The sequence below is a fragment of the Diaphorobacter sp. B2A2W2 genome (assembly GCF_056730635.1).
This window is the reverse complement of sequence record NZ_JBWZOR010000002.1, coordinates 165,598-389,271: the sequence shown is the minus strand read 5'-3', so window position 1 is coordinate 389,271 and position 223,674 is coordinate 165,598. Positions and strand designations below refer to the sequence as shown.

At 66.0% G+C, this 223,674-nt stretch carries 221 protein-coding genes, 1 tRNA gene and 1 riboswitch (1 of these 223 only partly in view); of the genes, 96 read left to right on the top strand and 126 right to left on the bottom strand.

The annotated features are described in order from the left end of the window. The first annotated feature begins 192 nt into the window (after positions 1–192). The gene (locus AC1PPL_RS05100) at positions 193–1,152 is read left to right on the top strand and encodes a ketopantoate reductase family protein (RefSeq protein ID WP_479972823.1); all 960 of its coding nucleotides are present in this window, start codon (positions 193–195) and stop codon (positions 1,150–1,152) included. A gap of 164 nt (positions 1,153–1,316) precedes the next feature. Then, a complete protein-coding gene (locus AC1PPL_RS05095; RefSeq protein WP_479972822.1) occupies positions 1,317–1,775 on the top strand; it encodes a methyltransferase family protein in 459 nt (152 codons plus the stop codon). Positions 1,776–1,819: 44 nt separating this feature from the next. Here the strand turns inward: AC1PPL_RS05095 and AC1PPL_RS05090 are convergent, their stop codons facing one another. The 3 genes from AC1PPL_RS05090 to AC1PPL_RS05080 all read right to left on the bottom strand — a co-directional run bounded on the left by AC1PPL_RS05090 (position 1,820) and on the right by AC1PPL_RS05080 (position 5,135). Continuing rightward, complete coding sequence (locus tag AC1PPL_RS05090) at positions 1,820–2,821, bottom strand: Bug family tripartite tricarboxylate transporter substrate binding protein (RefSeq protein ID WP_479972821.1); 1,002 nt, start codon at positions 2,819–2,821, stop codon at positions 1,820–1,822. 96 nt (positions 2,822–2,917) lie between these two features. Next, complete coding sequence (locus tag AC1PPL_RS05085) at positions 2,918–4,126, bottom strand: CaiB/BaiF CoA transferase family protein (protein WP_287927450.1); 1,209 nt, start codon at positions 4,124–4,126, stop codon at positions 2,918–2,920. A 37-nt stretch (positions 4,127–4,163) separates the two neighbouring features. Then, positions 4,164–5,135 carry a hydroxymethylglutaryl-CoA lyase gene (locus tag AC1PPL_RS05080; protein ID WP_479972820.1) on the bottom strand — a complete coding sequence of 324 codons (972 nt, stop codon included), beginning with the start codon at positions 5,133–5,135 and terminating at the stop codon, positions 4,164–4,166. 111 nt (positions 5,136–5,246) lie between these two features. Here AC1PPL_RS05080 and AC1PPL_RS05075 point away from each other — a divergent pair, with 111 nt between their 5' ends. From AC1PPL_RS05075 to AC1PPL_RS05065, 3 genes are all read left to right on the top strand, one after another. Further along, the gene (locus AC1PPL_RS05075) at positions 5,247–6,149 is read left to right on the top strand and encodes a LysR family transcriptional regulator (protein ID WP_479972819.1); all 903 of its coding nucleotides are present in this window, start codon (positions 5,247–5,249) and stop codon (positions 6,147–6,149) included. A gap of 174 nt (positions 6,150–6,323) precedes the next feature. After that, positions 6,324–6,629 (top strand): winged helix-turn-helix transcriptional regulator, encoded by a 306-nt coding sequence (locus AC1PPL_RS05070; RefSeq protein ID WP_011806269.1) that lies wholly within the window; start codon positions 6,324–6,326, stop codon positions 6,627–6,629. A 128-nt stretch (positions 6,630–6,757) separates the two neighbouring features. Next, positions 6,758–7,117 carry an FKBP-type peptidyl-prolyl cis-trans isomerase gene (locus tag AC1PPL_RS05065; RefSeq protein ID WP_479972818.1) on the top strand — a complete coding sequence of 120 codons (360 nt, stop codon included), beginning with the start codon at positions 6,758–6,760 and terminating at the stop codon, positions 7,115–7,117. Between the two features lie 93 nt (positions 7,118–7,210). Here the strand turns inward: AC1PPL_RS05065 and rimO are convergent, their stop codons facing one another. After that, the gene (gene rimO / locus AC1PPL_RS05060) at positions 7,211–8,605 is read right to left on the bottom strand and encodes a 30S ribosomal protein S12 methylthiotransferase RimO (protein ID WP_479972817.1); all 1,395 of its coding nucleotides are present in this window, start codon (positions 8,603–8,605) and stop codon (positions 7,211–7,213) included. Between the two features lie 15 nt (positions 8,606–8,620). On the opposite strand from rimO, the gene AC1PPL_RS05055 reads away from it, so the two are divergent. Then, a complete protein-coding gene (locus tag AC1PPL_RS05055) occupies positions 8,621–10,297 on the top strand; it encodes a recombinase family protein (RefSeq protein ID WP_479972816.1) in 1,677 nt (558 codons plus the stop codon). 296 nt (positions 10,298–10,593) lie between these two features. Further along, complete coding sequence (locus AC1PPL_RS05050) at positions 10,594–11,829, top strand: S1 family peptidase (RefSeq protein WP_479972815.1); 1,236 nt, start codon at positions 10,594–10,596, stop codon at positions 11,827–11,829. Between the two features lie 135 nt (positions 11,830–11,964). Here AC1PPL_RS05050 and AC1PPL_RS05045 read toward each other — a convergent pair whose 3' ends face one another. From AC1PPL_RS05045 to AC1PPL_RS04900, 30 genes are all read right to left on the bottom strand, one after another. Continuing rightward, positions 11,965–12,198, bottom strand: coding sequence for a hypothetical protein (locus AC1PPL_RS05045; RefSeq protein WP_479972814.1), 234 nt, complete (start codon positions 12,196–12,198; stop codon positions 11,965–11,967). Positions 12,199–12,224: 26 nt separating this feature from the next. After that, positions 12,225–13,334: a glycoside hydrolase family 24 protein gene (locus tag AC1PPL_RS05040; protein ID WP_479972813.1), complete on the bottom strand. Its 1,110-nt coding sequence runs from the start codon at positions 13,332–13,334 to the stop codon at positions 12,225–12,227. 3 nt (positions 13,335–13,337) lie between these two features. Beyond that, on the bottom strand, positions 13,338–13,688 hold the full coding sequence (locus tag AC1PPL_RS05035) for a hypothetical protein (RefSeq protein ID WP_479972812.1): 351 nt from the start codon (positions 13,686–13,688) through the stop codon (positions 13,338–13,340). After that, complete coding sequence (locus AC1PPL_RS05030) at positions 13,675–14,139, bottom strand: hypothetical protein (protein WP_479972811.1); 465 nt, start codon at positions 14,137–14,139, stop codon at positions 13,675–13,677. The genes AC1PPL_RS05035 and AC1PPL_RS05030 overlap by 14 nt, the downstream gene beginning before the upstream one ends. Further along, the gene (locus AC1PPL_RS05025; protein ID WP_479972810.1) at positions 14,139–14,645 is read right to left on the bottom strand and encodes a hypothetical protein; all 507 of its coding nucleotides are present in this window, start codon (positions 14,643–14,645) and stop codon (positions 14,139–14,141) included. The genes AC1PPL_RS05030 and AC1PPL_RS05025 overlap by 1 nt, the downstream gene beginning before the upstream one ends. A gap of 2 nt (positions 14,646–14,647) precedes the next feature. Continuing rightward, positions 14,648–16,078, bottom strand: a complete 1,431-nt coding sequence (locus AC1PPL_RS05020; protein ID WP_479972809.1) for a hypothetical protein — start codon at positions 16,076–16,078, stop codon at positions 14,648–14,650. Next, entirely contained in the window at positions 16,075–16,791 is a 717-nt protein-coding gene (locus AC1PPL_RS05015) for a hypothetical protein (protein ID WP_479972808.1), read from the bottom strand. Before AC1PPL_RS05015 ends, AC1PPL_RS05020 begins: the two co-directional genes overlap by 4 nt. Then, positions 16,792–17,742, bottom strand: coding sequence for a hypothetical protein (locus tag AC1PPL_RS05010; RefSeq protein ID WP_479972807.1), 951 nt, complete (start codon positions 17,740–17,742; stop codon positions 16,792–16,794). It lies immediately after the preceding gene. A 25-nt stretch (positions 17,743–17,767) separates the two neighbouring features. After that, positions 17,768–22,426: a hypothetical protein gene (locus AC1PPL_RS05005; protein ID WP_479972806.1), complete on the bottom strand. Its 4,659-nt coding sequence runs from the start codon at positions 22,424–22,426 to the stop codon at positions 17,768–17,770. A gap of 3 nt (positions 22,427–22,429) precedes the next feature. After that, positions 22,430–22,756, bottom strand: coding sequence for a DUF1799 domain-containing protein (locus AC1PPL_RS05000; RefSeq protein ID WP_479972805.1), 327 nt, complete (start codon positions 22,754–22,756; stop codon positions 22,430–22,432). Between the two features lie 80 nt (positions 22,757–22,836). Further along, on the bottom strand, positions 22,837–23,157 hold the full coding sequence (locus AC1PPL_RS04995) for a hypothetical protein (RefSeq protein WP_479972804.1): 321 nt from the start codon (positions 23,155–23,157) through the stop codon (positions 22,837–22,839). Positions 23,158–23,233: 76 nt separating this feature from the next. Further along, on the bottom strand, positions 23,234–24,163 hold the full coding sequence (locus AC1PPL_RS04990; RefSeq protein WP_479972803.1) for a phage tail tube protein: 930 nt from the start codon (positions 24,161–24,163) through the stop codon (positions 23,234–23,236). Between the two features lie 27 nt (positions 24,164–24,190). After that, on the bottom strand, positions 24,191–24,388 hold the full coding sequence (locus tag AC1PPL_RS04985; RefSeq protein ID WP_479972802.1) for a hypothetical protein: 198 nt from the start codon (positions 24,386–24,388) through the stop codon (positions 24,191–24,193). A 15-nt stretch (positions 24,389–24,403) separates the two neighbouring features. Continuing rightward, positions 24,404–24,769 carry a hypothetical protein gene (locus tag AC1PPL_RS04980; RefSeq protein ID WP_479972801.1) on the bottom strand — a complete coding sequence of 122 codons (366 nt, stop codon included), beginning with the start codon at positions 24,767–24,769 and terminating at the stop codon, positions 24,404–24,406. Beyond that, positions 24,766–25,386 (bottom strand): HK97-gp10 family putative phage morphogenesis protein, encoded by a 621-nt coding sequence (locus AC1PPL_RS04975; protein WP_479972800.1) that lies wholly within the window; start codon positions 25,384–25,386, stop codon positions 24,766–24,768. The genes AC1PPL_RS04980 and AC1PPL_RS04975 overlap by 4 nt, the downstream gene beginning before the upstream one ends. Then, positions 25,379–25,717, bottom strand: a complete 339-nt coding sequence (locus tag AC1PPL_RS04970; RefSeq protein ID WP_479972799.1) for a phage head closure protein — start codon at positions 25,715–25,717, stop codon at positions 25,379–25,381. The genes AC1PPL_RS04975 and AC1PPL_RS04970 overlap by 8 nt, the downstream gene beginning before the upstream one ends. Before the next feature lie 12 nt (positions 25,718–25,729). Continuing rightward, a complete protein-coding gene (locus AC1PPL_RS04965; RefSeq protein ID WP_479972798.1) occupies positions 25,730–26,281 on the bottom strand; it encodes a hypothetical protein in 552 nt (183 codons plus the stop codon). Between the two features lie 3 nt (positions 26,282–26,284). Beyond that, positions 26,285–26,659 (bottom strand): hypothetical protein, encoded by a 375-nt coding sequence (locus AC1PPL_RS04960; RefSeq protein WP_479972797.1) that lies wholly within the window; start codon positions 26,657–26,659, stop codon positions 26,285–26,287. Between the two features lie 83 nt (positions 26,660–26,742). Next, positions 26,743–28,056, bottom strand: a complete 1,314-nt coding sequence (locus AC1PPL_RS04955) for a phage major capsid protein (RefSeq protein ID WP_479972796.1) — start codon at positions 28,054–28,056, stop codon at positions 26,743–26,745. Positions 28,057–28,121: 65 nt separating this feature from the next. After that, complete coding sequence (sppA, locus tag AC1PPL_RS04950; protein ID WP_479972795.1) at positions 28,122–29,072, bottom strand: signal peptide peptidase SppA; 951 nt, start codon at positions 29,070–29,072, stop codon at positions 28,122–28,124. Then, positions 29,069–30,349: a phage portal protein gene (locus AC1PPL_RS04945; protein WP_479972794.1), complete on the bottom strand. Its 1,281-nt coding sequence runs from the start codon at positions 30,347–30,349 to the stop codon at positions 29,069–29,071. The genes sppA and AC1PPL_RS04945 overlap by 4 nt, the downstream gene beginning before the upstream one ends. 3 nt (positions 30,350–30,352) lie before the next feature. After that, a complete protein-coding gene (locus AC1PPL_RS04940; RefSeq protein ID WP_479972793.1) occupies positions 30,353–30,520 on the bottom strand; it encodes a hypothetical protein in 168 nt (55 codons plus the stop codon). Further along, on the bottom strand, positions 30,517–32,310 hold the full coding sequence (locus AC1PPL_RS04935; protein ID WP_479972792.1) for a terminase large subunit: 1,794 nt from the start codon (positions 32,308–32,310) through the stop codon (positions 30,517–30,519). The genes AC1PPL_RS04940 and AC1PPL_RS04935 overlap by 4 nt, the downstream gene beginning before the upstream one ends. Further along, positions 32,270–32,758 (bottom strand): phage terminase small subunit P27 family, encoded by a 489-nt coding sequence (locus AC1PPL_RS04930; protein ID WP_479972791.1) that lies wholly within the window; start codon positions 32,756–32,758, stop codon positions 32,270–32,272. Before AC1PPL_RS04930 ends, AC1PPL_RS04935 begins: the two co-directional genes overlap by 41 nt. 558 nt (positions 32,759–33,316) lie before the next feature. Then, a complete protein-coding gene (locus AC1PPL_RS04925) occupies positions 33,317–33,841 on the bottom strand; it encodes a hypothetical protein (protein WP_479972790.1) in 525 nt (174 codons plus the stop codon). Positions 33,842–33,904: 63 nt separating this feature from the next. After that, positions 33,905–34,336 (bottom strand): hypothetical protein, encoded by a 432-nt coding sequence (locus AC1PPL_RS04920; protein ID WP_479972789.1) that lies wholly within the window; start codon positions 34,334–34,336, stop codon positions 33,905–33,907. Continuing rightward, positions 34,323–34,649, bottom strand: a complete 327-nt coding sequence (locus AC1PPL_RS04915; protein ID WP_479972788.1) for a hypothetical protein — start codon at positions 34,647–34,649, stop codon at positions 34,323–34,325. Before AC1PPL_RS04915 ends, AC1PPL_RS04920 begins: the two co-directional genes overlap by 14 nt. A 429-nt stretch (positions 34,650–35,078) precedes the next feature. Beyond that, positions 35,079–37,652, bottom strand: coding sequence for a virulence-associated E family protein (locus AC1PPL_RS04910; protein ID WP_479972787.1), 2,574 nt, complete (start codon positions 37,650–37,652; stop codon positions 35,079–35,081). A gap of 77 nt (positions 37,653–37,729) precedes the next feature. Next, a complete protein-coding gene (locus AC1PPL_RS04905) occupies positions 37,730–38,032 on the bottom strand; it encodes a hypothetical protein (RefSeq protein WP_479972786.1) in 303 nt (100 codons plus the stop codon). Next, the gene (locus AC1PPL_RS04900) at positions 38,029–38,550 is read right to left on the bottom strand and encodes a hypothetical protein (protein ID WP_479972785.1); all 522 of its coding nucleotides are present in this window, start codon (positions 38,548–38,550) and stop codon (positions 38,029–38,031) included. Before AC1PPL_RS04900 ends, AC1PPL_RS04905 begins: the two co-directional genes overlap by 4 nt. Positions 38,551–38,848: 298 nt before the next feature. Between AC1PPL_RS04900 and AC1PPL_RS04895 the strand changes: the two genes are divergently transcribed. Continuing rightward, a complete protein-coding gene (locus tag AC1PPL_RS04895; protein ID WP_479972784.1) occupies positions 38,849–39,079 on the top strand; it encodes a hypothetical protein in 231 nt (76 codons plus the stop codon). Positions 39,080–39,225: 146 nt separating this feature from the next. Here the strand turns inward: AC1PPL_RS04895 and AC1PPL_RS04890 are convergent, their stop codons facing one another. Continuing rightward, complete coding sequence (locus tag AC1PPL_RS04890) at positions 39,226–39,447, bottom strand: hypothetical protein (protein ID WP_479972783.1); 222 nt, start codon at positions 39,445–39,447, stop codon at positions 39,226–39,228. A gap of 41 nt (positions 39,448–39,488) precedes the next feature. Here AC1PPL_RS04890 and AC1PPL_RS04885 point away from each other — a divergent pair, with 41 nt between their 5' ends. The 3 genes from AC1PPL_RS04885 (at position 39,489) to AC1PPL_RS04875 (ending at position 41,031) form a co-directional block, all read left to right on the top strand. Continuing rightward, complete coding sequence (locus tag AC1PPL_RS04885) at positions 39,489–39,953, top strand: helix-turn-helix domain-containing protein (protein ID WP_479972782.1); 465 nt, start codon at positions 39,489–39,491, stop codon at positions 39,951–39,953. A gap of 73 nt (positions 39,954–40,026) precedes the next feature. Then, positions 40,027–40,401, top strand: coding sequence for a hypothetical protein (locus AC1PPL_RS04880; RefSeq protein ID WP_479972781.1), 375 nt, complete (start codon positions 40,027–40,029; stop codon positions 40,399–40,401). Between the two features lie 12 nt (positions 40,402–40,413). Further along, entirely contained in the window at positions 40,414–41,031 is a 618-nt protein-coding gene (locus AC1PPL_RS04875) for a BRCT domain-containing protein (protein WP_479972780.1), read from the top strand. A gap of 149 nt (positions 41,032–41,180) precedes the next feature. On the opposite strand, the gene AC1PPL_RS04870 is transcribed toward AC1PPL_RS04875, so the two are convergent. Beyond that, complete coding sequence (locus tag AC1PPL_RS04870) at positions 41,181–41,558, bottom strand: hypothetical protein (protein WP_479972779.1); 378 nt, start codon at positions 41,556–41,558, stop codon at positions 41,181–41,183. Positions 41,559–41,647: 89 nt separating this feature from the next. On the opposite strand from AC1PPL_RS04870, the gene AC1PPL_RS04865 reads away from it, so the two are divergent. From AC1PPL_RS04865 to AC1PPL_RS04815, 11 genes are all read left to right on the top strand, one after another. After that, positions 41,648–42,070 carry a hypothetical protein gene (locus tag AC1PPL_RS04865; protein ID WP_479972778.1) on the top strand — a complete coding sequence of 141 codons (423 nt, stop codon included), beginning with the start codon at positions 41,648–41,650 and terminating at the stop codon, positions 42,068–42,070. Further along, complete coding sequence (locus AC1PPL_RS04860; RefSeq protein ID WP_479972777.1) at positions 42,067–42,297, top strand: hypothetical protein; 231 nt, start codon at positions 42,067–42,069, stop codon at positions 42,295–42,297. The genes AC1PPL_RS04865 and AC1PPL_RS04860 overlap by 4 nt, the downstream gene beginning before the upstream one ends. Before the next feature lie 134 nt (positions 42,298–42,431). Beyond that, positions 42,432–42,782 (top strand): DEAD/DEAH box helicase family protein, encoded by a 351-nt coding sequence (locus AC1PPL_RS04855; protein WP_479972776.1) that lies wholly within the window; start codon positions 42,432–42,434, stop codon positions 42,780–42,782. Positions 42,783–42,790: 8 nt separating this feature from the next. Further along, entirely contained in the window at positions 42,791–43,093 is a 303-nt protein-coding gene (locus AC1PPL_RS04850) for a hypothetical protein (RefSeq protein ID WP_088887164.1), read from the top strand. Then, positions 43,090–43,254 carry a hypothetical protein gene (locus tag AC1PPL_RS04845; RefSeq protein ID WP_479972775.1) on the top strand — a complete coding sequence of 55 codons (165 nt, stop codon included), beginning with the start codon at positions 43,090–43,092 and terminating at the stop codon, positions 43,252–43,254. Before AC1PPL_RS04850 ends, AC1PPL_RS04845 begins: the two co-directional genes overlap by 4 nt. Positions 43,255–43,261: 7 nt before the next feature. Next, on the top strand, positions 43,262–45,757 hold the full coding sequence (locus AC1PPL_RS04840) for a ParB/RepB/Spo0J family partition protein (RefSeq protein ID WP_479972774.1): 2,496 nt from the start codon (positions 43,262–43,264) through the stop codon (positions 45,755–45,757). Beyond that, on the top strand, positions 45,754–46,026 hold the full coding sequence (locus AC1PPL_RS04835; protein ID WP_479972773.1) for a hypothetical protein: 273 nt from the start codon (positions 45,754–45,756) through the stop codon (positions 46,024–46,026). Before AC1PPL_RS04840 ends, AC1PPL_RS04835 begins: the two co-directional genes overlap by 4 nt. Beyond that, entirely contained in the window at positions 46,023–46,418 is a 396-nt protein-coding gene (locus tag AC1PPL_RS04830; RefSeq protein WP_479972772.1) for an ASCH domain-containing protein, read from the top strand. The genes AC1PPL_RS04835 and AC1PPL_RS04830 overlap by 4 nt, the downstream gene beginning before the upstream one ends. Then, complete coding sequence (locus tag AC1PPL_RS04825; protein WP_479972771.1) at positions 46,415–46,630, top strand: Lar family restriction alleviation protein; 216 nt, start codon at positions 46,415–46,417, stop codon at positions 46,628–46,630. The genes AC1PPL_RS04830 and AC1PPL_RS04825 overlap by 4 nt, the downstream gene beginning before the upstream one ends. Before the next feature lie 35 nt (positions 46,631–46,665). After that, on the top strand, positions 46,666–47,136 hold the full coding sequence (locus AC1PPL_RS04820; protein WP_479972770.1) for a hypothetical protein: 471 nt from the start codon (positions 46,666–46,668) through the stop codon (positions 47,134–47,136). A gap of 2 nt (positions 47,137–47,138) precedes the next feature. Next, a complete protein-coding gene (locus AC1PPL_RS04815; RefSeq protein WP_479972769.1) occupies positions 47,139–47,387 on the top strand; it encodes a hypothetical protein in 249 nt (82 codons plus the stop codon). A gap of 171 nt (positions 47,388–47,558) precedes the next feature. Here AC1PPL_RS04815 and phaR read toward each other — a convergent pair whose 3' ends face one another. From phaR to AC1PPL_RS04795, 4 genes are all read right to left on the bottom strand, one after another. Continuing rightward, complete coding sequence (phaR, locus tag AC1PPL_RS04810) at positions 47,559–48,128, bottom strand: polyhydroxyalkanoate synthesis repressor PhaR (protein ID WP_011806272.1); 570 nt, start codon at positions 48,126–48,128, stop codon at positions 47,559–47,561. A gap of 198 nt (positions 48,129–48,326) precedes the next feature. Then, positions 48,327–48,403 (bottom strand) — tRNA-Val (locus AC1PPL_RS04805). A gap of 60 nt (positions 48,404–48,463) precedes the next feature. Then, positions 48,464–50,677 carry a RelA/SpoT family protein gene (locus tag AC1PPL_RS04800; RefSeq protein ID WP_479972901.1) on the bottom strand — a complete coding sequence of 738 codons (2,214 nt, stop codon included), beginning with the start codon at positions 50,675–50,677 and terminating at the stop codon, positions 48,464–48,466. Positions 50,678–50,703: 26 nt separating this feature from the next. Beyond that, complete coding sequence (locus AC1PPL_RS04795) at positions 50,704–51,639, bottom strand: alpha/beta fold hydrolase (RefSeq protein ID WP_312790760.1); 936 nt, start codon at positions 51,637–51,639, stop codon at positions 50,704–50,706. Between the two features lie 69 nt (positions 51,640–51,708). Between AC1PPL_RS04795 and AC1PPL_RS04790 the strand changes: the two genes are divergently transcribed. Continuing rightward, the gene (locus AC1PPL_RS04790) at positions 51,709–52,491 is read left to right on the top strand and encodes a 3-hydroxybutyrate dehydrogenase (RefSeq protein ID WP_479972768.1); all 783 of its coding nucleotides are present in this window, start codon (positions 51,709–51,711) and stop codon (positions 52,489–52,491) included. 79 nt (positions 52,492–52,570) lie between these two features. Here the strand turns inward: AC1PPL_RS04790 and AC1PPL_RS04785 are convergent, their stop codons facing one another. Beyond that, positions 52,571–53,284 carry an SIMPL domain-containing protein gene (locus tag AC1PPL_RS04785; protein WP_123675957.1) on the bottom strand — a complete coding sequence of 238 codons (714 nt, stop codon included), beginning with the start codon at positions 53,282–53,284 and terminating at the stop codon, positions 52,571–52,573. 220 nt (positions 53,285–53,504) lie between these two features. On the opposite strand from AC1PPL_RS04785, the gene ompR reads away from it, so the two are divergent. Together ompR and AC1PPL_RS04775 are read left to right on the top strand one after the other, a co-directional pair. Next, positions 53,505–54,236: an osmolarity response regulator transcription factor OmpR gene (gene ompR / locus AC1PPL_RS04780; protein WP_011806277.1), complete on the top strand. Its 732-nt coding sequence runs from the start codon at positions 53,505–53,507 to the stop codon at positions 54,234–54,236. An 83-nt stretch (positions 54,237–54,319) separates the two neighbouring features. After that, on the top strand, positions 54,320–55,828 hold the full coding sequence (locus AC1PPL_RS04775; protein ID WP_088886312.1) for an ATP-binding protein: 1,509 nt from the start codon (positions 54,320–54,322) through the stop codon (positions 55,826–55,828). Positions 55,829–55,900: 72 nt separating this feature from the next. Here the strand turns inward: AC1PPL_RS04775 and ispF are convergent, their stop codons facing one another. Beyond that, on the bottom strand, positions 55,901–56,380 hold the full coding sequence (gene ispF / locus AC1PPL_RS04770) for a 2-C-methyl-D-erythritol 2,4-cyclodiphosphate synthase (protein WP_041839054.1): 480 nt from the start codon (positions 56,378–56,380) through the stop codon (positions 55,901–55,903). A 20-nt stretch (positions 56,381–56,400) separates the two neighbouring features. Beyond that, the gene (ispD, locus tag AC1PPL_RS04765) at positions 56,401–57,240 is read right to left on the bottom strand and encodes a 2-C-methyl-D-erythritol 4-phosphate cytidylyltransferase (RefSeq protein WP_123675955.1); all 840 of its coding nucleotides are present in this window, start codon (positions 57,238–57,240) and stop codon (positions 56,401–56,403) included. A gap of 101 nt (positions 57,241–57,341) precedes the next feature. Between ispD and mfd the strand changes: the two genes are divergently transcribed. From mfd to AC1PPL_RS04745, 4 genes are all read left to right on the top strand, one after another. After that, entirely contained in the window at positions 57,342–60,836 is a 3,495-nt protein-coding gene (gene mfd, locus AC1PPL_RS04760) for a transcription-repair coupling factor (protein WP_479972767.1), read from the top strand. Between the two features lie 8 nt (positions 60,837–60,844). Next, on the top strand, positions 60,845–61,519 hold the full coding sequence (locus tag AC1PPL_RS04755; protein ID WP_047349481.1) for a hypothetical protein: 675 nt from the start codon (positions 60,845–60,847) through the stop codon (positions 61,517–61,519). A gap of 41 nt (positions 61,520–61,560) precedes the next feature. After that, positions 61,561–62,277 (top strand): phosphoserine phosphatase SerB, encoded by a 717-nt coding sequence (gene serB / locus AC1PPL_RS04750; RefSeq protein ID WP_479972766.1) that lies wholly within the window; start codon positions 61,561–61,563, stop codon positions 62,275–62,277. Positions 62,278–62,513: 236 nt separating this feature from the next. After that, positions 62,514–63,299: a MetQ/NlpA family ABC transporter substrate-binding protein gene (locus AC1PPL_RS04745; protein WP_047349480.1), complete on the top strand. Its 786-nt coding sequence runs from the start codon at positions 62,514–62,516 to the stop codon at positions 63,297–63,299. A gap of 80 nt (positions 63,300–63,379) precedes the next feature. Here the strand turns inward: AC1PPL_RS04745 and AC1PPL_RS04740 are convergent, their stop codons facing one another. Then, complete coding sequence (locus AC1PPL_RS04740; RefSeq protein WP_479972765.1) at positions 63,380–64,015, bottom strand: LysE/ArgO family amino acid transporter; 636 nt, start codon at positions 64,013–64,015, stop codon at positions 63,380–63,382. Positions 64,016–64,085: 70 nt separating this feature from the next. On the opposite strand from AC1PPL_RS04740, the gene AC1PPL_RS04735 reads away from it, so the two are divergent. Beyond that, entirely contained in the window at positions 64,086–64,997 is a 912-nt protein-coding gene (locus AC1PPL_RS04735; RefSeq protein WP_047349479.1) for an HTH-type transcriptional regulator ArgP, read from the top strand. Positions 64,998–65,051: 54 nt separating this feature from the next. Here AC1PPL_RS04735 and AC1PPL_RS04730 read toward each other — a convergent pair whose 3' ends face one another. Further along, a complete protein-coding gene (locus AC1PPL_RS04730; protein WP_479972764.1) occupies positions 65,052–65,552 on the bottom strand; it encodes an RrF2 family transcriptional regulator in 501 nt (166 codons plus the stop codon). 89 nt (positions 65,553–65,641) lie between these two features. Between AC1PPL_RS04730 and ytfE the strand changes: the two genes are divergently transcribed. After that, positions 65,642–66,364: an iron-sulfur cluster repair protein YtfE gene (ytfE, locus tag AC1PPL_RS04725; protein ID WP_015913884.1), complete on the top strand. Its 723-nt coding sequence runs from the start codon at positions 65,642–65,644 to the stop codon at positions 66,362–66,364. A 113-nt stretch (positions 66,365–66,477) separates the two neighbouring features. On the opposite strand, the gene AC1PPL_RS04720 is transcribed toward ytfE, so the two are convergent. The 5 genes from AC1PPL_RS04720 to AC1PPL_RS04700 all read right to left on the bottom strand — a co-directional run bounded on the left by AC1PPL_RS04720 (position 66,478) and on the right by AC1PPL_RS04700 (position 69,695). Further along, positions 66,478–66,729, bottom strand: a complete 252-nt coding sequence (locus tag AC1PPL_RS04720) for a DUF3820 family protein (RefSeq protein ID WP_313562338.1) — start codon at positions 66,727–66,729, stop codon at positions 66,478–66,480. Then, positions 66,729–67,175, bottom strand: a complete 447-nt coding sequence (locus AC1PPL_RS04715) for a CopD family protein (RefSeq protein WP_047349477.1) — start codon at positions 67,173–67,175, stop codon at positions 66,729–66,731. The genes AC1PPL_RS04720 and AC1PPL_RS04715 overlap by 1 nt, the downstream gene beginning before the upstream one ends. Before the next feature lie 18 nt (positions 67,176–67,193). Continuing rightward, positions 67,194–68,195 (bottom strand): aldo/keto reductase, encoded by a 1,002-nt coding sequence (locus AC1PPL_RS04710; protein ID WP_479972763.1) that lies wholly within the window; start codon positions 68,193–68,195, stop codon positions 67,194–67,196. 76 nt (positions 68,196–68,271) lie between these two features. Further along, positions 68,272–68,487 (bottom strand): SlyX family protein, encoded by a 216-nt coding sequence (locus tag AC1PPL_RS04705; protein WP_011806292.1) that lies wholly within the window; start codon positions 68,485–68,487, stop codon positions 68,272–68,274. Positions 68,488–68,492: 5 nt separating this feature from the next. Further along, positions 68,493–69,695, bottom strand: coding sequence for an aminotransferase-like domain-containing protein (locus AC1PPL_RS04700; protein WP_479972762.1), 1,203 nt, complete (start codon positions 69,693–69,695; stop codon positions 68,493–68,495). Positions 69,696–69,799: 104 nt separating this feature from the next. On the opposite strand from AC1PPL_RS04700, the gene nth reads away from it, so the two are divergent. Continuing rightward, positions 69,800–70,450, top strand: coding sequence for an endonuclease III (nth, locus tag AC1PPL_RS04695; RefSeq protein ID WP_479972761.1), 651 nt, complete (start codon positions 69,800–69,802; stop codon positions 70,448–70,450). A gap of 38 nt (positions 70,451–70,488) precedes the next feature. Here the strand turns inward: nth and AC1PPL_RS04690 are convergent, their stop codons facing one another. From AC1PPL_RS04690 to cbiB, 10 genes are all read right to left on the bottom strand, one after another. After that, positions 70,489–71,370 (bottom strand): alpha-amylase family protein, encoded by an 882-nt coding sequence (locus AC1PPL_RS04690; RefSeq protein WP_479972760.1) that lies wholly within the window; start codon positions 71,368–71,370, stop codon positions 70,489–70,491. Next, positions 71,337–73,070 carry a DUF2334 domain-containing protein gene (locus AC1PPL_RS04685; protein ID WP_479972759.1) on the bottom strand — a complete coding sequence of 578 codons (1,734 nt, stop codon included), beginning with the start codon at positions 73,068–73,070 and terminating at the stop codon, positions 71,337–71,339. The genes AC1PPL_RS04690 and AC1PPL_RS04685 overlap by 34 nt, the downstream gene beginning before the upstream one ends. A gap of 155 nt (positions 73,071–73,225) precedes the next feature. Beyond that, positions 73,226–76,036 carry an NfrA family protein gene (locus tag AC1PPL_RS04680; protein WP_479972758.1) on the bottom strand — a complete coding sequence of 937 codons (2,811 nt, stop codon included), beginning with the start codon at positions 76,034–76,036 and terminating at the stop codon, positions 73,226–73,228. A gap of 13 nt (positions 76,037–76,049) precedes the next feature. Next, positions 76,050–78,275: a cyclic di-3',5'-guanylate-activated glycosyltransferase NfrB gene (nfrB, locus tag AC1PPL_RS04675; RefSeq protein ID WP_479972757.1), complete on the bottom strand. Its 2,226-nt coding sequence runs from the start codon at positions 78,273–78,275 to the stop codon at positions 76,050–76,052. Between the two features lie 12 nt (positions 78,276–78,287). Beyond that, positions 78,288–79,454, bottom strand: a complete 1,167-nt coding sequence (wecB, locus tag AC1PPL_RS04670) for a non-hydrolyzing UDP-N-acetylglucosamine 2-epimerase (RefSeq protein WP_479972756.1) — start codon at positions 79,452–79,454, stop codon at positions 78,288–78,290. Positions 79,455–79,732: 278 nt separating this feature from the next. Continuing rightward, positions 79,733–80,791: a nicotinate-nucleotide--dimethylbenzimidazole phosphoribosyltransferase gene (gene cobT, locus AC1PPL_RS04665; protein WP_287924371.1), complete on the bottom strand. Its 1,059-nt coding sequence runs from the start codon at positions 80,789–80,791 to the stop codon at positions 79,733–79,735. A gap of 105 nt (positions 80,792–80,896) precedes the next feature. Then, positions 80,897–81,658, bottom strand: a complete 762-nt coding sequence (gene bluB / locus AC1PPL_RS04660) for a 5,6-dimethylbenzimidazole synthase (protein WP_479972755.1) — start codon at positions 81,656–81,658, stop codon at positions 80,897–80,899. Positions 81,659–81,703: 45 nt separating this feature from the next. Continuing rightward, positions 81,704–81,895: riboswitch (cobalamin riboswitch) on the bottom strand. A 19-nt stretch (positions 81,896–81,914) separates the two neighbouring features. Next, positions 81,915–83,396, bottom strand: a complete 1,482-nt coding sequence (locus AC1PPL_RS04655; protein WP_479972754.1) for a cobyric acid synthase — start codon at positions 83,394–83,396, stop codon at positions 81,915–81,917. Beyond that, on the bottom strand, positions 83,393–84,397 hold the full coding sequence (locus tag AC1PPL_RS04650) for an aminotransferase class I/II-fold pyridoxal phosphate-dependent enzyme (RefSeq protein WP_479972753.1): 1,005 nt from the start codon (positions 84,395–84,397) through the stop codon (positions 83,393–83,395). Before AC1PPL_RS04650 ends, AC1PPL_RS04655 begins: the two co-directional genes overlap by 4 nt. After that, positions 84,390–85,367 carry an adenosylcobinamide-phosphate synthase CbiB gene (gene cbiB, locus AC1PPL_RS04645; RefSeq protein WP_479972752.1) on the bottom strand — a complete coding sequence of 326 codons (978 nt, stop codon included), beginning with the start codon at positions 85,365–85,367 and terminating at the stop codon, positions 84,390–84,392. Before cbiB ends, AC1PPL_RS04650 begins: the two co-directional genes overlap by 8 nt. A 178-nt stretch (positions 85,368–85,545) precedes the next feature. Here cbiB and AC1PPL_RS04640 point away from each other — a divergent pair, with 178 nt between their 5' ends. The 8 genes from AC1PPL_RS04640 to AC1PPL_RS04605 all read left to right on the top strand — a co-directional run bounded on the left by AC1PPL_RS04640 (position 85,546) and on the right by AC1PPL_RS04605 (position 95,515). Beyond that, positions 85,546–86,124 carry a GspH/FimT family pseudopilin gene (locus AC1PPL_RS04640; protein ID WP_479972751.1) on the top strand — a complete coding sequence of 193 codons (579 nt, stop codon included), beginning with the start codon at positions 85,546–85,548 and terminating at the stop codon, positions 86,122–86,124. A 5-nt stretch (positions 86,125–86,129) separates the two neighbouring features. Next, positions 86,130–86,774 carry a type IV pilus modification protein PilV gene (gene pilV, locus AC1PPL_RS04635; protein ID WP_479972750.1) on the top strand — a complete coding sequence of 215 codons (645 nt, stop codon included), beginning with the start codon at positions 86,130–86,132 and terminating at the stop codon, positions 86,772–86,774. A 3-nt stretch (positions 86,775–86,777) separates the two neighbouring features. Next, on the top strand, positions 86,778–87,695 hold the full coding sequence (locus AC1PPL_RS04630) for a PilW family protein (RefSeq protein ID WP_123675938.1): 918 nt from the start codon (positions 86,778–86,780) through the stop codon (positions 87,693–87,695). Positions 87,696–87,707: 12 nt separating this feature from the next. After that, positions 87,708–88,469, top strand: coding sequence for a pilus assembly PilX family protein (locus AC1PPL_RS04625; RefSeq protein ID WP_409450914.1), 762 nt, complete (start codon positions 87,708–87,710; stop codon positions 88,467–88,469). A 92-nt stretch (positions 88,470–88,561) separates the two neighbouring features. Then, positions 88,562–92,068, top strand: coding sequence for a pilus assembly protein (locus tag AC1PPL_RS04620; protein ID WP_479972749.1), 3,507 nt, complete (start codon positions 88,562–88,564; stop codon positions 92,066–92,068). A 10-nt stretch (positions 92,069–92,078) separates the two neighbouring features. Continuing rightward, a complete protein-coding gene (locus tag AC1PPL_RS04615; protein ID WP_479972748.1) occupies positions 92,079–92,519 on the top strand; it encodes a type IV pilin protein in 441 nt (146 codons plus the stop codon). A gap of 31 nt (positions 92,520–92,550) precedes the next feature. After that, complete coding sequence (gene ribD / locus AC1PPL_RS04610; protein WP_479972747.1) at positions 92,551–93,663, top strand: bifunctional diaminohydroxyphosphoribosylaminopyrimidine deaminase/5-amino-6-(5-phosphoribosylamino)uracil reductase RibD; 1,113 nt, start codon at positions 92,551–92,553, stop codon at positions 93,661–93,663. A gap of 181 nt (positions 93,664–93,844) precedes the next feature. After that, a complete protein-coding gene (locus AC1PPL_RS04605; protein ID WP_479972746.1) occupies positions 93,845–95,515 on the top strand; it encodes a phospholipase D-like domain-containing protein in 1,671 nt (556 codons plus the stop codon). Here AC1PPL_RS04605 and AC1PPL_RS04600 read toward each other — a convergent pair. The 4 genes from AC1PPL_RS04600 to AC1PPL_RS04585 all read right to left on the bottom strand — a co-directional run bounded on the left by AC1PPL_RS04600 (position 95,475) and on the right by AC1PPL_RS04585 (position 99,875). After that, the gene (locus AC1PPL_RS04600) at positions 95,475–96,485 is read right to left on the bottom strand and encodes a tRNA dihydrouridine synthase (protein ID WP_479972745.1); all 1,011 of its coding nucleotides are present in this window, start codon (positions 96,483–96,485) and stop codon (positions 95,475–95,477) included. The genes AC1PPL_RS04605 and AC1PPL_RS04600 overlap by 41 nt on opposite strands. A 95-nt stretch (positions 96,486–96,580) precedes the next feature. Then, entirely contained in the window at positions 96,581–97,753 is a 1,173-nt protein-coding gene (locus tag AC1PPL_RS04595; RefSeq protein ID WP_479972744.1) for a methyltransferase, read from the bottom strand. A gap of 8 nt (positions 97,754–97,761) precedes the next feature. After that, complete coding sequence (locus AC1PPL_RS04590) at positions 97,762–98,283, bottom strand: GNAT family N-acetyltransferase (RefSeq protein WP_015913914.1); 522 nt, start codon at positions 98,281–98,283, stop codon at positions 97,762–97,764. Between the two features lie 155 nt (positions 98,284–98,438). Next, entirely contained in the window at positions 98,439–99,875 is a 1,437-nt protein-coding gene (locus AC1PPL_RS04585; protein ID WP_172207880.1) for a coniferyl aldehyde dehydrogenase, read from the bottom strand. 115 nt (positions 99,876–99,990) lie between these two features. Between AC1PPL_RS04585 and AC1PPL_RS04580 the strand changes: the two genes are divergently transcribed. Continuing rightward, a complete protein-coding gene (locus AC1PPL_RS04580) occupies positions 99,991–100,395 on the top strand; it encodes a GFA family protein (protein WP_287924821.1) in 405 nt (134 codons plus the stop codon). 83 nt (positions 100,396–100,478) lie between these two features. Here AC1PPL_RS04580 and AC1PPL_RS04575 read toward each other — a convergent pair whose 3' ends face one another. The 3 genes from AC1PPL_RS04575 to moaE form a co-directional block, all read right to left on the bottom strand. Then, positions 100,479–100,784: a hypothetical protein gene (locus tag AC1PPL_RS04575; protein WP_454535954.1), complete on the bottom strand. Its 306-nt coding sequence runs from the start codon at positions 100,782–100,784 to the stop codon at positions 100,479–100,481. Between the two features lie 64 nt (positions 100,785–100,848). Beyond that, complete coding sequence (clpB, locus tag AC1PPL_RS04570; RefSeq protein WP_479972743.1) at positions 100,849–103,452, bottom strand: ATP-dependent chaperone ClpB; 2,604 nt, start codon at positions 103,450–103,452, stop codon at positions 100,849–100,851. Positions 103,453–103,520: 68 nt separating this feature from the next. Beyond that, positions 103,521–103,997 carry a molybdopterin synthase catalytic subunit MoaE gene (moaE, locus tag AC1PPL_RS04565; protein WP_479972742.1) on the bottom strand — a complete coding sequence of 159 codons (477 nt, stop codon included), beginning with the start codon at positions 103,995–103,997 and terminating at the stop codon, positions 103,521–103,523. Between the two features lie 66 nt (positions 103,998–104,063). Here moaE and AC1PPL_RS04560 point away from each other — a divergent pair, with 66 nt between their 5' ends. The 3 genes from AC1PPL_RS04560 to AC1PPL_RS04550 all read left to right on the top strand — a co-directional run bounded on the left by AC1PPL_RS04560 (position 104,064) and on the right by AC1PPL_RS04550 (position 104,979). Continuing rightward, complete coding sequence (locus tag AC1PPL_RS04560) at positions 104,064–104,318, top strand: hypothetical protein (protein ID WP_011806321.1); 255 nt, start codon at positions 104,064–104,066, stop codon at positions 104,316–104,318. A gap of 112 nt (positions 104,319–104,430) precedes the next feature. Beyond that, complete coding sequence (locus AC1PPL_RS04555; protein WP_015913920.1) at positions 104,431–104,571, top strand: DUF3149 domain-containing protein; 141 nt, start codon at positions 104,431–104,433, stop codon at positions 104,569–104,571. Positions 104,572–104,649: 78 nt separating this feature from the next. Further along, on the top strand, positions 104,650–104,979 hold the full coding sequence (locus AC1PPL_RS04550; RefSeq protein ID WP_011806322.1) for a hypothetical protein: 330 nt from the start codon (positions 104,650–104,652) through the stop codon (positions 104,977–104,979). Positions 104,980–104,984: 5 nt separating this feature from the next. On the opposite strand, the gene moaD is transcribed toward AC1PPL_RS04550, so the two are convergent. From moaD to AC1PPL_RS04520, 6 genes are all read right to left on the bottom strand, one after another. Next, on the bottom strand, positions 104,985–105,248 hold the full coding sequence (gene moaD / locus AC1PPL_RS04545; RefSeq protein ID WP_011806323.1) for a molybdopterin converting factor subunit 1: 264 nt from the start codon (positions 105,246–105,248) through the stop codon (positions 104,985–104,987). Beyond that, on the bottom strand, positions 105,245–106,489 hold the full coding sequence (locus AC1PPL_RS04540) for a molybdopterin molybdotransferase MoeA (protein ID WP_479972741.1): 1,245 nt from the start codon (positions 106,487–106,489) through the stop codon (positions 105,245–105,247). The genes moaD and AC1PPL_RS04540 overlap by 4 nt, the downstream gene beginning before the upstream one ends. After that, positions 106,486–107,037 (bottom strand): molybdopterin-guanine dinucleotide biosynthesis protein B, encoded by a 552-nt coding sequence (gene mobB / locus AC1PPL_RS04535; RefSeq protein ID WP_123675927.1) that lies wholly within the window; start codon positions 107,035–107,037, stop codon positions 106,486–106,488. The genes AC1PPL_RS04540 and mobB overlap by 4 nt, the downstream gene beginning before the upstream one ends. A 79-nt stretch (positions 107,038–107,116) precedes the next feature. Beyond that, positions 107,117–108,547 (bottom strand): threonine synthase, encoded by a 1,431-nt coding sequence (thrC, locus tag AC1PPL_RS04530; protein WP_479972740.1) that lies wholly within the window; start codon positions 108,545–108,547, stop codon positions 107,117–107,119. A 15-nt stretch (positions 108,548–108,562) separates the two neighbouring features. Next, the gene (locus AC1PPL_RS04525) at positions 108,563–109,924 is read right to left on the bottom strand and encodes a homoserine dehydrogenase (protein ID WP_479972739.1); all 1,362 of its coding nucleotides are present in this window, start codon (positions 109,922–109,924) and stop codon (positions 108,563–108,565) included. Positions 109,925–109,994: 70 nt separating this feature from the next. Next, on the bottom strand, positions 109,995–111,227 hold the full coding sequence (locus tag AC1PPL_RS04520; protein WP_011806328.1) for a pyridoxal phosphate-dependent aminotransferase: 1,233 nt from the start codon (positions 111,225–111,227) through the stop codon (positions 109,995–109,997). Between the two features lie 152 nt (positions 111,228–111,379). On the opposite strand from AC1PPL_RS04520, the gene AC1PPL_RS04515 reads away from it, so the two are divergent. From AC1PPL_RS04515 to AC1PPL_RS04500, 4 genes are all read left to right on the top strand, one after another. After that, on the top strand, positions 111,380–111,754 hold the full coding sequence (locus tag AC1PPL_RS04515) for an Mth938-like domain-containing protein (RefSeq protein WP_015913925.1): 375 nt from the start codon (positions 111,380–111,382) through the stop codon (positions 111,752–111,754). A 165-nt stretch (positions 111,755–111,919) separates the two neighbouring features. Next, entirely contained in the window at positions 111,920–112,408 is a 489-nt protein-coding gene (locus AC1PPL_RS04510) for a peroxiredoxin (RefSeq protein WP_011806330.1), read from the top strand. 155 nt (positions 112,409–112,563) lie between these two features. After that, on the top strand, positions 112,564–114,327 hold the full coding sequence (locus AC1PPL_RS04505) for a PhoH family protein (protein ID WP_313145099.1): 1,764 nt from the start codon (positions 112,564–112,566) through the stop codon (positions 114,325–114,327). Next, positions 114,327–114,692, top strand: coding sequence for a hypothetical protein (locus AC1PPL_RS04500; RefSeq protein ID WP_015913927.1), 366 nt, complete (start codon positions 114,327–114,329; stop codon positions 114,690–114,692). The genes AC1PPL_RS04505 and AC1PPL_RS04500 overlap by 1 nt, the downstream gene beginning before the upstream one ends. Before the next feature lie 71 nt (positions 114,693–114,763). Here AC1PPL_RS04500 and dnaB read toward each other — a convergent pair whose 3' ends face one another. From dnaB to rpsF, 5 genes are all read right to left on the bottom strand, one after another. Beyond that, positions 114,764–116,182, bottom strand: a complete 1,419-nt coding sequence (gene dnaB / locus AC1PPL_RS04495) for a replicative DNA helicase (protein WP_011806333.1) — start codon at positions 116,180–116,182, stop codon at positions 114,764–114,766. Positions 116,183–116,363: 181 nt separating this feature from the next. Further along, positions 116,364–116,816, bottom strand: a complete 453-nt coding sequence (gene rplI, locus AC1PPL_RS04490; protein WP_479972738.1) for a 50S ribosomal protein L9 — start codon at positions 116,814–116,816, stop codon at positions 116,364–116,366. Between the two features lie 14 nt (positions 116,817–116,830). Further along, entirely contained in the window at positions 116,831–117,112 is a 282-nt protein-coding gene (rpsR, locus tag AC1PPL_RS04485) for a 30S ribosomal protein S18 (protein WP_011806335.1), read from the bottom strand. 18 nt (positions 117,113–117,130) lie between these two features. After that, a complete protein-coding gene (gene priB, locus AC1PPL_RS04480; protein WP_011806336.1) occupies positions 117,131–117,421 on the bottom strand; it encodes a primosomal replication protein N in 291 nt (96 codons plus the stop codon). A 25-nt stretch (positions 117,422–117,446) separates the two neighbouring features. Beyond that, on the bottom strand, positions 117,447–117,824 hold the full coding sequence (gene rpsF, locus AC1PPL_RS04475; protein ID WP_011806337.1) for a 30S ribosomal protein S6: 378 nt from the start codon (positions 117,822–117,824) through the stop codon (positions 117,447–117,449). Between the two features lie 239 nt (positions 117,825–118,063). On the opposite strand from rpsF, the gene grpE reads away from it, so the two are divergent. From grpE to accD, 25 genes are all read left to right on the top strand, one after another. After that, the gene (gene grpE / locus AC1PPL_RS04470; protein WP_011806338.1) at positions 118,064–118,600 is read left to right on the top strand and encodes a nucleotide exchange factor GrpE; all 537 of its coding nucleotides are present in this window, start codon (positions 118,064–118,066) and stop codon (positions 118,598–118,600) included. An 87-nt stretch (positions 118,601–118,687) separates the two neighbouring features. Next, positions 118,688–120,628 (top strand): molecular chaperone DnaK, encoded by a 1,941-nt coding sequence (gene dnaK, locus AC1PPL_RS04465; protein ID WP_479972737.1) that lies wholly within the window; start codon positions 118,688–118,690, stop codon positions 120,626–120,628. A gap of 95 nt (positions 120,629–120,723) precedes the next feature. Further along, positions 120,724–121,854: a molecular chaperone DnaJ gene (gene dnaJ / locus AC1PPL_RS04460; RefSeq protein WP_015913930.1), complete on the top strand. Its 1,131-nt coding sequence runs from the start codon at positions 120,724–120,726 to the stop codon at positions 121,852–121,854. A gap of 190 nt (positions 121,855–122,044) precedes the next feature. Continuing rightward, the gene (gene ubiU / locus AC1PPL_RS04455) at positions 122,045–123,091 is read left to right on the top strand and encodes a ubiquinone anaerobic biosynthesis protein UbiU (protein WP_011806341.1); all 1,047 of its coding nucleotides are present in this window, start codon (positions 122,045–122,047) and stop codon (positions 123,089–123,091) included. A 108-nt stretch (positions 123,092–123,199) separates the two neighbouring features. Continuing rightward, positions 123,200–124,102, top strand: coding sequence for a U32 family peptidase (locus AC1PPL_RS04450; protein WP_479972736.1), 903 nt, complete (start codon positions 123,200–123,202; stop codon positions 124,100–124,102). A gap of 25 nt (positions 124,103–124,127) precedes the next feature. Beyond that, positions 124,128–124,646, top strand: coding sequence for a ubiquinone anaerobic biosynthesis accessory factor UbiT (ubiT, locus tag AC1PPL_RS04445; RefSeq protein ID WP_135148583.1), 519 nt, complete (start codon positions 124,128–124,130; stop codon positions 124,644–124,646). Further along, a complete protein-coding gene (locus tag AC1PPL_RS04440; RefSeq protein WP_015913934.1) occupies positions 124,643–125,041 on the top strand; it encodes a putative zinc-binding protein in 399 nt (132 codons plus the stop codon). The genes ubiT and AC1PPL_RS04440 overlap by 4 nt, the downstream gene beginning before the upstream one ends. After that, positions 125,038–125,625 carry a UbiX family flavin prenyltransferase gene (locus AC1PPL_RS04435; RefSeq protein WP_047349447.1) on the top strand — a complete coding sequence of 196 codons (588 nt, stop codon included), beginning with the start codon at positions 125,038–125,040 and terminating at the stop codon, positions 125,623–125,625. Before AC1PPL_RS04440 ends, AC1PPL_RS04435 begins: the two co-directional genes overlap by 4 nt. A gap of 56 nt (positions 125,626–125,681) precedes the next feature. Continuing rightward, positions 125,682–127,166, top strand: coding sequence for a 4-hydroxy-3-polyprenylbenzoate decarboxylase (ubiD, locus tag AC1PPL_RS04430; protein WP_123675921.1), 1,485 nt, complete (start codon positions 125,682–125,684; stop codon positions 127,164–127,166). 63 nt (positions 127,167–127,229) lie between these two features. After that, positions 127,230–128,390, top strand: coding sequence for a cytochrome P450 (locus tag AC1PPL_RS04425; protein WP_479972735.1), 1,161 nt, complete (start codon positions 127,230–127,232; stop codon positions 128,388–128,390). A 44-nt stretch (positions 128,391–128,434) separates the two neighbouring features. After that, the gene (locus tag AC1PPL_RS04420; protein WP_015913937.1) at positions 128,435–129,799 is read left to right on the top strand and encodes an MBL fold metallo-hydrolase; all 1,365 of its coding nucleotides are present in this window, start codon (positions 128,435–128,437) and stop codon (positions 129,797–129,799) included. Positions 129,800–129,986: 187 nt separating this feature from the next. Beyond that, on the top strand, positions 129,987–130,943 hold the full coding sequence (locus AC1PPL_RS04415; protein ID WP_123675919.1) for a LysR family transcriptional regulator: 957 nt from the start codon (positions 129,987–129,989) through the stop codon (positions 130,941–130,943). A 40-nt stretch (positions 130,944–130,983) separates the two neighbouring features. Then, the gene (leuC, locus tag AC1PPL_RS04410) at positions 130,984–132,405 is read left to right on the top strand and encodes a 3-isopropylmalate dehydratase large subunit (RefSeq protein ID WP_011806350.1); all 1,422 of its coding nucleotides are present in this window, start codon (positions 130,984–130,986) and stop codon (positions 132,403–132,405) included. Positions 132,406–132,418: 13 nt separating this feature from the next. Next, complete coding sequence (locus AC1PPL_RS04405) at positions 132,419–132,541, top strand: entericidin A/B family lipoprotein (protein WP_011806351.1); 123 nt, start codon at positions 132,419–132,421, stop codon at positions 132,539–132,541. A 31-nt stretch (positions 132,542–132,572) separates the two neighbouring features. Continuing rightward, positions 132,573–132,980: a hypothetical protein gene (locus AC1PPL_RS04400; protein ID WP_011806352.1), complete on the top strand. Its 408-nt coding sequence runs from the start codon at positions 132,573–132,575 to the stop codon at positions 132,978–132,980. A gap of 41 nt (positions 132,981–133,021) precedes the next feature. Further along, complete coding sequence (leuD, locus tag AC1PPL_RS04395; RefSeq protein WP_011806353.1) at positions 133,022–133,672, top strand: 3-isopropylmalate dehydratase small subunit; 651 nt, start codon at positions 133,022–133,024, stop codon at positions 133,670–133,672. A gap of 96 nt (positions 133,673–133,768) precedes the next feature. Continuing rightward, positions 133,769–134,842, top strand: a complete 1,074-nt coding sequence (leuB, locus tag AC1PPL_RS04390; protein WP_011806354.1) for a 3-isopropylmalate dehydrogenase — start codon at positions 133,769–133,771, stop codon at positions 134,840–134,842. 163 nt (positions 134,843–135,005) lie between these two features. Beyond that, entirely contained in the window at positions 135,006–135,779 is a 774-nt protein-coding gene (locus AC1PPL_RS04385) for an SDR family oxidoreductase (protein ID WP_312128880.1), read from the top strand. 279 nt (positions 135,780–136,058) lie between these two features. Next, positions 136,059–137,189 (top strand): aspartate-semialdehyde dehydrogenase, encoded by a 1,131-nt coding sequence (gene asd / locus AC1PPL_RS04380; RefSeq protein WP_479972734.1) that lies wholly within the window; start codon positions 136,059–136,061, stop codon positions 137,187–137,189. A gap of 268 nt (positions 137,190–137,457) precedes the next feature. Continuing rightward, positions 137,458–140,115: a motility hub landmark protein FimV gene (locus AC1PPL_RS04375; protein ID WP_479972733.1), complete on the top strand. Its 2,658-nt coding sequence runs from the start codon at positions 137,458–137,460 to the stop codon at positions 140,113–140,115. Between the two features lie 70 nt (positions 140,116–140,185). After that, the gene (gene truA, locus AC1PPL_RS04370; RefSeq protein WP_313560597.1) at positions 140,186–141,010 is read left to right on the top strand and encodes a tRNA pseudouridine(38-40) synthase TruA; all 825 of its coding nucleotides are present in this window, start codon (positions 140,186–140,188) and stop codon (positions 141,008–141,010) included. After that, positions 141,007–141,750 carry a phosphoribosylanthranilate isomerase gene (locus AC1PPL_RS04365; RefSeq protein ID WP_313560599.1) on the top strand — a complete coding sequence of 248 codons (744 nt, stop codon included), beginning with the start codon at positions 141,007–141,009 and terminating at the stop codon, positions 141,748–141,750. Before truA ends, AC1PPL_RS04365 begins: the two co-directional genes overlap by 4 nt. Beyond that, the gene (trpB, locus tag AC1PPL_RS04360) at positions 141,751–143,019 is read left to right on the top strand and encodes a tryptophan synthase subunit beta (protein ID WP_088886265.1); all 1,269 of its coding nucleotides are present in this window, start codon (positions 141,751–141,753) and stop codon (positions 143,017–143,019) included. Beyond that, a complete protein-coding gene (trpA, locus tag AC1PPL_RS04355) occupies positions 143,016–143,825 on the top strand; it encodes a tryptophan synthase subunit alpha (RefSeq protein WP_479972732.1) in 810 nt (269 codons plus the stop codon). Before trpB ends, trpA begins: the two co-directional genes overlap by 4 nt. Before the next feature lie 60 nt (positions 143,826–143,885). Then, complete coding sequence (gene accD / locus AC1PPL_RS04350; protein ID WP_088886263.1) at positions 143,886–144,758, top strand: acetyl-CoA carboxylase, carboxyltransferase subunit beta; 873 nt, start codon at positions 143,886–143,888, stop codon at positions 144,756–144,758. Positions 144,759–144,836: 78 nt separating this feature from the next. On the opposite strand, the gene AC1PPL_RS04345 is transcribed toward accD, so the two are convergent. After that, a complete protein-coding gene (locus AC1PPL_RS04345; protein WP_015913950.1) occupies positions 144,837–145,385 on the bottom strand; it encodes a YggT family protein in 549 nt (182 codons plus the stop codon). 85 nt (positions 145,386–145,470) lie between these two features. Between AC1PPL_RS04345 and AC1PPL_RS04340 the strand changes: the two genes are divergently transcribed. Genes AC1PPL_RS04340 through AC1PPL_RS04330 form a run of 3 tightly spaced genes read left to right on the top strand, consistent with a single transcriptional unit; the run spans position 145,471 to position 148,538 of the window. Further along, positions 145,471–146,118, top strand: coding sequence for an LON peptidase substrate-binding domain-containing protein (locus AC1PPL_RS04340; protein ID WP_424296555.1), 648 nt, complete (start codon positions 145,471–145,473; stop codon positions 146,116–146,118). Between the two features lie 6 nt (positions 146,119–146,124). Further along, complete coding sequence (locus AC1PPL_RS04335; protein ID WP_252102218.1) at positions 146,125–147,228, top strand: glycosyltransferase family 4 protein; 1,104 nt, start codon at positions 146,125–146,127, stop codon at positions 147,226–147,228. After that, a complete protein-coding gene (locus AC1PPL_RS04330) occupies positions 147,225–148,538 on the top strand; it encodes an exopolysaccharide biosynthesis polyprenyl glycosylphosphotransferase (RefSeq protein ID WP_479972731.1) in 1,314 nt (437 codons plus the stop codon). The genes AC1PPL_RS04335 and AC1PPL_RS04330 overlap by 4 nt, the downstream gene beginning before the upstream one ends. Before the next feature lie 3 nt (positions 148,539–148,541). Here AC1PPL_RS04330 and AC1PPL_RS04325 read toward each other — a convergent pair whose 3' ends face one another. Next, positions 148,542–149,333 carry a class I SAM-dependent methyltransferase gene (locus tag AC1PPL_RS04325; RefSeq protein WP_479972730.1) on the bottom strand — a complete coding sequence of 264 codons (792 nt, stop codon included), beginning with the start codon at positions 149,331–149,333 and terminating at the stop codon, positions 148,542–148,544. 57 nt (positions 149,334–149,390) lie between these two features. Between AC1PPL_RS04325 and AC1PPL_RS04320 the strand changes: the two genes are divergently transcribed. From AC1PPL_RS04320 to AC1PPL_RS04265, 12 genes are all read left to right on the top strand, one after another. After that, complete coding sequence (locus tag AC1PPL_RS04320) at positions 149,391–150,272, top strand: glycosyltransferase family 4 protein (protein WP_479972729.1); 882 nt, start codon at positions 149,391–149,393, stop codon at positions 150,270–150,272. Then, entirely contained in the window at positions 150,266–151,138 is an 873-nt protein-coding gene (locus tag AC1PPL_RS04315; protein WP_479972728.1) for a glycosyltransferase family protein, read from the top strand. Before AC1PPL_RS04320 ends, AC1PPL_RS04315 begins: the two co-directional genes overlap by 7 nt. Next, positions 151,135–152,286, top strand: coding sequence for a hypothetical protein (locus AC1PPL_RS04310; protein WP_479972727.1), 1,152 nt, complete (start codon positions 151,135–151,137; stop codon positions 152,284–152,286). Before AC1PPL_RS04315 ends, AC1PPL_RS04310 begins: the two co-directional genes overlap by 4 nt. Before the next feature lie 35 nt (positions 152,287–152,321). Next, positions 152,322–153,869, top strand: a complete 1,548-nt coding sequence (gene lysS / locus AC1PPL_RS04305) for a lysine--tRNA ligase (RefSeq protein WP_479972726.1) — start codon at positions 152,322–152,324, stop codon at positions 153,867–153,869. 73 nt (positions 153,870–153,942) lie between these two features. Continuing rightward, complete coding sequence (locus AC1PPL_RS04300) at positions 153,943–154,968, top strand: GGDEF domain-containing protein (RefSeq protein WP_287953422.1); 1,026 nt, start codon at positions 153,943–153,945, stop codon at positions 154,966–154,968. 39 nt (positions 154,969–155,007) lie between these two features. After that, positions 155,008–155,676, top strand: a complete 669-nt coding sequence (locus AC1PPL_RS04295; protein ID WP_479972725.1) for a mechanosensitive ion channel domain-containing protein — start codon at positions 155,008–155,010, stop codon at positions 155,674–155,676. A gap of 361 nt (positions 155,677–156,037) precedes the next feature. Further along, positions 156,038–157,159, top strand: a complete 1,122-nt coding sequence (locus AC1PPL_RS04290; RefSeq protein ID WP_011806374.1) for a branched-chain amino acid ABC transporter substrate-binding protein — start codon at positions 156,038–156,040, stop codon at positions 157,157–157,159. 101 nt (positions 157,160–157,260) lie between these two features. Beyond that, positions 157,261–158,187: a high-affinity branched-chain amino acid ABC transporter permease LivH gene (gene livH, locus AC1PPL_RS04285; protein ID WP_011806375.1), complete on the top strand. Its 927-nt coding sequence runs from the start codon at positions 157,261–157,263 to the stop codon at positions 158,185–158,187. Then, positions 158,187–159,428, top strand: a complete 1,242-nt coding sequence (locus AC1PPL_RS04280; RefSeq protein WP_011806376.1) for a high-affinity branched-chain amino acid ABC transporter permease LivM — start codon at positions 158,187–158,189, stop codon at positions 159,426–159,428. The genes livH and AC1PPL_RS04280 overlap by 1 nt, the downstream gene beginning before the upstream one ends. Further along, positions 159,425–160,192: a high-affinity branched-chain amino acid ABC transporter ATP-binding protein LivG gene (livG, locus tag AC1PPL_RS04275; protein ID WP_015913961.1), complete on the top strand. Its 768-nt coding sequence runs from the start codon at positions 159,425–159,427 to the stop codon at positions 160,190–160,192. Before AC1PPL_RS04280 ends, livG begins: the two co-directional genes overlap by 4 nt. Beyond that, positions 160,192–160,905: an ABC transporter ATP-binding protein gene (locus tag AC1PPL_RS04270; protein ID WP_011806378.1), complete on the top strand. Its 714-nt coding sequence runs from the start codon at positions 160,192–160,194 to the stop codon at positions 160,903–160,905. Before livG ends, AC1PPL_RS04270 begins: the two co-directional genes overlap by 1 nt. Positions 160,906–161,233: 328 nt before the next feature. After that, entirely contained in the window at positions 161,234–161,500 is a 267-nt protein-coding gene (locus tag AC1PPL_RS04265; RefSeq protein WP_479972724.1) for a hypothetical protein, read from the top strand. 301 nt (positions 161,501–161,801) lie between these two features. Here AC1PPL_RS04265 and narI read toward each other — a convergent pair whose 3' ends face one another. From narI to AC1PPL_RS04125, 28 genes are all read right to left on the bottom strand, one after another. Continuing rightward, entirely contained in the window at positions 161,802–162,581 is a 780-nt protein-coding gene (narI, locus tag AC1PPL_RS04260; protein ID WP_479972723.1) for a respiratory nitrate reductase subunit gamma, read from the bottom strand. Next, positions 162,578–163,306 (bottom strand): nitrate reductase molybdenum cofactor assembly chaperone, encoded by a 729-nt coding sequence (gene narJ / locus AC1PPL_RS04255; protein WP_479972722.1) that lies wholly within the window; start codon positions 163,304–163,306, stop codon positions 162,578–162,580. The genes narI and narJ overlap by 4 nt, the downstream gene beginning before the upstream one ends. A gap of 2 nt (positions 163,307–163,308) precedes the next feature. Continuing rightward, positions 163,309–164,832, bottom strand: coding sequence for a nitrate reductase subunit beta (gene narH, locus AC1PPL_RS04250; RefSeq protein WP_479972721.1), 1,524 nt, complete (start codon positions 164,830–164,832; stop codon positions 163,309–163,311). Beyond that, on the bottom strand, positions 164,829–168,635 hold the full coding sequence (locus tag AC1PPL_RS04245; protein ID WP_479972720.1) for a nitrate reductase subunit alpha: 3,807 nt from the start codon (positions 168,633–168,635) through the stop codon (positions 164,829–164,831). Before AC1PPL_RS04245 ends, narH begins: the two co-directional genes overlap by 4 nt. 621 nt (positions 168,636–169,256) lie before the next feature. Beyond that, positions 169,257–169,616 carry a carboxymuconolactone decarboxylase family protein gene (locus AC1PPL_RS04240; RefSeq protein WP_479972719.1) on the bottom strand — a complete coding sequence of 120 codons (360 nt, stop codon included), beginning with the start codon at positions 169,614–169,616 and terminating at the stop codon, positions 169,257–169,259. A gap of 240 nt (positions 169,617–169,856) precedes the next feature. After that, positions 169,857–170,909: a 6-phosphofructokinase gene (locus AC1PPL_RS04235; protein WP_479972718.1), complete on the bottom strand. Its 1,053-nt coding sequence runs from the start codon at positions 170,907–170,909 to the stop codon at positions 169,857–169,859. A 14-nt stretch (positions 170,910–170,923) separates the two neighbouring features. Further along, the gene (gene nagZ, locus AC1PPL_RS04230; RefSeq protein WP_479972717.1) at positions 170,924–172,015 is read right to left on the bottom strand and encodes a beta-N-acetylhexosaminidase; all 1,092 of its coding nucleotides are present in this window, start codon (positions 172,013–172,015) and stop codon (positions 170,924–170,926) included. Between the two features lie 67 nt (positions 172,016–172,082). Beyond that, positions 172,083–172,475 (bottom strand): holo-ACP synthase, encoded by a 393-nt coding sequence (acpS, locus tag AC1PPL_RS04225; RefSeq protein WP_011806383.1) that lies wholly within the window; start codon positions 172,473–172,475, stop codon positions 172,083–172,085. 51 nt (positions 172,476–172,526) lie between these two features. After that, a complete protein-coding gene (locus tag AC1PPL_RS04220; protein ID WP_103737430.1) occupies positions 172,527–173,306 on the bottom strand; it encodes a pyridoxine 5'-phosphate synthase in 780 nt (259 codons plus the stop codon). A gap of 139 nt (positions 173,307–173,445) precedes the next feature. Then, complete coding sequence (locus AC1PPL_RS04215) at positions 173,446–175,161, bottom strand: DUF4153 domain-containing protein (protein ID WP_479972716.1); 1,716 nt, start codon at positions 175,159–175,161, stop codon at positions 173,446–173,448. Positions 175,162–175,343: 182 nt separating this feature from the next. Continuing rightward, positions 175,344–176,132, bottom strand: a complete 789-nt coding sequence (recO, locus tag AC1PPL_RS04210) for a DNA repair protein RecO (RefSeq protein ID WP_011806386.1) — start codon at positions 176,130–176,132, stop codon at positions 175,344–175,346. A gap of 253 nt (positions 176,133–176,385) precedes the next feature. Continuing rightward, positions 176,386–177,399, bottom strand: coding sequence for a GTPase Era (era, locus tag AC1PPL_RS04205; protein ID WP_011806387.1), 1,014 nt, complete (start codon positions 177,397–177,399; stop codon positions 176,386–176,388). Further along, positions 177,396–178,082, bottom strand: coding sequence for a ribonuclease III (rnc, locus tag AC1PPL_RS04200; protein WP_088886238.1), 687 nt, complete (start codon positions 178,080–178,082; stop codon positions 177,396–177,398). The genes era and rnc overlap by 4 nt, the downstream gene beginning before the upstream one ends. 5 nt (positions 178,083–178,087) lie before the next feature. Continuing rightward, complete coding sequence (locus tag AC1PPL_RS04195) at positions 178,088–178,465, bottom strand: DUF4845 domain-containing protein (protein ID WP_287806431.1); 378 nt, start codon at positions 178,463–178,465, stop codon at positions 178,088–178,090. A gap of 27 nt (positions 178,466–178,492) precedes the next feature. Further along, a complete protein-coding gene (lepB, locus tag AC1PPL_RS04190; protein WP_088888474.1) occupies positions 178,493–179,470 on the bottom strand; it encodes a signal peptidase I in 978 nt (325 codons plus the stop codon). A gap of 5 nt (positions 179,471–179,475) precedes the next feature. Next, a complete protein-coding gene (gene lepA / locus AC1PPL_RS04185; protein WP_011806391.1) occupies positions 179,476–181,284 on the bottom strand; it encodes a translation elongation factor 4 in 1,809 nt (602 codons plus the stop codon). A gap of 440 nt (positions 181,285–181,724) precedes the next feature. Then, a complete protein-coding gene (locus AC1PPL_RS04180; protein ID WP_479972715.1) occupies positions 181,725–183,155 on the bottom strand; it encodes a DegQ family serine endoprotease in 1,431 nt (476 codons plus the stop codon). A gap of 139 nt (positions 183,156–183,294) precedes the next feature. After that, positions 183,295–184,320, bottom strand: coding sequence for a MucB/RseB C-terminal domain-containing protein (locus AC1PPL_RS04175; protein WP_479972714.1), 1,026 nt, complete (start codon positions 184,318–184,320; stop codon positions 183,295–183,297). A 65-nt stretch (positions 184,321–184,385) separates the two neighbouring features. After that, positions 184,386–185,009, bottom strand: a complete 624-nt coding sequence (locus AC1PPL_RS04170; protein ID WP_479972713.1) for a sigma-E factor negative regulatory protein — start codon at positions 185,007–185,009, stop codon at positions 184,386–184,388. A gap of 40 nt (positions 185,010–185,049) precedes the next feature. Next, positions 185,050–185,685: an RNA polymerase sigma factor RpoE gene (rpoE, locus tag AC1PPL_RS04165; protein ID WP_123675897.1), complete on the bottom strand. Its 636-nt coding sequence runs from the start codon at positions 185,683–185,685 to the stop codon at positions 185,050–185,052. Positions 185,686–186,306: 621 nt separating this feature from the next. Beyond that, on the bottom strand, positions 186,307–187,551 hold the full coding sequence (fabF, locus tag AC1PPL_RS04160; protein WP_015913977.1) for a beta-ketoacyl-ACP synthase II: 1,245 nt from the start codon (positions 187,549–187,551) through the stop codon (positions 186,307–186,309). Between the two features lie 57 nt (positions 187,552–187,608). Then, entirely contained in the window at positions 187,609–187,848 is a 240-nt protein-coding gene (acpP, locus tag AC1PPL_RS04155; protein WP_003058049.1) for an acyl carrier protein, read from the bottom strand. 103 nt (positions 187,849–187,951) lie between these two features. Further along, positions 187,952–188,692, bottom strand: a complete 741-nt coding sequence (gene fabG / locus AC1PPL_RS04150) for a 3-oxoacyl-ACP reductase FabG (protein ID WP_015913978.1) — start codon at positions 188,690–188,692, stop codon at positions 187,952–187,954. Then, positions 188,689–189,642 carry an ACP S-malonyltransferase gene (fabD, locus tag AC1PPL_RS04145; protein ID WP_047351565.1) on the bottom strand — a complete coding sequence of 318 codons (954 nt, stop codon included), beginning with the start codon at positions 189,640–189,642 and terminating at the stop codon, positions 188,689–188,691. Before fabD ends, fabG begins: the two co-directional genes overlap by 4 nt. A 57-nt stretch (positions 189,643–189,699) precedes the next feature. Beyond that, positions 189,700–190,677 carry a beta-ketoacyl-ACP synthase III gene (locus AC1PPL_RS04140; protein ID WP_011806400.1) on the bottom strand — a complete coding sequence of 326 codons (978 nt, stop codon included), beginning with the start codon at positions 190,675–190,677 and terminating at the stop codon, positions 189,700–189,702. Between the two features lie 18 nt (positions 190,678–190,695). Continuing rightward, positions 190,696–191,727: a phosphate acyltransferase PlsX gene (gene plsX / locus AC1PPL_RS04135; protein ID WP_287741965.1), complete on the bottom strand. Its 1,032-nt coding sequence runs from the start codon at positions 191,725–191,727 to the stop codon at positions 190,696–190,698. Between the two features lie 122 nt (positions 191,728–191,849). Beyond that, positions 191,850–192,032: a 50S ribosomal protein L32 gene (gene rpmF, locus AC1PPL_RS04130; protein ID WP_011806402.1), complete on the bottom strand. Its 183-nt coding sequence runs from the start codon at positions 192,030–192,032 to the stop codon at positions 191,850–191,852. 133 nt (positions 192,033–192,165) lie between these two features. Continuing rightward, a complete protein-coding gene (locus tag AC1PPL_RS04125) occupies positions 192,166–192,717 on the bottom strand; it encodes a YceD family protein (protein WP_015913981.1) in 552 nt (183 codons plus the stop codon). A 26-nt stretch (positions 192,718–192,743) separates the two neighbouring features. Between AC1PPL_RS04125 and AC1PPL_RS04120 the strand changes: the two genes are divergently transcribed. Then, on the top strand, positions 192,744–193,343 hold the full coding sequence (locus AC1PPL_RS04120) for a Maf family nucleotide pyrophosphatase (RefSeq protein WP_479972712.1): 600 nt from the start codon (positions 192,744–192,746) through the stop codon (positions 193,341–193,343). Then, positions 193,340–194,146, top strand: coding sequence for an SAM-dependent methyltransferase (locus AC1PPL_RS04115; RefSeq protein ID WP_220637814.1), 807 nt, complete (start codon positions 193,340–193,342; stop codon positions 194,144–194,146). Before AC1PPL_RS04120 ends, AC1PPL_RS04115 begins: the two co-directional genes overlap by 4 nt. 84 nt (positions 194,147–194,230) lie before the next feature. Here AC1PPL_RS04115 and AC1PPL_RS04110 read toward each other — a convergent pair whose 3' ends face one another. Genes AC1PPL_RS04110 through AC1PPL_RS04095 form a run of 4 tightly spaced genes read right to left on the bottom strand, consistent with a single transcriptional unit; the run spans position 194,231 to position 197,336 of the window. Then, a complete protein-coding gene (locus tag AC1PPL_RS04110; protein ID WP_015913983.1) occupies positions 194,231–195,274 on the bottom strand; it encodes a S49 family peptidase in 1,044 nt (347 codons plus the stop codon). A 4-nt stretch (positions 195,275–195,278) separates the two neighbouring features. Continuing rightward, complete coding sequence (locus AC1PPL_RS04105; protein ID WP_479972711.1) at positions 195,279–195,656, bottom strand: Rieske (2Fe-2S) protein; 378 nt, start codon at positions 195,654–195,656, stop codon at positions 195,279–195,281. Then, positions 195,656–196,324, bottom strand: coding sequence for an HAD family hydrolase (locus tag AC1PPL_RS04100; RefSeq protein WP_015913984.1), 669 nt, complete (start codon positions 196,322–196,324; stop codon positions 195,656–195,658). Before AC1PPL_RS04100 ends, AC1PPL_RS04105 begins: the two co-directional genes overlap by 1 nt. After that, positions 196,317–197,336, bottom strand: coding sequence for an RluA family pseudouridine synthase (locus AC1PPL_RS04095; protein WP_088886222.1), 1,020 nt, complete (start codon positions 197,334–197,336; stop codon positions 196,317–196,319). Before AC1PPL_RS04095 ends, AC1PPL_RS04100 begins: the two co-directional genes overlap by 8 nt. Positions 197,337–197,925: 589 nt before the next feature. Between AC1PPL_RS04095 and AC1PPL_RS04090 the strand changes: the two genes are divergently transcribed. From AC1PPL_RS04090 to queF, 5 genes are all read left to right on the top strand, one after another. Next, on the top strand, positions 197,926–201,015 hold the full coding sequence (locus AC1PPL_RS04090; protein WP_479972710.1) for an Rne/Rng family ribonuclease: 3,090 nt from the start codon (positions 197,926–197,928) through the stop codon (positions 201,013–201,015). A 147-nt stretch (positions 201,016–201,162) separates the two neighbouring features. Beyond that, a complete protein-coding gene (yaaA, locus tag AC1PPL_RS04085) occupies positions 201,163–201,945 on the top strand; it encodes a peroxide stress protein YaaA (protein WP_173370366.1) in 783 nt (260 codons plus the stop codon). Between the two features lie 31 nt (positions 201,946–201,976). Then, positions 201,977–202,363, top strand: coding sequence for a hypothetical protein (locus AC1PPL_RS04080; protein WP_011806411.1), 387 nt, complete (start codon positions 201,977–201,979; stop codon positions 202,361–202,363). Positions 202,364–202,385: 22 nt separating this feature from the next. Next, positions 202,386–203,255, top strand: coding sequence for a 2OG-Fe(II) oxygenase (locus AC1PPL_RS04075; protein WP_479972709.1), 870 nt, complete (start codon positions 202,386–202,388; stop codon positions 203,253–203,255). Between the two features lie 58 nt (positions 203,256–203,313). Beyond that, positions 203,314–204,159 (top strand): NADPH-dependent 7-cyano-7-deazaguanine reductase QueF, encoded by an 846-nt coding sequence (queF, locus tag AC1PPL_RS04070; protein ID WP_479972708.1) that lies wholly within the window; start codon positions 203,314–203,316, stop codon positions 204,157–204,159. Positions 204,160–204,280: 121 nt separating this feature from the next. Here the strand turns inward: queF and AC1PPL_RS04065 are convergent, their stop codons facing one another. From AC1PPL_RS04065 to AC1PPL_RS04035, 7 genes are all read right to left on the bottom strand, one after another. Next, on the bottom strand, positions 204,281–205,840 hold the full coding sequence (locus tag AC1PPL_RS04065; protein WP_479972707.1) for a methyl-accepting chemotaxis protein: 1,560 nt from the start codon (positions 205,838–205,840) through the stop codon (positions 204,281–204,283). Between the two features lie 137 nt (positions 205,841–205,977). Next, the gene (locus AC1PPL_RS04060; protein ID WP_479972900.1) at positions 205,978–207,135 is read right to left on the bottom strand and encodes a Y-family DNA polymerase; all 1,158 of its coding nucleotides are present in this window, start codon (positions 207,133–207,135) and stop codon (positions 205,978–205,980) included. 199 nt (positions 207,136–207,334) lie between these two features. Beyond that, complete coding sequence (locus AC1PPL_RS04055; protein ID WP_479972706.1) at positions 207,335–208,279, bottom strand: EamA family transporter; 945 nt, start codon at positions 208,277–208,279, stop codon at positions 207,335–207,337. A gap of 157 nt (positions 208,280–208,436) precedes the next feature. Beyond that, a complete protein-coding gene (locus tag AC1PPL_RS04050; protein WP_479972705.1) occupies positions 208,437–209,609 on the bottom strand; it encodes an alpha-hydroxy acid oxidase in 1,173 nt (390 codons plus the stop codon). 216 nt (positions 209,610–209,825) lie between these two features. Further along, on the bottom strand, positions 209,826–212,132 hold the full coding sequence (gene pbpC, locus AC1PPL_RS04045; RefSeq protein WP_479972704.1) for a penicillin-binding protein 1C: 2,307 nt from the start codon (positions 212,130–212,132) through the stop codon (positions 209,826–209,828). After that, positions 212,104–212,976: a methylglyoxal synthase gene (locus AC1PPL_RS04040; RefSeq protein ID WP_015913994.1), complete on the bottom strand. Its 873-nt coding sequence runs from the start codon at positions 212,974–212,976 to the stop codon at positions 212,104–212,106. The genes pbpC and AC1PPL_RS04040 overlap by 29 nt, the downstream gene beginning before the upstream one ends. A 78-nt stretch (positions 212,977–213,054) precedes the next feature. Beyond that, entirely contained in the window at positions 213,055–213,432 is a 378-nt protein-coding gene (locus tag AC1PPL_RS04035; protein ID WP_312303222.1) for a YkvA family protein, read from the bottom strand. Between the two features lie 140 nt (positions 213,433–213,572). On the opposite strand from AC1PPL_RS04035, the gene AC1PPL_RS04030 reads away from it, so the two are divergent. Continuing rightward, positions 213,573–213,788: a DUF3079 domain-containing protein gene (locus AC1PPL_RS04030; protein WP_011806421.1), complete on the top strand. Its 216-nt coding sequence runs from the start codon at positions 213,573–213,575 to the stop codon at positions 213,786–213,788. Positions 213,789–213,800: 12 nt separating this feature from the next. On the opposite strand, the gene AC1PPL_RS04025 is transcribed toward AC1PPL_RS04030, so the two are convergent. From AC1PPL_RS04025 to AC1PPL_RS03995, 7 genes are all read right to left on the bottom strand, one after another. Then, positions 213,801–214,676: an endonuclease/exonuclease/phosphatase family protein gene (locus AC1PPL_RS04025; protein WP_479972703.1), complete on the bottom strand. Its 876-nt coding sequence runs from the start codon at positions 214,674–214,676 to the stop codon at positions 213,801–213,803. Positions 214,677–214,746: 70 nt separating this feature from the next. Then, positions 214,747–215,568, bottom strand: coding sequence for a carbohydrate ABC transporter permease (locus AC1PPL_RS04020; protein WP_479972702.1), 822 nt, complete (start codon positions 215,566–215,568; stop codon positions 214,747–214,749). Positions 215,569–215,716: 148 nt separating this feature from the next. Further along, complete coding sequence (locus AC1PPL_RS04015; protein WP_479972701.1) at positions 215,717–216,619, bottom strand: carbohydrate ABC transporter permease; 903 nt, start codon at positions 216,617–216,619, stop codon at positions 215,717–215,719. 13 nt (positions 216,620–216,632) lie between these two features. Further along, a complete protein-coding gene (locus AC1PPL_RS04010) occupies positions 216,633–217,928 on the bottom strand; it encodes an ABC transporter substrate-binding protein (protein ID WP_479972700.1) in 1,296 nt (431 codons plus the stop codon). A gap of 93 nt (positions 217,929–218,021) precedes the next feature. Next, positions 218,022–219,062: an ABC transporter ATP-binding protein gene (locus AC1PPL_RS04005; protein ID WP_479972699.1), complete on the bottom strand. Its 1,041-nt coding sequence runs from the start codon at positions 219,060–219,062 to the stop codon at positions 218,022–218,024. Between the two features lie 323 nt (positions 219,063–219,385). Continuing rightward, entirely contained in the window at positions 219,386–221,482 is a 2,097-nt protein-coding gene (locus tag AC1PPL_RS04000) for a BCCT family transporter (protein WP_479972698.1), read from the bottom strand. Positions 221,483–222,027: 545 nt separating this feature from the next. Continuing rightward, positions 222,028–223,674: the final stretch of an alpha-2-macroglobulin family protein gene (locus AC1PPL_RS03995; protein WP_479972697.1), read on the bottom strand. 4,374 nt of this gene lie beyond the right edge of the window; the window shows 1,647 of its 6,021 coding nt (coding positions 4,375–6,021); the start codon falls outside the window, past its right edge; the stop codon is at positions 222,028–222,030.

The following is a 223,674-nucleotide window of genomic DNA, read 5'->3' as shown; positions in this document are numbered from 1 at the left end:
CCGCGCACACCTCGCGCTGCCAACGCCCCCGCCGCTCGGCCGGGGCGTTTTTTATTGCGCCTCAAGGTTTCAAGCCAAATCGGCTTTTCACGCTTATGCAGCAAGCGCCAGTAGCTATATTTTGAATAGCAAAACATGGAACGCCCGATCGGTGGACAATGGCCGTCCCGTCCTTCCTGAAAGCTCCCCGCCATGCCTCTGAACACCCCTTCGCACACCGGCCGCCTGCGCTTCGCCGTGATGGGCGCAGGCGCGGTAGGCTCCTACTTTGGCGCCCTGCTGGCGCGTGCGGGCCACGCGGTCACGCTCATCGGCCGCCCGGACCACGTGCAGGCGATCCAGGCCCACGGCCTGCGACTGCAAACCGCCACGCAGGACACCCATGTGCCACTGGAGGCCAGTACCGATGCCAGCGCCGTGCGTGGCGCCGACGTGGTGCTGCTGTGCGTGAAGTCCACCGACACCGAAGAAGCGGCACGCCAGATGCAGCCCTACCTGGCACCGGGCGCGCTGGTGCTCACGCTGCAAAACGGCGTGGACAACGACGAGCGCGCCCGCGCCGTGCTGGGCGCGGCGCACCCCGTGGCGGCCGCCGTGGTGTATGTGGCCACAGCCATGGCCGGGCCTGGGCACGTGCGTCACTTCGGGCGGGGTGAGCTGGTGATCGGCCCGTCGCCCGCCAGCGCGCGCGTGGCGCGGGAGCTGTGCGACGCGGGCATCCCCGCCGAGGTGTCGGACAACGTGCGCAGCGCCCTGTGGGCCAAGCTGGTCATCAACTGCGCCTACAACGCGCTGTCGGCCATCGTGCAGCAGCCCTACGGCTGGCTGGTGCAGCAGGATGGCGCGACTGATGTGATCGCCGACGTCGTGGCCGAATGCCTGGCCGTGGCGCAGGCGGACGGGGTACCCCTTCCCGCAGACATCCACGCGGCCGTGCGCGGCATCGCGCAGAGCATGGCGGGCCAACGGTCCTCCACCGCGCAGGACCTGGCACGGGGCCGCCCCACCGAGATCGGCCACCTGAATGGCTACGTGGTGCAGCGCGGCGCCGCGCTGGGTGTAGCCACGCCGGTCAACCGCGCGCTGCTGGTGCTGGTACGCATGGCCGAGGCCAGTGGCGTGCGTGGCCCCCAGGACCATCAAAAAACATAGCTGCCAGCGCTTGATAGGTAAGCGCTGGAGGCCAAAAACATCCTGAATCGCCACAACGCAGACGCGCCGCACCGCGGGCTGGGCGCCGCCTCGGGACCGGCCTACACTGGCTGCGCGTGCACCCTCCACCTTTTCCGCTGCCGGGCGTCCGGCGGCCCACACCCATGCACTGGCTTGAACACAAGATCCCTCCGCCGCTCGTCGCCGCCCTTGCCGGCGTGGCGATGTGGTTCACCGCGCAGGCCAGCGGCGGCGTGACGGACAGCGCGCCGCGCACCGCGGCGGCCGTCCTGCTCGCGCTGGTGGGCCTGGCGTTCGACGTGGCCGGCCTGCACGCGTTTCGGCGCGCGCGCACCACTGTCAACCCGCTGCGGCCGGGCGGTGCTTCGGCGCTGGTGGTGGGCGGCGTGTACCGCGTCACGCGCAACCCGATGTACGTGGGCCTCGCCCTCCTGCTGCTCGCATGGACGGTGTACCTGGGTGCGCCGCTGGCGCTGCTGGGCGTGGCGGCGTTCGTGGCCTACATCACGCGTTTTCAGATCGTTCCGGAAGAACGGGTGCTGGCGCAGAAGTTCGGGCCGGAGTTCGCCGCCTATAGAGCAAGGGTGCGCAGGTGGCTGTAGCGCTTATTCAGCAAGCGCTGACAGCTCCTTGAACGATAGCGAAGTCAGTCCATCTTCACGCTGGCGCTCTTCACCACCTGCCCCATGCGCGCCAGTTCGCTGCGAAAGAACGCGGCCGAGGCATCGGGCGGCGTGAGCTTGATCTCGTAGCCCTGCGCCACCAGCGCGTCGCGCGCCTCGGGCATGGCCAGCGCGGCCTTGAAGCCGTGGAACAGCCGCGCCACGTCCGCCGGGGGCACGCCGGCAGGCGCCACGGCGGCGATCCAGCCCTCCAGTTCATAGCGCGGCAGGCCCTGCTCGGCGAGGGTGGGCACGCCGGGCAGCGAGGGGACGCGGGCGGCCGTGGTCACGCCCAGCGCGCGCAGGCTGCCGGACTTGATGTGCGCGGCCGCCGGCGCCACGGCCACCACGCCCAGTTGCACTTGCCCGCCCAGGATGTCATTCATCAGCGGGCCCATGCCGCGGTAGGGGATGTGCTTGATGTCCAGCTGCGCCTGGTCCACGAACATGGCCGCGCCCAGGTGCAGGATGGTGCCGTTGCCCGACGAGCCGTAGTTGAGCACCCCGGGCTTGGCCTTGGCGAGCGCGATGAGTTCGCGCGCGTTCCGGGCCTGCACCGAGGGATGGGCGACGAGCACGAAGGGCGTGGCGCCGATCACGGTGATGGGCGTGATGTCCTCGATGGCATCGAAAGGCGCCGATGGGTACACATGCGGGTTCACCACGTGGTTGTTGGACACCACGCCGATCACCGAGCCGTCCTTGGGCGCGCGCACGAGCTGCGTGGTGCCCGTGATGCCGCCCGCGCCGGGCAGGTTCTCGATCACCACCGGCTGGCCCAGCGCCTTGGACAGGCTGGCCTGAATGGCGCGGATGGCACCGTCCGCGCCCGAGCCGGCCGACAGCGGCAGGATCACGCGCAGCGGCCGGTCGGCCGCACCGGAGCCCTGCGCATGCGCCAGCGCGGGCGCACAGAGGGCAGCACTCCAGGCCAGCGCCTGGCGGCGCGTGAGGCGGCGGGGTGCGGGGAATGTATCGAGGGGCATGTGTGTCTCCGGTGGTTTTTATAGGGGTCTCAGCAAGCGCGGACTCAGGGATTGGCGGGCCACGCATGCACAAGGTCGTGGCCCGATTGCTCCCCCTCAGGCCACGGCTGCGGACGCGCGCAGCGCGGCCACCTGGTCGGCCGTGTAGCCCAGGCCTGCCAGCAGATCCTGCGTGTGCTGGCCGAGCCGCGGTGGGTCCAGGCGCACACCCATACGCTGGCCGTCCAGGCGCAGCGGCATGAGCGTGGTGCGCGCGGTGCCGCCCGCGCGCTCGCCGTCGGGCAGGGTGATCTCGGCCAGGCCGCCCGTGGCGTTGAGGTGCGGGTCGTCAAACAATTGCTCGGGCCGCAGGATGGGTGCGAACGGCAGGCCATGGCGCTCGAAGACCGCCGCCAGTGCATCGGCCGTGTGCGCTGCCAGGCGCTGGCGCAGCTCGGGCAACAGCGTGGGCCGCGCGCGCACGCGGTCGTTGTTGGTGGCATAGCGCGGGTCGGCCTTGAGGTCGGCATAGCCCATGGCGTCGCAGAAGGTCTGCCACTGCGCGTCGCTCACCGCGGCCAGGAAGATCTGGCCGCCGTCCTTCACGCTGAACACGTCGTACACCGCCCAGGACGAGATGCGGTCGGGCATGGGCGCGGCGGGCTGGCCGGTGACGGCGTACTGCATCATGTGCTGGCCGACCAGGAACACGTTGTTCTCGAACAGAGCCGAGTCCACCTCCTGGCCGCGCCCGGTCTGCTGGCGCTGCATGAGCGCCGCCATGGCGCCGATGGCGCCGAACATGCCGCCCATGATGTCGTTCACGCTGCTGCCGGCGCGCAGCGGGTCGCCCGGGCGGCCGGTCATGTAGGCCAGCCCCCCCATCATCTGCACCACCTCGTCCAGCGCCGTGCGGTGCTCGTAAGGGCCGGGCAGGAAACCCGTGTGGTTCACATACACCAGGCGCTCGTTCAAGCGCGACAGGGCCGCGTAGTCCAGGCCGTACTTGGCCATCACGCCGGGCTTGAAGTTCTGCGCCACCACGTCGGCCGACGAGGCCAGGCGGATGGCCACCTCCAGCCCCGCGGGACTGCGCAGATCGATGGCGATGCTCTTCTTGTTGCGGTTGAACATGGGAAAGAAGCCCGCGCCCGCGCCCAGCAGGTGGCGTGTGCGGTCGCCATCCACGGGCTCGACCTTGATGACCTCGGCGCCCAGGTCGGCCAGCACCATGCCGCAGGTGGGGCCCATGACCATGTGGGTGAACTCCACCACGCGCAGGCCCTCCAGGGGCAGCCGGGGAGAAGAGGAAGCGTTGGAATTCATGGTGTCCCAAAGAAGAAGCTAAAACAGGCGCGCCCGCTCAGGCAGGCTGCGCCAGGGTGGAAACAGAAGCGCCCGTGTGGCGCGGCAGACCGGCCTGCCACAGCGTGCCATGCAGCGTCTCGCCCGCGAGCCAGCCCTGCACGCGCTGGCGCAGCGCGAGCAGCGCGGCCACGTCGAGTCCCGTGGACAGCCCCATGCGCTCCAGCATGAAGGCCAGGTCTTCGGTGGTCACGTTACCGCTGGCGCCGGGCGCATGCGGACAGCCGCCGATACCGCCCAGGCAGGCGTCGAAGCGCGTGATGCCCGCCTGCCAGGCGGCGTAGCAGTTGGCCAGCCCCATGCCGCGCGTGTCGTGGAAATGCGCGGCGGCCAGGCGGTCGCCCACCAGCGTGCGCGCCTTCTCGAAGAGGCGCTGCACGCCGGCCGGATCGGCATAGCCCACGGTGTCGGCCAGGCTCACGCGGTCGGCGCCCGCATCCAGCAGCGCCTGCAGCAGGCGCAGCACCTCGTCCTCCGCCACGTCGCCCTGGAGCGTGCAGCCGAAGGCCGTGCCCACGCCGCCCTCGATGCGCGACGCGCTGCCCGCCGCATCGCGGGTGGCGCGGATGCGGGCCACCTCCGCCACCACCTCGTCGGGCGTCTTGCGCAGGTTGGCCAGGCTGTGCGCATGGCTGGCCGACAGCGGCACGATCATCCAGTGCGCACCCGCATCGATGGCGCGCTCGGCCCCCTTGAGGTTGGGCACCAGCACCGAGGCCACCAACCCCGGCAGCGTGAGCGCATGCGCGAGCACCTCGGCGGTGTCGGCCAGTTGCGGCAGCAGGCGCGCGGGCACGAAGGAACCGACCTCGATCTCGCGCTGGCCGGAGGCATAGGCGGCGTCCAGCCACGCGATCTTGTGCGGTGTGGGCAGCGTGGTGGCGATGCTCTGCAGGCCATCGCGCAGGCCCACCTCGCGCACGGTGGCGTGGCCGGGGCGCGGGTCGCAGAGGGTGGGTAGCGAAGCCATGGAATTGCCTGGAGGGTTGATGTGCGTCAGTGCCGTTGTGGATTTTAAAAATTCCAGCACACTACGAAACCTCAATTTAGGAACCCCAAGCGTTCCCAAACGGAAATTCTCATGCGTCTGCCCGACCTGCTCTCGCTCAAGCTGTTCGTCGCGGTGTGCGAGCACCGCAACATTGCGCGGGCCGCGCAGCAGGAGGCCATCGTGGGCTCGGCCGTCAGCAAGCGGCTGGCGCAACTGGAAGACACCGTGGGCGCGCGCCTGCTGGTGCGCCGCCGGCATGGCGTGGCGCCCACCCCGGCGGGTGAGGCACTGCTGGAGCATGCGCGTGAGATGCTGGCCAGCGTCGGGCGCATCGAGCGTGACATGGCCGCGTTCAACACCGGCATTCGTGGGCAGGTGCGCATGCTGGTCACCGCGTCGGTCATGGCCGAGTCGCTGGCCGACGACGTAGCAGCGTTCCTGCAGGACCCCGCGCACCGCGACATCCAGGTGAGCATGGAGGAGCGCGTGAGCCCCGAGGTCGTGCGCGGCATCCGCGAGGGCAGCGCCACCGTGGGCATCTGCTGGGACGCGGCGGACCTGCAGGGGCTGCAGACACGCAGCTACCGCCACGACCATCTGGCCATCGTCGCCCACCCCGCTCACCCCGTGGCCCAGTCGGCGCGCGTGCACTTTGCCGACGTGCTGGGGCATGAGTTCGTCAGCATGCCGGCGCTGAGCGCCGTGCAGGTGCTGCTGGCGCGCGCCGCGGCCGTGGAGGGCAAGATGCTGGCACACCGCGTGCAGGTGTCCAACTTCGACGCTGCGCTGCGCGTGGTGCGCGCCAACCTGGCCATCAGCGTGATTCCGCGCGAGGTGGCCGAGCCGTTTGCCGCCGCCACCGGCGTGCGGGTGATTCCGCTGGCCGACGGCTGGGCACGGCGGCGCTTTGCCATCTGCTTTCGCAGCGAGGAGGGCCTGTCACCCGCCGCCCGGCTGCTGGTGGAGCACCTCGTGCGCAGGGCGCCGGAGTGAGCCGCATGGCTACCCCATTTTTCAGGGTTTGCACATGTCAGCCGGACGCAACGAGCTACTAAACTTGTAGCAGGTACATTTCCAGGCTATATTGCTATCGTTTTTTGCAACCACCGCCGCTCCGCCCCTGCGCGGCGCGGCACCCCACCACCCTATGCGCAAGGAGAAGCGTTCATGAGCTCCAAGGAAAACGCCGCCGTCAACCAGCTGTTCGAGAAACTCGAATGCCGTTATGCGCTGCGCGTGCTGTGGGCCCTGCGCGACGGCCATCCGCAGACGTTCCGCTTACTGCAAGACAGCGTAGGCGGCATCACGCCTAACACGCTCAACACCCGCATCAAGGAACTGCGCGAGTGCGGGCTGCTGGACCACGGCAGCGACGGCTACACCGTCACCCCCGTAGGCCAGGATCTGCTCAAGCGCCTGTCCGATGTGCAGGCTTTTGCCACACGCTGGTCCGCCGCGCGCGTGAAGAAGTAAAGCGCCCCGCAAGCCCTTAGGCCCCCACCAGCCCGCCGTGTGCGGGTTTTGGTCTTTTTGGCCCCTAGCGCTTATTGGATAAGCGCTAACAGCTATCTTTTTTGAATCAAATCAAGGAACCGTTCACCATGGCATTCACCACCACCGCCTCCGGCCTGCAGTATGAAGACACCGTCGTCGGCACCGGCGCGCAGGCCACGCGCGGCCAGTCGGTGCGCGTTCACTACACCGGCTGGCTCTACAACGACGGCCAGCAAGGCGCCAAGTTCGATTCCAGCCGCGACCGCAACGACCCGTTCGAGTTTCCCCTGGGCGCGGGCATGGTCATCAAGGGCTGGGACGAGGGCGTGCAAGGCATGCAGATCGGTGGCCTGCGCACACTGATCATCCCGGCAGCCCTGGGCTACGGCGCACGCGGCGCCGGCGGCGTGATCCCGCCCAACGCCACGCTGAAGTTCGACGTGGAGCTGCTGGCCGTCGGCGTCTGACGGAACTCCGCGCCCCGCTGGCGGGGCGCCCGGAAAAAAGGGAACGTGGTTCGCACGTTCCCTTTTTTGTGGGCGCTGTATGGCCGCCGTTGATTACACCGGCACGCCCACCAGGTCATGCCCCTGCGTTCCCACGATGCGCGCCTTCACGAAGTCGCCCACCTTGTAGGTCTTGCTGAATTTCTCGGGCGGCAGCAGGTGCACCACGCCGTCGATCTCGGGCGCATCGGCGTAGCTGCGGGCCACGCCGCCCTTCTTGCCCAGGCCCACGGCCTGGTCTACCAGCACCTGCATGGTCTGGCCCACGCGGCGCTGCAGCTTGGCGGTGGAGACTTCCTCCGCCACCGCCATGAAGCGCGCACGGCGCTCCTCGCGCAGTTCCATGGGCAGCATGCCCGGCAGCTCGTTGGCGGCGGCGCCCTCTACGTCGCTGTAGGCAAAGCAGCCCGCACGGTCGATCTGCGCCTCGCGCACGAAGTCCAGCAGGTGCTGGAACTCTTCTTCCGTCTCGCCGGGGAAGCCCGCGATGAAGGTGCTGCGGATCACGATCTCTGGGCAGGCCTCGCGCCAGCGCAGGATGCGCTCCAGATTCTTCTCGCCGCTGGCGGGGCGCTTCATGCGCTTGAGCACGTCGGGGTGGCTGTGCTGGAAGGGCACATCCAGGTACGGCAGCACCAAGCCCTGCGCCATCAGCGGAATGATGTCGTCCACGCTCGGGTAGGGGTAGACATAGTGCAGGCGCACCCACGCGCCGTAGGTGGCGGCCATCTCGCCCAGCGTCTGCACCAGCTCCAGCGTGCGCGTCTTGACGGGCTTGCCGTCCCAGAAGCCCGTGCGGTACTTCACGTCCACGCCATAGGCCGATGTGTCCTGGCTGATGACCAGCAGTTCCTTCACCCCACCCTCGAACAGCGCCTTGGCTTCCTTGAGCACATCGCCCACCGGGCGGGACACCAGGTCGCCGCGCATCGAGGGGATGATGCAGAAGGTGCAGCGGTGGTTGCAGCCCTCGCTGATCTTCAGGTAGGCATAGTGGCGCGGCGTGAGCTTGATGCCCGCCTCGCCGAAGCTGCCCGGCACCAGGTCAAGGAAGGGGTCGTGCGGCTTGGGGCAGTGGGTGTGCACGACCTCCATCACTTCCTGCGCCGCATGCGGCCCGGTCACGGCCAGCACGCTGGGGTGCACCTCTTTCACGAGGTTGCCGCCCGTCTCGCCGGCGCGCGCGCCCAGGCAGCCGGTAACGATCACCTTGCCGTTCTCGGCCAAGGCCTCGCCAATGGTGTCCAGGCTTTCCTTCACGGCTTCATCGATGAAGCCGCAGGTGTTGACGATGACGAGGTCTGCGCCCTCGAAGGTCTTGGAGGTTTCGTAGCCCTCGGCGCTGAGTTGCGTGAGGAGGAGTTCGGAGTCGGTGAGGTTCTTGGGGCACCCTAGGGATACCATACCTATACGCGGTGCGCGGGCGGCTCGTTCTACTGTTTCAGTCATGGTGGGGAGTGAATTTTGAAAGGTCTCGTCTACAGCTACATGCGCTTTTCCGACCCGCGCCAGGCCGCTGGCCATAGCAGGGAACGCCAGGAGGCGTACGCAGCCAAATGGGCAGCAGAGCACGGGTTGCAGCTGGACAACAAGCTCACGATGCTGGATGAAGGCCTATCGGCCTATCACCAGCGGCACGTAAAAACGGGGGCGCTGGGGGCGTTCCTGGCGGGGGTTGAGGCCGGGCGGATCGCTGCGGGATCGGTGCTTGTCGTAGAGGGGCTAGACCGGCTCTCACGCGCCGAGCCGATCCAGGCCCAAGCGCAACTGGCCCAGATTGTAAATGCGGGCATCACAGTGGTCACTGCCAGCGACGGAAAGACATATAGCCGGGAGCACCTGAAAGAGAATCCGATGGACCTGGTGTACAGCCTGCTGGTGATGATCCGGGCCCACGAAGAAAGCGACACCAAGAGCAAGCGAGTGAAAGCCAGCATACGGCGGCTGTGTGAGGGTTGGAAGGCTGGCACCTATCGCGGCCGCGTGCGTCAGGGGCACGACCCGGATTGGCTGCACGAATCACCAGGTGGACCGAATGGGGGGTGGGAGCTTGTGCCCGAGCGCGTAGCGGCCGTGCGCAGGGCCATGGCGCTGTACGTTGAGGGCAAAGGGGGCAAGCGCATCCTGCAGGTGCTTGATGCCGAAGGGCTGCAGCTGTATGGCTCCAGCAACCTCAACAGCACGCAGCAGGTTTACCGGATCGTGAAGCTGCCCCAGTTGGTGGGCACCAAGCCGGTGAGCGTAGACGGCGAGCAGTACATGCTGGAGGGCTACTACCCGGCCATCCTCAGCCAGGCCGAGTATGACGAGCTGCAGCGCGTTGCCGCGCAGTCCGGCCGCCGGCGGGTGAAGGGGGAGCTGCCGCACGTCATCACCGGGCTGGGCATCACGGTGTGCGGCTACTGCGGCCGCCCCATGGCCGGGCAAAACCTGGCCACGAAGCCGCGCCTGCCAGACGGGCGAATCCGCGACGGCTACCGGCGCCTGCTGTGCGCATCGAACGCGGCCTATGGGGGCGGGTGTGCCGTGCAGGCCAGCACCAGCGTTGCGCCTGTAGAGCGGGCCATCATGACCTACTGCAGCGACATCGTGAACCTGCAAAGCCTGTTCGGCACCGACCGCAGCGAAGGACAGCGGGCACTGGTGGCCAAGGCGCGCGGCCGCGTGCGCGACATCGAGTCCCAGCTCGACAAGCTCACAGACGCCATGCTGGCCAGCGCGGAAGAAGGCACACCCATGGTTTTTGCCCGCCGCGCCCGCGAGCTGGAGTCACAGCTACAGGACGCCCAAAAGGCCCTGCACGATGAAGAGCACGAGCTGGCCCGCCTGGCCCGCAAAGACACAGCGGGGGCCGACGAAGCATGGCGCGCCCTGGCTGCCGGCGTAGAAGCTCAGGACGTGAACACCCGACTGCGCGCCCGCCAGTTGGTGGCCGACACTTTCGAGCGCATTGTGGTGTACGCACGCGGTATGCGGCCAGATGCCAACGCCAAAAATCAGGACTACCACATCGACCTCATCCTAGTGGGCCGGGGCGGCAACTCGCGGGCGTTGCGCATCAACCGCGAAGGCAACCTGCTGGAGGGCTTTGATGCTCCCGAGGCTATATCACCCAACGTGAAGCAATTTGCAGCAACCTGAGCGTGCGTAAACGTCGATAGTAAATTAGTGGGTGTCGCCGTAGGCGTAAGCCCTGCACATAAGAACCCATCTGAATTTTCGGTTCGCAGCCTTGATTGAAGTGGCTGATTTGGCTCACTTTCCTCAGCGGAACATAAGCATTTCAGCGAACCATTAGAGCGACCAAAATTTAATGTAAGATTTACGAGCGATAAATTGCAAACCAATTGTCAAAGGACTGCAGGATTGATCACCAACTCAATCTTCAATATCGAATTTATCGCCTTCAAACGGGAGAGAAGATGATTAGAGAAAATATGAAAAAAATGCTTTTTCCGATGCTTGTCGCATCATTTTCGATGCATTCTTTTGCCCAGGAAAGCAATACCCAAACCTACCATGAAACTAAAGAAGCCGCACTAAAAGCTTCAGGACTAGATGTATATGCATCTAAGAAAAACGACAGAATTATTAATGCAGCAGCCAAAAACATTGAACAAATAAAGTCGGCTTTGGCCGGTAGTTTTGCGGGAACCTGGATTAAATACGATGAAAACAATGTCGCCCATCAAGTGGTCGCTATTAAAGGTGGCGGCAATTTAACAAAAATCTCCAATGCACCAGAGAATGGAATCATAATTGTTGATGCAAAATATAGCTACCAAGAACTTGAGGCCATTCGCGAAAAAATACTAGCGTTGTTCAAGGACTTATCAGATGGCGGCGAACCATTAATTTTCGGCATTGCCATTGACGACGAAAACAACAAGTTAATTGTTAGAGGCCATCAATATAACTTGGAGTTCATTGAAAGCAAAATAGTAATTTCCGGCATTGAAAGGGACGCGATCTCATTAGAGGCGCAGGATGGCCCCATGACTTTGATGGGCGTGCTTTTTGGGGGATCAAGAATAGTTTCATCCACCAGCGGCGGAGTTAATTTTAGATGCACCAATGGATTCAATGTAGTAATTGATGTCATCTATCCAGGATCAATTACAGCGGCCCACTGCTATGAGTACAACACCAGTTTAAAGAGTGTGTATTTCGATCTTGCAACATCCGGCGCCTCCATAAAAGGCGATTTTATTGGCGATTATTTCGCCAATGGATGGGTTGACAATATGGATGCAATCATATTCGGCAATGTTAATTTTGTACACACACTTTATCGCAAGGTAAAGACAACACCAAACAACTTAGTGAGCGTCAAGCCATTAGGGCAAATGGTTCTTAATTCGACCGTTTGCTCGTCAGGCGGTACATCTGGCTGGCGTTGCGGCATCCAAAAATCAACAAACTCAACTCAAACCATAAATGGAAAGATATTTAAAGTTTCAGAGGCTGATTTTTGCGGCGCGGGAGGCGACTCTGGGGGGCCCGTATTAAGCGGACAAAATAATGCTCTAGGCATTTACATGGGGGTCTTAGGGAGCAATTCCAACGGCACTTGCGGTCCGATATTTGGCGGAGGGGCAAGGCCAAACTCTGCTTATCAACCACTCGCCCCATATCTGGCCAAATATAGCAACGTTCAAATCATGACAGAATAAAATTTCTACCATGTAAACGGGCTTTTTCCACAGTCGAGGTCGCAAATTTCGATCAGGCTTACGTGGAAGCATCATGCTCTTGCCTCTGCTTCATCAGAGGAAGGAAACCCAAGGGGGCCTGAAGGGCCCTTTTTTTCATGCCCATGTAAATGTGCCGTGAAGGTCCGTATATCCCTCCAGCGCGCACCCCGCCACCGCCACCGCCACCGCCACCGCCACCGCCACCGCCACCGCCACCGCCACCGCCAAGCCGCCCGCAATGTAGAGCCCAAGCACCTTGTTGCCCAGGTCTTCCTTTGTGGGCATATGAGAAAGCCGCTCCTCAATTCTGCCGAGCAGGCTCTTCATCTCACCGGTGTCGTCGGACATAGGGGGGCGCATGGGACCGGGACCCGCTACGCTCCCGGCAACCGCGCCCCCGCCTGAAGCTCCGTCTTGCGCTGGCTGCTGAAGCTGGTGCCCAGCCAGTACGCCCCCACCACGCCGATCACCGTCAGCACCGCCGTGACGATCTGCACGCGCAGCTCACCAGAGTAGCTGTCGGGGTGTACGAACAGCACGTCGATCAGTAGCAGGAAGGGCATCAGTAGCAGGATCGAGGTGACCCAGAACGCAGGGTTGAGCCAGAAGCCAGGCGCTCCCGGCTCCATGTACTTTTCGTTCGCCGCGCGCGCGGCCGCGATACCGCCGCCCACCTCCGTGATCTCGTACCACTTCGCCTCGATGGCCTGGCGCACCTGCGCGGCCGCGGCGGGGTCGGCCTGGATCATCTCCAGCAGGTCCTGCTCGTTCTTCGCACTGATCGCTTCCTTGGCCGTGTCCACGACGATCTGCGCGGCTTTGATGTTGCGCTCCGAGGTCTCGGAGCCCGAGGAAAACAGCGTGCCGAGCTTGGGCACCAGGTCCAGCAGGGCGGGCAGCACGGCGGCGATGAAGGGGGCCATGAAAGATCCTTTCGAGGTGGATGCGGGGGTGGTGGATTGCGGCGTGCCCAGCGCCGGCGTTGCGGTGGTGGGCGCGGCCTGGCCGAGCTGGCCACCGTGCTGCTGGTACAGGGCGCGCGCCTTGTCCCAGGTGATGACGGGTTGGCCATACGGGCTACCTGGCAGGCTGGCCCATTCGCGGTTGCACTTGCGCACTGCCTCATCAAAGCGCCCGGCAAGCACGTCCTGCAGCGCGCCGCGGCCCAGGATGAGCGCGACCGCGCCCAGATCCTGATTGCGCGGGGAGAAGTCCGCAAAACCGTACTGCCGCACCAGGCCGTCCCAGGTCGTCTCCAGGAACTGGTACGCGCCCGCGGCCGAGCTGGTGATGGGCTTGCCACCCAGCGGCTTTGTGATCTTGCGCCGCGGGTGGTCTGCGAACGAGTCGAAGCGCTCACCCCCGAACATCACGTGGTATCCGTCATCGGCGCTGGTGCCCTCACCGTAGCGCAGCATGCGCAGGAATGCGCGCAGGTTCGCGCTGCCGTCAAGCCACTGGGCCAGATCGTTGATGGTTGCCATACCTTACCCTCCCGCTGAAAAAAGTGCCTTGGCCAGCTTGGCCAGCAGCGCCCAACCGCCGACCGCATACACGATGCCCCCGAGCAACAGGAACATGGCGCCGCGGCTGAGCATGCCCGCCAGGCCACCCAGCACCATGCGCCCTGCCCTGTGCGTTGCCTGACGCTGCAGCGCCTGCATGCCAGCGCTCCAAAAGCGCGCCGCCGTGTCCTCGGTGATCGCGCCCTTGATGCCCTCGCTCACAGCCTGGCGCACGGCCTGCTGCACCAGTTCCGTCATGTAGTCGATGGTCTCTTGCGTCAGCCTCACCTCTGCAGGCCGGCGCCGGTCGTTTGAATCCTCATGCAAAGGCATGCGCCTCTCCCTCTGTTGTTGGAATAAGTTGCGCATACATCGTGCGCACCATCGCGGCCGCGCCGTTCGGGCCGTAGCGCCAGGGCTCGGACCAGCGCAACGCGGCGCCCAGCGCCTCACTGCAGAACCACCCGCGCTCGCTGTCGCGCAGCCAGGGCAGCACGAAGCGCACGTTGCCCATGAGGTCGTAGGGCGCGCCCACGTTGCGCTCGAACCAGTCGCGCGCATAGGCCTCCAGCCCGGACGGCAGATCCAGGAAGTCCCAGTGCGCAGGATCTGCGGCAATGCGCTTCAGGCGCACCCCGCCGTCCACGAACGAGGCAGACCCCCACATGCCGTCGCTGAACACCACTTCGCAGTGGCTGTAAGGGCCGTGGTCAATCAGCCGCACGCCGCGGCTGTACAGGCCCTGCAGGCCGGGGCGAGTCGCCTTGTAGAAAGCTGCGCGCATCACAGTGCCCCGGCCTGATTGAACAGGTTGTCGATACCCACGTCATCCAGGCCGATGGCGTGGCCCAGCTGGATCAGCAAGGGCCGATCGCGCTCGAAGTCCTGGGAGTCGTCCCACTCGATCTGCGCCATGCCGCGCTGCACCGGGTCCGCGATCGCATCGATTGCCGGCTGCACGTTGTCCAGCAGACCAGCGATGAGCAGCGCCTGGCGGGCCTGCCGGCGCGTGACTTTTGCAGGCACACGGGCTCGGCGCGCATCGTCGATTTCTTGCTGTGTGAGGGCCACCACCTCCCACTGCTGCACCCACCCACCCTCCAGCTGCACAGGGGCCAGCTCCACGGCTTTGTGCGTCGCCGGGTCAAATGCCGGCGCCTCACCGAACGCCACCGGCGCATAGCCATCAGGGGCCTCAAAAGGGATCGGGAAGATCACGTTCGCAAAGCGCGAGCGGAGCATGTCCGGCGTGACGGGGTACTCACCCGTTTCGACATTGATGTAGTTCACGTTTAAACCTCTCCTGCGTTTGATGGGTATGAGCGTCCAGGGCCCCACACGAAGCGCACACGGCCGCCAGCGGCGTTCACGGTGAGCACCTGGCCGGGGGTCACAGCGAGCGTGCCGAGCCATGCCAGCGCACCGCCGCGCACACCCGGCCGTCCGCCGCCGCGCAGTCCGTTGATGGGGCCTAAGCCGCTGCTGCCACCCGGCCTGTAGCCGGAGCTGCCGCCGAGGCCCTGGCCCTGCGCGGCACCTTCGATGCCCACGTCGCCACCTGGCCCCGCGCGGACATATGAGTACGTGGCATTGCCGCCACCGCCGAACGAACCCTGGTATGCGCGTGATGTGCTGGCGCCACCACCAGCTGCGCTGCTGTCAGCAGCACCTGGTGCGCCCGCACCGACGGCCCATGCGTTGTTGGCGATGACGGCATACATGCCACCGTTGCCACCGTTGCCGAAGTAGCCGCCGCCGCCGCCTCCCCCGCTATCGTCAAGCCCGCCTTGACCGGGCAAACCACCGTCACCCCCACCCGTCCCCACGCGGTTACCGTTCTCTGCACGGCACACGACGTTGCCCGCAGCGACAACGGAGACTGCCGCGCTCGTCCCATTGTTTTGCTGGCATGCGATCGACACAGCGGTGATATTGGCGGGGACAATCCACGTCGTGTTCGTCCCTGCGAAATACGCCTGCCCCTTGGGCACTGTGGGCCCGCAGTCGGTGCTCGGGAATGCTCGCCCTTTGCCCCAGATGATGCGCATGCCGGGTCCCATCGACGCGGTGGCTACAGTCGAACCCAAAGCGATGGTGAGTGTCTCTCCTGGGGTCACGGCGATGTTGTTGCGATAGCGCAGATTGCCGCCAGGGCTGTTGTTGGCGCCGCCGCCGACGTAAGGGCCTTGAATTGGAGAGCCGTTCGCCCCAGGTCCGCCGTTTGCCCCCTTGCCGAACAAGCCGACACCACCGCCTGTAGCGCCATAGCTGACCATCTGGCTGCCATTGCCGTCACCGCCTTTGCCGCCACCGCCGCCGCCACCTGACCCGCTACCACCTGGATACCCGAAGCCGCTGGCGCGGCCGAAGCCGCCAGTTCCTCCGTTGCCGTCGTAGCCGGCGGCACCTCCGCCCGAGTTGTACGAGTTGTAGAAGCTCAGGCCTGTGTCGTTCGTGCCTCCGGGGCCGCCGTTGCCGCCGCCGTCATTGCCCACGCCGATGGGGGCCGTGGTGTCCAGCAACACCGTTGCGCCACGCTTGAGCTGGCATGCCAGCGTGGGGGACGCGCTCACTGCAACCACGCTAATGAAGTACACGCCGGAAGGCACCACAAACGACTGTGTCGCCCCGCCGCTACCGACGAAGATCGCTTCACCGGGCGGGGGCGGCAGCTTGACGTCCGCCGTGTAAGCCTGCCGCTGGATCGTGGAGTAGATGCTCACGATGCAGACCCCTCAAGCGCAGACATGATCCAGCCGCCCGACCCCGTATGGGCGCGGTGAAAGAACAGCAGGTGCCGCCGGCCTGTGAGGAATTCAGGCACCTTGCCGTTGGCCCATACCGCCCCGGCCGGGATGGTGATCGTGCCGCTGATGTGAAGGATCTCCAGCACGGGGTCATACGCACGTGGCGGCACATTCACAAACGACAGCGCGACGTTGCCATTGACCGTCAGCGTGAACGTGTCGCCTTTGCTGCAGTCCATCACGCCACCCGTCGCCGGCACCGCAGCGTCTTTCAGGTCGATCATTGGCGCCCAGTTCGCGGTGTCCACGCCAGGCTGCGAGGCCGCGACATCGAGCAGATCGTTGAGGAGCATCCAGTACTGCCCATCGTGCAGCACCGAAGCTGGGCGGGCGAGCGCGCCGGCCAGGCTGGACCAGGCGCCCTTGAAGTGGTTGCCGGCCATCGCCACGGCTGCAGCGTTCGATGCGGACTCTGCACCGGCCTGCGCCACTGTTGCTGACTCCGCGGCGGAGGTAGCGTTGTTCCAGACATTGGCCACCAACGCCATCAGGCGCGTGATCATCTCGCCGCCCCAATACAGGGCCCATGCGTAGGCTTTCTGGTTGTAGACGCCTGCGGGCCGGTCTGCCAGCGTTGGAAATGCCGGCGGCTCGGGCGCGGGCGGTACGGGCTGAATAGGGGTGGTCATCTAGATCGCTCCTGTCACTTTCAAACTGGCACGCGCGGTGCTGTAGTCGCTGGCTGTTAGAGGGCCGGTGATGAGGCCCACGGTGTTGAGGTAGTCATAGCCCGGCACGTTGGTGGCGCGGACCGCCACGGGCCGGTCCAGCACGCTGCGCAGCAGTGCCACGGCATAGTCGGCCTGCGCGGCATCGAGCACGGTGGGCAGGCGCAGGTTGATGGAGCTGGGGCGTTTGACGATGTGCCAGCCGCCGTCCAGGTCGTATTTGATGAAGCCGTTGGATTTCAGCTCGGCCTCGGCGCCATACTCGACGCCGCCCGAGCCGCCCACGCCGCTCACGCTCTGCCACTCCCCCAGCATCAATGTCCCCAGGGCCACAGGCGCCGTTGGGCTGGCGTTTCGCACGGTGAGCGTGAGCCGGGCCGAGGGGTGCAAAGCCATCCCATCGAGACTGAAGCTGCTGCGCACGCCCAGGGGCACGAACAGCAGTTCCCACAGGCCCATGGCCTGCTCCCACAGGTCAACCACCAGCGGGCCTGGCGGGTCCATCAGGCTCGGACCTACGGCGCCCTCCGTGACATTGATCTCGATGGCCTCGCCCACCAGCCCGGACATATAAGCGGACGTGAAGAAGCCCGGGTCCAGCACGTAGGTGAGCGAGCCATTGGCGCGTGCGGGCGTGCTCTCGTAGTCATCAAACGGCGACCAGCGGTTGCTGGGCTGCCCACGCGACCAATACTTGCCATCCTGCGATGGCAACGCGGTGCGGCCGCTGTGCGGCTGTGAGCAGATCCAGATGGACCCCTCGCTCACCCGCTCATCGCCCGCAACGTAGTTGCCGCCGCTGACCCACGCCACCTCATCGCGCGCGGGGTCCACCTCAGGGATCGTGGTGCCTTCTTTGATCATGCCGCCGCTGATGCGCAGCGGCACGAGGATGAATGGGCCTCCCTCCATGGTGGCCCTCCTTTCTCTCGATGGTTTAAACCTGGGTCACGCGCAGGTACGGGCCCTCGCTGGCGGAAGACAAAGCGTCGCGGATCTCGCGCAGGCTGACGGCAGACGCCTCCCCGCCCAGCGCGTCAACGCTGGCGATGAGGCGCTGCAGCATGGTCTCCACCTTGCTGGAGGCCCACTGCCCTTCACCGCCGCGCCCGAGCATCTGCGCGGTCTGGCTGGCGGTGTAGATCCGTGCAGGCGGCATATAGGCCAGCTCTGGCCCCTGCTCGCCCACCAAGGCCCATCCGCCCGAGTGCTCTCCGCCGCGTGCAAAGGCCGGTATGCCAACGGCAGAAAACGCCTTGCGCCAGTCCGATTCCCAGTTCCCGCTGAGGATCGACAAGTCGGCGATGGTCCCGCCCGCGGCCTGGAAGGCCGCCGCCAGTCCCGCGAGATCTCCCGTCCCGTCAAACGCGTGATAGACGGGGGAGAGCGCGTCGAGCCGGTCAATCAGCGACTGATCGCGGATGCCTTCGTACATCACGCCTGCAGTGCCGCCCGAGCGCATGCGGAAGTAGCGCGCGGGCTCCTGATCCACAGGACGACCGCCACCGCCGAACACTGGCCCACCCGTGCTGCCACCCGTGGCGGGCGGCTTTGTGGCGGGGGTGTCCTCGGGCGCGTCGCCGGCAATCAGATCGGCGATTGCGCGCACAGCAGCATCCACAGACATCAATGCGTCCAGCTCGCCACGCGACAGCTTGATCTGCTCCTCCCAGTACTCCAGCTGGTCATCCAGGCGGGTGATCTGTTTGTTGAGCAGATCAACCGCCTGTTCCGCCGTGCTGAGCTGCTTCGTGCCGCCGGCCTCCAGCTGCTCCATCAGCCCGGCCAGCATGGCGCGGTCGCGCTCCAGCTCCCACTGCGATGCGTAGTTTTCCTCGGTCAGGCCGCCGCGCGCCGCGGTGAGTGCCTCGCGCAGCGCGTCGGCATCGGGCGCCGCACCGCCGCGCAGTACGCTGGAAACGGCGTCCTCGATGAACGTCCATCCCTGCGCGGCCTGCATGGCGGCCGTGGCCGCGCTTTCAGAGCGCAGGCTGATCACCGCTTCGTGGGCGATGCCGACGATGCTGCGCCACAGCTGGGCGGTCTGCTGCGCATCGCTGCGCGCGGACTCCAGCGCGGAGCGCTCGGCGGCCACCGCGCGGCGCAGTGCGTCGAGTGCTGCGTCCTCGCGGCTGCGGCGCTCCTGCCGCACGCGCTCTTTCTCTCGCTCAGCATCGGCCTCGGCCTGCGCGGCATCCTCCAGCTCGTAGATGCGACGCACCATGGCAGCAAGTTCAGGGTCCACGCGCAGCAGTGCCTCGTACTCCTGCTCACGGCGCAGCAGCAGCGCTTCGCGTTCCTTGCCCTCGGCCGTCAGCAGGCGCTGGTTGAGGTCAAAGCGCATCGTCGCTGCTTGCTCGGCCGACACCGTGATCGAGGCGAAGGCTTCGGACAGCTGCATCAGCATGGCCCATGCCTCGCGGCCGGCCTCCGTGCTGAGGTCCTGGGCCTCTGCCAGCGCTTTGTACTGGTCCCGCGCGTCCACCGTGTTGATGTCCGGCATGGACAGGTCCACCGTGCGCAACTGGCTTTCGATCTGGCGCCGCACCGCTTCGCGCTGGGCCTCGGGCGAGTAGTAGTTCTGGAAGAAACTGCCCGTCACCTTGTTGAAGCCCTCGGCGCCGCCGAACAGATCCATGAGCTGGCTGGCCATGTCGGCGCCGGCCAGGCTGGACTCGAACAGCGTGTAGCCCAGGTTCTCAAAAACGGCATTCACCGCCGTGAGGCTGGTGGCGAGCCGCGTCAAGGTGTCGATCGCTTCCTCACCGTCGCGCGCAAACTCGCTCGGGATGTAGCGCAGCTCCTCGACCGTTTCCTTGATGACGCCGGTCACGTCCTCGATCGCGTTGTCGGAGATCCCGCCGTAGATGACGCGCTCCACCTCCTTGGTTGTCTTCTCCCAGGTGCCCAGCACCTGCTGCGCCAGCTCGTTGCTGCCGGTGCGCAGGGCGTTGGCGAAGGCATCCTGGATGCCTGCATCGTCCAGGCCCTTGGTGGAGAACTTGAACTTGGTGGTGAAGTCGGCGATCTTGGACGCATCGAGGCCCAGGACCGTTGCGAATGTGCCCACCTCGGCCTGGATGCTCTTGAAGGTGTCCGCAATGCTCTTGCGCACATCCTCGTCCAGCTCCGAGTACTTGGTCTTGTCCGACCGGAACAGGCCGCCCTTGTAATACTGGAACTGGCGCCCCTCGAATCCGGACTCGCCCCCCAGCGTACCCTCGATACCCCAGTCGGACAGTTTGCGGCCAAACAAGCGATTGACCACGCCGCCGAGGGCGCCGCCAATGATCGCACCGATGGGACCGCCCAGGATCATGCCGATGGCCGTGCCGCCGATGTTCGCGGCGTACCCACCCTTGCCGATGGCGGAGTAGCCACCGCTGATCATGGAGCCCAGGCCGTAGCCGATGCCCGCGCCGGCCAGGTACGGCATGGCCCCGCCAATGGCCGATCCCGTGGCGGTGAGCGCCGGAGGGCCCATGCCGCCCGCACCCATGGCCGACAGACCCAGCGACTGGCCTACAGGAGACATGGCAAACGAGGAAAACGCCGTGCTGATCGCGCTGGAGAACCCGTTGCTGATCATGTTGTACAGGCTGGAGCCCTTGCTGAAGAGGTCGCCCAGGCCGAAGCCGCCGCCTGCACTATCGCCACCACCACCGCCGCCGCCGAGCAGCGCGCCCAGCAGACCGGACACACCGCCGCCCGTGAAGTTGGCGCTGATGTTGATGATCCACTGCTTGATCGTGAGCTGGTACAGCAGGTCTAGCAGCGAGGCCTTGAGCGTCTGGCCCAGGCGCTTGAAGGTGCCAGCGCCGTCCTCGAAGACGTTGACAAACACATCGTGCGCGGTCTGGTCGATGCTCTGCCACATGGACTGCCAGGCCGTGAATTCTTCCTGGCGCACCTGGCGCTGCTCCAGCAGCTGGTTGCGACGCTCCAGCTGCTCGATCTCTGCGGCCAGCGCGATCTGCTCGCGGCTCATGGTGCCGCTGATGGCGTCGCGTCGCTCCAGCTCGGCCAGGGTGGCGCGCTTGGTGAGGATGATGGCCTCATTGCGCGCGCGCAGCACCTGCAGTTGCTGGCGCTCGGTGAGGCCGATGAGCTCGATCTCGCGCTCCAGCTCTTCGTTGGACTGCAGCAGCGCGCCTGCGCCATCCTCCATGGCCTGGCGGGCCTTGGCGCGCGCGGCACGCTCCGCCTCCAGCGCCTGGGCGGCGGCCTGATTGGCCTTGACCTCTTTCTCGACAGCGAGTAAAGCCTCCAGGCGCTTGCCGATGAGCGCCGCCTCGGCCTCGGTGACTTTGACCTTGCCGCTGCGCAGCTGCTCCAGCACATCGATGGCCAGCTTCTCGCCCTCGGTGAGCTTTTCCTCGGCCGACAGCTCGGCGGCGAACTGGGTGGTGCGCTTGTCGATGCTCTCGATCAGTGCATCCACAGGGTTCTTGGCTTCCTTGGCGGCCTTGCCCGTCTTGTCGATGACGTTGGAAAAATCCAGCTTCGGCTTGGCAGCCTCAGCCACCTGGCCCGTGGCCTCAATGTCGGCCATGCGCGCACGCAGGCGGGCGCCCATGGTCTCGCCGCCGAACGCATCAATCATCTCCTGACCGGAGTCTTTGAGCGCGTTGAAGGCTCCACGGAAATCGCCCTGCAGGGCCAACACCAGGCCTGCCGCAAGACCACCGAAGCCCTTGCCAATGGACTTAAGGGCACGCCACGCGTACTCAGCCGCATCGGCCACATAAGTCAGGCCGGTGATCGCGTTCTTCGTCCACTCGCGGATCGAGCCGTCGGCCGCCAGGCGCTTGACTTCCTCACGCATGCCGCCAGTGCCGTTCATCACGTCCAGCAGCGCCTGGGCACCCAAGTCCAGCGCCGGCACCATGCCGGAGACCAGCTCTTTTTTCCAGCCCTCGCCAGTGGCGCTCAGGCGTGCGAGGTTGTCGTCCAGGTTGGCCGCGGCGGCGGCCTGCTCGGTAGTGACCTGGGCCTGCAGCTCGCCCACGGTAGCCAGGTCGTTGAAAAAGGGCAGCGCGTTCGCGCCTTCCTTACCCAGCAGCGCAATGGCCACGGCGCTCTTGCCGGCGCCGTCCTCGAACTGGGCCAGGCCGCGCGCGATCGCTTGCATCTGCTCGGCGGGCGACTGGCGCTTGAACGCATCCATGTCGATGCCGAGGGCCTGCAGCGCCTTCGACGTGCCCTTGCTCTCCTCCGTGGCGCCAGCCAGGTTGGAGCTGAGCTTTTGCATCATGGCGCCGAGTTGGTCTGCGCCCACGTCGTTGTACTTGCCAACGGCCAGCAGGCCGCTGAGCGCCTCCACGGTTTCGCCGGTCTGCATGCGCAGATCGTCCAGGCGCGCGCCTGTCTCCACCACGCCGGCCAACAGGTTGCGGAAGGCGCCCACGGCAAAGCCCGCGGCCAGGCCGCCTGCTATGGCGCCCACGGTTGCGGCCACCTTGCGCTGCATGCCGTCAAAGGTGTCTTGCACCTTTTTGGCCGTGGCCAAGGCGGCCTGCTCGGTCTTGCTGAGGCCGCCGGTGTACTCGGCATATTCCAGGCCCAGCTTGACGACGAGGGAGCCGAGTGCGGACATGCGTTACCTCTCTTCTTTCTGGCGCTGCTCTGCGTCGAACGCGAGCACTGCCTTTTCCATGATTTGCAGGCCCGTGAAGACCTCGCGGCGGATGCGCGGGCGGCGAATGTGCTCAAGCAGCCAGGCTGCAACGCCGGCGTACAGAAGGCCCACGCGCTGGCCAGCCATGCCGGCGTACTGCCACTGGGTTCGCAGGGCTACAAAGGCCGCCACGGTGCGCTGGTTGTCGGCATGCACCTCAAACGTGTCGCCGTCCCTCGGCGCGGCTGCGGCATCGATCTGCGCGCGCACGCGGTCGATATCGGCCTGTGGGGCGCCGAAGGCCTGCATGGCCTGCAGGGTGGACTCGTCGGGGGCGAAACGCGTGAGGTCCTCGTCACGTTCGCCCGCCCACCAGCGCGCCGCGGCAATCAGTTTTTTGCCTTGGCGCCCGCGTTGTGCTGCCAGTACGTGACTGCCGCTTCGCGCACGGCGCCCGTCAGGCGCAGGAAGGCGTCGAAGTTCTGCTCGTTGAACTCCACGGGGGCGCGGGTTTCATCCACCATTTCCCAGCCGGTCATCACCTCCCGCAGCAAATCCACGTTGGGCAGTTCCAGCAGGCGCTTACGGTCCTCTTCGTAGGTGCGCTTGAAGATGCCGGTGAAGGACTCTTCGCGCCAGCTACCCGAGGGAGTGGCGACGTTGACGGTGACCTTGGCCTTGAAGGTTTCGGTGGGGGCGAGGATGAACATGGCGGGTGGTTTCCTTGGACAAATGAAAAGGGCCACCGCTGCGGGTGGCCCTGGGTTGGTGAGAAGCGCGCGCTGGTCAGCGCACGATGATGGAAAGCTCGTCGTCGCCCAAGTTGGGCATCAGGTCGAACGGCATGGCCACCATGGCGATGCCCTGGTCGTCCTGCAGCGTGAAGGGGTTGCACTGGATCTTGGGCAACTGGAACTCCACGATGTTTCCCGCCGTGGTGCCATGCACCAGGTTGGCCGCGCCGGTGGTGCCTTCGCGGACCACCTCGGGCCAGTTCTTGGTGGCGATACTGGGCAACTCCATGGTGACGTTGCCCGTGGGCTGGCGGTCAGGGCTGCGTGCGCCGGCGCAGTTGATGAGTTCACGCCACGCAAGCGTGTTGCCCCAGGCGATGCTGAAGGCCGAGGTGCAGGCCGTCACGCTGTGGAAGTTGAAGGTGGGCGTGTTGAGCTTGCCAACGGTCTTGGGCTGCTGGAACTTTGTGTAGTCCACACCCGTGGGCAGCGGCGTATCAGTGGCGGGCGAGTAAGCCCCGATGAACTCGAACTGCATCACGGGGATGGACTTGGCGTTCAGCGTGAACGTGACGTTGCCCTTGGCGCCCGTGATCTTGAAGAGGATGCCGTCCAGGTAGCCGTACAGGGTTAGCGTCGGCTCCCCCTCGCTCACCGGGTCGTAGGTGACATCGGTACCAGCGGTAACGGTTTCCGCGAAGCCGCAGGCCTGCAGGAGCGGACCCCAGGCTGGTGCTGTCCCAGCTGCGCCGCTGCCGGCGATCTCCACCTCGCAGGTGAACTTGCGGTGCTCCCCCACGGTGAGCTTGCCGCTGTTGCCCTTGTAGGGGCGAATCAGGTCGCGGCTGACCTGCTCGGCCGTGATGGGCTCTGGCATGAACGCGCGGCACAGGATGGCGTTGGCACCAGCAGTGGGCACTTGATCGGTACCGCTGACGGCTTCCACCACAGCCAGCAGCAGCATTTTTTTCATGGACTTCATGACGATGTTTCCTTTCGATGGGGTACGTCAGGGGTTCGGGGCCACGCGGCGGCGCTCGCCAGTGGCGGGGTCGCGCACGTAGCTGCCGCCCTTGCCGGTGTGTTCATCGCGCGGATGCAGCGGCGTGGGCATGTGGAGCTTGGGCTTTGCCGGCTTCGGCTCAGTGGACTGTGCACGCGTGTGCACACCGTCCGCCTCGGTGGCGGCAGTGGGGGTTTTGGGCATGGTGCCTCCGGTGGGTTAGTAGCGGGGTGTGCGCAGACGCACGGTGAGAAAGCGCGCATAGAGCGCTGGGTCGGGCTCGTAGTCGGCATCGCCGCAGGCCTCTTCGTACTGGTACGCCTCCAGCGCCTCCAGCGCGGGGCGCAGGGGGCCACCGCCATCCAGGGGTAGCAGCGCTTCGAGTTCGTCCAGGTCGCGGGCCACCACGACGACATTCACGTCGTGCTGCATGTAGCCGCCGCCGAGGCACCATTGCGCCTCGGGCTCGCTGTCCACGTCGAACACCAGCGCGGGGTAGTCGGGATCTGGCGGCAGCTCCAGTGCCCAGCTGTTGGGCAGCACTGCCGACAGCGCCGCGGTGAGGGTTTCGTGCACGGTGCTCATGCCTTGCCCGCCTTGTCCAGGTCCCGCTGCAGCTTGGCCTCCATGGCCTTGATGGCGTCGCCCCTGCCCTGCTCCAGCGCGGGGCCGATGAAGGGCTTGGCGGGCACCACATGCGTCTGGTGCTTGCGGCGTTGGCGGATGCTGGAGCCTTTGTTTGTCTTGGTGCGCGTGACCACCTGACCGTTGCGCAGCCGCTGCTGGTAGGTTGTGGTGCCATCGGCCACCGCCTCGCGCGGGGTGACCTTGTGGCCCAGCTCCACCCAGCGCCAGTAGTAGGGATCGTCCGTGTAGCGCTTGACGATGCGCCCGCGCCCGTTGACGGCCAGGTGGCTGCCTGCCTTCTTGGCCTTGGCCGTGAGGTTGCGGCCATGGCGCACGCCCAGGTGGTATTGCTCCACGCCGGGCGGCGTGCCCGACTCGCGCTTGATGGCGATGTTTTTGATCATCGCCCCGGTGCGCCGCGAGCCGTTGGCCTGGGCGATCTGCTTGGCCTTGCCCTTGAGCACTCCACCGGCGGCCACCAGCATGCGCCGGCTCGTGCGCGTGCGCATGTCTTCGCGTACGCGTTCGAACCCGGCGCGCATGTCGCCGATGCCGAGGACTTCGGTCTTAGCCATTGTTGAGTCCTGTGTCGCAGGTGAGGATGAGGAACTCGCGCCGAGCCATGAAGTCGTTGACGTGCGCGATGTTGTAGTGGCGCCCCTGATAAAGCACGCCCCATTGCGCGGTAATGCCTGGCCGGTAGGGGATGGTGAACTCCGTTCGGGCCACGGCCACCTGGCCTCCTGCGGCGCTGGAGGCGGGGCGTTCATTACCGCTGAGGTGGCGCACAGCAGCCCACATCTCCGGGAGGTCCAACCACCCTGGGGTAAAGCCGCCTGAGCGACCGCGCACGGTACTGGGTTGGCGTAGGGCTACGCGCTGGTCGAGCTTGCCGGCCTGCAGCATGAAGGTCTCCGTTCAAAACCGTGGCGGCACGGTGATGTCCGCCAACATGGAATCCAGGAAGCCTGACGGCAGCTCCGCGACGCTCCCACCGATGACCAGCGATTCACGCTGCGCGTACACGGTGCCGATGTGCATCAGCAGCCAGTTGCGCACGGTGGGATAGGCGACCAGGTCGGCGCCTGCGATGTAGGTGATTTGCAGAACGCCTGCGGGACGCCCCGCCGGAAAGTGCAGGAAGCTCTCACGCTGCTCGCGCTGCAGGTAGTACACCGCGCCGGATGGAACAGGAACGCCATCGGCGCTGAGCAGGTCCACCGATTCGATTTCCTTGGCCTGCCCCACATCCAGCGCATGGCCCGATGGGTAGCCGGCGGGCCAGGTCTCCACGTACCGTGCGTCCTGAAGCGCAGCGCCGGTTCGCGCCTCGGCCTGCGCAACAACGCCGGGGATGATGACGTTGCGCAGCAGATCCGCCTCCAGCAGCACGGCATCGTTGCGGCGCCAGGCGGCGATGTCTTCGGGGGTGAACACCGGCGCGCCGGTGTACGCGATGCGCCGGGCCATGGGTTACGGGCGCTCGTCGCTGTCGCCGGGCTGCTGACCGGTCTGGCCTGCGCCATCCCCTCCGGTGCCGCCGGGATCACTGCCGTCTCCTGCGCCGCCTTGCTGCTGCGCACCGTCACCGCCAGCACTGCCGCCAGTGGAGGTGGCGGTGGTGGCCTCACTCTTGGATTTGGCGGGCGCTTTGCGGGAAGCTGCACCGGCCTTGGTCGCAGCGGACTTGACTGCGGCCGCATCGGCGCCCGCTTCTTCCAACTCCTCTGCCACGCCTTCCTTGACCAGGCGGCGCGCCACGCTGTCCTCGAAGCCGGCGATCTCGTCGGTGTTGTAGCCGCGCCAGCCCTTGAGGAACTTGACGGCCGTTTTCTTTGCAGTGCTCATGGCACCCCCTTGATTGATTGGTTGGATTCGGGAGGCGGTGCACACGTGTGCACCGCGTTCGCGCTGATCGAACTAGCCAGCCGTCAGGCCAGCATGTCCTTGCCCCAGGTGACCTGCGTGGCAACGACGATGGACTCCACATGGCGGGGGCCGAAGTCGTGCTTGGCGATCACACGCACCAGGGTCTGGTCGCGCTGGAAGGCGCTGACCGTGTTGCCGCTGCCGTCCTTGTAGGAGGCCTCGGTGCTGTAGGCGATGGTGAGCTGCATGTCTTCGCCGATGTACATGTCGGCGAAGTTGGCGAAGTAGATTTCGGACTCGTCGGTGCTGGCGCCCAGGTTGACGGGGATCTGCGTGGTGAGCGCGAAGGGGTAACCTTTGAGCTTGCCCAGTTCAATCTCGGGGAAGGCCTTATTGCCGTTGCCGTCGCGCAGCGAACCCAGCCAGCGGATGGTGCGCGGCGCCATGACCCAGCCGCAGCTTGCCATGTCCACGTTGAGCATTTCCATGCGCAGCATGAGGCCGGACAGGAAGGCGTCTACCTGCGCCAGGGTGGGGGCAGCGGGCGCCACCACGACGTTGCCAGGCAGCGCCCAGTAGCGCATGCCCTTGGGCTTGTTCGCCGTGCCGTCGGAGCGCAGGAAGTGCAGATCCTCCGACAGGGCCATGCTGAGCTGCAGGTCACCGGTGACGATAGCGTCGACGCGCGGCGACACACCGGCATAGGCCAGCAGGTCGTTGGCGATGGGCACGATGGCGGCGGCCTTTTTGGCGGCGAGCTTCAGGTCACCGAACACCATGTCGGTGACGGGAATGTCCGTTTCAGTGCCGATGTAGGAAACCGTGGTGTTGCCCAGGATGCGCGGCAACGTCATGTTGCCGTTGTTGAGGGGGATGCTGGTGCAACCCATGCGGCGAACCACGGACTTGGGGCGCAAGGAATCGATCACCGAGGTTGCAAAGTTCTCAGGCACCAGCACGCCGCCAGCGCCGGCCGTGACGGTGGACAGGGCCATGGCCACGTCAGAGCCGAAGCCGCCCTTGGCCGCCATGTCTGCTGCCACCTGTTGGTTGCCTTGGGCCGCAGCTAGCAGGCGCACCATCTGCGCCATCTTGGCGCCGGCTGGCTGGTTGTCTGTAACGGTGATGTTCGCCGGCGGGCTGTTGTTGCCATGGGCGGATTCGTTCACGGGAACGGCGCTGGCCGCGGCAATACGCTCGGCCACCTCGGCGCGGGCGATCTGGCCGGTCAACTCGTTGATCTTGGCCTCCAGGCTGGTGAACTGTTGCAGTTCATCCGCGCTGAGCTGGTCGCCTTCGGACTCTTTCTTGGCGAGGGCCTGCAGCTGCTCATTGAGCTGGGCGCGTTCGCTACGCAATTTCAGGACTTGGGACATCAATGCCTCCTTCAGGCAAAAAAAAGGCCCGCACAAGCGGGCCGGTGGGACTGCCGCGAACGCGGTCAGAGCTGGGACTGGATCTGCAGGGCCGCGGCACGCACTGCCAGGCGGGCGCCGCTGCGTTGCGCGCGATCGTTGGCCACGGCGCGGGCAATGCCGTCAATGGCGTCCTGCGGTGCCTGCAAGCGGTCTGCCAGGCCGGCATCCACAGCTGCCTGGCCCCGGTAAAGGCCCGCCTCGGTCGCGCGCACGGCAGCGGCAGTGAGGCCGCGGTATTCGGAGATGGCACTGACGAACATCTCATAGCCTTCGTTCACCAGGTCGGTGAGCACCTTGAGCGACTGCTCGCTGATCGGCTCATGCGGGGTGAGGTCGTTCTTGTGCGCCCCGGCGTACACGGTGGTGACCTTGACGCCCATCTGTTCATTGAGCGCCGAGCGATCCATGTGACTGGCGATCACGCCGATGGAGCCGACGCCGCTGGTACGGCTGACGACGATCTCGCTGCACGCTGCCGCGATGAGGTAGCCGCCGCTGTAGCCCATGAAGTTGATGACGCCGGCGATAGGCTTTTGCTGGGCCATCTGGCGAATGTCGTGCGCCAGCTCGAAGGCGCCGGCCACCGAGCCGCCCGGACTGTCGATGTCCAGCACGATGCGCTCCACCGTGGGGTCGTTGATGGCGGCGCGGATGTCGCGGCGCAGGCCCTCGTAGCTGGTCATGGTCTCGCAGGCGTCGATGTTCGCCGCGCGCGGCACCAGCACGCCGTGCACCGGGATCACTGCCACGCCAGTGGAGCCGGTGCTGCGCCGGCCGCCGCCGTCATCGACCTCCATGCGGCGGTCGCCTTCGTTGTCGCCCATGCGCATGGAGGCGCCAGCCGCAGAGCCCAGGTTGATGATGTTGAGGTTCATCACCTGGTTGGCCCAACGCACGCCGAGCTCCAGTACATCGGGTGTGACCATGAGCGGCTGGTTGAACAGCAGACTGGATGCGCGAAGGTAGCTTTTCATGACTGCAGGATTCCTTGGATGAAGTGCATCTGCGCCTCCAGCTCGGCGCGTGCCTTGGGGTTATTGGCGCTGGGGAGGATGCCCTTGGCGGTGTCGATCATGTTGAGCGGCTGCAGGTACACGTCGCCCCCCTCTATGGGCGGCATGTTCTCCAGCCGGCGGATGTCGTTCACGCTGAGCCAGCCCCACTGCCTGCCGATGGCGTAGGCCTCGTAGCGCGTCTTCTGGTCGCCGCGCAGCAGGCTGGACAGGTTGAACTCGATGAAGTAACGCTTGCGGTCCTGCGGCAGCAGGAAGTCACGCATGGCCGACTGCTCATGCCGCTTAACCCACGGCAACAGGCCGAACACCACATACATGATGAGCAGCTGTTCGACCGTGTTGTAGTTGGCGCCCTCCAGGTCGTTGACCATGGGCAGCGGGATCTTGTAGATACGCGCGATGTCGGCACCAGCCAGCTTGAGCATGGACACGATCTCCGCGTCCACGTTGTTCATGGAGACCGACTTGAAGGTCATACCCTCCTGCAGCAGTGCCACTTTCTTGGCGTTGTCCACGCCGCCGAACTTCTGGCCCCATTGGTCGAGGATCCTGTCGATGCTGCCCTGGTCCTTGATGGGAGTGGTCTCCTTCGGCCGCTCGATCACCCCCGACACGGTAGCGCCGTTTGCGAAGGACTTTCCCGCGTACTGCTGCAGCGCCAGGGACAGGCCCAGGGCATCGGCGTGCAGTTCGATGGGCGATAGGCCAGCGTAGCCCGTGTGCCCACCCCAGCGTACATGGTGCACCAGGCGCATGGGCAACGGATCGGCGAAACCCTGCACGCGGTAGTAGGGCAGCAGGTCGGGGCCCTTGAGGACCGTGATTCTGTTCGGGTCCAGCGGCCACAGCTCCTTTACGTTGCCGTCTTCCCGCCGCTCGATGAACTCGTAGCCATTGCCGCGCAGGCCGGCGCCCATCTGCAGCAGTTCCATACGCTCGTACGGCGTCTGGAATCCGTTCGGCGCAAAGCGCAGCACGTCATAGGCCGGGTGGTTGATGGCCGGCTGGCGCTGGCCGCCTTCCAACCGCTCAAACACTTCGCATGAGAGCTGCGCGCAGCTCTCGGCCAGCAGCGTCACGCAGTTCTGCAGGATGGGGAGCGCGAGCGCGGTCTCCGGCGTGACGCGCACGCCCGCGCTGCTGCGGCCGCTGCCGATCAGCCCGCGCCAGAATCCACCACCACCGTCGGAGACGGTGCCGGCCTGGCCGCTGGCGAGCAGTTGTGAAAAGAACATTCCTTACCCCTTCTGCGCCACGGCGGCGGCACGGTCCAGCAGGTAGGCATAGGCCACCATGCACAGGCCCGCGACGATGCACGCTGTGGGTACATGGACCAGGGCTACGCCCGCCACCAGCAGGCCAAAGCCCAGCAGACCGATCAGCCACGACAGCACGGCCAATTTCATATCCCCACTCCTTCTTCTTCATAGATCGACCGTGCGCCGGCGGGCCGGCCGCCGGTGCTGATGCCAGTCGCCATGACCGAGGCCACGATGCCGTCGATCCGCCCCCTGGACTTGACTTTGTCCAGCTTGCGGTTGCTAGCCGGATCGCTCACGGTGACGGCATTGCCCGCGCACCACGTCAACACCGGGCTGCCGTCATGCCGCAGGGATTCCACCTCGCCGGCCACCGGGTTACCCTCGGCGTCCTTCTCAGGCATGCCCAGCAGGCGCCGCTCGAATTCATCCACGGCCGGGCCCATAGATTGGTAGCCCTGGCCGAAGCTCTCCAGCGGCGGCAGCGTGATGCCGTTCTCCGCCATGGTTTGCTGCAGGTCCTCGATGCGCCAGCGGTCGTAGGCAATCTTGTGCACCTGGAAGTAGCTGCAGATGGTGGCCAGACGGCGCAGCACGTGCAGCTTGCTGATGGCTCTGCCCGGCGTGGTCTCCAGCCACTTTTCCTTAATCCACACGCTGTAGGGCACGCGGTCGCGTTCCTCGCGCTTGTCCAGCTCATGGTCTGGAATCCAGAAGTACGGCATCAAGCGCCAGTGCGGGTCGGCCACGGTGGGATAGAACAGCAGCACGAAGGCCGTCAGGTCGGTGGTGCTGGACAAGTCCAGCGCGGCGACGGCTGGCCGGTTGCGCAGCATCGACATGGACACGCGTTCATGCGCCTGCTTCCATACGTCCCAGCCGATCCACGGAGAGGCGGCTTGCGTCCACTGGCAGAAGTTGAGGCGGCGCACCACGGCCTCGCTGGCCGGAATACCGCGTGCCTTCTGCACCTCCTCGCGCAGGTAGCGCCTTCCCGGGATGCCGTCTGACTGGCCGTGCGCCCGGTAGTCCAGGCTGGGATTGACCTTCGGCCAACAGGCCTCATCCGTGAACGGGTCATCGCCCTCATCCAGCGCACAGATGAAGGCAAACATGGCGTCGTTCGCCAGCTCACCCCGCACCACACGCACGCCCAGTTCGTGATACTGGCCGCAGACGGTGTTCATGTCGCTGCCGCTATTGGTGATCATGACCACCATGGCGCGGCGTCGGCTCTTGCGACCGGCCAGCATCATGTTGACGACGGTCGCCGTGGGGTGCTCATGCACCTCGTCGATCAGGCCGATGTGCGGGCGCGGACCGGATTGGCCTTCGTCGGATGCGATGGTGCGGAAGAAACTGTTCGTGGCGGAATAGAACAGGTTCCATACTTTCTCATCCCGCCCCGATTGCACCAGGCGCGAGGCCAGGTGCTTCGATAGGTTCACCATGCTGACCGCATCGCGGAACAGGATCTGCGCCTGGTCGCGCTTGGTGGCCGCCGCGTATACCTCGGCACGCTGCTCTCCGTCAGCCGTCAGGCCATACAGGCCGATGCCTGCCGCCAGGGGGGACTTGCCCGAGCCCTTGGCCGTCTCGATGTAGACGATGCTGAAGCGCCGAAACCCGTCCTCGGTGTACCACCCGAAAATGCTGCCGACGACGAACGCTTGCCAAGGCGCCAACAGAAAGGGCTTGGCCTCGTACTCGCCGCCGTTGAGCTTGAGCACATCCTCGAAGTAGCCGATGGCGCGGTCCGCTAGATCCTGCCGCCACACCAGGCCACGCAGGTGACCGGTGAGTACATCGTCAAGATGCCGCTGCGCCGCATGGCGCACATGAGGGCCGGCAACAATCTCCCCGTCCAGCACGGCGCGGCAGAACGCCGCGACGCGATCAGTGGGTGAAGTAGCGTTGGACGGCCTCGTCGTGGGCATTGGGGAACAGCTCCTCTTGCGGCGCTGTCACCGGCGCTTTCATGGTGCGGCGCGCCAGTGGCGTGAACCCGAAGCCGGCGCCCGCGGCGTTCGCGCGTTTCTCTGCATCGTTGGCCAGCTGGCGCCAGATGCTGATTTGCTTCGCTCCAGTGGAGAAGGTCTGCACGTCACCAGAATCGGCCATGCGCTGGTTTTCTGCAGCGATGCGCTTGCGGAAGGTCTCCCAGTCCGCGACGGCCTCGCAGTACGCTGCGAGCTGCATGCGGTCCAGCCGGTGCACCCATCCCAGCGTCAGTAGGTCCGGCACCACGCGCCGCCATTCCGCGAGCGCCGCGGCGGTCAGCCATTCGGGTGGCTCGGGCGCGCAGGCCTTGATCTGCAGCGCAGCGGTTTCCGCCGCCAGCTTCTCCCGATTCATCTTGCTGGCGTTACCGGTCATCTGATGCATGAATGGCGGCAGCGGCGGCCGACCGGAGTTTGCGTTTCCTGCCATGAAGGCCTCCTTTCCTGATACCCCCCCTCCCCCATATTTCCCGGCGTTGCGAGCGGAGAGAAGCGGTCGGTCTTGCGCGGCTTTGGGTGGAAGTTTTTGCCCCCCCCTACCCCTGCGATGCGTGCCAGTGGTGCCCTGGATCAAGCGGGCGGCCGTCAGCGTCACATCCCGGACTACGGCCCGACTTTTCCTGGCGCTGCTTCGCCGAGTCATGACAGGCCTTGCAAAGGCCTTGCCAATTTCCTCGGTCCCAGAAAAGCTGGCGGGCTGCAGCGATCCGCTCAGCGTCACCACTGTCCACCGCTTCTTTCAGGCGCGGCGCTACTTTGTGGTCCACCACTGCGGCGGCTACGAACTGACCACGCTGCTGGTGGTCGGCACACAGCGGGTTTGCGCGCAGGAATCCATCTCGCGCCCGTTGCCAAGCGCTGGTATATCCGCGCTCGTGTGCCGTCCCCCTGCGACTGTCGTACGTCTTGCGATCGGCAGCGCGTATGGATGCAAGGGCCATGACTACCCCAAGCTCTTCAACAAAGACTGCAGCTGCCGCAGCTTGCCCAATTCCTCGGCATCCTTCGACTTGGTGTCGTCAATCTCGATCGCCACGGCGTCGATCTCATCAGCAACAGCCCTCAGGCTCTTGGCGATGCCCGCCAGCTGTTCGATGGCAGAGGTTGGCTTCGAGGTCTTGTCCGCGTTGCTCACTGTGAGTTTCCTTGGTTCATGAACAGCAGGCTGCTGGGGTTCGACTACCGCTCGCTGGTACGTACCGCTGCTGGTTACCCGCACCAGGCCAGCCTCGGCCATAGCCACAAGACATCCCCGGAGGATGTGCATGTCGATACGACTTCCAGTAACCCGGCACAACTCTTGAGCGATTTGGCCCGGAGTCCACAACTCCGCGATCGGAACGAACGAGAACACCTTTTGCGCGATGGTCGATTGACCTGCGAGCTTTGCCTTGAGTCGGATCGGTGTCACGCCATTGCTCCAGAAAAGCAAAACCCCGACAAGCTCAATGCCTGCCGGGGTTCCCATCTTGTGCCCATCGCTGGGAGGGGACGCAATAAACACAAGGTGCCTGAAATGTACTGAAAAGGTCTAAGGTGTAAAACCCCCTCGCCGCCTTTCATAGGCCGCCATGACCCGCCTCTTTTCCGCCTCGACGGCCCGGTTCTCCAGAAAATCGGCGATGGCATAGTCTGCCACCTCCAACTGCGCCTTGATAGTGGATTGCGCCCGGCGCATCTTCTGTGCCGTCATCGGAATCCCCAGCTCCCTCAAGTAGATGTAGTCCAGGGTGGCATACAGGTGAGAGCGCGTGAGCTTCAGCGACTCCACAGCCAGGTCGGTCTCTGCCGCCCTTTCCTCAAACACCGGGATCAGCATGCCGTTGTAAGAGCCGCGCGAAAAGCATGTGGTGATGTTCAACAGCACAGAGCTGCTGGCATAACCACGCGCGCCCGCTTCGTCGCGGGTCTTCCATATGGCCCACTCTTCCAGCCGCTGGCGGATGTGCTCAAGCCTTGCCATTGCCCCTCCCTGGCTCTGCCGCTATAGCAGGCTCCCGCATGAACCCAGCAAACGTAGCGCCCATCATCAGCGCCATGGCCTGCAACCTGGCCACGCACAGCTCACCCGACAGACCACCGTCAGGAATGCCCCACGGCGTACCCAGCACGTGCCCGCCCTCGATGGCGTAGAAGTAGCCGGGCTCCCCGGCCAACGCGCGCTTGAGGCAATCATCCACGTGGGCCCTGCCCCACTCCACGCGCTTGCGATCCACAAAGTCGGCCGTTTCGGGCATGGCTATCCGCATGCTGGCTGGTCGGGCTGGTGTTGTCATGACGAAATCCTTGGTGTGCACACGTGTGCACTGCCTGTGCTGTGGTGAAAGAAGGCCACCAGGCGGCCGAGGGTGGCCGAGGGGTGGACGGCGCAAACCCGCGCCAATCCTTGATCCGTCCATAGGACCACCCTGTCCATAGGTAGGTAGGAAAGCTGCACCCGCGCGTGCGCGCAGACACGCGCCCCCGTGTCTGCACACGCGCTTGTGTGTGTGAAGGAATGGCATCAGGGGTGGACGGGTGGACGGATAGCCCGTTTCCCTTTTGAAATCAACCGCTTACGCCGTCCACCCCCTGGTGGACGAGGGGTGGACGGTGTGGACGGCGGCGGCGACAGGACCGCCAGGGCGCGCACACGTGCGCACACCCGGCCGGGGCGTGACCAAACCGCAAAGCGCCCAAGCGCCACGAGGTAAGAGGTGGTGAAGTCAGAAGGGCAACGCATCGTCGTCGCCTTCAACATTGAACGGGCCAGGCGGGAGGCGCGAAGGCCCCTGCTGCGCACTGCCGGTTGGTGGTGGTGAATTGGTAGGGGGTGCTCCGCCTGGCGCCCCTGGTGCTCCATCCTTGGGTTTCTCTTCCTTGCGCCGCAAAAAGCCGCGCCTGCGCTGGCCGTTGGTCTCCCTATGTCGGTCAAAGCCCAGGGCCTTCATCGCCCGCGCCATGCGTTCATCCATATTGCCCTGGCCATCAATACGATCCGCCTTGATGCCCAGAGCCGCATACAGCTTGGTGGTGGCCCAAAAGTCGATGGTGGCCCCCGCTGGTTCCCCCACCTTGTGGGAGATCGGCTCGTTCACGATGTCGTGCAGCATGTCTTCCCACGCATCGCCCCGCTTGAACTGCTCTTGTTCCGGGAAGATCAACCGCTTCTCTTCCTCCCGGCTGGGCCAATACTGATCGCCGGCCTGCACCCTGTGCAGCGCCTCGGCCAGCAGCTGCCCGCGCATCTCGCGCAGCAGCTCCACATTCACCGATGCAACCTCCAGCGGCCAGAACCGCCGATCCCCTGTCGCATCCTTCAAAAACGTGTCCGCATTCGTCGTGCCCACGTTCACGAAGTGCCGCGGCGCCTTGATCATCTGGGCGCCATAGGGCGGCCGGTACAGGTCCTCCTGCACACTCAGGTACTGCTTGATGGCCGTGCTGTCCGCCTTGTTCAGCGACTCCAGCTCCGCAGACTCCACGATCCACGCCAGCTGCTGCGCCATCAGCGAATCCTTCTCGCCCACCTTCGTGCCGTTGTCGGTGAACCAGGGCGCCGCAATGGCCCGGAACGCGGTGGACTTCGCCAGGCCCTGATCCCCCTTGATGATCAGCATGTAGTCAAACTTGCAACCTGGCTGGATGGCCCGCTTGACCAGGCCCATGAAAAAGCAACGACCTATCAGCGTCGTGTACTCGCGCAACCGCTCCCGCTCTGCCGGATCCTTGCGTTCAGGCAGGCCGTACACCTTCGACAGCCAGGTATCCAACCTGTTCACCCCGTCCCACTTCTCGGTCGTGATCAGGTCCACCACCGGGTTGAAACGGTGCGAGCGCGCCGCCATCAGCACCCCGTCACGCAAGGTGCCCTTGGCCTTGATGCCCAGCCCGTGCGCACGCAACAGGTATTCGCCCAGCATCAAGTCGTCTTCTTCATCCCACTCGCCCGCAGGGTGCCCCCAGGGCGTGGTGCGGCTGCGTTCAATCAGCCGCGTGAAGTCGTTCAGCTTCGCCAGGCCCTTCAGCTCCGGGTCCAGCAGCAGCGAATACATCACGTTCTCGCGGCAATCCATCGGCCGCCCGCGATTGAAGACCAGGCGCTCGTACAGCTCAGACAGTCCATCGTCATCACTACCGCCACGGTCGCGGCCACCGCCATCAACACGGCGCTTGCCCGGCGGCTTGCCACCACCCGCGCCCTCGCTATCAGGCGTAGGAGCCGCGCCCGCGTCATCCCCCCCAGCGGGAGCCGAATTTTTCGCGCGGGGTGGTGGCGGTGCGCTGAGCTGGATGCCCATCACCTGTGCAAGCCACTTCAAGGCCTCGGCAGGCTTGGCCGTACCGGGGCCCCACTCCATCACCAGGTCAATAGGCGTGCGCTTACCCTGGCGGGGGTCGCCCATATCGGCCACCCCCCAATCCGTGATGCCACCGGGCGTGATGCCAAGGTCTTCCTGCAGGTCACGGCCCAGCGCCTTGCTTGTCACGCGATACCCAGCCCCCTCCCTGGTGGTGTGCGGGTACTCCCGCCCACCGAACAAAACAGGCACCCACGCATGCAAGGCCTTCATGGCCTCTTCATTCACATACGCGAAATCGTCCCGCCCCTTACGGTCACCAACATGCGCGCTGCGCGGTGCAGCCTTCGCAGGCGCCGGGCCTTGATACTTTTGCTTGGCCTCGGCAATGGTGGCGTGCATACGCTTGATCGCGCCTTCATCCGCCTGCGTCACCTCCAGCGGCGTGCCCTCCATGTGGCGGCCCGTCACCGTGAAGTACTGCTTTTCGCAGAACATCTCCACGCCAATGTCGTTGCTCTTGGCCGTGGCCGTGTGCCCCTCCACGTAGATGTGCAGGCCCCGGCCCGAGGGCGAAAACTCCGTGAACGAATGGAACGCCTGCACGATCTTGGCGGCCCGCTCGCCCAGCTTGCCCGTGTCGGCATCAATGCACTTGTCCAGGTCAATGCCGATCAGGCCATCGCCGGGCAAAAAACCAAAGCCCACGCCCGTCCACGGCTTGTCTGACCCGGCCGCACGCTCAAAGGCCCGCCGCACCACCGGCAGCGTGGCCAGGCGCTGCCGGTCCCGGTCATCACCCTGCCCGCCCGTGCGCCTGCCGCCCTGTACGTAATACGGTACCTTCAGCCAGGCGCTGCGCTTGGCATCCCACTCAAACTTCCACAGCACCCACTGCTGCGCCTGCGCAAGGCGTGCCGGTATGGTGTCCCATACAGGCGGATCAACGTGCGGCGGTGCGGGTGGTGGAGTGATTTGCGCCGAAGTCGGCTCACCCATGCGCAGGCCCTCCAACGCACAGGGCCACATACAAGCCAGCGTCCCTCCCGCCGGCGGCTTGGTTCAACCGCATCCGCTTACCCCCAAGCCTGTACAACGCCGGCCAAAGCGGCAAACGGGTCATTGGCAGCAAGCGCCAGACTGCCGGGCCGGTATTCCGCCACAGGCCGGTTGCGGTAGGGTACCTTGCGCGTATTAACGGGGTGCACTACCCCGGCGCGCACCATATTTTTCATCGTGTCCTGCGCGGCATCCAGGCCCACACAGGCACGGTGCGCAATCTCGCGCAGCGTGGGGCCATGCGCAGGATCTACCACCCCACTGGCCAGGGCGGCGCAGGCATCCAGCAGCGCCTTGCGGACCTCGCCTGCGGGCCTCATGCGGCACCGCCTTTGCCTGATGCAACACGCGCCGCTTCCACCAACTGCAGCAGTTGGCGGATCTCTCCCAAGGCCTGCGCCTCCAGCGCATCGGCCTCCAGGCCATCCACCTTCCCATCGGCAATGGTGCGCAAGCCCAGTTCCGTCAAGCGCCCGCCCGACACATTGTTCTCCAGCAGCTTGCGCTGCAGCGCCTGCACTGCATCCTGAGCACTGGCCGGAGCATCTGCCCCCACCACCGACGCAGCCAGGCCAAAGCGTGCATTGAAGGCATGCAGCCAATCCAGCGCATCCGGCCGCATCAGCTCCTGCATCCACTCCGTCAGCAGCTCGGCGATCTCCATGCTGACGCAATCGCCGTCCACCCCCCGCAGCTTGGCGCGCAGGGTCTCGCCATGCATGCTGCGGCCGCGCCGCTTGGTCAAGAACGCAGCAGCGTCCACCACATTGCCAGGGCATGCGCGCACGCTGTTGTAGAGCACATCGCGCCAATCGGTTTCTGAGTATCGGCAGGTCATAGGAGGCGGTTACCTTGAAAAGTGAAATTGATCAGGCTGGCGCCCCACCCCTTTGCCACAGACACTGCAGCTAAAAGAGAGAGGGACCAACAACGTGAAAGAGGAAAAGAAAGCACCCAGCGACGCATCCATGCGAAGCACCGCGCACCTGCCCGCGCGCGGCACACCATGAGGGGAGAGGAGATGAACCCCGGCGGCATGGCCGTGGGCGTGGTGGGTGGAAAAGCGGGAATGGGCGCCCACCCAGCCCTGGCGTACGATGGGAGCTCCTACACAACCATCGCCAGGGAGGGCGGGCATGAACAACAGCATTTCGATGGCAGAGCTGCAAGGGCGCATAGAGGCGCTGCGATCTACACAGATCGCATTGCTGATTGCCCTTGCGACCCAGATGGATCTGGACCTGGGCGGCATTGCACGGTCTGCCCGCAGCTGGAGCAAGAAGTCAAGCGCGGCGGGAGACGCTCTTGCGGCAATGAATGCAGAGCTGGACATCCTGGACGCTCTGGCGTCCCTTCCCAAGAGCTGAACTCGCGCAATTGCAGTCGGGAGATACCCGCGGCTGCAGCTGCGCGCAGGAAGTCAGCGAAATCGCCTCTGCCCTCATACGTTGCGCTGAGTTTGGCCAGCGAGGCGCTGACGCGCCTGCACATCTCCAGCCTACGGCGAGCGGTGCTAACCATGGGCCACCTCCTGCGTGGTGGCCTGCTGCACCCCTGTCAGATGGCGCAGGAAAAGATCCGGGCGAGCCAGCTTCACCGCTGGTGGTATCCCACGGTGAAGCCAGTTCTGGACGCGTTGCTGCCCACCCCGCTTAGGCAGGTTCAGCAGCTCCGCCACCTTAGATGGACCACCGAGAGCGGTGATGATCTGGATGTCTGTTTCGGGTGCAGTCATGAGACCGCATTGTAAACGTCGTGTTTACTAAAAAGTCAATCATGACGTTTAACAACGTGCCGTTTAGCGATTTGACAATCGCAAACATGTCCCCCGAGCCTCACAAGTCATACGTCAGACTGGTTCAAGCCGCGTCTGAGTTGCGCAACGTATCCACGCCTGCGGCCATTGCCAGGATGCTCAACATCAGCCCACAGACGCTGACGAACTGGGCAAAACGGGGGGTGTCTGAAACGGGCGCTCTACAGGCGCAGAAGGCCATCGGCTGTGATGCCAACTGGCTGCTGGGCGATGAAGACACGGCCATGGCGCGACCCGCCATTGCGACATCGATCCACGACCGTCAGGCGCCTTATGCGGTGAACCCGTGGCCCTTCAAAGGCTTCACAGCGCGTGAATTCCTCACCCTAATCGATGCCGACCGCCGCATGCGCATAGAGGCAGAGATCACCGGCCTGATTACCCTGGCAAAGCAAGGCGATGCCAGACTCACCAAAGCAGGCTGACACGGGCCCCAGGAAGGGTTTATAACGTGGACTTTGTAAGGAAATGCTTACGCGACACGTACAAATCCGGCTCATGAAAATCAGCGCATCTTTCGCCAATCCTCCGTCCTTTGAACCGGACTACAGCGTGCGCATGGAAGGCCGCGACAAGGGGATCATCAACGCATGGCTGGCAGGCATCGATATGGCTCGGCAGCGGCCTGAGTTACGCGCCCAAGCGTTGTCCGATGAACTACCAGTGCTGCCTTATCGCGGCGGCGTGGAGAAAAAGCTCAAGCTCAAACAGAAGATTGGGTCGCTGCTGTACCTGGCCATGTGGCAGGGACTGCGTGGCGATGATCTGGACATTGACATGGACAGCGAGCCAGTCCGGGTCTGCAGCAGACACGGCGTGCGCGTGATATTCACGCTGGAGTACGGAAAGCTCATGAATTCTGATAGCGAGTAGGAGAGTGCACTCATGGAGCCAGCCATCGCCGTAGCCATAGGCAACCGCAATTTAACAAAGGCGTCTCAGGTGTTGATGGGCATAGTGACGGGTATCACCGCCGACGCCCATCTACACGACCTGGAACTGAAGATGCTGTCAACGTGGTTGACCGCCAACGAAGAAGTGACTTCCACATGGCCCGGCTCCGCAATTGCGCGCCATTTGCGGGACATCATGGCAGATGGTGTCGTGACCGAGGAAGAGCGTACTCATTTTTTATCTGAGCTGCAACGCATCATCGGCGCCGACTTTGCCGAGACCGGGTCTGTAACACCCGAAGTGGCAGGCCTTCCGTTCGATACAAGCTGCGAGCTGGAGGTGCGTGACTCAACGCTGTGTTTCACTGGCACCTTTGTCTACGGCACCCGCGCAGCCTGCGAGAAGATCACCACTGCAGCAGGCGGAATCTGCACCAACGCTGTATCCCGCAAGGTCGCGTACCTCGTGGTCGGAACCCATATCTCCCCCGACTGGGTATCCACCTCGTATGGACGCAAGATCCAGTCAGCCATGGACCTCCAAAGACAGGGGCACCCGATAGCCATACTGAGCGAGCAGCGATGGCTTGATGCCATGCAAGCACTCTAAGCGAAGCCGAAACCGCCACAGGGCGGTTTTTTAACGCCACGTTTTAAACACGGCGTTGACACCACTTGGAAACACGGTGTTTAATTCTGCCATCCACACCACGGAGGGCAGCAATGCACACACCATCCCCCAGTGCACACGCGTGCACATCACCAGCGCCTGGTGTACTCCAGGCAGTCTTGCAGCGCCTTCTTCAAAGGCTCCGTGTCGCCATAAGACACTTTTCCGAAGGCGTTTTCCTTGAACGCCTGCTTGCGGGCTTGTTGCTGGCGCTGCCATGCGGCCAAGAAGCCCTTGCGTCGCCAGATGTGCATGCGTTGCACCAGCCGATCTACGGTCATCAAGTCAGGCACTCGCCTGTGCGGACTGGGCTCACGCAGATCAACCAACAGCCAGGCACGAATTGGATCAGCCGCTTCGTTGAACTCCTTTCGCCTGTCCCGCCACAGTGCCGTGCGGTGGCCAACAAGCACCCCGATGAAGAATGTCAGAAGCGAAGGAAGGGAGTTCTGGAGCAGCTCAAGCATGACCATCCTGTGTTGTTCAACCTGGCGGTGGCGGCGGCCACCTTCGTGCTGGGTTTTTACATCACCGGCGGCTTTACCGGGGGTGGCAAATGATGTCCACCCCCACCCCCCGTGCACACGTGTGCACACCCATCGCCGTGCTGGAGGCCGCCGAGGCCTTCATCGCCGGTTTTGAAGACGACAGCAGCCGGCGGTGCCTTGCCCCGCTGCTCTTCGACCTGCGCGCAGCCATCGCCACCACGCCCGATGACGCACTGACCATTGCGCCCCCCGTCTACAAGCACCGTGGCGATGTGTACACCCCCGACTCGGACTTCGCCTGGACGGCTTCGGCGCTCTGGTATCGCCTGCGCACCCAGCGGGAACACGGCTGGCAGCAGGAACCCTGCAAGACCTTTGTGCGCGCCAATTGGTACGACCACAAGGGCGGTTTGTGGCAGCGCGCCTACCCGGCCGTCACCGACGACTTTGGCACCCTTGTGGAAGTGGGTCGGGAAGGCGGTGCAGCATGACCGCCCCCAACTGGTTCACCGCCATTGCGCTCACCCTGGTCGTCGGCTGGTTCGCCGCCTGGGCCGACTCCACCGCCGACCGCCCCAGCGCCGCCAGCCTGGCCGCGCAGGAAGAGGCCGCAGCCCTGGCCAGCCGCGACTGGGCAGCTGCCCAGGTGTGCGCAGGCCGCCCCTTCGAGTGGCTGGACGACAAGACGCTGGTATGCCATCGCGAGGTGCGCCCATGAGGCTCGCCGGCATCGCCGTCCTATCGGTCCTGACCTGGCTGCTGGTGCTGATAGCCGCCGTCGTTCTCACCGCGTGCATCGCCGTGGCAATGCCCGGCACGCACTGACCACCACCACACGCACAGGAGGCCGCCATGCACACGTGTGCACTGCACCCCGACGCATCCGCCGATCTGTTCGGCGACATGCCCGAGCCGCATCCGCCGCAGCTGGAGTTCACCGGCACGCTGGCCGCGCCGCCCGTCATCCGCACCCGCAGCGACCACGGCCGCCCGGTGCCCGTGCTGTGCGTGGAACTGCAGGGCGTAGGGCCCCACGGCCACACGCTGCACGCCGAAGTGCCGTTCACCGAAGACCAGCGCAAGGCCGCAGAGGCCCAGGCCAACGCTCTGCGCGCCGGCCAGCGCGTGGCTGTCACCACCCCCATCACCACCCTGCGGCTGAGCCTGCCGCAGGCCACATCCGTGGCCCTCGCGGCCGATTGACCACCACCATGCAAGCCAAGACCATCACCATCCACATCACCGACACCGCTGGCGGCGGCGTCACCGTGCTCACCACCGCCGGCACGCCCCTGCCCGGCCTGCGCCTGACACCCGCCGAGGCCCTGGCCACCGACCTGATCAACACCTGCACCCACCGCGCCAGCGACGTGCACTACTGGCAGGGCAAAGACCGCGCCCTGGAGCTGCTGCAGGACCTCGTCAGCCCCGACGAACTGGGTTACGACGTCAGCGAAACCGTGCGCCGCCGCGCCTGCGCGGTGCTGGGGCGTGTGGGAGGGACGGCAGCATGACCATCAGTTACACCCCGCGCGCGTGGCCCGGCGAGAAGCGGCCCGAGTTCGACCACGTGGTGCTCAGCCACTGTCCGTCACCCATTCACATGCGCCGCGCCATTCCCATCCAGACAGCGCTGGCAATGGTCCACAACAACGCCCCCAGCTACCCCTTCTGAGGCTCACATGGCAACCGACCAACACGACACCTTTACCGCCGCGCTGCCCACGCCTGCAGCAGGCCCCCAAATGCGCATGCTGGCGGTTGCCAGCATCGTGGCCAGCAACACCAACCCGCGCAAGTTCTTCGACCAGGGCAAGCTCCAGGAACTGGCAGAGAGCATCAAGGCCAGTGGCGTGCACCAGCCTGTCCTCGTGCGCCCACTGCCCACCTCGCGCCTGGAAGAGACTTCTCGCGCGCTGCGCTCCAACGTCCTTGCATGGCCCTTTGCCACCACTCGCAAGCGGGAGCCCATTGAGTACGAACTGGTGGCCGGCGAACGCCGCTGGCGTGCCTGCCAATTGGCTGGAGTGCCAGATATCCCGGTAATGATCCGCGAGCTGACCGACGACCAAGCCCTCGAGGTGCAGATCGTCGAAAACCTGCAGCGGGTAGACGTGCAGGCGCTGGAGGAAGCGGACGGCATCAACGCCCTGATCACGCACAGCCAACTGAGCGCAAAGGATGTGGCCAAGCGCATCGGCAAAAGCGTGCGGCATGTGTACCAGCGTCTGCAGCTGCTTAACCTGTGCCAAGAGGCCGCAGAGGCCCTGCGCACCGGCAGCATCGACCCCAGCAAGGCCCGCGAGATCTCCTACATCCCCGACCCCAAGCTACAGCAAAAGGCCCTGGCCTTCGCGTTGGAGAAGGAATGGAACGACGAGCCCAAGCACAGCACGCGCGAACTGGCGCAGTTCGTGCGCAGCAACATCATGTTGCGCATGGACCGGGCCAGGTTCGACACCACCAGCGACACGCTGTGCCCCCAGGCTGGCGCCTGCACCACCTGCCCAAAGCGCACCGGCGCAAACCCCGACCTGTTTGGCGACAACGACGGGCCCGACCTGTGCACCGATCAGCCTTGCTACCGCAAGAAGGAGGCCGCGCACGATCAGGCGGCAGTTGAAAAGGCCAGAAAGACCGGGCACAAGGTCATCACGGCCGAAGAAGCGCGCAGCCTGGTCAGCTCCGAGCACATCCAGAACCCCACGTTCAAGGGCTACACGCTGCTGGACGAATCGGCCTACGGCATCGGCGTCATCGGCAGCACGGTACGCAAGGCGTTGGGCGCGGACTGCCCCGAAACCACCATCATCATCCACCCCATCACGGGCAAAAGCATGGAGGCAGTGAAGACCAGCACGGCAAAACGCCTGATCAGCGAGAAGCGCCAGGCCGCTGCAGCCAAAGCCGCAGACAAGGCCGATGCCGCGAAAGTGCTCTTGCCTGTGGAGAAGCGCCCCGAGTACCGCACTGCGTGGCTGAATGCCAGCGCCGACGCTGTAGCGGGCAAGTTCCAAGGCCATGGTGTCGCCGTGCCGCCCGAGGCGTTGCGCTCGTTTCTGATCGATGCCGCAGGCTACGAGGATGAAGGGCCGATTGGCGAAGCGCTTGGCTTGCCTACTGAATTCGATTGGTCTGAGCTGGAAAACCGGTTGCACACCATCGATGCGGCCGAGGTGTCCGGCGTGTTTACACGCTGGCTGCTCTACCGAGCTATGAGCAGCACGCATAGCACGTACGACGTGCTGAGCGACTCGGGCCACATGCTGCCGATCTTGGCCGGTGCAGCAGGGGTAGACGTGCGCGAAGTGCAAGCCGAGGTCAAACGCAAGATGGAAAGCGAAGACCGGGCAAAGGAGCTGGAGGAAGCCGAAAAACGCAGGAAACCAGCAGCCGCGACCAATCTGGCTGCGCAAGCGGGGGAAGGTGCGGAAGGGGGCAAGGGCGCCAAGGGCGGCGCAAAAAGACCGGCTGCGCGCGCTGGCGCAAAAGGCGCCGCTGCGCCCAAGACATCGAAGGCGCAGGCCTCGGCCGAGATCGCGGCCGCCATGCAAGCGCTGGAGGGGGAGTCCACTACGGGCAGCGCTGACGCGCTGCAAGGCGACGAAGCGCCGGCAGTCGCTGACGCGCTGCCGGCGGACACGGCGGCTACCGCCACTGCGCGCGTGGCGGCCTGGCCGTTCCCACCCACCGAGAAGATGAGCAAGGCGCCAGCGGCGCTGCGCAATGAAGCGCAGCCAGTCGCTTCCGCGCAGGCTACGCCCCGGCCAGCCCAGGGCGAAGAATCGCCATTGCCCCGCTTCGAGCAGGGCACCATCGTGCGGGTGAAGGACGATGCACGTGGTCAGGACGGCAAGCGCCGCAAGACCTGCGGCCGTGTGGGGGTGGTGGCTACGGGCGGCACGAACCTGGTGCTGATGTTCGGTCCCAAGAAACATGAGATCCTGGCCAACGTCAGCAGCGCCGAGGTGGAGCACTACACGGCAGATCCGCTGATTGGCAGCAAGGTGCGCGTGCTCAAGGCAGGCATGACGATGGATCGCAATGCGTATCGCTGGCGCCAGGGCACCGTGAAAGCCCTCAAGGAAGACGGCTGGGAAATCATGTTCACCGGCTTCAATGGCGGCCTGGCCACGTACATGACGTTCGGCACGGAAGAGCTGGAGGTGATCGAATGAGCACAACCCACACCGTCACCACCACGCTACAAGGCACCCCCATCGAACTCGGTATGCAGCTGGCCACCAGCCTCCTGGAGCAGCCGCTCAACTTCGCGGCCGCCCAGCTCACCCCCAAGGAGCTGGATCAGTTCTGCTGCGCCCTGCTTTCAGCCACAGGCGGGCTTATCGCCCTCAAGGTCGGCGTGCACCAGGCCGCCGTCATGATGGCCGCGCTGGCAGATGTCTCCAAGGCCGAGGCCGCAGCCACCGGGGGGCACCTGCAATGATGAAGTGCATCAGCATCCGCCAGCCCTGGCCATGGCTCATCACCATGGGCTACAAGCCCGTGGAAAACCGCACGTGGGAAACGCGGCACCGGGGCCCGGTGGCCATCCACGCCAGCCAAATGATGACGAGGGCCGACTACGAAGCCTGTGTGCTGTTCCTGATCAGCGATCCCGCCCTGCGCCACATCGCTGACGCACTGCCGGCGCCCGAGGATCTGCCGCGCGGCGGCATCGTTGGACGTGCCGAACTGGTGGCGTGCACACGCATGCACGAATCCCCGTTCTTCGTCGGCCCCTTCGGCCACGTGCTGCACAGCGCCGAGCCCCTGCCCTTTCAGGCCTGCAAGGGCGCGCTGGGCTACTTCAAGCTGCCGAAGGGAGTGGTGCTGTGACCGATCAAACCAACCCCCTCAAACCATGCCCATGCTGCGGCGGCCCCGCCAAGATGATGCAGGGCGACACCGGCTGGACCTGGGTTGAATGCGCCAACTGCGGCCTGGCCACCATGTACCGCATCAGCGCTGGTGACGACTGCCGCCCGTTGGTGGCCGAGGCCTGGAACAAGCGCACCGCCGCGCCCGCGCAGGAGGCGCTGCCGCTATGACCCACGGCCGCAAACCCCGCCAACCGCGCACTCGTGTGCAAAACCCTGTGCGCTTGGCCACCTGGCAGGCCGCGCTGCTGGATCACTGCCAGGTCGAAGCCATCATGGTCCCACTGCGCAAGGCGTTCAAGGCATTGCGCGAGGGCGTAGCCACAGAGGTGCAGTGGGCCCACCTGGTCAGCGCCATGAACATTGCCGATTCGGTGGCCATCACCAGCCCGATACGCGGCACGCGCGGCCACATCGAACCCGCGCAACGCGCCCTCGACGGCATCATGCGCCGCGCCATGGCCACGGGCGAGTGGCGCCCCACCTCCCTCTACTACGAAGAGCTGGACCTGATCCGCGACGGCCTGACCATCTACCACCACCAGCTGCAGCACCTCACGCGCGGCGAATACCAGCGCGCCGAAGACCACGCGGCCGCAGACGTGCGCCGCACCGCCGGCGCCGTCGTCATCAGCACCACCCCGGCCAGCGAGCAGCTGGCGCTTGCAGGAGTTTGAGCATGATCGGGACACAACCTACAGGCAACCTCCCAGGCATCGTGATCTGCGCCACCAGCCACGAGGGGCTGGTGGTCCTGGCCAACGGTAAGCCCGCGCGCCTGGCCATCGTGGACGAAGGTGGGCACGTCCTGGCCGCTGGCGACGACGTGGCCCGCGAAGCCGAAGCCGTGGCGCTCAACAACTTCCGCAACACCATGATGGGCAAGGGCTACCTGCGCACGCTGGGCAAGCCCATCGCAGCAGCATAGACCGCCTCACCCACCAACGAAAAGGCCCGCTGATGCGGGCCTTTCTCATGGGTGAACAGCGCGTATACACTCGCCTTCCTTCGGGCAGCCGAGGCTGACGAACCCGATCTTAGGGGTCTTGGCGGGGGAGAGTGCTTGGCTCATCCCCGCATTTTCCCAGTTCTGCCAGGCTCAGCGTTTTTTGAGGCCAAACGCGCCCAGCATCTGCTCGGTCTGCTTCTGCATCTGGTCCTGCATCTGCAGGAACATGTTCTGCGACTGCTCCACGTAGTTGCCCATCAGCCCCTTCATCATGGGCGACTGCAGATTCATGAATTGTGTCCACATCTCGGGCGTGAGGCCTTGCGACTGCTCGGCCAGCTTGGCCTGGATCTCGGTGAACATCTGCACGTTCTTTTCCAGGTACGCACCCATGAAGCCCTGCATGGCATGGCCATAGAAGCGGATGATGTTGGCCAGCGCCGCCTCGCTGAACATCGGCGCGCCGCCTGCCTCCTCCTCCAGGATGATCTGCAGCAGGATGCTGCGCGTGAGGTCTTCGCTGGTCTTGGCGTCGCGCACCACGACGGATTCGCCCTGCATCACCAGCTGCTTGACCTCGGCCAGCGTGACATAGGTGGAGGTGGACGTGTCGTACAGCCGGCGGTTGGGGTACTTCTTGATCACGCGCTGGGCGGTTTTTGGGTCAGGTGCTGGGTTCTTGTCTGGCACAGGCGGCTCCTCGGGTACATGGCCCGTCATGGCTTGTATTGCAGTGCAGCAGATTCTAGGCAGGCCGCACCCGCGCAGCGCGCAGGAATACCCTGATGGCTTGCACGACCGCCTGCTCCAGGCTGAATACGGGGGTCCGGAAACAAAAAAGCCGCTCTGTCGAGCGGCGTTTTGTACAGAATTTCTCTCTTTGCATGCTGAAGTCTGGGTGGCTTCCGCAGAGAGAAATGGTAGGCGCGATTGGACTCGAACCAACGACCCCCACCATGTCAAGGTGGTGCTCTAACCAGCTGAGCTACGCGCCTGTGTTTGTTCGAGAAGCGGGAGTATAGCAGCAAAAAATGCCGCCTCGGCCCTGGCGGCCGTCATCGCCGGCGCGCCGACCGCACCCCCTGCACCGCGGCCACGATATCCAGCACCTTGTTGAGCCGCCCCGCATCGGACACCTCCACGGTGAAGGTCATCCATGCCGTTCCCTTGACGGACTGTGTTTGCACACCGATGACGTTGGTCTTCTCGCGCGCGAACACTTCCGAGATGTCGCGCAGCAGGCCCTGGCGGTCCGAGGCTTCCACCGCCACGTCCACAGGGTAGACGGCGGCTTCTCCGGCGACGCGCTGCGACTTTCCCCACTCCACGTCGATCACGCGCTCCGCATTGCGCGCCGCCATCTCGCGGAAGTTGCTGCAGTCGGCGCGGTGCACGCTCACGCCCTTGCCGCGCGTGACGAAACCACGGATCTCATCGGGCGGCGCGGGCTTGCAGCACTTGGCCAACTGCGTCATGAGGGAATCCACGCCCACCACCAGCACGCCGCCCTTGGGCGCGCCGTCGGGTGTGCGCGCCTTCTTGAGCAGCACGTCAGGCTCATCGACCGCCGGCTCGGGTGGGCGCAACAGGGTCTCGATGCTGCGCAGCGAGAATTCGTCCTTGCCCACCACTTCGAACAAGGCCTCGGCCGACTTGAAGCCCAGCTGCACCGCCAGGTCGTCAAGCTTGAGGGCCGTCTTGCCCTCGCGCTGCAGCAGCTTTTCCACCAGCTCGCGGCCGCGCGCCACCGTGGCATGGGTGGCCTGTGCGTTGAACCACGCGCGCACCTTGGCCTTCGCGCGGTTGCTGGTGAGGTAGCCCAGTTCCGGGTTGAGCCAGTCGCGCGAGGGGCGCCCTTCCTTCACGGTGGTGATCTCCACCGTCTGGCCGTTTTGCAGCGGCGTGTTCAGCGGAACCATGTTGCCGTCGACACGCGCACCCCGGCAGCGGTGGCCGACGCTCGTGTGCACGGCATAGGCGAAGTCCACGGGCGTGGCGCCCTGGGGCAGTTCCACCACGGCCGCGTCCGGGGTCAGCACATAGATGCGGTCTTCGAACAACCCGCTGCGGCTGGCGGAGCCCACCAGGTCGCGCTCCCACGCCAGCAGCTGGCGCAGTACGGCGATCTTGGCGTCGTACTCGCTGCTGGCCGACACGCCAGCGTAACCCTTGGTGCCCGCCTCCTTATAGGCCCAGTGCGCGGCCACGCCATGCTCGGCATGGTCGTGCATGGCCTGGGTGCGGATCTGGATCTCGATGGCCTTGCCCGCCTCGTCGCGCACCACGGTGTGCAGCGACTGGTAGCCGTTGGGCTTGGGGCGGGCGATGTAGTCGTCGAACTCCGCCTCGATGGGCTTGAACTGGCTGTGCACCCAGCTCAAAGCCGCGTAGCAGTCCTTGACGCTCGGCACCACCACACGCAGCGCACGGATGTCGAACACCTGGTCGAAGTTCAGCGACTTGCCGCGCATCTTCTTGACGATGCTGTAGATGTGCTTGGGCCGGCCCTGCACGCTGGCACTGATGCTGCGCGCGCGCAGCTCGGACTCCAGCCGGCTGCGCACCTGCTCCATGTACAGCTCGCGCTCCACGCGCTTCTCGTCGAGCAGGCGGGCCACTTCCTTGTAGGTCTCGGGCTCCAGGAAGCGGAAGGCCAGGTCTTCCAGCTCCCACTTCATCTGCCAGATGCCCAGGCGGTTGGCCAGCGGCGCGAACACTTGCAGCGCCTCGCGCGCGATGGCCGGCGATACCGGGCGCTTGGCTGCGGCGTAAAAGCGCAGCGTCTGCAGGCGGGACGCCAGGCGCAGCATCACCACGCGCAGGTCGCGCGAGAAGGCCAGCAGCATCTTGCGCACGTTCTCGGTCTGCGTGGCCGCATCGTCCACCTGCTGGCCCGTCACCTGCGCCTCGCGCGCCTGCAGTTGCACGCGCATGAGCTTGGTGGTCTCCAGCGCCAGCGCGGCGAAATTGCTGCCGAAGGCCTTGGTGATCACTTCCTCGGGCTTGTTCAGGTGCGAGCAGGCATACACCAGATAGGCCGCCGCCTGCATGGTTTCCGAGCCGCCCAGGTGCTTGAGGATGGCGGACACCGCATCGGCATGGACGAGGGTGTTCTCTCCGGTTTCCAACGTTTCGCCGATCAAGAGCGGCTCGGCAAAGGCGCGGGCGCGTACCAGGGCGTCGGCATGCTCCGGCCCCGCCTGCGCGGTGGCTGCGATGAGCTGCGGCACTGCCTCGGGTCGGGGCCCGGCGGCCGCGCCCTGCCCCATGGGCAGATGGCCGATGGAACTGCTCTTCATGCTGTCAACTCCTCCTGCCGCTCCAGCAGGAACTGCGCGACCACGGCCACCTGGTCCGGCTGCACCAGCGTCGGCGCGTGGCCCACGCCGGCGAACTCCACCAGCCGCGCACGCGGGCCGCGCGCGGTCATCTCGCGCGCCGTAGCGCTGGACAGCAGGTCCGACTCCGCACCGCGCAGCAGCAGCACCTGGGCCGGGATCTGGTCGTACAGCTGCCATAGCTGCTGCTCACCCGCCAGCGCGGCCTCGGGCGTGAGGGCGCGAAAGGGCACGGCGATCGCCGGGTCGTAGTGCAGGGCCAAGCCCCCTTGGGGCGCCTCGCGCACCATGGCGCGAGACAGTTCCAGCCACTGCGCAGGTGTGTGCGGCCCGAAGCTGCGCGACACCGCCCACAGCGCGTCGGCCGCCTGCTGCAGCGTCGCGAAATGCGCGGGCTGGCCCAGGTACTGGCCGATGCGCGCGAGCGCCTGCCACTCCACCCGCGGCCCCACATCGTTGAGCACCAGGCGCCGCACGGGTACCGGCAACACCCCCGTCTGGCCGCACAGGCCCATGCCGATGAGCCCGCCCATGCTCGTGCCCACCCAATCCAGGGTGGCGATGGGGCCTTGCGCGTGCAGTTGCGCCAGCAAGGCCAGCATGTCGGCCGCGTACAGCGGCAATTGGTATTGCATCGGATCGGCCAGCCAATCGCTGCGTCCGCGCCCCACGACATCGGGGCAGACCACGCGCGCATGGCGGGCCAGCGCGCGTGCCAGGGTGTCGAAGTCCCGCCCCTGGCGTGCCAGCCCGTGGACGCAGACGATCACATGGGGATGGGCCGCGTCGCCCGTCTCGTTCCACTCCCAGTAGGCCATGCGACGGCCTTGTTCCGGGTGGCCGGCGGCCGCGGGGCCGGGGCACGGTACGTATTTCAGCGTAGGTTGAATCATGGAAACGGTACCGTCATGCAGCGCTCGATAATGCCTGCGCTGCATCCTAATTCATTCGGAGAGACTCTCATGCTGAACGGCAAAACCGCCCTCGTCACCGGCTCCACCAGCGGCATCGGCCTGGGCATCGCCAAGGCGCTCGCGCGCCAGGGGGCGAACATCGTGCTCAACGGCTTTGGCGACGTGGACGGTCCGCGCGCCGAGGTGCTGGCCGCCGGCGAGGCCGCAGGCGCCCGCGTGGCCTACCACGGCGCGGACATGAGCCGCCCCGCGGAGATCGAGGACATGCTCAAGTACGCCGCATCCCAGTTCGGCCGCGTGGACATCCTGGTCAACAACGCCGGCATCCAGCACGTGGCCAGCGTGCAGGACTTCCCCGTGGAGAAGTGGGACGCCATCATCGCCATCAACTTGACCAGCGCCTTCCACACCACGCGCCTGGCGCTGCCCGGCATGCTGGCCAATGACTGGGGCCGCATCATCAACGTGGCGTCGGTGCACGGCCTGGTGGGATCGGCGCAGAAGTCGGCCTACGTGGCGGCCAAGCACGGCATCGTTGGCCTGACCAAGGTGACGGCGCTGGAGACCGCCCCGACGGGCGTGACCTGCAACGCGATCTGCCCCGGCTGGGTGCTCACGCCGCTGGTGCAAAAGCAGGTGGACGCCAGGGCCGCCGCGCTGGGCATCTCCAACGAAGAAGCCAAGAAAGTGCTGCTGGGCGAGAAGGAGCCCTCCATGCAGTTCACCACACCCGAAGAGCTGGGTGAACTGGCCGTGTTCTTCTGCTCGGCCGCCGCCAACAACGTGCGCGGCGTGGCATGGAATATGGACGGCGGCTGGGTGGCGCAGTAAGCCCGCTATTAATAAAGTAGCTTGCAACGCCCGACTGGCGGGCGCTGCAGGCCAAAATGGCTGATAGCGACCGCTGGGGTCACTTGAGCTGTACCGAGCCAGCCACCGTCACCACCACCTGGGCCTTGCCGGCCTCCACAGGCACGGGAGCGTCGGACGCATAGGATGCCGCCTTGGCCTCCATGGCCATCATGCGCGGGCGCGGGCCGGGCGACATCTCGTTGCTGTTCACCGCCACCTCGCGCAGCGTGTAGCCGCCAAAACCGAAGCCCCGCGCCAGTTCGGAGGCGCGTGCCTTGAAGGCCTCGATGGCCTGCGCCTGGGCCTCGGTCTCCACCTTTGCCCGCGCCTCGCGCGACAGGTCGAATGCGATCTGGCTGATGGACATGCTCTGGATCTTGCCCGCCGTGGCCGTGATGCGCGGGAAGTCGCGCCCTTCCAGCACCAGCTCGGCGCGGCCCTGCCAGCCGGTGATCTTGCCGTCCTTGCCATAGCGCGGGTACATGCCGAAGGCCCCCGTGCGCACGTCCATCTGCTGCGGCTGGGCGGCGCGGCGGGCTTCGGCCAGCGCGGCGTCCAGCGCCTGTTTGAGTTGCGTTTGCACGCCTGCGGCGTCCGCGGCTTCCTTGGTGGCGGCCAGCGTCAGCACCAGCAAGTCCTGCTGCACCTGCACCGTGCCCGATGCGGAGAGCTGCAGCACGTTCTGCGGCGGCGCCGAAGGATTCTGAGCGTAAGCGGCCACAGCGCCCGCCATCAGTGCGCAAGCAGCTATTGTTTTTATAGTTCTTTGCATGGTGTTCCTTTTCTTGGGTTGACGTTGTACAGGCATGTGCAGCATGCCCCAGGACCGACGCTAACCGCGTCAGCGCAGCGCTGGCATGAATGCCGGGTAATGTCGTTGCGAGGCGTCGCAAAACCTGTAACAGTTGGTCAGACCCCGGGGTAAAACCGGACTTTCCGTTCGCAAGCTGGTCAGAATCGGCTCTGTTACAAATTGGACTGGGAAAGAAAGCATGGCTTCAACAACCAACCGTACCGACAAAGTTCTCGTGGTGGATGACGATGCGCGCATCCGCGACCTGCTGCGCCGCTACCTCACCCAGGAAGGCTTTGAAGTTATGGTCGCGGAAGATGGCAAGGCCCTCAACCGCATCCTGCTGCGCGAGACCGTGGACCTGATCGTGCTGGACCTGATGATGCCGGGGGAAGACGGCCTGTCGATCTGCCGGCGCCTGCGCGCGGCCAATGACCGCACGCCCATCATCATGCTCACCGCCAAGGGCGAGGACGTGGACCGCATCGTGGGCCTGGAAGTGGGCGCCGACGACTACCTGGGCAAGCCCTTCAACCCGCGCGAGCTGCTGGCCCGCATCCACGCCGTGCTGCGCCGCCGCCCGCCGCAGGAGGCCCCGGGCGCACCGTCGGGCGACAACGAAGTGGTGACCTTCGGCCCCTTCACCTTCGACCTGGGCACGCGCGCGCTGCAAAAGAACGGCGAGGAACTGCCGCTGACCACGGGCGAATTCGCCATGCTGAAAGCCCTGGTGCGCCACCCGCGCCAGCCGCTGTCGCGCGAAAAGCTCGCGCTGCTGGCACGCGGGCGCGAGTTCGAGCCGTTCGACCGCAGCCTGGACGTGCAGATCTCGCGCCTGCGCAAGCTGGTCGAGGTGGACGCCGCCGCGCCGCGCTACATCCAGACCGTGTGGGGTGTGGGCTACGTGTTCGTGCCGGACGGCACGAACTGACCAGGGCATCCCTCCTAAAGGAACGGCGGCCCCACTCCACCGGCACGCCGTGCCCTGCATGACCGCTTGCACGCCACCTTGACATGAGCGCCACCCACGACGCGCCTTCCGATGCCACCAGCCCCGCGCCGCTGGAAACGTCCGCCAGCCGGCGGGCCCAGCGTGCACGTGTGGGGCTGAACCTCTTCTGGCGCACCTTCTTCCTGCTGGCGGTGCTGCTGATCGGCAGCATCATGGCGTGGCTGCAGACGCTGCGTGCGCTGGAGTTCGAGCCCCGCGCCCTGCAGACGGCGCAGCAGATTGCATCGCTGGTCAACCTGAGCCGCGCGGCGCTCATCCACTCCGATGCCATCGCGCGTGTGTCGCTGCTCAAGACCATGGCCGACCAGGAGGGCGTGCGCATCCTGCCGCGCGAGCCGGGTGACAAGTTCGAGCTGCTCTCGCCCTCCCCGCTCGGCTCGCGCCTGACCGAAGAACTCACCCAGCGCCTGGGGCCCGGCACCATCGTGGCCGCCAGCGTGAATGGCGAGACGGGGCTGTGGGTGGGCTTCACCATCAATGGCGACCCCAACTGGATGCTGATGGACCGTTCGCGCCTGAGCGCCGCTGGCGGCAAGACCTGGATGATCTGGTTGATCACCGCGGGCGCGCTGTCGCTGGCGGGTGCCGCCGTCATCGCGCGGCTGATCAACCGCCCACTCAAGCAGCTCAGCGACGCGGCCAACCGCGTGCGCGACGGTGACTTTGCCAACAGCCGCCTGGACGAAGAGGCCGTGACCAGCGAGATCCGCGAGGTCAACATCGGCTTCAACCGCATGGCGCAAAAGCTCGCCAAGCTGGAGCAGGACCGCGCAGTGATGCTGGCCGGCATCTCGCACGACCTGCGCACGCCGCTGGCTCGGCTGCGCCTGGAAACCGAGATGAGCGTCACCGACGACGTGGCGCGCGAGCACATGGTGGCCGACATCGTGCAACTGGACGCCACCATCGACAAGTTCCTGGACTATGCGCGGCCCGACACCACGGTGGCCCTGAGCCCTGTCAACCTGCATGGCGTGGTGTCGTCCTGCGTGTACGCGGTGCAGGACCACCGCGAGCTGCAGATCTCGATGAATGTGCCCGAGGACCTGATCGTGATGGCCGACGAGGTGGAGCTGGCGCGCGTGATCTCCAACCTGCTGGAGAACGCCCGCCGCTACGGCAAGAACCGTGAAACCGGCATCACCACCGTGGACATCGCCGCCAAGGCGCGCGAGAAGTGGGTGCTGGTGAAACTGCGCGACCACGGGCCCGGCGCGCCACCCGAGCAACTGGCCAACCTCACCAAGCCGTTCTTTCGCGGCGACTCCGCGCGCACGGCCGCCGCTGGCGCGGGCCTGGGCCTGTCGATCGTGGACAAGACCGTGCAGCGCATGGGGGGCATCTTCGCGCTGGCCAACTCGGGCTCGGGCGGGCTGGTCGCCCACATCCAGTTGCAGCGCGCGATGAATCTACGGCAGGGCCAGGACCCCCAGCAGCGCCTGCAGCGCCCGCAGATCAAGCGCCACCTGCCACCGCGCAGCGGTGTGCCGTCATCCCAGCAAAATCGATAGCAGCCAGCGCTTGCTGCGTGGCCGATTTACAGCGTTTTCTGCCGGAAACCAGCACTCTTCCAGCGCAAGCAGCTATTTTTTGAATAGCAACACAGCGGCGCGCGCCTCGATGGACAGGCCCTGACCCACGGGGCCCAGGCGCTCGGCCGTCTTGGCTTTCACGTTCACCTGGTCCAGCACCAGGCCCAGCGCGGCGGCGATGCGCTCGCGCATGGCGGGGATGTGCGCCGCCAGCCGCGGCGCCTGCGCGACCACGGTGCTGTCGATGTTGCCGATGGCGTAGCCCTTGTCGCCCACGCGGCGCGCCGCCTCCTCCAGCAACGCCACCGAGTCCGCGCCCTTGAAGCGCGCGTCGGTGTCGGGGAAGTGGCTGCCGATGTCGCCCAGCGCCGCAGCACCCAGCAGCGCATCGGTGATGGCATGCAGCAGCACATCGGCATCGGAATGGCCCAGCAAGCCCATGGTGTGCGGGATCTCCACCCCGCCGATGACCAGGCGCCGCCCGGGCACCAGCGCATGCACGTCCCACCCTTCGCCGATTCTGAAATTCATGCCCATTGCGTCCGCCGCCCTCATGCCTTGGAAGAAAAGAAAGTCTTGACCGGGTCGCTCGCCGCGGCGCCGCGTTCGCCGCCAAAGCGCTCCAGCGTGGCGCCGTGCATGCGCTGGGCCAGCACGGCCTCGGCCAGCGCGAAGTCCTCGGGGTAGGTCACCTTGAAGTTCTGCGCGCCGCCAGGCACCAGGCGCGGGCGCAGGCCCATGGCCTCCATGGCACTGGCCTCGTCGGTGGCGGTGGCGCCCACCCGCTCCAGCGCATGGCGCAGCGCACCGATGCGGAACATCTGCGGCGTCTGCGCCAGCCATTTGTCGCTGCGGTCCACGGTGGCGGCCACGCGCACGCCGCCGGGGCCGTCGCTCGCCACCTTGAGCGTGTCCGCGAGCTTGTGCGCCAGCAGCCCACCCACGCTGTCGTGCTGGCAGGCGTCGATGAGCGCATCGATCTGCTGCGCCGTCACCAGGCAGCGCGCCGCATCGTGCACCAGCGCCCAGTCCTCGTCCTGCGCGCCGCGCGCCTGCAGGGCCTTCAGGCCGCCCAGCACCGTGTCGGCGCGCGTGGGCCCGCCGCAGGGCACGGCAAAGAAGGCCGGGTGGGGGTGACCGTCGAAGAAGGTGTCGCCCGCGGCCACGGCCACCAGCGTGCCCGCCAGGCGCGCCACGCCCGCAAAGGCCGCCAGCGTGTGCAGCACCATCGGGTGACCCGCCACCGTGTGGTACTGCTTGGGCAGCACGGGGGGGCCGTCCTGCCCGCCCCTGCGCACGGCGCGCGTGCCGGTGCCGGCGCAGGGCACCAGCCCCCAGAAGCGCCCGGCCACAGGGCGAGCAGGGGTAGTGGGCGGCAGCAGGTCGGTCATGGGCGGGCATTCTAAAATCCCCGATCGTCGTCTTGAGCATCGTGGCGCACACTGCTCCGTGTCCTGCGCCCTATCCCACACCATGGGGCGACGCAACCTGCATGCAGCTGCCCAAACTCTCCCCCGGAAAACGATTCACCCTGCCCCGCCCCGTGGGCAGCGCCGACGCCTTGCTGCTGGCCCGCCTGGGCGAGCGGGAAAAGGCCGCAGGCCGCACCACCGCCATCGTCACCGCCGATGCAACCGACGCCCAGCGCCTCATCGACGAGATGGCCTTCTTCGCGCCCGAGTTGCGCTGCGCGCTGTTTCCCGACTGGGAAACGCTGCCCTACGACAGCTTCTCGCCGCACCAGGACCTGATCAGCGAGCGGCTGGCCACGCTCTGGCGCATCCAGCAGCGCGACAAGGACACGGGCGCCGACGTGGTGCTGGTGCCGGCCACCACGGCGCTGTACCGGCTGGCGCCGCCCTCGTTCCTGGCGGGCTACACCTTCCATTTCAAGGTCAAGCAGAAGCTCGACGAGGCCAAGCTGCGCGCCCAGCTCACGCTCGCGGGCTACCAGCATGTGTCCCAGGTGGTGGGCCATGGCGAATACGCGGTGCGCGGCGGGTTGATCGACCTGTTCCCGATGGGTTCGGCCGTGCCGTACCGGGTGGACCTGTTCGACGACGAGATCGACTCCATCCGCACGTTCGACCCCGACAGCCAGCGCAGCCTCTACCCGGTGCCCGAGGTGCGCCTGCTGCCCGGGCGCGAGTTCCCCATGGACGACGCGGCGCGCGCCAAGTTCCGCCAGCGCTGGCGCGAGCTGCTGGAGGGCGATCCCACGCGCAGCCGCATCTACAAGGACATGGGCAACGGTGTGGCCACCGCCGGCATCGAGTACTACCTGCCGCTGTTCTTCGATGAGACGGCCACCGTGTTCGATTACCTGGGCAACGAGGCCACCGTGGTGCTGCACGGCGACCTGGAGACGGCCTTCCAGCGCTTCTGGCAGGACACGCGCGACCGCTACCGCCTGATCCAGGGCGACCCGGACCACCCCACCCTGCCGCCGGAGGCGCTGTTCCTGGGCGCCGAGCAGTTCTACGCCCAGGCCAACCAGCACGCCCAGTTGTCGCTGCGCCCCGGTGTGGAAGACGTGGCGGACAACGCGCAGTTCCAGAAGCTGCCCGACCTGTCCGTGGTGCGCGGCGCCGAGGACCCGCTGGCGCGGCTGCAGGCGCACATCCGCGCCACGGCGCAGCGTGTGCTGCTGCTGGCTGAAAGCGACGGCCGGCGCGAGAGCCTGCTGGATTTCCTGCGGGCCTCGGGGTTGAACCCGCCGGCTTTCGACTCGCTGGCTGAGTTCCAGTCCACGCCCGAGGAACGTGTGGGCATCGCCACGGCGGCGCTGGCCTCGGGCTTCGCGTGGATGGAAGAAGGCCTGGACCTGGTCACCGAGACCGAGCTGTTCGCCGCCGGCTCCACTACGCGCCGGCGCAAGAAGCAGGAGCAGGCCAGCGACGTCGAAGCGCTGATCAAGGACCTGTCCGAGCTGAAGGTGGGCGACCCCGTGGTGCACAACCAGCACGGCATCGGGCGCTACCGCGGCCTCATCCACATGGATGTGGGCAACAAGAACCCCGACGGCAGCCCTGCGCTGCAGGAGTTCCTGCACCTGGAATACGCCGACAAGGCCGTGCTCTACGTGCCCGTGAGTCAGCTGCAACTTATCGGCCGCTACACGGGCGTGTCTGCCGACGAGGCCCCGCTGCACAAGCTGGGCAGCGGCCAGTGGGAAAAGGCCAAGCGCAAGGCCGCCGAGCAGGTGCGCGACGCCGCGGCCGAGCTGCTCAACATCTACGCCCGCCGCGCCGCGCGCGAGGGGCATGCCTTCCGCTACTCGCCCAACGACTACGAGCAGTTCGCCAACGACTTCGGCTTCGAGGAGACCGCGGACCAGAAGGCCGCGATCCACGCCGTGGTGCAGGACATGATCAGCCCGCGCCCCATGGACCGGCTGGTCTGCGGCGACGTCGGCTTTGGCAAGACCGAGGTCGCACTGCGTGCCTGCTTCGTGGCCGTGGCCGGGGGCAAGCAGGTGGCGTTCCTGGCGCCCACCACGCTGCTGGCCGAGCAGCACTACCGCACGCTGAGCGACCGCTTCAGCAAGTGGCCCGTGAAGGTGGCCGAGGTCTCGCGCTTTCGCTCGGGCAAGGAGATCACCGCCGCCGTCAAGGGCATTGCCGACGGCACGGTGGACATCGTCGTGGGCACGCACAAGCTGCTCAGCGAATCGACCCAGTTCAAGAACCTGGGCCTGCTCATCATCGACGAGGAACACCGCTTCGGCGTGCGCCACAAGGAGGCGATGAAGCAGTTCCGCGCCGAGGTGGATGTGCTCACGCTCACTGCCACGCCGATCCCGCGCACCATGGGCATGGCGCTGGAGGGGCTACGCGACCTGTCCGTGATCGCCACCGCGCCGCAGCGGCGCCTGGCCATCAAGACCTTCGTGCGCAACGAAGGCACGGGCGTGATCCGCGAGGCCGTGCTGCGCGAGCTCAAGCGCGGCGGCCAGTGCTACTTCCTGCACAACGAGGTCGAGACCATCGAGAACCGGCGCCAGAAGCTCGAAGAGATATTGCCCGAGGCGCGCATCGCCGTGGCCCACGGCCAGATGCCCGAGCGCGAGCTGGAGCGCGTGATGCGTGACTTCGTGGCCCAGCGCTACAACATCCTGCTGTGCTCGACCATCATCGAGACCGGCATCGACGTGCCCACGGCCAACACCATCATCATCAGCCGCGCCGACAAGTTCGGCCTGGCGCAGCTGCACCAGTTGCGCGGGCGCGTGGGGCGCAGCCACCACCAGGCCTACGCCTACCTGATGGTGCCCGACATCGACGGCCTGACCAAGCAGGCGCAGCAGCGCCTGGACGCCATCCAGCAGATGGAGGAGCTGGGCAGCGGCTTCTACCTGGCCATGCACGACCTGGAGATCCGCGGCGCGGGCGAAGTGCTGGGCGAGAGCCAGAGCGGCAACATGATGGAGATCGGTTTCCAGCTCTACAACGAGATGCTGGCCGAGGCCGTGAAGCAGCTCAAGGCCGGCAAGGAGCCCGACCTGCTCGCCCCCATGCAGGCCGCCACCGACATCAACCTGCACGCCCCGGCCCTGCTGCCCGATGACTACTGCGGCGATGTGCATCTGCGCCTGTCGTTCTACAAGAAGCTGGCCACGGCCAAGACCAGCGACCAGATCGATGGCCTGCTCGAAGAGATCGTGGACCGCTTCGGCAAGCTGCCGCCGCAGGCGCAGACGCTGATCGACGTGCACCGTCTGCGCGTGCTGTCCGCGCCCTACGGCGTCGTGAAGGTGGATGCCGCCCCCGGCGTGATCACCATCACCTTCAAACCGCAGCCCCCGGTGGACCCGATGGCCATCATCCACCTGATTCAGAAAAACAAGCACATCAAGCTGGCGGGCAATGAGAAGCTGCGCATCGAGCGCGAGCTGCCCGACCCCGCCGCGCGCGCCCAGATGGTGCGCGACGTGCTGCGCAGCCTGGGCCAGCCGCTGGCCGAGGCGCAGGCCGCCGTCCCCGCCTAGGCAGATCCATGGCACTGGAAGCCGCCCTCGCCCTGCTGGCACTGGCCTTCGCGCTGGCCGCGCGGCCCTGGCGGCTGCTGGGCAGCCGCAAACCGTTGGCGCACGAGGCCCATGGCGCACCTGCCACGCTGTGGACGCCGCTGCTCGCCACGCTCGTGCTGCTGCCCTGGGCCTGGGCTCTGCCTACGCTGCACCGCATGCCGCTGCAGCTGCAGTGGTCAGGCGCCTGCCTGGTGCTGCTCATGCTGGGCTGGCCGCTGGCGGTTCCGGCCCTGCTGGCCGTCGGCACGATCGCCGCGCTGGTCTCGCCCAGCCTGGGCTGGGGCGACGCGCTGGGCCTGGCCGTGTGGCAGGGCATCGTCCCCGCCACGCTCGCGCTGCTCGTGGGCGTGCTGCTGCGGCGCCTGGCGGGCGCGCGTGCGCTCACCGGCGTGCGCATCTTCGTCTATGTGCTGGGCCGGGGCTTCCTGGGCACGGCGCTGTGCGTGTTCGTGGCAGGCTCGCTGTCGCAATGGGCGGGCCATGTGCTGCCGGGCGTGGGCGAGCAGCTGTCACTGGTGGCGCGCTGGCTCATGGCCTGGGGCGATGGCATGGTCACGGGCATGTTGTGCGCGGTGTTCGTGGCCTTCAAGCCCGGGTGGCTGGCCACCTGGTCCGACCAGCTGTACCTGCCCAAGCCCTGAACGACAATCCCTCTTTTTCGCATCCGCTCTACTCCGCTTCCATGTCCCAGACTCCTTTTGAATTTGCCCCCGGTCTCGTCGTGCAGGGCATCACGCCGCCGCTGCGGCTGGCCGACTACAAGCTCATCGCCTTCGACATGGATTCCACGCTCATCAGCATCGAATGCGTGGACGAGATCGCCGACGCCGCCGGCCGCAAGGCCGAGGTGGCCGCCATCACCGAGGCCGCCATGCAGGGCCTGATCGCCGACTACAAGGAAAGCCTGCGCCAGCGCGTGGCGCTGCTCAAGGGCGTGGGCACGGACCACCTGGAGCGCGTGTTCACCGAGCGCTTGCGCTTCAACCCTGGTGCGGCCGAACTCATCGCCGCCGCCAAGGCCGCGGGGCTGGCCACGCTGCTCGTTTCGGGTGGGTTCACTTTCTTCTCCGACCGCGTGAAGGCGCACCTGGGGATCGACTTCGCACGCTCCAACGTGCTGGAGGTCGAGAACGGCCTACTCACCGGTCGCATGGTGGACCAACCCTGGGGCGACATCTGCGATGGCGCGGAAAAACGGCGCACCCTGCTGGAGGTCGCCTCGCTCATGGGCATCGACGCGCGCCAGACCATCGCCGTGGGGGACGGGGCCAACGACCTGCCCATGATGGGCGCGGCCGGGCTGTCCGTGGCCTACCACGCCAAGCCCGCCGTGCGCGCACAGGCCCGCGTGGCCATCAACCAGGGTGGACTGGACCGGCTGCTGGAAGTGCTGCGCTGAGCACCCATACCGCAGCCCATTCGCGCTCCCATATTCATAGCTTCTAGCGCTTGTCAAATGGGCGCTAGTGCGGTTTTTTATCAAAATAACAAAAGATAAAGAACATACTTCATATATGAATATGAAAATAAAAACGACTTGCGGCTGAGTCGTCCCGCTTACACTTCACACCCTGGTCATCGCCCTCTTGCACAGGGCGGTGCTCTCAAGTCACCGCTATAAGGAAACCGTTCTCCATGCTGAAGAAAACCCTGTCTGCCATTGCCCTGGCCGCTGCCGCGCTGGGCGCGCAAGCCGCCGACGTGCTCAAGGTAGCCGCCACGGCCGTGCCGCACGCGGAGATCCTGAACTTCGTGAAGCCCCAGCTCAAGGCCCAGGGGCTGGACCTGCAGGTCAAGGAATTCAGCGATTACGTGCAGCCCAACGCCGCCGTCGAGGACAAGCAGCTGGACGCCAACTTCTTCCAGCACCAGCCCTACCTGGACAGCTACAACAAGGACCGCAAGAGCAGCCTGGTGGCCGTGCCCAACGGCAAGATCCACGTGGAGCCCTTTGGCGCCTACTCCAACAAGATCAAGAACGTGAAGGACTTGAAAGACGGCGCCACCGTGGCCATCCCCAACGATCCCTCCAACGGCGGCCGCGCCCTGATCCTGCTGGCCAAGCAGGGCCTGATCGAGCTGAAGGATCCCAAGAGCCTCACGCCCACGCCGCTGGACGTGGTGAAGAACCCCAAGAAGCTCAAGTTCAAGGAGCTCGAAGCCCCGCTGCTGCCGCGTGCGCTGGCCGATGTGGACCTGGCCCTGATCAACACCAACTACGCGATCGAAGCCAAGCTCAACCCCACCAAGGATGCGCTGTTCATCGAAGGCGCCGACTCGCCCTACACCAACATCGTGGCGGCCCGTGCCGACCGCGCCAACGACCCCAACATCGCCAAGCTGATCAAGGCGCTGCACACGCCCGAGGTGAAGAAGTTCATCCAGGACAAGTACAAGGGCGCCGTGGTCCCCGCGTTCTGACCGCGCACCGCGCAGCGGCAACGCTGTACGAAGAAAAGCGCTGCCGCGGCAGCGCTTTTTTCATGGGTGCGGGCACGACGTCAGGCACCCTGCCACACCCACCAGGCCAGCACGAACATCATCGCGCCCGTCAGCGTGTCCAGCACGCGCCAGGCGCGCGGGTTGGCAAACACGCCCTGCAGGCGCCGCCCGGCGAAAGCCAGCACCACGAACCAGGTCAGACTGGCCGACGCCGCCCCCAGCACGAACACCCATTTGAGCCAACCATCCTGGCGCGCACCGATGGAGCCGATCAGCACCACCGTGTCCAGGTACACATGGGGGTTGAGCAAGGTAATGACGGCCAGGCCGCTGAGCACGCCCAGCATCCCGCGCGCCACGCGTTCGCCACCCGAGGCGTTCAGCCCCGCATCCGGTGCAAAGAAAGCGCGATGCCAGGCAAACAAGCCGTAGGCCAACAAGAACAGCGCACCGCCCAGTTGCAGGGCATGCGCCAGCGTGGGCGAACGGCCCAGCACCTGCGCCATGCCGGCCACGCCCAGCGCCACCAGCAGCGCGTCGCTCGCCACGCACCACGCCACGCAGGCGCGCACGTGTTGACCCTGCACCGCCTGGCGCAGCACATACAGGTTCTGCGCTCCGATGGAGACGATGAGCGATAGGCACACGGTGAAGCCCGTGAGCCAGGAGGAAGCGGCGGCGTGTTGAGTGAACATGCGCCCGATGGTAGGCCGCGCATTCATTTAAGTACACTTCAAACTTCTAACCGATATTAAGTAAAACTGAATGCTGGACTACGCTGGACTGGAAGCATTGGCCGCCGTGGTGCGCGAAGGCAGCTTCGAGCGGGCGGCGCGCCGCCTGCACGTAACGCCATCGGCCGTTTCGCAGCGCATCAAGCAGTTGGAGGAGCGCGTGGGACAGGTGCTGGTGCAGCGCGGCAGCCCCTGCACGGGCACCGACGCCGGCCGCCGGCTGTGCCTGCACCTGGAACAGGTGGCGCTGCTGGAAAACCAGTTGCGCCGTACCAACCCCGACCTGCTGCCCGACATGCCCGCGCCGGCACCAACGCTCAAGCTGGCCGTCAACGCGGATTCGCTGTCCACCTGGTTCATGGACGCCATGGCCGCCTTCACCGCGGGCGGCAACGAACTGCTGGACCTGCGCATCGACGACCAGGAGCACACGGGCGAGCGGCTGCGCCAGGGCGAGGTGATCGCCGCCGTCACCGCCACGGGCACGGCCATCGCCGGTTGCAACACCTGGCCGCTGGGCACCATGCGCTATGTGGCCGCCGCCAGCCCCGGGTTCATTGCGCGGCACTTTGCCGACGGTGTGACGGCCGCCACGCTGGCGCGCGCGCCGATCATGACCTTCGACCGCAAGGACCGTCTGCAAGACCAATGGATGCAGGCGCACGGCCTCACGTCGCGCACGCATGCACCCAGGCACTTCCTGCCGTCCAACTTTGGCTACGTGCGCGCCTGCGAGGTGGGCATGGGGTGGGGCATGCACCCGCTGACGCTGATCGGCCAGCAACTGGCCGAGGGCCGTTTGGTGCAGTTGCTGCCGAACACCGCCATGGACGTGCCGCTGTACTGGGCCCACCCGCGCACGGCGCAGGTGGCGCTGGAGCGCCTCACCCAGTGCGTGATGGCGGCGGCGCGCCAGTGGCTGGAGCCGCCGCTGGCGGCCTGAATCATCAAAAAGTAGAGCGCTTCGCGCTTGCAGGTAAAGCGCTGGAGCCTGTTTCTATGCCAATGTCTCGGGGCGGGCAATCGGCAACCCTGGCACCCAGCGCATGGACTGCACCAGCGCCGCCCCGCCCTGCCGCTGCGCAGCGATGGACGGGGTGACCAGATCGGCCACGGTGAAGCTGTCCAGCACTGCAAGGTAGGCCCGCGTGGCGTCGGACAGCACGGCTTGCAGACGGCAGTGGCTGCTCATGCGGCACTGGTTCAACTCGGCATTGAAGCACTCGACCATGTCGAAGTCGGTCTCCGTCATGCGCACGATCTGGCCCAGGTTGATCTCGCTGGCCGGCTTCATCAGGCGCATGCCGCCGCCACGCCCGCGCGTGGTGTCCAGCAGCCCATGGGCCGCGAGTTGCTGCACGATCTTCGTGAGATGGCTGCGCGAGATGCCGTGCGCCTCGGCCACCTCGCTGATGGTCACGGGCTGCTCGCGCTCCTGGCAGGCGGCGCAGTACATGAGCACGCGCAGCGTGTAGTCGGTCCACTGGGTCAGTCGCATGGTTGCACCAAGGGTTCACACAAAGATTCACTCTATGTGGATTTTAATGAATAAAATATTCATCACAAGTGAACCTTTAAGGAAGCCCCATGAATACCGCCACCTCTCCCTCCCTCGACCCTCGTCAGGCCATCGGCCAGATTGCCGTTGAACTGCCTGGCGCGACCGCCGTGTTCCGCCGCCTGAAGCTGGACTTCTGCTGCGGCGGCCAAGTGCCGCTGGAGCAGGCGGCCGCGGACAAGGGCCTGGACCTGCAGGCCGTGGTGGATGAGCTTTCCGCCCTGCAACGCCCCAACGAACTACCCGACGCGGGCACACCCACGGAACTGATCGACCACATCGTCGCGCGCTACCACGAAGTGCACCGCGCCCAGTTGCCCGAGCTGGTGCGCATGGCGCGCCGCGTGGAAGCCGTGCACCGCGACAACCCCAACACCCCGCACGGCCTGGCCGACGCGCTGGAAGAGATGCAGCAGGAGCTGCTGACCCACATGCACAAGGAGGAAGCCATCCTGTTCCCCATGCTGCGCAGCGGCGGCAACGCCTTCGTGACCCAACCCATCGGCATGATGCGCAGCGAGCACGTGGACCACGGCGAGGCACTGGAGCAGATCGCGCGCCTGACCAACGACATCACCCCGCCCATGGGCGCCTGCAACACCTGGCGCGCGCTGTATGCGGGCCTCGCGCAGCTCAGCGACGACCTGGTGAACCACATCCACCTGGAGAACAACGTGCTGTTCCCACAGTTCGAGGCCGGAGCCTCGCAAGGCTGCGGCAGCGGCTCGGCATGCTCGTGCAGCGGCGGCTGATGCCCGTCAGCGGCGCGCGCCAACGGGCGTGAGCCGCTAGGCGCGGACGGGGCCCGCATGGCGGCGCTCCGCGCCCTTGCGTAAAAAGCGTGAAAGCGGCCCGCGACTGCCGCTCACCCCCCTGGCGCAGCGCGCAGCGGGGCCAGCAGATCGCGCAAGCCGTTATGGTCCAGCTCGTACATCAGCGCGAGAAGCTGGCCGATCTCGCCGCGCGGAAACCCCTCGCGGGCGAACCAATGCAGGTAGTTGGCGGGCAGATCTGCAATCACCGTGCCACGGTGCTTGCCAAACGGCATCTCGCGCGTCAGCAGCAACTGCAGGCGCCGCGCATCGCAGCCCGGCACCGCAGGGCCCGCCCCTTCCATCACATTCCCAGTCCGCCGTAGCGGAACGCGATGCCCGTGAGCACGAAGCCCACCGACAGCAGCGTGACGGCCGCCACGTGCCACGCCATCAGCGGCAGCGTGCGTGCGCTCAGCGTGGGAATGACGCGCAACCGCGCATGGGCGGCCACCAACAGCGTGGCGGCCAGCAGCGCGAGCTTGAGCGATACGGCGCGTTCCAGTGGCGCATCAGGGCTGAACCACTGCCCCCAGTCGGGCACGAGTTGCAAGGCCATCCACAGCCCGGTGGCGACCTGGATGATCAGCGCGGGCATGCCCACGTGTTCGTAGCCCTGCTCGAAGTCCAGCAGCGCCTGGGGCGACCGCTGGCGCAGCGCGCGCGGCAGCACGGTGAATGCCAGCACCAGATGGCCGCCGGTCCAGACGGTGGCGGCCAGCAGGTGCAATGCAAAGACGTAGGGATACATGGCGCCGGTCCTCGGGCGTCAGGCGCGGCGCGCCTGCAGCGGATAGGCCGGGTCGGTGAAGCCCGGCGTCGACGGATGGCCGGGGGCCACCAGGCTGTCGATGAGCGCCTCGTCCTCGGGCGTGACCGCATAGTCCAGCGCCGGCAGGTAGTCCTGCCACTGCGCCAGCGTGCGCGGCCCGGCGATGACGGAGCTGACGCCGCGGTGCGCCAGCACCCAGGCCGTGGCGAACTGCGCAAGCGTGATGCCCCGGCCCTCGGCATGCAGTTTGAGCTGCTGGGCAATCTGGAGCGACTCCTCGCGGAACTCGGTCTCGCCCATGCGGCGGTCGCCGCGCCCGGCACGTGTGCCTTGCTGGGGTGCCTGGCCGGGCAGGTACTTGCCGGTCAACACACCGCGCGCCACAGGGCTGTAGGGCGTCACGCCCAGCCCGTAATGCTGGCAGGCCGGCAGGATCTCCACCTCGGGCATGCGGTTGAGCAGGTTGTAGTACGGCTGGCACACCACGGGGCCGGGCATGCCGATGCGGCGCGCACCGTGCACCAGCTCGGCAATGCGCCAGCCGCGGAAATTGGACACGCCCCAGTAGCGGATCTTGCCCGCCCGCAGCAGCGCATCGATGGCGAACAGCGGCTCTTCCAGGTCCACGCCCTCGTAGTCGCGGTGCAGGTAGAGGATGTCCACATGGTCCGTCTGCAGCCGCGTCAGGCTGGCTTCCACCTCGCGCAGCATCCAGGCGCGCGAGTAGCGGCCCTCGTTGGGCCGTTCAGACATCTTGTTGCCCAGCTTGGTGGCCAACACCCAGTCGTGGCGCTGGCCCTGCAGCAGCGTGCCCAGCATGCGCTCCGACGCGCCCTTGGTGTACACGTCGGCCGTGTCCATGTAGTTCACGCCATGCGCACGCGCGTGGGCCACGATGGAAGCGGCCTCGGCCTTATCCGTCTGGTCGCCGAACATCATCGTGCCCAGGCACAGCGTGGACACCTGGAGCTGGCTCTTGCCAAGAAAGCGGTATTGCATGGGGCAGCCTTCGCTATTGAAATAAGAGCTGCTAGCGCTTGATGGACGGGCGCTAGCGGCCAATTTGACGTAAACCTCAGTAATGCGGCGGCAGTTCGTCGCGCAGGCTGCGCACGGTGGCGCCGCCCCCCTCGGGCACCTGCTGGCGCAACTGCGCCACGGTGCGCGCCAGCTCGTCGATCTGTTGCTGCTGGCGGTAGATGGTCAGGTTGAGCTGGTCCAGCAGGTCTTCGGTGAAGGCGGCCTTGACCTCCAGCGCCTCCACCCGCTCCTGCGTGCGTGCGTCCACCATCGCCATCAACCCTTGAGCGCCTGCCCGAGGCGCGCCACGCCTTCGCGGATCTTGGCCACATCGGCCGTGGCGAACGACAGGCGCAGCGTGGCCGCATCGGGGTTCTGGCTGAAGAACGGCGTGCCGGGCACGAAGGCCACGCCCTTGTCGATCGCGCGTTTGGCCAATGCGCCGGCATCACGCTCCTGCCCGCGCGCCCCTGTCAGGCGCACCCACAGGAACAGGCCGCCGCGCGGCTGCACGAACTCCACCGCGTCGCCCAGTTCCGCACGCAGCGCATCGCCCATGGCCTGCGCGCGCTCGGCATACACGGCGCGCACATGGGCCAGCGTCGCGGGCATGGCGCCGCTCTTGAGGTACTGCGCGGCCGTGGCCTGGGCAAAGGTGCTGGTATGTGCATCGCTGAACTGCTTGCACATCACGGCGCGCGCCAACAGCTCGGGCGGTGCGATCAGCCAGCCCACGCGCAGGCCGGGGGACAGCACCTTGCTCAGGCTGCCGCAGTGCGCCAGCCACTCCCGACTGCCCGGCACCTGGGCCGAGAGCGCCAGCAGGCTGGACGGCGGCGCCTCGCCGAAGTACAGGTCGCCATAGGGGTCGTCCTCCACCACCAGTACCTGATGCCGCGCAGCCAGCTCCAGCACGCGCTTGCGGCGCTCCAGGCTCAAGGTGGCGCCGCTGGGGTTGCCAAAGGTAGGAATCAGGTAGACGAGCTTGGGGCGGTGCTCGACGATCAGCCGCTCCAGCGCATCGGGCTGCACGCCCTCGCCGTCCACGGGCGCGCTGATCACCTCAGCGCCATAGAGGCGAAAGCACTGGATGGTCGCGAGAAAGGTGGGGCCCTCGACGATCACCTTGTCGCCGGGGTTGATCATGGTCTTGCCGAGCAGGTCCAGCGCCTGCTGGCTGCCCGTGGTGACGATGAGCTGCTCGGGCGCCAGCCCCGCCACGCCCTTGCCTTGCATGAAGGTGGCCAGTTGCTCGCGCAGCGGCTGGTAGCCCTCGGTGGCGCCGTACTGCAGCGCGGCGCCGGGCTCCTCGGCCAGCACGCGCTCGCTGGCGGCGCGGATGCCGGCCACGTCGAACATGGCGCTGTCCGGGAAGCCGCCCGCAAAACTGATGATGCCGGGCTTGCCCAGCAGCTTGAACAGTTCGCGGATGGCGGAGGTTTCAACGTTATTCAGGCGGTCGGCAAAGGCAAGCGGCATGGACGGCAATCGGGTGGATGGGTGAAAGACGGTAGCCCCCATTGTCGCCAATTGCCGCGCAGCTTTCCTGCGGCGCGCCCCACAGCCGGCGACAATCGCCGCCCATGAAGCCTCAGGACATCGAGCCCTTCTTCGCGGCGCTGCAGGCCGCCAACCCGCAGCCCAACACCGAGCTGGAATACACCAACGTATTCGAGTTGCTGGCCGCCGTGCTGCTGTCGGCGCAGGCCACCGACGTGGGTGTAAACAAGGCCACGCGCCGGCTGTTTCCGGTCGCCAATACACCGCAGGCCGTTCTGGAGCTGGGCCTGGACGGCCTGGAGGGCTATATCAAGACCATCGGCCTGTACCGCACCAAGGCGAAGAACCTGATGCAGACCTGCCGCATCCTGGTGGAGCAGCACGGCGGCCAAGTGCCGCGCACGCGCGAGGCGCTGGAAGCCCTGCCCGGCGTGGGCCGCAAGACCGCCAACGTGGTGCTGAACGTGGCGTTCGGCCAGCCCACCATGGCGGTGGACACGCACATCTTCCGCGTGGGCAATCGCACCGGCCTGGCGCCCGGCAAGAACCCGCTGGCCGTGGAGATGCAGCTGCTGCAGCGCGTGCCACCACAGTATCTGGTGGACGCCCACCACTGGTTAATTCTGCTGGGCCGCTACGTGTGCCAGGCACGCAAACCGCGCTGCTGGGAATGCGTGGTCGCACCCTGGTGCGACTACGAGCCGAAGACGCCGGCGCCTTTCAACGCGAGTTGATCATCTTCGCGGCGGTGCTGCCGCGGCAGCCGCCGGCATCAGCGCACGCCCTGCGCCACCAGCTCAGCCACCAGCGGCTCTCCCAGGTAGTGCGGGCCGTCGAAGACCAGCACCTCCCACCCCTTGTAGGCATCGATCTGCGGCAGGAACTCCGCCGCCGTGGCGCTGCGGAACCCGCCTTCTGGCGCGGGGCGAAAAGCCTCGGCAATCATCTGCACGCGCGCCTGCCCCAGACGGTAGGTCAGCACCTGCAAGTACTTCAGCGCAACCTCCGGACTGCGCGCATGCACGCCCACGCCGTCCTGGAAGAACACCCCTACATCGGCCGGCAGCCAGCGCTCGATCCAGTCCGCCAGCGCGTGCGGGCCGAGGTTGGCGCTGTCATAGGCGCTGATCCACAGCGGGCGTGGCAACTGCGCCAGGCCCTGGGACCACTCTGGCCCCGGCAGCCAGGTGGGATCCACCTCCAGGGGGAAATACCAGCCACCCAGCTTCAGCGGGAGCCGCTGCACGATGGGCACCAGGACGTGCGCCTGCTCCACCAGAAGCGCCACCGAGGCACGTGCCTGCGCCTCTCCATGCATGGCCGCCAGTCCCACGATCACCTCCTGGGCCCAGGGCTCGGCGGCGATGCGCTCCCAGTCGGGTAGCTCAGCCGCGATTGGAGGCAGGCCGGTGCCCGGCACAAAAGCCTGTGAATCCACCGCCGTCCATTGCACCAACAGGCGGCGAACGCCCAGTTGCGCCCAGTTGCCCTGGGGGCGCAGCGTCCGCAGGCTGGGCTGCCACACCATGCCGCCGAGGTGGCGCAATGGCGCGCCGGACGACGGCGGCAAAGACACCGCGCACGGCAGCATGGCCGCCATGGCCGCGCGCCGTGTCAGGGTCAGGGCTTGCGCTGGCGGCTGGGTGAGGTCCACGTGTAGCCCATGGCCGTCAGGCCATCCACGATTTCCTTCAGGTGCGTATAACCGCGCCCGTCATACTTCTGCTCCTGGGACTCAACCGCCAGGAAGGGGTGGAAGAAGAACGAGGCAAAGCCGTCACGCACGACCTTCTGGTAGCGCGCGTTTTCCAGCACCTCCTTGGATGTCAGCTCCTCATCCGCTCCGAACTCGAAATACTGCAGGTTGCCCAGGTTCTCCGGCAGCACGCGCAGGCCGTAGCGGTCGCGCTCGATGACGAAGGGGAAGAACTGGTCCACCATGTAGTCCCCGGCCTTGAGGTCGGGCTGGTCGGACGTGTAGTACGTGTGCCGCTGGTAGCCCATCTCGTAGATCTGCGCGACGGCCTGCAGGGTGGACGGCGAGCCCACGTAGTGCGGCGTCTCCCACGCCACGGGCATATAGCCCAGGTCCAGCATCTGGCGCAGGCCGTTGTTGATGCGGTTCTTCGCCCAGTCCACGGAATCACGGGGCAGCGGGCGGTCGTTGACGGTGTCCCAGAACTCGTAGTCGATGCCCGTGGCACCCGATGCGTTGTTGATCATGCCCTCGGTCTGGTGCGTGGTGCCGTGCTGCAGGATCTCGCCGCCACGCGCCAGCGCGTAGTCCAGCGCCAGCCGCAGGTTGAGGGCGTTCGCCATGGGAATGTCGGTGGGCACGCCCGCGCTTTGGGCGCCCAGCGGGTCCTTGTAGTGCGGTACCACCCCCACCGAGAAAGGCACCTTGCGCTCAAACGCCAGGTCCACCACCCGCTTGAAGGCGACCGGGTTCACCTTCGCGTCCGCATCCTCGAAACGCATCATCGCCTGGTGGTTCTCGGCATGGTCGATGCCCAGCATGTCGTGCAGCAAGTCCGAGAAGATCACGTACCGGTCGCGCGGACCCGCGTAATCGAAGGGCGTATCGGCCACGAACCAGAAATTGCCCGACTGCAGCACATAGGGTCCCTGCTCGTTCGATGCCGGGTTGATGATGTCCGCATGCACGAGCGCCTTGGCGCCGTCGGTCACCTGGGTCATGAACATGTCCCACGCGGCGGCAGGCTCCCCGTTGATCGTCTTGACTGCCTTCTGGAACAACAGGCCCGGGTGCTTGCGGTAGTAGACATCGCTGAAAAAGCTCGGCTCCACGCCGGCCGGTGCGTTGTCCTTCGTGCGCGGCCCCACGGGTTGGAAGCCGCGTTGGCTCACGAATGCCGCGCCCTGCTCATCCGCCAGTTGCTGCAGGTTGCGACCCAGCCAGATCACGCGCTGGCTGGCCGCGGCCACGTCCTGCAAGAACGCTGCGGGAATGCTGTCGCTTTCGGCCCAGCCGATGTAGAACGTAGCCTGGTAGCCCGCCAGGCTTTGCGCCGCGTATTGCTCCACGGGCCGCATGTCCACCGCCGCATCGAAATGTCCCAGCAGGTTCTGCAGCATGATCGCGTAGCCCACCCCCATCTTGGCGAAGGGGCTGCCAGGCGGCTGGTCGTAGAGCACCAGCACGCGCGGCCCGGCCGGCTGCGCGCGCACGGGCGCCGGCATCGCGGCGATGGGGTCGCGCCGGACGGGGTCGTTGGTGCCAAACGGCGAGAGCGGCACGCTCGGCGCGCTGTAAAACGGATCACTTCCGCCACCACACGCGTGCAGCGCGAGGGCGCCCAGTACCACAAGGGTGTATCGCAACAGTCGGTTCATGGTCTCCTCCCGCGGCAGCCAAGGTTGAACAAAACGAATAGCAGCTCGCGCTCTTCCATCAAAGGTTTCATGCATAAAACACCTTGAAACCGTTTTGGATAAAGCGCTCCTAGCTATATTTATTGAAGCAAAATAAAAACTATCGATCGCTGCCGTCAGAAGACCAGCGCAGCGCGCAGGAACACGCCCTTGCCCCGCTCGTCGCCCGCAAGGCGCGCGCGGTACTGCAGCGACAGGTCCAGGTACGAACGCGGCGCGTTGTAGCGGTCCTCGCGGAACCAGCGGCGCAGCGCAATGCCCACGCCCGCGCCCGCAGCGCCGTTGTAGCCCGCGGCCGTGCGTGCGGAGTTGTAGTCCACACCCACCACTGCGTGCGGGAACAGCACCAGGCGCGAGTCCGCATCCCCCATGCGGAAGCTGCGCCCGGCCTGCGCCTCGAAGGTCACATAGTCCTGCTTGCGCTGCAGGAACCGCCCCGCCTCGGCATAGACGTTGAACGTGAACCAGTCCGGAACGTCCACGCGCAGGTCGGTGCCCACGCCGTAGGAATAACCGGCGCGCAGCAGCCAGTCGCTGAAGGACAACGAGCCGATGCGGATGCGCCGCTCGGCGGACAACACGAGGTTGTGGTCGCGCAAAGGCTTGGCGCGCACGCCCAGCGCGCCTTGCGTGGTGTCGCTGCCGCTCGTGCCGCCGTGGCGGCTGTAGACCGTCTGCACCACGCCGCCATAGATTTCCCAGAAGCTGCCGTCGCGATAGCCCTGCGGGCGCCAATAGGCCTCACCCACCAGTTGGGCGGCATCCCGGTACAGCCCGGGCACGGGCGAGATGGAGCCGGGAGACATGCCCCGGTAACCCAGCAACGCATTGATGCCCCAGGTGCGGGTGCGGTCCGCCAGCTCGCGCCGGGTGGCGAACTGCTGGCGGGGCGTCTGCTCCAGCCGTCCGGCTTCCACCGCATCGATGGTCTGCTGCAGGTAGTAGATGGCGCGGTCGTTCTCGGCCAGGCGGCTCGCGGTGTAGGCGCCGTCGGGTAACGCGGCGGCCGGCAGCGCGTCGTTGGCGTGCGCGCGGTCGAACACGGCCAGCGCGGTGCGGTCGTTGCCCACCCGGGCAGCGAGGTAGGCCAGATCGGGGTCTGCGCTGCCCACAAAATCCGGCCCCGCCATCGCGTGTGCGAACTGCTGCACGGCCTCGTCGCGCTGGCCTTCCTGCAGCAGCAGGTTGATTTCACTCGACAGGGACAGGCCTCCTGCCTGCAAGGCCGCGCGCGCATCGGCAGAGGCCTGCTCGCGCCGCCCCAGGTCGTGGTACACCCGGCTGCGCAGGGCCAGCACCTCCGCCCCGTCGGCGCGCGACTGCAGGGTGTCGTCAGCCTCGCGCAGAGCCTGCTCCACCTGGCCCGCGGCCACCAAGGCCTGCAGCCGCAACAGGCGGTACGGCAAATGCGCAGGCTGCAACCGCGCGGCTTCCTCGGCCTTGGCCGCGGCCAGTCCATAGTCGCGCTCGGTATAGGCGCGGAACGCCTCCTGCGCCACGGCACGCGCAGGGTCCGGCGCGTCCTGCCCGGGCCACACTTCGCAGCCGGGCGCCTGGGCGCTGCCAAAGCAATTGACAACCGGCAAGCGCAGGGAGAACGTCTGCAGGGATGCGGCCGAGATCGGCCGGCGCGTGGCGGCACGTATCTCAGCCTCTCGCCCCGACACATCCACGGCGCCGCCTTGCGCCAGCGGCTGCAGCAGGGCTTTAGCGCGTTCGGGCTGGCGCGCCGCGAGCGCCGCATCGGCGGCGATCACCCGGTAGTTCTGCTGCTCGTGCGGCGCAAGATCCGGCCTGCCGATCACACCGTCGAAAACCCGCGCCGCATCGTCCGTATGCCCCTGCGCCTGCAACGCCGCGCCGCGCAGGACTTGCAGTGCCGCGCCATCGCCCTGGGCCAGGCCCTGCTCGGCCACCTGCTGCGCCTGTGCATGGCGGCCCGCGGCCAACAGCAGGCCTACCCACTGCAGGCGATACGCCGGCACACCCGGGGCCTGTTCCGCTGCCGCCTGCGCATGGGCAAGGGCATCGCTGGCGCGGCCCTGCCGCTGCGCTTGCGATGCGGCTTCGAACTGCGCATAGGCGTGGCGCTGCCGCGCGGTGTCGCCCAACGCCTGCCATTGCGTATCGCCTTGCGGGGCGAAAGTCAATTCCGCCTCCCGTGCCTTGGCCTGCGCCTCCTCGTACAACCCGTTCTCGATGAGCAGGTAGGTCAGCAGGCGCTGGTAGTCGGCATTGGCAGGGGCGGCCTGCGCGGCCTCGCGCGCCCACGCCAGAGCGGCGGGCAACTCTGCACGCTCCACCGCTTCGTAGGCACGGCTGGCAGCGGCATAACCCGGGGCGCCGTCGGCCCGCCGAGGCCGTGGCACCTGCGCCATGCGCCGTTGCGCACGCACCGCAGGCGCAGGCTTGGCAAGCTGATCGGGCGGCGCCGCAACGGCCGGAGCCGCAGGCGTGCCGTGTTCCGACGCGGGTTCAGGCGCAGTCGCGGAAGGCGCAGCGGCGAGCACTGGTGCGGCGGGTGCTGCCTCGGGCTGCGCGACGACCGTGGCGCTTTCCTGCACGGGTGCGGGTGGGGGCTGCAATTCACGCAGTGCCTGGGCAATGCGCGCATCGCCCGGATGGCGTGACCGCTGGGCCCGCAGCAACGCCGCGGCACGCGCGGGCTGGCCAAAGCGCTGGTACGCCTGGGCCAGGTGCAGCGCAATCGCGGTGTTCTCTGGAGCGAGCCGGTGGGCATGTTCCAGCTCGGCAATCGCGCGCGTGCCGTCGCCGCGGGCCATCGCATCGAAGGCCTTGTCGATGTGGGGATAGACCTGGAACCGCTTCAGCGGACTGATGTCGGGGCCCAGGTCCAGGGTCTGCGCCGGGGCGCCCGTGGAGGCCAGCATGACGGCGAGGGCAAGAATGCGGGGGGCGAAATTCATGATGACGGCCTTCTCAAGCAATGGCCCGGACGGTGGGCTGCGCATTGGCGCGGCACAGCAGTTGCTCCATGGTGACCTGCAGCTGCTGCTGCAGCTGCAGCGCCTCCTGCACGGCCGACTCCGTCAGAACGCCATGCTCCACGAGGAAGGCGCCCAGGCTGGCATCGGACTTCTCCTTTTGCAGCAGCAGGGCACCCAGCACCGCCTGGTCAATCTTGCCCACGGCCAGAAGCACGTCGCCCAGCAGCAACTGGCGCGAGAGATAGCGGGCCCAGATGCCCCGCGCCTCTTCGGCGGTAACGCGCTGCTGCTGCACGGCCTGCGCCAGCAGGTCGCGTGCGGATTCTGTGCCGTGGTGTGCATACAGGCGCCGCAGTTCCACGGTGACCTCGCCCTTGGGCACGATGACGTAGCGCACGGTACGTCCCAGCTTGCGCTCGATGGCGGCCAGCGACACCGGGTCGATCGCCGCCTCGCTGGCCACCACCAGGACCCGTCCCTGCTCGCGCAGCGGCACGACGCTATAGCGCAGCGCCACGGCCGCAGGCACCAGTGCCGCCAGGTCGCTGTCCACGGCCTGCCCTCCCAGGGTTTCCCATGGCACGCCGGCCTGCTCGGCAACCGCCGCAGCCAACTGCTGGGGCGTGATGACGTCACGGTGCACAAGCGCTGCGCCCAGACGCAGCCCGCGCATGGGATGCTCCAGCGCATCAAGCAGTTGCGCCTCGGTCAGGGCGCCTTGGTGGACCAGAATCTGCCCCAGTGCGCGATGCTGACGCGGCCCTTCGCCCAAGAGGGGAAACTCGTGGTCCGTCTTGACCCACGCCATGCGCCGCAGGTCCTTGGCGCGCCATGCCTGGGCCAGCGCCCGCCAGGCGGCAAGGAAGTTGATGAAGTTGCCCCACAGCAGCCGGGGCACCGACAGCAATCCCTGCACCACGCCGTAGTAGCTGGTGACGAAAAACACGCGCTGCACGATGCGGTTGAACATGAGCACCAAGTTGGCCAAGAGCAGCGCATGGAACCACCAGTCGCCCTCGAAGACCGAGAGGAACCGGTAGGCATCCGGCACCAGGCGCTGGTAGAGCCAGATGCCGATCAGCTGCATGGCCAGCAGCGTGGCCGTGAAGCTGGCGAAATTGGTGATGATTCCCTTGCGGTCGCGCCAGAGGAAGTAGTTCAGCACGGCACTGTGCGTCCAGCGCAGCGTACGAAAACCCTGGATGACGATGCCCGTGATCCAGCGGGACTTCTGCCGGACGGCGGCGGCCACGGTGTCAGGGAAGAATTCGCGCACGGAGATGACGCTGGCCTCGCGTTCGCTGCGCAGGGGCACGCGCTCCGGCGAGGGCGTGCGACCAATGTGATCGTCCTCCTCGACGGGAAAGCGCACGAACACCTCCTGCATGCCCAGCTGCTTGAGGCGAAAGCCGATGTCGTAGTCCTCGGTCAGGCTCTGCGTGTCAAAGGCAATGCCGTCGCCCTGTTGCAGCAGGGCCATGATGGCGCGACGGCTGAAGCACGTCCCCACGCCCGCGCTTGGCACCTGGCCGACCAAGGCCTCGCGCACCACGATGTCCTTGCCGTGCAGCTCCGCAAACTCGTCAAGGTAGTGCCCGCCGGTGAAATCGTTCCAGGGCCGCTCCAGCGGGTACACGGGCAGCTGGATGAGGTCCTTGCGGTTGACCAGGTAGTTGAACAGCCGCAGTTCCAGCTTGGAGAGCACGTCCTCGGCATCGTGCAGGATGAAGCCGGCAAAGCGCACGCCAGAACGCTTTTCGAACTGCAGGATGGCGTCCACCACATTGTTCAGGCAATCGGCCTTGCTGGTCGGTCCGGGACGCGCGCAGACCACCGTGTGCACGTTGGGAAAGCGTGCACGCACCTGCTCCACGTCGGCATGCGTTTGCGGGTCGTTGGGATAAGTGCCGATGAAGATGTGGTAGTTCTCGTAGTCCAGCGTGGTGGCGGCCAGTTGCGCCATCTGGCCAATCACGCCGTGCTCCTGCCAGGCGGGCACCATGATGGCCAGCGGCTTCTCCTCGGCGTCGTAGAGCGTCTTGTAGTTCAGCGGCGCGTGGCGTGCGTACACCGTGAAGGCGCGCCAGACGCGGCGGACCCAGTAGGCGATATCGATGAACAGGTCATCCAGGCTGCTGATGAAGATGACGACAGCCACCCCGATCGCCACCATCTTGAGCAGGTAGAGATAGGCGGTAAAAACATCTATCCAGGACATGGTGCGGCTCCTCTAGACACTCAGGGCCGCAACCGCGGGCGCAGCCGCATGTGCGGGCGCGGGCGCGGGCGCGGGCGCCAGCATCTGCTCCAGCCGTGCCACGATGCGCTGGGACGCATGGCCATCCCCAAAGGGGTTGGCTGCGGCCTGCATGCGGCGGTAAGCCTCTCCGTCGTCCATCAGATGGCGCACGGAGCGCACGATCAACTGGCGGTCGGCCCCAACCAGCGCGGCGCAGCCCGCATCGATGACCTCCGGCCGCTCGGTTTCTTCACGCAGTACCAGCAGCGGCACCTTGAAGGTCGGCGCCTCTTCCTGCAGACCACCCGAGTCCGTGAGCAGCAGCCAGGCATCGGCGATCGCCTGCTGCATGGCCAGGTAGTCCAGCGGCGCCGTCAGGCGCACATTGGGCAGCGCACCCAGGTGCCGGTGCACGGGGTCGCGTACCACGGGATTGAGGTGCACCGGGAACAGCACGGTCATCCACGGGAACTCGCGGGCGATGTCGGCAATGGCCGCACACACGTTGTCGATGTCAGGCCCCCAGTTCTCGCGCCGGTGCATGGTGACGAGGATATGGCCGCGACCTTGCACACGACGGCGGATGTGATGGCGCTCGCACACCCACAATTGCGCGTCCACCACCGTATTGCCGGTCACCAGGATGTCGCGCGAGGCGATCCCCTCACGCTCCAGCGCCTGCGCTGCACGCAAAGTGGGCGCGAAGTGCAGGCGGCTGATGCGGCTGATCATCTGCCGCAGTCCTTCCTCGGGGAACGGGCGGCGCAGGTTGTAGGTGCGCAGCCCAGCCTCGACATGCAACACCGGCAGGCCATGGGAGAAACCCGCCAGCGCTCCCTGGAACGCGCTTTCGGTGTCGCCCTGCACGATGACGGCGCTCCAGGACTGCTGCCCCATCACGCCTTCCAGTTGGCGGCGGCACCCGAGGCTGAAATCCAGGAGCGTGCTTCCCTGGCGCTCGAGCACATGGTCGGGCCGGATATCGAAGCAGTCCAGCATCTGCACGGCCATGTCGCTGTGCTGGCCGGTGTGCAGCCACACGGGGCGAACACTTTGCGCGCCTCGCAGGGCGTGATATACCGGTGCCAGCTTGATGATCTCGGGGCGCGTGCCGGAAATGATCAGGACGGGAGCGGGCTGTTCATCGATGCAAGTCATAAGGTGCCTCTCTTCCCCTTCAACCTATCGATCAGCAGCCCCCGGGGGCCACTGCCGCGTAGCCGCTGGCATCACGCGCCGTGATTTTCACGCACCCTTACCAGGGTTTCAATAGGTCACTTGGTAGAGAAGATTCTTACTACTTTTTCATCAATTGGCAAATTCGATCGATAGTATTTAACTATTTACCCGGTGCGTGATAGGACGGCTTCTGGTTGCACAGCCCCTTCGAATTCCTCATGCGCCCATCCTGAAGATGGCAAGTGCCGGCAAGACACTTAGCGCATCGCTCCGTCCACCCCGGCCGCTTGAAAACTCGCCATCTCGCGCAGCACGCGGCATGCCGACTCCAGCAACGGCCAAGCCAGAGCGGCACCTGAGCCTTCTCCCAAGCGCAGCCCCAGGTCCAGCAGCGGCTGCGCCTGCAAAGCCTGCAGCATGTGGCCATGGCCCCGTTCGCCGGAGCGATGGGCAAACACACAGCGCTGCAGCACGGCAGGCGCCAGGCGCACGGCCACCAGCACAGCCGCGCAGGTGATGAAGCCGTCGACCACGATCACACGACGCTCGGCGGCGGCCTGCAGCACGGCGCCGGTGAGCGTGGCGACTTCAAAACCACCCAGGGCGGCCAGGGCCTCCAAGGGCTGCGTAGCACCGGCGTTGGCCGCCAGCGCCTGCTCCAGCACGGCCTGCTTGCGCGCGATGCCTGCCGCATCCAGTCCCGTACCGGCACCCGTGCACTCGGCCAGCGGCACGCCTGCCAGACGCGCCAACAACAGCGACGCCACGGACGTGTTGCCGATGCCCATCTCGCCCAGCAGCAGCGCGTTGCCGGGCATGGCGCGCACGATATCCATGCCGTTGCGCAGCGCCTGGGCGCACTGCGCCTCGGTCATCGCAGGGCCGACGCTCGCGTCCTGCGTGCCCGCCGCCACACGGCAGTGCACCAGACGGGGCGCACCGGGGACGGCGTCGCGTGCGGGTACTTCGCGCGCCACGCCACAGTCGGCCACGGTGAGCTGAAGGCCGTGCTGGCGCGCCAGCACGCTTACGGCTGCGCCGCCTGCCAGAAAGTTCTCGACCATCTGCCAGGTCACGTCGCTCGGATAGGCCGATACGCCCTTGGCCGCCAGGCCATGGTCGCCCGCGCACACCAGCATCTGCGGCGCCTGCAGCATCGGTGATTCGGTACCTTGGATCTGGCCCAGACGGAGGGCGAGTTGCTCCAGGCGCCCCAACGCACCCAGTGGTTTGGTCTTGTTGTCCAGCTTGTGCTGCAGGGCCTGCGTCAGCGGCAGATCGGTGAGGTCAGCAACGAAAGGCAGGTCAATGATCATGGCGTGTTTCGATTGTCAAAAAAAGGTCCAGCGCGGCCCCGACTCACGGGGCGCACATCAAGAGGTGGCCGTATTGCGGGGCGGGCCCCATGCGTTGTGGCTGGCTTATGCCGGTGCGGTCTGGCGACTGCACTGCGCCGCAGCTTGGTCGCACCGCAGATGCGCGATGAGCGGCTGCTGGTCGTCGCGCTGCCCCCATTGCTCGAAGTACACCAGGTCTTCCACGGGCAGGCGCGGAAGCCAGCCAGCGGTTTCCAGTTCGGGCTTGGCGTGGAAGTGGCTGACGTAGCCGACACACAGGTAGGCGATGGGGGTGATGCCTTTGGGAATACCCAGCGCCTGCTGCAGGTCGGCCTGGTGAAAGATGCTCACCCATCCCACCCCAAGCCCCTCGGCGCGCGCGGCGAGCCACAGGTTTTGCACGGCACAGACGCTGCTGTACAGGTCCATGGTTTTCATGTGGGTACGCCCAACCACCACCGGACCGGTGCGCTCGCGGTCGCACGTGATGCAGATGCCGATGGGCGACTCCAGAATGCCCTCGAGCTTGAGACGCTGGTATACCGCGCGCTTGTCGCCCTCGAACATACCGGCCGCTTCGGCATGGGCCTTGGCGAAGGCATCATGCACCCGGCGCTTGGTGTTCTGCGAACGGACCACGAGGAAGTTCCATGGCTGCATGAAGCCTACGGAAGGTGCATAGTGCGCCGCGGTCAGGATGCGGCTGAGCACCTCGTCCGGTACCGGGGTGGGCAGAAACTGCCCGCGCACATCACGGCGTGAAAAAATGGTGTGGTAAATGGCGTCGCGGGCCTCTTGCGTAAAGGCGTGAACGCTTAGCGTGGCTTGCGCCTGCGCGGTATTCATGGCAGTCCCCTGTGCGTGAATAGGTCGCACGCTGCCTGGCCTTGCAGCGCGATGAACGTTCAGGCCGGTCTTCTGGCTTGGATTCATCTGACCCGCCGCGCCTTCCCGGCCTTGGCGGCCAGTGGCATTGAGCGGGGGTCATCTTCCTTACAGCGTTGGGCACGCGGCGGACTCCAACCGCCTTCCCGATTCTCCCTTTGCCTTGCGACAGCGGGCACCTGAGGACGGGGATGATAACAACCGCAGTTATCGTCCTTTACTGCACAGCGAGGGCATCCAACACCCCAGGCTCGAAGTGCCGTGCGATGCCGGCGGCCAACCCCTCAAACACCGCATCCAGCGTCGGAGCATCGGCACCGAACAGTGCCCGCAGCACGGCTGCGTCCTCGAACAGGCCATGCAGGTACAGGCCCAGCACATTGCCCCCGGGGTTCTGCCACGCCAACCCGGGAATGAGTTCGCGCGCCACATCGCCGCTGGCTGCCATGGCCGGGTGCTGAGCAGTCTGGCCGTGGTGGATTTCGTAGCCTTGCACAGCCACGCCGGCGAGATGCCGCCAGGCACCTTGTACGGCGCCGAAGCACTGGCGCGTGGGCCGCACGGTCTTGGTGGCCTCGAAGCTCGTCACCAACGGCAGCAGGCCCAGGCCGGGGCCATTGCCGTCTACCCCCACGGTGTCGATCAACGCCTCGCCGAGCATCTGTAGCCCACCGCAGACTCCCAGCACACGGCCACCGCGTGCCGCATGCGCAGCAATCGCCGCGTCCAACCCCTGTGCGCGCAGCCAGGCCAGGTCAGCCGCCGTGGCCTTGCTGCCGGGCAGGACGATCCAGTCGGCGCCCTCCACATCCGCGGGGCTGCGCGCCCAGGACAGACGCACACCCGGCACATTTTTGAGCGGCTGGAATTCGTCCAGATTGCTGATGCGCGGATACGCCACCACGGCGATGCGCGTATGCACGGCACCCGCGGCGGTGGAGCGCATGTCGAACACGCCGTCCTCCTCGGGCAGGCCGTGGTTCCACTGCATCGGAATGGTGGCGACGACGGGCACTCCGGTCTTGTCCTTCAGCATTTGCGGCGCGGGCGCCAGCAGTGCCTCGTCGCCCCGGAACTTGTTGAGTACGAAGCCTGCGATGAGCGCGCGTTCTTCCTCGGGCAGCAACGCCCATGTGCCAAACAGGTGGGCAAAGGCGCCGCCGCGGTCGATATCCGTCACCAGCAGGCAGCGCGCCTCAGCATGGCGCGCCACGCGCATGTTGACCACGTCGCTGGCGTGCAGATTGATCTCGGCCGGCGAGCCCGCGCCTTCGATGACCACCACGTCGTTCTCTGCCCGCAGTGCGTCCAGCGCCGCCGCGATCTGCGGCCACACACGCTGGCTACGGCCGCGCCATGGCAGTTGCGAAAGCTCATCGCTCACCTGTCCCAGCAGCACCACCTGGCTCTTCGTGTCGGCTTCGGGCTTGAGCAGCAGCGGGTTCATGCGCACGTCGGGCACGGCCCGCGCTGCCAGCGCCTGGAAATACTGGGCACTGCCAATCTCGCCGAACTGGTCGCCCGGTGCAGCCACCACGCGCGCGTTGTTGCTCATGTTCTGCGCCTTGAAAGGCGCCACCTTCAGGCCCTGGTTGCTGTAGTAGCGGCACAGCGCGGTGGCCAGCCAGCTCTTGCCCGCGCCGCTGGTGGTGCCCAGCACCATGACGCAGCGCGCCGGCCCGGGTCGGGTCTTGTTCATTGCGATTCCTTGTAGAGGCGCCACGATACCTCCAGCGCCCGCTGCGACTGCGGTGGCAACACGCCCAGGCGCACATGCCCGGGCAGGCCAAACGAGGTGCAGTCGCGCAGCTTGACGCCGCGCGCGCGCAGCCATTGCAGGAAGGTCCCTACATCCTGCACCGGCGGACATGCCGTGAAGAAGTTGGCGAGACTGCCCGGCGCAACGGCCCAGCCCAGGGCCGCGCACAGCGCCAGTTGCGCGGCCTTCCATTCGCGCAGGGGCGCCAGCGATTGCGCTAGCCATGCCTGCGTATCCGGCCGGACCCAAGCCGCCAACAGGGCAACACCGTCGGCACCAACCGGCCAGGAGGCCGCCAGCGCCTGCACAGCGGCGACACTGCCATCGGCGACCGCGGCACTCGGCGCAATGGCATAGGCCGCGCGTACGCCGGTCAGGCCCAGCGCCTTGTTGGGCGTCCACATCTGCCAGGCGGCATCAGGCGCTACGGCGGCGGCTCCCTCCAGGCGCAGGGGTGCATAGGCACAGTCCAGTACGCGCAACACGCCGACAGGGGCCGGGGCGCACCACGCCGTCAGTGCAGCATCGGTCGTTCCCAACGGGCTGGCGGGCTCGCACGCCCAGTGCAGCGCCGGCTCAGAAGAAGGTGTGTGGCGGCAGTCCAGCTCCCACACCTGGGCCGCGCGGGTGTAGTCGCCGTAGCCATGCGCGGGCACAGCGACCTGGCGCACGCCGCTGCGTGCCGCGTGCGCGGTGACGCGATGAATGAACTCGCTGGCGCTGGCGGCGAGCACCACGCGCTGCACCGCCACGCCGTGGAACGTGGCAATCTGCGCGCGCAGCGCGGTGTAGGCCGGGTCGGGGTAGTGGGTGAAGTCACTCTGCCGGAGCGCCACGATGGCCTGCGGACAAGGACCGCAGGCGTTGGCGTTGGTGGAGAAGTCATGCAGCGGCACGCCCAGCGCATCCGGGCCGCCGTGCTGTGGCGCATGGTCAGACATGGGTGTGCACTATAGCTATCAATAACAGAGCTGTTACCGCAAGCACCACAAGCGCTAGCAGTGTTTTTGATGCCAAATGCACCGCACGCTGCGTGTCCGCGGCCTGGGGCGCACGCCCGGGGGCGTTCAACACGTACACACCAGGTTTGGACAGGCGCACCCCCAACGCCAGCGCCATCGCCCCCATGGGCCACCCGCCGTTGGGCGACGGCGTGAGACGCGACTGCGCGCGCAGATCAGTCCAGCGGGCGCCTTTGCCACGCGACACACCCCACAACAGCACCGCCGTGATGCGCGCGGGCAGCCAGGACAGCACATCGTCCGCACGCGCCGTCCACTTGCCCGCCCATTTCCAGTAGCGCCCACCGCGCATGCCGGGGTATCCCCACATCGCGTCGGCCGTATTGGCAAAGCGGTAAAGCGCCGCACCGGGCAGGCCCAGCAGCACGAACCAAAACAGCGGCGCAATCACGGAGTCGCTGAGGTTTTCGGCCAGGGATTCAATGGCGCTCTCGCGCACGGCCGCCGCATCGAGCCCTTGCACATCACGGCTGACCAGCCAGGACAGTCGCTCGCGCCCCGCATCTAGCGACTGCGCCAGCGCATCTTCCACCGCCAGCACTTCCCCGCGCAGCATGCGCCAGGCCAGCATAGGTTTCAGCAGCAATCCCACTACGAGCGCTGCACCCCAGACGGGAAGCAACGCGATGGCGACCCACTGCAAAGCGCCGGATACTATTAAAACGATAGCTGCTAGCGCACACCAGACAAGCGTTGCAGCGCAAAAAGACCGCATATCCCGGCCTGTGGCCTGCAGCGGCGCGATGCGCATCCCTGCCCACCCCAGCACCCGCCCCATCCACACGACGGGGTGAAAGGCAGCGGGGGGCTCGCCCCAGCGGCCGTCGATGGCCAGCGCCAGCAGCAGGGCGCAAGCCAGGAGGAAAGGATCCAGAGTCCAGAGCGGCATGGGGCGAGCCTAACGTGAATACAAGCGATACACGGAAGCCGCGCGGTTCGCGCTAACTCATGCTTTGTCGGACACCGGATCTGCTGACCACACGTTTCAATGCGCCGTCTGTCGGCACTAACCCCCCGCTCATCCTTCGTTCCAAACACATGCAATGAATTCTGCCTAGCATGCCGGCATGCAACTCCCGCACGCACCTTCCAGACAGCACTGGCCTCAGACTGCCGAACGCGGTTTCACCGTCATCGAGCTGATGGTGGTGGTGACCATCATGGCCGTCCTTGCAGCGCTTGCTACGCCTAGTTTCACTCCGATCATTGAAGGATGGCGCGTGCGGCAGGCAGCCAACGGCCTGGAATCCACACTGTATTACGCGCGATCCGAAGCTATCAAGCGGGGGGGCAATGTCGTCATACAGAAGTTGCCCAACAGCACGAGTTGCACGACAGCTAATGTGAACGACTGGAACTGCGGCTGGCAAGTTTTGTCCTGCAGCAGTATCAACGCCAGCGGCACCTGCGCTGACCCTGAAGTGCTTCAGAGCTTTGAAACACCTGCCAGGCTAGAGGTCACGCGAAGCAGCGGTGGCGAGCGCATTCAACTCAACCGCTGGGGCTTGGTGGATGGCACCTGGCTTGGGTTCAGTCTGGTTCCACTGGGCAAGAGCCTTTCCAACTCCGCCGCACGAGGCGTCTGCATGAGCTCGGGCGGGCGAGTCCGAATCATCCCCCCCGAGGATATCCCTTGCACCGGGTAACACCCATGAAAACACCTTTTCCAACCCAACGCCAGCGCGGGATCACACTGATCGAGTCCCTGGTCGCTATTGTCATTGCTGCCCTGGGCATCCTGGGCATCCTTGGCGTGCAATTGCGTACTTTGAGCGATACGCAAACGACAGTACGACGGGCGCAGGCTATACGCTTGATTGAAGATCTGAGCGAGCGCTTGAAGGTACACCCCAATGCTCTAGGCAACGTGGGCGACTACACCTCCGGTTATACCGATCTACCCACCACTGGCGACTGCGCAAGCGCCGCATGCACCCGCGATCAACTGGCGAACTACGACCTGCGCGTATGGAAGCAGGCCGTCGCCAACACCCTTCCCCTGGGCCGTGCCAGCATCTTCACGGCTGCCGCCGAGCCCGCGGCGGGTAATCAGCGCCAGCTTGGCGTGATCATCGCCTGGCGCGAGAACGAACGCAGCACCGAAGACGCCTACAAAGACGAGATCAACGCCAGCAAGATCAAGCAGAGCGACGGATCGTTTGCCGATGCCACGGGAGGCGGCACAAATACTTGTCCCGATGGTTTTACCTGCCACCTGCAATACATCCCCGTTTCTGCGCGCTGCGCACCCTATCTGGGTGGAGGCTTCACGCAGTATTTCTGCCCGGGGGCCTGACACATGCGTACCCAAACTATCCTTTCAGCGGCCGGTCCATTGAAACAGCGTGGTGTCACGCTAATCGAACTGATGGTCGGCCTTTCGATCGGCCTGTTAGTAGTGGCAGTGGCCCTCGGCGCGCTGATGGTCTCGCGTGGTGTGACAGGCACTGTCAGCGACGCCAGCGGCATACAGCAACAAGCCTCTTATGCCATGCGCATCATTGGGCAGCAATTACGCCAGTCGGGTTCGTTATTTCTGGATCTGAATCCCAGCGGCGCCACTACCGAGGCTGCAGGCAGCCTGGCTCTTGTTCCGGTGGGGTTTGTGGCCACGATCGGCACCCCTGGTGGAGGTTTGGACACATTCGATCCGGCTACCAACGCACTTGGCGGAACTGCCAGCCCGGTAGCACTCACCGCGGGCTACAGCCGCTATATGGAGCCCCTGTTTCCTGGCGGCACGGCCCAGTACACCGGACGCAATTGTCTGGGCGGGCCGGCCGATACCAATACCACTCATCAACGAATCGAAAGCACCTTCTCCTTGAATGGCAGTGAACTGCGCTGCAGAGGCAACGGTGCGACGGCCCAACCCCTCGTGCAAAACGTTGCCAATTTCCAGGTGCGCTACCTGCTACAGGACAACACATCCACGCCGGGCAACCCACAAATCCGCTATTTCACGGCGGACAACATCCCAGACGCCGACGGCAATGGCCAACCCGACTGGTCTCGAATACAAGCCGTGGAGGTTTGCCTAGTACTCTACGGCAACGAGGCCATCGACATGCCCCCAGGCAGTAGCTACACGGACTGCGACGGTTCTACGCAGGTCAACATGACTTCTCTGACCGGAGCGCGCGCGCGGCGCATGCACATCCCGTTCCGTAACGTTTTTCAATTGCGCAGCCAAGGGCTGGTCGGCTCCGCGCTTTAACTTTTCATCACCATGCCACACGTGCCATACACCGTGCGTCGCTTCCAAGACGGAGTTGCGCTCTTCACGGTCATTGTGTTCATCATGCTCTCGATGCTACTGGCCCTGTGGGCATCGCGCACCTCGCTCTTTAATGAGATGGTAGTGAGTAACGATGCCGACTACCAGCGTGCCTTCGAAGCCGCGCAAGCCTTGCTGCAAGACGCCGAACTGGACATCCGCGGTGAAAACCCGAACGGGAGCATGTGTGTCGGCGCTGGAAACGTGTGCCGCACGGCCACGGCAGAAAAAATTCCGCTGGAGGCGAAGGACATTGGTCCGCTACTAAGCAGCCTGGAGGCCCACCTCGGCCAATGCCGTAATGGTTTGTGCGCCAAGCGCACCGGCAGCCAGGATTTTTGGAATAACAAGGACAGTACCAAAGGCATCACGTTCGGGCAAATGACGACGGCCCGGGCGGACGGTACAACCGCCGGTGCGCGCTACGGGCAGTTCACGGGCGCGCAGTGGGAGAGTTCAAGTGACAAACCTATTAATCCCATTTTGGCAGATCGCTCCTCCTCCGGAAGGGGAGGTTGGTACTGGATTGAAGTATTGCCCTATGACGAAAGCAGCAAAAATTCTGGAGTGATCGTAGGCACAGCCAACAATCTGCTGCCATTGAACCTGACACCTAGTGTCATCTACCGTATTACAGCCGTGGCCCAAGGTCTCAAGTCCAGCACTCAAGTGGTATTGCAACAGTCATACGCACAGCAAAAGCTCAAGGATTAATTTTCGTTATTAACGAATGAGCATCACGCATTTGTTCCGCAAGTGCCTAACGCAGTATTCAACTTCAAATGTCATCCAACAGGAGGGCACCCATGATTCGCAAAACTACGCCCCATTTCCGCAAGACCTTGCTAGCGCTGGCCGCCAGCGCCGCGCTGGCGCCGCATGGCGCATGGGCTTTGGACCTTGCAACCGCGCCACCTGGTACTAAAGAGCCTTATGTCACGCCTAACGTCATCATTTCAGTGGATGACTCGGGTAGTATGGGCTACCGTCTGGACAGCGAAAGCAGCAGCAACGTATCCAATACTTCGGTACCGAATGCCGATGGGTCATGGCCCGTCAACGCAAAGCGCATCAACGTGCTGAAGTACGCACTGATCGGTAACAACGGCGCGGGCGGCGTCTTCCGCGACACCACGCTGCTGCCGGACGGGAAAATCCGCCTTGCATGGCAAGCGATGTGGAACAACGGTAAGGCTTCTGGAGCGAGCAGCGTGAATAGCGCCAGCATGAATACCAACTCCATGCGGCCGTTGGAAGCCACGCACCGCGCCAACTTTGTGAGCTTCGTTAATGGCCTGGTGGCAAACAACGGCACGCCATCGCACAAGATGTTCAGCCAAGCCGACGCCTACATGCGACAGCCGTTGAGCGAAAACAGCCCTTGGGCATCCAAGCCTGGCACTACGGGAGCCCCTTATCTGGCTTGCCGCCGCAGCTACCACATCATCATGACGGACGGCCGGTGGAACAACACCCCTTCCACACCAGGCCAAACCGACAACGCCAACAGCTTAACCCTGCCTGATGGAACGGTATTTGGTGGTTCTACTGCTGCAGCTAGATCCAAGACTGCCTTGTATCGCGACTCCTACACCAACACCCTGGCCGACTGGGCTTTCAACAGTTGGGCAGTGCCACCCCACACCACGGGCATGACTGGCACCATGCAGCCCACAGCGGAATACCGCAAAGCACCCGCGACAGAAACCTTTACAAACAGTAGCGGCACGTCCGCCACGCTGGAACGCTACTGGAACCCAAAATACAACCCTGCCACTTGGCCACACATGGTCACTTACACCATCGGTTTCAGCGCGATGGCCTATACGTGGAAGCAGAATTACAGCGACGCCAAGTTCAACATCTCACCGCCCACCAGCATGGTGCCGTTTGGCTACGATGGCAGTTTCCCCAACCTGGCGAATGGCACCAAGACGTGGCCCGACATGAACGGCGGCGGCGAGGCCGTACGGGCACTGGACCTGTGGCACGCCGCTTTGAACGGCCGCGGCCGCTTTTACGCGGTAGAAAAAGGCGAAGATTTGGAAAAGGCCTTCCGTGAAATCTTCGGTCAGATCAGTACTGAAACAGCGCCAGACCTGACATCCACGGCAACCAGCGGTTCCAACAACACTCGCAGCAACGTAGGCAAGTTCATCGGCGCTTATGAACCCACGAATGCCTGGAAAGGCTTCGTGACTGCGGAGACAGTGAAAACCGATGGTTCCATCATTTCAGCCGCAGGATGGGAGGGGAAAAATACAGCCGATCGGCTGGATGCCATCGCAGACCTTTCCACACGCTTTATCCTGAGTTGGAGTGATCAATGGATCGCCGCTAACAACGCTCCGAAGGGCGGCGTGTTGTTTCAGTGGGCGAGTGATCAGACCTATCTGAGCACAGCGCAAAAAGCCGCTCTAGGCCTAAATACCACCAGCCCCGTAACCACCAGCGGACAGCACCTGTTGAACTACGTGCGGGGTGATCGCACCCAGGAAGGCTCAACCAAATTGCGCGAACGCAAGAGCCGCCAGGGAGACATTATCAATTCCGTAGTCTGGTACACCGGAGCACCGGCCAGCAATTACCCACTGAAGGGATACTCTGCCTACACCAAGGCACAAAAGGATCGGGATCCTGTGATCTATGTGGGCGGCAATGACGGCATGTTGCATGGATTCTCTGCCGCCGACGGAAAGGAACGCATTGCCTACGTACCTCGCGGCATCGTTGGGAAGTTGAAGGATTTGGCCAGCCAGGACTACAACAACAAACACGCGTATTTCGTGGATGGGTCGCCCATGACTGGCGACGTGGATACTGGCTCAACAGATACACCAAATTGGCGCACAGTGTTGGTCGGGTCGCTAGGCCTGGGCGGCAAAGGCTACTTTGTGTTGGACGTGACTGATCCGTCGACCACCGCCGGCTTCATCAATGCCAATGCCAGCCAGTTAGTGCAATTGGATCGCACTCGCGGCTCCAGCGAGACCGCAACCGACTGCACAACCTTGACCGGAACCCAAAAAACGGCCTGCGAAACCGCCGTTGAAGAAGACAAGGACATCGGCCACATCACTGCACAACCCGTGCTGGACGAGAACAATCCTGCGCGCACTGCACAGATCACCCGTTTAAACAACGGTCGCTGGGCCGCAGTGCTAGGTAACGGCTACAACAGTACCAATCAACGCCCAGTGCTGCTGATCCAGTACCTAGACGGCAACAAAGAACTGAAACGCTTGGCTACCACCAATGACCAAGCCGGTACCGGGAACGCGGCAGACAACGGTCTGTCTGCCCCGCGCTTGATGGATTTCAATGGCGACGGGATGCCAGATGTAGCCTATGCAGGCGACAACCTGGGCAACATGTGGAAATTTGACCTGACCAGTCAGAATGAGGCCAACTGGAACGTAGCCTTCGGCGGCCAGCCGTTGTTCACGGCCGCAGGGCCTACAGCACTCAACGGGACGAGCCGGCCCAACGCGCAATCCATCACCATCGCTCCAACCGTGCGCGCCAACGACCGCACAATGACCGTTGGCTCCGGTAGCAGCGCGAAGACAGTGCGCGTTGGTGGTGTGATGGTGTCCTTCGGCACCGGTCGCAATGTCACCAAGGATGACCAGAATGACGTGAAGGTGCAGACGCTGTATTCAGTCCTGGACAACACGCGGTACAAGGTTGTCAGCACTACCATGGGCAAGCGCCTACAAGTGCACCCAGGCGGCGGCACTTGTGCCCCCGTTCCTGCGGACGACTGCGTACCTGTTCCGACCCCGCTGGGATCTGGCGTGACCAATGCAAAACTTGCACAGCGCAAGATCGACATCAATGGCGACAATGGAGTCATCGTCGAAGTTGACGAACTAACCAAAGACACTTGGTCCAACTTCAACGGCTGGTATGTAGACTTTCCTTCGGTTGGCCAACGTTTGCTCAAACCGATGGAGATTTATGACGGCAGCAACATCATGGTGGCTTGGCCACAGGTGCCTGCCAAGGGAGCGCTGGTGGAGTCCACCACGGAAAGCTGCGAGTCCACGTCGGTGGACGAAGAGCGCCAAGCGCGTCTGCTCATCAACATCATGGACGGCAAAGCCCCATCGGTTCAGTTGGTAGATGCGAACAAAGACGGTTTGTATAACAGTGACGATGGCGGCGTTTCGTATTCAGTCGTCAGTAAAGGTTCCCACATCCTCATCAAGCAGGGCAACAAGATGAATGACATTGATACCAAGAACAACAAGGAAGCCCTGGCCTTGATGCCCGAGCAAACACTGCGTCCGAGCTGGCGTCAGGTGAAATGACGAGGTTGCGATGATTCATCACAATGTTGCGCACCAGAAGCATCGCGGCTTCACATTGATCGAGTTGATGATCGTGGTAGCCATCGTGGGCATTCTCTCGGCCATTGCCTACCCTAGCTATTCCGAGTATGTGCGCCGTGGTCACCGGGCAGATGCACGCGCGGGGCTGTTGCAGGCACAGCAGTGGTTGGAGCGTGCCGCCACTGCTAACGGCCTCTATCCCACGGCACTGCCTGCGGCGCTTACTTGGAATGGCGATACCACTAAACGCTACGACATTGCTTTTCAAGCAGGTAATACAACCGCTGCGTTCACTCTCACTGCCACGCCAAAGGGCGCACAGACAGGGGACAAATGCGGTACCTATACCCTCAGCAATACCGGCGTGCGGGGAGCCGCCGGTAAGAAGTCTGGAGAGAGCGGCTACAACCCCGACTGCTGGGGCAAATAAATTCAGCCCAGGGCGCTACCATCGCGGCGCCATGAATGAGATTTCCCCCTCCATGAACCAGGCGCTTGGGCTCGCCGCTCAGGCGCTTTTTCTTTCCAATCCCAACCCCCGCGTGGGATGCGTCATCACCGACGTTAACGGCAACATGCTGGGCCAGGGCTTTACCCAGCGCGCAGGGGCACCCCATGCCGAGGTGATGGCCTTGCGTGACGCAGCCGCGCGGGGATGCGACGTGCGCGGCGCCACCGCATACGTCACGCTGGAGCCGTGCGCACACCAGGGGCGCACCGGTCCCTGTTGCGATGCGCTCATTCAGGCCGGCATTGCACACGTAGTGGCATCCATCGCCGACCCCAATCCGCTGGTTGCGAGTCAAGGGTTCGCGCGGCTGAGGGCTGCGGGAGTGCAGGTGGAGGTGGGCCCCGGCGGTACGCAATCACGCGAACTGAATATCGGCTTCTTCAGCCGCATGGTGCGCGGCATCCCCTGGGTGCGCATGAAGGCCGCGGCCTCGCTCGATGGCGTGACCGCATTGGCCAATGGCACCAGCCAATGGATCACATCCCCGGCGGCCCGTGCCGACGGGCATGCCTGGCGTGCCCGCGCCTGCGCCGTGTTGACAGGCATCGGCACCGTGTTGGCGGATGACCCGCGCCTGGATGTGCGGGAGATCGCCACCCCACGCCAGCCGCATCTGGTGATTGTCGACAGCCTGCTGCAGACACCTGCGAATGCCCGACTGTTCGACGTTGCCGACCGGCGTGTATTGATCTACACCGCCCGGCCAGATGTCGCTGGCGCCACGGCGCTGCGGGCACGCGGCGCCACGGTCATCGAACTGCCCAATGACCAGGGCAAGGTGGATCTGCCCGCCCTGTTGCGCGACCTGGCCCGCGAAGGCGTGAATGAATTGCACCTGGAGGCCGGTCACAAGCTCAACGGCTCCTTCCTGCGGGAAGGGCTCGTGGATGAGTTGCTGCTCTATCTGGCCCCGCTCATGCTGGGCCAAGGAGCCCAGGGCCTGTCCAACTGGGGGCCGTTGCAGACGCTGGCCGACGGGATTCCGATGCAATTCCAAACCGTGCAGCAGGTGGGGCCCGATCTACGGGTGGTGGCCCGCATCGCGGGCCGCGCAGACTTCTGACTCCCCCCTGCGCGGTCCAGGCGATGCGCCACACGCCCGCGTGCTTGCATGCCGTTGTCCGACAGTCGCGCTGCCGAGTTTCGCGCTATACCCCTGTCGTCACCTCACTTTATTGCGTTCGATGTCCTTCATAGACCTGCTCCGCCACCTTCGCCATCGCACCTGGTCGCGCTGGCCGATCATGGCTTTGCTGGTCCTGGCCTTCGGCGGTTGCGGCGGGTTGCCCAAGGATGTGGACCGGCCCGTGTCCACGGCGTTGGACACGGCGGACGAGCCTACGGAGTTAGCCACCATGGTGCAACAGCTGCGCCAGAAGGCAGGCGCCCGCCATGCGTCAGGATTCTCCCTCTTGAGCGGCCCGCAGGAGGCCTATGGCAGCCGGCTCGCGCTGGTGCAATCGGCACAGAAGACGTTGGACCTGCAGTACTACGCCATCCATGCCGATGCCAGTTCCGCGCACCTGCTGCGCAGCGTGGTGAACGCAGCGCGGCGCGGCGTACGCGTGCGCATCCTGCTCGACGACTTCCACAGCACGGGGCGCAACGCACTGGTCATGCGCATGGCGTTCGAGCCGAACATCGAAATGCGCATGTTCAACCCGGTGGCGGGCCCCCGCGCATCGTTCCTGGGCCGGATGTGGGGCGCGGTCAGCGATTTTTCGCGTGTGCAGCAGCGCATGCACAACAAGCTGTTCCTGGCCGACAACATGATGGGCGTGACCGGAGGGCGCAATCTGGGCGACGCGTACTTCGGCAAGGCAGAGGCCGAGAATTTTGTTGACCTGGACGTGCTGGCCGTCGGCCCCATCGTGGCCGACATGTCGCGCAGTTTTGACAGCTACTGGAACAACCCGCGCGCCTATCCCGTGCAGTCGCTCGTCAGCCGAGAAGAGCTGGACCGTTTGCGTGCGCAGGTGCGCAGCAGTGGCGAGAAGGCAGGCGCGGAAGCCGGCTCGCCCGGCTCCACCGCCCCTGCAGACCGCCCCCGCGCCTCATCGCCCCAATGGGACACGCAGCCCATGGACCTGCGCACCGTCGATTTCATATGGGCGCCCGCCGCCATGCTGGTGGACGAGCCGACCAAGATTCCGCTGGAGGGTGACGAACCGCCACCGTCCGCCGCGATACGCGTGGGCACAACGCCGGGCGCCCATCCGGAAGCCAGCGACACGCCCCAGGCACCGCCGGCGCCCGCAGCGCCCGTGTCCAGCGGGGACACGGTGGTGGACGGGCTGCTCACCCTCATGGACCGTACACGGCGCGAGCTGCTCATCATCTCACCCTACTTCGTTCCAGGCGACGACATGAAGCGCGCCTTTGCACGTGCGCGCCAGCGCGGCGTGCGTGTGCGGTTGCTCACCAATTCGCTAGCGTCCAATGACGCGCCCATTGCCCACGTGGGCTATGCCCGCCACCGCGAAGACCTGTTGGCCATGGGTGTGGAGCTGTACGAACTGCGCAGCGAGCAGGCCGGCCTGCGCTCGGCCTTTGGCAGTTCGGGCGCCAGCGCGGCGGGGGCTTCGCGCTCCATGCTGCATTCGAAGGTCATGGTCGTGGACGGCCGCATGGTGGTGGTCGGCTCCATGAACCTGGATCTGCGCTCCCAGCTGCACAACACCGAGATCGCCCTGCTGATTCGCAGCCGCGCCCTGGCCGCCGAAGCAGCGCAGCAGATCGACACCGCCATGCGCGAGGGGGCGTGGCACCTGCAACGCAGCGCCGACGGTGACCTGGTCTGGCGCGCGCCGCAGGGCAGCGGCTTGGAGGATGCGCACACCGACCCCGACAGCAGCCTGGCCTTGCGGCTGTTGCTCAAGCTGCTGGGGCCGCTGGCGCCCGACCACCTGCTGTGACAGATGCCCCAGCGCAGACACGCGCCACCCAGGCGGTAATGGCCTGCTGGTCGGTCATCACGCGCACCTCGTCGAACGCGGCCTGCGCCTGCGGGTAACGGCGGCGCAGCAGGTTCAGCCACTGCTTGAGCCGGCCGGCGCGCTGGCGCGGCTCCAGGTCTTCGCACACCAGATGCCAGAAGCGCGCCATGTGCGGCAGCAGGTCTTCCCAGGGCAGGCCCAGTGCAGGCGCACCGCGGTCGTGAGCGCGGATAGACAGTGCCAGGCCCGGGTCTGCCACGATGCCGCGGCCCAGCATAAGAGCGTCGCAGCCCGACACGCTGCGGCACCGCAGTGCGTCCTGCACGGTCCAGATCTCGCCGTTGGCCACCACCGGAATGCCCACCGCCTCCCGAATCGCGGGGATCTGCTCCCAGTACGCGGGCGGGCGGTAGCCATCGGCCTTCGTGCGCGCATGCACCACCAGCTCGCAGGCGCCGCCGCGTGCCATGGCCTGCGCGCATTCACGCGCCAGGCCTGCATCGTCGTAGCCCAGGCGCATCTTGGCGGACACCGGTACATGCGCGGGCACGGCGCGGCGCACCGCCTCCACCACCGCCGCGATGCGCTCAGGCTCGCGCAACAGCGCCGCGCCACCCCCATGGCGGTTCACCGTCTTGGCGGGGCAACCGAAATTCAGGTCAATGCCTTCCGGACCCAGCTCTGCCAGCCGGGCCGCGTTCTCAGCCATGCTGACCGGGTCCGATCCCAGCAGCTGCGCCCGCACGGGCACCCCTGTCAGCGTGCGGCCGCCGTGGTTCAGCTCGGGTATGTAACGCAGGAACACCTTGTCCGGCAGCAGGCTGCCGGTGACGCGGATGAACTCGGACACACAGCGGTCCACCCCGCCCACCCGTGTGAGCACGTCGCGCAGCACGAAGTCGAGCAGCCCTTCCATGGGGGCGAGCAGCAGTGGTGCGGGCGTGCTCATCAGCAGTTTATGGGTCAAACAAGCCTCTAGCGCTTACTGTTCAAGCGCTGTAAGCTATAAAAACAGGAGCGCCATACCGCCCGAGCGCATGCGATTCAGGACTGTTGCGTCGGGCTCGCCAAACCCAGGCGCCACAGCGACGTGACCTCGGCCGCGCGCGCGCCGGCCAGTGCATCGCCACCGGCGTTGGCCTTGGTGTGGCGCGGGCGGATGTCGTGGCGGCCCAGCACCCGCAACCCCGCGGTGCCAATCCAGCCCAGCAGTGCATCGCGGGTGCGCAGGCGCAAATGCTCCGCCAGGTCCGACAGGATGAGCCATCCCTCGCCGTGCGGCGCCAGGTGCGCAGGCAGCCCCGTCAGAAAACCACGCAGCATGCGACTGTCTTCGTCATACACCGCGCGCTCGATGGGCGCGCTGGCCTTGGCCGGCAGCCAGGGCGGGTTGCAGACGATGAGTGGCGCCCGCCCGAAGGTGGTCGCGGGCGGGAACAGATCGGTCTGCAGCAGCTGCACGCGGTCCTCCAGGCCCAGCCGCGTCAGGTTGTCCCGCGCGCATGCCAGGGCACGCGGGTCCAACTCGGTCGCCACCACGCGGGCCACGCCACGCCGTGCCAGCACGGCGGCCAGCACGCCGGTGCCGGTGCCGATCTCGAAAGCGAGCGCATCCGCGCCCGCCAGCAGCGGGGCCTGGGCGACCAGGTCCACATACTCGCCCCGCACGGGCGAAAACACGCCGTAATGCGGGTAAATGCGTGCACCCAGAGCGGGCACATCCACGCCCTTGCAGCGCCATTCGTGTGCCCCCACGGCGCCCAGCAACTCGCGCAGCGAGACAACGGTGGGCTCCTGCAGCGCCGGGCCCCAGGCCTCGGCGCAGGCCGCGCGCCAGTCGGGCGCGCGGCGCAAGGCGATGCTCCAGTCGGGCTGCAGCTCGATCAGCAGCAGCCCCAGCAGGCGGGCGCGCTGTGCCTGCGCCTGGCGATGCAAATGAAAGGCGTGCGGGAACTCCGCCGCGGGCACGGCGCTGTTCCGACCGCCTTTGCCGCTCTTGCGCGGACGTTCGATACGGCGCTTGAGCGCGTCCAGCAGATGGCGCGCGTTCTGAAAGTCGCCGCGCCACAGCAGGCCCGTGCCTTCGCATACCAGGCGATAGGCCGCATCGGCAGCCAGCGTGTCGTCAGCCAACACCACCCGGCGCGGCGCGCTGGCGCCGCTTTCGGAGCGCCACGGCGCGCTGCGGTCCTCGCCGTGTTCGCTCCAGTGGATCATGGCGGGGCTCAGTTGATCGGGCGCTTGAGGCGCACTTCCTCGATCTTCACGCCACCGACCACGGCGGTCTTGGCGGTCGTCATCTCGCGCTTGAAGCCGGCAAGTTCATGAAAGCGCAGGGCACGCTCATTGCGCAGCGGCACCCATGCCGTCACGGTGGTGCAACCCTCTTCGTGCAGGCCGTCGCGCGCGGCGTCCCACAGGGCCACTCCGACCCCCTTGTTCCAATGCGAGGGGGCCGCGTAGATGGCCCAGATTTCACCGGTGGTGTTGCGCGTCTTTTCATCACGCGAGCGGTCGAAGCCGACGAAACCGACGATCTTGTCGCCGTCCACGGCCACTTGGACCTGGGGCTCGCAATACTCGATCGCCTCGCGCCAGTAGGCTTGGCGCTTCTCGACGGACGACATGGACTTCAACTGATCGTCAGGCAGCAGCCCTCGGTAAGCTTCCAACGCGGCGGAGGTATGAACCTGGGCAATGGCTTTGGCATCGCGAAGGGTGGCGGGACGAACCTGGATACTGGACATGGGAAAACGAAAGCAGGTGAAAAGCGAAAAACCCAGCATTTTCGCGCAAATGCCGCTTCGCCTCTCATGCCCCGCAGTTTCCACCTTGCCAACCCCGCCATTGCACGCAAACGCGGCCATCTGTGGCATAGCGCGCATGCCACGGCCACGCCGCGCTACATCAGGCGGCGCAGCAGCGCCATCACCTGGTCGAAACGCGCGCCATAGGGCGGGTATAGCAGGTGTCCCAGCGACCAGCGCGACTGCGCCAGCACCGACTTCTGATGGCAAAAGCGCAGAAAGCCCGCCTCGCCATGGTAGGCGCCCCAGCCGCTGTCACCCACGCCGCCAAAAGGCAGCGCGTCGTGCGCGATGTGCATCAGCGTGTCGTTCACCGAGACGCCGCCGCTCACGGTGCGCCGCAGCACATCGTCGCGCACCGCCTCGCTGCGCCCGAACCAATACAGCGCCAACGGACGCGGGTGCGCGTTGATGTGGGCAATGGCATCGTCCAGGCGCTCGTAGCTGAGCACGGGCAGCACGGGCCCGAAGATCTCTTCCTGCATGAGCTGCATGTTCGGGCTGGCACCGAACACCAGCGTTGGCGCCATCTGCCGCCCTACCCCGTCGCCGATACCCGGAGGCGGTGGCGGGGGCGAGCCCGGCACGGGTTGCAGCACGTGTACCTCCGCCCCTTGCGTCTGGGCCTGCTGCAGCATGGTGCGCAGCCGCGCGAGGTGGCGCGTGCTGATGATGGAGGCGTAATCCGGGTTGCCCTCGAAGTACGGAAACAGCCGCGCCACCGCCACGCGGAACGCCTCGGCAAAGGCCGCCTCGTTGCCACGCGGCAGCAGCACGTAGTCGGGTGCGATGCAGGTCTGGCCCGCGTTGAGCAGCTTGCCATGGGCGATCTTGAGCGCTGCCTCCTGCATGTCGCAGTCCGCATCGATGATGCACGGCGACTTGCCGCCCAGCTCCAGCGTGGTCGGCGTGAGATTGGCCGCCGCCGCCTGGGCCACCTTGCGCCCCACGGCGGTGGAGCCGGTGAACACCAGATGGTCGAACGGCAGCGATGCCACGAGCGCGGCCGTGGCCGCATCGCCCTGCACCACGCAGAACTCTTCGGGCGCGAAGAACTGTGCCACCAGCGCGGCCAGTTGGGCCGACGTGTGGGGCGTGAGCTCACTCGGCTTGAGCATCACCCGGTTGCCCGCGGCCAGCGCACCAATGGCCGGCCCCAGCGCCAGTTGCACCGGGTAGTTCCACGGCGAGATGATGCCCACCACGCCCAGTGGCTGGCGCTCGATCCAGCCACGCGCTGGCTGCAGGAACAGCGGCGTGCGCACCTTGGTGCGCCGGCTCCAGCGCGCCAGATGCCTGAGCGTATGCCCCAGTTCCGCGCGCAGCACGAAGAGGTCGGCCACCTCCGTCAGGCGCTGTGAGCGCATGCCAAAGTCCGCCTGCACCGCCGCCGCCAGCACCGGCCCATGTTCGTCCAGCATCTTGGACAGCCGCAGCAAGCGCTCTCGACGCACCATCAAAGGCACATCGGGGTGGGCGCGGCTGGCTTGGCGCTGGAGGTCGAACAGGTGGCGGATGTCATCAGGGCTCATGCCGTGCATGATAGGGCTCGCCACCCCACCGCCAGACCGAGCCGCGCGTGACATTGTGTTGCCGCCCTGCCCCCGTAAGATGCGCCCCTGCCCTTCCGCTTGAAAGGAACACGAGATGAACGGTCATTGTCTTTGCGGCGCAGTCCACTTCACGTCCCCCGTGGCCAAGGAAATCGGCGCCTGCCATTGCGGCTTCTGCCGCCGCTGGGGTGGCGGGCCGCTGCTGGCCGTGCATTGCGGGCCGGATGTGGAGTTCACGGGTGAGGAGCATATCGGCGTGTATGCGTCCTCTGATTGGGCACAGCGGGCCTTCTGCACGCGCTGCGGAACACACCTGTACTACAAGCTGCTGGCGACGGGCGAATATTTCATTCCCGCCGGGGCCTTCGAGACGCAGGACTTCGAACTGGCCAGCCAGATCTACATCGACAAGAAGCCCGCGTACTACGCCTTCGCGAACCAGACGCCGACGCTCACCGAGCAACAGGTGATCGCGCAATACGGGCCGCCCAACGGCTGAATGCGCGGGGCAAAGAGTGCTATAGCCTTTTAAGCCTCCAGCGCTCATCCAGCAAGCGCCAGCAGCTCATTTTTCAATAGCAATCAATGCACTTCGCGCGGCACGACGTCGGTGACGTCCGTGCTGCGCTGCGGGGCATGCGCCGTCGGGCCGGGCGCCGTCCAGCGCGCCGTGCTGCGGTACACGGTGCTCCACCCCTCGCGCGGGTTCATGCGCATGGCCCAGGGCATGACCGGGCGGCCCGTGAGGCGCGCCCACAACGCGCGTGCGCCCCACACGAGTGCCAGAACGGCGGCCGCGGCCAGCAGACTCAGGAAAAAAAGCGCACCCATGGCGACGACCACGAGCCGCAACGTCCACCGGATCGCGCCGGCCACAATTTCGTTCAAACCATGCCCCTTTCTGGCAGATGAGGGCGCGGGAAAGGCCCGCGCCCTCGTTCAATGGTAGACCTCACCCCGCGGGGCGGGCCTCGCCGAAGTGGAATACCCCTGGGTCTGTCACAGGATCGACATCCACCGGAATCACGCTCTTGGGCGGGTAGCGGCCCTCCAGCAGCAGCTTGGACAGCGGGTTCTCGATGCGCTGCTGGATGGCCCGCTTGAGCGGACGCGCCCCGAACACCGGATCGAACCCCACCTTGGCCAGTTCGCCCATCGCGGCCGGCGACACCTGCAGGGCCAGGTCCATTTTGGCCAGCCGCGCCTCCAGCAGACGCAACTGAATGCGTGCAATCGCTTCGATGTGCTTGGCATCCAGCCCGTGGAACACCACCGTCTCGTCGATGCGGTTGAGGAATTCGGGTCGGAAATGGCCCTTGAGTTCCCTCCACACGGCTTCCTTGATGTCCTCGGCATCCTGGCCCACCATGGCCTGGATCAGGTGCGAGCCAATGTTGCTGGTCATCACGATCACCGTGTTCTTGAAGTCCACGGTGCGGCCCTGGCCATCGGTCAGGCGTCCGTCGTCAAGCACCTGCAGCAGCACGTTGAACACGTCGGGGTGGGCCTTTTCCACCTCATCCAGCAGCAGCACGCTGTAGGGCTTGCGGCGCACGGCCTCGGTCAGGTAGCCGCCCTCTTCATAGCCCACATAGCCGGGAGGCGCGCCAATCAAGCGCGCGACGCTATGCTTTTCCATGAACTCGCTCATGTCGATGCGCACCAGATGCTCTTCACTGTCGAAGAGGAACCCGGCCAGCGCCTTGCACAGCTCGGTCTTGCCCACGCCCGTGGGCCCCAGGAACAGGAAGCTGCCCAGCGGCCGGTTGGGGTCCGACAGACCCGAGCGCGAGCGGCGGATGGCATTGGCCACGGCGGAGATTGCCTCGTCCTGGCCCACCACGCGCTCGTGCAGCTTCTCCTCCATGTGCAGCAGCTTGTCCTTCTCGCCCTGCATCATCTTGGCCACGGGAATGCCGGTGGCGCGGCTGACCACCTCGGCGATTTCCTCGGCACCCACCTGGGTGCGCAGCAGCTTGTGCTTGGTGCCCGTGCCGCCGGCCTCGCTGTCCTGCGCTTCCTTCAGGCGCTTTTCAAGCTCGGGCAGCGTGCCGTACTGCAGCTCGGCCACCTTGTTGAAGTCGCCCTTGCGCTTCAGGTCGTCGATCTGCGTGCGGATGGCATCGATGTCCTTGCGGATCTGCTCGGAGCCCTGCGCGCTGGCCTTCTCGGCCTTCCAGACCTCTTCCAGGTCGGCGTACTCGCGCTCCACATTGCCCAACTCTTCCTCGATGAGCTGCAGGCGCTTTTGCGAGGCCTCATCGGTCTCTTTCTTCATCGCCTCGCGCTCGATCTTGAGCTGGATCATGCGCCGCTCGAGCTTGTCCATCGACTCGGGCTTGGAGTCGATCTCGATCTTGATCTTGGCCGCGGCCTCGTCGATCAGGTCGATGGCCTTGTCAGGCAAAAAACGGTCGGTGATGTAGCGGTGCGACAGCTCGGCCGCGGCCACGATGGCCGGGTCGGTGATGTCCACGCCGTGGTGCGCCTCGTAGCGCACCTGCAGGCCGCGCAGGATGGCGATGGTGTCTTCCACGCTGGGCTCGTCCACCAGCACCTTCTGAAAGCGCCGCTCCAGCGCCGCATCCTTCTCGATGTACTTGCGGTATTCATCCAGCGTGGTCGCGCCGATGCAGTGCAGCTCGCCGCGCGCCAGTGCGGGTTTCAGCATGTTGCCCGCGTCCATGGCGCCTTCGGCCTTGCCGGCGCCGACCATGGTGTGGATCTCGTCGATGAAGAGGATGATGCGGCCTTCCTCGTGCGCCACTTCCTTCAGCACGGACTTCAGACGCTCCTCGAACTCGCCGCGGTACTTGGCACCCGCCAGCAGGCCGGCCATGTCCAGCACCAGCACGCGCTTGTTCTTCAGCGTCTCGGGCACCTCGCCCTCGACGATGCGCTGGGCCAGCCCCTCGACGATGGCGGTCTTGCCCACGCCGGGCTCGCCGATCAGCACGGGGTTGTTCTTGCTGCGCCGCTGCAGCACCTGGATGGCGCGGCGGATCTCGTCGTCGCGGCCGATCACCGGGTCCAGCTTGCCTTGGCGGGCCCGCTCGGTCAGGTCCAGCGTGTATTTCTTCAGCGCCTCGCGCTGACCCTCGGCTTCGGCGCTGTCCACCTTCTGGCCGCCGCGCACGGCGTCGATGGCCGCCTCCAGGCTCTTGCGGGTCACGCCGTTGTCCTTGGCCAGCTGCGCGGCCTCGCCCTTGCTGTCGACCAGCGCCAGCAAAAACAGCTCACTGGCGATGAACTGGTCGCCGCGCTTGATGGCCTCCTTCTCGGTAGCCTGCAGCACACGGCCCAGCTCGGGGCTGCCCTGCACCTGATCCTGGCCCTGCACCTGGGGCAGGCGCTTGACGGCGGCCTCGGCCGCGGCCAGCAGGCCCGGCACATTGGCGCCGGCACGCTGCAACAGCGCGCGCGGGCCTTCATCCTGGCGCAGCATGGCCACCAGCATGTGCACGGGCTCTATGTAGGCGTTGTCATGCCCCAGGGCCAGCGACTGCGCATCGGACAGCGCTTCTTGGAACTTCGTGGTGAATTTATCGAGACGCATGTGAAACCTCCAACTTGTCGCTAGCTAGGGCTCCGGGGCCTCGATTTCAAGCCGCCGGACGATAAAAGTCAGCCCACCTGGGGCGGCGCGGCGATGCCCCAGCGCGCCAGCGCCGCATCGTCGCTCACGCGCGCATCCACCCAGCGCGCACCCTCCGGCGTCTGCTCCTTCTTCCAGAACGGCGCCTGGGTCTTGAGGTAGTCCATGACGAACTCGCAGGCCTGAAAGCTCTCGCCGCGGTGCGCCGAGGTCACGGCCACCATCACGATCTGGTCCAAGGGCGCGAGCAGCCCCACGCGGTGGATCACGCGCACGCCGTAGAGGTCAAAACGTGCAAACGCCGCATCCACCATGGCCTCGATGGATTTCTCGGTCATGCCCGGGTAGTGCTCCAGCTCCATGGAGGCCACGCTGTCCCCTTCGTTGCGGTCGCGCACCGTGCCCACGAAGCAGCACACCGCCCCCACGCGCGCGTCCCGCGCACGCAGCGCCTCCAGCTCGGTGGAAACGTCGAAGTCATGGGTCTGGATGGAAACGCGGTGCATGGCAGTGGTCAGCGGCAGAATTGCGGGATTGACGGCACTTTAACGCCCACCCCACACTTGCACACCATGGCCCTGCAGACCATCACCACCGACGACTACCTGCTCTACCCCTCGCCGCGCAATGCGCACCGTGTGGTGTTTGAGTTCCAGACTTTCGTGCCCCACCCCTATGCCTTGATCGATCTGCCCAGCTTCGACCTGGCGGGCCGCTACAGCCTGTTCTCCGCCCACCGCAAGGCCGACGCGAAGATGGGCCAGCTCGTGACCTTCGAGCTGGAAGGCGACCAGCAGCGCTTTGAGCGCCTGTTCGTGCCTGATTGAAGGTACTTGACGACAATAGTGGGGTATACCCGGATTTTTGACTTGTCTCAAAGGGGCTCCCGCCGGGCTGCGCTGCAATGGCTCCATCACATAACGACGGAGGAAAAACGCCATGCAACTGCTCAAGCAACTCTTCACCACCGAGGTGGGTCTGTTCAGCGCCATAGGCATCGGTTTCATGCTGTGTATGGGGGGCTTTTTCGTCTGGCTGTTCACGCGCAACGATGCGCCCCCGGCACAGCAAAAGCGCTGATCCGCTCCAGACCCGCGCGGGCGCCGTCTCCGGCAGGAGCGGCGCCTGTGTTTTTTCGCCGTGCCAGACAATAGGCGGATGCACGACGACAACCAGATCCTGGTCCCGCCCTCCTTCATCGCGCTGTACAGCGACACACGCGCACGCCTGCAGGCGCCTGCCGCCGAGGTGCGGGCGCGCTACGAGTGGTGCGAGGACCTGGCCTGCCACTTGGTGGAACAGGCGCAGCAGCTGTACCACGGCGGTGCGCGGTCGGAAGAAGGGGTGCTGCTGGGCATCCACGCCGGCTTGGCCGGCCCGGACGCGGGCGTGACCCCAGCCGAGGCACGCTGGATCACGCTGCGCCTGGCCGAGTTGCTGGGGTGGCGCAGCCCCGAGCTGCCCGCCCTGGCGGTGCAGCAGCCTTAACGCCGTCAGCCGCCCGTGACGGGCGGAAAGAACGCCGCCTCGGCGCCTGCCGCCAACGGCGTGGCGTCATGCGCCATGGTCTGGTCGAGGGCCACGCGCACAGCGCGCCCGCGCGAGAGGCAGGTGGCCCAGGGCTCGCCACGGGCGATGAGTTCATCGCGCAAGGCGCCCAGCGTGGTGGCGCCGGTCTGCACCGTCTCCTGCCCCATGCCCACGGCCTCGCGGATGGAGGCGAAGTAGCGCACCGTGATCGTGAAGGGCGTGGTCATGACAGCAACTCCGCAAATGGCAGGAAGCGCACGGTATCGCCGCGTGCAATGGTCTGGCCGGCGGGGTTGTCCACCACCCCGTCCGCCCAGGCGGCCGAGGTAAGCACGCCCGAGCTTTGGTTGGGAAACAGCTCCAGCGTGCCGTCGGTACCCTGGCGCACGCGCAGGAATTCACGGCGTTTATCGGCCCGGGGCCAGTCGAATCCAGCCGTAGCAGCTATCGCTTTAGGAGCAACATCACGCACGCCCTGCAGGCGCAACAGGAAGGGGCGCACCAGCAGGCCGAAGGTGACGAAGCTGGACACGGGGTTGCCCGGCAGGCCCATGAAGTGCGCACCGCCGCCCGCATGGGGAATCTGGCCATAAGCGAAGGGCTTGCCCGGCTTCATGGCGATCTGCCAGAGCTGCAGCGTGCCCAAGCGCTCCACCGCCGGCTTGATGTGGTCTTCCTCGCCCACACTCACGCCGCCGCTGGTCAGGATCAGGTCATGTCCCTGAGCAGCCTCGCGCAGCGCGGCCACGGTGGCATCGCGCCGGTCGGGCACGATGCCCAAGTCACTCACCTCGCAGCCCAGGCGCAGCAGCATGGCGCGCAGGAAGAAACGGTTGCTGTTGTAGATGGCGCCGGGCTTCATCTGCGCGGGCGGCACATCACCCGGCATGACGAGTTCGTCGCCCGTGGAAAAAAGCGCCACGCGGGGCCGGCGCGCCACCTGCAGGGTGCCCAAGCCGATACTGGCAGCCAGGCCCAGCTCTGCGGGGGTGAGGCGCGTGCCAGCGGCCAGCACCTCAGCACCCCGGGTGATGTCCTCGCCCGCGCGCCGAATCCACTGCCCCTGGGCCGGTACGGCATTCACGCGCACGCGATCCCCGTCGAGCGCCTCGCAGTCTTCCTGCATCACGATGGCATCGGCCCCCTCGGGCACCGGCGCGCCCGTGAAGATGCGCGCCGCCGTACCCGCCGCCAGCGGCACGCCGAAGGCGCCCGCGGGAATACGCTGCGCCACCGGCAACTCCACCCCCGCTGCCGGCACGTCGGCGCAGCGCACGGCGTAGCCGTCCATCGAGCTGTTGTCGTTGGGCGGCACCTGCAGCGGCGAGGTGGCGGCCTGCGCGAGCACGCGACCGTCGGCGTCGAAAGTGTTGACGGTGTCGGTGCCTGCCAGCGGGGCGGCCTGCGCCAGCAGTTCGGCCAGGGCTTCGTCCAGTGGCTTGAGGGGTGCACGCGCTTGGGGTTTCATTCGCAGGCCTCCGCCCGGTCGGGCACATAGTCAAAACGCGCGCCCTGTGCCAGCAGCCATTGCACCACGGCGTGAGGGTCGTCCAGGTTGAGCACCGGCAGCGCGGTGGGCACCGGCGGCAGCGGCGCGTCGGTGGCCACGGCGATGATGCAGGGATCGTGCGGATAGAGTGCGGGCCGTTCGCGGTAATCGGGTGATGCGGCGCGCCAGATCTCGATCTTGGGCAGGTCGCTTTCCTTGAAGCCTTCCACCAGCACCCAGTCCACGCGCGGATCCAGCTCGGCCAGCAGTTCGTGCACGCTGGGCGTGTGCTCCTGCTCGAATTCGCGCATCAGCGCCATGCGCCGGTCGGAGGCCACGGCCACTTCATAGGCGCCGGCCTCGCGGTGGCGCCAGGTGTCCTTGCCCACATGGTCGATGTCGAACTTGTGGTGCGCATGCTTGACCACCGACACGCGCAGGCCATGCAGGCGCAGTTCGGGAATCAGCTGCTCCACCAGCGTGGTCTTGCCGCTGCCTGAATAGCCGGCAAAGCCAACCACCTTCATCCCGACACTCCTTCAGTTTCACTCATCTATTAATAGCTACCAGCGCTTGATGAATAAGCGCCAGAGGCCGATTTGATCCCTAATCGCAATGGGCTGCGATATACGCCTTGACCTGCTCGGCATCGGCCGCCAGCACCTGCAGGCGCTTGGGCAATTGCTCGATGCCCTCGAACCTGGCCGGGCGCTCGGGTGCGCGGCCCAGGGCTTCCTGGATGGTCTCGGCGAACTTGATGGGCAGGGCCGTCTCCAGCACGATCATGGGCACGGCGGGGTCGCCACGGTGCTCGCGCGCCACCTTCACGCCGTCGGCGGTGTGGGTATCGATGATCTGGCCGAAGCGCTCGTACGTGTCGCGGATGGTGGCCAGGCGGTCGGCGTGCGTGCTCTTGCCGCTCTCGAAGCCGTACTTGGCGCGTGCGTCTCGGAACACGGGGTCGCTCCCCAGGTCGAAGAAGCCCTGCTTGGCCACGCCCTCGGCGAACAGCTGGCGCGTGCGCTCCGCATTGCGCCCCAGCAGGTCGAACACGAAACGCTCGAAGTTGCTGGCCTTGCTGATGTCCATGCTAGGGCTGCTGGTCTCGTGCGTGTCGGCCGCGCCGCGCACGCGGTAGGCGCCGGTGCGGAAGAACTCGTCGAGCACGTCGTTCTCGTTGGTGGCAACGATCAGGCGGTCGATGGGCAGGCCCATCTGGCGCGCCACGTGGCCGGCGCAGATGTTGCCGAAGTTGCCGCTGGGCACGGTGAAGCTGACCTTTTGGCCGTTCGTCTCCGTCGCCTGGATGTAGCCCGCGAAGTAGTACACCACCTGCGCCAGCAGGCGCGCCCAGTTGATCGAGTTGACGGTGCCGATCTTGTATTGGGCCTTGAACGCGTGGTCGTTGCTCACCGCCTTGACGATGTCCTGGCAGTCGTCGAATACGCCTTCGATGGCCAGGTTGTGGATGTTCGCGTTCTGCAGGCTGAACATCTGCGCCTGCTGGAAGGGGCTCATGCGACCGTGCGGGCTGGTCATGAACACGCGCACGCCCTGCTTGCCGCGCATGGCGTACTCGGCCGCGCTGCCGGTGTCGCCGCTGGTGGCGCCCAGGATGTTGAGCTGCTCGCCACGGCGGGCCAGTTCGTACTCGAACAGGTTGCCCAGCAGTTGCATGGCCATGTCCTTGAAGGCCAGCGTGGGGCCGTTGGACAGGGCCTCAATCCACAGGCCGTCTTCCAGGTGGCGCAGCGGCACGATCTCGCCCGTGCCGAACACTTCGGCGGTGTACGTCTTCTCGCACAGGCGCTTCAGGTCCGCGGGCGGGATGTCGTCGATGTACAGCGACAGGATGCGGAAGGCCAGCTCGGCATAGCCTTGCGTGTGATAGGCGGTGCGCAGCGCGGTCAGCTCGGCGTCGCTGATCTGCGGGTAGCGCTCGGGCAGGTACAGGCCGCCGTCGGGCGCCAGGCCTTCGAGCAGGATGTCGCAGAAATGCTTGCGGTCCGCGTGGCCGCGGGTGGACAGGTACAGCATGGCGTGCAGCCCCTCTTAGTTGTTGAGCTCTTCCTTGCGGATGCGCGTGATGCTGGCCAGCACCGTGGGCAGGCCCTGGATTTGGGCGAGCGCGGCGTCCATGTCGCCCTCGCGCGTGTCGTGCGTGAGGATGATCAGGTCGGTCTGCGTGCTGCCTTCGCCGCCCACCTCGTCGGCCTCGCGCTGCAGCACGGCGTCGATGCTGATGCCCGCGCCGGCCAGGATGCCGGTGATCTTGGCCAGCACGCCGGCCTCGTCGGCCACGCGGATGCGCAGGTAGTAGCTGGTGACCACGTCGGCCATGGGCAGCACGGGCAGCTCCTGCCCCGCCTCGCGCAGCGTGTGGCTCTGGAAGGCCAGCGGCGGCACGCGGTGCGCGGGGTCGGCCTCGATCAGGCGAGTGATGTCCACCAGGTCGGCGATCACGGCGCTGGCGGTGGGCTCGCTGCCCGCGCCCTTGCCGTAGTACAACGTGGTGCCCACGGCGTCCCCGTGCACCACCACGGCGTTCATCGCGCCTTCAACATTGGCGATCAGGCGCTTGGCTGGCACCAGCGCGGGGTGCACGCGCAGCTCCACGCCATCGGGCGTGCGCTTGGTCGCGTCGCCCTGGCGGCGCTTGGCGATCCCCAGCAGCTTGATGCGGTAGCCCAGTTGCTCGGCATAGCGGATGTCGACGGCAGACAACTTGGTGATGCCCTCCACGTAGGCCTTGTCGAACTGCACCGGAATGCCGAAGGCGATGGCGCTCATGATGGTGGCCTTGTGCGCGGCGTCCACGCCCTCGATGTCGAAGGTGGGGTCGGCCTCGGCGTAGCCCAACGCTTGCGCTTCTTTGAGCACCACGTCGAAGTCCAGGCCCTTGTCGCGCATCTCGGACAGGATGAAGTTGGTCGTGCCGTTGATGATGCCGGCCACCCACTGGATCTGGTTGGCCGCCAGCCCCTCGCGCAGCGCCTTGATGATCGGGATGCCGCCGGCCACCGCCGCCTCGTAGGCGACCACCACACCCTTCTCGGCCGCGGCCTTGAAGATCTCCGTGCCATGCACGGCCAGCAGGGCCTTGTTGGCCGTCACGACATGCTTGCCGGCGGCGATCGCCTCCAGCACCAGCTGCTTGGCGGCGCCGTAGCCGCCGATCAGCTCGACCACGATGTCGATCTCAGGGTTGGCGATCACTTCGCGTGCGTCGCCCACCACGCGGGCGTTCTCGCCCACGATGGCGCGGGCGCGGGCGGTGTCCAGGTCGGCCACACAAGCAATCTCGATGCCGCGGCCGGCGCGGCGGCGGATTTCTTCCTGGTTGCGCGACAGGACGTTGAACACGCCGCTGCCCACGGTGCCAATGCCCAGCAGGCCCACTTGGATCGGTTTCATATCAGGGTTACCCGTCAAAAAAGGCTCCGGCGCCCTATTGACGGGCGCCAGCAGCTATCAAAAATGAAGTTCACGCCGCCTTGGCGTGGCGCTGCCGGTAGGCGGCCAGGAAGCCCGCCAGCCGGCCGATGGCCTCGCGCAGGTCGTCTTCGTGCGGCAGGAACACGATGCGAAAGTGCTGGTTGTCGGGGTAATTGAAGCCCGAGCCCTGCACCAGCATGACCCGCGTGGCGCGCAGCACTTCCATAAAGAACTGGCGGTCGTCCGCGATGGGGTACATCTCGGGGTCCAGGCGGGGGAACATGTACAGCGCCGCCTGCGGCTTGACGCAGGTGACGCCGGGGATGGCGGTGATCAGCTCGTAGGCCAGGTCACGCTGGCGGCACAGGCGCCCGCCGGGTTTGACCAGGTCGTTGATGCTCTGGTAGCCGCCCAGCGCGGTCTGAATGGCCCACTGGCCCGGCACGTTGGAGCCGAGCTTGATGTTGGCCAGCATGTTGATGCCTTCGATGTAGTCGCGCGCGGCCGTCTTGTCGCCCGAGATCACCATCCACCCGGCACGGTAGCCGCAGGAGCGGTAGGCCTTGGAGAGCGAGTTGAAGGTGAGCGTGACCACGTCGGTCGACAGGCTGGCCATGGCCGTGTGCTTGACGCCGTCGTACAGCACCTTGTCGTACACCTCGTCGGCAAACAGCACCAGGTTGTGCTCGCGCGCGATCTGCACGATGCCCTTGAGCAGCTCGTCCGAGTACAGCGCGCCCGTGGGGTTGTTGGGGTTGATGACCACGATGCCGCGCGTGCGCGGGGTGATCTTGGCGCGGATGTCCGTCAGGCTGGGCATCCAGCCGTTGTCTTCATCGCACAGGTAGTGCACAGGCCGACCGCCCGACAGGCTGGCCGCCGCCGTCCACAGCGGGTAGTCGGGTGCGGGCACCAGCAGCTCGTCGCCGTCGTCGAGCAGCGCGTTGGTGGCCATGGTGATCAGGTCGCTCGCGCCGTTGCCCAGGTAAATATCGTCCAGCGTCACGCCGGCCACGCCCTGCTGCTGGCTGTAGTGCATCACGGCCTTGCGCGCCGCAAAGATGCCCTTGCTGTCCGAGTAGCCCGCCGAGTTGGGCAGGTTGCGGATCATGTCCTGCTGGATCTCCTCGGGCGCGTCAAAGCCGAACGGCGCCAGGTTGCCGATGTTCAGCTTGATGATCTTCTGGCCCTCGTCCTCCATCTGCTTGGCCGCGTCCACGATGGGGCCCCGGACATCGTAGAGAACATTGTTGAGCTTGGCGGATTTGCGGATGGGCTTCATGTGCGGGCAGGCGTGAGGAGAGGGGCACAAGTGGGGCTGCGGCCCCGCCGGGCGCAGGGCGCCTCGGTGAAACCTATAATTTGACCACAGTTCCACCCAAGGCCCCGGCCGCCCCACAACCGCGCAGGGTGCGGGCAGCCTCCGCAACGCCCATGAAATTCCAGCCCGAACGCCCCGATACCCAGTCCATCACCGCCTACGGGCCGGACTGGATCGGCGTGGACGCCGATCGGGTGACCGAGAGCGTCATCATCGGTGCGCGCGGCCAGCGCATCGCCTGGAACTGCCGCCGCTTCGAGGACCTGACTGCCGCGCACTTCGCGCAACTCGCCGAACTGGACGCCGAGGTGGTGATCTTCGGCAGCGGCCTGCGCAACCGCTTTCCACCGCCCGCCTGGTTGCAGCCACTGATGGCGCGGCGCATCGGCCTGGAAACCATGGACACCCAGGCCGCCTGCCGGACCTACAACGTCCTGGCGGGCGAAGGGCGCAACGTGGTCGCGGCCCTGCTGTTGGAAACCGAGTAACGGCAGATTTCCCCTGACGCCGTATCCGGGTGCCAGGGTGGCCGGTTCTCCTGGAGGGGGTTTCGGGGTAAAATAGTCTGTTGCGGTCGGGGGCACCACCCAAAAAAGAGTACACCCCCACTCCCCCGGCTTTTCTTCGACTAATTCGTGAGAGATAGAAGTGCCATGGCGATCGTTGTCAACAAACCCCTTCCTGAATTTGAAGCCAACGCGACTGGCGGAATCAAGGTTTCCAACGTCTCGCACCAGGGCCAGATTCTGATTCTGTATTTCTACCCGAAGGACAACACCCCGGGCTGCACTACCGAGGCCATGCAGTTCCGCGACAAGTTCAAGGATTTCGAGAAGGCCGGTGCTGTGGTCTTCGGCGTGTCACGCGACAACATGAAGTCGCATGACGACTTCAAGGAAAAGCTGGAGCTGCCCTTCGAGCTGATCGCCGACACCGAAGAGAAGATGTGCCACATGTTCGGCGTAGTGAAGAACAAGATCATGTACGGCAAGAAGGTCAAGGGCATCGAGCGCAGCACCTTCCTCGTCAATCCCGAAGGCATTCTGGTGCAGGAATGGCGCGGCCTGAAGGTACCCGGCCATGTGGACGAGGTATTGAAGGCCGTGAAGGCGATCAAAGCCCCTGTCAAGAAAGCCGCTTGAACACCCAACGGCTCTACCATGGGCCGTCACGGGGAGCATGCATAATGGGTCAATGCTGCTGAGAAACGCAACACGCTCCCCGCAATCCAAAGCCGCCTCGGTCTCCTAGGCGGCTTTGTGCTTTTTGAACGTTACTTTCCTCAAGGCTCCCTGCAATGCCCCTGCCCCCCGCCCCGACCCAGCGCGCCGCCCTGCTCAAACCAGACGCCTATCGCATGACGGTTTTCGAGGATGACGAGGCCGCGGAGGCTTCCGCGGCCCCGCCCGCTACAGCGGCCGCTCCCACTCGCAAGCGCGCGGCCACCAAGACCAGCGCCGCCAAGAAAGCCGCCGCACCTGATACCGCCATCCCATCCAGTGCAGGCCGCTCGACCAAAGCAGGGGGATCTGCTGCACCCGCCCCTTCGCGCGCACGCCCTGCGGATGAGGGCGCAGTGCGCATGAGACCCCCTGTCACCGCAGTGCCCCCGGCTGCCGCGCCGCGCGCCGCACCGGACGCTGCACCTCGCAAGAAGCGTGCTGCCGGGCCGAAGAAAATGTTCGTGCTCGACACCAACGTGCTGCTGCACGATCCCACGAGCCTGTTCCGCTTCGAAGAACACGACATCTTCCTGCCAATGATCGTGCTGGAGGAACTCGACGGCCACAAGAAGGGCATGACCGAGGTGGCCCGCAACGGCCGCCAGGCCAGCCGTACGCTGGATGCGCTGGCGGCAGCCCATGGCAGCGCCGACATGGCCTTGGGCCTGCGCCTGGATTCCACGGGCCAGCGCGCCGCCGGCGGTTGCCTGTACTTCCAGACCGCCCCCCTGAACTACCAGTTGCCCTCCAGCCTGCCGCAGGGCAAGGCCGACAACCAGATCCTGGGCGTGGTGGAAGCGCTGCGCAAGCTGCATGCGCCGCGCGAGGTGGTGCTGGTGTCCAAGGACATCAACATGCGCGTGAAGGCGCGCGCCCTGGGCCTGGTCGCGGAGGATTACCAGAACGACAAGACGCTGGAAGACGGCGACCTGCTCTATTCGGGCAGCCTTGCGCTGCCGACGGACTTCTGGACCAAGGCCGGCAAGAACGTCGAAAGCTGGCAGAGCGGCGTGCACATGTACTACCGCATCAGCGGCCCCGTGGTGGCGCAGCTGATGATCAACCAGTTTGTGTATTTCGAGGCGCCGGGCGAGCCCAGCCTGTATGCGCGCGTGACCGAGATCCGGGACAAGACGGCGGTGCTGGAGACGCTCAAGGACTACGGCTCGTCCAAGAATACGGTCTGGGGTGTGAACACCCGCAACCGCGAGCAGAACTTCGCCATGAACCTGCTCATGGACCCCGACGTGGACTTCGTGACGCTGACCGGCACGGCCGGCACCGGCAAAACGCTGATGGCGCTGGCCGCGGGCCTGACCCAGGTGCTGGACGAGCGCCGCTATACCGAGATCATCATGACCCGCGCCACGGTGAGCGTGGGCGAGGACATCGGCTTCCTGCCCGGTACGGAGGAAGAAAAGATGGGCCCCTGGATGGGCGCGCTGGACGACAACCTGGAATTTCTTGCCAAGGGCGACGGGGGCAATGCTGGCGAGTGGGGCCGCGCGGCCACCAACGAGCTGATCCGCAGCCGCATCAAGATCAAGAGCATGAACTTCATGCGCGGGCGTACCTTTCTGAACAAGTACGTCATCATCGACGAGGCGCAGAATCTGACGCCCAAGCAGATGAAGACGCTGGTCACCCGCGCGGGCCCCGGCACCAAAATCATCTGCATGGGCAACCTGGCACAGATCGACACGCCCTACCTCACGGAAGGCTCCTCCGGCCTGACCTATGCGGTGGACCGGTTCAAGGGCTGGCCGCACAGCGGGCACATCCTGCTCGCGCGCGGCGAGCGCTCGCGCCTGGCCGACTTCGCCAGCGAGGTGCTCTGATGGCCGTGGGCTGGATGTCCGCGCTGAAGCTTGTGCCCTGGGGCGACGTGATCGAGGCCACGCCCCAGATCATGCAGGCCGCGCGCAAACTCATCAGCAACACGCGCAAGGCGCCGCCGCCCGAGGCGCCCGCGCAGCGGATCGATAGCACGCCCGATCAACTGGCAGTACTGCAAGCGCGGATGGCCCAGTTGGAAGAAGACCAGCGCGCGTCCGCCGCGCTGATCGAATCGCTGGCCGAGCAGAACGCCCAACTGGTGCGCGCCGTCGATGGGTTGCGCCGGCGCAGCCTGCACCTGCTGCTCGCCGTCTGCGGGCTCGGCGTATGCACGCTGGCGCTGCTCGCCTGGGCACTGTCGCGTTGAGACCGCTCAATCACTACTAAATAAATAGCTGCTAGCGCTTACCCAGTAAGCGCTAGAGCAATTTTTGACTCTTAATAGTAATCGTCACCTGCGCCCACCGCCAGGTTCTCAAAGCGCGTCTGGTTCTTCTGGAAGAACAGCTTCACCGTGCCCGTGGGGCCGTTACGCTGCTTGCCGATGATGACTTCGGCAATGTTCGGCTCCTTGGACTCCTTGTTGTAGTAGTCGTCGCGGTAGATGAACATGATGATGTCCGCGTCCTGTTCGATGGCGCCCGATTCGCGCAGGTCACTCATCATGGGACGCTTGTCGGTGCGCTGCTCCACCGAACGGTTGAGCTGCGACAGCGCGATCACCGGGCACTGCAGCTCCTTGGCCAGCATCTTCAGGCCCCGCGAGATCTCGCCCAGCTCGGTGGCGCGGTTGTCGGAGCTGTTGCTGCCCGAGCCGCTCATGAGCTGCAGATAGTCCACCACGATCAGGCCGAGCTTGCCGCACTGGCGCGCCAGGCGGCGCGCGTTGGCGCGCAGCTCGGATGGGGTCAGGCCCGGCGTCTCGTCGATGTGCAGGCTCACGGTGCGCAGCCGCTCGATGGCTTCGGTCAGGCGCGGCCACTCCTCGTCGCTGAGCTTGCCGGTGCGCAGGTTGCCCTGGTTCACGCGCCCGATCGAGCCCACGATACGCACCGCCAGTTGGGCGGCGCCCATTTCCATCGAGAAGATGGCCACCGGAAGGCCCTCGTTGAGCGCCACATGCTCGGCAATGTTCACCGCGAACGAGGTCTTGCCCATGGAGGGGCGTGCCGCGAGCACCACCAGGTCGCCTGCCTGCAGACCGCTGGTCATGCGGTCCAGGTCGGCGAAGCCCGTGGGCACGCCGGTCACGTCCATGGGGTTGTCGGCCATCTCCTGTACGCGGTCCAGCAGGTCGATCACGAGCGAGTCGAGCGACTGGAAGCCCTGCTTCATCCGCGAGCCCTCTTCGCCGATGGCGAAGATCTTCTGCTCAGCCTCGTCCAGGATGCGCTCCACCGGCCGGCCCTGGGGATTGAAGGCGTTGGTGGCGATGTCGTCGCTGGCGGTCACCAGCTTGCGCAGGATGGCGCGCTCGCGCACGATCTCTGCGTAGCGGCGGATGTTGCTGGCGCTGGGCACGTACTGCGCCAGGCTGTTCAGATAGGCCAGCCCGCCGATCTCCTCGGCCTTGCCCATGCCCTGCAGATGCTCGTAGACCGTGATCACGTCCGCAGGCTTGCTGGCGTTGATCAGCGCGCCGATGGCGGCGTAGATCTGCTGGTGCTCGTGGCGGTAGAAATCGCCATCCACCAGCAGGTCACCCACGCGGTCCCACGCCATGTTGTCCAGCAACAGGCCGCCCAGCACGCTGGACTCTGCCTCGATGGAATGGGGCGGAACGCGCAACTGGGCCACCTCGCGATCCAGCGATGGGACGGCATAACCGTCAGGAAGGGTGGGCACAACGGCAGACATGGGACTCAGGGGCTTTCAGGAGGGCAAGCAGACGATGCTAGCGGGCGGTGCCACGCCCGTCATTGCACAACTCTGTGGATAAGGCGTGCAAAGGCAGTGGGCAGCAGGTGCACAGGTGCGGGTGAAAAAACAAAAGCCGCCCAAGGGCGGCTTTGTATGGCAGAGCCAGGGTGCGAACCGATCAGGCCGTTTCGCCGTAGACGGACACGGTGACTTCAACGGCCACGTCGGTGTGCAGGGCCACCGTGACGGTGTTGTCGCCCACGACCTTGATCGGGCCGTTGGGCAGGCGGACTTGCGACTTCACCACGTCGTAGCCTTGCTTGTTCAGCTCTTCGGCGATGTCATGGTTGGTCACGGAGCCGAACAGACGGCCGTCCACGCCAGCCTTCTGCGTCAGCTTGACGGTGGTGCCGGCCAGCTTTTCGCCTTGTGCCTGGGCGGCAGCCAGCTTCTCGGCGGCGGCCTTTTCAAGTTCGGCGCGCTTGGCCTCGAACTCGGCCTTGGCGGCTTCGGTGGCGCGGCGGGCGCGACCCGTGGGGATCAGGAAGTTGCGGGCGTAACCGTCCTTGACCTTGACGATCTCGCCGAGGTTACCGAGGTTCACGACCTTGTCGAGCAGGATGATTTGCATGGTAATCGTGCTCCTTAGATCTTGTGCTGGTCGCTGTAGGGCAACAGAGCCAGGAAGCGGGCGCGCTTGATGGCGGTGTTGAGCTGGCGCTGGTAGATCGCGCGCGTGCCGGTCAGGCGCGCGGGGATGATCTTGCCGTTCTCGGCGATGAAGTCACGCAGGGTGTCGACATCCTTGTAGTCGATTTCTTCGACGCCTGCGACCGTGAAGCGGCAGAAGCGCTTGCGCTTGAACAGCAGCGACTGGGTGTTGCGCTTCGGGCGCTTGTCCTTGTTGAATTTCTTGAACGTGGCCATTTTCGGACCTCTTGAAAATTAATCTTGTTGAATATCCTGGATGTGGAACACCAATCCCTTGCCGCCGCGCCCCGTGGCCAAGAAGCCCTGGAACCTCCAGACGCTTCCCAGTGCTTGCCGGGCCAGGCGCTCCGCAAGAGCGCCAAATGCGAGGGCTTTCACGCTGGCCTTGACCTGCCGATCCGCCCCGGCTTCCCGCTGGAGCGACTCGTGCTCGAGTCGTATATCCAGCGCCGGCAGGCCGGCGGGCGTGTAGCGCAGAGGCTGGACCTCGGCGATACAGGCTGTCAGGACCCAATGGTTGTTCACACCTCCTGGCTGACAGGCTGGTCGATCAGCGCTCGTTCGAAGCGGCAAACTCGGCCTGGCTGGCCTTGCGTGCTTCTTCGCGCTCGACGGTCTTCATCATGGAGGACGCGCCCGTTTCGGCCTTCTTCTTCTGCACCGTCAGGTGACGCAGCACGGCGTCGTTGAACTTGAAGGCGTGCTCGAGTTCGGCCATCACAGCCTGGTCGGCTTCGATGTTCAGGCACAGGTAGTGGGCCTTGGCCAGCTTGTTGATCAGGTAAGCCAGTTGACGGCGACCCCAATCTTCCACACGGTGCACCTGGCCGCCGCCGGCAACGATCATGCCCTTGTAGCGCTCCAGCATGGCCGGAACCTGTTCGCTCTGATCCGGATGGATCAACAAAATGATTTCGTAGTGACGCATGCAAACTCCTTTTGGATGACACCACCCGCCGCGTCGTGTAGCGGTGTGGCAAGGCAAAGCGCGAGATTATAGCAACGCGCGCTCACCTTGTACACTGCGCACCGTCCACACTCCTGCACGCAGCACGCCAAAGCCCCCGCGTTGCAAGCAAAGAACGCCATTTGCACCATTCGCGCTTGAAAACCGCGGATGCGCCCCTAACTGGCGCGCACAAGCATTCCAATTCAACCCGAGTCGACATGTCCGAGAACCAGAATCCCCCTCCCTCTCCTGAAGAGATTGAAGCGGCGATGTCCGCCAATGCCGCCGACGAACTGAACCGCCTGCAGGGCGAACTGGCCGAGCTCAAAGCCAAGAGCGCCGACCTGGCCGATCAATTTTTGCGCGCCAAAGCCGAGGCCGAGAATGCCCGCCGGCGTGCGGAGGATGAGGTAGCCAAGGCCCGCAAGTTCGGCATCGAGAGCTTCGCCGAAAGCCTGCTGCCTGTCTGCGACAGCCTGGACGCCGCCCTGGCCATCGAGAACGCCACGGCCGAGCAACTGCGCGAGGGGTCGGACGCCACCCTGCGCCAGCTGATGTCGGCGCTGGAGCGCAACAAGGTGGTCATCGTGAACCCCGAGGCCGGCACCAAGTTCGACCCGCACCAGCACCAGGCCATCAGCATGGTGCCCGCCGACCAGGAAGCCAACACCGTCGTGAGCGTGCTGCAAAAGGGCTATCTGATCTTTGACCGCGTCCTGCGCCCAGCGCTGGTCACGGTGGCCGCGCCCAAGTAAATAAATCTCAGCAGCGCCGCTTGAAGACGGGCAAGTTATCCACAAGTTACTGGCTATCCAGCCATTTCAGACATCACGGAGAAAAACATGGGAAAAATCATCGGTATTGACCTGGGCACCACCAACAGCTGCGTGGCCATCATGGAAGGCAACAACACGCGCGTGATCGAGAACAGCGAAGGCGCGCGCACCACGCCGTCCATCATCGCGTACCAGGAAGACGGTGAGATTCTGGTGGGCGCCTCTGCCAAGCGCCAGGCCGTGACCAACCCCAAGAACACCATCTACGCCGCCAAGCGCCTGATCGGCCGCAAGTTCGACGAGAAGGAAGTGCAGAAGGACATCGACCTGATGCCCTTCACCATCAGCCGTGCCGATAACGGCGACGCCTGGGTGGAAGTGCGCGGCCAGAAGCTGGCCCCCCCGCAGATCTCCGCGGAAGTGCTGCGCAAGATGAAGAAGACCGCCGAGGACTTCCTGGGCGAGCCCGTGACCGAGGCCGTGATCACCGTGCCCGCGTACTTCAACGACGCCCAGCGTCAGGCCACCAAGGACGCCGGCCGTATCGCGGGCCTGGATGTGAAGCGCATCATCAATGAGCCTACCGCCGCCGCGCTGGCTTTCGGCCTGGACAAGCAGGACAAGGGCGACCGCAAGATCGCCGTATATGACCTGGGTGGCGGCACGTTCGACGTGTCCATCATCGAGATCGCCGACGTCGATGGCGAGAAGCAGTTCGAAGTGCTGTCCACCAATGGCGACACCTTCCTGGGCGGCGAAGACTTCGACCAGCGCATCATCGACTACATCATCGGCGAGTTCAAGAAAGAGCAAGGCGTGGACCTGTCCAAGGACGTGCTGGCCCTGCAGCGCCTGAAGGAAGCCGCCGAAAAGGCCAAGATCGAGCTGTCCAACAGCGCGCAAACCGACATCAACCTGCCCTACATCACCGCCGATGCGTCGGGCCCGAAGCACCTGAACATCAAGCTCACCCGCGCCAAGCTGGAAAGCCTGGTGGACGAGCTGATCGAGCGCACCATCGCCCCCTGCCGCACGGCCATCAAGGACGCCGGCATCTCCGTGTCCGACATCGACGACGTGATCCTGGTCGGTGGCATGAGCCGCATGCCCAAGGTGCAGGAAAAGGTCAAGGAGTTCTTTGGCAAAGATCCGCGCAAGGACGTGAATCCTGACGAGGCCGTGGCCGTGGGCGCAGCCATCCAGGGTCAGGTGTTGTCGGGCGACCGCAAGGACGTGCTGCTGCTGGACGTGACGCCGCTGTCGCTGGGCATCGAGACCCTGGGCGGCGTGATGACCAAGATGATCACGAAGAACACCACGATCCCGACGAAGTTCGCGCAGACCTTCTCGACGGCCGAGGACAACCAGCCCGCCGTGACGATCAAGGTGTTCCAGGGCGAGCGCGAGATTGCCAGCGCCAACAAGCTGCTGGGCGAGTTCAACCTGGAAGGCATTCCCCCGGCGTCGCGCGGCACGCCCCAGATCGAAGTGACCTTTGACATCGACGCCAACGGCATCCTGCACGTGGGCGCCAAGGACAAGGGCACGGGCAAGGAGAACAAGATCACCATCAAGGCCAACTCCGGCCTGTCCGAGGACGAGATCCAGAAGATGGTGAAGGACGCCGAGCTCAACGCCGCCGACGACAAGAAGAAGCTGGAGCTGGTGCAGGCCCGCAACCAGGGTGAGGCCGCCGTGCACACCGTGAACAAGAGCCTGTCCGAGCACGGCGACAAGCTGGACGCCGGTGAGAAGGAAAAGATCGAGGCCGCCGTGAAGGACCTGGAAGCTGCCCTTAAGACCGAGGACAAGGCCGCCATCGACGAGAAGACCACCGCACTGATGGCTGCCAGCCAGAAGCTCGGCGAGAAGATGTACGGCGATGCGCAGGCCGCTCAAGGGGCCGAGGCTGCCGCTGCGCAAGCTGCCGCCGGTGGCTCCGCCGGCGCCGCCGCGCAGGACGACAACGTGGTGGATGCCGAGGTCAAGGAAGTCAAGAAGGGCTGATCGCGCCAGCGCATCCCGTGCCTAGCCGCCGCGTCGGGCCCCGCCAGCCGGGGTTCGCGCGGCGTTCGTGCTCCCAACCGGCCTGAAGATTGCCCATGTCCAAGAGAGATTTTTACGAGGTCCTTGGCGTTCCCAAGAACGCCTCGGACGACGAGCTCAAGAAAGCCTATCGCAAGCTCGCCATGAAGTACCACCCTGACCGCAACCAGGGTGACGCTGCCAAGCCCGCCGAGGAGAAGTTCAAGGAGGCCAAGGAGGCCTACGAGATCCTGTCCGACGCACAGAAACGCGCCGCCTACGACCAGTACGGCCACGCGGGCGTAGACCCCAACATGCGTGGCGGCATGGGTGGCGCCGAGGGCTTTGGTGGCTTTGCCGAAGCCTTCGGAGACATCTTCGGCGACATGTTCGGCGGCGCGCGCGGGCGCGGTGGCCGGCAGGTGTACCGCGGCAACGACCTGTCCTACGCCATGGACGTCACGCTCGAAGAGGCTGCCAAGGGCAAGGAAGCGCAGATCCGCATTCCCAGTTGGGAAAGCTGCGAGACCTGCCACGGCAGCGGCGCCAAACCCGGCACCAGCGCCAAGACCTGCGGCACCTGCCAGGGCTCTGGCACGGTGCAGATGCGCCAGGGTTTCTTCAGCGTGCAGCAGACCTGCCCCCACTGCCGCGGCACGGGCAAGATCATTCCCGAGCCCTGCACGGCCTGCCACGGCCAGGGCCGGGTCAAGAAACAAAAGACGCTGGAGGTGAAGATCCCCGCCGGCATCGACGACGGCATGCGCATCCGCTCCACCGGCAACGGGGAACCGGGCACCAATGGCGGACCGCCGGGCGACCTGTACATCGAGATCCGCATCAGGAAGCACGACATCTTCGAGCGCGACGGCGACGATCTGCACTGCCAGGTTCCGGTGAGCTTCATCACCGCGGCGCTGGGTGGAGAGATCGAGGTGCCCACGCTGCAGGGCAAGGCGGCCATCGATATCCCCGAAGGCACACAGGCCGGCAAACAGTTTCGCCTGCGGGGCAAGGGCATCAAGGGGGTGCGCGCCAGCTACCCCGGCGATCTGTACTGCCACATCATCGTGGAAACCCCGGTCAAGCTCACCGAGCACCAGCGCAAGCTGCTCAAGGAACTGGACGAGTCGCTCAAGAAGGGCGGCGCCAAGCATTCGCCGTCCACCGAGAGCTGGACCGACCGGCTCAAGAGCTTCTTCAGCTGACCCCCTGGACAAGGCCCGCGGACAGCGGGCCTTTTTTTGCCTGGGCTTTGGTCAATCCCGATCTGTTTATTCAGGAACGACCGGCCCATCGTTGACAAAAATCAGGTTATGGGTATTCACCGCGACCTAAGGTACGCAGCCTGCGCAGGATCAGACGATCCGCGCACAAGCCAGCCGAAAGAGCGCCCCCGTGACCGACCCAGCCCGCCAACCGACTTCCCCCGACATCCCTTCCGCACCCGAACTGGTCTGCCCCGCCGGCAGCCTGCCTGCACTCAAGGCGGCCGTTGACGGCGGAGCCGACTGCGTCTACCTCGGACTGCGCGACGCGACGAATGCACGCAATTTCGCGGGTCTGAACTTTGACGAGGCGGCCATCCAGAACGGCATTGCCTACGCCCATGCGCGCGGGCGCAAGGTGCTGCTGGCACTCAACACCTACCCGCAGGCCGCCAACCCCGCCCCCTGGCGCGCCGCCCTGGACCGCGCGGCCGCCTGGGGGATCGACGCCGTGATCATGGCCGATCCCGGCCTTATGCAATACGCCATGCGCCACCATCCGCAGCTGCGGCTGCACCTGTCGGTGCAGGGCTCGGCCACCAACCACGACGCCATCAACTTCTACCACCAGCAGTTCGGCATCCAGCGCGCCGTGCTGCCGCGCGTGCTCTCGCTGGAGCAGGTGCGCCAGGTGATCGACCGCACGCCGGTGGAGATCGAGGTGTTCGCCTTCGGCAGCCTGTGCGTGATGGTCGAAGGGCGCTGCGCGCTGTCGTCTTATGCCACGGGTGAGTCGCCCAACACGCACGGCGTGTGCTCACCCGCGAAGTTCGTGCGCTGGCAGGAGACGCCCAAGGGCCTGGAGTCGCGCCTGAATGGCGTGCTCATCGATCGCTACGGCAACGGCGAGAACGCCGGCTACCCCACGCTCTGCAAGGGCCGCTTCGACGTGGGCGACGAGAGCAACTACTACGCGCTGGAGGAACCCACCAGCCTCAATACGCTGGAACTGCTGCCCAAGCTTGTGAAGATGGGCGTGCGTGCCTTCAAGATCGAGGGCCGCCAGCGCAGCCCCGCGTACGTGGCCCAGGTGACTAAGGTCTGGCGCGAGGCCATCGACCACTGCATGGCGCAAGGCCACCTGTACAGCCCCAAGACCGCCTGGATGGCCAGCCTGGACCAGGTGGCCGAGGGCCAGCAGCACACGCTGGGCGCCTACCACCGCCCCTGGAAATGAAGTGCGAAGAACACCCCCTGTGCCGTTGCCCGGCAGCCTGGGCCTGGGTCACGCCGATTTATGCGGCGGGGACTGCGCTTGGCCCCCTGAAGAACTGAGAGCATCAAGATGAAACTAGCCCTGGGCCCGCTGCAGTACTACTGGCCGCGCGATACCGTTTTTGATTTTTACCAGGCCATGGCCGAGACGCCGGTGGACGTCGTCTACCTTGGCGAAGCCGTGTGCTCGCGCCGCCGCGAGCTGCGCCAGAGCGACTGGATCGACATCGCACGCATGCTGCGCGACGCCGGCAAGCAGCCGGTGCTCTCCACCATGGTGCTGCTGGAGTCCACCTCCGACGTATCCGCCATGCACAAGATCGCCCAGGACGAGGAATTCCTCATCGAGGCGAACGACATGGGCGCCGTGCACCAGCTCGCAGGCAAGCGCGCCTTCGTCGCCGGCCCCCAGCTCAACCTGTTCAATGCCGATTCGCTGAACTGGATGGTCGGCCTGGGCGCCAGCCGCTGGGTCATGCCATTGGAGATGCGCGAGGCCGACCTGGCCGTGCTGCAGCAACACAAACCCGCGGGGCTGGAGACCGAAGTCTTCGCCTACGGCCGCATGCCCTTGGCGTTCTCGGCGCGCTGCTTCACGGCACGCCACTACAACCTGCCCAAGGACGACTGCGGTTTTCGCTGCATCGAGCACCCGGACGGCCAGCTGCTGGCCACCCGCGAAGGCGAGGGCTTCCTGGTGCTCAACGGCATCCAGACCCAGTCGGCGCGCGTGCACAACCTCATCCAGGACGTACCTGCGCTGCGCGCGCTGGGCGTGGAACTGCTGCGCCTGTCCCCCCAATCGCAGCACATGGCAGAGGTCATCGCCGCCTTCGACGCGGCCCGCAAGGCGCCCCAACCCGATGCAGGTGCCCTTGACCGCATGCGCCCCCTGATGCCCGAGGCCCCCTGCAACGGTTACTGGCACGGCAAGCCCGGACTGGATCTGGTGCAGCCCGCCGTGACATCCTGAGCCACCGCACTTACTCCTTCAAGCCATGACCGCTACCCCACCCGCACCGTTCACCCTGCCGCGCCCCGTGGGCGCCGTGCTCTCGCGTCTGCCCGCCTATCCGGGCTCGGTCCTGCTGGTTACGGCCATCAACCTGGCCCTGTCGCGCCACCTGCCGCAGGACGTGAAGGACCTGCTCAAGGACAAGCGCCTGTCCATCCGCGTGCGCGACGCGCGCGTGGCCTTCGACTTCACCTGGAACGGCCAGCGCTTTGCGCCCAGCGCGCCGCAGGCCAACCCGGACCTCGCGATCAGCGCCAATGCGCAGGACTTCGTGCTGCTGGCGCAACGCCGCCAGGACCCGGACACACTGTTCTTCAACCGCCGCCTGGTGATGGAGGGCGACACCGAGCTGGGCCTGGTGGTCAAGAACGCACTGGACGCCATCGACCTGCCCGTGCTCGACCCGCGCCACTGGGCGCCGCGCGCCGTGCTCTCGCGCTGGGCCCCGCAGCTTGCGCGACAATTGCCGCCTCTTCCGCCCTTCTTTGGAGGTCGTTCGTGACGGAACCTGCCCCTTGCGATGTCCACCCGCTGGTCTATTCCTGCTCCGGCTGCTCCAGCGCCGCGCAGCTGGCCAACCATGTCGCCGTGCGGCTGGACCGTGAGGGCGTGGCGGAAATGTCGTGCATCGCTGGCGTGGGGGGCGACGTGCCCAAGCTGGTCAAGCTGGCGCGCTCGGGCCGTCCCATCATCGCGCTCGACGGCTGCCCCCTGGTGTGCGTGAAAAGCAGCCTGGCGCGCCACGGCATTACGCCGGCACGCCACTTCCAGTTGCATGAATACGGCGTGAAGAAGCGCAACCACCAGGACTTCGACCCGGCCGAGGCCGCCCAGGTGCTGGCGCGCATCCAGGCCGACCTGCACGACCATCCCTTGCGCTCCAAGGCCGCCGCATGAGCCAGCCGCCCCACCGCGTAATCGTGGGCATCTCGGGCGCCAGCGGCGCCGTGTATGGCGCACGCCTGCTGCAGGCGCTGCAGGACATGCCCAACGTGGAATCGCACCTGGTCGTCTCCGACGCCGGCTGGCGCAACCTGCGCCACGAGCTGGACATGGACCGAGCCAGCGTCGAGGCGCTGGCGGACGTGGTGCACGACCTCGCCAACGTGGGCGCCAGCATTGCCAGCGGCTCGTTCGCCGCGCACGGCATGGTGGTGGCGCCCTGCTCCATGCGCACGCTGGCGGCCGTGGCCCACGGCCTGGCGGACAACCTGCTCACGCGCGCGGCCGACGTGGTGCTCAAGGAGCGGCGTCGCCTGGTGCTGATGGTGCGCGAATCCCCTCTGCACCTGGTGCATCTGCGCAACATGGCGACGGTGACCGAGATGGGCGGCATCGTGTGCCCGCCCATGCCCGCGTTCTACCAGCGCCCCACCAGCGTGGGCGAGATCGTGGACCACAGCGTGGCCCGCGTGCTGGACCTGCTGGGGCTGGAGCACGCCCTGGCGCCGCAATGGCAGGGCCTGCCGTTGGACTCCTGAAACAATAGCTGCTAGCGCTTGCTGGATAAGCGCTGGAGCCTGATTTCATTCAAAGCATGCATTACCGCGACCTGCGCGACTTCATGGCCCAGCTGGAGGCCGCGGGCGAATTGCGCCGCATTGCCGAGCCCGTATCCCCTCACCTGGAAATGACCGCGCTGGCCGACCGCGTACTGCGCGCGGGCGGCCCCGCATTGCTGTTCGAGCACCCCACGGGCCATACCATGCCGGTGCTCGCCAACCTGTTCGGCACGCCCGGGCGGGTGGCGCGCGCGCTGGGCGTGGCCGGGCTGCCAGAGATCCGCGCCTTTGGCGAAGTGCTGGCGCAGCTCAAGGAGCCCGAGCCGCCGCGCGGCATGAAGGACCTGTGGGGCAAGCGCGATCTGCTCAAGACGCTGTGGAGCATGGCCCCGGCCACCGTGCGCCGCCCGCCCTGCCAGGAGGTGGTGTGGGAGGGCAGCGACGTCGACCTGACCCGCCTGCCCATCCAGCACTGCTGGCCTGGCGACGTGGCGCCATTGGTCACCTGGGGCCTCACCATCACGCGCGGGCCGCGCAAGGCACGCCAGAACTTAGGGATATACCGCCAGCAGCTGCTGGGCAAGAACCAGCTCATCATGCGCTGGCTGTCGCACCGCGGCGGTGCGCTGGACTTTGCCGACCACTGCCGGCTCAACCCCGGCCAGCCCTACCCGGTGGCCGTGGCCATCGGGGCCGACCCGGCCACCATCCTGGGCGCCGTCACGCCCGTGCCCGACACGCTGTCGGAATACCAGTTCGCCGGCCTGCTGCGCGGCGCGCGCACCGAGGTGGCGCCCGCTTTAGGCGTGCCGCTGTCGGTACCGGCCAGCGCCGAGATCGTGCTGGAAGGCCACATCCATCCCGATGCCAACCACAAGAGCGGCTGGCAGCACGCGCTGGAAGGCCCCTACGGCGACCACACTGGCTACTACAACGAGTGCGCCGAGTTCCCCGTGTTCACCGTCGAGCGCATCACGCAGCGCCAGGACGCCCTGTACCACAGCACCTACACGGGCAAGCCGCCCGACGAGCCGGCCATGCTGGGCCTGGCGCTGAACGAACTGTTCGTGCCGCTGCTGCAGCGCGCCTTCCCGGAGATCATCGACTTCTACCTGCCGCCCGAGGCCTGCAGCTATCGCATGGCCGTGGTGCGCATCCGCAAGGCCTATGCGGGCCACGCGCGGCGCGTGATGATGGGCGTGTGGAGCCACCTGCGCCAGTTCCTCTACACCAAGTTCATCGTGGTGGTGGACGAAGACGTGGACGCGCGCGACTGGAAGGAAGTCATCTGGGCCCTGACCACACGCATGGACCCGGCGCGCGACACCCTGTTGATCGAGCACACGCCCATCGACTACCTGGACTTCGCTTCACCCGTGGCAGGCCTGGGCAGCAAGATGGGACTGGACGCCACCAACAAATGGCCCGGGGAGACCCAGCGCGAATGGGGCCGCCCCATGGCCATGGATGCCGGCGTGAGCCAGCGCATGAACGCGCTGGCCGACGCGCTGGGACTGTAGAACCCGTCTGCGATCGCCTCGCCGGGTGGGCGAAGCCGCAGGAAGCCTTCCAAGGAGACTGCCATGACCACGACACCGCCCCGCTGGGACCCGCAAGCCCCCGAAGTCCTGCGCGACCAGCGCGCCGCCTACGACCAGCTGCGCGAGCGCTGCCCGCTGGCGCACAGCGACGCGCAGCACTGGTCCGTCCTGCGCCACGCCGAGGTCATGCAGGTGCTCGGCGACCATGCCACCTTCAGCAGTGCGGTGTCCGCCCACCCGGCCGTGCCCAATGGCTACGACCAGCCCCTGCACACGCAGTACCGCCGCGCGCTCGACCCGTTCTTCGCCCCCGAGCGCATGGCGCACTTCGAGCCCGTGTGCCGCGCGCTGTCGGCCGCCACGGTGCAGGAGGCCCTGGCCCTGGGCGGCGAGCTGGAGATCACCCACGAGTTCGCCCTGCCCTTCGCGGTGCGCGTGCAGTCCGCGTTCCTCGGCTGGCCCACGCTGCTGCAAGACGAGCTGCTCGGCTGGCTGCGCCGCAGCCAGGCCGCCACCCGCTCGGGCGACCGCACGCAGACTTCGGCCGTTGCGCAGGAGTTCGAAGACCTGGTCGGGCGCGTGCGCCAGGCCCGCCTGGAGGCGCCGCCCACGCAGGACATCACCAGCGAACTGATGCACACCCGTGTGGGGGGCCGCCTGCTGGACCTGCGCGAGCTTGCCAGCGTGCTGCGCAACTGGACGGTGGGCGAGGTCGGAACGATTGCCGCCTCCATCGGCATCCTGCTGCACTGGCTGGCGAGCCACCCCGACTGGCAGCAACGCCTGCGCGCGCAGCCCGGCCTCTTGCCCACGGCCATCGACGAGGTGCTGCGCATCGACGGCCCGCTCGTGGCCAACCGCCGCATCACCACCCGCGACGTGACGCTGGGCGGCTGCCCCGTGCCCATGGGCGAGCGCCTGTCCATCCACTGGATCGCCGCCAACCGCGACCCGCGCGTGTTCGGCGACCCGGATGAATTTCGCATGGACCGCGACCCCGCGCTCAACCTGCTGTATGGCGCAGGCATCCACGTCTGCCCCGGCGCGCCGCTGGCGCGGCTGGAACTGCGGGTGCTGATGGAGGAGTTGCTGGCGCGCACCAGCGCCATCGCACTGCCCGCAGGCCATGCGCCTACGCGGGCCACAGCCCCGGACGCCGGCTACGCCACGTTGCGGGTGCGTTTGCATCAAACACCCGCGTAGCGCCGCCTGCTACGCTCACGGTCGTCACTTCACAAAGCCATTCCATGTCCGTCAGCATCACTTTCCTCGGCGGGGCCGGCACCGTCACCGGCTCCAAATACCTCGTACGCCACGGCGGCCAGGCGCTGCTCGTGGACTGCGGCCTGTTCCAGGGCTACAAGCCGCTGCGCCTGCGCAACTGGAACCCGCTGCCGGTGGCGCCGCAGGACATTGACGCCGTGCTGCTCACCCATGCCCACCTGGACCACTCGGGCTACCTGCCGCTGCTGGCCAAGGACGGCTTTGGCGGGCCGGTGTTCTGCACGGCCGGCACGCGCGATCTATGCGCCATCCTGCTGCCCGACAGCGGCCATCTGCAGGAAGAAGACGCGGCTTTCCTCAACCGGCACAAGCTCAGCAAGCACGAACCCGCCCTGCCGCTGTACACGCGCCTGGACGCGCAGCACTGCCTGTCGCTGCTGCAAGTGCAGCCCACGCACCAGACCTTCGAGCCCATGCGCGGCTGGCGCGCCACCTTCCAGAATGCAGGCCACATCCTGGGTGCGGCCAGCGTGCTGCTGGAGGTGGGAGGGCGGCGCATCCTGTTCTCGGGCGACCTGGGCCGCCCGGACGACCTGCTGATGCACGCGCCCGACGCGCCGCCCGCGGCCGACACCGTGCTAATCGAGTCCACCTACGGCGACCGCAGCCACCCACCCGGCACGGTGCTGGACGAGCTGGGGCCCGCGCTGGCACGCCTGGCTGCACGCGGCGGCGTGGCGGTGGTGCCGGTATTCGCCGTGGGGCGCGCGCAGACGGTGATGTACGCCATCGCCCAGCTGAAGGCCCGCGGCGAAGTGCCTTCCGGACTGCGCGTGTACCTGGACAGCCCCATGGCCGTGAGCGCCACGGAGCTGTTCCAGAACCACCTGAGCGAGACCCGGATCAACCGCTCCGAACTGCACGCCATGGCGCGCGGCACGACGCTGGTGCACAGCGTGGACGAATCCAAGGCGCTGGCCCGCCTGCACGGGCCGCGCGTGATCCTGTCGGCCAGCGGCATGGCCACCGGCGGGCGCGTGCTGCACCATTTGGCGCTGCACGCGGGCGACCATCGCAACATGATCATCCTTACCGGGCACCAGGCGGGCGGCACGCGCGGCGCCCGCATCGCAGCGGGCGAAAAAACCATCCGCATCCACGGGCGCGATGTGGCCATCCGCGCCGAGGTGGTGCAATTGGCCACGGCCTCGGCCCACGCCGATGGCGACCAATTGGTGGCCTGGCTGCGCTCCATGCCCTCCACACCCCGTCAGGTGTACGTGGTGCATGGGGAGATGGCTGCGGCCGACATGCTGCGCCAGCGCATCGACCATGCGCTGGGCTGCCCCGTGGAGGTTCCCGAGCATGGCGACAGCGTAACGCTCTAAAACAAGAGCCAGAACAGCCTCCAGCGCTTATCTGATGAGCGCTGGATGCTATATTTTTCATAGCAAATCCGCCGCTATGCCCCATCCAGCGGCATGTGAGCCATCGCGTATCGCGATGACAACCGGCGGATATACAGGGGAAAATAGGGGAATCACCTCGTCAAACGAGAAGTCGCTCCACCCCCCGATGAAAAGTTCAGAGCGCAGCTTTGCGCGCCGCATTGACCTCACCTCGCTGCAACTGTTCGTGGCCGTCTGCGAACTGGGCAGCATCGGCCGCGCGGCCGAGCGGGAGTTCATCGCCGCCTCGGCGGTGAGCAAGCGCCTGTCCGACCTGGAGGCTGCGGTCGACACGGCCCTGCTGTACCGCCACAGCCGCGGCGTGACGCTGACCCCCGCCGGCGAAAGCCTGCTGCACCACGCGCGCAACGTGCTGTTCGGGCTGGAGCGCATGCAGGGTGAGCTTTCCGAGTACGCCGACGGCGTGCGCGGCCATGTGCGCATGCACGCCAACATCTCGGCCATCGTGCAGTTCCTGCCCGAGGACCTGGGCGCGTTCGCCCAGGCACACAGCCAGATCAAGATCGATCTGCAGGAGCACCTCTCGCCCGACGTGCTGCAGGCCGTGCACGAAGGCGCGGCGGATCTGGGGATCTGCAACGTACCCGCCACGGCCGCCCACGAAGGCCTGCAAAGCCGCCCCTACCGCAGCGACCGGCTGGTGCTGGTCGTGCCCCAGACGCACGCCCTGTCGACCCGCGCATCGATCCGCTTTGAAGAAGTGCTGGACTGGGACATCGTCGGGCTGCACGCGGGCAGCAGCATCAGCCTGGCCATGCGCCAGGCCGCCGCGCAGGCCGCGCGCCCGCTGCGCCAGCGCATCCAGGTCACCAGCCTGGACGCGATGTGCCGCATGATCGACAACGGCCTGGGCGTGGGCCTGCTGCCCGACCGGGCGTTTTCGCTGATGCGCGGCGTGGGGCAACTGGCCGCCGTACCGCTGGACGAGCCCTGGGCCCGGCGCGCGCTGCGCCTGGTGGCGCGCGACTTCGAGGCCCTGCCCGTCACGGCACGGCTGCTGGTCGAACACCTGGCGCCCGCGCCTGCCGTGACGCCCGCCGAGGACGGCGACACCCCCACCTAGAATTCTCACCACCCCACTGAACCCAAGAAACGAGACTGCCATGGGACGCACCCTGTACGACAAGATCTTCGACGAGCACGTCGTCCACACGGAAGAGGACGGCACCGCCGTGCTCTACATCGACCGCCACCTGGTGCATGAGGTGACCAGCCCGCAGGCCTTCGAAGGCCTGCGCGAGGCGGGCCGCAAGGTCTGGCGCGTGAGCTCCATCGTGGCCACGGCCGACCACAACACTCCCACCACCGGTTGGGAGCGCGGCTACGACGGCATTGCCGACCCGATCAGCAAGGAGCAGATCGTCACGCTGGACAAGAACATCCAAGAGTCCGGTGCGGCGGCGTTCTTCCCGTTCCTGTCCAAGCGCCAGGGCATCGTGCACGTGATCGGCCCCGAGAACGGCGCCACCCTCCCGGGCATGACCGTGGTCTGCGGCGACAGCCACACCAGCACCCACGGCGCGTTCGGCGCGCTGGCCCACGGCATCGGCACCAGCGAGGTGGAGCACGTGATGGCCACGCAGACCCTGCTGGCCAAGAAGGCCAAGAACATGCTGGTCAAAGTGAATGGCAAGGTCGCCCCTGGCATCACGGCCAAGGACATCGTGCTGGCCATCATCGGCAAGATCGGCACCGCCGGCGGCACGGGTTACACGATTGAATTTGCCGGGGAAGCCATCCGCGACCTGAGCATGGAAGGCCGCATGACCGTGTGCAACATGGCCATCGAAGCCGGCGCGCGCGCGGGCCTGGTGGCAGTGGACGACAAGACGATCAACTACGTCAAGGGCCGCCCGCTCGCACCCACGGGCGTGGAGTGGGACCAGGCCGTGGCGTACTGGAAGACGCTGCACTCGGACGCGGACGCCAAGTTCGACGCGGTGGTGGAGTTGAACGCCGCCGAGATCGTGCCGCAGGTCACCTGGGGCACCAGCCCCGAGATGGTGCTGGGCATCGACGCCGTGGTGCCCGACCCGGACAAGGAGAAGGACCCGTCCAAGCGCGGCGCCATCGAGCGTGCGCTGACCTACATGGGTCTGCAGCCCGGCAAGCCGATGGATGACATCTTCGTGGACAAGGTGTTCATCGGCTCGTGCACCAACAGCCGTATCGAGGACATGCGCGAAGCCGCCGCCGTGGTGAAGAAGCTCGGCCAGAAGGTCGCCAAAAACATCAAGCTGGCCATGGTGGTACCTGGCTCGGGCCTGGTGAAGGAACAGGCCGAACGCGAGGGGCTGGATGCGATTTTCAAGGCCGCGGGCTTTGAATGGCGCGAGCCCGGTTGCTCCATGTGCCTGGCCATGAATGCCGACCGCCTGGAGCCCGGCGAGCGCTGCGCTTCCACGTCCAACCGCAACTTCGAAGGCCGCCAGGGCGCGGGCGGGCGCACGCACCTCGTGAGCCCCGCCATGGCCGCGGCCGCCGCCATCCATGGCCACTTCGTGGACATCCGCCAGTTCGCTTAAGGAGCCTCCCACCATGAACAAGTCTCTCGCCGCCCTGCTCGCGCTGGCCTTCGTGCTGGCCGGCTGCAACACCGTCAAGGGCATGGGCCAGGACGTGCAGCGCGCCGGCAGCGCCATCGAACGCGCCGCCAAGTAAGCCCTCCACACCGCCATCCCAGGAGCTCCGCATGAAGAAAGCCCTCGCCTGCCTCGCCACCACGCTGCTGCTGGCCAGCCCCGCCCTGTCGTGGGCCGCCAACCGCGCCTGCGTCATCGAAGGCAGCATCACCTTCAGTGGCAAGACCACGCAGGTCAAGGACTGCATGGAATTCGCCGCCGGCGTGCCCGACGACCAGATCAAGGGCAGCTGCGGCGGCCTGGCGCAGATGTCCGCCCAACTGGGCGGCAAGCCCGGCAAGGTGAGCTACCTGCCGCAGTGCCCGCGCCCGGCCAGCGGCGCCTGCAAGGGGCTGATGGGTCAGCCCGTGGATGCCTACTACTACAACCTGACCGCCGATGCGCTGCAGGACAAGCGCAAGGCCTGCGAAACCTCTAGCGCACAGATCAAGGCCGGCACTTGGACCAACGGCCAGTAAGCCCGCGGGCCCCAACGCCACTTCTTTCCGGACACACCACCATGCAAAAATTCACCCTCCACAAGGGCCTCGTCGCCCCCATGGACCGCGAGAACGTCGATACCGACGCCATCATCCCCAAGCAGTTCCTCAAGTCGATCAAGAAGACGGGCTTCGGCCCCAACCTGTTCGACGAGTGGCGCTACCTCGACAAGGGCGAGCCGGGCGTGCCCGAATCCCAGCGCAAGCCCAACCCCGACTTCGTGCTGAACCAGCCGCGCTACCAGGGCGCGAGCATCCTGTTGGCGCGCAAGAACTTCGGCTGCGGCTCCAGCCGCGAGCACGCGCCCTGGGCGCTGGACCAATACGGTTTTCGCGCCATCATCGCGCCGAGCTTTGCCGACATCTTCTTCAACAACTGCTTCAAGAACGGCCTGCTGCCCATCGTGCTGCCCGAAGCCACGGTGGACCAGCTGTTCAACGAAGCGGCCGCCTTCCCCGGCTACCAACTCACCGTGGACCTGGAGCGCCAGGTGGTGGTGCGTCCCCAGGGCGAGGAGATCCCGTTCGACGTGGTGCCGTTTCGCAAGTACTGCCTGCTCAACGGCTTTGACGACATCGGCCTGACGCTGCGCCATGCCGACAAGATCCGCGCGTTCGAAGCCGCACGCCTGGCCAGCAAGCCGTGGCTGAGCCACACCATGGCCGCGTGACCCGCCACCGGCTCTGGCCGATTGATTACAAGCAAAAACAGCCTCTAACGCTTATCTATCAAGCGCGGACAGCTATCAAAACAGAAGTGAATGACCATGAAAATCGCAGTTCTGCCGGGTGACGGCATTGGCCCCGAGATCGTCGCCGAGGCCGTCAAGGTGCTCGAAGCCCTGGACCTGAAGCTGGAGATGGAGACGGCACCCGTGGGCGGCGCCGCCTACGAGGCCGCGGGCCACCCGCTGCCGGAGTCCACTTTGAATCTTGCCAAGAGTGCCGACGCCATCCTGTTCGGCGCCGTGGGCGACTGGAAGTACGACACGTTGGCGCGCCCGCTGCGCCCCGAGCAGGCCATCCTGGGCCTGCGCAAGCACCTGGGCCTGTTCGCCAACTTCCGTCCCGCGATCTGCTACGAGCAGCTCACGCATGCGTCCAGCCTCAAGCCTGAACTGGTGGCCGGCCTGGACATCCTCATCATCCGCGAGCTGACCGGCGACATCTACTTCGGCCAGCCGCGCGGGCGTCGCACCGCCGCCGACGGCCACTTCCCCGGTGCCGAGGAAGCATTCGACACCATGCGCTACAGCAAGCCCGAGATCGAGCGCATCGCCCGCGTCGCGTTTGAGGCCGCGCGCAAGCGCAACAAGAAGGTCACCAGCGTGGACAAGGCCAACGTGCTGGAAACCTTCCAGTTCTGGAAGGACGTCGTGACCGAGGTACACAAGGACTATCCCGACGTGGAGCTGCAGCACATGTACGTGGACAACGCGGCCATGCAGCTCGTGAAAGCGCCCAAGGCGTTCGACGTGATCGTCACCGGCAACATGTTCGGCGACATCCTCTCCGACGAAGCTTCCATGCTCACCGGCTCCATCGGCATGCTGCCCTCGGCCAGCCTGAACGACAAGAAGCAAGGCCTGTACGAGCCCAGCCACGGCAGCGCCCCCGATATCGCCGGCAAGGGCGTGGCCAACCCCCTAGCCACCATCCTCAGCGCCGCCATGATGCTGCGCTTCAGCCTGAACCAGGAAGAAGCCGCGCGCCGCATCGAAGCCGCGGTGCAGCAGGTACTGGCCCAAGGCCTGCGCACGCCTGACATCTACAGCGACGGCACCACCAAGGTGGGCACGGCGCAGATGGGCGATGCCGTGGTGAAGGCCCTCGCCGCCTGACGGGCGGCCTCCCGCACAACGCGACAGCGGCCCTTCGGGGCCGCTTTTTCGTGGCGCGCAAGCAGCACCAGCGGCACAAGCGGCATCGCAAGTCCGGATCCGGCCAGACGCATCGCCCACGGGCCGGGAGACTCTTCCTTCACCCAACCCGAAGGAGCGTCCTATGTCCCACCAACCGTCCCTCTCCCATCGCGTCGCCATCGTCACCGGCGCCAGCTCCGGCATCGGCCGCGCAGCGGCCCTGCTTTTCGCGGAGGCCGGCGCGGCCGTCGTCGTGGGCGCGCGGCGCCAAGCGGAGCTGGACCAACTCGTCGCTGCCATCACCCAGCAGGGAGGGTCGGCTGCGGCAGTGGCCGGCGACGTGCGCGACGAGGCCTACGCACAAGCGCTCGTCGCCACTGCCGTGGAGCGTTTTGGCGGCCTCGATATCGCCTTCAACAATGCGGGCACCATGGGGCCGCTGCAACCCACGCCGGACGTGCAGTCGAGCGATTGGCGCGACACCCTGGAGACCAACCTCACCAGCGCCTTCCTGGGCGCCAAGCACCAGATTCCCGCAATGCTGGCGCGCGGAGGTGGCTCGATCATCCTCACCTCCACCTTCGTGGGGTACACCGCCGCATTTGCGGGCACGGCCGCGTATGCCGCGAGCAAGGCCGGCCTGATCGGCCTGACCCAGGCACTGGCCACGGAGTTCGGAGCGAAGGCCATCCGTGTGAATGCCTTGCTGCCCGGCGGCACCCTCACCCCCATGGCGCGCGCCATGAACGGAACACCCGAGGCGCTGTCCCAGGTCGCCCAACTGCATGCACTCAAGCGCCTGGCGCAGCCCCGGGAAATTGCCCAGGCCGCGTTGTACCTGGCGTCCGACGCGGCATCGTTCGTCACCGGGACAGCCATGCTGGTGGATGGCGGGGTGTCCATCCAGCGGGGCTGACCGCAGCGCAGCGGCGATGGCGGCGGCATGTCCAGCCATGGCCCGCATGGGTTCCGCTACAATGCCCAGCTATGTTTGCCGCCCGCCCGTTCGCCCTGAACACCGCCTCTGCCGCCAAGGCACGCAAGGCTGCGCGCGCAATCACCAAAACCACGACCATTACGGGCTGATCCAGCTCCGGCATCGTCGTGCGCCCTCCCTGGCCTAGACGAGCCGGGGGCGGAAGAAAGCAGCCACCGGTCGCGTGCGTACTGTTTTTTACTTTGAAAGGGCGATGAAATGAGCAAGTTGGTAGGTTTGGTCGGCTGGCGCGGCATGGTCGGCTCGGTTCTGATGGACCGCATGGCGCAGGAAAAGGACTTCGATCTGATCGAGCCCCTGTTCTTCTCCACCTCGAACGCAGGCGGCAAGGCGCCCACCCAGGCCAAGAACGAGACCACGCTGCAGGACGCGTTCGACATCGAACAGCTCAAGCGCTGCGACATCATCCTCACCGCACAGGGCGGCGACTACACCAACGAGGTGTACCCCAAGCTGCGCGCGGCCGGCTGGAACGGCCACTGGATCGACGCCGCCTCCGCCCTGCGCATGGAAAAGAACGCGGTCATCGTGCTCGACCCGGTGAACATGCCCGTCATCAAGAACGCGCTGGCGAACGGCGGCAAGGATTGGATAGGCGGCAACTGCACCGTGTCCTGCATGCTGATGGGCGTGGGTGCGCTGTACAAGGCCGGGCTCGTCGAGTGGATGAGCACCCAGACCTACCAGGCGGCCAGCGGCGGCGGCGCGCAGCACATGCGCGAACTGCTGACGCAGTACGGCACGCTGAATGCCGAGGTGAAGGCCCTGCTCGACGACCCCAAGAGCGCCATCCTGGAAATCGACCGCAAGGTCATCGCCAAGCAGCGCAGCCTGTCGGGCGCGGAGACAGCCAATTTCGGCGTGCCGCTGGGCGGCTCGCTCATCCCGTGGATTGACAAGGACCTGGGCAATGGCATGTCCAAGGAAGAGTGGAAGGGCATGGCCGAGACCAACAAGATCCTGGGCCAGGGGGAAGGCTTCAACACCGCCGCAGTGCCGGTGGACGGTTTCTGCGTGCGCGTAGGCGCCATGCGGTGCCACAGCCAAGCACTGACCTTCAAGCTCAAGAAGGATGTGCCCGTAGCCGACATCGAGGCCATGATCGCTGCTGACAACGAGTGGGTGAAGGTGATTCCCAATACGCGTGAGGCGACGCTGAAGGACCTGACTCCCGTGGCCGTCACCGGCACCATGACCATTCCCGTCGGCCGCATCCGCAAGCTGGCCATGGGTCCGGAGTATGTGGGCGCGTTCACCATCGGCGACCAGTTGCTGTGGGGCGCCGCCGAGCCGCTGCGCCGCATGCTGCGCATCCTGCTGGACGCCTGACGCCGATTCAACGCCACCTTCGGGTGGCGTTTTTTCAAGGTCATAGATTGATACGGCCTGTTACCGATCGTTGTCCATTACCAACAGGAATAAGGCCGTCCCGGCCTCTTCCTGCACCGTATAAAACGTGGCGCGGCACCTCAGCTTGTCAGTGCAAAACATTGATGCTATGGTGCTTTTTACATATTTTCACGCGCCTGGGCGGCTCGATCACGACCAGAAAAATACCGCCCCCTCGGCACCATCCATCTCTTCATTCGTCGCACACATGCATCGCTGGAAATTTTCTGTCCTGGCCACCGCGGCCATCCTCTCGGCTGGTCTTTACACCACCGATGCAAGTGCTCTCGCCCTGGGCCGCGTGAATGTCCAGTCGGCACTTGGCGAGCCCCTGCGCGCGGAGGTCGAACTGCCCCAGATCACTGCTGCCGAGGCCGAGTCGCTGCGCGTGAGCACCGCCAGCCCTGAAGTTTTCCGCAGCCAGGGCATGGAATATTCCCCCGCTGCGCACAGCGTGCAAGTGCAACTGCACCGCCGCACGAATGGCTCCATGGTGCTGCGCTTGAGCAGTACCCGCCCGGTCAACGATCCCTTCGTGGATTTGGTTATCGATGCGACCTGGAGTTCCGGCCATATCGTGCGTAGCTATACGATGCTGTTCGACCCGCCGGCGAGCCGCCCGCAGGCGGCGGTGACCGCCGCACCTCAGGTAACGTCACCCCGTGCCGCGGCAACTGCGCCGCGCGCCCCCGCCACCACCGCGGCGCCCGCGCCTGCCGCACGCCCAGCAACCCCTCCCGCACCCGCCGTTGCCGGCCGTCCCACCCCCGCAGAGGCACCCGCGTCCGCTGGCGGTGACGAGATTCGCGTGCGCCCCGGGGATACGGCCGGCCGCATCGCGGAAGCCCGTCGCCCCGCTGGCGTCTCGCTGGACCAGATGCTGGTAGCAATGATGCGCGCCAATCCGGACGCGTTCGTCAACAGCAATGTGAATCGTCTGCGTTCCGGCGCAGTGCTGCAGATGCCTAGCGAAACGGAGGCGCAAGCCACGGACGCCACCGAAGCTCGCAAGATCGTCGCCGCGCAAAGCCGCGATTTCAATGAATTCCGCCGCCGCATGGCTGCGACAGCGCCCAAGGCCGAGGTTGCGGCCGCAGAGCGCTCCGCGCGCGGCACTGTGCAGACCCAGGTGGACGAGAGCAAGCCCGCCGCTGCCGGCCCCGATAAGCTCACTCTCTCCAAAGGCAGCGTTCAGGCCCAGAAGACCGAGGAGCAGATGGCCCGCGACAAGCAGGCCGAACAGAACAGCGCCCGCATGGCGGAGCTGTCCAAGAACATCTCGGACCTGAACCAGCTCAGCGGCGCCTCCGCGCCAGCCGGCGCTGGCGCAGCTGCGCCAGGAGCCACGGCGCCTTCCGCCCCTGCCAGCCAGCCGGCGGTGGCAGTACCCGCCGCCGGGGGGCTGCCCGCGCCCGCTACCGCGGCTGCAAGCGCCGACATGAGCACCGCCACGGCAGAAGCTGCCGCACCAGCGCCCGAGGCCTCTGCCGCCGAGGCGGCTGTTCCCGCCGAAGCAGCATCCCAGGCCTCTGTCGCAGCACCCGCTCCCGCCGCCGTGGCACCGCGTCCAGCCCCCCAGCCCGTTCCCTACGAAGAGCCCAGCTTCCTGGATGCTCTCACGGAGGACCCACTGCTGGCAGGAGGCGCACTGGCGCTCGTACTTGCGTTGCTGGGCTATGGCGGCTACCGCGTGGTTCAAAGCCGCCGCAACCAGGGTGCCCTGGACAGTTCGTTCTCGGAAAGCAGCCTGCAGCCGGATTCCTTCTTCGGCGCCAGTGGCGGTCAGCGTGTGGACACGGCCAACAGCGAACTCACGACCGGCTCCTCGTCCATGACCTATTCGCCCAGCCAACTGGATGCCGGTGGCGATGTGGATCCGGTGGCGGAAGCCGACGTCTACCTCGCCTACGGCCGTGACCTGCAGGCGGAGGAAATTCTCAAGGAGGCGCTGCGCCACCATCCAGAGCGCGTCTCCATTCCCGCCAAACTGGCCGAGATTTATGCCAAGCGCCAGGACCGCAAGGCGCTGGAGTCCGTCGCCAACGACGTGTTCAGGCTCACCAACGGCCAGGGGCCCGACTGGACCCGCGTGTCCGACCTGGGCCGTACGCTCGACCCCGAAAATCCGCTGTACCAGCCCGGTGGCCGTCCTGCCGTTGCCGCCAGCGCCACAGCGGCCGCTGCATCGACCGCGGCCTTTGCAAGCACGCTGGGCGCAGCAACTGCTCCCGCGGCACCCACGGGCGGACCGGACTCTGTGCTGCCAGACCTCGATCTGGACTTGGATCTCGATCTGCACGAAGCACCGTCGGCCCCGGCCCCGGCGCCAAGCACGTTTGCCATGGCCGCAGCCAACAACACCGCCGCAGCCGCGCCGGTAGTGCCGGCCGCCCAGGCGCCCGTACCGTCCCTGGATCTGGGCGACCTGGAACTACCCCAGGCCTCCTGGGACGAGCCAGCGGTGACGCCGCAGGCGACGACAGAGCCCGACGTGCAAAGCGAGCCTCTTCCGTTGAACCTGGACGATGACTTGTCCCTGATGGACTCCGGCGTCGCCCCCCTGACCAGCCACGACGCGAAGGCCGCCACCTCGGAATCCCTGGAATTCGACCTCGGCGATCTGTCGCTGGACCTTGACACCCCCACGGCGGCCGCTCCCGTCGCACCCTCGGTCGCCGCCAAGGCAGCGTCCTCCGCTGCCGACGCGCTGCCGGACGACCCTCTGGCCACCAAGCTCGCACTGGCGGAAGAGTTCAACACCATTGGCGACAGCGAAGGCGCGCGGGCCCTGGTGGAAGAGGTCATCGCCGAATCGTCCGGTGAGCTGAAGGCCCGCGCCCAGCGACTGCTCGCCGAACTGGGCTGATGTCCATGCGGCGGTGGGCACGCGGCCATTGCCGCGCTGACGTGCCATTGCCCTCCGAAAGGAGCATCCGATGAGGATGGCCCTGGGCGTCAGTTACAACGGCCAGGCGTACAACGGCTGGCAGAGTCAGCCCTCTGGCAACACGGTGCAAGACCGTCTGGAAGCAGCCCTGGGCCGCTTTGCCACGCAGGAGGTGCACACGATCTGTGCCGGGCGCACCGACGCCGGCGTGCACGGGCTGATGCAGGTGGTGCACTTCGATACGGAACTGCAGCGTGCGCCGTTTTCATGGGTCCGCGGCACCAACACCTTCCTGCCGGCGGACATCGCCGTGCAGTGGGCGCAACCCGTTCCCGATGCCTTTCATTCCCGCGCCTGCGCCGTGGCCCGGCGCTATGCCTACGTATTGCTGCAGTCGCCCGTACGCCCCAGCGTCGATGCCGGGCGCGTGGGTTGGGTCTTTCATGCCCTCGATGAGCAGGCCATGCACAGGGCCGTGCAGCATTTGCTGGGCGAGCATGACTTCACGTCATTTCGCGCCTCGGCCTGCCAGGCCAAGTCGCCGGTGAAGACATTGCACCGCATCGACATCACACGCCGGGCTCCGCCAGCGGGCGAGTCCACCGGCACCCACGGGTGTATCCCCTGCTACTGGCGCTTTGAATTCGAAGGCAATGCGTTCCTGCACCACATGATCCGCAACATCATGGGCTGCATCGTCGCCATTGGCCAGGGGCTGTATCCGCCCGAATGGATGCGCACGGTGCTGGAGGCGCGGTCGCGCGACGCGGCTGCTCCTACCTTTTCGCCCGATGGCCTGTACTTCCAGGGCCCGATATACGGCGCGGAATGGGGCCTGCCGACGCGCACGGCTGCGTATGATTGGCTGCCATGAGCAGTCCGACCGCAGCACTGACCACCCCCGTCCACTCCACCGCGCGCACACGCATCAAGATCTGCGGCCTCACGCGCGAGCAGGACGTGGACGCGGCCGTCGCCAGCGGTGCCGACGCCGTCGGCTTCGTGCTCTATCCCGCGAGCCCGCGCGCCGTCACCCCAGAGCGCGCAGCGCAACTGGCCCGGCGGCTGCCGCCCTTTGTCACGCCAGTGCTGTTGTTCGTGAACGCCCATGCTACTGATGTGATAGCTGCCTGCGCTGCTGTACCGGGCGCGACAGCGCAATTCCATGGTGACGAAACGCCCGAGGACTGCCTGCGCTCCAGCGACGGGGGCCGCATTCCCTTCCTGCGCGCCGCGCGCATTCCCCTGGGCGAAGGTGCGGCACGGTTCGACCTCGTAAAATACGCCCACGATCACTCTCACGCCCGCGCCATCCTGCTCGACGCCCATGTCGATGGCTATGGCGGCGGTGGCAAGGCATTCAATTGGTCACTCCTTCCAACAAACGTCGACTGTCATCTCGTTTTGTCTGGTGGACTCACGCCTGCAAACGTGACCGATGGCATACGGCAAGTGCGCCCGCGTTGCCGGGCGCTGGCCGTTGATGTCAGTTCCGGCGTGGAGGCCACGGGCCCCGATGGTCTGCCCCTGAAGGGGATCAAGGACGCCGGCAAGATCGACCGCTTCATCGCCGCCGTACGCGCGGCCGATGCGGCACCAGTTCCTTATTTGTAAATGCCTGCATATACCCAACCCGATGCTTCGGGCCATTTTGGCCCCTATGGCGGCAGCTTCGTCTCCGAGACGCTGACGCACGCCATCAATGAACTGCGCGAAGCCTATGCGCGCTACCAGAACGACCCGGAGTTCCTCAAGGAATTCCACTATGAGCTTGCCCACTTCGTGGGCCGCCCCTCGCCGGTTTACCACGCGGCGCGCACTAGCCGCGAGATGGGCGGCGCGCAGATCTACCTCAAGCGCGAAGACCTGAACCACACCGGCGCACACAAGATCAACAACGTGATCGGCCAGGCCATGCTCGCCAAGCGCATGGGCAAGCCGCGCATCATTGCCGAGACCGGCGCCGGCCAGCACGGCGTGGCCACCGCCACCATCTGCGCGCGCTATGGCCTGGAGTGCGTGGTGTACATGGGCGCCGAGGACGTCAAGCGCCAAAGTCCCAACGTCTACCGCATGAAGCTGCTGGGTGCCACCGTGGTGCCCGTCGAGTCGGGCAGCAAGACGCTGAAAGATGCGCTCAACGAGGCCATGCGGGACTGGGTGGCCAACGTGGACAACACCTTCTACATCATCGGCACCGTGGCAGGCCCCCACCCTTATCCCATGATGGTGCGTGACTTCCAGAGCGTGATCGGCAAGGAATGCCTCACGCAGATGCCCGCCATGCTGGCCGAACAGAAGATCGCCGCCGAGCAACCCGACGCCGTCGTGGCCTGCGTGGGCGGTGGCAGCAATGCCATGGGCATCTTCCACCCCTACATCCCGTTCGAGAAAACCCGCCTGATCGGCGTGGAAGCCGCAGGCGAAGGCCTGGACAGCGGCAAGCATTCCGCGAGCCTGCAGCGCGGCTCCAGTGGCGTGCTGCACGGCAACCGCACCTTCATCCTGCAAGATGAGAATGGCCAGATCACGGAGACGCACAGCATCAGCGCCGGCCTGGACTACCCCGGCGTGGGCCCCGAGCACGCCTGGCTGCAGGAAATCAAGCGAGCCGAGTACGTGGGCATCACCGATACGGAAGCGTTGGAAGCCTTTCACTACCTGTGCCGCACCGAGGGCATCATCCCGGCCCTGGAATCCAGCCACGCCGTGGCCTACGCGCTCAAGCTCGCCAAGACCATGACGCCCCAGCAATCCATCCTCGTGAACCTGTCCGGCCGTGGCGACAAGGACATCGGCACCGTGGCCGACCTGTCTGGCGTGGACTTCTACGACCGTCCCTCCATGCGCGGGTTGACCGTCAAGGGAGGACCCGCCGCATGAGCCGCATCGCTGACACTTTTGCAGAGCTGCAGTCCAAGGGCCGCAAGGCGCTCATCCCCTACGTCACAGCAGGCTTTCCCTTCGTCGACATCACACCGGCCCTGATGCACGGCATGGTCGAGGCCGGCGCCGATGTGATCGAACTGGGCGTGCCCTTTTCCGACCCGATGGCCGACGGCCCCGTCATCCAGAAGGCGGGCGAGAAGGCCCTGGCACTGGGCGTGGGCCTGGCCCAGGTGCTGGAGATGGTGCGCAGCTTCCGCCTGCGCAACAGCACCACGCCCGTGGTGCTGATGGGTTACGCGAATCCGGTGGAGCGCTACGAGCAGCGCCACGGCAAGGGCGCCTTCGCCCGCGACGCGGGCGAAGCCGGCGTGGACGGTGTGCTGATCGTGGACTACCCGCCCGAGGAGTGCGAGCAGTTCGCCGCCGACCTGCGCGGCCATGGCATCGACCTGATCTTCCTGCTGGCGCCTACCTCCACGCCGGAACGCATGCAGCAGGTGGCTCGCGTAGCCAGCGGCTACGTCTACTACGTCTCGCTCAAGGGCGTGACCGGCTCCGGCGCGCTGGACACGGCCGCCGTCGAGGCCATGCTGCCGCGCATCCGCGAGCATGTGAGGGTCCCCGTCGGCGTGGGCTTTGGCATTCGCGATGCTGCCACCGCGCAGGCCATCGGCCGCGTGGCCGATGCGGTGGTCATCGGCAGCCGCATCATCCAGCTCATCGAAGACCAGCCCCATGAGAAAGTGGTCGGTATCACCGTGGACTTTCTGCGTGGGGTGCGCAAGGCGCTGGACGCATAATGACGGCCCTGCGCGCCGGCCACGGCCCGCGCGCAGCCGCGATCTGAACAGAGGAAACCTATGTCCTGGCTCGAAAAACTCCTGCCTTCCAAAATCCAGCAGACCGACCCTACCGAGCGTCGCCAGATGCCCGAGGGCCTGTGGATCAAGTGCCCGAGCTGCGAGAACGTGCTCTACAAGACCGATCTGGAGCACAACGAAAACGTCTGTCCCCAGTGCGGCCACCACCACCGCATCGGTGCCCGTGCGCGGCTCAACGCCTTCCTGGACGGCGAGGGACGCTATGAGATCGGCCAGGAAGTGCTGCCGGTCGACGCTCTCAAGTTCAAGGACAGCCGCAAGTATCCCGAACGCCTGAAGGAAGCCTTGGAGAACACCGGCGAGACCGACGCGCTCATCGTGATGGGCGGCGCGGTCAAGAGCATCAACGTCGTGGTGGCCTGCTTCGAATTCGACTTCATGGGCGGCTCCATGGGTTCCGTGGTGGGCGAGCGCTTCGTTCGCGGCGTGGAAACCGCCATCGAGCAGAAGGTGCCCTTCATCTGCTTCACCGCCACGGGCGGCGCACGCATGCAGGAAGGCCTGCTCAGCCTGATGCAGATGGCCAAGACCAATGCGGCCCTCACCCGTTTGGCCAAGAAAGGCCTGCCCTACATCAGCGTGCTGACCGACCCTACCATGGGTGGCGTGTCGGCCGGCTTCGCCTTCGTGGGGGATATCGTGATTGCCGAGCCCAAGGCCCTGATCGGCTTTGCCGGCCCGCGCGTGATCGAATCCACCGTGCGCGTCACATTGCCCGAGGGCTTCCAGCGCGCGGAGTTCCTGCAGACCAAGGGCGCTGTGGACTTCATCTGCGACCGCCGCGAACTGCGCCAGACCGTGGCGCAATGCCTGTCCATGCTGCAGCGCCTGCCGGCCGACGCGGTAGCCTGAACCACGGACATCAAAAACAATAGCTGCTAGCGCTTAGTGGACGGGCGCTAGCAGCTATTTTTATTGAGAACAATGTCGCTACATCATGACGCTGGCCTGCAGATGCCCCAGCACGATCATCACGACCTGCAGCAGCACCAGCACCACCAGCGGCGACAGGTCCACCCCGCCCAGTAGCGGCAGAACACGGCGCACGGGGCGCAACAACGGCTCGCACAGGCGGGTGATCACATCGCTGATGGGCGATCGCGTTTGCACCCACGAGAGCACGGCATAAACGATCAGCAAGCCCATCAGTCCCGACACGGCCACGCGCGCCAGGCCAAAAAGCGCCATCCACGGCAGCCAGGCCAGTCCCATCCCCCCGCCCACCAGAAGCCACAGCAGCAGATACTGGACCAGTTGCAGCAGCAGCGCCGCCGCAAGGCAAGACAGATCCCACCGCCCCGCCGACGGAACGAGTTTGCGCAGTGGCAGCACCAGCCAGTCGCTCAAGGCAAACACGAGACGGCCCACGGGATTGGCAAACGACACCCGCTGCAGCTGCATGTACAGCCGCAACAGGCAAGCCCCGGTAAGCAGGCCGCTGGCAACGTCGAGGAGAAAAGACAGAATTTGAAACAGCATGGCCGATTAGCAAATAGGTCGACCCCGTTGCAGTGCGCCGCACACGGGTTCAACGTGGGATGATAGCGACGCTACGCATGCCGCCATGTCCGATCCCCTCACGCTGACCTCCCTGCCCCTGTTTCCGCTCAACACCGTGCTGTTTCCCGGTGGTGTTCTACCGCTGCGTGTGTTCGAGGTGCGTTACCTGGACATGGTGCGCAAATGCCACCGCACGGGTGCCCCCTTCGGCGTCGTGGCCCTGGCCCGCGGCCATGAGGTGCGCCAGGCGGGAGCCCTGCCGGAAAGCCTATACAGCGTCGGCACATTGGCCATGATCGAGCATTTAGAAGAACTGCAAGCGGGGCTGATGCACGTACGTTGCCGGGGGATCGCCCGCTTTCGTGTCCTGCGCCAACAACTGCTGCCCCACGGGCTGTGGACCGCCAATGTGGAACAGATCCCTTGCGACACGCCGGTCCAAGTTCCCCCAGACTTGCAGCGTGCAGCTAGCACACTCACGCAGGTGTTGTCGTCATTGCGCGAGCAGGCGGCAGGAGCAGCCGGGGGACCAGCCGCACACGCACAGCCCTCACGCACAGATCTCCAAGACTGCGGTTGGCTTGCCAATCGCTGGTGCGAGTTATTGCCCATTCCGTTGGAACTCAAGCAGCAGCTCATGCAACTGGACAACCCGCTGGTGCGGCTGGAGCTGGTGAGTGACATCCTGGAACGTACCGGCATTTCTGGCTAGCGTTGCATGCAGGCCAAACTGAAGGTGATGCAAGTGATCACCAAGGGCGAACGAGGAGGTGCCCAGACCCATGTGCGCACCTTGTGCCAGGCTCTGGCCTCCCGCATCCATTTCAGCGCTGTCATTGGCGGCACGGGTCCCACGCCGCTCGAAAGCGACCTACACACGCTGGGACTGCCGATTTACCGCCTGCCAAGCCTGCGCAATTCGCTGGCGCCCTGGCATCTGTTCCGTTCGGTACTGCAACTGCGCGCCCTGATCCGCGAGCACGAACCCGACATGTTGCACGCGCACAGCGCCGTATCGGGCGTAGTCGCACGCCTGGCGGGCAGACTGTGCCGCAAGCCCGTGATCTACACAGTGCATGGCTTCGCTTTCAAACCCGAAGTACCCCGGGTACGCCGCACAGTGGCGTGGTGCTGTGAATGGTTGCTGGCGCGTTGGACGGAGCACATGGTGTGTGTATCGCAGCACGAGCGACAACTTGCCCGAGGTTTGCCGATTCGCGCTGACCGGCTGACCGTCGTACCCAATGCAATAGAAAACAATAGCCAACGCGCTCAGCCTGGGCTGGAACCCGTGCGCGTCGCCATGGTAGCCCGGCTGGCCGCACCCAAGCGCCCCGACCTGCTCCTGCATGCCCTGGTCCGGCTGCGCGATGGCCTGGGGCATGAGGTAGCGGCTAGCATCATTGGCGATGGCCCGGATCGCACGGCCTTGCAGGCGCTGGCATCCGGGTTGGGCTTATTTCAAGTGAGTTTCGTGGGCGACGTGGATGATGTGCCCCAGCGCCTCGCGCATCACCACCTTTTCGTGTTGCTGTCTGACCACGAAGGTCTTCCCATCTCCGTGATCGAAGCCATGCGGGCGGGGCTGCCCGTCGTGGTCAGTCGACTGCCTGGGATGGCGGAATTGCTCCCCTCCGAACAATACGGATTCCTGGTGTCCAATGACGTGGAGGCCATCGCTCAAGCCATGGAGCGCCTAATCCGCAGCCCCGCGCTGCGCGAGCAAATGGGCCGAATGGCCCGCCGCCATTACGAAGAACATCATGCCCCGGAACGCATGGCGTCAGCCATACTCGCCATCTACACCCAGGTCCGTGCATGACCCCGCCTGTTGTCACCTCCCGACCCTGCGCCGAACCCGACCCGGCACGGCGTGATGGCGCGCTGCTGTGGTGGAGCCTGCTCGGCCTGTTGCCTCAAGCGCTGGGTTACGCCATAGCGCACAAGATGCAACACGCAGGCTGGGTCACACCGCTGTTCCCCGCCACCGTGCTGTGGTGTGCGGTGTCCTACCTGTTGGCAACACGCTGGCTGCACCAGGGCGCCCATCTACCGCCGCGGGAGCAGGGTGGCTTTTTGCTGGTGGTGATCACGGTGGCCTTTCTGCTCACCCCGTTGGGCTTTGCACTGCTGCAAGCGCCCTATTCGCGCGGCGCTGTATTGATGGCCTACATGCTGGCCTTGGCTTGGCTGCTATTCGGGCATGCGCTGTGGGGGACCCGCCGTACGCTGCACCTGGCCTACATGGATGCCGACTTACCCTACGCCCTGCGCCAAATGCTGCGCCCGCAGGAGCAAGGCGATGACCGACTGCGCCTGACCAGCTGGGTGGCCGGACTACCAGCGCGAACACAGCGCGTAGCCGTGGACGGTGTGGTGCTAGACCGGCGGGCTAATCCCGACCCGCAACGCCAACAATGGATCAGCGAGCTCAAACTCCAGCGCATCCCTCTCTACAGCGCAGAAGCGGCAGCGGAAATGCTGTCGGGCCGCAAAATCACCGGGACGCCGGGCGAGCAAGATCTATGGCAACTGACCAATTACCCTGCTTACGACATCGCCAAGCGCATGCTGGACTTGGGCCTGACCCTCATCACGGTGCCGCTATGGGTTCCGCTGTGTATGGCCGCGGGGCTGGCAGTGAAGTTAGATTCACCCGGCCCCATGTTGTACTCGCAGCAGCGCATGGGTCGCCACGGACGCAGCTTCCGCATATGGAAGCTGCGCAGCATGCGTCACGAGCCTGCCAGCCACACCGTTCAGTTCGCCAAGCAGCAAGACGACCGTATCACGTCAGTTGGCCGCTTCATTCGCCGCACGCGGCTCGATGAACTACCCCAGCTCTGGAACGTACTGCGCGGAGAAATGAGCCTGATCGGCCCGCGTCCCGAGCAGGCAGAGTTCGCGCACCACTTTGCCGCAGCCATGCCCGCCTACCCCTACCGCCACTTGGTGCGCCCCGGTCTCACGGGCTGGGCGCAGGTGCAGCATGGCTATACCGATAGCGCCGAGCAGACCGCTATCAAGCTGAGCTATGACTTGTATTACGTGACGCACTGCTCCATGGCTCTGGATCTGCTCATTGCCTACAAGACGGTGCGCACGGTGCTCACAGGTTTCGGAGCGCGCTAGTTGTCAACGTGCCTTCACTCGCGCAACCAGCACATCCGCCCACAACGGCCTGCGCACTGCCAGCCGATGCAACAGGCGTCCCTTCATCGTCCCCGGTGCCGCCACCTGGCAGCTGTGCAGTTCGGCGCCCACTAGCCCTGCATCCGCCAGCACCTTTAGTAGTGTGAAGGGTGAAAACCACGCCCGATGGTCGGTGTTGACATGCTCCACCCCGCACACGCCGTGAAGCGCATTGCGCAGGGACAACGCATTGGGCACACTGATGACGAACTCCGCCTCTGGCAGGCACTGCGCCAGCCGCCGCAGGAACGCGGCGGGGTCAGGCAGGTGTTCAATTACATCAGGCACCAGCACCATGTCGGGCGCACACCGGGCCAGCACCTGCGGGGCCTCGGGAGCGAACACGTCGAGCTGCTGCACGTGGTCAAAACCCAGGCTGCGCGCCGTGTCCACAGCGGTGGCGTTGATGTCGATACCATGGCAGATCCGTGCGTTGCGGCTGAGAAGCGCGTGCAACCAACTGCCGTCGGAGGCGCGACGTGCAATCAGCGGTGCATGGTCGGCAAAGCCCACATGCAGCACGCACTGCTGCGCGACCCAGCCGGCCAGCAAATCACCGCGTGGCTGGGCATGTCCGATAATCCCTGGCCTGAAAGGCAAATCGTCGCTGAAAGCCTCGCCCAGCAAATAGGTTTCAATGTGTGGCATCGTGCGATTATTGGCGCGCCCTCCACCAGAATGCACACGCGCTACATCCTGCTGTTGCAAGAAGACTTGGCCGTTGGCGGTATTCACACCGCCACACAGGCGCTGGCGAATGCACTGCGGTGCGCAGGCCAGATACCGGTCGCCTTGGCCCTGCGCAATACGCGCATCGGAGCGCTTCTGCGTGCCGTTTGGCGGGCCGACATCATCGTAGCCACGAACGGCTTTCTGCCGTCCTATGCAGCCTGGCTGCTGGGCATGCTGCTGCGCCGGCCCGTGGTGGCATGGCTTCACGGCCCCACGCAGGAGGTGCTGGAGCACGCCCATGCCAGTGCTGCCAAACGCGCCTGGCTGCGCTGGCTGTATCGCCGACTACGCTGGGTGGTGTTCGTCTCAGCCTACACACGCGACTCGTTCCTTGAATTCACAGGCGGTGCAGCGGCAGGGCAACGCCTGGAGGTGATTCCTAATGCCCATCCTGATTGGCAGCCCGCGCCAATGGGCGCGTCACCGCAATACCTGGGTTTCGTGGGCAGGCTTGCGCCGGAGAAGCAGCCCGAATTGCTGGTGCAGATGCTGCGCTTGCTGCCGACTACTTATCGGCTTTCCATGGTAGGCGATGGCCCTTCACAACCGGCGCTGTGTGCAGCCGGTGCTGACCTGCAGCAAGTCGGCCGGCTGGAGTTGCGCCCTTTTCATCTCGTACAGGCCACGGTGTACGCCCCATGGCAAGTTACCGTGCTCGCATCGCTCTACGAAGGCTGCCCCATGGCAGCGCTGGAATCGCTGGCCGCTGGCAGGCCCTGCGTGGGCCTGCCTATCCCCGCGCTGCGCGAAATGTTGGGGCCAGACATGCCCTATGCGCTGGCCCACGACTGCAGCGCGGCTGCGCTCGCTCGCGCCGTGCAAACCGTGTGCGCCATGCCACCCGAACAGCTGGCGCACGACATGGCCCAGGTGCTGCGCCGCTACAGTCCTGAGCGCTTTTCGCATAACTGGCAACGCGTGCTGCAGGAGGCGGCGTGCTGATCCACTTCATTCACCCCGGCAGCGCTTACCTGCCCGAACTGGCGGCATATGGCGACTTCCTTGCGGCGCTGGGGCACAGCGCGCAGGTGCATTCCCACCCTGCGAGCGTGCCTGCAGATGCGGTCATCTGCTGGTGGATGTGCGGCCGCGTGCCGCACGACGCGGCGCGGCGGCTCAGCCATGCCTTTCACATCCATGAATACGCATCGGCTTCAGTGCCGCCCTGGCCCAAGGTCAAGGACCGGGCCAAGCGCGCCCTGCAGCCCGTGCCGCAGTACCGCCTTTTCCAGAATACCTGGGTGCGCGATCGGCTGGGATTTTCCGACGGCGTGCCGTACGAGTTCCGTGACATGGGCGTGGAGCCGTCCTTTCTTGCCCCGTGTGCGAGACGGGCTGCGCCCGAGTTCGACGGAGTCTATCTGGGGGACATGCAACGCCTGCGGCAGTTTGTGCCACTCTTGACCGCACTACAACAGGCAGGCCAGCGCACTCTGCTGATTGGCGAGCCGCCTGTCGATCTGCGTAAAACACTGCACACCTTGGGGCACGTCACGGGTCGCGTTCCGCACGGTCAGGTACCCACCCTGCTGCGCCGCGCGCGCTACGGACTGAACCTGGTTCCTCACCAATTGCCGTACAGCCAACAGACGTCCACCAAACTCATCGAATACTGCGCGGCAGGTTTGCCAGTGGTCAGCACCGACTACGACTGGGTGCGGGCCTTCGAAGCGCGGCACGGAGCGCGCTTTGCCTACCTGCCCATACCAGACGTGGCTGGCTGCGTGGTGCCTGATGTATCCACACTGGCATGGCCGCGCATACTTGAACGACTGGCACTCTGGCGCCGCCTGGGGCTGTGCCCGTGAACCGCACCTCGCTGCTGATGGCCGGAGCCAGCCTGATCGCGCTGATCGCACAAGCGCTCATGGGTGCGGCCATGCTCCACTTCTTCACGCCCACGGCGGCAGGCCACTTCGCCGTCGTAGCACAAGTGGCGTTTTTCTGGGTCACGCTGGCACTGGCACAAAGCCCACTTCAGTTCCTTGCCGACGCACACCTGCCCCCACAGCGGGCGCTTCGTGCTGCTCTGCGCGCCAGCCTGCTGCGCTGGATACTGCTGCTGCCCCTGGTGGCCGCAGCCCTATGGTGGTCGAGTCCCGTCCTCCCTTTGACCACCGTGGTGGCCTGGGCCGGGCTGCTAGCGCTGTTGCAAATGGGCTGGTACCTGGCCCAGCCCTGGGTATTGCGCACGGCATCACCGATGTCCGCCGCCTGCGTACGCACAGCCCCCCCCTTGCTGGCGCTGGCGCTGGCCGCCGGGCTGGGTATGCGTGGAAACGCTGACAACGCCACCGGCCTACTGGCCGCGGCGGCGTGCGGCTATGCAGTGGGGGCGCTATGGTTGCTTCACGGTAGCCGCACCGACCATCCACCTCAATCCGCAGCAAGGCAATCCGACGGCCGCAGCGCTCTCTTGCGCATGGCGCACGCGGTAATGGATGCCGTGGCCGGCGTAGCTCTGGTGTTGGCCTGGCAGCGGCAGCATGGCACGGCGGACGCCAGCTATCTGGCAGTGCTGCTACGGCTGTTCGGCTTAATGCCCGCCATCGTGCACGCGGCTTGGTCACAAGTGCTGCTGGCACAAGCGCGGCCCTCACGCTTGAAGTCGCTGGGCGTAGGGATGGGAGCTGCCCTGGTCACAGGGCTGATCGGTCTGGGGAGCGCCGCCGTACTGCAGACCACACTGCTGGCGCCTCCATGGCAGGGCCTGCTGCCCTATATCCTGCCCATCATGCTATGGCAGGGTAGCGCATGCATCTTCGCGGCACTGAGCCATCGGCCCTTCCAGCAGGGACTGGCGCGCCGCTACTCATTGCTGACCATAGGTTTCAATATCATGCAGATAATGGTGCTGCTCGCCCCCATGGGTTGGACGCCGCAGGTGCACCTGTGGTGGCTCGCCGGCCTTTGCACCGCTGGGCTGCTGATGCTGTCGGCCTGGATGGCAAAATAGAGGGTTTCTGCCCAAGTTCCAGCCAGCACTCCGCCATGTCCACTGAAGCCACTCCTGCACTAGCCCCCCAGGACGAAAACCAACTCATCGCCGAACGCCGTGAAAAGCTCAAGGCTCTGCGCGAGAACCAGGCCCAGGGTCAAGGCGTGGCATTTCCCAACGACTACAAGCCCCAGCACCATGCCGCAGTGCTGCAGCAGCAGTACGGCACATTGGATGGAGAAGCGCTCGAAGCCCAGACGATCACAGTGAGCGTGGCCGGCCGCATGATGCTCAAGCGCGTCATGGGTAAGGCCAGCTTCGCGACCCTGCAGGATGGATCGCTGGGTGAGACCGGCGGGCGCATCCAGCTCTACGTGACACGCGATGCCATTGGCGAGGAAGCCTATTCCGACTTCAAGCGCTGGGACCTCGGCGACATCCTGGGTGCCGAAGGCACGCTGATGAAGACCAAGACCGGCGAGCTATCGGTCAAGGTGTCGCGCCTGCGCCTGCTCACCAAGAGCCTGCGCCCCATGCCCGACAAGTTCCACGGTGTGGCCGACCAAGAGGTCAAGTACCGCCAGCGCTACGTGGACCTGATGACCGACGAGGCCGCGCGCCGCCGCTTCGTCGCGCGCAGCAAGGCTGTGGGCAGCATCCGCTCTTTCATGATGGAGCACGGCTTCCTGGAGGTGGAAACGCCCATGCTGCACCCCATTCCCGGCGGCGCCAACGCCAAGCCCTTCGTCACCCACCACAATGCGTTGGAGCAGGAGATGTTCCTGCGCATCGCGCCCGAGCTGTACCTCAAGCGCTTGATCGTCGGCGGCTTCGAGCGCGTGTTTGAGATCAACCGCAACTTCCGCAACGAAGGCATCTCGGTGCGCCACAACCCCGAGTTCACGATGATGGAGTTTTATGCGGCCTACTGGAACTACCGCGATCTGATGGATTTCACCGAGGCGCTGGTGCGCGATGCCGCACTCAAGGCCACGGGCACGCTGCAGCTCACCTACGGTGGCCGCGCGGTGGATCTGGCCCAGCCCTTCCAGCGCCTCACGATCCGCGAGGCCATCTACCAGCACACCGAGGCCGGCGCACATGTGGACGATGCCGCCTGGCTCATCAGCGCGCTCAAGAAACTGGGCATGACCGAGGAGAAGGACCGCCTGTCCACCCGGACCCTCGCCAGCCTGCAGGTGCTCTACTTCGAGGAAGAGGTGGAGGACAAGCTCTGGCAGCCGACCTTCATCATGGAGCACCCGACCGAGATCAGCCCTCTGGCGCGCGCCAACGACCTGCGCCCCGAGGTGACGGAACGCTTCGAGCTCTACATCACCGGCCGCGAGTTCGGCAATGGCTTCTCGGAGCTGAACGACGCCGAAGACCAGGCCGCCCGCTTTCATGCGCAGGTGGCTGCCAAGGACGCGGGCGATGACGAGGCCATGTTCTTCGACCACGACTTCGTACGTGCGCTGGAATACGGCATGCCGCCCACAGGTGGTTGCGGCATCGGCATCGACCGGCTGATGATGCTGCTCACCGACAGCCCGAGCATCCGTGACGTGATCCTGTTCCCGGCCCTGCGGCGCGAGCACTGACCCGTGGGCATGCGTGGCCGCACGTGGCCACGCTGACATCCCGCCGCACCAGCGGCCTCCACTGCACCACCTCATGAGCCCTCCTGCCAGCGCCAACGCATTTCCGCAGTTCCTGCATGAGCCCTTCAGCGTGCTGCTGGTGGAGGACCAGGCGTCCGTGCGCGCCACACTGGCAGGCGAGCTGCGCCATGTGGGGGTGTCGGAGGTACTGGAGGCCGCGTCGGCCGACGCGGCGCTACAGCTGTTCAAGCTGCGGCGTCCCGACCTGGTGCTGCTGGACATACGCCTGCCTGGCGGCAACGACGGCTACTGGGTGGCCCAGCGCATGCGCGAGGCAGAACCCGGCGGCTGGACGCCCATCATCTTCCTCTCGGGGCTGGATGGCGACCTAGATGTGTGGCGCGGCATCGAAGCCGGCGGAGACGACTACCTCGTCAAGCCCGTCAAGCCGATCGTTCTGGCCGCCAAGCTGCGCGCCATGCGCCGGCTGCGCGACATGCGCAGGCGCCTCGTGGAACTGACCGAAGAGCTGCACGTGGCCAACCAGCACCTCAACGAGATGGTGGAGATGGACCCGCTCACGGGGCTGGTCAACCGCCGCGGCTTCGACCGCATCCTGCACAGCGAGATCCTCGCCGCGCGGCGCGACGGAGTGCCGCTCACGCTGATGCTGTGCGACCTGGACCATTTCAAGAGATACAACGACACCCTGGGCCACGTGCAGGGCGATGCCTGCCTGAAGGAGGTCGGCCGCGTGCTGCACGACGTCTGCATGCGACCGCGCGACGTGGCCTCGCGCTATGGCGGCGAAGAATTTGCACTGATCCTCCCCAACACGCCGCGCTCGGGCGCCATGACGTTCGCGCGCGCGCTGGGCAAGCTGTTGAAGGCCCGCGCCATCGCCCATCCGGGCTCGCCCAACGGCGAAACGCTCACGCTGTCGGGTGGCATTACCACGTGCGTGCCCGACGACGGTACCAGCGCCGAGACCATGCTCATGCGCGCCGACGAGGCCCTGTATGCCGCCAAGGCCCAGGGCCGGGACCGCTTCTTCAGCTTCGAGATGCAGATGGACACCATCGAGCAGCGGCAGATTTGAGCCGCGCCGGCGCTTGCCCACCCGTTCATTTCCCATGACATGCTGCCGCGACTGAAAACCGCCCTCCCCCTCTGGATGCACGACTGGCTCGACATCATCGTGCCCGGTGTGCAGATTGTGCTCATCGTCCTGGCCGCGCTGCTGCTGCAGCGCCTGCTGCTGCGCATCATCATGCGGGCCAGCGACCACTACCAGTTCCCGCACGAACTGCTCACACCCATCAACGCCGTGGTGCGCTGGCTCATCCTGGGCAGCGCCGGCCTGCTGGTACTGGAGCGCCTGGGGGTGTCAGCGGCCGTGCTGTGGACGGCCTTCACCGGCTTCGCCACAGTGGGCGCGGTGGCGTTCTTCGCGGCATGGAGCGTGCTGTCCAATCTGTTTTGCGCCTTTCTGATCTTCACCGTCGGCCCGTTCCGCGTGGGAGACCACATCGAACTGCTGGACACCGCCGACAAGCCCGGCGCCCTGGGCCGCGTGATGGACATCAACTTGCTTTACACCACGCTGGAGGATGCCACCGCCCCCGAGCCTGGCACGCTGCTGCAGATTCCCAACACACTGATCTTCCAGCGCGTGGTGCGCCGCTGGCGTGCCGGCACGCCGGTGCCGGAGTCACGGCTACATCCTGCTCTGGATTCCGCCGCCTGCGCCGCCACCGCTCGCGAGCCCGCCAGTACGCCCACGCCCAAGCCGGCGAGCTTTCCTTGATGGCCCAAGTGCCTGACGGGGTTGATGCTCATCAAAATATAGCTGTCCGCGCTTGATGGGCGGGCGCCGCAGGCCTTTTTGACATATATTCGGGCACCCCACGGCCGCACAGCGCGGTCACTGCGCCCCGGGTGACGGGCAAAACCCTATCGCCCCCGCGCATGTCAGTCCGCCGTAAGCCCCGCGGACAACGCTGCCCGTCTTTCGGCAACAGCCCTAGCAAAAACCTTCCGGCAGGGCCACCCCCGGTTACCCTGTTGCCAACGCCACACATCCCGTTAATCTTTGCGGCCTACGTCTCAGGCCCCCACCGGGGCCTGTTGATTTTTCAGACCGCTTTACCCAAAGTTGAAAGAATCCTATGAGCATTCCGTTCCGCATGCACACCGTCGTTGCCGCACTGGGTCTGGCCGGTGCCGCTTTGTTCTCCACCGCGCATGCGCAAGTCAAGATCGCCATGGTGATGCCCACCACTGGCCCGCTGACGCAGTACGGTGACATGGTCAAGGAAGGCGTGACCACGGCCGTCGAGATGGCCAACGCCGCTGGCGGCGTGGGCGGCAAGAAGATCGAGCTGGTCTCCATCGACGATGCCTGCGAACCCAAGCAAGGCCCCGTGGCCGCCAACCGTGTGGTGAATGCCAAGATCGGCTACGTGATCGGCCCGGTGTGCTCGGGTGCCTCCATCGCTGCCGCTCCCATCTACAACAACGAGGGCGTGGTCGTCATCACCCCGTCGGCCACCTCCCCGGCGCTCACCGACGGCAAAAACTACCACTTCATCTTCCGCACCATCGGCCGTGACGACCAACAGGGCCCTGCCGCTGCCAAGTTCATCGCCGAAAAGGCCAAGCCCAAGAAGGTCGCCGTGCTGCACGACAAGCAGTCCTATGGCCAGGGCATCGCCTCCTCCGTGCGTGACGACCTGAAGAAGGCCGGCATCACCGTGGCGCTGTTCGAAGGCATCAACGCCGGCGACAGCGACTATTCCGCCGTCATCACCAAGCTCAAGAGCGCTGGCGTGGACTTCGTGTATTACGGCGGCTACCACCCCGAGATGGGCCTGCTGCTGCGCCAGGCCGGCGAGCAAGGCCTGAAGGTGCGCATGATGGGCCCCGAGGGCGTGGGCAACCCCGAGGTGAACGCCATTGCGGGTAACGCCGTGGAAGGCATGCTGGTGACGCTGCCGGCCGACTTCGCTGCCAACCCCAAGAACGCTGCCGTCGTGGCCGCCTTCAAGGACAAGAAGCGCAATGCGTCCGGCGCCTTCCAGCTGACCTCGTTCGCCGCCACCCAGGCACTGCTGGACAGCATCAAGGCCGTGGGTGACAACCCTGCCAAGGTGGCCGACCACCTGCACAAGAGCACCATCGAAACGGTGCTGGGCCCCGTGTCCTGGAACAAGCAGGGCGACCTGAACAGCTTCGACTTCCAGGTCTTCCAGTGGCACAAGGACGGCAGCAAGAGCCTGGCCGCCAAGTAAACCCACCTCCCCGTCCCAAGGGTGCGTTGCGCAAGCCACGCACCCTTGGTCCATTGCATTCGGCCCCTGGAGGGGCCTTTTCCTGTTGAGGGGTGGCATGCATGTCTGATCTCATACCCCAGCTGGTACAACAGCTGTTCAATGGTCTTTCGCTGGGCGCCATCTACGCGCTGATCGCGATCGGCTACACGATGGTCTACGGCATCATCGGAATGATCAACTTCGCCCATGGCGACATCTACATGATCGGCGCCTACATCGGCCTGGTCACGCTGTCGGCCGTCGGCGTGCAGAGTGGTCTGCCGGTGTGGGCGATCATCGCCCTGATGCTGGTGGTAGCGGTGGCCATCACGGGCGTCTACGGCTTCGTGGTGGAGCAGGTGGCCTACAAGCCGCTGCGCAGCAGCCCGCGCCTGGTGGCGCTGATCTCGGCCATCGGCATGTCCATCTTCCTGCAGAACTGGGTGGCGCTGGGCCAGGGCGCGCGCGACATGGCCGTGCCCTCGCTGATCCCCGGCGCGCTGCGCTTTGGCAGCGAAGGCGGCTTCGAGGTCTACGTGCCCTACTCGCGCATCCTCATCATCGCCGTGGCGGTGGTGCTGATGATTGCGCTCACGCTGTACATCCAGCACTCGCGCATGGGCCGCGCCTCGCGCGCCTGCTCGCAGGACATGCACATGGCCAACCTGCTGGGCATCGACACCAACCGCGTGATCTCGTTCACCTTCATCCTGGGCGCCATGCTGGCGGCCGTGGGCGGCGTGCTGATCGCGCTCGCCGTGGGCAAGCTCAACCCCTTCATCGGGTTCATCGCCGGCATCAAGGCGTTCACGGCGGCCGTCCTCGGGGGCATCGGCTCCATTCCCGGCGCCATGCTGGGCGGGGTGATCCTGGGCGTGGCCGAGACCTTCGCCGCCGCCTACATCTCGTCGGAGTACAAGGACATCGTGGCCTTCGGCCTGCTGGTGCTCATCCTGCTGGTGCGCCCCACGGGCCTGCTGGGCAAGCCTGAAGTGGAGAAAGTCTGATGCACGCCACCGGTTTTTCTTCCCATCTCAAGAACGCGCTGATCGCCACCTTTCTGGCGGCCATCGTGGTACTGCCCATCTTCACGCTGCACCTGGAGCGCGCGGGCACGCGCACCATCATCGTGCCCGAGTGGCGCACGCTGCTGTGGGGGTGCCTCGCCGTGTTCGTGGTGCAGCTGCTGCGCCCGCTGCTGGGCGCGCGGCTGCCCAAGCTGTCGCTGCCCAGCCTGCCTCAGGCGGCGCCGGGCCAGCGCAAGGTGCTGATCTTCGTGGCGCTGATGATCGCGGCATCGTGGCCGTTCTTCGCCGGCCGCAACGCGGTGGACATCGCCACGCTGGCCATGATCTACGTGATGCTGGGCCTCGGCCTGAACATCGTGGTGGGCTTCGCCGGCCTGTTGGACCTGGGCTTCGTGGGCTTCTATGCCGTGGGTGCCTACACCTATGCGCTGCTGTTCCACTGGGCCGGCTGGAGCTTCTGGGAAGCCCTTCCCCTGGCCGGCGCGGCGGCGGCGCTGTTCGGCTTCGTGCTGGGCTTTCCAGTGCTGCGCCTGCGGGGTGACTATCTGGCCATCGTGACGCTGGGCTTTGGCGAAATCATCCGGCTGTTGCTGGTCAACCTGACCGACTGGACGGGCGGACCGGACGGCATCTCCAGCATTCCCAAGCCGTCCGTGCTGGGCCTGGAGATGACGCGCTCGCCCACCGTGGAGGGCGGCACCACCTTCCACCAGTTCTTCGGGATGGAGTTCAACTCCCTGCACATGGTGATCGCCCTGTACCTGATGGCGCTGCTGCTCGCGGTGGTCACGCTGTTCATCAGCAACCGCCTGATCCGCATGCCCATCGGCCGCGCCTGGGAGGCACTGCGCGAGGACGAGATCGCCTGCCGGTCGCTGGGCCTGAACCCCATGAAGATCAAGCTCTCGGCCTTCACGCTGGGCGCCATGTTCGCGGGCTTCGGCGGCGCGTTCTTCGCGGCGCGCCAGGGCATCGTGAACCCCGAGTCGTTCACCTTCATCGAGTCTGCGCTGATCCTGGCCATCGTGGTGCTGGGCGGCATGGGCTCGCAGTTGGGCGTGATCGTGGCGGCCATCATCCTTACCGTGTTGCCCGAGCTGGCACGCGAATTCTCCGAGTACCGCATGCTGATCTTCGGCCTGGTCATGATCCTGATGATGGTGTGGCGCCCGCAGGGCCTGCTGCCCATGAAACGCCACCATGTGGAGGTGCCCGCATGAGCGCTCCCCTGCTTGAGGTCAAGGACCTGTGCATGCGCTTCGGCGGCCTGCTGGCGGTGGACCATGTGGCCTTCGACGTGAAACCGCAGGAGGTGTTTGCCATCATCGGCCCCAACGGTGCGGGCAAGACCACGGTGTTCAACTGCATCAGCGGCTTCTACCAGCCCAGCAGCGGCCAGATCGCGCTGCAGGGCCAGGCCATTGCGGGCTACACCAGCCACCAGGTCGCGCGCCAGGGCGTGGTGCGCACGTTCCAGAACGTGCGCCTGTTCAAGGGCATGACGGTGCTGGAGAACCTGCTGGTGGCCCAGCACCACCAGTCGCAGGCGCCGCTGCTGGCGGGCCTGTTCAACACCGCACGCTACCGCCGGAGCGAGGCCGAGAAGATCGATCAAGCCATGCACTGGCTGGACGTCATGGGCCTGCGCGAGTTCGTGAACCGCGAGGCAGGCAACCTGGCCTACGGACACCAGCGCCGCCTGGAGATCGCGCGCTGCATGATCACCAAGCCGCGCCTGCTCATGCTGGACGAGCCCGCCGCGGGCCTGAATCCGCAGGAGAAGAAGGACCTGCAGGCGCTGATCGATCAGTTGCGCCGCCAGTACGGCGTGACGGTGCTGCTCATCGAGCACGACATGGGGCTGGTGATGGGCGTTTCCGAGCGCATCCTGGTCATGGAATACGGCAAACCCATCGCCATGGGCACGCCCGACGCCATCCGCAACGACGAACGGGTCATCAAGGCCTATCTGGGGGAAGCGTGATGGCCCAGCCCATGCTGCAAGTAGAAAACCTGTCCACGCACTACGGCGCGATCTGCGCAGTGAATGGCGTGAGCCTGCACGTGAACCAGGGCGAAATCGTCTCACTGATCGGCTCCAATGGCGCGGGCAAGACCTCGCTGCTCATGACCCTGTGCGGCACGCCGCGCGCCAGCGGCGGTACCGTGCGCTTCGAGGGCGAGGACATCACCCAGCAACCCACGCACCTCATCATGCGCAAGGGCATCGCCGTCTCGCCCGAGGGACGCCGCATCTTCTCGAACCTGACCGTGGTCGAGAACCTGAAGATGGGCGGCTTCTTCCAGGACGGCGCTGCCATTGAGGAGGGCATGGAACACGTGTTCAAGCTGTTTCCGCGCCTAAAGGACCGCGCAGCGCAGCGTGCCGGCACCATGTCAGGTGGCGAGCAGCAGATGCTGGCCATCGGCCGCGCGCTGATGAGCAAGCCCCGCCTGCTGCTGCTGGACGAGCCCACGCTGGGCCTGGCGCCGCTGATCATTGCGCAGATCTTCGAGATCATTCAGGCCATCCGTGCCGAGGGCGTGACCGTGTTTCTGGTGGAGCAGAACGCCAACCGCGCCCTGCAGATCGCCGACCGCGGCTACGTGCTGGAAAACGGCCGCGTGGTGCTGGAGGACACAGGCGCCGCTCTGCTCACCAATGCGGACGTGCGCAAGGCCTATCTGGGCGCTTGACGCAAAGCTGGTGCGACACGAAAGCGGCCTACAGGCCGCTTTTCTTTTGATAGCTGCTCGCGGTTACTCCATAAGGCTTGGAATCATATTTCCTTCAGATTCCACCTGAACGACAAGCGCGCCCTGCTTTGCAACGCGTGCGGTGCTGAGGCCCCCGCGTTTCCCGTGGCAAGTGCCGGGACTGCCCCACGTCGCAGCCCAAAGAATGGCCGCCGCAGTAGCGTGCCTCCTACCACGCAGTAGGAAACCGCTGACCTGTTTCCCTGTACGCGACCATTTCAATGGATCTGCAGGCAATCCCGCCTGTCCACCTCTTTGGAGAACGACCATGGCACAGCAAGGCAACCAAACCCAGGATCAGCAACAACAACAGCAGCAAAACCAGCAAAACCAGCAAAACCAGCAGAACCAGCAGAACCAGCAGAACCAGCAAAACCAGCAGAACCAACAGAACCAACAGCAGGGCCAACAAGGCCAGCAGGATCCGAGCCGGCAGCAGAACCTGAACCCGCAGGATCAGCGTGATCAGCAGAAATTGCAGAGCCAGCAGAGCCCCAACCAAATGGGCGGCAAGCAGAACCAGCAGGATCGCTGAATGTGGTAGCCCCCGGGGTGCCTGGGCGCGGGAGCGCCCTCGGCACCTGCCGGCAGTCGCCATCGCTGCCACCTGCCGATCCGTCTAGAAATTCCCCGAACGGTTTCCCCTCCCCATCAGCGCGGCCGATTACGGCCCACCGCTCGCTTGGCACCCAGAGCACAACTCCGTGACGCCGGCTTCCTCCCTCTTCTTACCCAGCAATCCCGGCATCAAGCCATTCCACAACGCCTCAAGCGTTGCGCCGCGGCGCCTCAGGTGCAGCCACTGAAGCAGGTGTGTGGCGTATAAATCACGGCGCTCACCGTGACGCCGAGGGGTTGTCGATCGCGCCCCCTACCGTAGGCGAGGGCACGCCGCTCGCCTGTCCCGGCAGGTTCTGCCCGGGCGGTACGTTGAGCCGACGGGAGCGCACCACCTGGTGCGGCCGCCACAGGAACGCGATGGCGGCGAACCCGCTCCACACGTGCACCAGACGGCTGAACGGGAACAGCAGGAAGATGGTCACGCCCAGGACGATGTGCACCTGGAAGGACCAGTGCAGCGCTGCGATGGCGCTCGAATCCACAGGCCGCAGCGTCACGATGCGCTGCGCCCAGTCGGCCAGGATCAGCATGGCGCTGCCGTCGGCATGCCGCAGCGATTGCGGCAGCGTGATCAGGCCAAGGGTCAGCTGCACCCAGAGCACGACCAGCACGGCGATGTCCGTGGTGTGGCTGGTGTAGCGGATGCGCGGATCGAACACCCGGCGGTACAGCAGCATGCTCAGCCCCACGAAGCACAGCGCGCCGGCTACGCCCCCCGCAGACACGGCCAGCAGTTGCTTGGTCGAGGCGCTCATGAAGATGCCGTATACCGAATGCGGCGTGAACAGCCCCACCATGTGGCCGAAGAACAGGAACAGGATGCTGTAGTGAAACAGGTTGCTGCCCCACTTGAGCAAGCCCGAGCGCAGCATCTGCGACGAGTCGCTCTTCCAGCTGTATTGGTTCTGGTCGAAGCGGATCAGGCTCCCGATGAGGAACACCGCGAAGCAGACGTAGGGATAGACCTGGAACAGAAAGCCGTGCAGCGTGGTCATGGGTTGGCTCCTCGGGACGGGGATGGTTGCCTGCGCACGATGTGCACGGGTTGGGGGTCGCCAGGGCGCGCCTGACCCGCGGTGGAGCAACCGTCAAAGGCAGGGGGTTCGCGCCAGTCTTCATCCAGCGGCGCCTCGGTGGTGATGGGAACGGCCTGGGCCTTGTGCCCGGCAATGTCCAGCAGCGCCGCGACCACGCAGGCATAACCGCTGTGGCGTTCGCGCAGCGCCGCAAGGAGGGCATTGAGCAAATGCGCGATTTCGTCCAGGAATGCCTTGGCCCCCTGCGCGGGCTGGGTGGACGCGAATTCCAGCACCGCCGGAAGGTAGTCGGGTAGCTCGCCCTCGTTGAGCAGCAACCCAGCCTTGGCGTAGGTGTCGCCCAGGTCGACCATGGCCTGGCCGCGGTCGCGCGAGTCGCCGTGCACATGCTCGAACAGGTGCAGCGACGTGGCGCGCCCTCGGTCAAAAAGCTCCACGTAGGCGGACTCCGCATCCAGCGCGTCCATGCGCAGCAGCTGCTGCACGAACGTAGCGATCTCGCCGCGGCGGCTGCGCGACAGCACACCGTCGGCCGCCAGCAGTGCACCGAACTCGGCGTAATGCCTGCGCAAGGCAGTGTCGGGGTAGGTGAGCAGCGCCGACAGCACGCGCAGCGTGATGGCCCCCGGGCGCCTGGCCGCGCGCGCAGCGGCGGTGGTGGGGTCTTCCTGAGGTGTGGGCATGCTCAGATCTCCGCCTTGATGGGAATGGTGCGGCGCTTTTCCACCCCGAACAGGCTCACGTTGCTGACGCCGTCGGAGCAGCCGTTGCCGAAGCTGAAGCCGCAGCCCCCGCGCACGTTGAAGGCGTTTTCCGCGTACTCGCGGTGCGCTGTCGGGATCACGAAGCGGTCCTCGTAGTTGGCAATTGCCATCACGTGGTACATCTCCTCGACCTCCTGCTGCGTCAGGCCGACCTGTTGCAACACGTCCAGATCCTGGCGCCGGTCGATGTGCTTGCTGCGCTGGTAGGAACGCATGGCCAGCATCCTCTCCAGCGCCCTCACCACGGGGGCGGTATCGCCGGCGGTGAGCAGGTTGGCCAGATACTGCACAGGGATACGCAACTGGCTCACGTCCGGGATATGGCCCCCCACGCCCAACTGCCCCGCGTTCGCGGCGGCACTGATGGGGGACAGCGGCGGCACGTACCAGACCATGGGCAGCGTACGGAACTCCGGATGCAGCGGCAGGGCCACCTTCCATTGCACTGCCATCTTGTAGACGGGGCTCTTGCGCGCGGCATGCATCCAGCTGTCGGGAATGCCGTCGATCTGCGCCTGCCGGATCACTTCAGGGTCGTTGGGGTCCAGGAAGATATCCAGCTGTGCCTCGTACAGGTCGCGGTCACGCTCCACGCTCGCGGCTTCCTGGATGCGGTCGGCGTCATACAGCAGCACGCCCAGGTAGCGGATGCGACCCACGCAGGTCTCCGAACACACCGTAGGCTGGCCCGCCTCGATGCGCGGAAAGCAGAAGATGCATTTTTCCGCCTTGCCACTCTTCCAGTTGTAGTAAATCTTCTTGTAGGGGCAGCCTGAGACGCACATGCGCCAGCCGCGGCACTTGTCCTGGTCGATCAACACGATGCCGTCTTCCTCACGCTTGTAGATCGAGCCCGAGGGGCACGACGCCACGCAGGACGGGTTCAGGCAGTGTTCGCACAAGCGCGGCAGGTACAGCATGAAGGTGTTCTCATACTCCGCGTACATCTGTTTTTGCATGTCCTCGAAGTTCTTGTCCATGCTGCGCTTGCTGAACTCGCCACCCAGGATCTCTTCCCAGTTCGGTCCCCACTCGATCTTGTCCATCTGTTGGCCCGTGATCAGGCTGCGCGCGCGTGCCGTGGGCGCGGCACGCATTTCCGGCGCGGACTGCAGGTGCGCATAGTCGAAGGTGAACGGCTCGTAGTAATCGTCGATCTGCGGCAGGTTGGGGTTGGCGAAGATGCGCATCAGCATCTTCCACTTGACCCCCTGACGCGGCTGGATGCTGCCGTCCGCACGCCGCTCCCAGCCGCCGTTCCAGCGGTCCTGGTTCTCCCAGTCCTTGGGGTAGCCGATGCCCGGTTTGCTTTCCACGTTGTTGAACCAGGCGAACTCCATGCCGGGACGGCTAGTCCAGACGTTCTTGCAGGTGACGGAACAGGTGTGGCAGCCGATGCACTTGTCCAGGTTCAGCACCATGCCGATTTGCGCGCGGATTCTCATGCGGTTTCTCCCTGGTCGAGCGTGGGCTTGATGAGCTGAGCAGCCACGGGGGTGTCCAGCCAGTCGATGCGGTTCATCTTGCGCACCACCACGAACTCGTCGCGGTTGGTGCCCACGGTGCCGTAGTAGTTGAAGGCGTAGCTGAACTGCACGTAGCCGCCGATCATGTGCGTGGGCTTGAGCACGACGCGCGTCACGGAGTTGTGGATGCCGCCGCGCATGCCCGTGATCTCGGAGCCGGGCGTGTTCACGATCTTCTCCTGCGCGTGGTACATCATGACCATGCCGGGCTTCACGCGCTGGCTCACGATGGCGCGCGCGGCAATGGCGCCGTTGAGGTTGAACAGCTCGATCCAGTCGTTGTCCGCGATGCCCACGGAGCGCGCATCCTCCTCGTTCATCCACACACAAGGGCCGCCCCGGCTCAACGTGAGCATGAGCAGGTTGTCGGTATATGTGCTGTGAATGCCCCACTTCTGGTGGGGGGTGATGAAGTTCAGCGCGATCTCGGGATTGCCGTTGGGCTTGATGCCCTGCATGCCTGCCGTGGACTTCAGGTCCACGGGCGGCCGGTAGTTGCTGAAGCCTTCGCCAAACGCCTGCATCCACGGATGGTCCAGGTAGAACTGCTGGCGACCGGTGAGGGTGCGCCACGGGATCAGCTCATGCACGTTGGTGTAGCCGGCGTTGTAGCTGACCTTTTCGCTCTCCAGCCCGCTCCAGGTGGGCGAGCTGATGATCTTGCGCGGCTGCGCCTGGATGTCGCGAAAGCGGATTTTCTCGTCCTCGCGGTGCAGGGCCAGGTGCACATGCTGGCGGCCGGTCTGCTTTTCCAGGGCAGCCCATGCCTTCACGGCCACGTGACCGTTGGTCTCGGGGGCCAGCAGCAGCACGGTCTCGCAGGCATCGACGTCGCTGTCGATGCGCGGCATGCCCCGGGTGGCGCCCTCCTCCACCACCGTGCCGTTGAGTTCGCCAAGCTGCTCCACTTCCTCCTGCATGTCCCAGGCGATGCCCTTGCTGCCATTGCCCAGCTTGCCCATGAGAGGGCCCAGAGCCGTGAAGCGCTGAAAGACATTGGGGTAGTCGCGCACAGCCACCGTGATCTGCGGCCCGGTCTTGCCGGGGACCAGCTCGCACTCACCGCGTGCCCATTCCGATACGCCAAAGGGCTGTGCCAACTCGGCCGGGGTGTCGTGCATCAGCGGCGACAGCACCACGTCGCGCTCCACGCCCAGGTGGCCCGCGCAGACTTCGCTGAATTTCTGGGCGAATCCCTTGTAAATGTCCCAATCGCTGCGCGATTGCCAGCCCGGGTCCACGGCCGTGGACAGCGGGTGGATGAAGGGGTGCATGTCGCTGGTGTTGAGGTCGTTCTTCTCGTACCAGGTGGCCGTGGGCAGCACGATGTCCGAATACAGGCAGGTCGTGCTCATGCGGAAGTCCAACGTCACCAGCAGGTCCAGCTTGCCCTCAGGCGCCTTGTCGTGCCAGACCACTTCGCTGGGTCTGGCATCCTGCGCGCCCAGGTCCTTGCCCTGCACGCCGCTGCTGGTGCCCAGCAAATGCTTGAGGAAGTACTCATGCCCCTTGCCCGAGCTGCCCAGGATGTTGGAACGCCACACGAACATGTTGCGCGGCCAGTTGTCAGGATGGTCCGGGTCCTCGCAGCTCATACGCAAGGTGCCGTCCTGCAGCGACTGCACCACGTAGTCCTTGGGGTCCATGCCCTTGGCCGCCGCGTCCCGCGCCACTTGCAGCGGGTTGGTCTGGAGCTGCGGAGCCGATGGTAGCCAGCCCATGCGCTCGGCACGCACGTTGTAGTCGATCATGCTGCCGCCGTACTGGGACTTGTCCGCCAGCGGCGACAGCACCTCTTCGATGCCCAGCTTCTCGTAGCGCCACTGGTCGGTCTGCGCATAGAAAAAGCTGGTGCCGTTCATCTGGCGCGGCGGGCGGATCCAGTCCAGCGCGAAGGCCAGCGCCGCCCAGCCGGTGTGCGGCCGCAGCTTCTCCTGGCCCACGTAGTGCGCCCAACCGCCACCGCTCTTGCCAATGCAGCCGCACATCATGAGCATGTTGACCACACCGCGGTAGTTCATGTCGCTGTGGTACCAGTGGTTCATGGCCGCACCAATGATCACCATGGACTTGCCGTGGGTCTTGTCCGCGTTCTCGGCAAACTGGCGCGCCACCGCGATCACCTGTGCGCGCGGCGTACCGGTGATTTTTTCCTGCCAGGCGGGGGTGAAGGGCGTGTCGTCATCGAAGCTGCGCGCGGCCATCTCGCCCGGCAGCCCACGCGCGATGCCGTAGTGCGCCACCTGCAGGTCGAACACGGTGGCCACCTGCACGCTGCGCCCGCCCAGCGTCAGGCTTTGCACCGGCACCGTGCGCACCAGCACGTCGGGCTGCACGTTGGGGGTGAAGTGCTCCGTGGTTGCGGCCCCGAAGTACGGGAACCCCACGCGTGCCGTGGTGACCGAGGCCGCTGGTGTGTCCTCCAGCAGCGACAGGCGCAGCGTGACATCACGGCCTTCCTGCGCCTCCTTGGCCTCCAGGTTCCACTGCCCCTGGTCCACATGCCCTTCGGGCCCCCAGCGGAACCCGATGGCACCCCGCGGCACGACAACGCGGCCGGCCTCGTCCAGCGCGACGGTCTTCCACTCCGGGTTGTTGGCCTGACCCAGCGCACCGTCGAAGTCCGACGCGCGCACATAGCGGTCGGGCACCATCACGGTCTCGCCGCTCTGCAGCACTTGCTCCTTGAGCATGACCAGCATGGGCATGTCGGTGTAGCGTCGCACGTAGTCGTCGAAGTAGCGGCTCCTCTCGCCCTGGTCGGGAAAGTAGAACTCTTTCAGGATCACATGCCCCATGGCCATGGCCACGGCGGCATCGGTACCCTGCTTGGGGTTCATCCAGATGTCGGCCAGCTTGGCGACTTCGGAGTAGTCGGGGGTGATGGCGACCGTCGTCGTGCCCTTGTAGCGCACCTCGGTGAAGAAGTGCGCATCCGGCGTGCGCGTCTGCGGCACGTTGGAGCCCCAGGCGATCAGAAAGCCCGAGTTGTACCAGTCAGCGGACTCGGGCACATCGGTCTGCTCGCCCCACACCTGCGGGCTGGCGGGCGGCAGGTCGCAGTACCAGTCGTAGAAGCTCATGCACACGCCGCCGATCAAGCTGAGGTAGCGCGAGCCCGCCGCGTAGCTGATCATCGACATGGCCGGGATGGGCGAGAAGCCGATGATGCGGTCCGGTCCGTAGCGCTTGATGGTGTACACGTTCGCCGCCGCGATGATCTCGTTCACTTCGTCCCAGGTCGAGCGGGCAAAGCCCCCCAAACCCCGCATGCGCTGGTAGTCCTGGCGAGCCTCCTCGTTGCCGACGACGAACGCCCAAGCCTCCACGGGCCGCATGGTCTGGCGGGCCGCACGCCAGGCACGCAGCAGGCGGGCACGCACCATGGGGTATTTCACGCGATTGGCGCTGTACAGATACCAGCTGTAGCTGGCGCCGCGGGCGCAGCCACGCGGCTCGTGGTTGGGCATGTCGGGTCGCGTGCGCGGGTAGTCGGTCTGCTGGGTTTCCCAGGTGACGATGCCGCCCTTTACGTAGATCTTCCAGGAACAGCTGCCCGTACAGTTCACGCCGTGGGTGGAGCGCACGATCTTGTCGTGCGCCCAGCGGTTGCGGTAGGCATCCTCCCAGGTCCGGTCCTCGCCCGTGACGTGGCCGTGGCCATCGGCAAAGAACTCGCGCGGCTGGGTGAAGTACGTCAGGCGATCGAGGAAATGGCTCATCGAAGGGCTCCTTATCGTGCGGCTCATTCGTGCCAAAGGCACGGTGAGTGCGTTCAGGCACACCTGATTCGTGTGGACGTTCTTCCCCATCCAGCCATGCCCGCACCCGCAGGGCGTGTCGTCCGCACGAGCGTCCATGGTGTGCCGTATCCGTATTGCGGAGGAATACGGCAGAGGAAGGGTTGTGACGCTAAGCACCCACACCGGGCTCGCGCGTAGGACAGGGGCTTGAGAACTGGCGCCTGCCAATGCCACCGTGCGCATGCCGCGGTCCGGGAGGGCGTCACATGAAAGCCGGCGGCACAAGGGGCGGATACACGACGTGACGCGCTGCCGCCGTGAAGAGCGGCATGCCGAAAAATAAGCCCAGGAGGCTTGAAACTCCCACTGGATAAGCGCAATCAGCTCCTTAAACAGGAGCACTCATGCCGAAGCTCCGCCGGTGTCAGGCCCCCCGGCGAGACCGCCGCGCGCTTGTCCGGCGCCCACCGTGCGGCGGACTTTACGTAAGAGCATGGGCCGCTGCGGCGGCACGCCGCCGTCAGGCCCTGACGGGGTAGCGGCTGGAGATGGCGATCCGGTTCCAGGCGTTGATGACCACCGCCAGCCATTCAACGGCGGCTATCTCCTCCTTGGACAAGACGCCTGCTGCTTGTGCGTAAACGGCATCGGCACCTGCCCGTCCGCGACCAAGGTGACGGCTTCCACCAGTTCCAGAGCGGCGCGCTCCTTCGGGCTGAAGTAATCGGTCTCACGCCACGCGGGCAGCACCGCAATGCGGTCGCCGCTCTCCTGGCTGGCCAGCGCGTCCCGTGCGTGCAGCCTGACACAGAAGGCGCACTGGTTGAGCTGGGATGCCCGCAGGCGCAGGAGGTGCGCGAACCCCGTCGCGATGCCGGCCTGTGCCGCAGCCTCGGACGCCAACCGGTCCAACTCCACCACCGCCTGATACAGCGCGGGGGCGCTCTTTCCAAGATTCACTCGTTCACGCATACGGCTCCCGATGCCTGTCCGGCAAAAAACCCAGCGCCAGCGATGGGCTACCGCTGGCTGGCCCGGCGTGCCGGCCAGCCCTGATCGTCGCAGATGCGCGGCAGGACGCCCGGCCGGCACGGCCATAAGACCGCATTGGCATGCAGGACAAAATGCGAATCGAATTTGCCTCTAAGCCTTGCACATCAAGCGCAAGCAGCTCCTAAACATGAAGCACAACCGGCATATCTACTCCCCCAGGCACACGTCGATCGCCCGCGCCATGGCGATCAGTTCATGGTCCAGCGGCACCTTGCGCTGGGTGTTGGCCACCTGGGCGATGGGGACACTGGCGATGTGCCCGCCCTGTAGCGTGACCATGTGGCCGAACTGGCCATCGATCACCAGTTGCGCCGCCCGGTGACCGAAGCGCGTGGCCAGCACACGATCGAATGCGGTCGGGTCGCCCCCTCGCTGCACATGGCCCAGCACGGTGGTGCGCACCTCGCTTTGCAGGTGCGGCTGCAGCCGCTGGCGCAGCACATGGCCCACGCCACCCAGGCGGACCGGGTCGGGGCTGTGGACCACCTGCTCGCGTACCGTGAGGCCGGCGCCACGCTCCTTGGCGCCTTCGCCGATGCAGATGATGGTGTAACGCTGGCGCTGCTCGCGCCGACGGCAGCGCTCGATGATGGGCTGCAGGTCGTAGTCGATCTCGGGCAGCAGGATCACGTCGGCCGCGGCGGCAATGCCGCTCTCTAGGGCCAGCCAGCCCGCATGGCGGCCCATGGTCTCGACGATCATGACGCGGTGGTGGCTGTAGGCCGTGCTCTCGATGCGGCGCATCGCGTCGGTGGCCGTGGCCACGGCGGTGTCAAAGCCGAAGCTGCGCTCACACAGCGCGATGTCGTTGTCGATGGTCTTGGGCACGCCCACGCATTGCAGCCCGATCCGCGCCAGGCCATGGGCCAGGCTCATGGTGCCGTCGCCGCCAATGGCCACCACCACGTCCAGGCCCAGCGCGCGCACGTTGCGCTCCACCTGGGCCAGCGTCGCTTCGTCCTTTAGCGGGTTGGCGCTGTTGCTCGTGCCCAGGATGGTGCCGCCCATGTGCACGATGCCCGAGACCTGGTCCCAGGTGAGCAGCCGCGCGCGCGACGCTTCGCCCATCAGGCCCTCGAAGCCGTCTTCGATGCCCAGTACCTCGCAGTGTCCGTGGTGGATCAGCGACTTGGTGACCGCGCGGATCACCGCGTTCAGCCCCGGGCAGTCGCCCCCGCCGGTGAGTACGCCGACACGCATCGCCGCCACCCGTTTTAAGGCAGCAGGTCCAGCGCGTGCATGTACGCTGGCTGCACCATGAGGTCGTCCCACGGCTGGGGCAGTGTCTCGGGCAGCAGGGCCAGGCGGCGCGCCTCGCTCGCACCGCTGGCCTGCCAGCGGCCCGCGGCCTGCGCGGAGGCCAGGCCATCAATGAGTTCGTCCACCGCCGCGCCGCCGCCCAGGCTCTGGTTGCACAGCAGCACCAGGTCGCAGCCGGCATTGAGCGCGGCCACACCGGCGTCGGTGTAGCTGACCACCTCGCCATCGAGACGGCGCGCGCCTTCCATGCTCAGGTCGTCGCTGAAGATGGCGCCGTCAAAGCGCAGCCGTCCGCGCAGGATGTCCTGCAGCCACTTGGTGGAGAAGCCCGCCGGGCGGTTATCCACCTTGGGATAGATCACATGCGCGGGCATCACACTGGTGAGCACCGTGGACAGCCACGGGTACGGCGCCGCGTCGTCGGCCAGGATCGCCGTGAGGCTGCGGCGGTCGACCGGAATCTCGGTGTGCGAATCGGCCGCTACGAAGCCGTGGCCCGGGAAGTGCTTGCCGCAATTGGCCATGCCGGCCTGCAGCAGGCCCTGCATGAGCGCGCGCGCCAGCATGGCGACCACGCGCGGGTCGCGGGCAAAGGCCCGGTCACCGATCACGCCGCTGGCGCCGTAGTCCAGGTCGAGCACCGGCGTGAAGGAGAAGTCCACGCCGCAGGCGCGCAGCTCGCTGCCCAGCAGGTAGCCCGCCGCCGTGGCGGCGTCCATGGCGCGCAGGGCGCCGCTGCCTTCGCGGTGCTTGCTGCCCTTGCCGTCGTCCATCCACAGTTCGCCGAAGGCACGCATGGGCGGGATGTGCGTGAAGCCATCGGTCTTGAAGCGCTGCACGCGACCGCCCTCATGGTCCACGCAGATCAGCAGGTCGCCCCGCACGGCCTTGATGGCGGCGGTGAGTTCCAGCAACTGCGCGCGGTGCTCCCAGTTGCGCGCGAACAGGATCACGCCGCCCACGAGCGGGTGGGCCAAGCGCTGGCGATCGGTGGCGGTGAGCTGCGTGCCGGCCACGTCGATGATGAGGGGTGCGTGTTCTGTCATGGGTTGCATGCTTTCATTTTGATAGCTACCAGCGCTTGCCACACAAGCGCTGCGGGCTGATTTGGCTTCAATCTTTCTCGACCACGCAGAAGCTGGCGGCGTAGTCGCTCTCGTCGGTCACGCTCAGGTGGCAGCGCAGGCCGCGCGCGGCAAACCAGTCCTGCAGCGCGCCGTGCAGCACGATTGTGGGCTGCCCGCTGGGCAGGTTGGCCACCTCGCAGTGCCGCCAGGTCATGGGCATGTGCAGCCCCAAGCCGATGGCCTTGCTGAACGCCTCCTTGGCAGAAAAGCGCGTGGCCAGGTAGCGCACGCCGCGCTCGGGCCAGCGTGCCGAGCGCGCGCGCCAGGTGGCCAGCTCGCCATCGGCCAGCACCTTTTCGGCGAAGCGATCGCCATGGCGCGCCAGGCTGGCGCGGATGCGGCGCACGTCGCAGATGTCGGTACCGATGCCGTAGATCATGGGGTTATGAGTCAAATAGGTCTCTAGCGCTTATCCAACAAGCGCCAGCAGCTATGGTTTCAGGAGTCCCCGCTCCGTCATGCCCTGGGCGATGCAGCGCTGGTAGGCGCGCACGGTGTCGCCGTAGCCCAACTCCAGCGCATCGGCGATCAGCGCATGGCCGATGGACACCTCCAGCACGCCGGGCACGTGGGCCAGGAAGTCCGCCAGGTTGTCGCGGCTGAGGTCGTGGCCCGCGTTCACCCCCAGGCCGACATCCAGAGCGGCCTGGGCGGCAGCACGGTAGCGCTCCAGTTGCGCAGCCTGCTGCGGCGTGCCCCAGGCGGCGGCGTAAGGCTCGGTGTACAGCTCCACGCGGTCGGCCCCCACGGCGCGCGCGGCGGCCATCTGCTCGGGCACGGGGTCCATGAACAGGCTCACGCGCACGCCCAACTGCCGGCATTCGGCAATCAGGGGCGCCAGGCGCTCGGCATCTTGCGGAAAGCTCCAGCCGTGGTCGCTGGTGAACTGGTCCTGGCTGTCGGGCACGAAGGTGGCCTGGTGCGGGCGCACCTGGCGGATGAACTCCATCAGGTTGTGCGTGGGGTTGCCCTCGATGTTGTACTCGGCCTGCGGCCATTGCTTGAGCAGCTCGGCCAGTTGGTACACATCGTGTGCACGGATGTGCCGCTCGTCGGGGCGCGGATGGACGGTGATGCCCTGCGCCCCCGCCTCCAGGCACAGCTGCGCGGCGCGCAGCACGCTGGGAATGCCCAGATGGCGCGTGTTGCGCACCAGCGCCACTTTGTTGACGTTCACGGAGAGGGCGGTGCGCGCGTGGGAGGTGGTCATGGGATGCGAAGCGGTGGCGTGAAGCTAGGCAATATAGCAATCTGCGACGGGGGCGGGGACGACGCTGCGCAAGGCCGCGGCGCGCGGCGGCGTGGGTTGCGGCCGCGCCGGAGCGCCTGCGCAATGCCGCCGGGCCACCTCAGTCCGTCTCGCGCACCGAGTAGCGCTCGCCGCCGATCACCAAGTCGTGCCAACGGGGCGGCTGGGTCTGGACGCCCTGCTCCACCCACTGCCCGGCCCGCGCGCCCTGCACATGCCGGAGGTTGCCCTGCAGACGCCCCACCGTCCGCCACTGCGCACCGTCCCGCGCGAACACCTGGCTCGCATAGCCGCTGAGCAGCACCTGCTCCGCCTGCCCGTCACCGTCCAGGTCGATGCGCAGCACGGGACAGGGCGCGGCTTCGGTGCAGGTCAGCGACAGCTGGTTCCCCCGCAGCTGGGTGAGCAGGAATTCAAGCCATGCGGCATCGGGCGCCGCGTCGGCGGGAAACGGCTGCAACCGGGCGCGCAGGGTCTCGGCGGTCCAAACAGGCGCTCCACGGCCCCGCGCGTACCGGTGCGTGTCCTGCTGGGCCGCCTGGGCCTGTTCCCGGATCTGCGCGGCCTGGGGGTGGCTCTGCTCCTGCGCCAACTGCTCCAACGCCGCGCGACCGGCCCGGCCCGCGTCCCAGCGCAGGTAGCGGAAGTCGAAGGCCTGCACGTCCACGCGTTGCGCCTGCAGGCGCGCCAGCTGGCTGGCGACAGCGATGCGCGCCGGGTCCAGCACGGGCGTACAGGTCAACAAGGCCAGCGCAACAGCCAGCCAGGCCGCCGCCACGTTCACCCGCCGCGCCAGCGCCATCCACGGCGCACCGCGCCGCAGTGCGGCCACCGCATACCCGACGGCGTAGACCGCCATCAGGGCCACGGCCAGCGCGGCCCAGACGCGGTCCGCGCTCCAGCCGTACTGCGCCACCCGCAGTCCCAGCGCATAGGCGCACAGCGCGGCATACACGGGCATTGCCAGCAGGCCGGCCGCGCAAAAGCGCTGCAGCCCGGGGCCGAAGCGCTGGCTTTCTGCCCGGCCGTCGCTCCAGGCCACGTTGAACAGAAACACCAGCCACGCCATGAGACCGAGCATAAGCGCCGTGGCGTGCCCAGTCTTCCACAGCGGTGCCAGGCCGCGCACCGGCAGCGCCACGAGGAACAGCAAAGCGATCAGGCAGGCCAGCGGCAACAGCCAGCCCAGCACCTGGAGCATCGAACGCCAGAAACCCGCCAACGCTTCTTCCCGCGCCGCGTACAGCGACAACCCTATGCTGAACGCCGTCGGGGTGGCCATGTAGACGAACGGGCGGCTGGTGAATGTGTCCAGAAATAGCGACACGCCCAGCACTTTGAACAGCCCGGCCAGCAGGAACAGCAGGGCCCAGAACAACCCCGCGAACAGGCCCGCCAACAGCAACTGAAAGGCATGGCGCCAGGCCGTGGCGAAGAGCCGGGCGTAGTCGCGCGCCCAGGTGCCGCTGGCCAGGCGTTGCTCGGCAAAAGGCAGCAGCACGAACCAGCTGCAGGACAGCAGCACCCCCAGGGCCATGGCGGCGCGGCCGCGGTTCTCACCCAGCGAGGCATGGCCTGCATAAGCCGCGGCCGCGGCGAACACCATGGCCAGGGCCGCCGCGTGCACCCACAGCAGGCGGCGTGCACGGTGCGCGGCCAGCAGTTGCAGGGTCGGCGGCACCGCCAGCACCACGGCGTAGAGCGGCCACAGCACAGCAGCGTTGCCCTTCGGCAGCAGCCCGTGCAACGCCCACAATGCGGCGCCCTGCGCGATCGCCCAGCCGATCATCCACCCTCTTGCCCTGCCATGCTCCATGCCCTGTTCCCTCCCGTCGTCTGTGTTTCAGAAGCTGCCCTCAAACCCATCGCGGAAGCGATTCTCGCGGACTGGCCCGTCTGCACGGCACATCGGGCGCCGACAGCGCGTGCCATTGGCAAGAGATACCACGCCGCCGGGTGCGGTGCCAAGCGCCGCGTGGAAAGCCTGAGGACAGCCTCTCAGAGTTTCTGCAGATCCATCATCAGCTGGCGCGTGCGCAGCAAGGGGCTGCCGCAGTGGTATTGCAGCAGCGCACGCAACTGCGTCTTGAGATCAGCCGCCACCGGCGCCTCGGCTGTCGCGATGGCCCGCAGCGTGGCGGTGTAGCGCGCGGGCTCGTCCAGCGCGCCCTGCAGGGCCAGCCACTGGCCTCCCGAAAGCGCAGCCCGGTCGGCCGGCACGGCCGGGCGCAGGCCGGCCTCTGGCACGAGCGCGTAGCGCGCCGCCGCGTGCAGCGGAGCAAGCGTGGAGGTCTCCGCATCCAGGCCCGGCAGCAGGCCGATCTCGCGCAGCAGCAGCAGCTCGAAGCTGCGCAGCACGGGCTCCAGCGCATCGCCATGTTCCCCCTCGTGGTCCACGGTTGCCAGCACGCGCACCACGCCGGCATAGGTATCGAACAGCGGCGCGTGGGTGTCCTCACGCGCCAGCAGCCGCAGGAGCAGTTCGTTGAGGTAAAGGCCCGACAGCAACGCGTCGCCCGTCGGCATGACATGGCCACCCGCCCACTCCGCGCCCTTGAGCGCATGGATCTCGCCATGCCCCTCGCCGCCCAGCGTGTAGGTCACCCGCAGCGGCTGCAGCGGCAGCAGCACGGGCCGAAAGTTGGAGGTGGGCTTCTTCGCCCCTTTGGCGACCAGCGCCACGCGACCGTAATGGCGCGTGAACGTCTCCAGGATCAGGCTGGATTCGCTCCAGTCGTAGCTGTGGAGTACGTAGGCGGGCTCGTCGGCGATGCGGCGGGCGGCCATGAATTGCTATCTTGTTAATAGCTCCCAGCGCTTGACAGATGAGCGCTGGAGGCTGATTTGCTTGAAAATCCGTGTGCAAGCATCCCCCGCGCCGCGTGACGTCGCCACTGCACCACCCGTCAGAGAGCAGCGAAACGGGCCACGCCAGAAGCCTGCGCGGAGCGAGCCTTGCCCAGCCACCGCGTCACCCCTGTGCCCGCGAAACGCAGCGCTGCGCGCAGGGGAAGACGGCACAGCCGCTCACGGGACGGTCCTATTCATAACCGAAGGAGCGCACGCGCGCTTCATCATCGGCCCAGCCGGAACGCACCTTGACCCAGACCTCCAGAAACACCTTGGCATCCATGAGCTTTTCAAGTTCCTGCCGTGCCTCGGTGCTGATGCGCTTCAGGCGTTCGCCCTTTTCGCCGATCACCATGGCCTTGTGACCGTCGCGCTCCACCACGATGGTGGCCGCGATGCGGATGAAGCGCTTGTGCTGTTTGCTCTTTTCCTCATCGAACTTGTCGATGACCACCGTGGAGGTGTAGGGCAATTCGTCGCCCGTGAAGCGGAACAGCTTCTCGCGCACGGTTTCAGAGGCAAGGAATTTCTCGCTGCGGTCGGTCAACTCGTCCTCGGCATACCACCAGGGCTGCTCGGGCAGGTACTTTTCGCAGATGCCGTACAGGCGCTCGATATCGCCCTTGTTCTTGGCCGACATGGGCACGAACTCCGCGAACGGGTGGCGGCCCTGCATGTCCCGCAGCCACGGTGCGATCTCGGCGCGGCGATGCACGGTATCGAGCTTGTTGGCGATGAGCAGCGTGGGGATGCCAGGCTTGAACAGCGACAGCACCTTGGCGTCGGCCAGCGTGAAGCTGCCGGCCTCGACCACGAAGAGAATCAGGTCCACGTCGCCGATCGCGCCCATCACGGTCTTGTTGAGCGACTTGTTGAGCGCGGTGGAATGCCGCGTCTGAAAGCCCGGCGTGTCCACGAACACGAACTGCGTGGCGCCGCGTGTGCGGATGCCCGTGATACGGTGGCGCGTGGTCTGCGCCTTGCGACTGGTGATGGAAATCTTCTGCCCCACCAGCGCATTCATCAGCGTGGACTTGCCCACATTGGGTTTGCCCACGATGGCGATCAGCCCGCAGCGCTGCCCGCTGGCCTCGGCCGGGGCATCGCCGCCGGGGCGCGCGGCCGCCAGCATGGCTTCCAGGTCATTTTGGCCGCTAGCGCCCGAATCGTCTGCGCTACCAGCTACGGTTTCAGTAGCATTCATACGTTTTTCGCTTTCAACTGGACCAGCATGGCACCGGCAGCGGCCTGCTCAGCGGCGCGGCGCGATGCGCCGCTGCCGCGCTCCACGCGCTGCAACTCGACCACCTCGCACTCCACATGGAACACCTGGTTGTGCGCGGCGCCCGTGGTGGAGACGACCCGGTACTGAGGCAGATTCATTTTGCGGCCCTGCAGCCACTCCTGCAACGCGGTCTTGGCATCCTTCGCAGCCTCCTGCAAGCGCGGACTCAATTCCACGCCCTCGAACAGGCGGTGCACCAGCCGTTCGGCGCACTCATAGCCCGCATCCAGGTACACCGCGCCGATGATCGCCTCCAATGCATCGGCCAGGATGGACGGGCGCAGCTTGCCGCCGGACTTGGCCTCGCCCTCCCCCAGGCGCAGCACCGGCGGCAACTGCAGCCGCACGGCGATCTGGTGCAGCGAGTCCTGCTTGACGAGCAGTGCACGCACGCGCGACAACTCCCCTTCGGGCAGGTCGCGCATGCGGCGAAACAGCAGGCTGGAGACCGCGAGGCTCAGCACCGAGTCGCCCAGGAATTCCAGGCGTTCGTTGTGGTCCGCGCTGAAGCTGCGGTGGGTGAGCGCGCGCTGCAGCAGCGACGCATCGGAGAACTGATGCTGCAGGCGTTGCTGCAGTGTGGAGAGACTGGCCGGTTGCACTAAGACTAGTAATTCGGGGGTTGGGTCGATTCCTGGAAGCGGTAGACCAGGAAGGCCGGTCCCGCCAGGGCAATTTCACGCGAATAGCTGAATGACACCACGATCTTGTCATTGCGCTTGGTGATTTCCAGGTCCTTGCCGGCAATGGAATGGATGTCGTCAATGGCTGCTGCCCGGTCGAACGCTGCGCGGATGTCGGGCACCGTCGAGCCGTCGCGCGCCGCCTTCACCGCGGCCTTCTTGATCGCGAAGTATTCGAGGAAGATGGGTACGGACTGCCCGCCGATCGCGAATGCGGCCACGGCGATCAGGCCCACGAAAATCACGCCGATGAACGACAGCCCCCGCTGACGCGAACGAGTGGTGGTGCGTTGTGCTCCCATGTCTGCTTCCCTCTCTGCCAATACTGGTTAGTTGAACGGTCCGATGCGCTTGAGATTACCGAAGTTCATCCACACGAAGAAGGCCTTGCCTACGATGTTCCCGTCCGGCACGAACCCCCAGTAGCGCGAATCGAGCGAATTATCGCGGTTGTCACCCATCATGAAGTAGTGCCCTTCAGGCACCTTGCAGGTCACGCCCTCGACGCTGTAGCGGCACTGATCGCGGAATTGGTAATTGCTCGCACCCTGCACGAACGCCGGAACTTCGGGGTTGTTGAGAAGACGGTGCGGGTGTGCCCCCAGTTGCTCCTCGAACTGCTTGAAATAGCGCATCGCGTCCGGGTCGAAGAAGTCCGGTAGTGCCGTGGTGGGCACCGGCGTGCCATTCACCGTCAGGCGCTTGTTCAGGTAGGCCACCTCATCCCCTGGGATACCCACCACGCGCTTGATGTAGTCCATGTTGGGTTGCGGCGGGTAGCGGAACACCACCACGTCACCACGCTGCAGCGGATTGCCTTCAGTGATCTTGGTGTTGATCACGGGCAGGCGCAGGCCATAGGTGAACTTGTTCACCAGGATCAGGTCGCCCACGAGCAGCGTCGGAATCATCGAACCCGAGGGAATCTTGAAGGGCTCGAACAGGAACGAGCGCAGCAGAAAGACGATGGCGATCACGGGAAAGAGCCCCGCAGTCCAGTCCAACCACCAGGGCTGCATGAGGATGCGCCCCTTGGCTTCCTGGAGGTCGTCCTGGTCCACCTTCTGAATGCCCATGCGATCCAACTCGGCGCGGCGCTGGGCCGCGGCGGCCTCCAGCGCCTGCGCGGCCTGGCGGCGCCGGGGCAGGAAGATGAAGCGCTCGGCCAGCCAGTACGCCCCGGTCACCACCGTAGCCAGGAACAGCAGCAGCGCGAAGTTGCCCTCGAGCGCGCCGAAATACCACGCGCCCACATAGCCCACGAATGCCGCGAGCACCGCGGCCGTGATGTATTGCATGACTTGCACAGCGATCAATCCTCAACCTGCAGAATCGCCAGGAAGGCCTCTTGCGGCACCTCCACCGAACCAATCTGCTTCATGCGTTTCTTGCCTGCCTTCTGCTTTTCCAGCAGCTTGCGCTTGCGGGTGATGTCGCCGCCGTAGCACTTGGCCAGCACGTTCTTGCGCAATGCCTTGATGGTCTCGCGCGCGATGATGTTGGCGCCGATGGCCGCCTGGATGGCCACGTCGAACATCTGGCGCGAGATGATCTCGCGCATCTTCGCCGCCACCGCGCGGCCGCGGTATTGCGACTGGCTGCGGTGGACGATGATGGACAGCGCGTCCACCTTTTCGCCGTTGAGCAGGATGTCCACCTTGACCACGTCGGAAGGGCGGTACTCCTTGAACTCATAGTCCATCGAGGCATAGCCGCGCGAGACGCTCTTGAGCTTATCGAAGAAGTCCAGCACGATCTCGCCCAGCGGCAGTTCGTAGGTCAGCATGACCTGGCGGCCGTGGTACTGCATGTTCATCTGCACGCCGCGCTTCTGGTTGGCCAGCGTCATGACCGGGCCCACGTAGTCCTGCGGCATATACAGGTGCACGGTCACGATGGGCTCGCGGATCTCCTGAATCTTGCCCTGGTCGGGCATCTTGGACGGGTTCTCGACCATGATGACCTCGCCATCGCCCTTGACCACCTCGTACACCACGCTGGGCGCGGTGGTGATCAGGTCCTGGTCGAATTCGCGCTCCAGGCGCTCCTGCACGATCTCCATGTGCAGCAGCCCCAGGAAGCCGCACCGGAAGCCGAAGCCCAGCGCCTGCGAAACCTCGGGCTCGAAGTGCAGCGACGCATCGTTGAGCTGCAGCTTTTCCAGGGCGTCGCGCAGCGCGTCGTATTGGTTGGCTTCCGTCGGGTACAGGCCGGCAAACACCTGGGGCTGGATTTCCTTGAAGCCCGGCAGCGCCTCCGTGGCGGGGCCCAGGTTGTTGGGCAGCTTCTTTTCCAGCGTGATGGTGTCGCCCACCTTCGCTGCCTTCAGTTCCTTGATGCCGGCGATGATGTAGCCCACCTCGCCCGCCTCCAACGCATCGCGCGACTGCTGCGCGGGCGTGAACACACCGAGGTTGTTCGCCTCGTAGGCCGCGCCGCTGGCCATCATCTTGAAGCGTTCGCCCTTCTGCAGCCGGCCATCGACCACACGGACCAGCATGACGACGCCCACGTAGGAGTCAAACCAACTATCGATGATCATCGCGCGCAGCGGCGCCTCGGACTGGCCGCGCGGGGCCGGCACCTTGGCAACGATCTGCTCCAGCACGTCGTCGATGCCCATGCCTGTCTTGGCCGAAATGGCAATGGCTTCGCTTGCGTCGATGCCAATTACATCCTCGATCTCGGCCTTGGCGGTGTCTGGATCAGCCTGGGGCAGATCCATCTTGTTGAGCACGGGCAGCACTTCCACACCCAGATCCAGCGCGGTGTAGCAGTTGGCCACGGTCTGCGCCTCGACGCCCTGCGATGCATCGACCACCAGCAATGCACCCTCACACGCCGAAAGCGAGCGCGACACCTCATAAGAGAAGTCCACGTGGCCCGGCGTATCGATCAGGTTCAGGTTGTAGACCTTGCCATCACGCGCTTTGTATTGCAGTGCCGCGGTCTGCGCCTTGATGGTGATCCCGCGCTCCTTCTCGATGTCCATCGAGTCGAGCACCTGTGCTTCCATCTCCCGGTCGGCCAGTCCCCCGCAGCGTTGGATGATGCGGTCAGCAAGCGTGGACTTGCCGTGGTCAATGTGCGCAATGATCGAAAAATTTCTGATGTGGTTCATCAACGGGATACGACAAGTATTTGAACTGCAAGGCTCATGACAAGAAAAAAGGGCGCGTCAAACAAGCGACGCGCCCTGAACCAACAATCTTTGGCAACTGCGATAGTTGGAGCTTCATTGTAGGCAAAAAGGCCCCAACAAGGGGTGCGTCCTACAAGCGCCCGGGGTCGTTGCCGGGCTGCAACGAGGCACTTATCCACATCTTATTCAACCAACGCATCTCAAATTGCTGAATAACAAGTGAACAAGCCATGGAAAACCTGTGCATGACTTAGCGCGTTTTCCGCATGGCGACGTTCAAGGTGGAGTTATATTGATTGGCGCCTTTGAAACGCACTTATTCTATCAATAAGTACATAGCGCCCCGTTGATACCAACCCTGCGAAAGAGCGTTCCCCGCTACGGAATCGCGGGGCTCCAGCGAGCCCTGGCGACGCTGCCTAACGGCTGGGGCGGATCAGTGCATATTGCGCCCATTCGCCGCGACGGAAAAGCACGTTGATGGGTTTCCCCATGTCAGCCTTCGCTAGTACCGCCTCGAAATCCTTGAGGTTACGGACTTCGGTGTTAGCCAGCGCGATGATCACATCGTCTGCCCGCAGACCGGCACGCGCCGCCGAGTCGTTGGCAGAGACCACGCGCACCCCTCCCTTCACCTTCAGTTCCTTCGCCTGCGCAGCGGTCAGGTCGGCAACGACCAAGCCGATCTGCTGAGCCGCTGTCGAGGACTTGCCCTTGCCTTCTGCTTCGGCTGCCTTGGCTGCCACCTTTTCATCGGGCTCCACCTCGGCAATGGTGATCGACAGGTCGCGCAATGCGCCACGGCGGAACACCGTGATATGGGTCTTGGTTCCTGGCTTGGTGTTGCCCACCAGGCGGGGAAGGTCAGACACCTTCTCGACGGCCTTGCCGTCATAGCGCGTGATCACGTCGCCCGCCTCTATGCCAGCCTTCTCCGCGGGGGATCCAGTCTCCACGCCGCGCACCAGCGCGCCGTCGGTTTTGCCAAGCCCGATGGACTCCGCCACATCCTTGGGAACCGAGCCAATCTGAACACCAATGCGGCCACGGCTCACACGACCGCTCACGCGCAGTTGCTCGCTCACGCGCATGGCCTCGTCAATGGGAATGGCGAACGAGATACCCATGAATCCGCCGGAGCGGGAGTAGATCTGGCTGTTGATGCCCACCACCTCGCCCCGCATGTTGATCAGAGGGCCGCCGGAGTTACCGGGATTGATGGCCACATCCGTCTGGATGAAGGGCAGATAGTCGCCCGTATCGCGCTGCTTGGCACTCACGATGCCGGCGGTCACGGTGTTTTCCAGGCCAAAGGGAGAGCCGATTGCCATGACCCATTCACCCGCTTTAAGACGGCCCACGTCACCCACCTTTACCGCGGGCAGTCCCGTGGCGTCGATCTTGACGACGGCAACGTCGGTGCGCTTGTCCGAGCCAATGATCTTGGCCTTGAACTCCCGCTTGTCCGTCAGCGTCACGATCACTTCGTCCGCCCCCTCCACCACGTGGGCGTTGGTCATGACATAGCCGTCAGGACTCAGAATGAACCCCGATCCCACGCCACGCGGCTGCTCTTCGGGCTGCGGACGCTGCGGCCCCTGCTGGCGTGGAATGTTGGGCACCGGGACACCAAAACGCCGGAAGAACTCCAGCATGTCTTCATCCATGCCCCCGATGGAGGGCCTCGCCGTCACCTTCTCGGTTGTGCGAATGTTCACCACGGACGGTCCCACCTGCTCGACCAGTTCGGTGAAGTCAGGCAGGCCACGCACCACGGCAGCAGGCTGGGCCTGCACCGAAGCGGGCGCCGCCACCAAGCCTGCGCCGCCCATTGCCAAGGCGATGGCCATAGCGCAGGGCCACCATGCGCGCTTTGCACGGAGTTTCGTCATCATCAGCCTTTCTTTTCCAGACAACCCGCAACAGCGGGAATAGCGGTTTGTGAGAAAGCCGCGCGCATTGGTTCCCGTACACCGGGAACGGAACGCATCACTCGTCCTTGCGTTGGACGGACTCGATGAACCGCTGGAGCGTGCGGGCAGGAACTTCCCCCACAGCGGTCACCCAGGCAGTTTTGTGCACCTGCCGGCCCACCACTTGTGTGGCGCCCATACTGGCACTGCGCACAGATGCAGCATGGCGTGCGGCATCGAACGGCTCCACAAAGACGGAAAGCGTGGCCAAGCCGTCTGAGTAAATGCACTGCAATAGCGGGCCGGACGCCATGGCCATCACGTCTTTGCGATAGCAGCCCTGGGAGACGAATCCGGCCACAGCCTTGCCCATGGTCCAGCCTTGCGCTTCGGCCGTCGTCCGCTGAAGAGGGACCTTCACGAGACGATACCCCTGCAAGTCCTCCATCATCTGTTCGATGCGCGACAGATCCGCCGGGACATCCAGATTCAGTTCCGAAAACGCCGCCTGCTCCAGGAGCCGACCTTCGCCGTCCAAGGTCTGCATCTTGACAACCAGTCCAGACACACGATCCACCCAGATCTGGTAGCCGAATCGCCAGGCATCACGGGGCTGGAATAAAAGCCGATCGGCATCCCTCCCGGCCACGCGCTCCTGCCCGAGGGCCCGCAGCGCGTAATGCTGCGAAGGATGGACACCCTTGGCATCGGCAACACGCGGAAAAGCACCGGGCACGTCGCGCAGTTCGCTGCGTACCACACGGGCATGCGGAAGGAAGGTGCGGACCTCCTCTTCGCGCCGGAAGACCACCCGTGGTGTTCCGCTCAGCGCCTCGACACGCTCAATTTGCCGCGCACCCTCGCAGGCATGCCAGATCCGGGAACTGACCATGGCCCCGTTGGAAGAAAGAACCACGAACGTGCCGTGGTAGCTGCGAAACAGCGAAGCATGGTGCATGCGCGCAATCCACTCCGCCACGTCGCGTGGTTCGCCAGGGGTCGTTGGTGCGGGGCCTGACATGCAGTTCGCCGCAGCCACGCCACAGAGCATCAAACCGCCACACACCAACCACCATGACCGCAACCTGCGGCAGCACTGCATTACTCGCCACCGAATCACGCGCCTGGACTCCCTAGCCTAGACATTCCAACGATGAGCCCGACCCTTTAGCGCGCAGGCGCTTCAAACGTGGCGTTCCGCAGGAAGCCTGCCGGCATCTGCAGTGCAGTCGTGCTGCCAAACTGCTTGTGCGCCGCGAGCAACTCATCCAGACGCGGATCACGCAACATGACCTGTTGCCCATCAGAGCCGGCGGCTGTGGCCAGCAGAGCGGGCGCCGTGGCCGTCATGACTGGCTGGACCGCCGCCAACTGCGCGCCTGCCGCGCGGCCGTCACCTTCGGCGCCCAGATAAACACTCCATCCAACAGCCGCGACTGCGGCAAACGACGCGAACCCTGCCGCCACCTTCCAGCGGAACACTGCGGCGTTGGCTGCGTTGTCTTTCGTCCGCCCCGCCTTCATAGAGGCCACGTGACCTACTTCCACGGCCGCCAAGCGAGGCGCCGGTTCGCGCGCCAGTTGCGTGCGCAGGCGGTCTACGAGTTCAAGGTCTCCCATACCCGCTGCTTCAGAACTGCGCAGGGTGTCACCTATCAAATGGTAGAGCTGCCACGTCGCCCGCCCCTCGGCGTTCGCGGCATAGGTGAGCGCGTGCGCAAATTCTTCGCCCTGCAACTCCCCATCGGCCAAAGCCGACAGCTGTTCTCGCATCATCATGTCGTCGTTCATGGTGTTTACTCGCCAAACCGCGCCATTGCCATTCACACGCCTACCACCGCTTGCCGGAGCGCTTCTCCAGCAAAGGCTTGACCCGCGCGGAAATTGCCTCGCGCGCACGGAAGATCCGCGAGCGCACCGTACCGATGGGGCATTCCATGGCTACGGCAATTTCCTCGTAACTCAACCCCTCGATCTCCCGCAGAGTCACGGCCTGCCGCAAATCCTCGGGCAATGCCTCCATGGCCGCATTGACAGCGGCAGCGATTTCCTGGGCCGCCAACACGGTTTCGGGGGTTTCGTCGCTGATTAGTTCACGATCCAGGAAGGAAGTTTCATCTTCGGAGTCGTTGCTGCCGCGAAGAGCGCTCTCCGTGACAACCGGATTGCGTTTCATGTCTACCAGCGCCTTCTTGGCGGTGTTCACGGCGATGCGGTAGAGCCAGGTGTAGAACTGTGCCTCTCCACGGAACTGGTGCAAGGCTCGGTAGGCACGCAGAAAGGTTTCCTGCGTGATGTCGGCCACCAGATCGGTATCGCGCACCATACGCCCCACTAGGCGCTCAATGCGCCGCTGGTATTTGATGACCAGAAGTTCATAAGCGCGCTGGTCCCCCGCGACGGTGCGCTCGACCAATCGCAGATCACTGTCGGCGGGCTCTTGGGGCGCGGGCGATGGGGTCGTCATGTCTTGTGGGATGCTCCGCCACCCTGCGGGGGTGGCATTCCGTCGGTTGTCTGCTTCGCGGGTGCGCCAGCGAGGGGGCCGCCACGGGCGCGCGAATATACCGCACGCCGCAGAGCCGGCCATTGGAGAGGGTCGCTCCTGCATTCCATCCACAGCCATTGCCGTGTGTGGGATGCCCCTTGCACGGAAAACATCAGGATGGTCTGAAAGTCAAGATGCACCGCGGGTGACTGATCCACGGGCACACGCATGCCCGTTCGCCCAGTCTCCAACCACCACAGGCTGCCATCCCACACCAAAAAGCCTTCCGGCAGGCGGTGCCAGAAGCGCCAGGCCGCCGCCGTACCCAACACCCAGGCCAAAGCACCAACCCAGGCGCGCATGGCCAGGTCGGGCTGACGTCCATGGGATAGCAACCAGACCGATAGACAGGCAATGCCGGCCAGCGCCAACAAGACAAGGGTGCGGGCCACCACGAGCGAGCGGCCATAGGGGTAGCGAACGGCGGGAGCGTGCAAGGACTCACGCATGGCGGACGTTAGCCAAACACTGGGGAGGACGAGCCCGCACGATGATCCAGAGACTCGCGGACGCGCCGGCCGCCGCGCCAGGCCCGATCAATCAGACGCGCCGAAACACCAGCGTTCCGTTGGTGCCACCAAAGCCAAAATTGTTCTTGACTGCGATGTCGATCTTCATGTCCCGCGCCGTGTTGGCACAGTAGTCCAGATCGCACTCCGGATCCTGCTCGAAGATATTCGTGGTAGGAGGCACCTTCTGCTGGTGCAAAGCGAGTACGGTGAACACACTCTCAATGCCTCCCGCTCCACCAAGCAAATGCCCGGTCATCGATTTGGTCGAACTCACCACCATCTTCTTGGCATGGTCACCCAGTGCCGCCTTGATGGCATTGGTTTCGTTGAGATCCCCCAGCGGCGTGGACGTGCCGTGCGCATTGAGGTAATCCACCTCGTCGGCATTCACGCCGGCATTGCGCAGTGCGGCAACCATGGCACGCCGCGGGCCATCCATATTGGGTGCCGTCATGTGCCCGGCGTCGGCGCTCATGCCATAGCCCAACACCTCGGCGTAGATGCGCGCGCCACGCGCCTTGGCGTGTTCGTACTCCTCCAGCACCAGAACCCCCGCACCCTCCCCGAGAACGAAGCCATCGCGGTCCTTATCCCAGGGGCGTGACGCCGTCTGCGGATCATCGTTGCGCGTGGACAGGGCACGCATGGCTGCGAAGCCGCCCACACCCAGGGGCGAGACGGTGGACTCCGTACCGCCAGCGACGATCACATCGGCGTCCCCGTATTCGATCTTGCGGGCTGCTTCGCCGATGCAGTGCAGGCCCGTGGTGCAGGCTGTGACCACCGACAGGTTCGGTCCCTTGAAGCCGAAGCGCATCGACACCTGGCCAGCCACCATGTTGATGATGGATGCAGGGACGAAAAACGGCGTGATGCGGCGCGGCCCCCGGTTGGTCAACTCCGCATGCGTGTTCTCGATCAGCGGCAGTCCGCCGATACCGGAGCCAATGATGCAGCCGATGCGGGTGGCCAATTCATCGTCCAGCGCCTCGCCCGTGGGCAGACCAGCGTCGCGCACTGCCTCTTCGGCCGCCGCGATACCGTAATGGATGAACGTATCCATCGTGCGCGCATCTTTGGCACTGATGAAGGAGTCCAGGTCAAAACCCTTGACCTCGCCAGCTATCTTGCAGGCAAAGTTCGTCGTATCGAACTTGGTGATGAGGTCTATGCCGGATTTCCCGGCGAGGATGTTGGCCCAGGCATCGGCCACCGTATTGCCAACGGGGGTGATGCAACCCAGGCCGGTCACGACAACGCGACGACGGCTCATGCGCTAAACCTTTGCTGATGGGATGCCGCGCCCCAGGGAGTGCGGGGCGGCAGCGACTTAGGCCTTCTGGTGGGTATTGGCGTAGTCGATGGCGTTTTGCACCGTCGTGATCTTCTCTGCGTCTTCGTCAGGGATCTCGATGCCGAACTCGTCTTCCAGCGCCATCACCAGTTCCACCGTGTCCAGCGAGTCGGCACCCAGATCTGCCACGAAGGCTTTTTCGTTGGTGACTTGGGACTCTTCCACGCCGAGTTGTTCGGCAATGATTTTTTTGACACGTGCTTCGATATCGCTCATGGTTTCCCTCAGGGGGTTGTGAATGAATCCGCGATTCTAGCCGCTCCGGGTAAAGCCCCGTAGCAGCCCGCCGTACGGACAAAACGGCGTCAACTGACTTTAATTACATGTACATGCCGCCATTGACATGCAACTCCTGTCCCGTCACATAACCTGCACCAGCCGATGCAAGGTAAGCCACGGCATGGGCGATGTCACTGGGCTGCCCCAACTCGCCCATGGCGATCTGGGATTTCAGCGCTTTTTTCTGCTCTTCCGGCAGATCGGCGGTCATGTCGGTGGCAATGAAACCCGGAGCCACGCAATTCACGGTGATGCCGCGGCTGCCCAGTTCACGTGCCAATGCGCGGGTCATACCTGCCACACCAGCCTTCGCGGCCGCGTAGTTGGCCTGACCGGGATTGCCCGATGCGCCCACCACGCTGGTAATACTGATGATGCGCCCAAAGCGCTGTTTCATCATGGGCCGAATAGCCGCACGGCTGACGCGGAAAACAGCCTTGAGATTGGTGTCAAGCACGGCATCCCAGTCGTCGTCCTTCATGCGCATGGCCAGCGTATCACGCGTGATGCCCGCGTTGTTCACCAGCACATGCAGGCCCCCATGCTCCTTGACGATGGCATCCACCAGCGTGTCCACGGCTGCGCCGTCGGTCACGTTCAGTTTGACGCCCTTGCCGCCGTAGGCCGCCAGGGCCTGGCCGATGCGCTGCGCGCCTTCATCCGTGGTGGCCGTACCAATCACGCGCAAGCCCCGCTGGGCGAGCTCGGCGGCAATGGCGGCTCCGATGCCGCGGGTGGCGCCGGTAACCAGCGCAATCTGGGGAGAGGCGGATTCACTCATGCCAGCAGTTCCTTGGTTTCGGCCAGCGTGGCCGGGTCAAACAGTGAGGCGCCAACCAGCTCGGGGTCGATGCGCTTGGTCATCCCGGCCAGCACCTTGCCGGGCCCGCATTCGATCACATGCGTCACGCCACGCGCCTTCAGCGCCTGCACACACTCCACCCAGCGCACCGGGCCGAAGGCCTGCCGATAGAGTGCATCGCGGATGGCATCTGCGTCTTGCTGCACCGCGACGTCCACATTGTTGACCACGGGAATGCGCGGCGCGCCCAGTTCCAGTGCAGCGAGCGCGGCACGCAGTTTTTCTGCGGCGGGCTTCATCAGGCTGGAGTGGAAGGGCGCCGACACCGGCAACGGCAGTGCGCGCTTGGCGCCCGCTGCCTTGAGCACTTCGCAGGCTTTCTCCACGCCCGCCTTGGTGCCCGCAATCACGGTCTGAGCGGGATCGTTGAAATTCACGGCTTCCACCACATCGGTGGATCCAGCACCAAAGCTGGCCATAGCCTCGGCGCAACCGGCGATCACCTTGGCTGACTCCAGTCCGAGGATGGCCGCCATGGCGCCAACCCCCACGGGCACGGCCTCCTGCATGGCAGCGGCACGCAGGCGCACCAGCGGGGCTGCCTGGGCCAGACTCAAAACCCCCGAGGCCACCAACGCGGAGTATTCGCCCAGGGAGTGCCCGGCCACGGCAGCCGGCAGTGCCCCGCCCTCAGCGCACCACACGCGCCAAGCCGCAATCCCGGCCACCAGCATCACCGGCTGGGTGTTGGTGGTAAGGGCCAGCGCCTCCTTGGGCCCCGCATGAATCAACGCACCGACGTCTTCGCCGAGCGCCTCTGAAGCCTCGCGCAGCGTCTCGGCCACCACGGGATGGTCACCCCAAGCGTCCAGCATGCCCACCGACTGCGAGCCTTGGCCGGGGAACACAAATGCAAAAGTTTTCGACATGGTCAAACAGTTCAAGACAAAAGGTGGCTCCAGCGCTTGCACAGCAAGCGCCAGTAGCTACATTTTCAGGAGCACCGCACCCCAGGTGAAGCCGCCGCCCACCCCTTCCAGCAGCACCGTCTGGCCCGGCTGGACCTGGCCATTGCGCACGCCATGGTCCAGTGCCAAGGGAATGGAGGCGGCCGACGTATTGCCGTGCTGATCCACCGTGACCACCACCTTGTCCATGGACAGCTTCAGCTTACGCGCCGTGCTCTGCATGATGCGAATGTTGGCCTGGTGGGGAATCAGCCAGTCGATATCGGCGTCGGTCATGCCCGCCTTGTCCAGCGTGGCCCGCGCCGCTTTCTCCAGCACGCCGACGGCCAGCTTGAAGACGGCCTGGCCATCCATCTTGAGCAAAGGGTCGCCCAGAATCTGGCCGCCGTAGACGTTGCCCGGCACGCAGAGGATGCCGACATGGCTGCCATCGGCATGCAGGTCGCTCGCAAGGATGCCGGGCGCTTCCGAGGCCTCCAGCACCACTGCGCCGGCGCCGTCGCCGAACAGCACACAGGTGGTGCGGTCGTTGAAATCCAGAATGCGGCTGAAGACCTCGGACCCCACGACCAGCGCACGGCGCGCTCCACCGGAGCGGATCATGGCGTCGGCCACCGTGAGTGCATAGACGAAGCCGCTGCACACGGCCTGCACGTCGAAGGCGGGGCAGCCATTGGCACCCAGCTTGTTTTGCAGAATGCAGGCGGTGGAGGGAAACACCATGTCCGGTGTGGACGTGGCGACGATGATCAGATCAAGATCTTGCGCCTGGCAACCAGCGGCCTCCAGCGCGCGGCGCGATGCCTCCAACGCCAGGTCGCTGCTGGTGACGTCCCGGTCGGCGAAATGGCGTGCGCGGATGCCCGTGCGCTCCACGATCCATTCATCGGAGGTCTCGATGCCCTGCTGCGCCAGCTGGGCCACCAGGTCATCATTGGTTACCCGGTGCGGCGGCAAATAGCTGCCGGTGCCGGTAATGCGTGAATAGCGTGTCATTGGGGGAGGCACGGCCGGTCAGGAAGCGGGCTGGGCGTCTGCGGCTGCCAGCAAAGGCGCCGCATGCGCAACCCGCGCGCGGACGCGGTCGAGCAGGTTGTTGCGGGCCGCATCATACGCCCGGATCAAAGCCTGCTCGAAAGCCAGCGCGTCGGCCGAACCGTGGCTCTTGAACACGAGCCCCCGCAGTCCGAGCAGGGCGGCTCCGTTGTAACGCCGGTGATCCATGCGCCTCATGATGGCAGATAACACTGGATAAGCGACGATGGCAGCAATTTTCGTGAAAATGTTGCGCGAAAACTCCTGCTTGAGCGCTCCCGCAATCATCGATGCCACGCCCTCACTGGCCTTGAGTGCCACATTGCCAACGAAACCGTCACACACCACGATGTCCACAGTACCCTTGAAGATGTCGTTGCCTTCCACATTACCGTGAAAGTTCAGGTCGCCGGATTTGGCCGCAGAACGCAGCAGTTCCCCGGCTTTTTTGATGACATCGTTGCCTTTGATGACCTCTTCGCCAATGTTCAGCAATCCTACGAGCGGTTCATCGCGGTCCTGCAGCACCGACACCAGCGCAGATCCCATGACAGCGAATTGCAGCAAATGCTCGGCCGTGCAATCGACATTCGCGCCCAGGTCCAGCACGGTAGTGGCACCGCCTTGTGCATTGGGCATCTGGGTGGCGATGGCGGGGCGGTCGATGCCGTCCAGCGTCTTGAGCAGATAGCGCGCGATGGCCATCAGCGCGCCAGTGTTACCGGCGGAGATGGCCGCATGCGCCACGCCATCCTTGACTTGCTGGATGGCCACGCGCATGGAGGAGTCCTTCTTGCGACGCAGCGCGACCTCCACCGCATCGTCCATCGTGACCACCTCCGACGCCACGACATGCGTCACGCGCTCGTGCACCAGACCCTGCAGGCTGTCCTGCCCACCCACCAGAATCAAGCGTGCGTCAGGGTGATGCTCCAGGAACTGTCGGCACGCGGGAAGCGTGACGCCGGGACCATGATCGCCCCCCATGCAGTCAACAGCCAGTGTGATCATCGGCAAATCGTCAAGCCGTCAGGCGGCCGTTAAATAAAAGGGCCATTTTGGCGCATGCCAAAACGACAAAGGCCCGCGCTACTTTTTTCGTAGCAGCGGGCCCAGAGGGTGCGCAGCCTGGATCAGGCTTCGGATTTGTTCTTCAGTACCTGACGGCCGCGGTAGAAGCCGTTGGGGCTGATGTGGTGGCGCATATGGGTTTCGCCGGTCGTGGGCTCCACGGCGATGCCAGGCACCGTCAGGGCATTGTGCGAACGGTGCATGCCGCGCTTGGAGGGAGACTTCTTGTTTTGCTGAACAGCCATGATCGGCTCCTAGGGTCTTGAAAGGGTTGGTGAAAAACGCGATCAGCCCATTGAAGACACGAGGGGATTCGCGCGAAGCCCTCGATTATATCTCAAATGGTTTTTGATCGGAACCGCCGAACGGGGCCGTTTCTCAGGCGTCCGGATTGTCCTTGCGAAGCCCTGCCAGGGCTGCGAACGGATTGGGCTTGTCGGCACTGGCCTGCTCGAAGTCCTCGTCGCTGGAGGCCAGCGTGACATCTGTCGGGCATTCCTCATGGCGCGGCACCACCGGCAGGGCCATGAGCAGTTCGTCTTCGATCAGCTCGCGCAGATCGAACTCGCGGCTCAATGCCAGCAGATCCTCATCGCTGTCGCCATCCAGTGCCTCGGCGGTGGCTTCATCGGCCACGAAGCGGAATTCGCGCTCTACCTCCAGGGGCACATCCACGGAATGCAGGCAGCGCTGGCAGGTCATCGGCAAGGTGGCGCTGGCTTTCAGGCGCAGCCAGACCTGGCCGCCTACGCCGTGCGTGGTGCGCACTTCGCCGTCCGCCGCCCAATCCACGCGCAGATCCGGGTGCAGCCCCTGCGCCTCCTCGGCCAGACGCTTGTATTTGAGCAGCGTGTCATGACCGGACAGGTGAGCGCCGGCCTGTGCAAAAGCCTTAACGTCCAGCCGGTCGGGGGAGTGTTCCTTGGTCATGCTGGGCAGTGTAAGAGAATCCAGGCATGCCGGATTTCTCCCCCCTGTCCCGCTCCCTGGTATTGGGATCGACCTCGCGCTACCGGCGCGAACTCCTGGCCCGACTGGGCCTGCCCTTCGACGTAGCTGCCCCCGCGGTGGACGAGACACCGCGGCCGGACGAAGCCCCGCGCGCTCTGGCACTGCGCCTGGCGCTGGCCAAGGCGCGCGCCGTGGCCGGCCTGCATCCGCAGGCCATCGTGATCGGCTCCGACCAAGTGGCAGACCTGGACGGCGAGCCGCTGGGCAAGCCCGGCGACCACGAACACGCCACCGTCCAGTTGCGCCGCATGCGCGGCAAGACCGTGGTGTTCCACACCGCCGTGGCAGTGGTCTGCCAGGACTGCGGTTTCGAGCAGGTGGACCTGGCGCCGGTGCGGGTGCGCTTTCGTGACCTTTCGGACGACGAGATCGAGCGCTATCTGCGTGCCGAGCAGCCGTACGATTGCGCCGGAAGCGCCAAGAGCGAGGGCCTGGGCATCGCGTTACTCGACGCGATCGACAGCGACGACCCCACCGCCCTGATCGGGCTGCCCTTGATACGCACCTGCCGCATGCTGCGCGCCGCAGGGCTGGTGCTGCCATGAGCGAAAGCACTGCAACGGTTGGCCCGACCCCGGCTCGGGGCATCCTGTATCTGGTGCCAGCGCCCCTGGACTTCGGCTGCGAGAGCCAGGCACCCCTGACCGAAGCCCTACCGGAGGGCACGCTGCGCCAGGCCGCACGCCTCACCCATTGGATTTGCGAGAACGCCAAGAGCTGCCGCGCCTACCTCAAGCGCGTGGACGCGCTGCACCCGCTGGGGGCGCCGCTGCAGGCGCAGCAGATCACAGAACTGCCGCGCGAAGTGCACAAGAAGGGCGACCACGGCGCCCGGGGCCATGCATCGTTCGACGCACGTCCGCTGCTGGCGCCGGCATTGGCAGGGCACGACATGGGCCTGGTCAGCGAGGCGGGCATGCCCGCCGTCGCCGACCCCGGCAGCTCCGTGGTGCGCGCGGCGCATGACCTGGGGCTGCGCGTGGTACCGCTGGTGGGACCGGTGTCGCTATTGCTGGCACTGGCAGCCAGCGGACTCAACGGCCAGAACTTCGCCTTCGTGGGCTATCTGCCGCAGGACGCAGGCGAGCGCACCAAACGCCTGCGCGAGCTGGAAACTCTGGCCCACAAGCAGGGCCAGACACAGCTTTTCATCGAGACGCCTTACCGCAACGCCGCACTGTGGCAGGCGCTGCTGCAGGGGCTGCAGCCGCAGACCCGGCTGGCGCGCGCAAGCGGCCTGACGCTGGCCGATGCGCAAGTTGCCAGCCACACGGTGCGCGAATGGCGCCACCACACCGCCGGCACGCCGGACAACCGCGTACCCACGGTCTTCGCCATCGGTGCGTAGGCCGCACGTACGGCCCCGGTTGATTCAAAAATAATAGCTTGCAGCGCTTGATGGATAAGCGCTGGAGCCTGATTTAACCCAATATCAGCGCAGCTGCGGCAGCTGCAGCGCAGCCAGGCCCTTCACGGCACCCATGCCTACCGCGGCGCCAAACTTCTTGGCCAGGCGCTCGGCCACGTTGTCGCGGCGGGTGTAGTCGATCACGTCTTCGGCCTTGACCACCTCGCGCGCCACGTAGTCCAGGTTGCCCAGCTGGTCGGCCAGTCCCATCTCCACCGCCTGCTGGCCCGTCCAGAACAGGCCGCTGAAGGTTTCAGGCGTGACCTTGAGCCGGTCGCCCCGCCCCTGCTTCACCACGCCGATGAACTGCTGGTGGATCTGGTCGAGCATGGCCTGGGCGTATGCGCGCTGGGTTTCGGTCTGGGGGCTGAACGGATCGAGAAACCCCTTGTTCTCACCGGCGGTGAGCAGGCGGCGTTCCACCCCCAGCTTTTCCATGGCGCCGGTGAAGCCGAAACCGTCCATCAGCACGCCGATGCTGCCCACGATGCTGGCCTTGTCCACGAAGATGCCGTCCGCCGCCGCGGCGATGTAGTAGGCCGCCGAGGCACAGGTTTCCTCGACCACGGCATAGACGGGCTTGTTGTACTTGGCCTTCAGCCGCACGATCTCGTCGTTGATGATGCCCGCCTGCACCGGACTGCCGCCCGGCGAGTTGATGAGCAGCACCACGGCCTGCGAACCCGAATCCTCGAATGCGCTGCGCATGGCGGCTACGACAAATTCGGCGCTGGCCTCGGCGCCCGCGGCGATCTCGCCCTTCACGTCCACCACGGCCGTATGCGGCGTGCTCTTGCTGGTGGCGGTCATTTCGCGCGAAAGCGCGGCCCAGATCACCGCGCCCGCCAACAGGACCCACGCCAGGCGCCAGAAGTTGCGCCAGCGGCGCGCCGCGCGCTGCTCGGCCAGGGTGCCGAGCACCAGCTTCTCCAGCGTCTCGCGCTCCCAGCCGGGGGCGGCTGCGGCCTTGCTCGCTTCATTTTTTGTAGCTTGTTGCGCCCACAGGTCGGGCGCGGCGGGCGGATTTCCCTCGAATCCCGTGGGTTCGGTGCGGGTGGGATCGGTCATGGAGTCAAAACTCTACGGTGTGCAGATGGAGGGCAGTATGCCAGCGCACCCGGCCCCCTTCCTCGGACAAGGCGATCTTCACCAGCCCGCTGCGGCACGGACCGCCAGCGCAGGCTCCCGTGTCGGGCTGGTAGGCCGCGCCATGCGTGGCACACAGCAGCCAGCGGCCGGTGTCGTCGAAAAACTGACCTTCCTGGTAGTCCATCTCCATCGGTACATGGGTACAGCGGTTCAGGTAGGCGTGCACGCGGCCCTGATAGCGGATGGCGAAAGCGCGGCAGATCTGGCCGCAGTAGCGCACGTCGAACGCCACGGCGCGGCCGCCATCCACCAGTGCCTCGCTGGGGCAGAGGTCGATGCGTTGCTCCACCGGAGTCGCCATTACGCGTGCTCCTGCAGCCAACGGTGCAGATCGGCCACGGACGAAGCCACGCACAGCGGCCCCAGTTCGGCAAAGCCCGCCGTGTCGTGCGCGCCATAGCCCACGCCCACGCTGGCACAGCCCGCGGCGCGGGCCATTGCGAGGTCGTGCGTGGTGTCGCCGATCATCAGCAGGCGCTCGGGCTCCACGCCGAACTCGGCCATCAGCTCCTGCAGCATCAGCGGGTGCGGTTTGCCGGCGGTTTCGTCCGCGGTGCGCGAACCGTCGAACATGCCACGCAGCTGCACCTGGTGCAGCACCTGGTCCAGGCCGCGTCGGCTCTTGCCCGTGGCTACGGCCAGCAGGTGGCCGCGCGTGCGCAGGCCCTCCAGCATGGGCAGCACGCCGTCGAACAGGCTCAGGTCGTCCTGGTGCTGCAGGTAGTGGTAGCGGTAGCGGTTGCCCAACTCCGTATAGCGCTCGCGCGGCACGTCGGGGGCCGCATGGGCCAGGGCCTGCGGAAGCGCCATGCCGATCACCCAGGCGGCGGCTTCATCCGTAGGCACGGTGCCGCCCACATCGCGCACCGCATCCTGAATGCTGCGCACGATGATGGCGGTGGAGTCAAACAGCGTGCCATCCCAGTCGAAGGCAATGAGATCGAATCGGCGCGGGCGGAAATCAGGCATGTGCGGGGTCGTCGGAAAGGAAGGCGGTCAGTTCGGGCGGCAATTCGGCGCGCAATTCCAGGCGCTCGCCGCTGGCCGGGTGGTCAAACTGTAGCCGCCATGCGTGAAGGAACATGCGCTTCAAGCCTTGCTTCTGCAGGCGCCGGTTCAAGTCGAAGTCGCCGTACTTGTCGTCGCCCGCGATCGGGTGGCCCTGGGAGGACAGGTGCACGCGGATCTGGTGCGTGCGCCCGGTCTTGATGGTCACCTCCAGCAGGCTCATCGCCGGCAGGCCCTGCAAGGGGCGCGGAGCGAGCTGGCTGCGCACCTTGACCAGGGTGACGGAGCGCATGCCGTCCGGGTCGCCGGGCGTGGTCACGCGCACGCGGCGCTCGCCATCCTCCTGCAGGTATTTGTGCAGCGGCGTGTCGATGACCTTCTTGTTGGCGGGCCAGTGGCCGGTGACCAGCGCCAGATAGGTCTTGCCCGTCTCGCGCCCGCGGAACTGGTCCTGCAGATGTGTGAGCGCCGAGCGCTTCTTGGCCACCAGCAAAATGCCCGAGGTCTCCCGGTCCAGCCGGTGCACCAGTTCCAGGAAGCGCGCCTGCGGGCGCGCCTGGCGCAACTGTTCGATCACGCCAAAACTCACGCCGCTGCCGCCGTGCACGGCCGTGCCGGCGGGCTTGTCGATGGCGATCAGGTGCTCGTCTTCCAGCAGGATGGGGAATTCGCGCGCGGGCGCGGGGCGCTCCGCCTTGTCCAGCACCTTGTCGGACACGCGCACGGGGGGCAGACGCACCAGGTCGCCCGGTGCCACGCGCGCGTCGGCGCTGGTGCGCCCCTTGTTCAGGCGGACCTCGCCGCTGCGGATGATGCGGTAGACGTGGGTCTTGGGCACGCCCTTCAGGTGGCGGATGAGGAAATTGTCGAGCCGCTGGCCCGCGGATTCGGCGTCGACCTCGACGATGCGGGCCGCCGGGGCTTCTGGCGGGGTGCGGCCTGCGGCCGGTTTGCCCCCTATAATGTGTTTCACCTGCGCGACGAATGTGTAAGTGGTTGATTTGTCTGGAGTTTAATGGACCCAGCCCGGCTCGGCGCGCAGCATGGTTGATGCCAACGGGCGTCATGCGCGCAGATTGCAGGCCGGTTGCCTGCGAAGGTCCGCATGCCGGCCGTGCAGGCTGACAAATCGAAACACTGAATCTACGGAATCCCAAGCTGGCCGCGCACCCCACCCGGGCACTGCGGCCAGCGGATCAAAGCGAAAATCATGTGGGTGTTGCTGGCATGGATGGTGTCATTGTGGCGAGGGCGTCAGCCTTTGCCACGTGCACGCAAATCGCCACCAACGCCCGCCGGTCAAGCGCCAATAGCTACACTTTTAGTAGCACGCCTGCGCGCTGACCGGCTCGCCCCCATCCACGCGCCACCACCCCGCCTGCTGAGTTAGCCAACCCAGCAGTCGTGGTGCATCCCGGCAATTCCCTCGTTTCGATGCGTCAGTCCAGGCATTTCCGGCTCGTGTAGAGCCTGTTTGGTTTGGAACCGGCGGTACGCGCCGCTGCAGCCCTGAGAGAGCGCTGCGCGCGGGCCGCCACGACACAACGAAAAGGAATTGCATCATGAAGCGGATGCTCATCAATGCCACGCAGCCCGAGGAGCGGCGCCTGGCCATCGTGGACGGCCAGAAGCTGCTGGACTACGAGATCGAGATCGAAGGGCGCGAGCAGCGCAAGGGCAACATCTACAAAGCCGTCGTCACGCGCGTGGAACCGTCGCTGGAGGCCTGCTTCGTTGACTATGGCGAAGACCGCCACGGCTTCCTGCCGTTCAAGGAAATCTCCAAACAGTATTTCGCCGAGGGCGTATCACCCAGCCAGGCCAGGATCCAGGACGTGATCAAGGAAGGCCAGGAGCTGATCGTCCAGGTCGAGAAGGAAGAGCGCGGCAACAAGGGCGCGGCCCTGACCACCTTCATCAGCCTGGCCGGCCGCTATGTGGTGCTGATGCCCAACAACCCACGCGGCGGGGGCGTGTCGCGCCGCATCGAGGGCGAGGACCGCGCCGAGCTCAAGGAGGCGATGGACCAGCTGGAGTACCCCAAGGGCATGAGCATCATCGCGCGCACCGCCGGCATCGGCCGTTCCGCGCCCGAGTTGCAATGGGACCTGAACTACCTGCTCAAGCTGTGGACCGCCATCGATGGCGCCGCCAAGGCCGGTAAGGGCGCCTTCCTGATCTATCAGGAATCCAGCCTGGTGATCCGCGCCATCCGCGACTACTTCAACAGCGACATCGGTGACATCCTCATCGACACCGACGACATCTACGAGCAGGCGCACCAGTTCATGGCGCACGTCATGCCCGAGCATGCCGGCAAGGTCAAGCGCTACCGCGACGACGCACCGCTGTTCTCGCGCTTCCAGATCGAGCACCAGATCGAATCCGCCTACGCGCGCACCGTGACCCTGCCCTCGGGCGGCGCCATCGTGATCGACCACACCGAGGCGCTGGTCAGCGTGGATGTGAACTCGGCACGCGCCATCAAAGGCGGCGACATTGAGGAAACCGCCACGCGCACCAACCTGGAGGCCGCCGACGAGGTGGCACGCCAGATGCGCCTGCGCGACCTGGGCGGCCTGATCGTGATCGACTTCATCGACATGGAGGAGAGCAAGAACCGTCGCGAAGTGGAAAACCGCCTGCGCGACGCGCTGCGCCAGGACCGCGCCCGCGTGCAGTTCGGCACCATCAGCAAGTTCGGCCTCATGGAGATGAGCCGCCAGCGCCTGAAGCCCTCGCTGTCCGAAGGCGCGCATATCCGTTGCCCGCTGTGCGACGGCACCGGCCACGTGCGCGACACGGAAGGCTTCTCGCTGCAGATGCTGCGCATGATCCAGGAAGAGTCCATGAAGGACAGCACCGCCGCCGTGCACTGCCAGGTGCCGGTGGAGGTGGCCAGCTTCCTGCTCAACGAAAAGCGCACCGAGATCGCCAAGATCGAACTCAAGCAGCGCGTCTCCGTGGTGCTGATCCCCAACAAGTCGCTGGAAACGCCGCACTACAAGCTGGAGCGCCTCAAGCACGACGACCCGCGCCTGGAAAACCTGGACGCCAGCTACAAGCTGGCCGACGTGGAGGAAGACCAGACCAAGGTCACGCGCCGCTCGCAGGAGCCGACCAACAAGCAGACGCCCGTGATCAAGGGCGTGTTGCCCGACGCACCGGCCCCTGTGGCCGAGCCGCGCCCCGAAGGCGCCGCCCGCGGCGCCACGCGCCCGCAGGGCCAGGGCCAGCAGCGCCCGGCAACGGCCCCCACGCCCGCGCCCCAGCGCCCGGCCGCCGCACCGGCGCCCGAACAGGGCTTCTTCGCATGGATCAAGAGCCTGTTCGGCTTTGGCGCCGCACCCGCGCCCGCACCTGTGGCGGCCCCCGCGCAGACGCCCGCGGAACCCGGCGCACGCGGCGAAGGGCGTCGCGGTGAGCGCGGCGGTCGCCGTGGCGAACGCACTGGTGAACGCAGCGGCGAGCGTGGCGGTGAGCGCAACGGCAACCGCGAAGGCGGCGAAGGCCGCGGCCGCCGTGGCGAAGGCCGTGGCGGCGAGCGCAGCGCCGAGGGCCGCGAGAACCGCGAACCGCGTGAGCCACGCAATGGCCGCGACGGCGAACGCCGTGGCGATCGCGCGGAAGGCGAGAGCCGCCGCGAGCCGCGCGAAGGCCGTGGCGGCCGCGAGCGCGGTGAGCGCAACGCACAGCCGCCCGTGCAGTCTGCGGCCGACCTGGCCAACACCCCGGTCACGACCGATGCCGACGTGGCAGTGACCGAGGAGCGCACGGCACGCACCGGCGAGCGCGGTGAACGCCGCGAACGGGGTGAACGAGGCGAGCGCCGTGAGCGCGGTGGCGAACGCGGCGGCGAGCGCCGCGAACGCGGCCCGCGCACCATCGACGCCAACGCCCCCGCCGCTGGCGCCGACTTTGCCGACACTGCGCCCCTGGCCGCATTGCCGGACCTGGACCTGTCCGGCGCTGAAGTCGGTACGTCCGGCGCCGAGGCCCCCGCCGGCGAGGAGCGCCGCGAGCGCCGTTCGCGCGACCGCTATGGACGCGACCGCCGCGAACGTGGCGAGCGCGGCCCGCGCAATGCCGAGGCCAGCGCCACCGGTGCCGATGCCGAAGCGCCTGCCGCGCCGCTGATGGACCTGGACCTCCCCGCTCCCGCTGCGGCGGTCGAGGAAGACTCCGCCCCCGCACGCCGCAGCTATTTCGCCTCCGCTCCGGCATCTGCCCCGGCGGCAGCGCCGCAAGCCGCGCCCGAAGCCACGGCCGCAGTGACGCCACCCCCGGCCGCCGTGCCAGTCCCCGCACCGGCGCCCGCGCCCGTTGCAGCGGCACCTGTGCCCGCACCGGCTCCGGCTGCCGCTGCGGTAGCGCCGGCAACCGGTGGCATGCCGCGCGTGCAGGCATTCACGCTGCCCGTGGACACGCTGCAGCAGATGGCGCAGGCTTCGGGCCTGCAATGGGTGAATTCCGACGCCCAGAAGATCGCCGCCGCGCAGGCCGCGATTGCGGCCGAGCCCAAGCCCGTCCACGTGCCGCGCGAGCGTGCGCCCGTGGTGGTGCTGGATGAAGGTCCGCTGGTGCTGGTGGAAACCCGCCGCGACCTGGGCGCGATGCAGCTGCCGTTCGACCAGGACAACGCGGCCGCCTAAGCCCGCGCCATGGCAGAACACCGGGGGCATCATGCCCCCGGTGGCGTTTTACGCTATCGATAAATGAGCTGCTGGCGCTTGATGGATAAGCCTTAGAGGCATATTCAGCTGATAGCCACGGCAGCTCGCACATTGGGAGTAATGACCGTGCTGTTCCTGCTGTCGCCCGCCAAGTCGCTGGACTACGACACCCCCCTGCCCGCCGGCCTGCCGCACACGCTGCCCGCGTTCGTGCCCGACGCACAGCGCCTGATCGCGGTGCTGCGCGAGAAGTCGCCGCAGGAAGTGGCCGCGCTGATGTCGATCAGCGACCCGCTGGCCGCCCTCAACGTGGCGCGCTATGCGGCCTGGCAGCCGCGCTTCACGGCCGCCAACGCGCGCCAGGCCGTGATGGCCTTCAACGGCGACGTGTACGAAGGGCTGCAGGCGCAGTCGCTCTCCCTCGAAGACCTGCAGTGGGCGCAGCAGCATGTCGCCATCCTGAGCGGCCTGTACGGTGTGCTGCGACCGCTGGACCGCATGCAGCCCTATCGCCTGGAGATGGGCACGCGCCTGGCGACCGATGCCGGCGCCAACCTCTACCAGTTCTGGGGCGCGCGCATCGCCGAACACCTGAACCAGCGCCTGGCCGCGGACGCCACGCCGGTGGTGGTCAACCTGGCTTCGCAGGAGTACTTCAAGTCCGTGGACCGCAAGGTGCTCAAGGCGCGCGTGATCGAATGCGTGTTCGAGGACCACAAGGCCGGCCAGTACAAGATCATCAGCTTCTACGCCAAGCGCGCGCGCGGCCTGATGGCGCGCTGGGCCATTCAGCAGCGCGCGGCCACCCCGCGGCGGCTGGAGGAATTCGACCTGGAAGGCTATGCTTTCCACCCGGCCTCGTCCCAGCCCGACCGGCTCGTGTTCCGCCGCCACGCCGCCGGCAGCTAGACAGGTTCCCCTCCTTTCCTGGACGCCCCCCATGAACCACGCCGTCGAAACCGCGCACTACCCCGCCACCCAAGCCGTCGACCAGCCCTTCGAGGCCACCGTGCGCGAAGGCTGGGGCGTGTGGATCACGTTCATGCGTGAAGAATTCCTGAAAGCCACCTTCACCCGGCGCGCCGATGCGGAGGCGTTTGCCGCCCAGCACACGCATGGCGGCCAGCGGGGCCAGGTGCGGCGCATGTGGCTGCTGGTGAACGAGACGGCCGGCGAGGCTTATGCGCTCGCGTCCGACGGCGTGCAGCCGCTGCAGGGTGTAGACCTGGACTTTCGTCACCACCAGCGCCTGCAGACGCTGCGCAGCGACGTGCTGTCGCGCTTGAGCGATGCCGAACTGCAGGTGCTGGGCCTTAAGCGCACCTGAAACCCTGCCCCAACGAAAGCCCATGCCCGATCACAGCTTCGCCTCCTCCCAGTCCGTTACGCCCGAGCTGCGCCAGTGGATCCTCGACCAGTACGGCGCCGGCATCGCCACGCCCGCACTGATCGAGGCCATGCGCAATGCGGGCTGGGCCGATAGCGTTGCCGTGCGCGCGGTGGAGGAGGTACTGCGCGCGCATCTGGACGGCGCAGTGCAGCCGCAAGGCCTGCCGCCCGCCGTGCCGGTGCCCGAGCCCGACATCGCCGACGCGCCGCTCTTCATCGACGTGGGCGACCGCCAGGTCGAGGTGCTGATGTCGATGGCCCACCCGCGCGTGGTGCTGTTCGGCAACCTGCTGTCGCCCGAGGAATGCCAGGCCATCATCGATGCTGCACAGCCACGCATGGCGCGCTCGCTCACCGTGCAGACCACCACCGGCGGCGAAGAGGTGAACGCGGACCGCACCAGCGACGGCATGTTCTTCCAGCGCGGCGAGACGCCGGTGGTGCAGCGGCTGGAAGAGCGCATCGCCCGCCTGGTGCGCTGGCCCATCCAGAACGGCGAAGGCCTGCAGGTGCTGCACTACCGCCCCGGCGCGGAATACAAGCCGCACTACGACTACTTCGACCCCGACCAGCCCGGCACCTCCACCATCGTGCGCCGCGGCGGCCAGCGCGTGGCAACGCTGGTGATCTACCTGAACAACCCGCGCAAGGGCGGCGGCACCACCTTCCCCGACGTGCCCCTGGAGGTGGCGCCGCGCCAGGGCAATGCGGTGTTCTTCAGCTACGAGCGGCCCCACCCCAGCACGCGCACGCTGCACGGCGGCGCCTCGGTGATCGAGGGCGAGAAGTGGATCGCCACCAAATGGCTGCGCGAACGGGAATTCAAATGAAATGAGCCTCTAGCGCTTATTCGACAAGCGCTAGCAGCTATCCAATCCATAGCACTCCATGAACACCCCGGAACACTCCCAGCTCGGCAAGGCCTCGGCCTATGCCGACCTGTACGACGCGTCGCTGCTGTTTCCCATCCCGCGCGCGGACAAGCGCGCCGAGATCGGCATCGACGGCAACGCCCCCTTCTTCGGCGCGGACCTGTGGACGGCGTTCGAGCTGTCCTGGCTCAACCTGCGCGGCAAGCCGCAGGTGGCCATCGCCCACATCACCGTTCCCTGCGAGACGCCCCACATCGTCGAGAGCAAGTCGTTCAAGCTGTACCTGAACAGCTTCAACAACACCCGCTTTGCCAGCGAGGCCGAAGTGCGTGCGCGCATCCGCGCCGACGTGAGCGAGGTCGTGTGGCGCGGCGCCGAGCATCCCGGCACCGTGGGCGTGACGCTGCTGCTGCCCGAGGCCTTCGACCGCGAGCCCATCCACGAGCTGGACGGCCTGCTGCTGGACCGCCTGGACGTGGAATGCACGCGCTACCAGCCCGCACCCGAGCTGCTGGCCGCCCACCATGACGAGGCCCCGGTGACCGAGACGCTGGTGAGCCACCTGCTCAAGAGCAACTGCCTGGTGACCGGCCAGCCCGACTGGGGCAGCGTGCAGATCACCTACAGCGGCGCGCAGATCGACCAGGCCGGCCTGTTGCAGTACCTGGTGAGCTTTCGCAACCACAACGAATTCCACGAGCAGTGCGTGGAGCGCATCTTCATGGACATCTGGACGCGCTGCCGCCCCATCAAGCTGGCCGTGTACGCGCGCTACACACGCCGCGGCGGTCTGGACATCAACCCCCTGCGCACCAGTCACCCGCAGCAGCTGCCGCGCAACGTGCGCACCGCGCGGCAATAAAGCGGCCCTGGCAGGGCAGCAGCGCGCCCGTAGCAGCGCACGGCCCGGCACCGCCACGGCCCCCTGCAGCCGGTGGCCGCGCGTGCCTTTTCACCGAAAGCGCCACGCGCTGGACGGCCCGTCAGCCCAGGCGGAATACATCCACGCTGCGGCCCAACGAGGTCACGCCTGCGCGCAGCGCCTGGGCCGCGGCGGCCGACTCCTCCACCAACGCGGCGTTCTGCTGCGTCACGCTGTCGAGCTGGACGATGGCCTCGTTCACCTGGCCGATGCCTTCGGACTGCTCGCGCGTGGCGGTCGTGATCTCCTGCACCTGGGTGCTCACGCGCCGCACCGCATCCACCATCTCCTCGATGGTGCGGCCCGCCTGCGCCATGCGCCGGTTGCCATCGGCGATGCCGTCCACCGTCTGGCCGATCAGGCCGCTGATCTCCTTGGCGGCGGTGGCACTGCGCTGCGCCAGCGCGCGCACCTCGCCCGCCACCACGGCAAAGCCGCGGCCCTGCTCGCCCGCACGCGCGGCCTCCACCGCGGCGTTGAGTGCCAGCAGGTTGGTCTGGAAGGCAATGCTCTCGATCACGCCGATGATCTCGCCCATGCGCGCCGACGAGCGGCGGATGTGCTCCATGGACTGCGCCACCTCGGCGATGGCGGCGCCGCCGCGGCTGGCCACGGCCATATTGCGCTCGCTCTCGCTCGCCATCTGCGCCGCCGCATCCGCCGTGTGGGCCACGGTGCTGGCCAGTTCCTCCATGGCGGCTGCAGTCTGCTGCAGGCTGCCGGCCTGCGCTTCGGTGCGCGCCGACAGTTCGCGTCCGCCCAGCGCCACCTGCGTGGCGGCGGAAGAAAAGCCCTGCACTTCGTTGCGCACATCGCCCACCACGGCGCGCAGGTTGATCTGGATCTGCACCAGACGGCGCATGAGCGCGCCCAGCGACGCCGAATAGTCGGTGCGCGCCGTGGTGGCCAGGTTGCAGCCCGCGATGTCGCCGGCAAACCGCTCGGCCTCCTCCAGCGCGGTCGAGAAGTGGCGGTGAAAGTAGTTCAGCATGACGCCCGCGCCCAGCCCCAGCGCGGCAGCCCGCCACGCCACGGCCGCCCAGCCCGCAAGGCCCAGCACGTCGGGCAACAGTACGGCGAAGGACAGCACCGCCAACGTAAGGGCCATGCGTGCCGTAAGGCCCAGGCGTACCAGGCGCTCCACCCAGCCGCGTGGGCCGGCGCGCAGCAGTTCGCCCTCGCGCAGCACCAGCGTGATGCGGCCGGACTGGGCCTCGGCGCGCATGCGCGCATACAGAGCGTCGGCCGCGGCCACCTCGTCGGCCGATGGCTTCACCCGCACCGACATGTAGCCCACGGGCTTGCCGCGTTCCAGCACCGGCACCACGTTGGCGCGCACCCAGTAGTGGTCGCCGTTCTTGCGGCGGTTCTTGACCAGCCCCGTCCAGGGCTTGCCGCGGCCGATGGTGGACCACAGGTCCTTGAAGGCCGCCGGGGGCATGTCGGGATGGCGGACGAGGTTGTGCGGCTGGCCCATGAGTTCTTCATGGGAATAGCCGCTCACCCGCGCAAACGCGGGATTGCAGTGGGTGATTTCACCCCGGGTATTGGTGAGAGACACCAGCAACTCATCGGCGGGATAGTCATACCCGCGGCCCGTGACCGGGACGTTCACACGCATGCAGAACCTCTGAAAGGACGAACGGCCCCTATGCGGGGCCGTCAGGAATGTGAGTAAACGAGTGTAACTTTTATGAATTACCCCCTAGATTTACGTCAAGCAAATTCGCACCAACATGGTGCGACATCCCGCCCCGATCAGAACAACGGCGCGCTTTCGCCCCAACCCGCCGCCTGCTGGGCAACGGCTGCCTGGGGCAGCAGGTTGCCCACGCGCACGCCCAGCAGGCGCAGGCGCTTGGTCAAGGGCACGCGTTTGAGGCACAGGCCCGCCACGCGGCGGATGGTGGCCGCGTCCTGGGTGAAGTCCGCCACCGTCTGGTCGCGGGTGGCGATCTTGAAGTCGTCGTAGCGCAGTTTGATGCCGATGGTGCGGCCGGCGTAGCCCTTGCGCTGCAGGTCCCCCGCCACCTGCTCGCACAGTGCGGTGAAGATGCGGCCCAGTTCGGCGCGGTCGTACACCGCGTGCAGGTCGCGCTCAAAAGTGGTTTCGCGGCTCATGGAGACGGGCTCGCTCTCGGTCACCACCGCGCGCTCGTCGCGCCCCCAGGCGGCGTCGTGCAGCCAGGCACCGTAGGAACGCCCGAACTGCTGCATCAGCCACGGCAGCGGCCGCTGGGCCAGTTCGCCAATGGTGCGGATGCCGTGGGCGAGCAGCCTGGCCTCGGCCTTGGGGCCCACGCCGTTGATCTTGCGGCAGTCCAGCGGCCAGATCAGGTCTTGCAGGTCGCCTGGCTGCACGATGGAGATGCCATTGGGCTTGTTGAACTCGCTCGCCATCTTGGCGATGAGCTTGTTGGGCGCCACGCCGATCGAGCAGGTCAGCCCCGTGGCGTCGAAGATGCTCTTTTGGATCAGCCGCGCCAGCACCCGCCCGCCATCGCGCTGGCCGCCCGCTACTCGCGTGAAGTCGATGTACACCTCGTCCACGCCGCGGTCTTCCATGACGGGCGCGATGGAGAGGATCACTTCCTTGAAAAGCCTGGAGTAGCGGCGGTAGGCAGCAAAGTCCACCGGCAGCAGCACGGCCTGCGGACACAGGCGCGCGGCCTTCATCAACCCCATGGCGGAGCCCACGCCGAACTGGCGCGCCGCATAGGTGGCGGTGGTGATCACGCCGCGGCCTGCGTAGTCCTTCAGCAGCGGAAACGCCGCCACCGGAATATCCCCCGGCCGCCCGGCGTAGGCAGCGGCCAGCGCCTCGTCCTGCGGGCGGCGGCCGCCACCGATCACCACGGGCAGCCCCTGGAGTTGCGGGTAGCGCAGGAGTTCGACGGAGGCGTAGAACGCATCCATGTCGAGGTGGGCGATGCGGCGATCAGAGGCAGTAGCGGTCACGGCGCCAATTGTCGCGCGCTGCGCGAGTCGTGCCGCCTAGGAAACTGGCGCGCCCCCCGGCTTGGGCCACAGCGCAAGGGCCGCCCCGCCGCACTGGTGGCGTCCCCCTGCCCGCATTGCGCAGCAATGCGAGAGCGGGGGGAAGGCGCGAAGCGACTCAGGGAGGTGATCCAATTTGCGAGCAGATCAGCACCAACCCCACCAGCATCAACGCCATGCCGATCTTCTCGGGCCGCGTGAAAGACTCGCTGAACAGGCGGCGCGACACCAGGTAGCTGAACGCCACCTCCACCATGCCCAGCGTGCGCACGGCGCCCGTGGTCTGCATGGCATAGGCGGTGAACCACGCCAGCGACGCGGCCGCACCCATGCTGCCCGCCACCAGCGACATGCGCCACGCCGGCCACAGCGGCGCCAGGCCCCGCTCGGTCTTGAACGCCACCCAGGCGCCCAGGCCCAGCGTCTGCAGCGTCTGCGCGATCAGCACGCCCCAGGCGCCCGACAGCCACGGCGTCTCGGCCCCCAGCGCCAGCGCCCCGCCGCGAAAACCCACCGAGGCGATCGCAAAGCTGGCGCCGCAGGCCAGGCCATAGAGGGCCGGGCGGCTCAGCCAGGCTGCAGGCGACAGCAGCTGTCCGCGCGGGGGCAGCGACAGCAGCAGCACGCCCAGCGTGGCCACCACCATCGCCAGCAGCGCGAGCGGCGTGGGCAGTTCGTGCAGGAACACGCTGGCGAACAGCGCCACCTGCAGCACCTCGGTCTTGGACAGGGTCACGGCCACGGCGAAGTTGCGCTCGGCCATGGCCAGCAGCAGGAAGGCCGTGCCCGCGATCTGGAAGAACGCGCCCAGCGCGATCCAGCCCAGGTAGGCGGCGCTGAAATGCGGCACGGCCGGCGGCTGCGCGGGCCAGGCGTACAGCAACGCCAGCCACACGCCGGCAAACGGCAGGCCGTAGAGAAAGCGCACCAGCGTGGCGGGCAGCGTGCCCAGCTCGGCGGTCAGGGAGCGCTGCGCGGTGTTGCGCACGGTCTGCGCCAGCGCGGCAAACAGCACCACGGGCACCCAGAGCCAGGGTGCAACGGCGGTCAGGGAGGAGGTCATGCGCCGCCGAGCATAGCCAGCGCCATCGCCGCGCAGCCCCTGCGATTGGCGAGGGGCGCCTCAGCCCATGGCGATGGCCATCCTGAATACTCGAAGCCAAATCGACCGACAGCGCTTATCTACCAAGCGCCAGCAGCTATTAAAAAGATAGTGCGCGTCAGCTCTGCGGCGCGGTGGGATAGGTGCCGGGCACGAGGATGGAGCGGTCCACGTTCTGGATGTTGGTGTGGCCGCAGAAGGCCATGGTCACGTCCAGCTCCTTGTGGAGGATCTGCAGCGCCTTGGTCACGCCCGCCTCGCCGAATGCGCCCAGGCCATACACCATGGCGCGGCCGATCATGGTGCCGCGCGCGCCCAGCGCCCAGGCCTTGAGCACGTCCTGGCCGCTGCGGATGCCGCCGTCCATCCACACCTCGGTCTGCGTGCCCACGGCATCCACGATGGCTGGCAGCGCGTGGATGGCGGACGGCGCGCCGTCCAGCTGGCGCCCGCCGTGGTTGCTGACCACGATGGCGTCGGCGCCGTGCTGCACGGCCAGGCGCGCGTCCTCCTCGACCATGATGCCCTTGAGGATCAGCTTGCCGCCCCACTGCTCCTTCACCCAGGCCACGTCGGCCCAGGACAGGCGCGGGTCGAACTGCTCGTTGGTCCAGGCCGCGAGCGAACTCATGTCCGACACGCCCTTCACATGCCCCACCAGGTTGCGGAAGGTGCGCCGGCGGGTGCCGGCCATGCCCAGGCACCACTGGGGCTTGGTCATGAGGTTGAGGATGTTGGCCAGCGTGGGCTTCGGCGGCGCGGTCAGGCCGTTTTTGATGTCCTTGTGGCGCTGGCCGATCACCTGCAGGTCCAGCGTGAGTACCAGGGCGCTGCACTTGGCGTCCTTGGCGCGCTGGATCATGCGGGCCATGGCATCGCGGTCACGCATCATGTACAGCTGGAACCAGAACGGCGCGCCGGTGTTCTCGGCAATGTCCTCGATGGAGCAGATGCTCATCGTGGACAGCGTGAACGGAATGCCGAACTTCTCGGCCGCGCGCGCGGCGTGGATCTCGCCGTCGGCATGCTGCATGCCTGTGAGGCCCACGGGCGCGATGCACACGGGCATCTTGGCCTGCTGCCCCACCAGCGTGGTGGCCGTGGTACGCCCTTCCATGTTCACCGCCACGCGCTGGCGCAGCTTGATGGGGTGGAAGTCGTCTTCGTTGGCGCGGTAGGTGCCCTCGGTCCAGGCGCCCGAGTCGGCGTAGTCATAGAACATGCGCGGCACGCGGCGTTCAGCGACCACGCGCAGGTCTTCGATGCAGGTGATTTTGGACAGGTCGGCCACGGCAAATCCCTCGGGCTGTGCGAGCGTGCCGCGCCTGGAGCGCCAGCGAATGGCCGGCGCCTTCCCAGTCCGGCAGGCTCTTGGTGAGTGCGTTGACGGAAAACCGTGGATCGTAGTCCCAGCCCGGCGCCGCGTGCTTGAAGGATTTGAGCGCGCTGTGAAAATTTTGCAGCGCGGGCGCGGGCGCCAGGCACCGGGCTCGCACGTGCCGCTGCGTCAGCGCCGCGCACGCACGCCCGCGCCGCGCACCTCGATCTGCACCTGGTCCAGTACCTTGCCCTGGGCGTCCACCAGCTCCACGCGGTGGCGGCCCGGCCAAGGCAGCCATGCCCACTGCGCGCCGCTGCCGGCCATCCGCCCGTCGATGCGCCAGCGCACCGCCGCGCGGCCCACACCGCCCGCCGTGAATTGCAGGCGCTGGTGCGCGGGCGGAATGTCCGGGTCCAGCGCCACCACGGTGCCCGACGCCGGCGCCAGGATGCGCGCCGCTACCGCTTCAGGATTTGCATCATTTGTGCCTGTAGCGCCCGTCTCGCTTGCGCCACTAGCTTCACTTTCGATAGCAAATAACGCTTGCTGCGTGCCGCCCATGAACCACTCCTGCCGCGCACCCTCCAGCGGCTGGCCGCCGTCGCCCGGCCCGAAGCGCACCGCCTGCCGCACCAGGCCCTGTGGCGGGCGCGGCGCGCGGCTGGGCGTGCTGCGGTGCAGCCAGCCCATGACCTCGGCCCAGATGGGCGCTGCGCCGCTGGTGCCGCTCACGTCATGCATGGCGGCGCCGCTGGCGTTGCCCACCCACACGCCCACGGTGTAGCGCTGCGACCAGCCCACGGCCCAGTTGTCGCGCATGTCCTTGCTGGTGCCGGTTTTCACCGCCGTCCAGAAGCGCGTGGCCAGCACGCTGTCGGTGCCAAAGGTGCGCACGCGCGCGTTGGCATCCGACAGGATGTCCCCCACGATGAAGGCCGCGCCGGCATCCAGCGCCGGCGTGAACGCCGGGCGCTGCGCAGGCGCATAGGCCACGGGGCTCAGGCGCCCGCCGTTGGCCAGCGCACGGTAGGCATTGGTCAGGCGCAGCAGCGGCACCTCGCTGCTGCCCAGCGCCAGGCTGTAGCCGTAGTAGCCGCCGGACTCAGTCAGCGGCAGCCCCAGGCGCCGCAGTTGCTCGAAGAAGGCGTCGGGCGTCACCATCACCAGCGTGCGTACCGCCGGCACGTTCAGCGAGGCGGCCAGCGCGGTGCGCGCGGACACCCAGCCCTTGAACTGGCGGTCGTAGTTTTGCGGGATGTACAGCCCGCCGGCGGTGGCGATGTGCGCGGGCGAATCGAGCACCAGTGAGGCGGCCGTGAGCCGCCGCTCGGCAATCGCCTGCGCGTACAGGAAGGGCTTGAGCGTGGAGCCAGGCTGGCGCAGGGCCAGCACGCCATCCACCTCGGCCGCCTGGCTCAAGGGGCCGGACGAGCCCACCCAGGCCAGCACCTCGCCCGTGGCGTTGTCCAGCACCACCAGCGCGGCGTCTTCCACGTTGCGCCCGCGCAGCTCGCGCAGGTGGCGCGTGAGCGTGTCCACGGCCATGCGCTGCAGCGGTGCGCTGAGCGTGGAGCGCACGCGCTGCGCGGCAGTGCCATCCCGCGATGCACCATCTTGCGACACGCGCTCGTGCGTGCGCCCAGCCTGGCGCAGCAGCTGGCGCGCAAAATGCGGCGCGATGCCCTCGCTGGCGTCGAACGCGCGGCGCTGCAGCGCGGCGGTGGTGAACAGGTCCAGCGCGTCGCAATCGGTACCCCGCGCGCCGCTGTGGCCCGCCAGTTGCATGTCGCGCAGCACGCCACAGGCGCGCCGGGCCACCAATGCGGGCCGCGCATTGGGCGCGCGCACCAGGGCCGCGGCCACGGCGGCCTCGCGCTCATCCAGGCCGTGCGCGGCCTTGCCGAACAGCGTGCGCGCCAGCGCGTCGATGCCCACGATCTCCCCGCGAAACGGCACCAGGTTCAGGTACGCCTCCAGGATCTGGTCCTTGCGCCAGCGGCGGTCCAGCACCTGCGCGGCCACGGCCTGCCCCAGCTTCTGCGGCACGCTGCGCCCACCGGGGCCCTGCCGCAAGAAATCGGTATCCGGGCCGTCGAGCAGCCCCGCGAGCTGCATGGTCAGCGTGCTGGCGCCGCGCGTGCGCTGGTTCCACAGGTTGCCCCAGGCGGCGGCCGACACCGCGGCCCAGTCCACGCCGCTGTGTTCGTAAAAGCGCCGGTCCTCGCTCAGCACCAGCGCCTGGCGCAGCGCGGGCGACACATCGGCCACGCCCAGCCACTGGCCGCGGCGTACGGTGGCGTCGGTACGCAGGCGCTGCAGCACCTCGCCCTCACGCGAAAGCACCAGGGTCTCGGACGAGCGGAAATCGGCGCGCACCTCATCGAACGTGGGCAGCGCCAGGCTGACCGTGCTGGCCAGCGCCAGACACGCCGCCGCGAGGGCGCGTTGCCACCTCACAGGCGCGTCACCGCGTGGCGCGCAGTGCGGCTGCATCGCACCAGCGCTGCGCCACCTGCGGCGAAGTGGTGCATACCGCGTCGTGCGTGGCGGTGGTCACGGCGCGCTCCAGCAACTGGATGTCGGCCTCGTGCTGGCGCGCCACATGCGGGTCCTCGAAGAAGATGGCGCGGTGGCAGCGCCGCTGCAGCACCCAGTCGGCAATCTGCGCGTCGCCGCCCAGCGGGCCGCTGTTGAAGCGCTGCACCCAGGGCGTATCGGCGGGCCAGCCGCGCGCCCAGGCCAGCTCGTTCAGGCGCTGGCCCGTGGTGCCCGTGGCCACGCGCTGGCGAAAGCGCGAGAGCAGCTCGAAGTTGCGCGCCGCAAAGTCCAGCATGGCGGACTTCATCGCATCGTGGGCGATCAGCGCCAGCGTCTGCGCGCCGTAGTCATGGAAGCGGTCGGCGTTGCGGTCGGCCGGCAGGCCGGCATGCATGCGCTCCATCTCCACCCAGTCGCGCGCGCTGGCCACGGTGGACAGGAACGGCTTGCCGTGGATCACGCACTGGCGCTTGAGCGCCAGCGCCTCCGGGAAGATGGACGACGGGTCCACCGGGTCGATGAGGTAGATGGCGCCGTCCAGCGTGCGGCCCGGCTCGGGCATGCCCACCACCTCGGCCACGAGCTTCATCAGCCCGCCCTCGCGCCCATAGGGGTAGCGCACCAGCGGCCGGTAGCCCTGCAGCATGCCGGCGGCGGCGATCGCATCATGGGTGCGGCCCACGGTGTGCAGGCCCAGCCGCAGTTCGCGTATGCCCGCTTCGCAGGCGCGCAGGAAGGCGAACAGCGCACCGTCTTCGGTATGGTGGTGCAAACGGTTGGCGGCTAGACCCATCAGCATGTACAAAGGCTTTCAGACGAAGAAGAGGGACAACTGCCGAGCATAGTCGCAGCCGCACACGCCACCGCTGCCGCGGCCTTACCGGCCACGCCACCAGGCGAAGAGCAGCACAGCCAGCAGCACCCACAGCATGATGATGAGCGCCGCGGCCAGCCAACTGCGCGGGCGCGCCAGCATGCGCGCGGCACGCTCGCGCGCGGCCAGCAGCACCGGCGGCGGCAGCAGGCGCAGCACCAGGGCCAGGCCCAGGGGCACGATGAGCAGGTCGTCCAGATAGCCCAGCACGGGAATGAAATCGGGTACTAGGTCAATGGGGCTCAGCGCATAGGCGGCCACGGCCAGCGCCAGCAGGCGCAGCGCCCAGGGGGTACGCGGGTCGCGCGCGGCCAGGTAGACGACGAGCACGTCGCGCTTGAGCGCGCGCGCCCATTGCTTGGCGATTTGCAGCAGTCCCATGGCGTGTTCAGGCGGGGGGATTCATCCAAAGGGCTGCATCGTACGAGCTGCCCCACGCGGAAATGGCTTGATGTACATCAAAACCCTACCGGGGTCGGGTGACGACAGTGACTGATTCCCCTTGATAACTGCCCTGCCCCATGGCCAAGAAGTTTCCGCTGAACCCCGCACATCCCGAGCGCACGTGCTGGGGCTGCGACCGCTACTGCGCCGCCGATGCCATGCAGTGCGGCAACGGATCGGAACGCAGCCAGCATCCGGCGGAGCTGTTCGGCCCCGACTGGGCCGAGTGGGAGCCGCCTTCGGCCGGCGAGGCGCCTGCACAGCAGCAGCCCGCCGCATCACAGCCGGCCTGACCGCGCGGCCACTCATTCCAGCTCCAGCAGCACGGGCTGGTGGTCTGATGCCTGCGTCACGCCATCGACCCGCACCGCATGCACCAGGCTCCTCAGCGAATCACTGACCCAGATGAAGTCACAGGCCAGCGGCTGCGGCGCATAGGTCTGGTCGAACACGCAAAACGTGGGCGGCTGCGGCGCGCCGGGGTGCAGCAGTCGCCATGCATCCCACAACGGGGGCTGGCCTGCCTGACCCGCGGTCGCGCCCTCCTCGTCCGCCAGCGCAGCGGCCAGCGCAGCGTATTCGGGCTCGTGCGCCTGCAGGTTGAAGTCGCCGCACAGCACGGCGTGGGGCGTGTGCGCCTTGGGCTGGAACGGCGAGCCGTCGGCCAGTCCCTGCGGCGGCTGCGCAGCCTGCGCACAGGCCTGCAGGTGCAGCGCACGCAGCGCCTGCGCCTGCGCCATGCGCTGGGGCTTGGAGTAGTACTCCAGGTGCGTGGTCATCACGCGCACCGGGCCCAGCGCGGGGTCCTGCACAGTGAGCACGCTGCACAGGCGCGGCATGCTGCGCACGCCGGCATCGGGCGGGTATGGCAGCGGGTGGTGCTGCAGTTGCAGCACGGGCAGGCGCGTGGCGATCAGGTTGCCAAAGCGCTGGCGGCCCGCGGCGGTCCACTCATCCACCGCCGCGCCAAAGAACACCTGCCAGCCTGCGGGCAGCGCGGCCTGCGCCTGCGCCACCTGGTCACCGGGCGCACCGGCCAAGCCGGGGTAGTTCACCGCGATCTCCTGCAGGCACAGCACATCCACGTCGCCCAGCGCCAATGCGTATTGCACGATGCGCGCGGGGTCCACGCGGCCGTCCAGGCCGCGGCACCACTGGGTGTTCCAGGTGACGAGCTGCATGGTTTACTCCTGAAAACAGAGCTGCTCGCGCTTGCTGCACGGGCGCTGGAGGCTGATTTGGTTTGAATTGCTACTTGATGCCCGCGCGCATGAAGCTTTGCACGAACTGGCGCTGAAAGAGTATGAACCCGATGAGCAGCGGCGCGGTGGACATCAGCGTGGCCGCGGTGATGAGCGACCATTCCACGCCCTGCTCCACCGACGAGAACACCTGCAGCCCCACGGTGAGCGGGCGCGATTCCACGCTGTTGGTGATGATGAGCGGCCACAGGAAGTTGTTCCAGTGAAAGCTCACCGACACCAGCGCAAAGGCGGTGTACACCGGCCGCGCCAGCGGCACGTATACGCGCCACAGGATCTGCAGGGCGCTGGCACCCTCCACGCGCGCGGCTTCATCCAGCTCCTTGGGAATGCCCATGAAGGTCTGGCGCAGCAGGAAGATGGCAAACGCCGAGGCGAAGTACGGCAGACCGATGGCCACCAGCGAGTCCACCAGGCCCAGGCGGCCCATGGTCTTGTAGTTCTCCACCAGCAGGATGTCCGGCATGACCATGAGCTGCACCAGCACCAGCGCGAAGGCCACGTTCTGGCCGCGAAAGCGATAGCGCGCGAAGGCATAGGCCGCCAGCGTGGACAGCACCAGCTGCGCGGCCAGGATCATCACCACCAGCACGGTGGTGTTGAGGAAGTAGCGCGCGAAGGGCGCGGCCTCCCAGGCGCGGCGGAAGTTCTCCAGCGTCCAGGGCGCCAGCAGGTCGAAGCGCGTGGCGTACTCCGCGGGGTGAAAGGCCGTCCACACCGCATAGGCCAGCGGCAGCAGCCACAGCAGGGCCAGCGTCCAGGCGGCCAGGGTGTCCAGCAGGGTGACCTGGTACAGCGTATTGGTTCTCATGGCGCGTCGCGCCCTCCTAAGGGATGAAACCGGCACCACCCAAGCCAGGGCCGCCGTGCAAGGGCCGCCCCGCCGCACGGGCAGCGTCCTCCTTCCCACGCGCAGCGTGAGAGAAGGGGGAAGCGGCGCAGCCGCTCAGGGGGTTGTTTCACTGGTAATGCACCCGTTTGTCGAACACGAAGAACTGCACCAGCGCCACGCCGGCCAGCGCCACCACCAGCACCACCGTGAGCGCCGCGGCATAGCCCGTGTCCCAAAACTTGAAGCCCACCTCGTACAGGTGGTACAGCAGCAGCGTGGAAGCGTTGTCCGGCCCGCCGCGCGTGAGGATGAAGAGATGGTCCACCAGACGGAAGGCGTTGATCACGGCATTGACCAGCACGAACAGCGTGGTGGGCATGAGCAGCGGCCACTGCACGCGGCGAAAGAAGTACCAGCGCGACGCGCCCTCGATGGCCGCGGCCTCCTTCAGGCTGGGGTTCAGCGTCTGCAGCGCGGCCAGGTAGAAGATCATGAAGAAGCCCGCCTCCTTCCACACCGCCACCACCGTGACGCAGGCCAGCGCCGTGGCCGGGTCGCCCAGCCAGTTGCGCGACGGCAGCCCGAGCAGGCTGGTGATCTGCTCCAGCAGCCCGTACTGCGGCGTGTAGAAGAACAGCCAGATGTTGGCCACGGCGATCATCGGCAGCACGGTGGGCGTGAAGTACGCCATGCGCACCCAGGTGCGCCCCACCATGCGTTCATTCACCCACAGCGCCATGATCAGCGCCAAGCCGATGGACAGCGGAATGGTCGCGCCAGCGAACCACAGGTTGTTGCGTGCGGCCTGCCAGAACACGGGGTCGTCCACCATGGCCGCATAGTTCTCCAGCCCCACCCACACCTCCGCACGACCGGCGCGGGGCGTGGAATGGAAGCTGTCGATCAGCGTGGCCAGCGTGGGCCAGTGCGTGAAGGCCACCAACAGGACCAGGGCCGGAAGCAGCATCAGCCAGGCGTGCACGGCACGCTGACTGCTGCCCGCATCCGGCGTGCTGCGCATCACCGGCATGGGAGGCCCACCCTTACTTGTAGCTGCGCAGAATGCGGTCGGCCTCGCGCTGAGCGTCCTTCATCGCTTGCGCCGAGGTCTTGGTGCCGTTCAGCGCGGCCTGGATGGCGTCGTTGAGCACCTTGGTCACACGCTGGTTGTCGTGCGTGGAGAACTCGGCCACCGATACCGGCAGTTGGTCGCGCGCCACCAGCGCGGGCGGGAAGTCCTGGCCGTACTTCTTGAGGGCAGGCGTGTCATAGGCGGCCTGCGACACGGCCACGTAGCCGCTGTCCATGCTCCACTGCGCAGCGCGCTCGGGCTGGGTGATCCACTTGGCGAACTCGAACGCGGCCTGCTGCTGCTCTTGTGGCGCCTTCTTGAAGATGTAGAAGTTGCCGCCGCCCGTGGGCGAGCCCTTGCGCAGGTTGCCGGCAATCTGGGCCACGCCGAAGTCGAACTTGGCGTTGTTCTTCACGTTGGTCAGGTTGCCCGTGGTCGTGATGATGATCGCGGCCTTCTTTTCGAAGAAGTCCTTGGGCGTCGTGCCCCACTCCACCACGCCCTTGGGGTGCACGCCTTCCTTGGTCAGGTTGACCCAGAAGTCCAGCGCCTCGATGACCTTGGGGTGGTCGAAGGTGACCTGGGTGCCGGCCCCGTTGGCCAGCAGCACGTCGTTGGGCGTGGTCAGCGTCTGCAGCATCCAGTAGGCAAAGCCGGTGGACGGGATCTGGATGCCGTACTGCGTCACGTTGCCGCTGGCGTCCTTCTTGGTGAGCTTGTGCGCCGCTTCCTTCAGTTCCTTCCAATTCTGGGGCGCCTCGTGGGGGTCCAGACCGGCTTCCTTGAAGGCCTCCTTGTTGTAGTACATGACCACCGTGGAGCGCTGGAACGGCACGCCCCAGGTCTTGCCGCCCGTCTGGCTGTTGGCCATGAAGGCCGGGTAGAAGCCCTTGAGCCAGGCACGGTCGGCGTCGGTCTTCACGAAGTCGTCGATGGGGGCGATGGCGTCCTCGTCGATCAGCGTGAACATGTCGGTGGACAGCAGCACCGAAGTGGCCGGCGCCTTGCCGGACTTGTGCGCGGTGAGCGCCTTGACGATGGTCTCCTGGTACGTGCCGGCATAGATGGGCACCACCTTGTACTGCGGATGCGCCTTGTTGAAATCGGCCGCGTAGCCGTCGATCACCTTGGTGATGGGGCCGCCCACGGCCACGGGGTAGTAGAACGGCACCTCCACCGGGGCCTGCGCATGGGCGGTAACGGCACACAGCGCCATGGCCGCGAGGGCGGGCGCAGCCAAGGTCTTCAAAAACATCTTGCGTTGCATTGCGAAAGCTCCTGAGGTCTGGAAAGAGTGGGGAGAGGAAACGAAAGGCAGCGCCGTGCACGCCCATGCGGCGCAGGCTGCGTAAGAAGTGGCTCAAGCCGCCAGGCGCTGGCCCTGGGCGTCAAAGAAATGCTGGTCGTGCCCGCACCACCGCAGGCGCACACCCTGGCCGTTGGCTGCGGGGGCGTGCTGCCCCGGCGCGCGCACGGTGATGAATTCGGTGCCGATGGCGCAGCGCAGCACGGCATCCGCGCCCAGGTATTCCTGGCTGTGCACGGCGGCGGCCACGCCGCTCGACCCACCGCTGCCATCGTCCAGGGCCACGGCCTCGGGACGCAGGCCGAGCCAGTGCGCCTGCGTGCGACCCACGGCGATATCGGTGCCCGCGATGCGGCCCTGTTCCAGGCGCACCAGGTTCATGGCGGGCGTGCCGATGAAGCGCGCGGCAAAGGTGGAAGCGGGCGCGGCGTACACATCGCGCGGCGGCGCGCACTGCTCCACACGCCCCTGGTGCAGCAGCACCACCTGGTCAGCCATGCTCATGGCCTCGGCCTGGTCGTGCGTCACGTACACCACGGTGAGGCCCAGGCGCTGCTGCAGCTCACGCAGCTCGGTGCGCATCTCCTGGCGCAATTGCGCATCCAGGTTGGACAGCGGCTCGTCCATCAGGCACACGCGGGCCTGGGCCACCAGGGCGCGGCCCAGCGCCACGCGCTGCTGCTGCCCGCCGGACAACTGTGCGGGCCGGCGCTCCAGCAGCGGGGCCAGGCCGAGCAGCTCGGCGGCTTGCGCCACGCGCTGCGCGGCCTCGGCCTTGGGCACCTTGCGCACCGCCAGTCCAAAGCCGATGTTCTGCGCCACGCTCAGATGCGGAAACAGCGCATAGTTCTGAAACACCATCGCGATGCCGCGCGGCGCTGGCGGCAACCGCGTGACGTCCTGCCCGTCGATGCGCACGCTGCCCGACGTGGGTGACTCCAGCCCGGCGATGATGCGCAGCGTGGTCGATTTGCCGCAGCCCGAGGGTCCCAGCAGCACGCAGAAAGAACCGGGCTCAATGCGCAGGTTCATGGACTGCAATGCCGTGGTGCTCCCCCAGGACTTGGCAACCGCATCAAGTTCGATCAGTGACATCGCGGCAGTGTAGGGACCGCTTGTGACGCTGGCGTTACGCACAAGCGCACTGCCAGGGCCCCTGCGGTCCTGGTCCTTTGCCCGCCGCGCTTTCATTACCAGCAATGGGGAATGCAGAGGGTGATCGCCAGGTGCGGCCGCATGACTTGCCACGATCCACATAGCCACCTGCGATTCGTGCACAGGCCCTGCGGACCTATTGGGCCCCATTGGCTGCATACCTCAGATACACCGCCCTTTCTCTCGGGCTGAGCCCTCCTCAGGCCCGTGGCGAACAGGGGCAGGTCTGGCGTATGCATCCCATCACGCGGATTGGGTTCTACTCACACGGGCCCGTCGTGGCCCGGGGCGCGGTTGAGCAGCTGCGTGCTTTGGCTGGCACTGGCCGACAGATAGCGCTCGTAATGCCGAAGGATGTCCGCAATGACCTCTTCGCCACGCAGGTACTGGATGTCGTAGCCCGATCGCCCGTCGGCAAAAAAGGTGATGGGCTCCACCACGTAGAGCCGCTGCTTGTCCTGCGGCGCCACCTCGGCCAGCATGAAGCCCGGCAGCTTGCGCCGCACGGGGCGCACGCCATAGACAAAATCGCGCAGCTCGGGCATGGGGATGGTCAGGCGGATCTGGGCGGCATCGGGGTCGGCAACGGCGGTGTCGTCCTGCACATGCGCCTGCACGCCGCGGCGGCCCAACTCTGCCACCACATCGCGCATGGCGGGCAGCACCGTGGCCTGCATGAAGCGCAGCACGTCAGCGCGCGTGGGCTGGTGCACGATCTGCTCCAGCCGCTTGCGCCAGTGCTGCCCGCTCCAGAAGTTGGTGGCCATGGCCAGATCTTGCGAGGCATGGGCGCGGTCGGCCTGCATGGCGCGCCACAGACCCCAGCACAGCGCCACCATGATGGCCGCCACGGGCAGGGCAGCCGCCAGCGTCAAGGCCTGCAGCGCCTTGAGGCCGCCCGCCACCAGCAGCACCGCCGCCGTCACACCCAGCACGGCGGCCCAGAACAGCCGCTGCCACACCGGCGAGCGCGGGTTGCCTCGCGTTGCGATCGCGTCCAGCACGTACGCGCCCGAGTCGGCAGATGTGATGAAGAACACCGAGATCAACACGATGGCCAGCCACGAAACGATTTTCACAAACGGCAGGTACTCGAAGAAGCGAAACAACAGCGCATCCACGTTACCAGCCGTCTGGGCCAGCGCGCCCTGCGCCACATGGGTGTCAATCCAGATGGCACTGTTGCCAAACGCCGTCATCCACAGCAGGTTGAATGCGGTGGGCACGAGCAGCACGCCGACGATGAATTCGCGCACAGTACGCCCGCGTGAGATGCGCGCAATGAACATGCCCACGAAGGGCGACCAGGAGATCCACCATGCCCAGTACAGCACCGTCCAGTCGCCGTACCAGCCGGGCTGCTGCGGTGCCTCGTAGGCAAAGGTGCGCAGCGACATCTGCACCAGGCCGGAGAAATAGTTGCCGACGTTCTCGCTCAGCGCCTGGAACAGATGGACGGTGGGCCCGAAAGCGATGACGAAAGCCAGTAGCACGAACGACAGCGCCAGGTTGAACTCGGACAGAACGCGCACCCCTTTGTCCAAACCCGTGATGGCTGACAGCCCGGCCAGGATCGCCACCACGGCGACCACGGCTACGCGAAACAGCGCGGTGTTGGTGTCCCAGCCGGTCAACAGTCCAATGCCTGCAGCCAGCTGCAGCGCGCCATAACCCAGCGTGGTGGCAATGCCCGCGATGGTGCCCACAAGCGCGAAAGCATCCACCGTATGTCCGATGGGCCCGTTGATGCGCTGCTGCAGCAGCGGGTACAGGCCCGACCGCATGGTCAGCGGCAGGTTGTAGCGAAAGCCGAAATACGCCAGCACCAGCCCCATGGTGCCGTACACCGCCCAGGCATGAAACCCCCAGTGAAAAAACGTGGACTGCAGGGCCTCGCGCGCCGCGTTGGCCGTGCCTGCCGGCGCCATGGGCGGTTTGATGTAGTGCTGCAGCGGCTCGCCCACGCCAAAGTACATGAGCCCGATGCCCATGCCTGCGGCAAACAGCATCGCGGTCCACGACAGAAAGCTGAAATCGGGCTTCGCATCATCGGGGCCCAGGCGGATGTCGCCAAAACTGCTGGCCGCCACCAGCGCCAGAAAGACCAGGAACAGCGTTACCGCTGCGCTGTAAAACCAGTCAAAGTGGCCCACCACCCAGACCTGCACACCGGTGAAAAAGCGGACAGCCTGCTGCGGGAACACGCCGCACAGCGCCAGCAGCAAGCCCAGCACCAGCAATGACGGAACCACCACCGGCGCCGAAAACGTAAACCGTGGGCCTGCCTCGGAGCCGGCCGCAGGCGGCTGCCCCTGCGGCCCAGAGCCGTGACCGCCAGAGAGGGAGCGTTCATTCGACATAGGAACTCCTTGGAGCAGTGCATGACGAGCAGCAGGCGTGCATCGCGGCACGCGCCGGTCAGCATACAGCGCCCCGAAGCGATGCGCACGCCGTCAGTCAAGGCGCTCCAACTCGGTGCGAGCGACGCGCCCCTGGCGGGCCGTCACCTACCCAATGTGGCGCGAGAACGTCTGGGCATCGCCAGGGGTAGTGGACAGCCGTGCATCCCCATCGTCCGGGGTCATCCAGCCCGTCAACGCCCTCTGCACACACCCGTTCGCACCGTCCCCTCGATGTCAACTCTAGCGAGGGCTGCACCTCGAAAGGCCGGAGCCTTGCCCGAGGCGCCGCACGCCAAATACGCCCAATGGACCGTGAACAGCCTGAGCAGCGCCGCCCGCGCCGGACTGGGCGGAGGGAACGGCAGGCACGGCAGCAGCCAGACGCCCGACCAGGCCAGCGACCAGCAACGGCGGCGCCGCGAATGGGCCTGTAAACGGCCTCACCGATCGCCAACACAGCGCCTGAAGCAACCAAAAAGACTGCTTTCAGCCACGCTGCTGCCCTATTTCGCCGCCTCGACCTTCACCCGCGCATTCGGTGCCTCGCCGAACATCTCGGGCGCATACAGTGCCTCGACGCGGCTGGGCGGCAGCGCAAAGTCGCCCGCATTGTTCAGGCGCACGGTGTACTGCATCGTCACCGTGCCTTTGGGCAGGTACTCGTAGTAGCTGCGGAAGGACTCGAAGCCGCGTTCCTCGAACGCGGGCCAGCCCCGGCCCTCGCGCTTTTCGCCCTGCGTGGCGATCTCGGAGTCGCGCCCCAGGCCGCTGCCCAGGATGGTCGCCCCTGCGGGGATGGGGTCGGTGATCGCCACCCAGGTCATGTCGGCCGTACCGGTCACCTCCAGCGTCACGCGCAGCACGTCCCCGCGCGAGTAGCTGCCCGCGGGCAGTGCCTTGTCGGCCTGCTCAACCGGCGTGACCGTGCGCTTGAGGGTGTAGCCCGCGCTGAACGGCTGCTGGCGCGGCACGGCCGCCACCGACTGCAGCGTGAGCCACGGCTTGCCCGGCCCCTGGTGCGTGACCACGAGCGGCTGCGCCGCGCCAGCGCCCGTGCCCCACGGCAGGAACATGCCGTTGTTCTTGAGCATGCCGGGCGCCGCGGGCGCGCCGAACCAGCGGGTCTGGTGCGCAGCGCCCGCGGCGTCGCTGGCCTTGGCCGGCTCCACCTTGGCCCAGTCCACGCTGGCGCTGTGGCCACCCAGCGTAGCGCGGGTGGTGCCGGCCACCGGCGTGGACTCGAAGCGGGCGCTGAACTTCTCCAGCGCCAGCCCGCCCCACAGGTTGGCCGTGGTGGTGTGCCATGCGCCGCCCTGCTGGCGCGCGATGAAGCCGCTGGCCAGGCGCCCCATGTCGTCCTTCCACGCGGGGTCGTCCAGCACGGCCAGCATGAGGCGCGCGGTGTTCACGTCGCCGTTCTGCATCAGCCACCACCAGTAGTCCTGCTGCTCGGTGCTGAACAGCAGCTTGGTGCCCTGGTAGGACAGGCGGCCCTTGAGGATCTGCATCGCCTCAGCCAGGCGCTGCTCGCGCTGCGGCACGCCCTGCACCCGCTTGAGCACGTTGATCCAGTCGATCACCGCATGCGTGGGCCACTGGTTGGGCGCGATGGTGATGCTCTCCAGCAGCCGCGCCGGGGCATGGCCCGTGCGTGACAGCGCCTCGATGGCCGCCAGCTTGCGCAGGTCCAGATCCTTGCGCGGGCTCCAGAAGTCGCGCTGGATGCGCCCTTCCACGAAGGCCGTCAGCCCGCGCTCCATGGCCTCGCGCACTTCGACAGGCAGCGTGAACTCGGGGTACAGCGCGGCCGCTTCGTGCGTGGCGGCCAGCAGGTAGGCGGTGAGCGTGTCGCTGCCCCGGTTCGCGCTGCCTTCGCTCGGCGGGAAGTAGTAGGCCAGGCCGTCGCCGTCCAGGTAAGTGGGCATCTGCGCGGCCACGCTGCGCCACAGCGCGGCATCGCGCAGGCCGATGGCCTTGCTGGCCTTTTGCTCCAGGCAGGCGAACGGGTAGTTGGCCCACCAGTCGCGCACGCCGGGCAGGCCCTCGGCCAGCCGGGGCTGCAGCGCCAGCTTGAGGCCACCGCGCCCCTGCAGCGCACCGGCGGGCGGCGCCGCCTCCGTCTGGAAGCTGCCGTCCAGCTGCACCAGCGT

What these genes read in the sequence shown, in the direction of transcription:
- AC1PPL_RS04120 (WP_479972712.1), top strand. Translation starts at nt 192,744, where the DNA reads ATGCCGGATTTCTCCCCCCTGTCCCGCTCCCTGGTATTGGGATCGACC.
- AC1PPL_RS04500 (WP_015913927.1), top strand. Translation starts at nt 114,327, where the DNA reads ATGGCCGTGGGCTGGATGTCCGCGCTGAAGCTTGTGCCCTGGGGCGAC.
- ispF (WP_041839054.1), bottom strand. Translation starts at nt 56,380, where the DNA reads ATGAATTTCAGAATCGGCGAAGGGTGGGACGTGCATGCGCTGGTGCCC.
- dnaJ (WP_015913930.1), top strand. Translation starts at nt 120,724, where the DNA reads ATGTCCAAGAGAGATTTTTACGAGGTCCTTGGCGTTCCCAAGAACGCC.
- AC1PPL_RS04790 (WP_479972768.1), top strand. Translation starts at nt 51,709, where the DNA reads ATGCTGAACGGCAAAACCGCCCTCGTCACCGGCTCCACCAGCGGCATC.
- rpsR (WP_011806335.1), bottom strand. Translation starts at nt 117,112, where the DNA reads ATGGCCACGTTCAAGAAATTCAACAAGGACAAGCGCCCGAAGCGCAAC.
- AC1PPL_RS04605 (WP_479972746.1), top strand. Translation starts at nt 93,845, where the DNA reads ATGGCTTTGCTGGTCCTGGCCTTCGGCGGTTGCGGCGGGTTGCCCAAG.
- AC1PPL_RS05040 (WP_479972813.1), bottom strand. Translation starts at nt 13,334, where the DNA reads ATGGCAACCATCAACGATCTGGCCCAGTGGCTTGACGGCAGCGCGAAC.
- AC1PPL_RS04970 (WP_479972799.1), bottom strand. Translation starts at nt 25,717, where the DNA reads ATGCTGCAGGCCGGCAAGCTCGACCAGCGCGTAGCCCTACGCCAACCC.
- AC1PPL_RS04075 (WP_479972709.1), top strand. Translation starts at nt 202,386, where the DNA reads ATGCCCGATCACAGCTTCGCCTCCTCCCAGTCCGTTACGCCCGAGCTG.
- livH (WP_011806375.1), top strand. Translation starts at nt 157,261, where the DNA reads ATGTCTGATCTCATACCCCAGCTGGTACAACAGCTGTTCAATGGTCTT.
- AC1PPL_RS04815 (WP_479972769.1), top strand. Translation starts at nt 47,139, where the DNA reads ATGATCGGGACACAACCTACAGGCAACCTCCCAGGCATCGTGATCTGC.
- AC1PPL_RS04955 (WP_479972796.1), bottom strand. Translation starts at nt 28,056, where the DNA reads ATGTCCCAAGTCCTGAAATTGCGTAGCGAACGCGCCCAGCTCAATGAG.
- AC1PPL_RS04865 (WP_479972778.1), top strand. Translation starts at nt 41,648, where the DNA reads ATGATGTCCACCCCCACCCCCCGTGCACACGTGTGCACACCCATCGCC.
- pilV (WP_479972750.1), top strand. Translation starts at nt 86,130, where the DNA reads ATGAAAACACCTTTTCCAACCCAACGCCAGCGCGGGATCACACTGATC.
- AC1PPL_RS04880 (WP_479972781.1), top strand. Translation starts at nt 40,027, where the DNA reads ATGAAAATCAGCGCATCTTTCGCCAATCCTCCGTCCTTTGAACCGGAC.
- recO (WP_011806386.1), bottom strand. Translation starts at nt 176,132, where the DNA reads ATGGCCGCCCGCCGCATCGCCGACGAGCCCGCCTACGTACTCCACAGC.
- AC1PPL_RS04420 (WP_015913937.1), top strand. Translation starts at nt 128,435, where the DNA reads ATGTCCGTCAGCATCACTTTCCTCGGCGGGGCCGGCACCGTCACCGGC.
- AC1PPL_RS04915 (WP_479972788.1), bottom strand. Translation starts at nt 34,649, where the DNA reads ATGACAACACCAGCCCGACCAGCCAGCATGCGGATAGCCATGCCCGAA.
- rpsF (WP_011806337.1), bottom strand. Translation starts at nt 117,824, where the DNA reads ATGCGTCACTACGAAATCATTTTGTTGATCCATCCGGATCAGAGCGAA.
- fabG (WP_015913978.1), bottom strand. Translation starts at nt 188,692, where the DNA reads ATGAGTGAATCCGCCTCTCCCCAGATTGCGCTGGTTACCGGCGCCACC.
- trpB (WP_088886265.1), top strand. Translation starts at nt 141,751, where the DNA reads ATGCCTGCATATACCCAACCCGATGCTTCGGGCCATTTTGGCCCCTAT.
- AC1PPL_RS05045 (WP_479972814.1), bottom strand. Translation starts at nt 12,198, where the DNA reads ATGTCCGACGACACCGGTGAGATGAAGAGCCTGCTCGGCAGAATTGAG.
- cobT (WP_287924371.1), bottom strand. Translation starts at nt 80,791, where the DNA reads ATGATCATTGACCTGCCTTTCGTTGCTGACCTCACCGATCTGCCGCTG.
- AC1PPL_RS04125 (WP_015913981.1), bottom strand. Translation starts at nt 192,717, where the DNA reads ATGACCAAGGAACACTCCCCCGACCGGCTGGACGTTAAGGCTTTTGCA.
- AC1PPL_RS04775 (WP_088886312.1), top strand. Translation starts at nt 54,320, where the DNA reads ATGAGCGCCACCCACGACGCGCCTTCCGATGCCACCAGCCCCGCGCCG.
- lepA (WP_011806391.1), bottom strand. Translation starts at nt 181,284, where the DNA reads ATGAACCACATCAGAAATTTTTCGATCATTGCGCACATTGACCACGGC.
- AC1PPL_RS04005 (WP_479972699.1), bottom strand. Translation starts at nt 219,062, where the DNA reads ATGTCACTGATCGAACTTGATGCGGTTGCCAAGTCCTGGGGGAGCACC.
- AC1PPL_RS04925 (WP_479972790.1), bottom strand. Translation starts at nt 33,841, where the DNA reads ATGGGAACCCCGGCAGGCATTGAGCTTGTCGGGGTTTTGCTTTTCTGG.
- narI (WP_479972723.1), bottom strand. Translation starts at nt 162,581, where the DNA reads ATGACCACGCTGCACGGCTTTCTGTTCCAGGTCTATCCCTACGTCTGC.
- AC1PPL_RS04745 (WP_047349480.1), top strand. Translation starts at nt 62,514, where the DNA reads ATGCTGAAGAAAACCCTGTCTGCCATTGCCCTGGCCGCTGCCGCGCTG.
- mobB (WP_123675927.1), bottom strand. Translation starts at nt 107,037, where the DNA reads ATGAAGGTGGTTGGCTTTGCCGGCTATTCAGGCAGCGGCAAGACCACG.
- AC1PPL_RS05100 (WP_479972823.1), top strand. Translation starts at nt 193, where the DNA reads ATGCCTCTGAACACCCCTTCGCACACCGGCCGCCTGCGCTTCGCCGTG.
- AC1PPL_RS04945 (WP_479972794.1), bottom strand. Translation starts at nt 30,349, where the DNA reads ATGTTCTTTTCACAACTGCTCGCCAGCGGCCAGGCCGGCACCGTCTCC.
- AC1PPL_RS04015 (WP_479972701.1), bottom strand. Translation starts at nt 216,619, where the DNA reads ATGCCGGTGATGCGCAGCACGCCGGATGCGGGCAGCAGTCAGCGTGCC.
- AC1PPL_RS05050 (WP_479972815.1), top strand. Translation starts at nt 10,594, where the DNA reads ATGAAAAAAATGCTTTTTCCGATGCTTGTCGCATCATTTTCGATGCAT.
- AC1PPL_RS04060 (WP_479972900.1), bottom strand. Translation starts at nt 207,135, where the DNA reads ATGGATGCGTTCTACGCCTCCGTCGAACTCCTGCGCTACCCGCAACTC.
- narJ (WP_479972722.1), bottom strand. Translation starts at nt 163,306, where the DNA reads ATGCCCACACCTCAGGAAGACCCCACCACCGCCGCTGCGCGCGCGGCC.
- AC1PPL_RS04715 (WP_047349477.1), bottom strand. Translation starts at nt 67,175, where the DNA reads ATGTATCCCTACGTCTTTGCATTGCACCTGCTGGCCGCCACCGTCTGG.
- AC1PPL_RS04215 (WP_479972716.1), bottom strand. Translation starts at nt 175,161, where the DNA reads ATGGAGCATGGCAGGGCAAGAGGGTGGATGATCGGCTGGGCGATCGCG.
- queF (WP_479972708.1), top strand. Translation starts at nt 203,314, where the DNA reads ATGAACACCCCGGAACACTCCCAGCTCGGCAAGGCCTCGGCCTATGCC.
- AC1PPL_RS04385 (WP_312128880.1), top strand. Translation starts at nt 135,006, where the DNA reads ATGTCCCACCAACCGTCCCTCTCCCATCGCGTCGCCATCGTCACCGGC.
- serB (WP_479972766.1), top strand. Translation starts at nt 61,561, where the DNA reads ATGTCCCAGACTCCTTTTGAATTTGCCCCCGGTCTCGTCGTGCAGGGC.
- nth (WP_479972761.1), top strand. Translation starts at nt 69,800, where the DNA reads ATGAAGCCTCAGGACATCGAGCCCTTCTTCGCGGCGCTGCAGGCCGCC.
- AC1PPL_RS04110 (WP_015913983.1), bottom strand. Translation starts at nt 195,274, where the DNA reads ATGACCGATCCCACCCGCACCGAACCCACGGGATTCGAGGGAAATCCG.
- AC1PPL_RS04930 (WP_479972791.1), bottom strand. Translation starts at nt 32,758, where the DNA reads ATGCATCAGATGACCGGTAACGCCAGCAAGATGAATCGGGAGAAGCTG.
- AC1PPL_RS04830 (WP_479972772.1), top strand. Translation starts at nt 46,023, where the DNA reads ATGATGAAGTGCATCAGCATCCGCCAGCCCTGGCCATGGCTCATCACC.
- AC1PPL_RS04615 (WP_479972748.1), top strand. Translation starts at nt 92,079, where the DNA reads ATGATTCATCACAATGTTGCGCACCAGAAGCATCGCGGCTTCACATTG.
- AC1PPL_RS04020 (WP_479972702.1), bottom strand. Translation starts at nt 215,568, where the DNA reads ATGAGAACCAATACGCTGTACCAGGTCACCCTGCTGGACACCCTGGCC.
- AC1PPL_RS04550 (WP_011806322.1), top strand. Translation starts at nt 104,650, where the DNA reads ATGCACGACGACAACCAGATCCTGGTCCCGCCCTCCTTCATCGCGCTG.
- AC1PPL_RS05005 (WP_479972806.1), bottom strand. Translation starts at nt 22,426, where the DNA reads ATGTCCGCACTCGGCTCCCTCGTCGTCAAGCTGGGCCTGGAATATGCC.
- AC1PPL_RS04850 (WP_088887164.1), top strand. Translation starts at nt 42,791, where the DNA reads ATGCAAGCCAAGACCATCACCATCCACATCACCGACACCGCTGGCGGC.
- AC1PPL_RS04335 (WP_252102218.1), top strand. Translation starts at nt 146,125, where the DNA reads ATGCAGGCCAAACTGAAGGTGATGCAAGTGATCACCAAGGGCGAACGA.
- AC1PPL_RS04090 (WP_479972710.1), top strand. Translation starts at nt 197,926, where the DNA reads ATGAAGCGGATGCTCATCAATGCCACGCAGCCCGAGGAGCGGCGCCTG.
- AC1PPL_RS04680 (WP_479972758.1), bottom strand. Translation starts at nt 76,036, where the DNA reads ATGAATTTCGCCCCCCGCATTCTTGCCCTCGCCGTCATGCTGGCCTCC.
- AC1PPL_RS04080 (WP_011806411.1), top strand. Translation starts at nt 201,977, where the DNA reads ATGAACCACGCCGTCGAAACCGCGCACTACCCCGCCACCCAAGCCGTC.
- ribD (WP_479972747.1), top strand. Translation starts at nt 92,551, where the DNA reads ATGAATGAGATTTCCCCCTCCATGAACCAGGCGCTTGGGCTCGCCGCT.
- AC1PPL_RS04510 (WP_011806330.1), top strand. Translation starts at nt 111,920, where the DNA reads ATGGCGATCGTTGTCAACAAACCCCTTCCTGAATTTGAAGCCAACGCG.
- AC1PPL_RS04735 (WP_047349479.1), top strand. Translation starts at nt 64,086, where the DNA reads ATGCTGGACTACGCTGGACTGGAAGCATTGGCCGCCGTGGTGCGCGAA.
- cbiB (WP_479972752.1), bottom strand. Translation starts at nt 85,367, where the DNA reads ATGCCGCTCTGGACTCTGGATCCTTTCCTCCTGGCTTGCGCCCTGCTG.
- AC1PPL_RS04875 (WP_479972780.1), top strand. Translation starts at nt 40,414, where the DNA reads ATGGAGCCAGCCATCGCCGTAGCCATAGGCAACCGCAATTTAACAAAG.
- ompR (WP_011806277.1), top strand. Translation starts at nt 53,505, where the DNA reads ATGGCTTCAACAACCAACCGTACCGACAAAGTTCTCGTGGTGGATGAC.
- AC1PPL_RS04450 (WP_479972736.1), top strand. Translation starts at nt 123,200, where the DNA reads ATGAAACTAGCCCTGGGCCCGCTGCAGTACTACTGGCCGCGCGATACC.
- AC1PPL_RS04630 (WP_123675938.1), top strand. Translation starts at nt 86,778, where the DNA reads ATGCGTACCCAAACTATCCTTTCAGCGGCCGGTCCATTGAAACAGCGT.
- AC1PPL_RS04340 (WP_424296555.1), top strand. Translation starts at nt 145,471, where the DNA reads ATGTCCGATCCCCTCACGCTGACCTCCCTGCCCCTGTTTCCGCTCAAC.
- AC1PPL_RS05070 (WP_011806269.1), top strand. Translation starts at nt 6,324, where the DNA reads ATGAGCTCCAAGGAAAACGCCGCCGTCAACCAGCTGTTCGAGAAACTC.
- AC1PPL_RS04175 (WP_479972714.1), bottom strand. Translation starts at nt 184,320, where the DNA reads ATGCAGTGCTGCCGCAGGTTGCGGTCATGGTGGTTGGTGTGTGGCGGT.
- AC1PPL_RS04890 (WP_479972783.1), bottom strand. Translation starts at nt 39,447, where the DNA reads ATGACTGCACCCGAAACAGACATCCAGATCATCACCGCTCTCGGTGGT.
- AC1PPL_RS04180 (WP_479972715.1), bottom strand. Translation starts at nt 183,155, where the DNA reads ATGGCCATCGCCTTGGCAATGGGCGGCGCAGGCTTGGTGGCGGCGCCC.
- AC1PPL_RS04900 (WP_479972785.1), bottom strand. Translation starts at nt 38,550, where the DNA reads ATGACCTGCCGATACTCAGAAACCGATTGGCGCGATGTGCTCTACAAC.
- AC1PPL_RS04655 (WP_479972754.1), bottom strand. Translation starts at nt 83,396, where the DNA reads ATGAACAAGACCCGACCCGGGCCGGCGCGCTGCGTCATGGTGCTGGGC.
- moaD (WP_011806323.1), bottom strand. Translation starts at nt 105,248, where the DNA reads ATGACCACGCCCTTCACGATCACGGTGCGCTACTTCGCCTCCATCCGC.
- ubiT (WP_135148583.1), top strand. Translation starts at nt 124,128, where the DNA reads ATGACCGCTACCCCACCCGCACCGTTCACCCTGCCGCGCCCCGTGGGC.
- AC1PPL_RS04265 (WP_479972724.1), top strand. Translation starts at nt 161,234, where the DNA reads ATGGCACAGCAAGGCAACCAAACCCAGGATCAGCAACAACAACAGCAG.
- nagZ (WP_479972717.1), bottom strand. Translation starts at nt 172,015, where the DNA reads ATGACAGAACACGCACCCCTCATCATCGACGTGGCCGGCACGCAGCTC.
- leuD (WP_011806353.1), top strand. Translation starts at nt 133,022, where the DNA reads ATGCAAAAATTCACCCTCCACAAGGGCCTCGTCGCCCCCATGGACCGC.
- AC1PPL_RS04755 (WP_047349481.1), top strand. Translation starts at nt 60,845, where the DNA reads ATGGCACTGGAAGCCGCCCTCGCCCTGCTGGCACTGGCCTTCGCGCTG.
- ubiD (WP_123675921.1), top strand. Translation starts at nt 125,682, where the DNA reads ATGCATTACCGCGACCTGCGCGACTTCATGGCCCAGCTGGAGGCCGCG.
- AC1PPL_RS05090 (WP_479972821.1), bottom strand. Translation starts at nt 2,821, where the DNA reads ATGCCCCTCGATACATTCCCCGCACCCCGCCGCCTCACGCGCCGCCAG.
- AC1PPL_RS05080 (WP_479972820.1), bottom strand. Translation starts at nt 5,135, where the DNA reads ATGGCTTCGCTACCCACCCTCTGCGACCCGCGCCCCGGCCACGCCACC.
- AC1PPL_RS04000 (WP_479972698.1), bottom strand. Translation starts at nt 221,482, where the DNA reads ATGTCGAATGAACGCTCCCTCTCTGGCGGTCACGGCTCTGGGCCGCAG.
- AC1PPL_RS04730 (WP_479972764.1), bottom strand. Translation starts at nt 65,552, where the DNA reads ATGCGACTGACCCAGTGGACCGACTACACGCTGCGCGTGCTCATGTAC.
- AC1PPL_RS04960 (WP_479972797.1), bottom strand. Translation starts at nt 26,659, where the DNA reads ATGAGCACTGCAAAGAAAACGGCCGTCAAGTTCCTCAAGGGCTGGCGC.
- lysS (WP_479972726.1), top strand. Translation starts at nt 152,322, where the DNA reads ATGTCCACTGAAGCCACTCCTGCACTAGCCCCCCAGGACGAAAACCAA.
- AC1PPL_RS04040 (WP_015913994.1), bottom strand. Translation starts at nt 212,976, where the DNA reads ATGCTGATGGGTCTAGCCGCCAACCGTTTGCACCACCATACCGAAGAC.
- clpB (WP_479972743.1), bottom strand. Translation starts at nt 103,452, where the DNA reads ATGCGTCTCGATAAATTCACCACGAAGTTCCAAGAAGCGCTGTCCGAT.
- AC1PPL_RS04280 (WP_011806376.1), top strand. Translation starts at nt 158,187, where the DNA reads ATGCACGCCACCGGTTTTTCTTCCCATCTCAAGAACGCGCTGATCGCC.
- ytfE (WP_015913884.1), top strand. Translation starts at nt 65,642, where the DNA reads ATGAATACCGCCACCTCTCCCTCCCTCGACCCTCGTCAGGCCATCGGC.
- AC1PPL_RS04705 (WP_011806292.1), bottom strand. Translation starts at nt 68,487, where the DNA reads ATGGTGGACGCACGCACGCAGGAGCGGGTGGAGGCGCTGGAGGTCAAG.
- AC1PPL_RS05075 (WP_479972819.1), top strand. Translation starts at nt 5,247, where the DNA reads ATGCGTCTGCCCGACCTGCTCTCGCTCAAGCTGTTCGTCGCGGTGTGC.
- AC1PPL_RS04105 (WP_479972711.1), bottom strand. Translation starts at nt 195,656, where the DNA reads ATGGCGACTCCGGTGGAGCAACGCATCGACCTCTGCCCCAGCGAGGCA.
- AC1PPL_RS04975 (WP_479972800.1), bottom strand. Translation starts at nt 25,386, where the DNA reads ATGGCTAAGACCGAAGTCCTCGGCATCGGCGACATGCGCGCCGGGTTC.
- AC1PPL_RS04405 (WP_011806351.1), top strand. Translation starts at nt 132,419, where the DNA reads ATGAACAAGTCTCTCGCCGCCCTGCTCGCGCTGGCCTTCGTGCTGGCC.
- AC1PPL_RS04905 (WP_479972786.1), bottom strand. Translation starts at nt 38,032, where the DNA reads ATGAGGCCCGCAGGCGAGGTCCGCAAGGCGCTGCTGGATGCCTGCGCC.
- AC1PPL_RS05015 (WP_479972808.1), bottom strand. Translation starts at nt 16,791, where the DNA reads ATGACCACCCCTATTCAGCCCGTACCGCCCGCGCCCGAGCCGCCGGCA.
- AC1PPL_RS04245 (WP_479972720.1), bottom strand. Translation starts at nt 168,635, where the DNA reads ATGAGCCATTTCCTCGATCGCCTGACGTACTTCACCCAGCCGCGCGAG.
- AC1PPL_RS05000 (WP_479972805.1), bottom strand. Translation starts at nt 22,756, where the DNA reads ATGCAGGCCTTCGGCGCCCCACAGGCCGATATCGACCGCGTGCGCGCG.
- AC1PPL_RS04640 (WP_479972751.1), top strand. Translation starts at nt 85,546, where the DNA reads ATGCAACTCCCGCACGCACCTTCCAGACAGCACTGGCCTCAGACTGCC.
- AC1PPL_RS05030 (WP_479972811.1), bottom strand. Translation starts at nt 14,139, where the DNA reads ATGCGCGCAGCTTTCTACAAGGCGACTCGCCCCGGCCTGCAGGGCCTG.
- AC1PPL_RS04740 (WP_479972765.1), bottom strand. Translation starts at nt 64,015, where the DNA reads ATGTTCACTCAACACGCCGCCGCTTCCTCCTGGCTCACGGGCTTCACC.
- AC1PPL_RS04065 (WP_479972707.1), bottom strand. Translation starts at nt 205,840, where the DNA reads ATGCGTGTGAACGTCCCGGTCACGGGCCGCGGGTATGACTATCCCGCC.
- AC1PPL_RS04100 (WP_015913984.1), bottom strand. Translation starts at nt 196,324, where the DNA reads ATGCCTGATTTCCGCCCGCGCCGATTCGATCTCATTGCCTTCGACTGG.
- AC1PPL_RS04895 (WP_479972784.1), top strand. Translation starts at nt 38,849, where the DNA reads ATGAACAACAGCATTTCGATGGCAGAGCTGCAAGGGCGCATAGAGGCG.
- AC1PPL_RS04580 (WP_287924821.1), top strand. Translation starts at nt 99,991, where the DNA reads ATGAACGGTCATTGTCTTTGCGGCGCAGTCCACTTCACGTCCCCCGTG.
- nfrB (WP_479972757.1), bottom strand. Translation starts at nt 78,275, where the DNA reads ATGTCCTGGATAGATGTTTTTACCGCCTATCTCTACCTGCTCAAGATG.
- AC1PPL_RS04540 (WP_479972741.1), bottom strand. Translation starts at nt 106,489, where the DNA reads ATGAAACCCCAAGCGCGTGCACCCCTCAAGCCACTGGACGAAGCCCTG.
- dnaB (WP_011806333.1), bottom strand. Translation starts at nt 116,182, where the DNA reads ATGTCTGCCGTTGTGCCCACCCTTCCTGACGGTTATGCCGTCCCATCG.
- plsX (WP_287741965.1), bottom strand. Translation starts at nt 191,727, where the DNA reads ATGATCACACTGGCTGTTGACTGCATGGGGGGCGATCATGGTCCCGGC.
- AC1PPL_RS04425 (WP_479972735.1), top strand. Translation starts at nt 127,230, where the DNA reads ATGACCACGACACCGCCCCGCTGGGACCCGCAAGCCCCCGAAGTCCTG.
- AC1PPL_RS04140 (WP_011806400.1), bottom strand. Translation starts at nt 190,677, where the DNA reads ATGACACGCTATTCACGCATTACCGGCACCGGCAGCTATTTGCCGCCG.
- leuB (WP_011806354.1), top strand. Translation starts at nt 133,769, where the DNA reads ATGAAAATCGCAGTTCTGCCGGGTGACGGCATTGGCCCCGAGATCGTC.
- rpmF (WP_011806402.1), bottom strand. Translation starts at nt 192,032, where the DNA reads ATGGCTGTTCAGCAAAACAAGAAGTCTCCCTCCAAGCGCGGCATGCAC.
- AC1PPL_RS05035 (WP_479972812.1), bottom strand. Translation starts at nt 13,688, where the DNA reads ATGCCTTTGCATGAGGATTCAAACGACCGGCGCCGGCCTGCAGAGGTG.
- wecB (WP_479972756.1), bottom strand. Translation starts at nt 79,454, where the DNA reads ATGACTTGCATCGATGAACAGCCCGCTCCCGTCCTGATCATTTCCGGC.
- AC1PPL_RS04885 (WP_479972782.1), top strand. Translation starts at nt 39,489, where the DNA reads ATGACGTTTAACAACGTGCCGTTTAGCGATTTGACAATCGCAAACATG.
- sppA (WP_479972795.1), bottom strand. Translation starts at nt 29,072, where the DNA reads ATGAAAAGCTACCTTCGCGCATCCAGTCTGCTGTTCAACCAGCCGCTC.
- AC1PPL_RS04505 (WP_313145099.1), top strand. Translation starts at nt 112,564, where the DNA reads ATGCCCCTGCCCCCCGCCCCGACCCAGCGCGCCGCCCTGCTCAAACCA.
- fabF (WP_015913977.1), bottom strand. Translation starts at nt 187,551, where the DNA reads ATGAGCCGTCGTCGCGTTGTCGTGACCGGCCTGGGTTGCATCACCCCC.
- AC1PPL_RS04595 (WP_479972744.1), bottom strand. Translation starts at nt 97,753, where the DNA reads ATGATCCACTGGAGCGAACACGGCGAGGACCGCAGCGCGCCGTGGCGC.
- AC1PPL_RS04965 (WP_479972798.1), bottom strand. Translation starts at nt 26,281, where the DNA reads ATGGCCCGGCGCATCGCGTACACCGGCGCGCCGGTGTTCACCCCCGAA.
- bluB (WP_479972755.1), bottom strand. Translation starts at nt 81,658, where the DNA reads ATGAATACCGCGCAGGCGCAAGCCACGCTAAGCGTTCACGCCTTTACG.
- AC1PPL_RS05010 (WP_479972807.1), bottom strand. Translation starts at nt 17,742, where the DNA reads ATGGAGGGAGGCCCATTCATCCTCGTGCCGCTGCGCATCAGCGGCGGC.
- AC1PPL_RS04940 (WP_479972793.1), bottom strand. Translation starts at nt 30,520, where the DNA reads ATGAAATTGGCCGTGCTGTCGTGGCTGATCGGTCTGCTGGGCTTTGGC.
- AC1PPL_RS04985 (WP_479972802.1), bottom strand. Translation starts at nt 24,388, where the DNA reads ATGCCCAAAACCCCCACTGCCGCCACCGAGGCGGACGGTGTGCACACG.
- acpP (WP_003058049.1), bottom strand. Translation starts at nt 187,848, where the DNA reads ATGAGCGATATCGAAGCACGTGTCAAAAAAATCATTGCCGAACAACTC.
- AC1PPL_RS04555 (WP_015913920.1), top strand. Translation starts at nt 104,431, where the DNA reads ATGCAACTGCTCAAGCAACTCTTCACCACCGAGGTGGGTCTGTTCAGC.
- AC1PPL_RS04935 (WP_479972792.1), bottom strand. Translation starts at nt 32,310, where the DNA reads ATGCCCACGACGAGGCCGTCCAACGCTACTTCACCCACTGATCGCGTC.
- AC1PPL_RS05095 (WP_479972822.1), top strand. Translation starts at nt 1,317, where the DNA reads ATGCACTGGCTTGAACACAAGATCCCTCCGCCGCTCGTCGCCGCCCTT.
- accD (WP_088886263.1), top strand. Translation starts at nt 143,886, where the DNA reads ATGTCCTGGCTCGAAAAACTCCTGCCTTCCAAAATCCAGCAGACCGAC.
- AC1PPL_RS04910 (WP_479972787.1), bottom strand. Translation starts at nt 37,652, where the DNA reads ATGGGTGAGCCGACTTCGGCGCAAATCACTCCACCACCCGCACCGCCG.
- AC1PPL_RS04990 (WP_479972803.1), bottom strand. Translation starts at nt 24,163, where the DNA reads ATGAAGTCCATGAAAAAAATGCTGCTGCTGGCTGTGGTGGAAGCCGTC.
- AC1PPL_RS04870 (WP_479972779.1), bottom strand. Translation starts at nt 41,558, where the DNA reads ATGCTTGAGCTGCTCCAGAACTCCCTTCCTTCGCTTCTGACATTCTTC.
- AC1PPL_RS04030 (WP_011806421.1), top strand. Translation starts at nt 213,573, where the DNA reads ATGGCCAAGAAGTTTCCGCTGAACCCCGCACATCCCGAGCGCACGTGC.
- ispD (WP_123675955.1), bottom strand. Translation starts at nt 57,240, where the DNA reads ATGACCGACCTGCTGCCGCCCACTACCCCTGCTCGCCCTGTGGCCGGG.
- AC1PPL_RS04290 (WP_011806374.1), top strand. Translation starts at nt 156,038, where the DNA reads ATGAGCATTCCGTTCCGCATGCACACCGTCGTTGCCGCACTGGGTCTG.
- AC1PPL_RS04800 (WP_479972901.1), bottom strand. Translation starts at nt 50,677, where the DNA reads ATGGGGCAGGGCGCGGCCGCCGGGCCCCGACCCGAGGCAGTGCCGCAG.
- AC1PPL_RS04685 (WP_479972759.1), bottom strand. Translation starts at nt 73,070, where the DNA reads ATGAACCGACTGTTGCGATACACCCTTGTGGTACTGGGCGCCCTCGCG.
- truA (WP_313560597.1), top strand. Translation starts at nt 140,186, where the DNA reads ATGAGGATGGCCCTGGGCGTCAGTTACAACGGCCAGGCGTACAACGGC.
- AC1PPL_RS04720 (WP_313562338.1), bottom strand. Translation starts at nt 66,729, where the DNA reads ATGGAAGGGGCGGGCCCTGCGGTGCCGGGCTGCGATGCGCGGCGCCTG.
- AC1PPL_RS04795 (WP_312790760.1), bottom strand. Translation starts at nt 51,639, where the DNA reads ATGATTCAACCTACGCTGAAATACGTACCGTGCCCCGGCCCCGCGGCC.
- leuC (WP_011806350.1), top strand. Translation starts at nt 130,984, where the DNA reads ATGGGACGCACCCTGTACGACAAGATCTTCGACGAGCACGTCGTCCAC.
- AC1PPL_RS04525 (WP_479972739.1), bottom strand. Translation starts at nt 109,924, where the DNA reads ATGAAACCGATCCAAGTGGGCCTGCTGGGCATTGGCACCGTGGGCAGC.
- AC1PPL_RS04600 (WP_479972745.1), bottom strand. Translation starts at nt 96,485, where the DNA reads ATGAGCACGCCCGCACCACTGCTGCTCGCCCCCATGGAAGGGCTGCTC.
- thrC (WP_479972740.1), bottom strand. Translation starts at nt 108,547, where the DNA reads ATGCTGTACCTGTCCACCCGCGGCCACGCGGACCGCAAGCATTTCTGC.
- AC1PPL_RS04345 (WP_015913950.1), bottom strand. Translation starts at nt 145,385, where the DNA reads ATGCTGTTTCAAATTCTGTCTTTTCTCCTCGACGTTGCCAGCGGCCTG.
- AC1PPL_RS04995 (WP_479972804.1), bottom strand. Translation starts at nt 23,157, where the DNA reads ATGTTCATCCTCGCCCCCACCGAAACCTTCAAGGCCAAGGTCACCGTC.
- AC1PPL_RS04520 (WP_011806328.1), bottom strand. Translation starts at nt 111,227, where the DNA reads ATGAAGCCCATCCGCAAATCCGCCAAGCTCAACAATGTTCTCTACGAT.
- phaR (WP_011806272.1), bottom strand. Translation starts at nt 48,128, where the DNA reads ATGACGGGCCATGTACCCGAGGAGCCGCCTGTGCCAGACAAGAACCCA.
- AC1PPL_RS04435 (WP_047349447.1), top strand. Translation starts at nt 125,038, where the DNA reads ATGAGCCAGCCGCCCCACCGCGTAATCGTGGGCATCTCGGGCGCCAGC.
- AC1PPL_RS04025 (WP_479972703.1), bottom strand. Translation starts at nt 214,676, where the DNA reads ATGCAGCTCGTCACCTGGAACACCCAGTGGTGCCGCGGCCTGGACGGC.
- AC1PPL_RS04235 (WP_479972718.1), bottom strand. Translation starts at nt 170,909, where the DNA reads ATGCGTGTCGGCGTACTCACCGGCGGGGGCGACTGCCCGGGGCTGAAC.
- AC1PPL_RS04855 (WP_479972776.1), top strand. Translation starts at nt 42,432, where the DNA reads ATGCACACGTGTGCACTGCACCCCGACGCATCCGCCGATCTGTTCGGC.
- AC1PPL_RS04400 (WP_011806352.1), top strand. Translation starts at nt 132,573, where the DNA reads ATGAAGAAAGCCCTCGCCTGCCTCGCCACCACGCTGCTGCTGGCCAGC.
- pbpC (WP_479972704.1), bottom strand. Translation starts at nt 212,132, where the DNA reads ATGCAGCCGCACTGCGCGCCACGCGGTGACGCGCCTGTGAGGTGGCAA.
- era (WP_011806387.1), bottom strand. Translation starts at nt 177,399, where the DNA reads ATGAATGCTACTGAAACCGTAGCTGGTAGCGCAGACGATTCGGGCGCT.
- grpE (WP_011806338.1), top strand. Translation starts at nt 118,064, where the DNA reads ATGTCCGAGAACCAGAATCCCCCTCCCTCTCCTGAAGAGATTGAAGCG.
- moaE (WP_479972742.1), bottom strand. Translation starts at nt 103,997, where the DNA reads ATGCACCGCGTTTCCATCCAGACCCATGACTTCGACGTTTCCACCGAG.
- AC1PPL_RS04840 (WP_479972774.1), top strand. Translation starts at nt 43,262, where the DNA reads ATGGCAACCGACCAACACGACACCTTTACCGCCGCGCTGCCCACGCCT.
- livG (WP_015913961.1), top strand. Translation starts at nt 159,425, where the DNA reads ATGAGCGCTCCCCTGCTTGAGGTCAAGGACCTGTGCATGCGCTTCGGC.
- AC1PPL_RS04560 (WP_011806321.1), top strand. Translation starts at nt 104,064, where the DNA reads ATGGCCCTGCAGACCATCACCACCGACGACTACCTGCTCTACCCCTCG.
- AC1PPL_RS04710 (WP_479972763.1), bottom strand. Translation starts at nt 68,195, where the DNA reads ATGCAATACCGCTTTCTTGGCAAGAGCCAGCTCCAGGTGTCCACGCTG.
- rpoE (WP_123675897.1), bottom strand. Translation starts at nt 185,685, where the DNA reads ATGACGACCCCATCGCCCGCGCCCCAAGAGCCCGCCGACAGTGATCTG.
- AC1PPL_RS05065 (WP_479972818.1), top strand. Translation starts at nt 6,758, where the DNA reads ATGGCATTCACCACCACCGCCTCCGGCCTGCAGTATGAAGACACCGTC.
- AC1PPL_RS04650 (WP_479972753.1), bottom strand. Translation starts at nt 84,397, where the DNA reads ATGTCTGACCATGCGCCACAGCACGGCGGCCCGGATGCGCTGGGCGTG.
- AC1PPL_RS04625 (WP_409450914.1), top strand. Translation starts at nt 87,708, where the DNA reads ATGCCACACGTGCCATACACCGTGCGTCGCTTCCAAGACGGAGTTGCG.
- AC1PPL_RS04860 (WP_479972777.1), top strand. Translation starts at nt 42,067, where the DNA reads ATGACCGCCCCCAACTGGTTCACCGCCATTGCGCTCACCCTGGTCGTC.
- AC1PPL_RS04115 (WP_220637814.1), top strand. Translation starts at nt 193,340, where the DNA reads ATGAGCGAAAGCACTGCAACGGTTGGCCCGACCCCGGCTCGGGGCATC.
- AC1PPL_RS04980 (WP_479972801.1), bottom strand. Translation starts at nt 24,769, where the DNA reads ATGAGCACCGTGCACGAAACCCTCACCGCGGCGCTGTCGGCAGTGCTG.
- rplI (WP_479972738.1), bottom strand. Translation starts at nt 116,816, where the DNA reads ATGCAAATCATCCTGCTCGACAAGGTCGTGAACCTCGGTAACCTCGGC.
- AC1PPL_RS04300 (WP_287953422.1), top strand. Translation starts at nt 153,943, where the DNA reads ATGAGCCCTCCTGCCAGCGCCAACGCATTTCCGCAGTTCCTGCATGAG.
- AC1PPL_RS04375 (WP_479972733.1), top strand. Translation starts at nt 137,458, where the DNA reads ATGCATCGCTGGAAATTTTCTGTCCTGGCCACCGCGGCCATCCTCTCG.
- AC1PPL_RS04620 (WP_479972749.1), top strand. Translation starts at nt 88,562, where the DNA reads ATGATTCGCAAAACTACGCCCCATTTCCGCAAGACCTTGCTAGCGCTG.
- dnaK (WP_479972737.1), top strand. Translation starts at nt 118,688, where the DNA reads ATGGGAAAAATCATCGGTATTGACCTGGGCACCACCAACAGCTGCGTG.
- AC1PPL_RS04295 (WP_479972725.1), top strand. Translation starts at nt 155,008, where the DNA reads ATGCTGCCGCGACTGAAAACCGCCCTCCCCCTCTGGATGCACGACTGG.
- AC1PPL_RS04590 (WP_015913914.1), bottom strand. Translation starts at nt 98,283, where the DNA reads ATGTCCAGTATCCAGGTTCGTCCCGCCACCCTTCGCGATGCCAAAGCC.
- AC1PPL_RS04010 (WP_479972700.1), bottom strand. Translation starts at nt 217,928, where the DNA reads ATGCAACGCAAGATGTTTTTGAAGACCTTGGCTGCGCCCGCCCTCGCG.
- AC1PPL_RS04270 (WP_011806378.1), top strand. Translation starts at nt 160,192, where the DNA reads ATGGCCCAGCCCATGCTGCAAGTAGAAAACCTGTCCACGCACTACGGC.
- narH (WP_479972721.1), bottom strand. Translation starts at nt 164,832, where the DNA reads ATGAGAATCCGCGCGCAAATCGGCATGGTGCTGAACCTGGACAAGTGC.
- AC1PPL_RS04195 (WP_287806431.1), bottom strand. Translation starts at nt 178,465, where the DNA reads ATGGGAGCACAACGCACCACCACTCGTTCGCGTCAGCGGGGGCTGTCG.
- AC1PPL_RS04515 (WP_015913925.1), top strand. Translation starts at nt 111,380, where the DNA reads ATGAAATTCCAGCCCGAACGCCCCGATACCCAGTCCATCACCGCCTAC.
- rimO (WP_479972817.1), bottom strand. Translation starts at nt 8,605, where the DNA reads ATGACTGAAACAGTAGAACGAGCCGCCCGCGCACCGCGTATAGGTATG.
- AC1PPL_RS04365 (WP_313560599.1), top strand. Translation starts at nt 141,007, where the DNA reads ATGAGCAGTCCGACCGCAGCACTGACCACCCCCGTCCACTCCACCGCG.
- acpS (WP_011806383.1), bottom strand. Translation starts at nt 172,475, where the DNA reads ATGATCTACGGCATCGGTACCGACATCTGCGACGTGCGCCGCATCCGC.
- AC1PPL_RS04835 (WP_479972773.1), top strand. Translation starts at nt 45,754, where the DNA reads ATGAGCACAACCCACACCGTCACCACCACGCTACAAGGCACCCCCATC.
- trpA (WP_479972732.1), top strand. Translation starts at nt 143,016, where the DNA reads ATGAGCCGCATCGCTGACACTTTTGCAGAGCTGCAGTCCAAGGGCCGC.
- AC1PPL_RS04055 (WP_479972706.1), bottom strand. Translation starts at nt 208,279, where the DNA reads ATGACCTCCTCCCTGACCGCCGTTGCACCCTGGCTCTGGGTGCCCGTG.
- AC1PPL_RS04700 (WP_479972762.1), bottom strand. Translation starts at nt 69,695, where the DNA reads ATGCCGCTTGCCTTTGCCGACCGCCTGAATAACGTTGAAACCTCCGCC.
- AC1PPL_RS05085 (WP_287927450.1), bottom strand. Translation starts at nt 4,126, where the DNA reads ATGAATTCCAACGCTTCCTCTTCTCCCCGGCTGCCCCTGGAGGGCCTG.
- asd (WP_479972734.1), top strand. Translation starts at nt 136,059, where the DNA reads ATGAGCAAGTTGGTAGGTTTGGTCGGCTGGCGCGGCATGGTCGGCTCG.
- AC1PPL_RS04330 (WP_479972731.1), top strand. Translation starts at nt 147,225, where the DNA reads ATGACCCCGCCTGTTGTCACCTCCCGACCCTGCGCCGAACCCGACCCG.
- AC1PPL_RS04220 (WP_103737430.1), bottom strand. Translation starts at nt 173,306, where the DNA reads ATGACCACCTCCCACGCGCGCACCGCCCTCTCCGTGAACGTCAACAAA.
- mfd (WP_479972767.1), top strand. Translation starts at nt 57,342, where the DNA reads ATGCAGCTGCCCAAACTCTCCCCCGGAAAACGATTCACCCTGCCCCGC.
- AC1PPL_RS04035 (WP_312303222.1), bottom strand. Translation starts at nt 213,432, where the DNA reads ATGGGACTGCTGCAAATCGCCAAGCAATGGGCGCGCGCGCTCAAGCGC.
- AC1PPL_RS04785 (WP_123675957.1), bottom strand. Translation starts at nt 53,284, where the DNA reads ATGCAAAGAACTATAAAAACAATAGCTGCTTGCGCACTGATGGCGGGC.
- AC1PPL_RS04170 (WP_479972713.1), bottom strand. Translation starts at nt 185,009, where the DNA reads ATGAACGACGACATGATGATGCGAGAACAGCTGTCGGCTTTGGCCGAT.
- AC1PPL_RS04585 (WP_172207880.1), bottom strand. Translation starts at nt 99,875, where the DNA reads ATGAGCCCTGATGACATCCGCCACCTGTTCGACCTCCAGCGCCAAGCC.
- AC1PPL_RS04920 (WP_479972789.1), bottom strand. Translation starts at nt 34,336, where the DNA reads ATGGCAAGGCTTGAGCACATCCGCCAGCGGCTGGAAGAGTGGGCCATA.
- AC1PPL_RS04415 (WP_123675919.1), top strand. Translation starts at nt 129,987, where the DNA reads ATGAAAAGTTCAGAGCGCAGCTTTGCGCGCCGCATTGACCTCACCTCG.
- AC1PPL_RS04845 (WP_479972775.1), top strand. Translation starts at nt 43,090, where the DNA reads ATGACCATCAGTTACACCCCGCGCGCGTGGCCCGGCGAGAAGCGGCCC.
- fabD (WP_047351565.1), bottom strand. Translation starts at nt 189,642, where the DNA reads ATGTCGAAAACTTTTGCATTTGTGTTCCCCGGCCAAGGCTCGCAGTCG.